This window comes from Mesorhizobium sp. M0239 (assembly GCF_040321815.1).
GTDB lineage: Bacteria > Pseudomonadota > Alphaproteobacteria > Rhizobiales > Rhizobiaceae > Mesorhizobium.
Genome location: NZ_JAMYSG010000002.1, coordinates 56,109 through 279,613, shown reverse-complemented (window position 1 = coordinate 279,613; position 223,505 = coordinate 56,109). Strand labels below are relative to the sequence as shown.

At 62.4% G+C, this 223,505-nt stretch carries 215 protein-coding genes, 5 tRNA genes and 1 pseudogene (1 of these 221 only partly in view); 96 read left to right on the top strand and 125 right to left on the bottom strand.

Translation table 11 applies throughout. The features are described 5' to 3' along the window. Positions 1-134: 134 nt before the first annotated feature. The 6 genes from NKI99_RS03010 to NKI99_RS02985 form a co-directional block, all read right to left on the bottom strand. Positions 135-503, bottom strand: a complete 369-nt coding sequence (locus NKI99_RS03010; protein ID WP_352439938.1) for a GFA family protein — start codon at positions 501-503, stop codon at positions 135-137. Between the two features lie 156 nt (positions 504-659). Beyond that, complete coding sequence (locus NKI99_RS03005) at positions 660-1,037, bottom strand: hypothetical protein (protein WP_128305863.1); 378 nt, start codon at positions 1,035-1,037, stop codon at positions 660-662. Positions 1,038-1,323: 286 nt separating this feature from the next. After that, positions 1,324-1,743 carry a GFA family protein gene (locus NKI99_RS03000; RefSeq protein ID WP_352609673.1) on the bottom strand — a complete coding sequence of 140 codons (420 nt, stop codon included), beginning with the start codon at positions 1,741-1,743 and terminating at the stop codon, positions 1,324-1,326. A 78-nt stretch (positions 1,744-1,821) separates the two neighbouring features. Continuing rightward, positions 1,822-2,953, bottom strand: a protein-coding gene (gene prfB, locus NKI99_RS02995; protein WP_352609670.1) for a peptide chain release factor 2 whose coding sequence is annotated in 2 segments (ribosomal slippage) — positions 1,822-2,886 and positions 2,888-2,953 — 1,131 coding nt in all. Because the reading frame shifts where the segments join, the coding sequence is not laid out codon by codon here. Positions 2,954-3,071: 118 nt separating this feature from the next. Continuing rightward, positions 3,072-5,528, bottom strand: a complete 2,457-nt coding sequence (locus NKI99_RS02990; protein WP_352609667.1) for a penicillin-binding protein 1A — start codon at positions 5,526-5,528, stop codon at positions 3,072-3,074. Between the two features lie 213 nt (positions 5,529-5,741). Next, a complete protein-coding gene (locus NKI99_RS02985; protein WP_352609664.1) occupies positions 5,742-7,004 on the bottom strand; it encodes an N-acetylmuramoyl-L-alanine amidase in 1,263 nt (420 codons plus the stop codon). Positions 7,005-7,657: 653 nt separating this feature from the next. Here NKI99_RS02985 and NKI99_RS02980 point away from each other — a divergent pair. Then, positions 7,658-10,597 carry a ribonuclease E/G gene (locus tag NKI99_RS02980; protein ID WP_352609661.1) on the top strand — a complete coding sequence of 980 codons (2,940 nt, stop codon included), beginning with the start codon at positions 7,658-7,660 and terminating at the stop codon, positions 10,595-10,597. Positions 10,598-10,766: 169 nt separating this feature from the next. Here the strand turns inward: NKI99_RS02980 and NKI99_RS02975 are convergent, their stop codons facing one another. Together NKI99_RS02975 and NKI99_RS02970 are read right to left on the bottom strand one after the other, a co-directional pair. After that, entirely contained in the window at positions 10,767-11,696 is a 930-nt protein-coding gene (locus tag NKI99_RS02975; RefSeq protein WP_352552307.1) for a glutaminase, read from the bottom strand. A gap of 4 nt (positions 11,697-11,700) precedes the next feature. Further along, positions 11,701-12,849 carry a pyridoxal phosphate-dependent aminotransferase gene (locus NKI99_RS02970; RefSeq protein WP_352552309.1) on the bottom strand — a complete coding sequence of 383 codons (1,149 nt, stop codon included), beginning with the start codon at positions 12,847-12,849 and terminating at the stop codon, positions 11,701-11,703. Positions 12,850-12,994: 145 nt separating this feature from the next. Here NKI99_RS02970 and NKI99_RS02965 point away from each other — a divergent pair, with 145 nt between their 5' ends. The 6 genes from NKI99_RS02965 to aat all read left to right on the top strand — a co-directional run bounded on the left by NKI99_RS02965 (position 12,995) and on the right by aat (position 18,306). Then, positions 12,995-14,389, top strand: coding sequence for a M48 family metalloprotease (locus tag NKI99_RS02965; RefSeq protein WP_352439931.1), 1,395 nt, complete (start codon positions 12,995-12,997; stop codon positions 14,387-14,389). Positions 14,390-14,450: 61 nt separating this feature from the next. Continuing rightward, a complete protein-coding gene (locus NKI99_RS02960; protein ID WP_128304043.1) occupies positions 14,451-15,254 on the top strand; it encodes a DsbA family protein in 804 nt (267 codons plus the stop codon). Between the two features lie 148 nt (positions 15,255-15,402). After that, positions 15,403-15,837, top strand: a complete 435-nt coding sequence (gene aroQ, locus NKI99_RS02955; protein WP_013531359.1) for a type II 3-dehydroquinate dehydratase — start codon at positions 15,403-15,405, stop codon at positions 15,835-15,837. Positions 15,838-15,863: 26 nt separating this feature from the next. Continuing rightward, positions 15,864-16,322 carry an acetyl-CoA carboxylase biotin carboxyl carrier protein gene (accB, locus tag NKI99_RS02950; RefSeq protein ID WP_023812132.1) on the top strand — a complete coding sequence of 153 codons (459 nt, stop codon included), beginning with the start codon at positions 15,864-15,866 and terminating at the stop codon, positions 16,320-16,322. 10 nt (positions 16,323-16,332) lie between these two features. Next, positions 16,333-17,676, top strand: coding sequence for an acetyl-CoA carboxylase biotin carboxylase subunit (gene accC, locus NKI99_RS02945; RefSeq protein WP_127291406.1), 1,344 nt, complete (start codon positions 16,333-16,335; stop codon positions 17,674-17,676). 12 nt (positions 17,677-17,688) lie between these two features. Then, complete coding sequence (aat, locus tag NKI99_RS02940; protein ID WP_352609660.1) at positions 17,689-18,306, top strand: leucyl/phenylalanyl-tRNA--protein transferase; 618 nt, start codon at positions 17,689-17,691, stop codon at positions 18,304-18,306. Between the two features lie 28 nt (positions 18,307-18,334). Here aat and NKI99_RS02935 read toward each other — a convergent pair whose 3' ends face one another. From NKI99_RS02935 to NKI99_RS02925, 3 genes are all read right to left on the bottom strand, one after another. Then, entirely contained in the window at positions 18,335-18,721 is a 387-nt protein-coding gene (locus NKI99_RS02935) for a hypothetical protein (RefSeq protein WP_127291408.1), read from the bottom strand. A gap of 75 nt (positions 18,722-18,796) precedes the next feature. After that, positions 18,797-19,387, bottom strand: a complete 591-nt coding sequence (locus NKI99_RS02930) for a DUF2155 domain-containing protein (protein WP_352609658.1) — start codon at positions 19,385-19,387, stop codon at positions 18,797-18,799. Between the two features lie 123 nt (positions 19,388-19,510). Beyond that, on the bottom strand, positions 19,511-19,909 hold the full coding sequence (locus tag NKI99_RS02925; protein ID WP_013531353.1) for an NADH:ubiquinone oxidoreductase subunit NDUFA12: 399 nt from the start codon (positions 19,907-19,909) through the stop codon (positions 19,511-19,513). A gap of 229 nt (positions 19,910-20,138) precedes the next feature. On the opposite strand from NKI99_RS02925, the gene panB reads away from it, so the two are divergent. Beyond that, complete coding sequence (panB, locus tag NKI99_RS02920) at positions 20,139-20,981, top strand: 3-methyl-2-oxobutanoate hydroxymethyltransferase (protein ID WP_352609656.1); 843 nt, start codon at positions 20,139-20,141, stop codon at positions 20,979-20,981. Beyond that, a complete protein-coding gene (panC, locus tag NKI99_RS02915; protein WP_352609654.1) occupies positions 20,978-21,829 on the top strand; it encodes a pantoate--beta-alanine ligase in 852 nt (283 codons plus the stop codon). The genes panB and panC overlap by 4 nt, the downstream gene beginning before the upstream one ends. Before the next feature lie 78 nt (positions 21,830-21,907). Here the strand turns inward: panC and NKI99_RS02910 are convergent, their stop codons facing one another. From NKI99_RS02910 to gatB, 3 genes are all read right to left on the bottom strand, one after another. Beyond that, positions 21,908-22,252: a VanZ family protein gene (locus NKI99_RS02910; protein WP_023812139.1), complete on the bottom strand. Its 345-nt coding sequence runs from the start codon at positions 22,250-22,252 to the stop codon at positions 21,908-21,910. 80 nt (positions 22,253-22,332) lie between these two features. Beyond that, positions 22,333-22,821: a GNAT family N-acetyltransferase gene (locus NKI99_RS02905; RefSeq protein ID WP_128304039.1), complete on the bottom strand. Its 489-nt coding sequence runs from the start codon at positions 22,819-22,821 to the stop codon at positions 22,333-22,335. A gap of 4 nt (positions 22,822-22,825) precedes the next feature. Then, a complete protein-coding gene (gene gatB / locus NKI99_RS02900; RefSeq protein WP_128304038.1) occupies positions 22,826-24,325 on the bottom strand; it encodes an Asp-tRNA(Asn)/Glu-tRNA(Gln) amidotransferase subunit GatB in 1,500 nt (499 codons plus the stop codon). Between the two features lie 280 nt (positions 24,326-24,605). On the opposite strand from gatB, the gene NKI99_RS02895 reads away from it, so the two are divergent. Next, positions 24,606-24,863: a YjhX family toxin gene (locus NKI99_RS02895; RefSeq protein ID WP_352609652.1), complete on the top strand. Its 258-nt coding sequence runs from the start codon at positions 24,606-24,608 to the stop codon at positions 24,861-24,863. Positions 24,864-24,911: 48 nt separating this feature from the next. Here NKI99_RS02895 and NKI99_RS02890 read toward each other — a convergent pair whose 3' ends face one another. Both NKI99_RS02890 and NKI99_RS02885 read right to left on the bottom strand, forming a co-directional pair. Further along, complete coding sequence (locus tag NKI99_RS02890; protein ID WP_023812142.1) at positions 24,912-25,343, bottom strand: CBS domain-containing protein; 432 nt, start codon at positions 25,341-25,343, stop codon at positions 24,912-24,914. 87 nt (positions 25,344-25,430) lie between these two features. Further along, on the bottom strand, positions 25,431-26,189 hold the full coding sequence (locus NKI99_RS02885) for a rhomboid family intramembrane serine protease (RefSeq protein ID WP_352609650.1): 759 nt from the start codon (positions 26,187-26,189) through the stop codon (positions 25,431-25,433). A gap of 229 nt (positions 26,190-26,418) precedes the next feature. Between NKI99_RS02885 and NKI99_RS02880 the strand changes: the two genes are divergently transcribed. The 7 genes from NKI99_RS02880 (at position 26,419) to NKI99_RS02850 (ending at position 34,218) form a co-directional block, all read left to right on the top strand. Next, complete coding sequence (locus tag NKI99_RS02880; RefSeq protein WP_352609647.1) at positions 26,419-27,459, top strand: substrate-binding domain-containing protein; 1,041 nt, start codon at positions 26,419-26,421, stop codon at positions 27,457-27,459. A 134-nt stretch (positions 27,460-27,593) separates the two neighbouring features. Continuing rightward, on the top strand, positions 27,594-28,850 hold the full coding sequence (locus NKI99_RS02875; protein WP_023812145.1) for an LVIVD repeat-containing protein: 1,257 nt from the start codon (positions 27,594-27,596) through the stop codon (positions 28,848-28,850). Between the two features lie 72 nt (positions 28,851-28,922). Next, on the top strand, positions 28,923-30,452 hold the full coding sequence (locus tag NKI99_RS02870; RefSeq protein WP_352609645.1) for a sugar ABC transporter ATP-binding protein: 1,530 nt from the start codon (positions 28,923-28,925) through the stop codon (positions 30,450-30,452). Next, on the top strand, positions 30,449-31,465 hold the full coding sequence (locus NKI99_RS02865) for an ABC transporter permease (protein ID WP_128304034.1): 1,017 nt from the start codon (positions 30,449-30,451) through the stop codon (positions 31,463-31,465). The genes NKI99_RS02870 and NKI99_RS02865 overlap by 4 nt, the downstream gene beginning before the upstream one ends. 446 nt (positions 31,466-31,911) lie before the next feature. After that, complete coding sequence (locus NKI99_RS02860; protein WP_023812148.1) at positions 31,912-32,544, top strand: PAS domain-containing protein; 633 nt, start codon at positions 31,912-31,914, stop codon at positions 32,542-32,544. A 176-nt stretch (positions 32,545-32,720) separates the two neighbouring features. Then, the gene (locus NKI99_RS02855) at positions 32,721-33,338 is read left to right on the top strand and encodes a PilZ domain-containing protein (RefSeq protein ID WP_023812149.1); all 618 of its coding nucleotides are present in this window, start codon (positions 32,721-32,723) and stop codon (positions 33,336-33,338) included. A 271-nt stretch (positions 33,339-33,609) separates the two neighbouring features. Continuing rightward, a complete protein-coding gene (locus tag NKI99_RS02850; RefSeq protein ID WP_352609642.1) occupies positions 33,610-34,218 on the top strand; it encodes a transglutaminase-like cysteine peptidase in 609 nt (202 codons plus the stop codon). 145 nt (positions 34,219-34,363) lie between these two features. On the opposite strand, the gene NKI99_RS02845 is transcribed toward NKI99_RS02850, so the two are convergent. Together NKI99_RS02845 and NKI99_RS02840 are read right to left on the bottom strand one after the other, a co-directional pair. Next, positions 34,364-34,891 carry a gamma carbonic anhydrase family protein gene (locus NKI99_RS02845; protein WP_352609640.1) on the bottom strand — a complete coding sequence of 176 codons (528 nt, stop codon included), beginning with the start codon at positions 34,889-34,891 and terminating at the stop codon, positions 34,364-34,366. Positions 34,892-34,910: 19 nt separating this feature from the next. Then, positions 34,911-35,252: a DUF6949 family protein gene (locus NKI99_RS02840; protein WP_352439925.1), complete on the bottom strand. Its 342-nt coding sequence runs from the start codon at positions 35,250-35,252 to the stop codon at positions 34,911-34,913. A 125-nt stretch (positions 35,253-35,377) separates the two neighbouring features. On the opposite strand from NKI99_RS02840, the gene NKI99_RS02835 reads away from it, so the two are divergent. Further along, a complete protein-coding gene (locus tag NKI99_RS02835; RefSeq protein WP_352439924.1) occupies positions 35,378-36,103 on the top strand; it encodes a hypothetical protein in 726 nt (241 codons plus the stop codon). Between the two features lie 62 nt (positions 36,104-36,165). On the opposite strand, the gene NKI99_RS02830 is transcribed toward NKI99_RS02835, so the two are convergent. Beyond that, entirely contained in the window at positions 36,166-36,369 is a 204-nt protein-coding gene (locus NKI99_RS02830; RefSeq protein ID WP_013531334.1) for a DUF3126 family protein, read from the bottom strand. A 150-nt stretch (positions 36,370-36,519) separates the two neighbouring features. After that, positions 36,520-37,368 carry a serine O-acetyltransferase gene (gene cysE, locus NKI99_RS02825; protein ID WP_352609639.1) on the bottom strand — a complete coding sequence of 283 codons (849 nt, stop codon included), beginning with the start codon at positions 37,366-37,368 and terminating at the stop codon, positions 36,520-36,522. A gap of 147 nt (positions 37,369-37,515) precedes the next feature. On the opposite strand from cysE, the gene NKI99_RS02820 reads away from it, so the two are divergent. Beyond that, entirely contained in the window at positions 37,516-38,118 is a 603-nt protein-coding gene (locus NKI99_RS02820; protein WP_352609637.1) for an HD domain-containing protein, read from the top strand. A 33-nt stretch (positions 38,119-38,151) separates the two neighbouring features. Here NKI99_RS02820 and NKI99_RS02815 read toward each other — a convergent pair whose 3' ends face one another. The 3 genes from NKI99_RS02815 to NKI99_RS02805 are packed head-to-tail and all read right to left on the bottom strand — an operon-like array spanning position 38,152 to position 40,100. Next, positions 38,152-38,919 carry an alpha/beta fold hydrolase gene (locus tag NKI99_RS02815; RefSeq protein ID WP_164780029.1) on the bottom strand — a complete coding sequence of 256 codons (768 nt, stop codon included), beginning with the start codon at positions 38,917-38,919 and terminating at the stop codon, positions 38,152-38,154. A 20-nt stretch (positions 38,920-38,939) separates the two neighbouring features. Next, complete coding sequence (locus NKI99_RS02810) at positions 38,940-39,500, bottom strand: DUF192 domain-containing protein (protein ID WP_352609635.1); 561 nt, start codon at positions 39,498-39,500, stop codon at positions 38,940-38,942. 24 nt (positions 39,501-39,524) lie between these two features. Further along, the gene (locus tag NKI99_RS02805; protein ID WP_352609724.1) at positions 39,525-40,100 is read right to left on the bottom strand and encodes a cold-shock protein; all 576 of its coding nucleotides are present in this window, start codon (positions 40,098-40,100) and stop codon (positions 39,525-39,527) included. 238 nt (positions 40,101-40,338) lie between these two features. Here NKI99_RS02805 and gloA point away from each other — a divergent pair, with 238 nt between their 5' ends. Further along, a complete protein-coding gene (gene gloA, locus NKI99_RS02800; protein WP_127332092.1) occupies positions 40,339-40,779 on the top strand; it encodes a lactoylglutathione lyase in 441 nt (146 codons plus the stop codon). A 147-nt stretch (positions 40,780-40,926) separates the two neighbouring features. After that, positions 40,927-41,220, top strand: a complete 294-nt coding sequence (locus NKI99_RS02795; protein ID WP_127415469.1) for a DUF2218 domain-containing protein — start codon at positions 40,927-40,929, stop codon at positions 41,218-41,220. An 8-nt stretch (positions 41,221-41,228) separates the two neighbouring features. Here NKI99_RS02795 and NKI99_RS02790 read toward each other — a convergent pair whose 3' ends face one another. After that, the gene (locus NKI99_RS02790) at positions 41,229-41,789 is read right to left on the bottom strand and encodes a DUF1697 domain-containing protein (protein WP_352609721.1); all 561 of its coding nucleotides are present in this window, start codon (positions 41,787-41,789) and stop codon (positions 41,229-41,231) included. A 14-nt stretch (positions 41,790-41,803) separates the two neighbouring features. After that, positions 41,804-43,060, bottom strand: a complete 1,257-nt coding sequence (ilvA, locus tag NKI99_RS02785; protein WP_352609634.1) for a threonine ammonia-lyase IlvA — start codon at positions 43,058-43,060, stop codon at positions 41,804-41,806. A 465-nt stretch (positions 43,061-43,525) separates the two neighbouring features. Between ilvA and NKI99_RS02780 the strand changes: the two genes are divergently transcribed. Both NKI99_RS02780 and NKI99_RS02775 read left to right on the top strand, forming a co-directional pair. Further along, a complete protein-coding gene (locus tag NKI99_RS02780) occupies positions 43,526-44,599 on the top strand; it encodes an alpha/beta hydrolase (protein WP_352609631.1) in 1,074 nt (357 codons plus the stop codon). Between the two features lie 143 nt (positions 44,600-44,742). Continuing rightward, positions 44,743-45,906: an alpha/beta hydrolase gene (locus tag NKI99_RS02775; protein ID WP_352609630.1), complete on the top strand. Its 1,164-nt coding sequence runs from the start codon at positions 44,743-44,745 to the stop codon at positions 45,904-45,906. 161 nt (positions 45,907-46,067) lie between these two features. On the opposite strand, the gene ade is transcribed toward NKI99_RS02775, so the two are convergent. Continuing rightward, positions 46,068-47,876: an adenine deaminase gene (gene ade, locus NKI99_RS02770; protein WP_352609629.1), complete on the bottom strand. Its 1,809-nt coding sequence runs from the start codon at positions 47,874-47,876 to the stop codon at positions 46,068-46,070. A 148-nt stretch (positions 47,877-48,024) separates the two neighbouring features. On the opposite strand from ade, the gene NKI99_RS02765 reads away from it, so the two are divergent. From NKI99_RS02765 to NKI99_RS02755, 3 genes are all read left to right on the top strand, one after another. Next, positions 48,025-48,876, top strand: a complete 852-nt coding sequence (locus NKI99_RS02765) for an alpha/beta fold hydrolase (RefSeq protein ID WP_352439914.1) — start codon at positions 48,025-48,027, stop codon at positions 48,874-48,876. 93 nt (positions 48,877-48,969) lie between these two features. Then, positions 48,970-49,635, top strand: coding sequence for an outer membrane protein (locus NKI99_RS02760; protein ID WP_352439913.1), 666 nt, complete (start codon positions 48,970-48,972; stop codon positions 49,633-49,635). Between the two features lie 281 nt (positions 49,636-49,916). Further along, positions 49,917-50,002 (top strand) — tRNA-Leu (locus tag NKI99_RS02755). A 240-nt stretch (positions 50,003-50,242) separates the two neighbouring features. Here the strand turns inward: NKI99_RS02755 and NKI99_RS02750 are convergent. The 3 genes from NKI99_RS02750 to NKI99_RS02740 are packed head-to-tail and all read right to left on the bottom strand — an operon-like array spanning position 50,243 to position 53,417. Further along, positions 50,243-51,691: an aromatic amino acid lyase gene (locus NKI99_RS02750; protein WP_352609628.1), complete on the bottom strand. Its 1,449-nt coding sequence runs from the start codon at positions 51,689-51,691 to the stop codon at positions 50,243-50,245. A 26-nt stretch (positions 51,692-51,717) separates the two neighbouring features. After that, positions 51,718-52,302, bottom strand: a complete 585-nt coding sequence (locus NKI99_RS02745; protein WP_352439912.1) for a GDYXXLXY domain-containing protein — start codon at positions 52,300-52,302, stop codon at positions 51,718-51,720. Beyond that, positions 52,299-53,417, bottom strand: a complete 1,119-nt coding sequence (locus NKI99_RS02740) for a DUF2157 domain-containing protein (RefSeq protein ID WP_352609627.1) — start codon at positions 53,415-53,417, stop codon at positions 52,299-52,301. Before NKI99_RS02740 ends, NKI99_RS02745 begins: the two co-directional genes overlap by 4 nt. Before the next feature lie 236 nt (positions 53,418-53,653). Here NKI99_RS02740 and NKI99_RS02735 point away from each other — a divergent pair, with 236 nt between their 5' ends. The 5 genes from NKI99_RS02735 to NKI99_RS02715 all read left to right on the top strand — a co-directional run bounded on the left by NKI99_RS02735 (position 53,654) and on the right by NKI99_RS02715 (position 56,638). Then, entirely contained in the window at positions 53,654-53,794 is a 141-nt protein-coding gene (locus NKI99_RS02735; protein WP_013531315.1) for a DUF1127 domain-containing protein, read from the top strand. Between the two features lie 49 nt (positions 53,795-53,843). Continuing rightward, entirely contained in the window at positions 53,844-53,984 is a 141-nt protein-coding gene (locus NKI99_RS02730) for a DUF1127 domain-containing protein (RefSeq protein ID WP_013531314.1), read from the top strand. A 555-nt stretch (positions 53,985-54,539) separates the two neighbouring features. After that, positions 54,540-55,958 carry a methylenetetrahydrofolate--tRNA-(uracil(54)-C(5))-methyltransferase (FADH(2)-oxidizing) TrmFO gene (gene trmFO, locus NKI99_RS02725; protein ID WP_352439910.1) on the top strand — a complete coding sequence of 473 codons (1,419 nt, stop codon included), beginning with the start codon at positions 54,540-54,542 and terminating at the stop codon, positions 55,956-55,958. A gap of 73 nt (positions 55,959-56,031) precedes the next feature. Beyond that, positions 56,032-56,322, top strand: coding sequence for a type II toxin-antitoxin system ParD family antitoxin (locus NKI99_RS02720; RefSeq protein WP_128304019.1), 291 nt, complete (start codon positions 56,032-56,034; stop codon positions 56,320-56,322). Continuing rightward, the gene (locus NKI99_RS02715; protein ID WP_352609718.1) at positions 56,306-56,638 is read left to right on the top strand and encodes a type II toxin-antitoxin system RelE/ParE family toxin; all 333 of its coding nucleotides are present in this window, start codon (positions 56,306-56,308) and stop codon (positions 56,636-56,638) included. The genes NKI99_RS02720 and NKI99_RS02715 overlap by 17 nt, the downstream gene beginning before the upstream one ends. An 8-nt stretch (positions 56,639-56,646) precedes the next feature. On the opposite strand, the gene NKI99_RS02710 is transcribed toward NKI99_RS02715, so the two are convergent. The 6 genes from NKI99_RS02710 to yajC form a co-directional block, all read right to left on the bottom strand. Continuing rightward, a complete protein-coding gene (locus tag NKI99_RS02710) occupies positions 56,647-57,597 on the bottom strand; it encodes a sterol desaturase family protein (protein WP_352439909.1) in 951 nt (316 codons plus the stop codon). Then, positions 57,597-57,971, bottom strand: coding sequence for a hypothetical protein (locus tag NKI99_RS02705; protein ID WP_348629836.1), 375 nt, complete (start codon positions 57,969-57,971; stop codon positions 57,597-57,599). The genes NKI99_RS02710 and NKI99_RS02705 overlap by 1 nt, the downstream gene beginning before the upstream one ends. Positions 57,972-58,107: 136 nt before the next feature. Further along, positions 58,108-58,950 carry a phytoene/squalene synthase family protein gene (locus tag NKI99_RS02700; RefSeq protein ID WP_352609626.1) on the bottom strand — a complete coding sequence of 281 codons (843 nt, stop codon included), beginning with the start codon at positions 58,948-58,950 and terminating at the stop codon, positions 58,108-58,110. 1 nt (position 58,951) lies between these two features. Further along, positions 58,952-59,344, bottom strand: coding sequence for an Mth938-like domain-containing protein (locus NKI99_RS02695; RefSeq protein ID WP_352609625.1), 393 nt, complete (start codon positions 59,342-59,344; stop codon positions 58,952-58,954). 28 nt (positions 59,345-59,372) lie between these two features. Next, on the bottom strand, positions 59,373-61,922 hold the full coding sequence (gene secDF, locus NKI99_RS02690; protein WP_352609624.1) for a protein translocase subunit SecDF: 2,550 nt from the start codon (positions 61,920-61,922) through the stop codon (positions 59,373-59,375). A 51-nt stretch (positions 61,923-61,973) separates the two neighbouring features. Continuing rightward, a complete protein-coding gene (yajC, locus tag NKI99_RS02685; RefSeq protein ID WP_023812178.1) occupies positions 61,974-62,312 on the bottom strand; it encodes a preprotein translocase subunit YajC in 339 nt (112 codons plus the stop codon). A 275-nt stretch (positions 62,313-62,587) separates the two neighbouring features. Here yajC and NKI99_RS02680 point away from each other — a divergent pair, with 275 nt between their 5' ends. Next, on the top strand, positions 62,588-63,463 hold the full coding sequence (locus NKI99_RS02680; RefSeq protein WP_352609623.1) for an ATP-binding protein: 876 nt from the start codon (positions 62,588-62,590) through the stop codon (positions 63,461-63,463). 39 nt (positions 63,464-63,502) lie between these two features. Here NKI99_RS02680 and NKI99_RS02675 read toward each other — a convergent pair whose 3' ends face one another. Then, entirely contained in the window at positions 63,503-64,321 is an 819-nt protein-coding gene (locus tag NKI99_RS02675; protein WP_352609620.1) for an AraC family transcriptional regulator, read from the bottom strand. Between the two features lie 111 nt (positions 64,322-64,432). On the opposite strand from NKI99_RS02675, the gene NKI99_RS02670 reads away from it, so the two are divergent. Next, positions 64,433-65,323 carry an NAD-dependent epimerase/dehydratase family protein gene (locus NKI99_RS02670; protein ID WP_023812181.1) on the top strand — a complete coding sequence of 297 codons (891 nt, stop codon included), beginning with the start codon at positions 64,433-64,435 and terminating at the stop codon, positions 65,321-65,323. 133 nt (positions 65,324-65,456) lie between these two features. Here NKI99_RS02670 and NKI99_RS02665 read toward each other — a convergent pair whose 3' ends face one another. The 13 genes from NKI99_RS02665 to NKI99_RS02605 form a co-directional block, all read right to left on the bottom strand. After that, positions 65,457-66,968, bottom strand: a complete 1,512-nt coding sequence (locus NKI99_RS02665; RefSeq protein WP_352609619.1) for a peptidoglycan DD-metalloendopeptidase family protein — start codon at positions 66,966-66,968, stop codon at positions 65,457-65,459. A gap of 203 nt (positions 66,969-67,171) precedes the next feature. Beyond that, positions 67,172-67,831 carry a protein-L-isoaspartate(D-aspartate) O-methyltransferase gene (locus tag NKI99_RS02660; RefSeq protein ID WP_023812183.1) on the bottom strand — a complete coding sequence of 220 codons (660 nt, stop codon included), beginning with the start codon at positions 67,829-67,831 and terminating at the stop codon, positions 67,172-67,174. Next, positions 67,828-68,586, bottom strand: coding sequence for a 5'/3'-nucleotidase SurE (gene surE, locus NKI99_RS02655; RefSeq protein WP_023812184.1), 759 nt, complete (start codon positions 68,584-68,586; stop codon positions 67,828-67,830). Before surE ends, NKI99_RS02660 begins: the two co-directional genes overlap by 4 nt. Further along, positions 68,586-69,890: a serine--tRNA ligase gene (serS, locus tag NKI99_RS02650; protein ID WP_352609618.1), complete on the bottom strand. Its 1,305-nt coding sequence runs from the start codon at positions 69,888-69,890 to the stop codon at positions 68,586-68,588. The genes surE and serS overlap by 1 nt, the downstream gene beginning before the upstream one ends. Before the next feature lie 196 nt (positions 69,891-70,086). Beyond that, on the bottom strand, positions 70,087-70,962 hold the full coding sequence (gene tatC / locus NKI99_RS02645) for a twin-arginine translocase subunit TatC (protein ID WP_023812186.1): 876 nt from the start codon (positions 70,960-70,962) through the stop codon (positions 70,087-70,089). Further along, complete coding sequence (tatB, locus tag NKI99_RS02640) at positions 70,959-71,741, bottom strand: Sec-independent protein translocase protein TatB (RefSeq protein ID WP_352609617.1); 783 nt, start codon at positions 71,739-71,741, stop codon at positions 70,959-70,961. Before tatB ends, tatC begins: the two co-directional genes overlap by 4 nt. 29 nt (positions 71,742-71,770) lie before the next feature. Beyond that, positions 71,771-71,992 carry a twin-arginine translocase TatA/TatE family subunit gene (locus NKI99_RS02635; protein ID WP_023812188.1) on the bottom strand — a complete coding sequence of 74 codons (222 nt, stop codon included), beginning with the start codon at positions 71,990-71,992 and terminating at the stop codon, positions 71,771-71,773. A gap of 169 nt (positions 71,993-72,161) precedes the next feature. Then, a complete protein-coding gene (scpB, locus tag NKI99_RS02630) occupies positions 72,162-72,929 on the bottom strand; it encodes an SMC-Scp complex subunit ScpB (protein ID WP_128304011.1) in 768 nt (255 codons plus the stop codon). Further along, positions 72,926-73,726 carry a segregation and condensation protein A gene (locus tag NKI99_RS02625; RefSeq protein ID WP_050596706.1) on the bottom strand — a complete coding sequence of 267 codons (801 nt, stop codon included), beginning with the start codon at positions 73,724-73,726 and terminating at the stop codon, positions 72,926-72,928. Before NKI99_RS02625 ends, scpB begins: the two co-directional genes overlap by 4 nt. A gap of 62 nt (positions 73,727-73,788) precedes the next feature. Continuing rightward, positions 73,789-74,808, bottom strand: a complete 1,020-nt coding sequence (gene nagZ, locus NKI99_RS02620; protein ID WP_128304010.1) for a beta-N-acetylhexosaminidase — start codon at positions 74,806-74,808, stop codon at positions 73,789-73,791. Positions 74,809-74,939: 131 nt separating this feature from the next. After that, entirely contained in the window at positions 74,940-78,296 is a 3,357-nt protein-coding gene (locus NKI99_RS02615; protein WP_352609615.1) for an SPOR domain-containing protein, read from the bottom strand. A gap of 103 nt (positions 78,297-78,399) precedes the next feature. Continuing rightward, a complete protein-coding gene (gene argS / locus NKI99_RS02610) occupies positions 78,400-80,157 on the bottom strand; it encodes an arginine--tRNA ligase (RefSeq protein WP_352609614.1) in 1,758 nt (585 codons plus the stop codon). 75 nt (positions 80,158-80,232) lie between these two features. Beyond that, entirely contained in the window at positions 80,233-81,447 is a 1,215-nt protein-coding gene (locus NKI99_RS02605; RefSeq protein WP_352609613.1) for a deoxyguanosinetriphosphate triphosphohydrolase, read from the bottom strand. A 90-nt stretch (positions 81,448-81,537) separates the two neighbouring features. On the opposite strand from NKI99_RS02605, the gene erpA reads away from it, so the two are divergent. The 4 genes from erpA to NKI99_RS02585 all read left to right on the top strand — a co-directional run bounded on the left by erpA (position 81,538) and on the right by NKI99_RS02585 (position 83,480). Beyond that, on the top strand, positions 81,538-81,885 hold the full coding sequence (erpA, locus tag NKI99_RS02600; RefSeq protein WP_013531288.1) for an iron-sulfur cluster insertion protein ErpA: 348 nt from the start codon (positions 81,538-81,540) through the stop codon (positions 81,883-81,885). Position 81,886: 1 nt separating this feature from the next. Then, a complete protein-coding gene (locus NKI99_RS02595) occupies positions 81,887-82,282 on the top strand; it encodes a VOC family protein (RefSeq protein ID WP_128304007.1) in 396 nt (131 codons plus the stop codon). Between the two features lie 17 nt (positions 82,283-82,299). Next, complete coding sequence (xth, locus tag NKI99_RS02590) at positions 82,300-83,094, top strand: exodeoxyribonuclease III (RefSeq protein WP_352609612.1); 795 nt, start codon at positions 82,300-82,302, stop codon at positions 83,092-83,094. A gap of 89 nt (positions 83,095-83,183) precedes the next feature. Beyond that, positions 83,184-83,480: a hypothetical protein gene (locus NKI99_RS02585; RefSeq protein ID WP_352609611.1), complete on the top strand. Its 297-nt coding sequence runs from the start codon at positions 83,184-83,186 to the stop codon at positions 83,478-83,480. Between the two features lie 49 nt (positions 83,481-83,529). Here NKI99_RS02585 and NKI99_RS02580 read toward each other — a convergent pair whose 3' ends face one another. From NKI99_RS02580 to NKI99_RS02545, 8 genes are all read right to left on the bottom strand, one after another. Continuing rightward, positions 83,530-84,390, bottom strand: a complete 861-nt coding sequence (locus NKI99_RS02580) for a tetratricopeptide repeat protein (RefSeq protein ID WP_031213511.1) — start codon at positions 84,388-84,390, stop codon at positions 83,530-83,532. Further along, positions 84,377-86,101: a dihydroxy-acid dehydratase gene (gene ilvD / locus NKI99_RS02575; protein WP_352609610.1), complete on the bottom strand. Its 1,725-nt coding sequence runs from the start codon at positions 86,099-86,101 to the stop codon at positions 84,377-84,379. Before ilvD ends, NKI99_RS02580 begins: the two co-directional genes overlap by 14 nt. Before the next feature lie 307 nt (positions 86,102-86,408). Beyond that, positions 86,409-87,629, bottom strand: coding sequence for an OmpP1/FadL family transporter (locus tag NKI99_RS02570; protein WP_128304005.1), 1,221 nt, complete (start codon positions 87,627-87,629; stop codon positions 86,409-86,411). Between the two features lie 357 nt (positions 87,630-87,986). After that, entirely contained in the window at positions 87,987-90,770 is a 2,784-nt protein-coding gene (locus tag NKI99_RS02565; RefSeq protein ID WP_128304004.1) for a valine--tRNA ligase, read from the bottom strand. Positions 90,771-90,990: 220 nt separating this feature from the next. After that, complete coding sequence (locus tag NKI99_RS02560; RefSeq protein WP_128304003.1) at positions 90,991-91,809, bottom strand: PopZ family protein; 819 nt, start codon at positions 91,807-91,809, stop codon at positions 90,991-90,993. A 214-nt stretch (positions 91,810-92,023) separates the two neighbouring features. Next, positions 92,024-93,415: a TolC family outer membrane protein gene (locus tag NKI99_RS02555; protein WP_023812204.1), complete on the bottom strand. Its 1,392-nt coding sequence runs from the start codon at positions 93,413-93,415 to the stop codon at positions 92,024-92,026. Positions 93,416-93,596: 181 nt separating this feature from the next. Then, on the bottom strand, positions 93,597-94,265 hold the full coding sequence (locus NKI99_RS02550) for a protein-L-isoaspartate O-methyltransferase family protein (RefSeq protein WP_023812205.1): 669 nt from the start codon (positions 94,263-94,265) through the stop codon (positions 93,597-93,599). A 90-nt stretch (positions 94,266-94,355) separates the two neighbouring features. Then, a tRNA-Cys gene (locus tag NKI99_RS02545) sits at positions 94,356-94,429 on the bottom strand. A gap of 220 nt (positions 94,430-94,649) precedes the next feature. Here NKI99_RS02545 and NKI99_RS02540 point away from each other — a divergent pair. After that, the gene (locus tag NKI99_RS02540) at positions 94,650-94,853 is read left to right on the top strand and encodes a hypothetical protein (protein WP_128304002.1); all 204 of its coding nucleotides are present in this window, start codon (positions 94,650-94,652) and stop codon (positions 94,851-94,853) included. Positions 94,854-94,877: 24 nt separating this feature from the next. Here NKI99_RS02540 and NKI99_RS02535 read toward each other — a convergent pair whose 3' ends face one another. Continuing rightward, a complete protein-coding gene (locus NKI99_RS02535) occupies positions 94,878-95,135 on the bottom strand; it encodes a hypothetical protein (protein ID WP_023812207.1) in 258 nt (85 codons plus the stop codon). 223 nt (positions 95,136-95,358) lie between these two features. Here NKI99_RS02535 and NKI99_RS02530 point away from each other — a divergent pair. After that, positions 95,359-95,433 (top strand) — tRNA-Asn (locus tag NKI99_RS02530). Between the two features lie 405 nt (positions 95,434-95,838). On the opposite strand, the gene NKI99_RS02525 is transcribed toward NKI99_RS02530, so the two are convergent. The 10 genes from NKI99_RS02525 to NKI99_RS02480 all read right to left on the bottom strand — a co-directional run bounded on the left by NKI99_RS02525 (position 95,839) and on the right by NKI99_RS02480 (position 107,199). Beyond that, on the bottom strand, positions 95,839-96,519 hold the full coding sequence (locus NKI99_RS02525) for a hypothetical protein (protein WP_352609609.1): 681 nt from the start codon (positions 96,517-96,519) through the stop codon (positions 95,839-95,841). Then, entirely contained in the window at positions 96,516-96,938 is a 423-nt protein-coding gene (locus NKI99_RS02520; protein ID WP_352609608.1) for a hypothetical protein, read from the bottom strand. Before NKI99_RS02520 ends, NKI99_RS02525 begins: the two co-directional genes overlap by 4 nt. A gap of 4 nt (positions 96,939-96,942) precedes the next feature. Further along, the gene (locus NKI99_RS02515) at positions 96,943-100,308 is read right to left on the bottom strand and encodes a phage tail protein (RefSeq protein WP_352609606.1); all 3,366 of its coding nucleotides are present in this window, start codon (positions 100,306-100,308) and stop codon (positions 96,943-96,945) included. Positions 100,309-100,460: 152 nt separating this feature from the next. Beyond that, positions 100,461-101,357 (bottom strand): hypothetical protein, encoded by an 897-nt coding sequence (locus NKI99_RS02510; RefSeq protein WP_352609605.1) that lies wholly within the window; start codon positions 101,355-101,357, stop codon positions 100,461-100,463. A gap of 18 nt (positions 101,358-101,375) precedes the next feature. Beyond that, positions 101,376-101,699: a phage head closure protein gene (locus tag NKI99_RS02505; RefSeq protein ID WP_352609604.1), complete on the bottom strand. Its 324-nt coding sequence runs from the start codon at positions 101,697-101,699 to the stop codon at positions 101,376-101,378. 5 nt (positions 101,700-101,704) lie between these two features. Beyond that, on the bottom strand, positions 101,705-102,298 hold the full coding sequence (locus tag NKI99_RS02500; protein WP_352609602.1) for a head-tail connector protein: 594 nt from the start codon (positions 102,296-102,298) through the stop codon (positions 101,705-101,707). Between the two features lie 64 nt (positions 102,299-102,362). Beyond that, positions 102,363-103,610 carry a phage major capsid protein gene (locus NKI99_RS02495; RefSeq protein ID WP_352609600.1) on the bottom strand — a complete coding sequence of 416 codons (1,248 nt, stop codon included), beginning with the start codon at positions 103,608-103,610 and terminating at the stop codon, positions 102,363-102,365. A gap of 16 nt (positions 103,611-103,626) precedes the next feature. After that, entirely contained in the window at positions 103,627-104,298 is a 672-nt protein-coding gene (locus NKI99_RS02490) for an HK97 family phage prohead protease (RefSeq protein WP_352609598.1), read from the bottom strand. After that, positions 104,288-105,541 carry a phage portal protein gene (locus tag NKI99_RS02485; RefSeq protein ID WP_352609597.1) on the bottom strand — a complete coding sequence of 418 codons (1,254 nt, stop codon included), beginning with the start codon at positions 105,539-105,541 and terminating at the stop codon, positions 104,288-104,290. The genes NKI99_RS02490 and NKI99_RS02485 overlap by 11 nt, the downstream gene beginning before the upstream one ends. Next, entirely contained in the window at positions 105,541-107,199 is a 1,659-nt protein-coding gene (locus NKI99_RS02480) for a terminase large subunit (protein ID WP_352609596.1), read from the bottom strand. Before NKI99_RS02480 ends, NKI99_RS02485 begins: the two co-directional genes overlap by 1 nt. 964 nt (positions 107,200-108,163) lie before the next feature. Between NKI99_RS02480 and NKI99_RS02475 the strand changes: the two genes are divergently transcribed. After that, positions 108,164-108,616 carry a hypothetical protein gene (locus NKI99_RS02475; RefSeq protein WP_352609595.1) on the top strand — a complete coding sequence of 151 codons (453 nt, stop codon included), beginning with the start codon at positions 108,164-108,166 and terminating at the stop codon, positions 108,614-108,616. Here the strand turns inward: NKI99_RS02475 and NKI99_RS02470 are convergent. The 6 genes from NKI99_RS02470 to NKI99_RS02445 form a co-directional block, all read right to left on the bottom strand. Then, on the bottom strand, positions 108,606-108,944 hold the full coding sequence (locus NKI99_RS02470) for an HNH endonuclease (protein WP_352609594.1): 339 nt from the start codon (positions 108,942-108,944) through the stop codon (positions 108,606-108,608). The two genes, NKI99_RS02475 and NKI99_RS02470, sit on opposite strands and share 11 nt — an antisense overlap. Positions 108,945-109,285: 341 nt before the next feature. Continuing rightward, positions 109,286-109,576, bottom strand: coding sequence for a DUF6074 family protein (locus NKI99_RS02465; RefSeq protein ID WP_352609592.1), 291 nt, complete (start codon positions 109,574-109,576; stop codon positions 109,286-109,288). Then, a complete protein-coding gene (locus NKI99_RS02460; RefSeq protein WP_352609591.1) occupies positions 109,573-110,172 on the bottom strand; it encodes a hypothetical protein in 600 nt (199 codons plus the stop codon). The genes NKI99_RS02465 and NKI99_RS02460 overlap by 4 nt, the downstream gene beginning before the upstream one ends. Next, entirely contained in the window at positions 110,169-110,468 is a 300-nt protein-coding gene (locus NKI99_RS02455) for a hypothetical protein (RefSeq protein ID WP_352609590.1), read from the bottom strand. Before NKI99_RS02455 ends, NKI99_RS02460 begins: the two co-directional genes overlap by 4 nt. Positions 110,469-110,673: 205 nt before the next feature. Further along, complete coding sequence (locus NKI99_RS02450; protein WP_352609589.1) at positions 110,674-110,880, bottom strand: helix-turn-helix transcriptional regulator; 207 nt, start codon at positions 110,878-110,880, stop codon at positions 110,674-110,676. Positions 110,881-111,156: 276 nt separating this feature from the next. Further along, positions 111,157-112,482, bottom strand: a complete 1,326-nt coding sequence (locus tag NKI99_RS02445) for a tyrosine-type recombinase/integrase (RefSeq protein ID WP_352609587.1) — start codon at positions 112,480-112,482, stop codon at positions 111,157-111,159. Positions 112,483-113,157: 675 nt separating this feature from the next. Between NKI99_RS02445 and NKI99_RS02440 the strand changes: the two genes are divergently transcribed. After that, complete coding sequence (locus NKI99_RS02440) at positions 113,158-113,406, top strand: hypothetical protein (protein WP_023812208.1); 249 nt, start codon at positions 113,158-113,160, stop codon at positions 113,404-113,406. Positions 113,407-113,787: 381 nt separating this feature from the next. On the opposite strand, the gene NKI99_RS02435 is transcribed toward NKI99_RS02440, so the two are convergent. The 4 genes from NKI99_RS02435 to NKI99_RS02420 form a co-directional block, all read right to left on the bottom strand. Further along, entirely contained in the window at positions 113,788-114,033 is a 246-nt protein-coding gene (locus NKI99_RS02435; RefSeq protein ID WP_352609585.1) for a hypothetical protein, read from the bottom strand. 212 nt (positions 114,034-114,245) lie between these two features. Beyond that, entirely contained in the window at positions 114,246-114,542 is a 297-nt protein-coding gene (locus NKI99_RS02430; protein WP_023812210.1) for a DUF982 domain-containing protein, read from the bottom strand. A gap of 44 nt (positions 114,543-114,586) precedes the next feature. Continuing rightward, on the bottom strand, positions 114,587-115,042 hold the full coding sequence (locus NKI99_RS02425) for a hypothetical protein (RefSeq protein WP_023812211.1): 456 nt from the start codon (positions 115,040-115,042) through the stop codon (positions 114,587-114,589). Between the two features lie 69 nt (positions 115,043-115,111). Beyond that, the gene (locus tag NKI99_RS02420) at positions 115,112-115,600 is read right to left on the bottom strand and encodes an Hsp20 family protein (protein WP_023812212.1); all 489 of its coding nucleotides are present in this window, start codon (positions 115,598-115,600) and stop codon (positions 115,112-115,114) included. Between the two features lie 284 nt (positions 115,601-115,884). Between NKI99_RS02420 and NKI99_RS02415 the strand changes: the two genes are divergently transcribed. The 3 genes from NKI99_RS02415 (at position 115,885) to NKI99_RS02405 (ending at position 117,667) form a co-directional block, all read left to right on the top strand. Then, positions 115,885-116,316: a cupin domain-containing protein gene (locus tag NKI99_RS02415; protein WP_023812214.1), complete on the top strand. Its 432-nt coding sequence runs from the start codon at positions 115,885-115,887 to the stop codon at positions 116,314-116,316. Between the two features lie 98 nt (positions 116,317-116,414). Beyond that, positions 116,415-117,173 (top strand): copper homeostasis protein CutC, encoded by a 759-nt coding sequence (locus tag NKI99_RS02410; RefSeq protein WP_023812215.1) that lies wholly within the window; start codon positions 116,415-116,417, stop codon positions 117,171-117,173. After that, the gene (locus NKI99_RS02405; protein ID WP_128304001.1) at positions 117,170-117,667 is read left to right on the top strand and encodes a GNAT family N-acetyltransferase; all 498 of its coding nucleotides are present in this window, start codon (positions 117,170-117,172) and stop codon (positions 117,665-117,667) included. The genes NKI99_RS02410 and NKI99_RS02405 overlap by 4 nt, the downstream gene beginning before the upstream one ends. Before the next feature lie 28 nt (positions 117,668-117,695). On the opposite strand, the gene NKI99_RS33825 is transcribed toward NKI99_RS02405, so the two are convergent. The 6 genes from NKI99_RS33825 to NKI99_RS02380 form a co-directional block, all read right to left on the bottom strand. Next, positions 117,696-117,812 (bottom strand): MFS transporter small subunit, encoded by a 117-nt coding sequence (locus NKI99_RS33825; protein ID WP_128304000.1) that lies wholly within the window; start codon positions 117,810-117,812, stop codon positions 117,696-117,698. Between the two features lie 109 nt (positions 117,813-117,921). Then, positions 117,922-119,301: an L-lactate MFS transporter gene (locus NKI99_RS02400; RefSeq protein WP_128303999.1), complete on the bottom strand. Its 1,380-nt coding sequence runs from the start codon at positions 119,299-119,301 to the stop codon at positions 117,922-117,924. Positions 119,302-119,548: 247 nt separating this feature from the next. Beyond that, complete coding sequence (locus NKI99_RS02395) at positions 119,549-120,571, bottom strand: acyltransferase family protein (protein ID WP_352609584.1); 1,023 nt, start codon at positions 120,569-120,571, stop codon at positions 119,549-119,551. Between the two features lie 268 nt (positions 120,572-120,839). Beyond that, complete coding sequence (locus NKI99_RS02390) at positions 120,840-121,637, bottom strand: FAD binding domain-containing protein (RefSeq protein WP_352609583.1); 798 nt, start codon at positions 121,635-121,637, stop codon at positions 120,840-120,842. An 85-nt stretch (positions 121,638-121,722) separates the two neighbouring features. Then, positions 121,723-124,071, bottom strand: coding sequence for a xanthine dehydrogenase family protein molybdopterin-binding subunit (locus tag NKI99_RS02385; protein ID WP_352609580.1), 2,349 nt, complete (start codon positions 124,069-124,071; stop codon positions 121,723-121,725). Positions 124,072-124,196: 125 nt separating this feature from the next. Next, positions 124,197-124,694: a (2Fe-2S)-binding protein gene (locus NKI99_RS02380; RefSeq protein WP_023812222.1), complete on the bottom strand. Its 498-nt coding sequence runs from the start codon at positions 124,692-124,694 to the stop codon at positions 124,197-124,199. A gap of 263 nt (positions 124,695-124,957) precedes the next feature. Here NKI99_RS02380 and NKI99_RS02375 point away from each other — a divergent pair, with 263 nt between their 5' ends. The 3 genes from NKI99_RS02375 (at position 124,958) to NKI99_RS02365 (ending at position 128,485) form a co-directional block, all read left to right on the top strand. Beyond that, positions 124,958-126,142: an FIST N-terminal domain-containing protein gene (locus NKI99_RS02375; protein ID WP_352609579.1), complete on the top strand. Its 1,185-nt coding sequence runs from the start codon at positions 124,958-124,960 to the stop codon at positions 126,140-126,142. A 14-nt stretch (positions 126,143-126,156) separates the two neighbouring features. Continuing rightward, on the top strand, positions 126,157-127,497 hold the full coding sequence (locus tag NKI99_RS02370; RefSeq protein WP_023812224.1) for a hybrid sensor histidine kinase/response regulator: 1,341 nt from the start codon (positions 126,157-126,159) through the stop codon (positions 127,495-127,497). Between the two features lie 433 nt (positions 127,498-127,930). After that, positions 127,931-128,485 carry a tetratricopeptide repeat protein gene (locus tag NKI99_RS02365; RefSeq protein WP_031213515.1) on the top strand — a complete coding sequence of 185 codons (555 nt, stop codon included), beginning with the start codon at positions 127,931-127,933 and terminating at the stop codon, positions 128,483-128,485. A 120-nt stretch (positions 128,486-128,605) separates the two neighbouring features. On the opposite strand, the gene NKI99_RS02360 is transcribed toward NKI99_RS02365, so the two are convergent. Further along, positions 128,606-129,289, bottom strand: coding sequence for a response regulator (locus NKI99_RS02360; RefSeq protein ID WP_023812226.1), 684 nt, complete (start codon positions 129,287-129,289; stop codon positions 128,606-128,608). 175 nt (positions 129,290-129,464) lie between these two features. On the opposite strand from NKI99_RS02360, the gene NKI99_RS02355 reads away from it, so the two are divergent. From NKI99_RS02355 to NKI99_RS02345, 3 genes are read left to right on the top strand one after another with little or no spacing between them, the layout of a single operon-like run. Next, complete coding sequence (locus tag NKI99_RS02355) at positions 129,465-130,160, top strand: fumarylacetoacetate hydrolase family protein (RefSeq protein ID WP_023812228.1); 696 nt, start codon at positions 129,465-129,467, stop codon at positions 130,158-130,160. Positions 130,161-130,164: 4 nt separating this feature from the next. Beyond that, positions 130,165-130,815, top strand: coding sequence for a maleylacetoacetate isomerase (maiA, locus tag NKI99_RS02350; RefSeq protein ID WP_023812229.1), 651 nt, complete (start codon positions 130,165-130,167; stop codon positions 130,813-130,815). Then, positions 130,805-131,278 (top strand): DUF4262 domain-containing protein, encoded by a 474-nt coding sequence (locus tag NKI99_RS02345; protein ID WP_023812230.1) that lies wholly within the window; start codon positions 130,805-130,807, stop codon positions 131,276-131,278. The genes maiA and NKI99_RS02345 overlap by 11 nt, the downstream gene beginning before the upstream one ends. A 2-nt stretch (positions 131,279-131,280) precedes the next feature. Here NKI99_RS02345 and NKI99_RS02340 read toward each other — a convergent pair whose 3' ends face one another. Further along, positions 131,281-132,522 (bottom strand): MFS transporter, encoded by a 1,242-nt coding sequence (locus tag NKI99_RS02340; protein WP_023812231.1) that lies wholly within the window; start codon positions 132,520-132,522, stop codon positions 131,281-131,283. Between the two features lie 99 nt (positions 132,523-132,621). Here NKI99_RS02340 and NKI99_RS02335 point away from each other — a divergent pair, with 99 nt between their 5' ends. Both NKI99_RS02335 and NKI99_RS02330 read left to right on the top strand, forming a co-directional pair. Beyond that, entirely contained in the window at positions 132,622-133,083 is a 462-nt protein-coding gene (locus tag NKI99_RS02335; RefSeq protein WP_023812232.1) for a winged helix-turn-helix transcriptional regulator, read from the top strand. A gap of 98 nt (positions 133,084-133,181) precedes the next feature. Continuing rightward, on the top strand, positions 133,182-134,222 hold the full coding sequence (locus NKI99_RS02330; RefSeq protein WP_023812233.1) for a zinc-dependent alcohol dehydrogenase family protein: 1,041 nt from the start codon (positions 133,182-133,184) through the stop codon (positions 134,220-134,222). Positions 134,223-134,240: 18 nt separating this feature from the next. On the opposite strand, the gene NKI99_RS02325 is transcribed toward NKI99_RS02330, so the two are convergent. Next, complete coding sequence (locus NKI99_RS02325; RefSeq protein WP_023812234.1) at positions 134,241-135,131, bottom strand: DMT family transporter; 891 nt, start codon at positions 135,129-135,131, stop codon at positions 134,241-134,243. 104 nt (positions 135,132-135,235) lie between these two features. Between NKI99_RS02325 and NKI99_RS02320 the strand changes: the two genes are divergently transcribed. After that, positions 135,236-136,639, top strand: coding sequence for an aminotransferase-like domain-containing protein (locus NKI99_RS02320; RefSeq protein WP_023812235.1), 1,404 nt, complete (start codon positions 135,236-135,238; stop codon positions 136,637-136,639). Between the two features lie 232 nt (positions 136,640-136,871). Further along, the gene (gene cml, locus NKI99_RS02315) at positions 136,872-138,068 is read left to right on the top strand and encodes a CmlA/FloR family chloramphenicol efflux MFS transporter (protein WP_023812236.1); all 1,197 of its coding nucleotides are present in this window, start codon (positions 136,872-136,874) and stop codon (positions 138,066-138,068) included. Positions 138,069-138,117: 49 nt separating this feature from the next. Here cml and NKI99_RS02310 read toward each other — a convergent pair whose 3' ends face one another. Beyond that, positions 138,118-139,011 (bottom strand): LysR family transcriptional regulator, encoded by an 894-nt coding sequence (locus NKI99_RS02310; protein ID WP_023812237.1) that lies wholly within the window; start codon positions 139,009-139,011, stop codon positions 138,118-138,120. Between the two features lie 127 nt (positions 139,012-139,138). Here NKI99_RS02310 and NKI99_RS02305 point away from each other — a divergent pair, with 127 nt between their 5' ends. Further along, the gene (locus NKI99_RS02305) at positions 139,139-140,611 is read left to right on the top strand and encodes an MFS transporter (RefSeq protein ID WP_023812238.1); all 1,473 of its coding nucleotides are present in this window, start codon (positions 139,139-139,141) and stop codon (positions 140,609-140,611) included. 25 nt (positions 140,612-140,636) lie between these two features. Here the strand turns inward: NKI99_RS02305 and NKI99_RS02300 are convergent, their stop codons facing one another. The 3 genes from NKI99_RS02300 to NKI99_RS02290 all read right to left on the bottom strand — a co-directional run bounded on the left by NKI99_RS02300 (position 140,637) and on the right by NKI99_RS02290 (position 143,161). After that, the gene (locus tag NKI99_RS02300; protein WP_023812239.1) at positions 140,637-141,134 is read right to left on the bottom strand and encodes a MaoC family dehydratase; all 498 of its coding nucleotides are present in this window, start codon (positions 141,132-141,134) and stop codon (positions 140,637-140,639) included. A gap of 192 nt (positions 141,135-141,326) precedes the next feature. Beyond that, positions 141,327-141,755, bottom strand: a complete 429-nt coding sequence (locus tag NKI99_RS02295; protein WP_128303992.1) for a phasin family protein — start codon at positions 141,753-141,755, stop codon at positions 141,327-141,329. A gap of 110 nt (positions 141,756-141,865) precedes the next feature. Next, a complete protein-coding gene (locus NKI99_RS02290; RefSeq protein ID WP_128303991.1) occupies positions 141,866-143,161 on the bottom strand; it encodes a DUF445 domain-containing protein in 1,296 nt (431 codons plus the stop codon). A gap of 276 nt (positions 143,162-143,437) precedes the next feature. Here NKI99_RS02290 and rirA point away from each other — a divergent pair, with 276 nt between their 5' ends. Further along, positions 143,438-143,899 (top strand): iron-responsive transcriptional regulator RirA, encoded by a 462-nt coding sequence (gene rirA / locus NKI99_RS02285; protein ID WP_023812242.1) that lies wholly within the window; start codon positions 143,438-143,440, stop codon positions 143,897-143,899. A 34-nt stretch (positions 143,900-143,933) separates the two neighbouring features. On the opposite strand, the gene NKI99_RS02280 is transcribed toward rirA, so the two are convergent. From NKI99_RS02280 to hemP, 5 genes are read right to left on the bottom strand one after another with little or no spacing between them, the layout of a single operon-like run. Continuing rightward, a complete protein-coding gene (locus NKI99_RS02280) occupies positions 143,934-144,722 on the bottom strand; it encodes a heme ABC transporter ATP-binding protein (protein WP_023812243.1) in 789 nt (262 codons plus the stop codon). A gap of 6 nt (positions 144,723-144,728) precedes the next feature. Then, entirely contained in the window at positions 144,729-145,826 is a 1,098-nt protein-coding gene (locus NKI99_RS02275) for a FecCD family ABC transporter permease (protein ID WP_128303990.1), read from the bottom strand. Positions 145,827-145,837: 11 nt separating this feature from the next. Continuing rightward, the gene (locus tag NKI99_RS02270) at positions 145,838-146,746 is read right to left on the bottom strand and encodes a heme/hemin ABC transporter substrate-binding protein (protein ID WP_023812245.1); all 909 of its coding nucleotides are present in this window, start codon (positions 146,744-146,746) and stop codon (positions 145,838-145,840) included. Between the two features lie 10 nt (positions 146,747-146,756). Next, positions 146,757-147,818: a hemin-degrading factor gene (locus NKI99_RS02265; RefSeq protein WP_023812246.1), complete on the bottom strand. Its 1,062-nt coding sequence runs from the start codon at positions 147,816-147,818 to the stop codon at positions 146,757-146,759. A gap of 23 nt (positions 147,819-147,841) precedes the next feature. Further along, positions 147,842-148,048, bottom strand: a complete 207-nt coding sequence (gene hemP / locus NKI99_RS02260) for a hemin uptake protein HemP (protein ID WP_023757683.1) — start codon at positions 148,046-148,048, stop codon at positions 147,842-147,844. 198 nt (positions 148,049-148,246) lie between these two features. On the opposite strand from hemP, the gene NKI99_RS02255 reads away from it, so the two are divergent. From NKI99_RS02255 to hmuQ, 4 genes are all read left to right on the top strand, one after another. Further along, entirely contained in the window at positions 148,247-150,457 is a 2,211-nt protein-coding gene (locus NKI99_RS02255) for a TonB-dependent hemoglobin/transferrin/lactoferrin family receptor (protein WP_352609578.1), read from the top strand. A gap of 5 nt (positions 150,458-150,462) precedes the next feature. After that, positions 150,463-150,906 carry a hypothetical protein gene (locus NKI99_RS02250; protein WP_352609715.1) on the top strand — a complete coding sequence of 148 codons (444 nt, stop codon included), beginning with the start codon at positions 150,463-150,465 and terminating at the stop codon, positions 150,904-150,906. Between the two features lie 91 nt (positions 150,907-150,997). Beyond that, complete coding sequence (locus tag NKI99_RS02245; RefSeq protein WP_348625595.1) at positions 150,998-152,011, top strand: TonB family protein; 1,014 nt, start codon at positions 150,998-151,000, stop codon at positions 152,009-152,011. Between the two features lie 60 nt (positions 152,012-152,071). Continuing rightward, a complete protein-coding gene (gene hmuQ / locus NKI99_RS02240) occupies positions 152,072-152,386 on the top strand; it encodes a heme-degrading protein HmuQ (protein ID WP_023812250.1) in 315 nt (104 codons plus the stop codon). A gap of 13 nt (positions 152,387-152,399) precedes the next feature. On the opposite strand, the gene putA is transcribed toward hmuQ, so the two are convergent. After that, complete coding sequence (gene putA / locus NKI99_RS02235; RefSeq protein ID WP_023812251.1) at positions 152,400-156,011, bottom strand: bifunctional proline dehydrogenase/L-glutamate gamma-semialdehyde dehydrogenase PutA; 3,612 nt, start codon at positions 156,009-156,011, stop codon at positions 152,400-152,402. A 162-nt stretch (positions 156,012-156,173) separates the two neighbouring features. Between putA and NKI99_RS02230 the strand changes: the two genes are divergently transcribed. Continuing rightward, positions 156,174-156,626, top strand: a complete 453-nt coding sequence (locus NKI99_RS02230) for an Lrp/AsnC family transcriptional regulator (protein ID WP_023812252.1) — start codon at positions 156,174-156,176, stop codon at positions 156,624-156,626. A gap of 94 nt (positions 156,627-156,720) precedes the next feature. Here the strand turns inward: NKI99_RS02230 and NKI99_RS02225 are convergent, their stop codons facing one another. Both NKI99_RS02225 and NKI99_RS02220 read right to left on the bottom strand, forming a co-directional pair. Further along, positions 156,721-157,920 (bottom strand): cytochrome-c peroxidase, encoded by a 1,200-nt coding sequence (locus NKI99_RS02225; protein ID WP_352609577.1) that lies wholly within the window; start codon positions 157,918-157,920, stop codon positions 156,721-156,723. Positions 157,921-157,927: 7 nt separating this feature from the next. Further along, positions 157,928-158,377: a FixH family protein gene (locus NKI99_RS02220; protein WP_023812254.1), complete on the bottom strand. Its 450-nt coding sequence runs from the start codon at positions 158,375-158,377 to the stop codon at positions 157,928-157,930. Between the two features lie 151 nt (positions 158,378-158,528). Between NKI99_RS02220 and NKI99_RS02215 the strand changes: the two genes are divergently transcribed. After that, entirely contained in the window at positions 158,529-159,449 is a 921-nt protein-coding gene (locus tag NKI99_RS02215; RefSeq protein WP_128304045.1) for a sugar kinase, read from the top strand. A gap of 50 nt (positions 159,450-159,499) precedes the next feature. On the opposite strand, the gene NKI99_RS02210 is transcribed toward NKI99_RS02215, so the two are convergent. The 3 genes from NKI99_RS02210 to NKI99_RS02200 form a co-directional block, all read right to left on the bottom strand. Then, complete coding sequence (locus NKI99_RS02210; protein ID WP_023812255.1) at positions 159,500-160,522, bottom strand: aldose epimerase family protein; 1,023 nt, start codon at positions 160,520-160,522, stop codon at positions 159,500-159,502. A 93-nt stretch (positions 160,523-160,615) separates the two neighbouring features. After that, complete coding sequence (locus NKI99_RS02205; RefSeq protein ID WP_127291661.1) at positions 160,616-162,073, bottom strand: NAD-dependent succinate-semialdehyde dehydrogenase; 1,458 nt, start codon at positions 162,071-162,073, stop codon at positions 160,616-160,618. Between the two features lie 213 nt (positions 162,074-162,286). Beyond that, positions 162,287-163,237, bottom strand: a complete 951-nt coding sequence (locus NKI99_RS02200) for an AEC family transporter (RefSeq protein ID WP_128303984.1) — start codon at positions 163,235-163,237, stop codon at positions 162,287-162,289. A 143-nt stretch (positions 163,238-163,380) separates the two neighbouring features. Between NKI99_RS02200 and NKI99_RS02195 the strand changes: the two genes are divergently transcribed. The 10 genes from NKI99_RS02195 to NKI99_RS02150 all read left to right on the top strand — a co-directional run bounded on the left by NKI99_RS02195 (position 163,381) and on the right by NKI99_RS02150 (position 174,068). Next, a complete protein-coding gene (locus NKI99_RS02195; RefSeq protein WP_352439883.1) occupies positions 163,381-166,401 on the top strand; it encodes a caspase family protein in 3,021 nt (1,006 codons plus the stop codon). 103 nt (positions 166,402-166,504) lie between these two features. Then, entirely contained in the window at positions 166,505-167,053 is a 549-nt protein-coding gene (locus NKI99_RS02190; protein WP_023812259.1) for a histidine phosphatase family protein, read from the top strand. 229 nt (positions 167,054-167,282) lie between these two features. Further along, positions 167,283-167,356: transfer RNA gene (locus NKI99_RS02185), tRNA-OTHER, on the top strand. A 2-nt stretch (positions 167,357-167,358) separates the two neighbouring features. Continuing rightward, positions 167,359-167,428: transfer RNA gene (locus tag NKI99_RS02180), tRNA-Asn, on the top strand. A 351-nt stretch (positions 167,429-167,779) separates the two neighbouring features. Beyond that, a complete protein-coding gene (locus tag NKI99_RS02175) occupies positions 167,780-168,922 on the top strand; it encodes a slipin family protein (RefSeq protein WP_023812260.1) in 1,143 nt (380 codons plus the stop codon). Positions 168,923-169,153: 231 nt separating this feature from the next. Then, complete coding sequence (locus NKI99_RS02170; RefSeq protein ID WP_010909964.1) at positions 169,154-169,435, top strand: acyl carrier protein; 282 nt, start codon at positions 169,154-169,156, stop codon at positions 169,433-169,435. 56 nt (positions 169,436-169,491) lie between these two features. Continuing rightward, a complete protein-coding gene (locus NKI99_RS02165) occupies positions 169,492-170,682 on the top strand; it encodes a beta-ketoacyl-ACP synthase (RefSeq protein ID WP_128303982.1) in 1,191 nt (396 codons plus the stop codon). 51 nt (positions 170,683-170,733) lie between these two features. Beyond that, entirely contained in the window at positions 170,734-172,005 is a 1,272-nt protein-coding gene (locus NKI99_RS02160) for a beta-ketoacyl-ACP synthase (protein ID WP_127291675.1), read from the top strand. 37 nt (positions 172,006-172,042) lie between these two features. Then, positions 172,043-173,071 (top strand): zinc-binding dehydrogenase, encoded by a 1,029-nt coding sequence (locus tag NKI99_RS02155; RefSeq protein WP_127291678.1) that lies wholly within the window; start codon positions 172,043-172,045, stop codon positions 173,069-173,071. 13 nt (positions 173,072-173,084) lie between these two features. After that, positions 173,085-174,068, top strand: coding sequence for a lipid A biosynthesis lauroyl acyltransferase (locus tag NKI99_RS02150; protein WP_164892933.1), 984 nt, complete (start codon positions 173,085-173,087; stop codon positions 174,066-174,068). 61 nt (positions 174,069-174,129) lie between these two features. Here the strand turns inward: NKI99_RS02150 and NKI99_RS02145 are convergent, their stop codons facing one another. Next, positions 174,130-174,558 carry a L,D-transpeptidase gene (locus NKI99_RS02145; protein WP_023812266.1) on the bottom strand — a complete coding sequence of 143 codons (429 nt, stop codon included), beginning with the start codon at positions 174,556-174,558 and terminating at the stop codon, positions 174,130-174,132. Positions 174,559-174,780: 222 nt separating this feature from the next. On the opposite strand from NKI99_RS02145, the gene NKI99_RS02140 reads away from it, so the two are divergent. The 5 genes from NKI99_RS02140 to NKI99_RS02120 all read left to right on the top strand — a co-directional run bounded on the left by NKI99_RS02140 (position 174,781) and on the right by NKI99_RS02120 (position 181,400). Continuing rightward, positions 174,781-176,061 (top strand): acetylornithine deacetylase/succinyl-diaminopimelate desuccinylase family protein, encoded by a 1,281-nt coding sequence (locus tag NKI99_RS02140; RefSeq protein ID WP_023812267.1) that lies wholly within the window; start codon positions 174,781-174,783, stop codon positions 176,059-176,061. A 162-nt stretch (positions 176,062-176,223) separates the two neighbouring features. After that, positions 176,224-177,702 (top strand): ABC transporter substrate-binding protein, encoded by a 1,479-nt coding sequence (locus NKI99_RS02135; protein ID WP_023812268.1) that lies wholly within the window; start codon positions 176,224-176,226, stop codon positions 177,700-177,702. Between the two features lie 265 nt (positions 177,703-177,967). Then, the gene (locus tag NKI99_RS02130) at positions 177,968-178,915 is read left to right on the top strand and encodes an ABC transporter permease (RefSeq protein ID WP_023812269.1); all 948 of its coding nucleotides are present in this window, start codon (positions 177,968-177,970) and stop codon (positions 178,913-178,915) included. After that, entirely contained in the window at positions 178,912-179,781 is an 870-nt protein-coding gene (locus tag NKI99_RS02125; protein ID WP_023812270.1) for an ABC transporter permease, read from the top strand. Before NKI99_RS02130 ends, NKI99_RS02125 begins: the two co-directional genes overlap by 4 nt. Further along, a complete protein-coding gene (locus NKI99_RS02120; protein WP_023812271.1) occupies positions 179,778-181,400 on the top strand; it encodes an ABC transporter ATP-binding protein in 1,623 nt (540 codons plus the stop codon). Before NKI99_RS02125 ends, NKI99_RS02120 begins: the two co-directional genes overlap by 4 nt. Positions 181,401-181,421: 21 nt before the next feature. Here the strand turns inward: NKI99_RS02120 and NKI99_RS02115 are convergent, their stop codons facing one another. Beyond that, a complete protein-coding gene (locus tag NKI99_RS02115; protein ID WP_352609576.1) occupies positions 181,422-181,853 on the bottom strand; it encodes a TerB family tellurite resistance protein in 432 nt (143 codons plus the stop codon). A gap of 148 nt (positions 181,854-182,001) precedes the next feature. Between NKI99_RS02115 and NKI99_RS02110 the strand changes: the two genes are divergently transcribed. The 4 genes from NKI99_RS02110 (at position 182,002) to NKI99_RS02095 (ending at position 184,434) form a co-directional block, all read left to right on the top strand. Beyond that, positions 182,002-182,787, top strand: a complete 786-nt coding sequence (locus tag NKI99_RS02110; protein ID WP_023812273.1) for a TSUP family transporter — start codon at positions 182,002-182,004, stop codon at positions 182,785-182,787. A 51-nt stretch (positions 182,788-182,838) separates the two neighbouring features. Further along, positions 182,839-183,009 (top strand): hypothetical protein, encoded by a 171-nt coding sequence (locus NKI99_RS02105; RefSeq protein ID WP_023812274.1) that lies wholly within the window; start codon positions 182,839-182,841, stop codon positions 183,007-183,009. Positions 183,010-183,111: 102 nt separating this feature from the next. Continuing rightward, complete coding sequence (locus NKI99_RS02100) at positions 183,112-183,942, top strand: helix-turn-helix transcriptional regulator (RefSeq protein ID WP_023812275.1); 831 nt, start codon at positions 183,112-183,114, stop codon at positions 183,940-183,942. Positions 183,943-184,014: 72 nt separating this feature from the next. Then, positions 184,015-184,434, top strand: coding sequence for a VOC family protein (locus NKI99_RS02095; RefSeq protein ID WP_023812276.1), 420 nt, complete (start codon positions 184,015-184,017; stop codon positions 184,432-184,434). 277 nt (positions 184,435-184,711) lie between these two features. Here the strand turns inward: NKI99_RS02095 and NKI99_RS02090 are convergent, their stop codons facing one another. Further along, positions 184,712-186,187 carry a cobyric acid synthase gene (locus NKI99_RS02090; RefSeq protein WP_023812277.1) on the bottom strand — a complete coding sequence of 492 codons (1,476 nt, stop codon included), beginning with the start codon at positions 186,185-186,187 and terminating at the stop codon, positions 184,712-184,714. Further along, complete coding sequence (locus NKI99_RS02085; RefSeq protein ID WP_352609573.1) at positions 186,187-186,801, bottom strand: dimethylsulfonioproprionate lyase family protein; 615 nt, start codon at positions 186,799-186,801, stop codon at positions 186,187-186,189. Before NKI99_RS02085 ends, NKI99_RS02090 begins: the two co-directional genes overlap by 1 nt. A gap of 149 nt (positions 186,802-186,950) precedes the next feature. On the opposite strand from NKI99_RS02085, the gene NKI99_RS02080 reads away from it, so the two are divergent. After that, positions 186,951-188,117, top strand: coding sequence for an isobutyryl-CoA dehydrogenase (locus NKI99_RS02080; RefSeq protein WP_352609572.1), 1,167 nt, complete (start codon positions 186,951-186,953; stop codon positions 188,115-188,117). A 24-nt stretch (positions 188,118-188,141) separates the two neighbouring features. Next, on the top strand, positions 188,142-189,026 hold the full coding sequence (gene mmsB, locus NKI99_RS02075) for a 3-hydroxyisobutyrate dehydrogenase (protein WP_352609570.1): 885 nt from the start codon (positions 188,142-188,144) through the stop codon (positions 189,024-189,026). Positions 189,027-189,356: 330 nt separating this feature from the next. Here mmsB and NKI99_RS02070 read toward each other — a convergent pair whose 3' ends face one another. The 7 genes from NKI99_RS02070 to NKI99_RS02040 all read right to left on the bottom strand — a co-directional run bounded on the left by NKI99_RS02070 (position 189,357) and on the right by NKI99_RS02040 (position 199,512). Further along, entirely contained in the window at positions 189,357-191,795 is a 2,439-nt protein-coding gene (locus NKI99_RS02070) for a GcvT family protein (protein ID WP_352609569.1), read from the bottom strand. Positions 191,796-191,989: 194 nt separating this feature from the next. After that, entirely contained in the window at positions 191,990-192,634 is a 645-nt protein-coding gene (locus NKI99_RS02065; protein ID WP_352609567.1) for a cytochrome c oxidase assembly factor Coa1 family protein, read from the bottom strand. Between the two features lie 81 nt (positions 192,635-192,715). After that, complete coding sequence (locus tag NKI99_RS02060) at positions 192,716-193,081, bottom strand: hypothetical protein (protein ID WP_023812284.1); 366 nt, start codon at positions 193,079-193,081, stop codon at positions 192,716-192,718. A gap of 143 nt (positions 193,082-193,224) precedes the next feature. Next, positions 193,225-194,604: an aspartate aminotransferase family protein gene (locus NKI99_RS02055; RefSeq protein ID WP_128303967.1), complete on the bottom strand. Its 1,380-nt coding sequence runs from the start codon at positions 194,602-194,604 to the stop codon at positions 193,225-193,227. A 256-nt stretch (positions 194,605-194,860) separates the two neighbouring features. Continuing rightward, positions 194,861-196,933 carry a prolyl oligopeptidase family serine peptidase gene (locus NKI99_RS02050; RefSeq protein ID WP_352609564.1) on the bottom strand — a complete coding sequence of 691 codons (2,073 nt, stop codon included), beginning with the start codon at positions 196,931-196,933 and terminating at the stop codon, positions 194,861-194,863. Between the two features lie 68 nt (positions 196,934-197,001). Continuing rightward, complete coding sequence (locus NKI99_RS02045) at positions 197,002-198,141, bottom strand: MFS transporter (RefSeq protein ID WP_502895797.1); 1,140 nt, start codon at positions 198,139-198,141, stop codon at positions 197,002-197,004. Positions 198,142-198,336: 195 nt separating this feature from the next. Continuing rightward, complete coding sequence (locus tag NKI99_RS02040) at positions 198,337-199,512, bottom strand: MFS transporter (RefSeq protein WP_352609560.1); 1,176 nt, start codon at positions 199,510-199,512, stop codon at positions 198,337-198,339. A gap of 252 nt (positions 199,513-199,764) precedes the next feature. Between NKI99_RS02040 and NKI99_RS02035 the strand changes: the two genes are divergently transcribed. From NKI99_RS02035 to NKI99_RS02025, 3 genes are all read left to right on the top strand, one after another. Further along, a complete protein-coding gene (locus tag NKI99_RS02035; RefSeq protein ID WP_352609557.1) occupies positions 199,765-201,342 on the top strand; it encodes a trimethylamine methyltransferase family protein in 1,578 nt (525 codons plus the stop codon). A 170-nt stretch (positions 201,343-201,512) separates the two neighbouring features. After that, positions 201,513-204,083 carry a GcvT family protein gene (locus NKI99_RS02030; protein WP_352609555.1) on the top strand — a complete coding sequence of 857 codons (2,571 nt, stop codon included), beginning with the start codon at positions 201,513-201,515 and terminating at the stop codon, positions 204,081-204,083. A gap of 9 nt (positions 204,084-204,092) precedes the next feature. Continuing rightward, positions 204,093-205,448, top strand: coding sequence for a M24 family metallopeptidase (locus NKI99_RS02025; RefSeq protein WP_352609553.1), 1,356 nt, complete (start codon positions 204,093-204,095; stop codon positions 205,446-205,448). Here the strand turns inward: NKI99_RS02025 and NKI99_RS02020 are convergent. Together NKI99_RS02020 and NKI99_RS02015 are read right to left on the bottom strand one after the other, a co-directional pair. Further along, positions 205,413-206,240 (bottom strand): phosphate/phosphite/phosphonate ABC transporter substrate-binding protein, encoded by an 828-nt coding sequence (locus tag NKI99_RS02020; protein WP_352609551.1) that lies wholly within the window; start codon positions 206,238-206,240, stop codon positions 205,413-205,415. The two genes, NKI99_RS02025 and NKI99_RS02020, sit on opposite strands and share 36 nt — an antisense overlap. 91 nt (positions 206,241-206,331) lie before the next feature. Then, positions 206,332-207,342 (bottom strand): fatty acid desaturase, encoded by a 1,011-nt coding sequence (locus NKI99_RS02015; protein WP_352609549.1) that lies wholly within the window; start codon positions 207,340-207,342, stop codon positions 206,332-206,334. Positions 207,343-207,572: 230 nt separating this feature from the next. Here NKI99_RS02015 and NKI99_RS02010 point away from each other — a divergent pair, with 230 nt between their 5' ends. Together NKI99_RS02010 and bmt are read left to right on the top strand one after the other, a co-directional pair. Beyond that, positions 207,573-208,430, top strand: coding sequence for a helix-turn-helix domain-containing protein (locus tag NKI99_RS02010; RefSeq protein ID WP_023812292.1), 858 nt, complete (start codon positions 207,573-207,575; stop codon positions 208,428-208,430). 133 nt (positions 208,431-208,563) lie between these two features. Further along, positions 208,564-209,586, top strand: coding sequence for a betaine--homocysteine S-methyltransferase (gene bmt, locus NKI99_RS02005; protein ID WP_023812293.1), 1,023 nt, complete (start codon positions 208,564-208,566; stop codon positions 209,584-209,586). 15 nt (positions 209,587-209,601) lie between these two features. On the opposite strand, the gene NKI99_RS02000 is transcribed toward bmt, so the two are convergent. The 3 genes from NKI99_RS02000 to NKI99_RS01990 all read right to left on the bottom strand — a co-directional run bounded on the left by NKI99_RS02000 (position 209,602) and on the right by NKI99_RS01990 (position 212,751). Then, positions 209,602-209,871 (bottom strand): hypothetical protein, encoded by a 270-nt coding sequence (locus NKI99_RS02000; RefSeq protein ID WP_023812294.1) that lies wholly within the window; start codon positions 209,869-209,871, stop codon positions 209,602-209,604. A 208-nt stretch (positions 209,872-210,079) separates the two neighbouring features. Beyond that, positions 210,080-212,188, bottom strand: a complete 2,109-nt coding sequence (locus NKI99_RS01995; protein ID WP_352609546.1) for a YfbK domain-containing protein — start codon at positions 212,186-212,188, stop codon at positions 210,080-210,082. A 2-nt stretch (positions 212,189-212,190) separates the two neighbouring features. Continuing rightward, positions 212,191-212,751: an RNA polymerase sigma factor gene (locus NKI99_RS01990; protein WP_352609544.1), complete on the bottom strand. Its 561-nt coding sequence runs from the start codon at positions 212,749-212,751 to the stop codon at positions 212,191-212,193. A 155-nt stretch (positions 212,752-212,906) separates the two neighbouring features. On the opposite strand from NKI99_RS01990, the gene NKI99_RS01985 reads away from it, so the two are divergent. The 6 genes and pseudogenes from NKI99_RS01985 to NKI99_RS01960 all read left to right on the top strand — a co-directional run bounded on the left by NKI99_RS01985 (position 212,907) and on the right by NKI99_RS01960 (position 215,247). Then, positions 212,907-213,230 (top strand): ArsR/SmtB family transcription factor, encoded by a 324-nt coding sequence (locus NKI99_RS01985; protein ID WP_127291759.1) that lies wholly within the window; start codon positions 212,907-212,909, stop codon positions 213,228-213,230. Further along, a complete protein-coding gene (locus NKI99_RS01980) occupies positions 213,227-213,652 on the top strand; it encodes an SRPBCC family protein (protein ID WP_352609542.1) in 426 nt (141 codons plus the stop codon). The genes NKI99_RS01985 and NKI99_RS01980 overlap by 4 nt, the downstream gene beginning before the upstream one ends. Before the next feature lie 53 nt (positions 213,653-213,705). Next, positions 213,706-213,927: a hypothetical protein gene (locus NKI99_RS01975; protein WP_352609540.1), complete on the top strand. Its 222-nt coding sequence runs from the start codon at positions 213,706-213,708 to the stop codon at positions 213,925-213,927. 12 nt (positions 213,928-213,939) lie between these two features. Continuing rightward, a pseudogene (locus NKI99_RS01970) lies at positions 213,940-214,382 on the top strand (DUF1801 domain-containing protein). Positions 214,383-214,411: 29 nt separating this feature from the next. Continuing rightward, on the top strand, positions 214,412-214,804 hold the full coding sequence (locus NKI99_RS01965) for a VOC family protein (protein WP_128303956.1): 393 nt from the start codon (positions 214,412-214,414) through the stop codon (positions 214,802-214,804). A gap of 41 nt (positions 214,805-214,845) precedes the next feature. Then, positions 214,846-215,247 (top strand): DUF1801 domain-containing protein, encoded by a 402-nt coding sequence (locus NKI99_RS01960; protein WP_128303955.1) that lies wholly within the window; start codon positions 214,846-214,848, stop codon positions 215,245-215,247. Positions 215,248-215,249: 2 nt separating this feature from the next. Here NKI99_RS01960 and NKI99_RS01955 read toward each other — a convergent pair whose 3' ends face one another. Both NKI99_RS01955 and NKI99_RS01950 read right to left on the bottom strand, forming a co-directional pair. Next, complete coding sequence (locus NKI99_RS01955; RefSeq protein ID WP_352609538.1) at positions 215,250-216,428, bottom strand: BaiN/RdsA family NAD(P)/FAD-dependent oxidoreductase; 1,179 nt, start codon at positions 216,426-216,428, stop codon at positions 215,250-215,252. Between the two features lie 82 nt (positions 216,429-216,510). Beyond that, positions 216,511-217,098 (bottom strand): TetR/AcrR family transcriptional regulator, encoded by a 588-nt coding sequence (locus NKI99_RS01950; protein ID WP_352609536.1) that lies wholly within the window; start codon positions 217,096-217,098, stop codon positions 216,511-216,513. Between the two features lie 139 nt (positions 217,099-217,237). On the opposite strand from NKI99_RS01950, the gene NKI99_RS01945 reads away from it, so the two are divergent. After that, positions 217,238-217,795 (top strand): DUF308 domain-containing protein, encoded by a 558-nt coding sequence (locus tag NKI99_RS01945; RefSeq protein ID WP_352609534.1) that lies wholly within the window; start codon positions 217,238-217,240, stop codon positions 217,793-217,795. A gap of 139 nt (positions 217,796-217,934) precedes the next feature. Here the strand turns inward: NKI99_RS01945 and NKI99_RS01940 are convergent, their stop codons facing one another. The 5 genes from NKI99_RS01940 to NKI99_RS01920 all read right to left on the bottom strand — a co-directional run bounded on the left by NKI99_RS01940 (position 217,935) and on the right by NKI99_RS01920 (position 223,206). Continuing rightward, complete coding sequence (locus NKI99_RS01940) at positions 217,935-218,672, bottom strand: dienelactone hydrolase family protein (protein ID WP_352609532.1); 738 nt, start codon at positions 218,670-218,672, stop codon at positions 217,935-217,937. A gap of 104 nt (positions 218,673-218,776) precedes the next feature. Further along, positions 218,777-220,072 (bottom strand): CynX/NimT family MFS transporter, encoded by a 1,296-nt coding sequence (locus NKI99_RS01935; RefSeq protein WP_352609530.1) that lies wholly within the window; start codon positions 220,070-220,072, stop codon positions 218,777-218,779. Then, a complete protein-coding gene (locus tag NKI99_RS01930) occupies positions 220,069-220,746 on the bottom strand; it encodes a FadR/GntR family transcriptional regulator (protein ID WP_352609528.1) in 678 nt (225 codons plus the stop codon). Before NKI99_RS01930 ends, NKI99_RS01935 begins: the two co-directional genes overlap by 4 nt. 100 nt (positions 220,747-220,846) lie before the next feature. After that, positions 220,847-221,542 (bottom strand): 4Fe-4S dicluster domain-containing protein, encoded by a 696-nt coding sequence (locus NKI99_RS01925; protein WP_128304377.1) that lies wholly within the window; start codon positions 221,540-221,542, stop codon positions 220,847-220,849. 89 nt (positions 221,543-221,631) lie between these two features. After that, positions 221,632-223,206, bottom strand: a complete 1,575-nt coding sequence (locus NKI99_RS01920) for a trimethylamine methyltransferase family protein (protein ID WP_023812310.1) — start codon at positions 223,204-223,206, stop codon at positions 221,632-221,634. Positions 223,207-223,482: 276 nt separating this feature from the next. Here NKI99_RS01920 and NKI99_RS01915 point away from each other — a divergent pair, with 276 nt between their 5' ends. Continuing rightward, positions 223,483-223,505: the beginning of a cobalamin B12-binding domain-containing protein gene (locus tag NKI99_RS01915; RefSeq protein ID WP_023812311.1), read on the top strand. The gene runs 676 nt beyond the window's last position; 23 of the gene's 699 nt are visible here — the first part of the coding sequence; the start codon lies at positions 223,483-223,485; the stop codon falls past the right edge of the window.

Here is a 223,505-nt window from a genome sequence, read left to right as displayed (position 1 = left end):
TCAGCCCTTCCCGCGACTTGTACCACGAATTGCGGCGAAAAGCGGAACGGCAAAAGCGCCGCTCACGGCTTTTCCCGAGGGACCAATACGCGGTTGTGGCACCGTATCGCCGTGCCGGAATGGTCTGGATCAGGCTACCAGAGGTTCTTGCCGTCTATGACAACAACTTCGACCTTGTCGAGATCGAAATCATCGAACAGCCGCGCGTTGACGCTGATCTTGGGATTGTCGAAATCCGGCTCGCCGGTCGACCAGTCCGGCGTTTCGGTAAAGGTGCCGCAGCCGCAGGTGGCGCAAAAACCGTGCTTTACGGTTTTCGATCCCCAGCGGTAGATAGAGACGTTCTCCATCGGGCTGGTGGGCTTGAATTGCGAAGGCACGTAGTAGGCCCAGAGCGAGCCGCGCTTCGAGCAGAAAGAACAGGTGCATTGCGTCACCGTCTGCGGTGCCTGCGAAACCTCGAATGTCGTCGCCTTGCAATGACAGCTTGCCTTGATGATCATCAACGAACTCCTCCCGTCGCCCGCCACCCTGTGCGGCAAAGGCAGCATAACGAGGTGCTCCTGACAACTGTCTGTCAGCAGGCACACCCGAACCGCGCAAACCCGGCCTGCGGCCCGGTCACACGCGACCGCGGACGTCCGACCGCCGTCCTGTCGTCAATAGGAGCGCGGCGGCACGAACAGGCAGATTGTCTTGCCGGCGTCGAGGCCCGCTTGGTGCGCGCACCAATGGAACTCGCCGTCCGGGCTGTCCTTGACACGCTTGTCGGTCATTGGAACGATCTCACCCGTTCCGGCGATGACATAGCCCTCGGGTTTCTCCAGCACTTCGCCTGTATGGGTCGTGCGACAATCATAGTTGGCGCAGCATGCGAACGGATAACTCCAGCCCTGTGGCTTTGCCGCCGTGGGCGTGGCGTCATGCGCGAAGGCAGGTGTCGTCAGCATTGCCATCGCGCCGATCGCGAACAGGGAAAACAAAAGTCGGCCAGCCGGTTGAACGGCATTGGCCGATCTGAGTGTGGCAGCAGACATGACGCGTTCCTTTCAAACGAGCTCAAGCGTTTCGCTTGCCCGTTCCCGGAACGTATCTTCCCAGTGGCCGGATCGTCGGGTCGCAGATATGCCGCGTCCGGCCATAAATGCTTTTTCTCTCCCAGCCATTGGATGCTGGGCTGATTCCTTGGTCGGCGCAAGACGATGCATTCCCGACATCGTTCTATGGACGTCAGGTATCCGCTACCGCCGACGAGATGAGGCCAAGGTCAATTCCCGGCAAACGGGCGTCGGATAAACGGAATAGGCCCGCTGTGGTTCCAGCCTACTGCTGGTCAGAGCCGGCAATCACGTGCTCTTGATACTGCGGCAGGTCATCGGTGATGGTGGACCAGCCCGCCTTCGAACCGACGAAGATGTGCGCGGTCGGGCGGATGGATGGGTCGTCGACGAGGGTTCCCATGGCGACATGGACATAGGCCCCGTCGCGCACGAGCGAATAAAGCAAGGAGCCGCACCGGCCACAATGCGCGTTATGGCCGCTTTCGTCGCCGAAGATCAGGAGCTTGTCCTCGCCTTCGGTGAGGACAAGCTTTTCACGCTCGATACCGGCGAAAGGCTTGAAGGCCGAACCGGTGGTGCGCCGGCAGTCCGAACAATGGCAATTCGCGGCATAGATGAATTCGTCAGTGACCTCGTAGTGAACCGCACCGCAGAAGCACTTTCCGGTGAGCTTGCTCGGCAACACACTCCTCCGTCGCTGTGGTGCGCAGGGGTATGTTCAGATAGAGGTCAGCTAAACTCACCTGAACATGGACATATCCTAATCCAGGTCTGCTACGGCTTCGCCCGCGCCGCCCTCGATGCGCTGCGACAACGAGGCTTCCATGAAATCGTCGAGGTCGCCATCGAGCACGCTCGACGGGCTGGTGCTCTCGACGCCGGTGCGGAGATCCTTCACCAACTGGTAGGGCTGCAGCACATAGGAGCGGATCTGGTGACCCCAGCCTATATCGCTTTTCGACGCTTCGGTGGCGTTTGCAACCGCCTCGCGCTTTTTCAGCTCTTCCTCGTAAAGGCGCGAGCGCAGCATCTCCCAGGCCTTGGCCTTGTTCTTGTGCTGCGAACGTTCAGCCTGGCATGCGACCGCGATGCCGGTGGCCAGATGCGTGATGCGCACCGCCGAATCGGTGGTGTTGACGTGCTGGCCGCCCGAGCCTGACGAGCGATAAGTGTCGATGCGGACATCGGATTCGGAGACGTCGATCTCGATCGTGTCGTCGATGACCGGATAGACCCAGACGCTGGCGAAGGACGTATGCCGGCGCGCATTGCTGTCATAGGGCGAGATACGCACCAGGCGATGAACGCCCGATTCCGTCTTCATCCAGCCATAGGCATTGTGGCCTTTGATCATCAACGTTGCGGACTTGATGCCGGCCTCTTCGCCGTCATGCATTTCCAGCACTTCGACCTTGAAGCGACGGCGCTCGGCCCAGCGCGTGTACATGCGCAGCAGCATCGAGGCCCAGTCCTGGCTTTCGGTACCGCCGGCGCCGGCATGGATTTCGAGATAGGTGTCGTTGGAGTCTGCTTCACCCGACAGCAGCGTCTCGACCTGGCGGGCCTTCGCTTCGCCCTGCATCGAGCGGATCGCGGCTTCCGCCTCTGCGATCACCCCCTCGTCGCGCTCTTCCTCACCGAGCTCGATCAGTCCGATATTGTCTTCCAGCGCCTGCGTCAGGCCTTTCACCGAGGCGATGTCCTCTTCAAGGCCCTGGCGCTCGCGCATCAGCTTCTGCGCTTCCAGCGGCTCGTTCCAGAGGCTGGCGTCCTCGGCGCGCACATTGAGGTATTCAAGCCGCTTTATGGCCTGATCCCAGTCAAAGATGCCTCCTCAGCAGGGTTATCGCCTGCCTGATCTCGTCGACAATATTCTGCGTTTCCGCGCGCATGGTTGGCTGTTCTGTCCTGTTTGCTGAAGTCGGTTGGCGCGATACATAGGCAGGCCGCCGCCGGCTGTAAAGCAAAATGGGCTGGCGCCAAGGCCAGCCCATCCGCTCCTGAAAATCATCAGTAGAGGCCGCCGCCGCCGGACTGGATGGCTTGATTGGCCTGCGGCGACAGCGCGCCACCGGTGGCATTGGAGCCGTCGGCGCCCATGCCGATCACCCAATAGCTGTCGGCGGGACCGGTGCCCGGCTTGAAGGCTTCGATGATGGTTCCGGGATCGCCCGATGCGGCACGCATGCCGGTCTTGCGGTTGATGGCAACCAGGTTCATGCCTTCGGGCACCTTGAAGTCGACATTGGGCGTGCCATCCAGCGCCACCCGCATGAAGTCCTTGAAGATTGGTGCTGCGAGACCACCGCCGGTGGCGCCATGGCCGAGGCCGCGCGGCGTGTCGTAGCCCATGTAGAGGCCGACGACGAGGTTGGGCGTGTAGCCGATGAACCAGGCGTCCTTTTCGTCGTTGGTCGTTCCGGTTTTGCCGGCGATGTGGCGGCCGAGTTCATTGATGGTGGCGCCGGTGCCGCGCTGCACGACGCCTTCCATCATCGAGGTGATCTGGTAGGCGGTCATCGGATCGAGCACCTGCTCGGAATTGTCGACCAGTTCCGGCTCCGGCTGGTTTTGCCATTCAGGCGCATTGCAGCCCTGGCAGCCACGTTCGTCCTGCTTGAACACCGTCTTGCCGTAGCGGTCCTGGATGCGGTCGATGAGCGATGGTTTGATCGATTTTCCGCCGTTGGCCATGATCGAATAGGCCGACACCATGCGCATCACGGTGGTTTCGCCGGACCCCAGCGCCATCGGCAGGTAGGGCGCCAGATGGTCGTAGACACCAAAGCGCTCGGCATATTCGACGACCAGCTTCATGCCCATGTCATTGGCAAGCCGCACCGTCATCAGGTTGCGCGACTTCTCGATGCCGGAGCGTAGGGTCGCCGGACCGGCGACGGTGCCGTCATAGTTCTTCGGCGTCCAGCTCGTGTTGCCGCTCTGGATCGTGATCGGCCCGTCCATGATCACCGAGGCCGGCGTATAGCCATTGTCGAGGGCGGCCGAATAGACGATCGGCTTGAACGAGGAGCCCGGCTGGCGCATGGCTTGCGTGGCGCGGTTGAATTCGGACTGCGCGTAGGAGAAGCCGCCGACCATGGCCAGCACGCGGCCGGTGTGCGGGTCCATGGCGATCAGGCCGCCTTCCACTTCGGGCACCTGGCGCAGGCTGTAGGCGCCATCGGCACCATCGTTTTTCTGCACGAAGATGACGTCGCCCGGCTTCAGCACCTCCGCCGGCGACTTGGCCTTGACGGTCTTGCCGGCAACCACATGGCGCATGGCAAAACCCATGTCCTCCTTGCTGATGGTGCCTTCGACGCGCTCCTTGACGATCTCGCCCGACGCCTGCCGTGCCGGCTGCAGGCCGATCGACAGCCCGGTCGCCGAACTGTCGAGCACGACGGCGAGCGACCATTCGGGGACATCCTCCAGCCCCTTGACGGCGCCAAGCGGCACGCCCCAGTCGCCCGACACGTCGATCGATGTCACCGGCCCGCGATAGCCGCGCAGCGTGTCGTATTTCATCAACCCGTTCTGCATCGATTTGCGGGCAATGAGCTGGATCTTCGGATCGAGCGTGGTGCGGACGGAGAGACCGCCTTCGTAAAGCGCGTTCTCGCCGTAGCGGGCGATGATCTGGCGGCGCACCTCTTCGGTGAAGTACTCGCCGGCGAACAGATAGGTGCCGCTGCGCCGCGGCGTCACGCCCAGCGGCTCGGCCTTGGCCTTGTTGCCCTCCTCACGCGTGACGTAGCCGTTCTCGACCATCTGGTCGATGACCCAGTTGCGGCGCTCGATCGCGCGATCGGCATGCTTGAAAGGGTGGTAGTTGTTCGGCCCCTTGGGCAGCGAGGCCAGGTAGGCGGCCTCGGCCACGGACAGTTCGTTGACCGACTTGTCGAAATAGGTCAGCGCCGCACCGGCGACGCCATAGGCGCCGAAGCCGAAGAAGATTTCGTTGAGGTAGAGCTCGAGGATGCGATCCTTGGGATAGGCCTGCTCGATGCGGAAGGCGAGGATCATCTCCTTGATCTTGCGCTCGTAGGTTTGGTCCGAGGACAACAGGAAGTTCTTCGCCACCTGCTGGGTGATCGTCGAGGCACCGACCTGACGCCGGCCCGAGCCGAAATTCTGCAGGTTGACGATGATGGCGCGGCCGAGGCCGGTCACATCGATGCCCGGGTGGTTGTAGAAATTCTTGTCTTCGGCCGACAGGAAGGCCGCCTTGACGCGGTCCGGTATGGCCTGGATCGGCAAATACAGGCGCCGTTCGCGCGCATATTCGGCCATCAGCGCGCCATCCGACGCATGGATGCGGGTGGTCACCGGCGGTTCGTATTTGGCCAGCACCTCGTAATCGGGCAGATCCTTCGACAAATGGCCGATATAGATGGCAACGCCCGCCGCGACCAGAAGGGCCAGCGTCGTGCCGATGCCGAAAAAATAGCCAATGAGACGAATCATACCCGCTCCAGTCCTTGGTTCGGGAATTTCCTAGACGAAGCCGCCTTTCGCGCAAGCTTTCGAGCCGGTCCCAATCCGTAATCGAAAACCCTTGTCGCCGCCATGTGGACAAAATACGGCAATGCCTGATTTCGCGGTCGCGAGCCGGAAATAAAAGCATTGGGTGTTGTCGTCGCGCAACGCCGCCTCTGGTTGCAGGCGCCGCCGGTCATGTCAACCTCCGGTTCCCGGTCCGGCCTTGGCCGACGCGAACAGCGCGACGGCGTTGGTTATGCTCTGGGCCGCCTTGCCGCGCCAGTCGGCGTTGAGCAACTGCGCCTCGTCCTTGGCGTTCGAGAGATAACCGAGTTCGACCAGCACTGACGGCACGTCGGGTGCCTTGAGCACCTTGAAGCCCGCCGAACGCTGGGGATTGTTGATCAGGCCGACGCTGGTCGACAACTGGCCGACCAGCGTGTGGGCGAAACTCATCGAGAAATTGTGCGTTTCGCGGCGGATCAGGTCGATCAGGATGTCGGTGACTTCCTTGTTGTCGTTCTTGATTTCCATGCCGGCGAACTGGTCGGAGAGGTTTTCTCGGTCGGCAAGCGCCTGCGCCTCGGGATCCGAAGCCTTGTCGGAGACGGTGTAGACGGTGGCGCCGCGAATGCCTTTGACGCTGATCGTGTCGGCATGGATCGAAATAAGCAGGTCGGCCTCATGCTGACGGGCAATGCGCACGCGATCGTCCAGACGCAGGAATTCGTCTGTGTCGCGCGTCATGAACACATCATAATTGCCGACGGCTGCGAGTTTGTCCCGCAGCTCCGTGGCGAAGGCCAGCGTGACATTCTTCTCGATGGTGCCGTTCAGGCCCTCGGCACCGCCGTCGATGCCACCATGGCCGGGATCGATGACGACGGTGAACCGATGGCCCGGATTGGAAACCGGCCCGGTGCCGACCCGCCCTCCCTTGTCGGTCGAAACGGTCGATCCGGTGGTCAGCGCCTGATTGGCCAGCGCCACATCGAACTCGCGCTCGGATGCCGCCGACATGTCGATGGCAATGCGGTAGCCGGGTCCGTCCTCGTTCTTGAGCAGGTCGAGCTTGTCGACCGCAAAGGGACCCTTGCCGGTGAGGACCAGCCGCGAAACGCCCTCGCCGAGCGCGCCCAGGCGCACGCTCTTGACCAGGCCCCGCGCCTTCAAATCCTTGGCATCAACGGCGAATCTCGTATTCGCGAGATCGATGACAAGACGGTTGGGGCCGCGCAGCAGGAACCATTTGATACCGGGTTCGCGATCGAAGTCCATGACGATGCGCATCTTGGTGGCATCGCCCGCCATCTTGTAACCTTTTGCCACGAGCGGAGCGTCGGCGGCATTGGCATTTGAGGACAGGGCAGATGAGACCGCCAGCAGCAGCAAGAGGGCGAAAGCGGCCAGGATCCGGCCGCCGACACGACATCCCTTGTCTGTGAAGTCCGCCAATCCCATCTCTCTTCCAGTCGCTCCCGGTTTGGCGCCCGGCGCCCGGTCATTTCGTCCATATGCCGGTTAGGCCGCGAACTCGATTAACGATTGGTATCCAGAGAAGGTTAACCAAGCCTTTTCATGCAAGGCCGCAAGCCTGGCTTACGCTACGGAACGGCTTTTTGCCGGCATCGGAAATCGGGGTTGCCTTCCATCCCGCCAAATCATAAAAGCGATGGTGGATCACTGCAATCCTGGAACCGCCCTCCTCCGCAGCTTCTTGCTACAGGGTCAGATGTAAAGGCGGCTCCTTTCGCTTCAGGCGAAAAGGGTTCAGGTGATCGCGACGAATTTCGCAGGCGTGCTCCCGTGGCGGGGGAATCGCCTGCGTGAGGAAAACGGCCGGGTTTGTTCCCGCGCCGGCTCTGTATGAGCAAACAAGCTGGTCCGGTTCATCCGGGCTTTGGTTCAAAAGGTTCTGTTGGTGACGATGGCTTCAAGCGCAATCATGGAAAGGTCCGCATCAAACCGCGCCATTATGGCTGCGGGCGGCACCGCCATGGCGCTCAAGCGGCGGCCGACGGACGTTCAAATATCCGGCACCCACATCCCAGGCACGCAGCAGCAGGCTTTGCCTCGCAAGCTGCGGCTGACGGCTGCCGGGGGGAAACGAAATAATGCCCAACAAAATGCTGATAGACGCCTCCCACCCGGAGGAAACACGCGTTGTCGTCATACGCGGTAACCGTATTGAAGAATTCGACTTTGAATCCCAGGACAAGAAGCAGCTCAAAGGAAACATCTACCTAGCCCGCGTAACGCGCGTAGAGCCCTCCCTTCAGGCAGCCTTTGTCGAATATGGCGGCAACCGTCACGGTTTTCTCGCCTTCAGTGAAATTCACCCCGACTACTACCAGATCCCGGTCGCCGATCGTCAGGCACTGCTGCGCGCGGAAGCGCAGGAGGCCGAGGACGAAGAGAACGAGGACGGCGACGGCGATGATCGCCAGAGCCGCGATCGCGGACGGCGCGGTCGCAGGCGCGGCGGCAAGCCCCGCGACCGGGGCGAGCACAAGCGCGATGCTGCCGATTCCGGCGAGGCAAGCGACGCTGCCGACGAGACAGAAGAAGGCGCCGACGCTGGTTTCGAGGAGATCTCGCACACGTCCGAGATCATCGAACATGCGGCCGATACGTCCGAACATGCCGAAGCGTCCGAACATGGCGCGGATTCCGCCGAGCAGGACGAAGGCGAAACCCGCGAAGGCGGCCCGACGTCGATCGCCGCCTCGGTCGAGGCCGATGTGATTTCCGAAGCCGTTCCGCAGGCCGAACAAGGCAGCGAAGCGACCTCCGGCGACAATGATCGCGGCATGCTGGAAGAAGTGCAGTCCTCGCATCCGGACGATCACGAGGTCGAATCGGTCGGCGCCGAGGACGCGCTGGAGGAAGTGCGCAACCGCCGCAAGCCGGTGCGCCGCCAGTACAAGATCCAGGAAGTGATCAAGCGCCGGCAGATCCTCTTGGTGCAGGTCGTCAAGGAAGAGCGCGGCAACAAGGGTGCGGCACTGACCACCTACCTGTCGCTTGCCGGCCGCTATTCGGTGCTGATGCCGAACACGGCGCGTGGCGGCGGCATTTCGCGCAAGATCACCAGCGCGGTCGACCGCAAGCGCCTGAAGGAGGTCGTTGCCGATCTCGAAGTGCCGCAGGGCATGGGCGTGATCCTGCGCACCGCCGGCGAGAGCCGCACCAAGGCCGAGATCAAGCGCGATTACGAATATCTGATGCGGCTTTGGGAAAATGTCCGCAATCTCACCTTGCAGTCCACGGCCCCTGCCCTGGTCTACGAGGAAGGCAGCCTGATCAAGCGCTCGGTGCGCGACCTCTACAACAAGGATATCGACGAGATTCTTGTCTCCGGCGAGGAAGGCTACCGCGAGGCCAAGGACTTCATGCGCATGCTGATGCCGAGCCACGCCAAGGTGGTTCAGCCGTTCCGCGACACGACGCCGATCTTTGTGCGCAACGGCATCGAGGCACAGCTAGACCGCATGCTGCAGCCGCAGGTGACGCTGAAGAGCGGCGGCTACATCATCATCAACCAGACCGAGGCGCTGGTTGCCATCGATGTCAATTCGGGCCGCTCCACCAAGGAGCACTCGATCGAGGACACCGCGCTCCACACCAATCTGGAAGCGGCCGAGGAAGTCGCGCGTCAACTCAGGCTGCGCGATCTCGCCGGCCTAATCGTCATCGACTTCATCGACATGGAGGAGAACCGCAACAACCGCTCCGTCGAGAAGCGGTTGAAGGATCACCTCAAGAACGATCGTGCGCGCATCCAGGTCGGCCGCATCTCGCATTTCGGCCTGATGGAGATGTCCCGCCAGCGCATCCGCGCCAGCGTGCTGGAATCGACCATGAAGCCTTGCCCGCATTGCGGCGGCACCGGCCATGTGCGCTCCGATTCGTCGGTCGCGCTGATGGTGGTGCGGGCGATCGAGGAATTCCTGCTCAAGGATTCGCGCAGCCACATCACGGTACGGACGCCGGCGGCGACCGCACTCTACGTGCTCAACCACAAGCGCGGCACGCTGGTCGAACTCGAAAGCCGCTTCGGGCTGACGATCACCGTCGAGGCCGACGATTCGGTCGGTTCGCAGCACTATGCGATCTTCCGCGGCGCGCTGGCTGAAAAGCCGGAAGGCTTTGTCGAGGCGCGCAGCTTCCCGGCCTATGTCGAGCCGGAAGAGCCCGAGGACGAGATTGTCGTCGCCGAGGAGGAGGATGACGAGGCGCCGGTCCAGGCCGAACAGCCACGCCAGCAGCCGCAGCAACAACCCCGACCTGCTGCCGCCGGTGGCGAGGAAGGCGAAGGCCGCGACCGCAAGCGCCGCAAGCGCCGGCGTCGGCGCGGCGGCAAGGATCGCGATCGCGAACATGGCGCCCCGGCGGACGGTGCTTCCGTCTCGGCTCCGGCCGGCGAGTTTTCGGACCCAGACTCGGCCGCCAGCGACGGCGACACGGAAACGGACGACAACGCCCCTGTTGGTGTTGCCGAAACGTCCGAGACAGTTGAGGCTTCGGACGAAGGCCAAGGCAAAAAGCGCCGGCGCGGCAAGCGCGGCGGCAAGCGCAACCGCCGCGAAGACGGTGAAGGCGAGGCCGAGGCAAGTGCTGGCGAAGCAGCCGACGCGTCCGAAGGCGAAGTCTCGGCAACCGAGGTGATCGCCAGCGAGCCGGTCGTTGCTGCACCAGCCGAAGAGCCGGTGGCGCTTGCTCCGGCCAATGACGACGCGCCGAGCACGGAGAAGCCGAAGAAGCCACGTCGTGCCGCCAAGCCGAAGAAGGCCGCGGCCGAAATCGTCGCCGAAGAGCCGGCTGCCGAGGCGGAAGCACCGGTCGAGACGCCGGCCACGGCGTCCGACGAAGCAGCGGCTGTGGAGAAGGCACCGAAGGCCCGCCCGTCGCGGCGCAAGCCGGCGGCGGTGAATGCGCCGGTCGAGCCCGTGGTGTCTTCGACCGTAGCGGAAGAACCCGCGGCCAAGGCTGAGGACAAGACCGAGGACAAGCCGAAACGCGGCGGATGGTGGCAGCGGAAGGGCTTTTTCTAAGCCTTTCAGCCACCTGAGCTAGTTCTCTGACAAAAATCCCGCGCCGTCTCGAAGACGGCGCGGGATTTTCTTATCTGGCGTTATGCCGGATCGCGAAAGGCTAAAACGCTTCTTTGATTCCAAGCATGTCGTTGTCCCAAAACCGCTGCGCACTTTTGGGCGACATGCATCACGGCGCGAAGATCGACCAGTTCATCATCCTGGCCAGCTTTTCCAGCGCGATCGACCCCAGCTTGGAATTGCCGTTGGCATTGAGGCCCGGCGACCAAACGGCAAGCGAGGCCACGCCCGGCACGATGCCCAATATGCCGCCGCCGACGCCGCTCTTGCCGGGAATGCCGACGCGGAAGGCGAAATCGCCGGAGCCGTCATAGTGACCGCAGGTCAGCATCATGGCGCCGATGCGGCGTGCCCGCTCGGCCGACACCACGGAATGCCCGGTCGCCGGGTTCTTGCCGCCATTGGCGAGGAAGCGGCCTGCGAGCGCCAGCTGCCGGCAGCTCATGGCAATGGCGCAGTGGTGGAAGTAGACGCCCAGCGCCAGCTCCGGGGCATGGTGGAGATTGCCGAAGGATTTCATGTAGTTGGCAAGCGCGAAATTGCGATAGCCGGTGGCCCGTTCGGACGCCGCGACCTCGCGGTCGATGATGATCGTTTCGTCGTCGGCGAGGAATTGGATGAAGCGCAGGATTTCGCCGATCGCCTCGCGCGGCTGGTGACCGGCAAGCAGGATATCGGAAATGACGATGGCGCCGGCATTGATGAACGGATTGCGCGGAATACCGTTCTCATGCTCGAGCTGCACGATCGAGTTGAACGGATTGCCTGACGGTTCACGTCCTACCCGCTGCCACAGCGCGTCGCCGACATTGCCGAGCGCCAGTGTCAGGGTGAACACTTTCGAGATGCTCTGGATGGAAAAGGCCTGGTCGGCATCGCCGGCCATCAGCACGCGGCCGTCGTTGGTGACCGCTGCGATGCCGAATTTCTTCGGATCGACCTTGCCCAGCTGCGGAATGTAGGAAGCGACGTCACCGCGATCGGTGCGATCGGCCATTTCGGCTGCGACTTCGGCCAATGCCTGTTCAAGTTCCGGCATGTTGCTACCTCAACCAGCGTTCCATGCGCGTTATTGCCTCGACCATGTCGTCGTGGCTGCCGGCGTAGGAGAAACGCATGGTCCGATGCCCAGCCTGAGTGTCGAAGTCGCGGCCGGGCGTTGCCGCCACATGCGCCTCGGCCAGCATCTTTCGCGCGAAGGCCATGCTGTCATCGGTATGCCTGGTGACATCACAGAAGGCATAAAAGGCGCCGTCCATGGGCGCCGCCAGCGGAAAGCCGAGTTCCGGCAGGCGTTTCATCAAGAGCTCGCGATTCCAGGCATAGCGACCCTTGACCGCTTCCAGTTCCTCGGTCGCCCTGAACGCCTCGATCGCGGCGATCTGCGACAGCTCCGGCGGCGAGATGTAGAGGCTCTGGGCGACGCGCTCGACGGGCCGCACCAGGTCTTGCGGCAGCACCATCCAGCCGATGCGCCAGCCGGTCATGCAGTAATATTTGGAGAAGGAGTTGATCACCGTCACATCGCCGCCATAGGCAAGCGCCGTGGTGTCGGGGGCGGCATAGGCCAGCCGGTGATAGATTTCGTCGGAGATGACGGCGATGCCGAGCTCTTGTGCCGTCCTCACCAGAACCGCCAGTTCATCGGCCGGTATGACCGCGCCGGTTGGATTGGCGGGGCTGGCGAAGAGAACGCCTTTCAGCGGCTTTTCACGATGCGCGGTCTCGAGATGGCCGGCATGCAGGTAGGCGGCGTCGCCGAGCTCGATCTCGACCACGTCGATGCCGAGTGCGGCCATGATGTTGCGATAGGCCGGGTAGCCGGGTGCCGCGATGGCGACGCGGTCACCCGGATCGAACATCGCCAGGAAGGCAAGGTTGAAGGCGGCCGACGATCCAGTGGTTACCGCGATCCGGCCGGGCTCGATATCAAGCCCGTAATGATCGGCGTAGTGTCCGGCGATCGCCTTGCGCAAGCCTGCCAGTCCCAGCGCGTCGGTGTAGCCGATGCGTCCATCCTGCAGCGCCTTGGCGGCTGCGGCGCGAACCAGAACCGGTGCGGGATCGGAGGGCTGGCCGACGGCCATCGAAACAACCGGCACGCCCTGGGACTTCAGCCGGTTTGCCTCTGCCAGAATGTCCATCGCATGGAAGGGCTCGACATTGCCACGACGTGAGAGCGAAACGACCATTTAACCAGTATTCCCGATGACTGACGGCGCCAGGCACTGGCGCATGTGCCGCACAAATGCCCGATTGATGTGAGGATCACAAGTTGAGGAAGTTTCCGGCGCCGACTTTTCATCTTTCGCCCGCTCGTCTACCAGTGGAGCCATCATGTTGAGCCGACCCAGATCGACGATTGCCCAGGCAGCGCGCGTCTTCGCGACGCTTTCGCTTGGCGTTGCCGTTGCAATGGCGAGCTCGGTCAGTGCCTTCGCCCAGAACGTGCCGGTGGTGCGCGACGCCGAGATAGAGGCGCTGGTGCGCGATTACGCGCGGCCGATCTTCAGGGCGGCCGGCTTGGCGAATGACGGCATCGACATCGTTCTGGTCAACGACCAGAGTTTCAACGCCTTCGTCACCGGGCGCCGGCTGTTCATCAACACCGGCGCGCTGATGACGGCTGAAACGCCCAACGAGATCATCGGCGTCATCGCGCACGAAGCCGGCCATATCGCCGGCGGCCACCAGCAGAAGCTGCGCGACCAGCTCGAACGAGCCAAGACGATGGCCGTCATCGCGACATTGCTTGGCGCCGGCGCCATTGTCGCCGGTGCCACAACCAGCAGCCGCGGTCTCGCCGGCGCTGGCATGGGCGTGGCCGCTGGCGGCGGCGAGATGGCACAGCGCAGCATCCTCGCCTATCAGCGCACCGAGGAGATGACGGCCGACCGCTCGGCGATCACCTATCTCAACGCCACCGGCCAGTCCGGCATGGGCATGCTGAAGACATTCCGCCGCTTCCAGACCGCACTTTCGCTTTCGGGCGCCCAGGTCGATCCGTATCGGATCAGCCATCCGATGCCGCAGGACCGCATCGCCAATCTCGAAGTGCTGGTGAAACAGGACCCCAATGTCGACAGGCCGGACCCGCCCGCGCTGCAGCAGCGCCATGACATGATGCGGGTGAAGATCGCCGTCTACATGGAAGGCCAGGCGGCCGCGTCGCGGCTGATGCGAAAGATGCAAGGAACCCTCGCCGCGCAGTACGGCGATGCCCAGTCGACCTACCTGTTCGGCAACATCGCCGCCGCTCTCGCCAAGACCAATGCACTGATCAAAGCGCAGCCGAAGAATGCCTACTTCCAGGAACTGCGCGGCGACATCCTGATGAAAGCAAACAAACCCAAGGAAGCTGCGGACGCTTACGCCAAGGCGGTCAGCCTCGATTCGGCTCGGTCCGGTCTGCTGCCGGTGTCCGTGGGTCAGGCGCTGATGGCCGTCGGCACGCCCGACTCCCTCAAAAAAGCCGTCGTGCAGATCAACAATGGCCTCGGTCGCGACAAGGAAAATTCAGCCGGATATCGCTATCTGGCACAGGCCTATGGCGAGTTGGGTGACATACCTGGCGCGGAACTTGCCACCGCCGAAAGCCATTTCTATTCCGGCAACTACAAGGATGCGAAGATTTTCGCCATGCGGGCGCAACAGCAGATGAAACGCGGCGAGCCGCGCTGGCTTCGCGCCCAGGATATCATAAACTACAGGCCGTCAACCAAGATCAAGTGAACCTTCCGGTCGCGCGCCACGACATAGCCAGACCGGAAAACAGGTAGAAGGAACAGGAACGATGAAAAAGGCACTGCTGCTGGGCACCACGGGGGTTGCGGTCGCCCTGGCCATGCTGGCTTTCGGATTCGTTGCCGGAAACCCGCAGATCGCCAAGGCCGGTACCGCGCAGCCGGTCGAGACGGCGGCGGCCGATACCAAGATCGACCGCACCGAGGTCGAAGGCATCATCCGCGACTATTTGTTGAAAAACCCGGAAGTCCTCCTGGAGGTCCAGGATGCGCTTGAGGCCAAGCAGAAGGAAGAGCAGCGCATCGCTCATCTCGGCGTGATCAAGGATGCCAAGGACCAGATCTTCAACTCCGCCTTCGACGGCGTCGTCGGCAATCCCAACGGCAAGGTCACCATCGTCGAGTTCTACGACTACAATTGCGGCTTCTGCAAACGCGCCATCGACGACATGCAGGCGCTGACCAAGACCGATCCGGACCTGCGTTTCGTGCTCAAGGAATTCCCCATCCTCGGACCGGATTCGCAGAAGGCGAGCGTGGTCTCGATGGCCTTCCACCTGATGCACCCGGAAAAGTACGGCGAGTTCCACAATGCGTTGCTCGGCGGCCAGGGGCGCGCCACCGAGGCGGCGGCCATGAAGGTCGCGCTATCGCTCGGTGCCGACGAAGCGGCGCTGCGCGAGAAGATGAAGGACCCGACAATCAACGAGGCCCTCGCCAAGACCTACGATCTTGCCAACAAGCTGGCGATCACCGGAACGCCGTCCTATGTCGTCGGCAACGAGGTGGTGTTCGGGGCGCTCGGGCAGGAAGTGCTGGCAGAAAAGATCGAGGCGGCGAAAGCCGCGCTCTGATCTTGCTCGCCAGCTATTTCTCACGGGCACATTTCCGCCTGTTGTGGACAGTGAAAGAACGCACTTGCGCTCTTTCCGCGGGCGGCTATGCCCATTATAGAGGGCCCAGCGCGCCGGCTTGATGACGGCGCCGGGAAAGGTCGGCTTTTTGAAAACGGTTTTCGTCCTGAACGGTCCCAATCTCAACGCGCTCGGCAAGCGCGAGCCGGGCATCTATGGCGGCAAGACGCTTGCAGCGATCGCCGACGACTGCAAGCAGGCAGGCACGGCGCTGGGGTTCGAGATCGATTTCCGCCAGTCGAACCATGAGGGCGACCTTGTCGACTGGATTCAGGAAGCCGGCGACAAGGCTGTCGGCATCGTCATCAATCCGGGCGCCTACAGCCACACCTCGATTGCCATCCACGACGCCATCCGCGCCGTCGCACCGTTGCCGGTGGCCGAAGTTCATCTTTCCAACATCCATGCGCGGGAACCATTCCGCCACGTCTCCATGGTCGCGCCGGTCGCCGTCGGCATGATCTGTGGCTTTGGGCCGCTCGGCTATACGCTGGCGCTACAGGCGCTGGCCGCACGCCTATGACCGGCCAACAAACAGAAGGCTCGAAAATGTCGATAAAGAAGACCGGTGTTGACCAGCAACTGATCCGCGATCTGGCGGGCATACTGAACGACACCAACCTCACCGAGATCGAGGTTGAACTGGGCGACCTGAAGGTGCGGGTCTCGCGGCAGGCGCCAGCTGTTCATGCAATCGCAGCGCCGCAGCAGGCCTATGCGCCGGCAGCAGCGCAAGCTGCCTCCGTAGCTCTGCCCGTTGTGGCAGATATTTCCAAGAACGCAGTCACCTCGCCGATGGTCGGCACAGCCTACCTGGCGCCGTCGCCGGACGCCAAGGCATTCATCGAAGTCGGCCAGAAGGTCAAGGAAGGCCAGACGCTGCTGATCATCGAAGCAATGAAGACGATGAACCAGATCCCCTCGCCACGCGCCGGCACGGTGACCGCGATCCTTTTCGAGGATTCGCAGCCGGTCGAATATGGCATGCCGCTCGTCGTGATCGAGTAGAGCGGGCCTGATGTTTCAGAAGATCCTCATCGCCAATCGCGGCGAAATCGCCCTCCGGGTGCTGCGCGCCTGCAAGGAACTCGGCATCCAGACGGTGGTGGTGCATTCGACCGCCGATGCCGACGCCATGCATGTGCGGCTCGCGGACGAGAGCGTCTGCATCGGTCCGCCGCCATCGCGCGACAGCTATCTCAACATCCATCAGATCGTTGCGGCCTGCGAAATCACCGGCGCCGACGCCGTGCATCCGGGCTACGGCTTCCTGTCGGAGAACGCCAAGTTCGCCGACATACTGGCCGCGCACAACATCACCTTCATCGGTCCGTCCGGCGACCATATCCGCATCATGGGCGACAAGATCGAGGCCAAGCGAACCGCCAAGCGCCTCGGCATTCCGGTTGTGCCCGGTTCGGACGGCGCCGTCACCGACCAGAAGGAAGCCAGGCGCATTGCCTCCGAAATCGGCTATCCCGTGATCATCAAGGCATCGGCCGGCGGTGGCGGTCGCGGCATGAAGGTCGCCCTCACCGAGGCTGACCTGGAGATCGCCCTGCAGACGGCGAGCACGGAAGCCGGTGCCGCCTTCGGCGACGATGCCGTTTATATCGAAAAATACCTGGAAAAGCCGCGCCATATCGAGGTGCAGGTGTTCGGTGACGGCTTTGGCCGCGGCGTGCATTTCGGCGAGCGCGACTGTTCCTTGCAGCGCCGCCACCAGAAGGTCTGGGAAGAGGCGCCCTCGCCCGCCCTCAATGCCGAAGAGCGCGCCCGCATCGGCGGCATCTGCGCCAAGGCCATCGCCGATCTCGGCTATTCCGGCGCCGGCACGATCGAGTTCCTCTACGAGAATGGCGAGTTCTACTTCATCGAGATGAACACGCGCCTGCAGGTCGAGCATCCGGTGACGGAAGCGATCACCGGCATCGATCTCGTGCATGAGCAGATCCGCGTCGCCTCGGGCGGCGGCCTCTCGGTGAAGCAGGAGGACATCAAGTTCAACGGCCACGCCATCGAATGCCGCATCAACGCCGAGGACCCGCGCACCTTCACCCCCTCGCCGGGCACGATCACCCATTTCCACACACCGGGCGGCTTGGGCATCCGTGTCGATTCCGGCGTCTATTCCGGCTACAAGATCCCGCCCTACTATGACAGCCTGATCGGCAAGCTGATCGTGCATGGGCGTAATCGTGTCGAGTGCATGATGCGCCTGCGCCGCGCCCTGGACGAGTTCGTCGTCGATGGCATCAAGACGACGTTGCCGCTGTTTCGCGATCTCGTCGGCAATGCCGACATCGCCAATGGCGATTATGACATCCACTGGCTGGAAAAATACCTGGCCAAGGAAGACTAGCGCGGAGACGCGATGACCCGCCCCTACGCGCCCGGCTATCGCATCCCCACCGACCTGTTGCTCAAGGCATACGCCTCGGGCGTCTTCCCGATGGCCGAAAGTGCCGGCGACCCGGAGGTGTTCTGGGTGCGGCCGGAGACGCGCGGCATCATTCCGCTCGATGGTTTTCACGCGCCGAAAAGCCTCAGGAAAACGATCAGGAAGAACCCCTTCGACATCCGTTTCGATTTCGATTTCGAAGCGACCATCGACGGCTGCGCCGAAAAGCGCGTGGAACGGCGCTCGACCTGGATCAATGCGCCGATCCGCGAAGCCTATGTCGAGTTGCATCGGAGAGGCCATTGTCATTCGGTCGAGGCGTGGCGCGAGGACCGGCTGGTCGGTGGCCTCTATGGCGTGTCGCTCGGCCGGGTGTTTTTTGGCGAGAGCATGTTCGCCAGGGAGACGGACGCTTCCAAGACCTGCCTTTTCTATCTCGTGGAGCGCTTGAAGGCACGCGGATTCGCGCTGCTCGATACGCAGTTCACCACCGAGCACCTCAAGCGTTTCGGCGCCGTCGACGTGCCGCGCGGCAAATATGAAAAGATGCTGGCCGACGCGCTGAAGGGCGAGGCCGTATTCTATCCCTGACGCCCAATTCTATCCCTGAAGATTGAGCCTACTTCCCAGTGGCGGCTTCCAATGGCGTCTGCGAATGGAACATCATCTTCCAGCCGTTGACGCGATGGACATAGCCGGTGCTGACCAGCGCGGCGTAAGGTTCGCCGTTCTCGCGTGTCGCATGTGCCTCGTAGGTCAGCATGATGATGTCGCTGCCCGGCTCGATAATACCCTTGAGGTCGATTTTCAGGTCGCGCCAACGGTTGGGCTTGGTTGCGGTCTTGGCGAGATCCGCATTGTCCATCGCCTGTGCCATCTGCGGAAACGCCACCAGGCATTCGGTGTCGGCATTGGCCGCATAGTAGGCCGCGTCGCCCGTCCAGAATCCCTTTTCGAGTTCCAGCAACTCTGCCTTGCCGGCCGTGATCCGCTTGCTGTCTGACATCGGAAGATCCTCCCTGCGCATAAATGCGCGCTCATCCGTGCCCCAACGTATGGTGGCCAGGACGGTTCCGGGGGATCAGTTGGTGTCGGTGGTATCGGGTTCCGAAGCGTCCGGCTCCGTCACGCCAGGCTCTGTCACGTCCGGAGCGGTCGCGGCTTTCGGTTTGGCCGCGGCGGGCTTGGGCGCCTCGGCTTTGGTCGAGTCTGCCTTGGCGCCATCGGGCGCCGGCACATCCGACTTCTGCTTGCAAGCCTTCAGCCAGACGTCATAGACGGCATGCTCGACGGCATTGAGGCCGGGGCTTTCGGCAAACATCCAGCCGGTGAAGATGCGGCGGATTTTGCGGTCCAGCGTGATCTCGTCGACCTCGACGAAAGAATCGGTCTTCGGCTCTTCGGTCTGCGGCCGTGAATAGCAGACGCGCGGCGTCACCTGCAAAGCACCGAACTGCACCGTCTCGTCGATATAGACATCGAAGGTGATGATGCGGCCGGTGATCTTGTCGATACCGGCAAACTCGGCAACGGCATTGGTAACCCGGTCCGCTCCCGCGGGCGGCGCCGGCGCGGGTGCCGCGGGCTCAGGCGAAGCGGCGAAGGCCACGGTGCTGACGGCAAGACCGGCGGCTAGCGCCAGACTGGCCGATATTGAGTAAGAAAAGCTCATGCAAAGATACCGGTGGTTCGCGCCCGGGTGATTCTGTCGATCGCCAAGGCTAGTCGCCGTTTTCTGATCAGCAAGCAGCTAAACACCAATTGTGGCGATAAAGGACCGGCTTGCACCCTGTCGCTACGACCCGGGTGTCCAGGCATCGTAGTCGCCGGTGACCTGCGGGCGATGCTGATTGGTCAGCACCGAGCCCTTCGGGCGATAGGCCGCCGGGCTGCCGGTCAGATTGGGCTGATGCGGCTTCTGCCAGTCGCGCGGCTTGTAGTCCTCGCTGGACGGCGCAACGTCGACGCGGTGGTGCATCCAGCCGTGCCAGCCGGGCGGTATCGCCGAAGCTTCCGAATAATTGCGGTAGATGACCCAGCGGCGCGTGCGGCCTTCCGAATCGATGCCGCCTTCGTAGTAGAAATTGCCGGTTTCGTCCTGGCCGACCTTCTTGCCGTACCGCCAGGTGTGCAGGCGGGTTCCTATCGTCTGGCTGTTCCACCAGGTGAAAAACTGCGTAAGGAAAGTCTTCATTTCAAAACCCTCGCGCCGGCAGCGCCCGTTTTCCTGCTTATGGCGTCAGGCCTTGCCGAAGGCAAGGCTTTTGCCACGGCGTGCGCGCAAATGGCTTGCCGGAAACCCGACACAAGCCTGTGATCCTGCCGGTCGCTGCATGCACGCTTGCCAAGCCTTTACGGTATTTCTAAAGCTCTGCGCGCCCATGCCTGCATCCAGCCCGGCTTGAAGCCAAAGGAGGTGACGATTGGCCACGGAATTGCCTACCACCGACATTCGCATCAGCGCCGAGGCGATTCGCCACCGCAAGGGCGGCACGCCGATCGTTTGCCTGACCGCCTATACCTATCCCATCGCCCGTCTGCTCGATCACCATGTTGACCTGCTTCTGGTCGGCGACAGTGTCGCCATGGTCCTGCATGGCCACAAGACGACGCTGGGCGCCTCGCTAGAGATGATGATTGCGCATGGGCAAGCGGTGATGCGCGGCTCGGCCAGGGCCTGCGTCGTCGTCGACCTGCCGGCCGGCAGCTATGAGGTCACGACGGCGCAAGCCGTGGCCTCGGCGCGGCGGGTCGTCGACGAAACCGGCTGCCAGGCGGTGAAGCTCGAAGGCGGCCTCGACATGACCAGCCAGATCGAGGCCATCGTCGCCGCCGGCATTCCGGTGATGGGACATATTGGCCTGCAGCCGCAATCGGTCGAGAAGGACGGCGGCTACAAGATCAAGGGCCGCACCGAGGAGGCTGTTGCGGCATTGCTTCGCGATGCGCTCGCCGTCGAGAATGCCGGCGCTTTCTCGGTGGTCATCGAAGGCACGGTCGAGAGGGTCGCCGCCGATATCAGCCGCCGCATCGCCATTCCAACCATCGGCATCGGTGCCAGCGGTGACTGCGACGGCCAGATCCTGGTCATCGACGACATGGTCGGGCTGACCGTCGGTCGCGTGCCGAAATTCGTCAAGGAATACGCGGACCTGCGCAGCGTGATCTCGCATGCAGCTGAAACCTATGCAGCCGAGGTGCGGGGCCGGACATTCCCCGGCCCCGGCCATGTCTTTTCGGCGACAAAGAACAGGGATGACGCATGAGCCAACCCGTCGTCGTCGACAGCGTGGCCGCACTTCGCGCGCAAATCCGGGACTGGCGGCGCGACGGCCTTCGTGTCGCCATGGTGCCGACCATGGGTGCACTGCATGACGGACACATCTCGCTGGTCAGGATCGCGCTCCAAAAAGCCGAGCGCTGCGTCGTGTCGATCTTCGTCAACCCGACGCAGTTCGCGCCGAGCGAAGACCTCGACAAGTACCCGCGCCAACTCAGCCGCGACCTCGACCGGCTGGGCGCGGCAAAGGCCGACCTTGCCTTCACACCGACGGTTGGCGAGATGTATCCTGCCGGCTTCGCCACGAAAATCTCGGTCGGCGGCCCCTCCGCCGGGCTTGAATCGGACTTTCGGCCGACTTTTTTCGACGGCGTCGCCACCGTGGTGGCAAAGCTCCTCCTGCAGGCAACGCCCGACTGTGCGGTCTTCGGCGAGAAGGACTACCAGCAGCTTTGCGTGGTGAGGCAGCTCTGCCGCGACCTCGACCTGCCTGTCGAGATCATCGGCGCACCGACGATCCGCGACGCGCATGGTCTCGCCATGTCGTCACGCAACGCCTATCTCGATGAGGCCGAACTGAAGATCGCCCGCCAGCTCAACGTGATATTGCGCAATACGGCTGCGGCCCTGGCGGCAGGCGCCGGCCAGAGCGACGCAACCGAAGAGGCCAGCCGCGCCCTCATCGCCGCCGGTTTCCGCGAGGTCGACTATGTCGAGGCACGCCAAAGCCTGACGCTTGCACCATGGCGTCGAAACCGCGAAGGGCGTCTTCTTGCGGCAGCATGGCTCGGCAAGACGAGGCTGATCGACAATGTGGAGGTTCCCGCTGCCTAGCGAGAAGGCTTCGGCCAGATAGACACGGACCGCGACCAAGGTCGATGGTCCCGCACTCCCGGCGGATTGCCGCCGCGCCTAGCTCTCGCTCTTTTGTCCGCCGGCCCTGACGATCAGGTGTCCCGCCACGATCCCAACCACCCCGGCAAGGGCTTTCACCAATGCATCGATGAGGCGTGCATGGCGACCGGGATCAATGAGCTGAAGCAGTTCCAGCATGCCGGCGGTCACAGCCACAAAGATCACGACCTGATACAGTCGGTTGGGAAAGCCGATCGCCAGGGCGAAGCCCAGCAGGACATAAGCCAAGGCACGCTCGACATTCGCTTCGGCGAGGTGCGGCCGCATCTGGATCGGCGACAAGGTCGCGAAAATGATGATGGCGAGCAGCGCCAGCGCTGTAATGCGGGACAGTTTGGTCATGCCCTTGCATATCCGTCGTGAGCCGGCACAGCAAACGCCGCGATGACGCATGGCTTGATCGCTCTATTCATCCCGGTGGTCTATCCCAGCGGTTTCTCGAAACTCAGCGTCGTCGGCCTTGAGGTATCACGGGACTCTTCCGCGGCACTGACAGGCAAGAACCCTTTCGACCGATAGAAGGCGATGGCACCGGCATTGGCTTCCTCGACCTCGACGCGCAGCGTTCGCGCTTCCGGGAAACTGGCTTCGACCTCGTCGAGCAGTGCTTGCCCGATCCCCCGCCGCTGACAGTCCGGATGGACGTAGAGCTGGTTCAACAGGATGATTTTCGCATCGGCGGTGGCGGCGGCGAAAGCCATGCCGCCGATCCGCTTGCCGTCATCGGCCACCAGGAATTCCGAGTTGGGCCGCGTCAGCCGCGAGCGGAGCGAAGCGATCGAGTGCCATTCGTCGGTGATCTCGGCGACTTTGGCAGCGCCATAAATGGCGTCATAGGTCGCATGCCACGTTTCCACCAGCAGCGTCCGCACAGCGGCAAGGTCGCGTTCACCTGCGGTGCGGACGAACACGGCGCTACTCGATGCCCAGCTTGGCCTTGACGAGGTCGTTGACGGCTTGCGGGTTGGCCTTGCCGCCGGTCGCCTTCATTACTTGGCCGACGAACCAGCCGGCCATGCTCGGCTTGGCGCGCGCCTGTTCGACCTTGTCAGGGTTGGCGGCGATAACGTCGTCGACGGCCTTCTCGATGGCGCCGGTGTCGGTGACCTGTTTCATGCCACGGCTCTCGACCAGTTGGCGCGGGTCGCCGCCCTCATTCCAGACGATCTCGAACAGGTCCTTGGCGATCTTGCCGGAGATGGTGCCATCCCTGATCAGATCGATGACCGCACCGAGCTGCTCGGGCGAAACCGGAGCGTTTTCAATGTCTTTTCCGGCCTTGTTCAATTGCCCGAGCAGATCGTTGATGACCCAATTGGCGGCAAGCTTGCCGTCGCGGCCGGCGGCCACCTTTTCGAAATAGTCGGCGATCGGCTTTTCCGAAACCAGGATCGAGGCGTCATAGACGGACAGGCCGAGCGACGCGATCAGCCGCGCCTTCTTGTCGTCCGGCAGTTCCGGCAATTCCTTGGCCAGCGCATCGACATAGGCCTGGTCGAATTCCAGCGGCAAAAGGTCGGGATCGGGGAAGTAGCGGTAATCATGCGCCTCTTCCTTGGAGCGCATCGAGCGCGTCTCGCCCTTGACGGCGTCGAACAGCCGCGTCTCCTGATCGATCTTGCCGCCATCCTCGAGAATGGCGATCTGCCTGCGCGCCTCGTAGTCGATGGCCTGGCCGATGAAGCGGATCGAGTTGACGTTCTTGATCTCGCAACGCGTGCCGAACTCGCCGCCCGGCTTGCGCACCGAAACGTTGACGTCGGCGCGCATCGAACCTTCGTCCATGTTGCCGTCGCAGGTGCCGAGATAGCGTACAATGGTGCGCAGCTTGGTGACATAAGCCTTGGCTTCGTCGGCCGAGCGCATGTCCGGCTTGGAGACGATCTCCATCAGCGCCACGCCGGAGCGGTTGAGATCGACATAGGACATGGTCGCATGCTGGTCGTGCATCGACTTGCCGGCATCCTGCTCCAGATGCAGCCGCTCGATGCCGACCTCGATGTCCTCGAATTCGCCCTGGCGGTCCGGGCCGACCGAAACGATGACCGTGCCCTCGCCGACGATCGGCTGCTTGAACTGCGAGATCTGGTAGCCCTGCGGCAGGTCGGGATAAAAGTAGTTCTTCCGATCGAAGACCGACTTGTGGTTGATCTGCGCCTTCAGCCCCAGGCCGGTACGGATCGCCTGCTTGACGCACTCCTCGTTGATGACCGGCAGCATGCCCGGCATCGCCGCATCGACCAGGCTGACATTGGCGTTAGGCGGCGCGCCGAACGCGGTCGATGCGCCGGAAAACAGCTTTGCTTCCGAAGTGACCTGCGCATGGACCTCGAGGCCGATGATGATCTCCCAGTCGCCGGTTGCGCCGGGGATCAGGCGTTTTGCGTCAGGAGTACGGGTGTCGATAAGGGACATGGCGGCCTGCGAACTGGAATGATGGGAAGCTGCATTAATGCACATTCTGATTTGCAACTTCGCTAGTGCAAACCGCCAAAAGAGACAAGCGCAAAGCCACGGACTGGCCTTTTCAGCCGCGTTCGCCTATAGGACGCTCATTCCAATGGAGAGTGGATGTCCACTTACGCTCAGTCCCGGTAAGGCCCTGACCTCCTGGCGAGGCAGGGCAGAAAACCGAAACCCCGTGCCGCGAAGCTTCGCGGCGGCGGCATTTTTTGTTTTCCCGGAAAACTCTCACATGGACATTTCGCGCATAGAACAGCGCATCCTGCACCTGCTCGCGCAGGGTGGACGCATTGAAATCGAAAAGAACGAGAAAAAGCGGATCGCCTCCGTCAAATGCCTGACCCGCGACGGCTGGCATTATCCGGGCGTCGATCTCGATATGTTTCGAAAACTGAAGCGTAAGAACGCGGTTTCTTCGTCGGGAGGCGGCCCTTACCGCATCACCCGGCGCGGGCTCGCGCTCGTCCGCTCCGAACTCGACAACAGGTAAACCACGGCTCCGCCGGTCGGTTCTCCGGCCGGCGGTTCGCCTCGCCGCTCAGGCGGTGGCGATATAGGCCCTGATCTCGTCGGCCTCGCGCTCGACATCCTCGATGCGGCGCTTGACCACATCGCCGATGGACACGATGCCATCGAGCATGCCGTCCTTCTCCACCGGCAGATGGCGGAAGCGGCCTCGGGTCATGATCTCCATCACCTCGTTGACGGTGTGATTCTCGTTGCAGATCTTCACCTTCGGCGTCATTGCCGAGCGCACGGCGATATCCAGCGCGGCTCCACCTTCGCGGGCGACAACCCGAACGATGTCGCGCTCTGACAGGATGCCGACGATCTTGCGATCGCCATTGGTGATGACCAGCGCACCGATCTTGTGCTCTGCCAGGATGCGGATGGCTTCGCTAAGCTTTTCGTTCGGCCCGAGCGTCAACACGTCATGGCCTTTTCTCTCGAGAATTGCCTTCACCGTCATGGCGTCCTCCTCTGCTTTGCCTGCCGGTTCCTGCCCTGACCGGCCTTCACGTAAGAGTGAACATCGTGCGCCGTGATCGGTTGCATTTCAAGTGCGGTGGTCGGTCGTCTCCCATTCAGGCGCCTGCCATCGCCTGTCGAACCAACGCAAGCCGAAGAAGCCCGCGAAAAAGCCGCCAATATGGGCCTCCCAGGCGATCTGACCATCTACCCCTGGGGCAAACCCGAGCAGGCCGGTGGCGAGATTGATGACCATCCACATGGCGAGGAAGATCACGACACCGCGCAAGCGCAATACGAATGCGATCGGCAGCACAGGGCCGGCGAAGGCGGCCTTGCCGGCCGAACGGTCGGTGCGGAAGCCGAAACGCGCCGCAGCCCCCATCATGCCTGATATCGCACCGGAAGCCCCGACCAGCGGCGCCTCACCATAAGGATGGATCGCCCAGAAAAGCGCGACCGAAGCCAACCCGGTTGCGGCAAAAAACAGCGCGAACCACAGCGTTCCCAGGCGGTTTGCCAATGGTGAACCAAACGCGGCGAGCCACACCATGTTGATGGCCAGATGCGCGAAACCGCCGTGCAGGAAAGCATAGGTGAACGGCCGCGAAAACAGGAACCAGTCGAAGCCGTATTGCCCGGTGTAGAGAACGGGGATGAAGGCCCCGTCATACAGCAATGTCATCTGCTGGGATTCGCTCAACACATATTGCTGCAACAGGTAGACGACGACGCAGATGCCGATCACCGCCAACACGACGGGTGGCAGGTTGAACACCGGCTCGCGCCGTCGTCGCTGCGCGTCGTCCATCTGTTCCGTGTCCGAAGGGTTTACCGGTTCGTTCATGCGCATCTGGTCCAGGAATTCCTGCGCGTCCTTTAGAGCAAGGATGTCCGGGTTGGAACAATTCTGTTTTCTCAACAGCGAACGCCCGGCACCGCATCGTCTTCATTTGCTACGAAACCGAAAGGAAGCGAAGTGGAAATGCTCCGGGATTTGAAAAACTCGCAATGAGCGTTCTCGGAAGCGATGGGCCTCCTCCCTAGAATGCGGCCAATTTCAAAGGGGTCTCCACATGATCAAGCATATTCTTTCGCTGGCGGCAGCCGCCGGCATAGCCGGTCTCGCCACCGCTGCTTCGGCGCAGGGCATATCCGGCGCGCCGGCACCCTTCGATAAGGGCGGCGTCAAGATCGCCGTCGTCAGCTTCCTCGGCTCCGGTGACTGGCTCCAGGCATTCGAGGCCGGCGTGAAGCGCCAGGCCGATGCGCTCGGCATCGAGGCCAACATCTCGCAGGCGCGCAACGACATCAACACCGAGCGGCAGTTGATCCAGCAGGCGATCAATCTCGGCGTGCAAGGCATCATCATCAACAACGGCCAGCCAGAAGCCATCAAGGACGTCGCACAGGCAGCGCTTAACGCCGGCATTCCAGTGGTGGCCTACGACACCAACCTCGACAACCCCAAGATCCCGCAGGTCGAGCAGTCCGATGCCGACATGGCGCGCCTCGTGCTCGACCAGGCGGTCAAGGACCAGGGCGAGAAATTCGACGGCGGCGTCCTCTATGTCGCCGGCTTCGCACCGCTCGACCGCCGTTATGCGGTGTGGAAGGATTTCGGCAAGAAGTACCCAGGCATCAAGGAAGTCGCCACCTGGGGCGTGGTCAACGACACCGTTGCCGCTTCGGTCGCCGACCAGACCAAGGCTGTGCTCACCGCCAACCCGACGCTTTCGGTCGTCTTCGCCCCATGGGACGAGTTCGCCCGTGGCGTGAAGCTCGCCATCGACGAGCTTGGCGTGGCAGACAAGGTGAAGATCTACGGTGTCGATATCTCGACCTCGGACATCCAGGCCATCCTCGAACCGAACAGCCCGTGGGTGGCGACGGCGGCAACCAACCCGGCCGTCGTCGGCGAGGCTTCGGTGCGCGCGCTGGCCCAGCTGATCGCCGGACAGAATCCCGGCCATTCGGTGCTGATCCAGCCGACGCTCGTCACCAGAAAGGACCTCGTCGACAACAACATCAAGACGATCGAGGACCTGCAGGCGAAATTCCCGGCCTTCAAGGACAGCGATGCCGCAAAGGCACCGTGGATCCCGGCGACGAATTGAGCTTCAGCGCCTTCACAAAATCAGCGATCCAAACAATCATCCCCCGGCCTGCTGGGGGATGATTGCGCCTGCCTCCGCCACACCACCCGCTGCGACAGGCAAAGTACGCCGGACCGACCTTTTGAAAGACAATTATGGTTTCTGTCCCCACCCCCGACTATTCCAGGAACATGCGCCTGATCGGTCATTCCGACCAAGGCGGGCGGCCGGACGGATTGCAGGTGATGGTGCATCGCGGCTTCGCCTATGTCGCGCATCCCTGGTCACAAGGCTTTTCCATCATCGATGTACGGGATCCCAAGAATCCGGGCGGGACGGTGTTCGTGCCCGCGCTGCCGAATACCTGGACCATCCATCTGCAGACGCATGAGGATCTGCTGTTGGTCGTCCATGCACGCGATCTGTTCGCCGACGCCGCTTTCGCGTTCGACGAGAAGGTCTACTACACCCAGTCGATCGGCGAGACGATCGGCACCGCGTCTGGTTCGGGCGCGGCGCGGACCTGGTCGGCCGGCATGGCCGTCTATGACATCTCGAAGCCGACGCAGCCTCGCCAGATCGGCTTCTTCCCGGTCGACGGCATCGGCATCCACCGCATCTGGTACGTCGGCGGGCGCTACGCCTACGTATCGGCGCTTCTCGACGGCTACAGCGACTACATCCTGCTGACGGTCGACCTTCAGGACCCGGCACGGCCAGTCGAGGCCGGTCGCTGGTGGATTCCAGGAATGCATCTTGCCGGCGGCGAGACACCCGGCTGGCCCGACGGCCGCCGCTATGCGTTGCATCATGCGGTCGTCGAGGGTGATACCGCCTATGCCTGCTGGCGCGACGGCGGGTTGACCGTCCTCGATGTCGCCGACCCTGCCCTGCCGAGGCTGATCAGCCACAGGAACTGGTCGCCGCCCTATGGTGGCGGCACCCATTCGGCGCTGCCGCTGCTCAAACGCGGCTTGCTCGTTGTCGCCGACGAGGCCGTGCTCGACCATGAGGAGGATGGGCGCAAGCTCACCTGGATCTTCGACATACGCGATCCGGCGAACCCGATTTCGATCTCGACCCTGCCGACCCCGGACGAGACCGATTACACCGCCAAGGGCGGACATTTCGGTCCGCACAATCTGCACGAGAACCGGCCGGGCAGCTTTGTGTCAGACACGCTGATCTTTGCAACCTACCAGAATGCCGGCGTGCGCGTTTTCGACATCTCCGATCCCTATCGCCCAAAGGAGACCGGGGCGCTGGTGCCGCCGGCTCCCAGCCGCATGGTCGACAAACGTCCGAATCGGCCGCAAGTGATCCAGTCGACCGACGTATTCGTCGACGCCAACGGCATCGTCTATTCGCCGGATTACAATGCCGGACTGGCGATCATGGAATATGGCGGCTGACAATTACGACCGTGCCCCGTTGGCTTGCTTGCCTTTCCCAGTTCCCGCTCAACCTGTAACCGGCTGAACCAATTGTCCCTCACCGCCGCCCCCATTGCCGTCGCTGTCGCCGGGATCGAAAAATCCTTTGGCCCGACGCGCGCGCTCGCTGGAGCCGATCTTACCGTGGCAGCCGGGGAGGTCGTGGCGCTGATGGGCGCCAATGGCGCCGGCAAATCGACTCTGGTGAAAATCCTTTCAGGCTCGCATGTACCCGACGCCGGAACGATCACCCTGGGCGGCAGGATCGTCGCCCTCGCCTCGCCCAGCGCCGCCAAGGCCGCCGGCATCGCGACCGTCCATCAGGCGACGGATCAGGCGGGGGCTGCCGGACTGACGGTCGCGGAGAATCTTCTGCTCGATGAACTTTGCCAGCCGGGCGAGCGCTTCTTCGTCTCGGCCCGGTCGATCCGCAGGCGTGCGCGCGCCATCGCGGCGCTGATCGATCTCGACCTGCCGCTCGACCGCGACTTCGTCGACCTGCGGCCGGCGGAGCGGCAATTGATCGCCATCGCCCGCGCCGTCGCGGCCAAGGCCTCCGTTCTAATCCTCGACGAGCCGACATCCAGCCTCTCGGCCACGGAAGCGGACCGGCTTTTCGCCATCATCCGGCGGCTGCGCGCGGGCGGCATGGCAATCCTCTACATCTCGCACAGGCTGGGCGACCTTGCCGCCATCGCCGACCGCGCCGTGGTCATGCGCGGCGGTCGCATCGTCGGCGCCTTTGCCAAACCGATCGATTTCCCGGCCGCCGTTGCGGCCATGATCGGGCGGACGCTGGAAGCCGCCACCCATGACGGCAAGATTTCGGCGGCCCCAATCATCGCCTCCATCAAGGGTGCGCAACTGATTCCCGGTGCGAGGCCTTTCGATCTCGATCTGCGCTCCGGCGAGGTCATCGCGCTGACCGGTACGCTTGGCTCGGGCAAGACCCGGCTGCTGCGCACACTTTTTGGTCTGGAAACGCTGGCGCAAGGCAGCTTCGTGCTCGATGGAAAACCGTGGCTTTCCAACGGGCCGGCGCGATCGATCGAAAACGGCGTCTTTATGGTCGCCGAGGACCGCTGGGCATCGTCGCTGCTACCGCCCGAGGTTCCCGGCGCCTCGATTGCCGGAACGATTGCCCTGCCACATCTGAGGCGCTGGTTTCCGGACGGCCTGCTGCGGGTCGCGCGCGAGCGCAAGGTTGCCGCCGAGGCGATCGCCCGGCTCGGCATCAAGGCGCGCGGCCCCGATGACAAGCTCGACGAGCTTTCCGGCGGCAACCAGCAGAAGGTCGTGCTCGCCCGCTGGCAGGCGGCACCTTGCCGGCTGCTGCTGCTCGACGAGCCCTTCCAGGGTGTCGACGTCGGGGCGCGTGCCGACCTGATCTCCGCAATCCGCAACAGCCAAAGCGGTTCCGCCACGCTGATCGCGACCAGCGACACCGAAGAGGCGCTGGAGGTTGCCGACCGCATCCTCGTCATGCGCGATCACTCCCTTCACGAGGCCGGTGACGGCCATGGCCCGCTGACCGACCAGATCGGCAAGGTCGAGAGCGAAAAGGCCGGAGAGCATCGATGACGAACCCGACGACGGTCCAGCAGGCCGCCCCGCGCACATCGCTTTTCCGCGAAACGCGCCGTTACGCGCTGTTCGTGCTGCTGGCACTGATGGTGATCGGCTTCTGGTACGCGCAGCCCGCCTTCATCCGCTCGGCCAACCTGTTCTCCATCCTGCAGGCGGTTTCGGTCGTGGCGATCCTCGGCGTCGGGGTCTCGATCACGATGTCGGCCGACGGCTTCGATCTCTCGGTGGGCAGCATCGCCGCCTCGTCGGTGATGGCGGCAAGCTATGCCATGGTCGTATGGCAGCTGGATGCGGCCCAGACCATGGGTCTGGTCTTGCTGATGGGCGCCTTCATAGGCCTCCTGAACGGACTGCTGATTGTCCGCATCGGCGTCCCCGATCTTCTCGCCACGCTGGCGACAATGTTCCTGCTCGCCGGCCTGCAGCTAATCCCGACCGGCGGCCGCTCCATCACCGCCGGCATGGTGCTGCCCGACGGCTCGTCCGTTCCCGGTGCTTACGATCCGGCTTTCCTGATCCTCGGCCGGTCACGGCTCTTCGACACCGTACCCCTGTCTGTCGTGGTCATGGCGGTGGTCGCCATCCTCGCCTGGTTCCTGATGGAGCGTACGCGCTGGGGACGCGTCTTCTATGCGATCGGCGGCAACGAAACGGCCGCGCATCTATCCGGCGCGCCGACCAAGGCATATCGACTCTGGGCCTATATCCTGTCCGGCACGCTTGCTTCGTTGGGAGGGCTGATCGTCGCTTCGCGTGTCGGCCGCGGCGACGTCTCGGCCGGCAACTCGCTCCTGCTCGATGCGGTGGCGGCCTCGCTGATCGGCTATGCCGTGCTCGACAAGCGTCGCCCGCATGTGATCGGCACGGTGGCCGGCGCAATTTTCGTCGGCGTCCTCCTGAACGGCCTCACCATGCTGAACGCGCCCTACTACACGCAGGACTTCGTCAAGGGTGTCGTGTTGGTTGGCGCTCTGGCGCTGACCTTCGGCCTTGGGAAGAAGCGATAGTTCACACCAGCCGACCACGGAACGCAGATTTTTCGTCGCATAGCGATCGGACGATGCCGCCTTAGCGACCGCCGGGATGGTTGCCAGCACTTGTCGGCAGGTAGAAATACACGCCCGCCGTTAACCCCGAATCGCCTGGCGCGAATCAAAAAAGAAGCCGTTCAAGGTTTCCCCTGAACGGCTGGTCGAGCCCCCTGCTCCCCTAAAACTCTGACTGAAGTGCTGCCGATCGTCGCGAAACGACCGCTTCTGGAGTGGTTTTTGTTTGCCACGGGGCTCGCTTCGACGCAACGTAAACCACTTGTTAACCTTAACGGCCCCGACCCGTGAACAAGTGTTAACGACGCTGGCACGCTTCCTGCTCCGCAACGCATGTAGGTCATCGGAGGGCGCCCTTCTGTTCACCGATGGGACATCAGACGACAGAATGCGCGGAGCAGCATAGCATGAACCAGAATGGATCGATCACGCTGTTCCAATATTGGAACCGTCTGCGTGACGGACGCCCTGCCCCGAAGCGTTCAGAGGTCGAGCCGGCCGACATCAAGTCGCTGCTGGCCGACACCTTTATCCTGGAGCGGGACACGCGCGGGCAAGCCGTATTCCGGCTCGCCGGCACCAGGCTTTGCGCCTGCTACGGCCGAGAACTCAAAGGGTTTTCCTTTCCGTCGCTGTGGCGTGAGAAGGATCAACGGCTCGTCTCGCGGCTGATCCACGGCGTCTTCGAGCAGAAGTCGGTCGTGCTCATCAGCTATGAGGGCTTCAGCCGCAACGGGCGCTCCAACAAGTTCGAACTGCTTGCCCTGCCGCTTGACGGCGGCGTCGAAAATCCACGCTGCCTGGGCGTCATCAGCGCCGTGGAGAAGCCCTTCTGGCTGGGTGCCGACCCGATCACCGACGCGTTGATCGATTCGATCCGCGTCATAGATCCGGAGAAGGAGCTCCTCAACAACCGCCCGGCGATCGATGTTCCCTCGCTCGTTCCCGATGAACTTGGAGCACCCGAGACGATCTCGGCGCTCGGCCGGGCGCGCCGCATCCGCCATCTCGTCGTCTTCGATGGCGGGCGCGAGGAATAGTCCGTTTGCGGCCTGATGCACGTCGCCCAAAACCGCGCCGCTGTTTTGGCACCACGGCCTGCAAAAAGGAAACCTTGGAGCGCCCGCTTTTTCCCTTTGTTAACCCGCTTTGTTGTACTTCTCTGATGAAGTTCCTCGCATCGGCGCGCGGGATGCCAAACGGGGTATAGGCAGTCATGAGGTCAGCGGCGGTCGACTATGCGCCGTCCCAAGCTGAAAGGCGTAACTTTCAGCGCGTCCGGGTCAAAATCTACGGACGCTTCATGCTGGAAGACCGCACCGAACACCCCTGCCAGGTCGTCGACATGTCACCGGGCAACGTCGCGTTTCGCACCGACCGCATCGGCATGCCCGGCGAAAAAATCATTGCCTACATCGATCATATCGGCCGCATCGAAGGTGTCGTCACGCGCACCTTGCAGGACGGTTTCGCGATGACCGTCATCGCGTCGGATCGCAAGAAGGACAAGCTGGCCGCGCAATTGACCTGGCTCGCCAACAAGCATGAACTCGACCTGCCGGAAGATCGCCGCCACGAGCGCGTCGCGCCGCGCAATCCGACCAGCGTGCTGCAGCTCACCGACGGCCGCCAGTACCAGTGCCGTATCATCGACCTTTCGCTCTCCGGCGCCGCGGTCGAGATCGACGTCAAACCGGCGATCGGCATCCAGGTCATGCTTGGCACCATGCGCGGGCAGGTCGTGCGTCATTTCGAGGACGGCGTCGCCATCGAATTCGCTGTGATCCAGCGCCCCGAAACGCTCGATTCCGAATTCAACACGCCACGCACCTGAGCAGGCCCGACAGCGACACTCCAGGAAACCGGCCCTTGTGGCCGGTTTTTTGTTTTCGACGCCATGACCGGCATGCTTAGCCCACTTTAGGCGGGGCTTGGGAGCCCTCCGCGCGCCGAGATTCGCGCCTCAAGATCCAAACGAATTAATACTCAAATGATTCAAATTTTATTTTTATTCTACTGGAGTTTTACTCAATATCTACTTCGCGCTTTTGCGTCAAATAAATCCACATGTGGCAATGTCTCCTTCGAACGGGGAGACTACAACAATGAAGAAAACGAGGGGCAAGCTGTTGCTGGTGGCAATGGCGATGCAGCTTTCCGCTTGGGGATCAGCATATGCCGCGGGACCGACCTATATGCACACCGGCGGACGCACCACCCAGCCTGTCGGTCATTATGAGTTCTGCCAGCGCAGTCCTGGCGAATGCAGCGAACGGACCCCGAAGGGTGCGCCGGTCGAACTGACCCGCAAACTGTGGGCGACGATCGTCAACATCAACAATTCGGTCAACACCCGCATCAAGCCGCGCACCGACATGGAAAACTACGGTGTCGAGGAATATTGGGCCTATCCGGCCAATGGCTATGGCGATTGCGAGGATTACGCGCTGGAAAAGCGCCGCGAGTTGATGGATGCGGGCGTGCCGGCCGGCAATTTGCTGATGACGGTGGCGCGCCAGCCGAATGGCGACGGCCACGCGGTGCTGACCGTGCGCACCAGCCTCGGAGAATTCATCCTCGACAATCTCGAGACCAAGGTCCTGTCCTGGACGGACACCGACTACACCTATCTCAAGCGCCAGTCGGACCAGAATTCCGGCGTTTGGGTGACGATCAATGACGGCCGCTCCGGCGCGGTCGCCAGCGTCCGCTAGAACAGAGCTCAAGCGCGCCGCGTGAATGCGAGGCGCTTCAGGAGAAACCCGGTCGAGTCCCCACCCTCCCCGTCCCCAACGACCGGGTGAAAGGAGCCGGCCCCGTCCCCGGGCCGGCTCCGCCATTTCTGGCGGAGGCTGCTCGTTAGACCTTCTTCAATCCCGCCTTGAAGCGCTTGCCGTTGGCGACATAGTGCGCCGCCGAGCCGCGCAACCTTGCCACGGCCGCGTCGTCCAGCACCCTGATCGCCTTGGCAGGCGAGCCGACGATCAGCGAATTGTCCGGGAATTCCTTGCCTTCTGTGACCAGCGCGCCGGCGCCGACCAGCGAATTCCTGCCGATTTTCGCGCCGTTCAGCACGATGGCGCCCATGCCGATCAGGCTGTTGTCGCCGATCGTGCAGCCATGCAGCAAGGCGCGGTGGCCGATCGTGCAGCCCTCCCCGATCGTCAGCGGGAAGCCGGGATCGGTGTGCATCACCGTATGTTCCTGCACATTGGTGTCGGCACCGATGACGATAGGCTCGTTGTCGCCGCGGATGACGGCGCCGAACCAGAAGCCGGCATTGCGCCCGACCCTGACGTCGCCGATCAGCGTCGCATCGGGCGCGATCCAGTTCGAGTCAGCATCGGTGAAGCTGGGCTCTGTTCCATCGATCGCATAAAGCGGCATTTCTGGTCTCCGAATCGTCTCAGCCTGGCAGCTCGAACCCTAGGAGACGGACCGTCCATGAGGCAATGGCAAGCACGACGACGCCCAGCGCCAAGGTCCACGCAATTGCCGTGCAGCCGCAGGACATCAGCGCCAACGTTGAAATGCGGCGTTGACGCCGAGCATCGATGGCATCGTTGACCAGCATGAAGGGTCCGGCACAGGCCGTGGCGAGCAGCGAGCGCAAGACATGTGACGGCGACACATAGGGTTCGGTGAAGGCGACCTTGCGGCCCGACGCCAGTTCCATAGCCGATCCGGCCAGCCCACAGGCCGTCAACCCGACGGCAAAAGCAAAGAGTGTGAGTTCCAGCGGTCCCATCTTAACTTTCCATTTACCATGAAATTGCACAGTCGTTCCATGCAGGCTGCAAGAGCCGTGCCGTGCGATGTGTGCCGCCCAGGGACACTGGAGGCGGACGGGCCGCCCGAGATCCGAGGACTGAGATGAAGCAGGCAGCGCTCGCCAACGAACTCACCGTGGTCGATTCCAGGCTGATGAAGCGGGTGCTCTACGGATTCGCGGCGCTGGCCCTGCTTTCGGCAGCGATCAGCCTTGCCGGCAAATGGTTTGGCCATTCGATCGCCATGGCCGGATACACCGACGACGCAACGGTGCACCAAGTGGTGATCGGCAACAATGTCATCACGGTCCCGGCCAACGCCATCCGTTTCGCCCAAGCCCGGCGCGACGGCATCGCCTCGCGGCTCGACCTCTATCTGCGCTATCCCCAGATGGACGGCTACAGCGAGCCGGCGCGCAACGATTTCAACCACACGGGCACAGTCAAGAGCGTCGTCTTTCTGTCCTTCGAACAGCAGATGATGTCGCGTGACATGAGTGGCCGCTTCACGCCGATCTACAGCGCGTTGATCACCCGACCCGGCATTGCCGGGCCTGGCGGCACGATGATTTATGGTTTCAACGAGAAATCAGGCTATCTGAACGAGGTGCTGGTTGTCGGCAATCGCCCCGGCAAGGAGCCGTTCGTGGCCCGTTGCCTGAGCGGGCCGAGTGCCGAGCAATCGCTGGCGCCTTGCGAGCGCGACATTCAGGTCGGCGACGAACTCAGCCTCACCTATCGCTTCCCAAGGGAGTTTTTGGGCGATTGGCAGGCGCTCGACGCGGCAATCGCCACTGAAGCCGGGCGCGTTCTGAAGGCGGGACGCTAAGAACGCTTCGAGGGAACCGGCTGGCCGGCCGCATGAGCCGACCGACCGCAAGATTTGCTGGCTCAGGCCAGATCGATGTCGAGAATTGCCATCGAAAAATTGTAATCGCCGTCGTCCTCGTCCTTGAAGACGATGCCGAGGAATTCGTCGCCGACATAGACCTCGGCCGAATCATCCTTGCGCGGCCGTGCCTTGACCTCAAGCTTGGGGTTTTGGAAGACGCGCTTGAAATAGGCGTCCAGCTTTCTGATTTCGTCCGGCTTCAACAGTCTTCTCCGATCATCGGGCTTGCTCGTTCAACGCGCTTCTGGCACGTCGACAATGGCGATGTAAAGGCAAGCGGCCTGATAAGGCGAGACAACCGCCCGCTCCTGCCCGCGGCCGGAATTCGACAGCAGACGGCGGCGCCGTGAAAATCAGATGTCGAAACTGACGACCTGATCCATCGTCTGCGACGGTAGAAGCTGGTCCATCTGGCGCGACGGCTGATCGCAGCCGGTCTCGCCGACGACGCGGGCCGGCACGCCGGCAACCGTCTTGTTGTGCGGCACCGGCGACAGCACCACCGAGCCGGCCGCGATCTTCGAGCAATGGCCGATTTCGATGTTACCGAGGATCTTGGCGCCGGCGCCGATCAGCACGCCATAGCGGATCTTGGGGTGGCGGTCGCCGCCGGCCTTGCCGGTGCCGCCCAGCGTCACGCCATGCAGGATCGACACGTCGTCCTCGATGACCGCGGTCTCGCCGACCACGAGGCCGGTGGCGTGGTCGATGAAGATGCCCTTGCCGATGCGGGCGGCCGGGTTGATGTCGGTCTGGAAGACCGAGGACGAGCGGCTCTGCAGGTAGAGCGCGAAATCCTTGCGCCCCTGGTTCCACAGCCAATGCGCCAGCCGATGGGTCTGGATGGCGTGGAAACCCTTGAAATAGAGCACAGGCATGATGAAGCGGTCGCAAGCCGGATCGCGATCGTGATAGGCCTGGATGTCGACACGCACCGTCGTCGGCCACTCCTTGTCGTCGGCCAGCATGGACTTGAAGGTCTGGCGGATGAGATCGGAGCCGATGTCCTGGTGCGCCAGCCGCTCGGCCAGCCGATGAATGACCGCCTCCTCCAGGCTGTCCTGGTTGAGGATGGTCGAATAAAGGAATGCAGCGAGCAGCGGATCGCGGTTGACAGCCTCCATGGCCTCGTCGCGGATCGAACGCCAGATCGGATCGACCGGCTTCAATGCGCTGTGTCGGGAAATGCTGATGCTGTTCATCGCCGTCTGGTCCTGCGTCCTGCCTGGCTTGCCTGTAGTGCTTGCCTGTTGCCTGGCCGCACATATAAGCCAGATCATAGCACGATTGAACTCAATTTTCCTTAGTGCTTTGTCAAATGGATTTGGTTCGCGGGAATTCAAGCAGCCATGGAAAACGAACCCTTGATCGACGACGCGCTGAAAAGCGAGCTTTCGGCTCTCTACCGGGCGCCAGGCCGCCACTATCACAACCTTTCCCATATCGAGGCAATGCTGGCGCTCGCTGGCGACTGTCGAGAATTGCTCGGCGACCCCGAGGCGATCGAAGCGGCGATCTGGTTCCACGATGCCATCTACGACAGCAAGGCCAAGGACAATGAGGCGCAAAGTGCGGCCCTTGCCGAGAAAGAGCTGGCGGGCCGCGCGGATCCTTCACGTCTCGACCGCATCTCGGCAATGATCGTCGCCACCGCCACGCACCAGGTGCCGCCGTTCGACGACGCGGCGGCCACACGGGACGCAAGTCTTTTTCTGGATATGGACCTGTCGATCCTGGGAGCCGCGCCGGACGGCTTCGACGCCTATGAGCGCGCCGTGCGGCGCGAGTATCACTGGGTGGAGGAGCCGATGTGGCGAGCCGGACGCAGTGCGGTGCTGAAGAATTTCCTCGCCCGCCCACACATTTTCCACACCGAGGAATTCCGGCAACGCTTTGAACGGCAGGCCCGGGAAAACATGGCGCGGTCGCTGGCGGCTCTCACCACAGGCTGAGGGCAGTCACGTCCCGCGTCCCTCGCCGTCCGCTCAGAGCGGATTCTCGGCATAGAACTCCAGCACGCGCTGCTTGAAGGTCTTGTCCCCGACGGCCAGCATATGATCCCGGCCCTCGATGTGAAAGGCGCTGGCGTTCGGCATCAACGCTGCAAGCTCGTCGGGCGAGCCGCCAATGTCGTCGGTGGTTCCGACGGCGACAAGCGTCGGCTGGGCGATGCGCGCGATATCCTGCTCGCTCAGCAATTCGCGCGATTTGGCGATGCAAGCGGCCAAGGCACGGCGATCGCTGCGGGTCTGGTCGGCGAAGGCGCGAAACGACCGGCCGCGCGGATGGGTAGTCGCGGCTGGATCTTCGGCAAGCAGGGCGGCGGCGATCGGATCCCAATCGCCGACACCGTCGACCATGCCGATGCCGAGACCGCCGAAGACCAGCGTCGCCACCTTGTCCGGATCGGACAGCGCCATGAACGCCGCGATGCGGGCGCCCATCGAATAACCCATGACATGGGCGCGCTCGATGCCGAGATGGCCGAGCAAGGCAGCGGCATCGGAAGCCATCTTGACCGGCGTGTAGTCGGCCTCCTCATAGCTCTTCGACGACGAGCCGTGGCCGCGATTGTCGAAGGCGATGGCGCGGTAACCGGCATCGTTCAGCGTCTTGAACCAGCCGGGCGATACCCAGTTGACATAATGGCTCGAGGCGAAGCCATGGATCATCAGCACCGGATCGCCCTCGCCCGATGCCGGCTGGCGGTCGAGGAAGGCAAGCTCGAAGCCGTCATGGGTGAAAGACTGCATCTGCGATCCCGCCTGTGTGCTCAACCGCCACCGCCATTTGGCGCATCGCCATTGTCGGCTGGTGGCATGCCGGGGCCGGATACCGTGCCCACGGCCGGATGGCGCAAAAGGTCGCCATACTCGATGCCGTTCCTGGCGGCAGTGCCGGCCTTGAGCTCGAGCACGAAGCGCACCGGTACGCCGGGCGAAATGACGGCGTCCGATTGCGGCTCGCCGTGCTTGACCGCCCGGATCTTGCCATCCTGGCCGACGAAAATCAGATCAAGCGACATTGGCGTGTTGTGCATCCAGAAGCCAACCTGCTGCTGAACCTCGAAGACGAACAGCATGCCGTGGTTGTCCGCCATGTCCTGGCGATACATCAAACCGGCTTCGCGCTCCGCGGCGGTGTCGGCGACTTCGATGGAAAAAGAGCGATCACCGCCTTTCGTCACCACGACCAATGGCGCCGGATCGGCCGGAAGGATCATCGCCCGGCTGTCCGCAGAGGTCGGCTTTTCGGAATAGAAGTAACCACCGGCGGCGGCGATGAAGGCAATCGCGCACATCGCGCCCGCGGTCAGCCAGTTCCTGTAAGCCATTCGAGATCCTCGGCCGGAAACGCCTTAATGCGAGACCGGCAAGGTCCCCATATCGGGGTGAATTTCGGCGGCCATAAGGCCTTTGTCGCCGCGCCCGAAACGAACCAGCACGACCTGCCCCGGCCGAAGCTCGGTGATACCGTAACGGCGCAAGGTCTCCATATGGACGAAGATGTCCTCGGTACCCTCGCCGCGGGTGAGAAAACCAAACCCTTTGGTGCGGTTGAACCATTTCACCAAGGCGCGTTCGAGACCGCTCTCCGGCGTCACCGCGACATGGGTGCGCTGCTCCTGCATCTCGGCCGGATGGACCGCGGTGGTGAGGTCCATGGAGAGCACCCGGAAGGCCTGCAATCCGCGGTCGCCATGTTTGACAAGGCAGACCACGCGCGCGCCCTCCAGGGCCGTCTGAAAGCCGTCCCTTCGAAGACATGTCACATGGAGGAGGATGTCGCCCGAAATGCCGTCATCCGGGAGGATGAAACCATAGCCCTTGGCCACATCGAACCACTTGATGGCGCCGGCAATTTCTCGCAGGTCGGCGGCGTCGCCGCCTTCGTCACGCTGCGGGGCGTCGCCAAGGGGTCCGTCCCGCCCCATGAAAGAGGCCTTTTCCCCCATAAGAATGCCCCCTCTTTTCAAGAACACCGCAACTGATTCTTGCCAACAGATTAACACTGCGGCTTCCGGTCTGTGCAAGACCTGCCGTGCCTTTTTTCACGGTTCATTTGGGCAATACCGGATTTGTTCTTTGCCGGCATTGCGCACCGCCGCACGATTGCCCTTTGACAGGGCCGACCCTATGTTGCGCCGCAACGCAATTTATCGAGGAAATCACATGCGCTATCTGCACACCATGATCCGCGTCACCGACGTCGATGCCTCGCTCGACTTCTACTGCAACAAGCTCGGCCTCAAGGAAGTGCGCCGCTACGAAAACGAGCAGGGCCGCTTCACGCTGATCTTCCTCGCAGCCTCGGAAGACGAGCAAAGCGGCATCGCCGACAAGGCACCGCTGGTCGAACTGACCTACAATTGGGATCCCGAAGACTACAAGGGCGGGCGCAATTTCGGCCACCTCGCCTATGAGGTCGACGATATCTACGCCACCTGCCAGCACCTGATGGACAATGGCGTCATCATCAACCGGCCGCCGCGCGACGGCAACATGGCCTTCGTCAAGTCGCCGGACGGCATCTCGATCGAGCTTCTGCAGAAAGGCCCGGCCAAGGCCAAGGCGGAGCCTTGGGCTTCGATGGCGAACACCGGAAGCTGGTAGCCGATCACGCTGTCTTGAGCGGACAATACCAGGCTGATGAGCCCGGTACCGTTTGGTTTTTCAGGGGCGGCGCCTATCTGTCCGGCTGAGGCGCCAGGCTTGGGCCGGTGCCCCGGCCACACAACAGGCGCTTGCCCAGGAGAATCCATGCCGACCAGCCATGCCGACGTCGCCACCGAACATGCCAGCCGCTACCTGCAGCAGCTGTGCAAGCACTGGGCGCATAAATTCCCGGTCGAGTTCGATCCCACCCACGGCACCATCGATCTCTCAATGGGCCGTACCGTCATGGATGCCGATGCGGCGACACTGCATATCACGGTGTCGACCGACGAAGCAGGATCGATCGAGCGCCTGGAAAGCGTTGTCGCCGATCACATCAAGCGCTTTGCTTTCCGCGAAGAGCTGACCTTCGACTGGAAACCCGCTCCGGCAGCTTAGGCGGCGACTTACTTCCCACCGGCCTGAGCAGCCATCTCCAGCAGCGCCTGCACCGAGCGCCAGTTGCGTGCGGTACCCGGCACTTTCAGCGTGCGCGGGATCAGCCCGGCAAACACCGATTTGCCCAGCCCGTCCGGTGCGTGCAAGTAGAGCACATCGCCCTTGATCTCGAAGCGTTCGGGGCCGGTGCACTTTTCGGTCAGCCGCGCCACCTCGTCCGCTGTCGGCTCGCGCTCCAGCACATAGGCGTGCAGCTTGGTATGGTCCCCGGCAACTTCCGGGTAAGGGTTTTCGTTCACCAGCCGCTCGAACCACGAGAGATCACGCACCATGATGCGCGAATAAAAACCCCATTTCTTCTCGAAGGCTGCTTCGATCTGTTTCGTCAACGTGACCGCTTCGCCCTCTTTCGCCCGGAACACGGCATTGCCGCTCTGCACATAGGTGGCGACATCGGAGAAGCCGAGCCCCTCGAAGAACGACCGCAGCTCCGCCATCTTGACGATGCGATTGCCGCCGACATTGATGCCGGAAAACAGCGCGACGAAGATTTTTCCCGGATCAATCATTTGATCCCGATCGCTCATATGATGAACCCGGCCAGTGTCTCGTTGTCGGTGATGTCCTGATACTGGACGCCCTCGGCCTCGAACTTCGCCTTGAGCAGATCGAAATTGCGGCGGTCCCTGGTTTCGATGCCGATCAGCACCGAACCGAAATTGCGCGCCGATTTCTTCAGATATTCGAAACGGGCGATGTCGTCGTCGGGCCCGAGCAGTTCGAGGAAGTCTCGCAGCGCGCCGGGCCGCTGCGGAAAGCGGATGATGAAGTATTTCTTCAGCCCCTCGAAGCGCAACGCCCGTTCCTTGACGTCCGGCAGCCGCTCGAAATCGAAATTGCCGCCCGAAACCACGGCGACGATGGTCTTGCCCCTGATCTCCTTCTTGGAGAAATCCTTGAGCCCATCGATCGCCAGCGCGCCGGCCGGCTCCAGCACGACGCCTTCGACGTTGAGCATTTCGATCATGGTGGCGCAGAGCCGGTTTTCCGGGATCAGCCGCACCGTGTCGGCCGGAAAATCCTTGAGATGACGCAACGGCTCGCGGCCGATCTCGGCCACCGCGGCGCCATCGACGAAATTGTCGACCTTGGCGAGCTTGAGCCGTTTCCCCGCCGCGAGGCTCTCGCGCAGGCTCGGCGCGCCGGCCGGTTCGCAGAAGACGAACCGTGCTTGCCTGCCCTGATCGGCGAAATAATGGGTAACGCCCGCGGCAAGTCCGCCACCGCCGACCGGCAGCATGACGATATCGGGCATGCGGGCGCCCGGCATCTGGTCTGCGATCTCGTAGGCGACGGTTGCCTGGCCCTCGATAATGTCCTTGTGATCGAAGGGTGGCACCATATGGGCGCCGGAACTGTCGGTGAATTCCAGGGCCGCGCGATAGCAGTCGTCGAAGAAATCGCCGACCAGTCTGATCTCGATGAAATCGCCGCCGAACAGCCTGGTCTTGTCGATCTTCTGCTGCGGCGTCGTCACCGGCATGAACACAACGCCTCGCCTGCCGAAATGGCGGCAGACGAAAGCAAAACCCTGCGCGTGGTTGCCGGCCGACGCGCAGACGAACAGTTCAGCCTCGTTGCCGGCCGCCAGTGTCTTGCGGAAGAAATTGAAGGCGCCGCGGATCTTGTAGGAGCGGACCGGCGACAGATCCTCGCGCTTCAACAGCACCCGCGCACCGGTCTTTTTCGACAGATAATCGTTTTCCTGCAGCGGCGTTTCAGGGAAGATCTGGCGGATCGCGGCGGCAGCGGCAGCAACACGGGAAGAGAAACTGTTCATCGGAAACCACCCTTGGGAAAGCCGCCTTGCGTTGCACGCTGTCCGCGGACCTCTATCATTGATCGGGTCGCGCACGTCGGTTGTTGAGCGCCCGGACAAGGTGCGGCGCGAGCCCGCGTATTGCATATCCGGCTACGCGGCGCCATCGTCCATCATGTGCGTCCTTCCGGGCGGAAATTTTGCGGAATACTTTCAGCTACTTGCGGGTGCATTCTAATGCCCCCTCGCACCGGGCGGCTTGAAATCGCTATCTCTGCGGGAATTGGAAGGCCGGCGGCGACGGCGCTTATTGCGCGGATCACGCAGGCGTTTTCCGCCATTTTGGCTTTCGCGCAACACTGCGATGCCCGCAGCGGGGCGCCGATCACATTTCGACTGGACATGACTTAGTTCTGCCGCACTCTGCCTGTCCGGGAGGTATCGTGAGGATAGACAGGCCTTTCGGCCGGAGTTGGAAATTCAGGCGTGCCTTTGAAGAAGATTTTTACCGTTGTCCTGGCCTTGTTCGTCTCCGGCTGCGCCGGCCAGCAAACACAGGAATTGCTGGGCAGCGCCATGGTGTCCGCGCCGGTGACGGAGATTGCCGGCAACCACTCGATCTTCATCGCCACGACGCGCAAGAAATCCGACGATCCCAACAAGGTTTTCGACGGCGAACGCTCGGCGACGCTGAACTATGCCCGCGTCAACGTCACCGTTCCGGGGCTTCACAAGACCGGCCAGATCGAGCGCCGCTCGCGCGGCAAGTCGGACGACCCGGCCAAATATTTCATGGCTTCCGAGGTCGTCGGCTACGACACGCAGCCGAAATTCTCCAGCGCGCTCAACGCCGACATCGCGGCGCGTGGCGGCCGCGTCATGGTCTTCGTGCATGGCTACAACACCGGCTTCGATGCCGCCGTCTATCGCCTGACCCAGATCGTCCATGATTCCGGCTATCCCGGCACGCCCGTGCTGTTTTCCTGGGCATCGGGCGCCAGGACCACCGACTACGTCTATGACAAGGAAAGCGCCAGCGCTGCCCGCGACCAGTTGGAGGTGACGCTCAGGATGCTGGAGCAGTCCGGCGCGCGGCGCATCGACATCGTCGCGCATTCGCTCGGAACCTGGGTCACCATGGAAACGCTGCGGCAGATGGCCATCACCGGCGACCGCGATCTCGGCGGCAAGCTCGGCGACGTGGTGCTGGCCTCGCCCGACATCGATGTCGACGTGTTCAAGAGCCAGATGCGGCGCTATGGCAAGCCCGACAAGCCGTTCATCCTGCTGTTGTCGGACGACGACCGCGCGCTGCGGCTCTCCGGCCTGATCGCCGGATCCCGGCCGCGCGTCGGCGACTACAAGGATGCCGCCGATCTCGCCTCCTATGGCGTGACGGTCGTCGACCTGTCCAAGGTCAAGGGATCGGACAGCTTCAACCATACGAAGTTCGCCGACAATCCGACGCTGGTGAAGATGATCGGCCAGCGGCTGCGCGAGGATGACGGCTTTGCCAGCGACCGTGACGTGACCGATCGTATCGGCCTGCTTGGACAATAGATGCGGTCCCGCGGTTTTCGCCGTGCCTGTTCACCACTGCGGATGTATCGATTCACTTTGAACTGGACCGCGCCGGTCTCCGGCCTTATCGGAATAGCCAGCGACGTCATGCGTTTGACGTCCCCCTTTGCGGGAGCCGGCGTATGACCATGCGTTCGAAGAGTTATCTCGTCGTTGCATTGACGCTCGCTGTCACCGGCTGCGCCGGCGGGAAAACGCACGACCTGCTCAACAGGACGACGGTCTCGGTGCCCGCTTCCGACATCGCGGCCACGCATGAAATCTTCGTCGCCACTACCCGCCAGAGGGCAACCAAGGATCCGCGACAGGTGTACGATGGCGATCGCTCGCTGACCACCAGCTTTGCCCGTGTCGACGTCACCGTCCCGAAAAACCATCAGGTCGGCGCCATCGAGCGGGCCAAGGGATCCGCGAACAGCAATCCGGCCAAGGATTTCACCGCCAAGGACGTCACCTTCTATGAAAGCGCGCCGCAATTCGCCAAGGCGGTCGGCGCCGACATTTCCATGCGCGGCGACCGTGCGCTGGTTTTCGTGCACGGCTTCAACAACGGTTTTGACGACGGCATCTACCGGCTGACGCAGATCGCCCACGACACGAAATATCCCGGCACGCCGGTGCTGTTCTCGTGGGCTTCGAGCGGCAAGACCACGGGTTACATATACGACAAAGAAAGCGCCAACGCAGCGCGCGACGACCTCGAGGCGACGCTCAGGATGCTGGCCAAGACCAAGGTCAAGAGCATCGACATCATCGCCCATTCGATGGGGACCTGGGTGACCATGGAGGCTCTGCGCCAGCTTGCCATCACCGGCGATCGAGATCTCGACGACAAACTCGGCTACGTCATCCTGGCCTCGCCCGACATCGATGTCGACGTGTTCAAGAAACAGATGATCCGTTACGGCAAACCCGACAAGCCATTCGCCATCCTGCTCTCGGCGGATGACCGGGCTCTCAAGCTGTCCTCCCTGATCTCAGGCGATAAGCCGCGCGTCGGCGATTACGGCGATGCGGCCGACCTCGCCAGCTATGGCGTGTCGGTGGTCGACCTTTCCCAGGCCAAGGGCGGTGACCGCCTCAACCACGCCAAATTCGCCGACAACCCGATGCTGGTGCAACTGCTCGGCGACCGGCTGCGGGCGCCTGCCGGTCTTGCCTCGGACGAGCCCGTCCCGACTCAGCTCAACAATCTCGGCCAGGGCCTCGGAAAGGCCGTCGGCTCGGTCGCCGAGATCGTCATCACCACGCCGTTCAAGGTGCTCACGATCGCCACCGGCGGGTGAGCCAGCGGGCGACATTGGCCCTAGGATTGTTGAGATTCGGGTCAGGCCGAGCCGAAAGTGGTGGTTTTCGAGAACCGGAGCGGAGCGTACTTAAGTACGTGAGCACCGGAAGCGCAGAAAATCGCTACTTGCAGGCCGGCATGGCCTGAATATCAACAATCCTAGACGAACAGATCGACCTTCTGGAATGTCGTCACGTCGATCAGGCCGACATCGGAAATCCTGAGTTCGGGAATGACGACCAGCGCCAGCAGCGAGTGCTGCATGTAGGCGTTGTTCAGCGAACAGCCCATCTTGCGCATCGCCTCGGTGAGCTTCTCCGCCTTGGCCGCGACGATCTCGGCCCGCTCGTCCGACATCAGGCCGGCGATCGGCATTTCGACCAGCGCCAATTCCTTGCCCTTGGAGAACAGCACGACGCCGCCGCCGACCTCGCCCAGGCGGTTTACCGCCAGCGCCATGTCCTGCTTGTTGGTGCCGACGCAGATGATGTGATGGGCGTCATGCGCGACGCTGGACGCCATGGCGCAGTCGCCCATATAGCCGAAGCCGGAAACGAAGGCGTTGGTGACGCCGCCCGTGCCCCGGTGGCGCTCGACCAGCGCGATCTGGCAGATGTCGTTGCGGCGGTCCATGGCGACCAGCCCGTCCTCGACCGCCAGATCGGCCTCCAGCGCGCGCGTCGGCGCCTGGTTCTCGATGACGCCGATGACGCGCACCCGCACCTCGTTGGCGCCTTTGGGAGCAACGATATCGAAGTCGCCGCCCTTCAGCTTCTTGCCAAGCTTGACGGTGTTCTTCGCCGTCTTCGGGTAATCATAGGCCGGAATATCGATTTCGAGCTTGCCGCCCTTGGCCAGCCTGACGCCGCGTGCATAGACCTCGTCGATGGTCATTGCGGCGAGATCCGAGACGATCAGCAGGTCGGCCAGCCGGCCCGGCGCGATCGAACCGATCTCGCGCTCCAGTCTGAAATGCTGGGCGGTGTTGAGCGTCGCCATCTGGATCGCCGTCACCGGCTTCAAGCCTTGGCTGATGGCGTGGCGCACCACGCGGTCCATATGGCCTTCCTGGACCAGCGTGCCGGAATGGCTGTCGTCGGTGCACAGGATGAAATTGCGCGGGTCGATGCCGCTCTCCGTCACCGCCTTGATCTGCGAGGCGACGTCGTACCAGGCCGAGCCCAGCCGCAGCATCGCCTTCATGCCTTGGCGCACCCGGGCAATGGCGTCCTCGGCGCGTGTGCCCTCATGGTCGTCCTCGGGGCCGCCGGCGACATAGCCATGGAACGGCAGGCCGAGATCGCGCGAGGCATAGTGGCCGCCGACCGTCTTGCCTGCATGAACCGTCGCCGCGATCTCGCCCGACATGACAGGATCATTGGCGGCGACACCGGGAAAATTCATCACTTCGCCCAGGCCGATAATGTTTTCCCAGGTCATCGCCTCCTCGACATCGGCGACCGTCAGCTCGGCGCCGGCATGTTCCAGCCCCGGCGCCGAAGGCACGCAGGACGGCATCTGCACATGCACGTTGATGGGCATGGCGACCGCTTCGTCATGCATCAGCCGCACGCCGGGCAGACCCAGAACATTGGCGATCTCGTGCGGGTCGATGAACATCGAGGTGGTGCCGTGCGGAATGACGGCACGGCAGAACTCGGTCACCGTCACCATGCCGCTTTCGACATGCATGTGCGCGTCGCAGAGACCGGGCACCAGATAGCGCCCGCCGGCGTCGACCACCGTGGTGCCCTGCCCGATGGCATGGCTGGCATTGGGCCCGCAATAAGCGAAGCGCCCGCCGGCAATGGCGATGTCGGTGCCGGCGATGATCTCGCCCGAATGGACGTTCACCCAGCGGCCGTTGCGCACGACCAGGTCAGCGGGCTTCCGCCCCATGGCGACATCGACCAGATGTGTCGCCATCTCGGTCCACGGTCTGGGTTTTGTGGGCGTTGCTTTCGTCATTGGCGATTCCTCGGTTACGGCCAGTCTCGCAAATGTCGGCGGGCGCCGCCAGAGCCGTCGGTCCGACACGCCGCGCAGGCCGGGCTTGTTGACTAATCCGGCTGGAAGGCGATGCTGACCGCGGACCGAACCATATGAGGGAAAAAACATGACCCGTTTTTGGAAAGTGTTCGCCATCGTCATCTTGTTCGCCGCCTCGAGCGCTTTTGCCGCCGCCGAGGAACGTTGGCAGACCTTGCCGGAGCCTGCGGCCATGCCCAAACCCGATCAGAGCGGATATGCGCCGGTGAACGGCATCCAGATGTACTACGCCGTTTTCGGCGCGGGCGACCCGGTGCTCCTCATTCACGGCGGCCTCGGCCACGCCGACATCTGGGCCAGCCAGGTGGCCACGCTTTCCAAGACGCACAAGGTGATCGTCGCCGACAGCCGTGGCCACGGCCGCTCCACCCGCACCGAGCAGCCCTATGGCTATGACTTGATGGCGTCGGACTATCTGGCGCTGCTCGATTACCTGAAGATCGACAAGATCGCGCTCGTCGGCTGGAGCGACGGCGGCATCATCGGTATCGACATCGCGCTGCATCATCCGGAGCGGCTGACAAGGCTGTTTGCGCAAGCCGCCAACGTAACCACCGACGGCGTCGATCCGGGCGTGATGACCAACAAGACCTTTGCCGCCTACATCGACCGCTCCGGCCGCGACTACAAGAAGATGTCGAAAACACCGGACCAGTATGACGCCTTCGTGGCGCAGATGAGCCATATGTGGGAGACCGAGCCGGCGTGGACCAAGGAGCAGCTCGCTGAGATAACCACGCCGACGGCGATCGTTGCCGGCGACCATGACGAAGCGATCAAGCGCGAACACACCGAATATATCGCCTCCGCCATCCCGGGCGCGAAGCTGATTATCCTGCCCAACGCCAGTCATTTCGCCATGCTGCAAGCGCCGGATGAATATAACCAGGCTGTGCTGGACTTCATCGACGACAAATAGAGGATTCTGTGCGGCGACAGGGGGATTGCGATTGCGGCGAATGCGGTTATCCTTCTGGCGAGGATCTTTCTGAATCGTCATTTGGGGAGTTCGATGCGTCGACTGATAGTCGCAAGTGCCGGTTTTCTCGCCGTTCTGGCCGTGCCGGCTTTTGCAGCCGACCCAACGGTCGACGTGCCTATGACCGCGCCCGGCTTCGACTGGACCGGCTACTACGCTGGTCTGCAGGCCGGCTATGGCTGGGGCCAATCCGATATATCGGTGACAGAAGGCGCGCCGTTTTCCATCGCGCCCGACATTGACGGCGGTTTTGTCGGCGGCCATGTCGCAGGCCTGTTGCAGTTCAACCAGGCGGTGCTCGGCGCCGAGGCGGACCTCAACTATTCCTCGGTCGGCGGCACGACGGTATCGGCGCTGGGAAGCACATTCGGCACCGACATCAAGTGGTTCGGGTCGGTCAACGCCAAGGCCGGCTACGCCATGGATCGCCTGCTGGTCTACGGCATTGGCGGCGTCGCCTTTGCCGGCATCGAAACATCGCAAGTCGCGGGTCCGGCGTTCGCCAGCACGCGCACGAATGTCGGCTGGACCGTGGGTGCCGGCGTCGACTACGCGTTGACCGACAAGTTCGTCGTCGGCGCACAGTATCGCTACTATGATTTCGGCTCCGAGCACTACGACGTGGCGGAACCCTTCAACGATCGCGATCAGAACGTGAAGCTCAACACGGTAGGCATCAATTTGAGCTACAAGTTCTGAGCAGGGCCACAATCGCGACGCTGCCGGACCAGGCAACCACTCAAAGGCTCTTTCATGGAAGGGTGGCCGACGCTCCCAGTGGGCGGGGGGAATGGGTTGGGCCTGAGAGGCGCCGGCCTTGGCAGATCAAATCCACCACACGCATCCTACCATTACCCGCCCCGCCGATAATTCCGTGATCGCGCCAGTATCATCAAGTCGCCCCGTCTGTTTGCACGTTCGTCGAACGCTCAACAACATGACTTGACGGCCTGTGTCAGGCGTCTGAAAAGGGCTGGCCTGCGGACGTGGCGGAATTGGTAGACGCAAGGGACTTAAAATCCCTCGATCTCTGATCGTACGGGTTCGATTCCCGTCGTCCGCACCAGCCTTCGCTCTTCGAGCTTCGAGTGGCGAGCCACCTGAAGCTCGTTAGTGCATGTCGCCCAAAGTGACCTCGGTTTTGGGAGAGCGACATGCACAAAGACAAAGACCTGAAGCGGGTCGCCTGAAGGCGCGACACCGCTTAGACAAAGGAGCGTCCTCCGAAGCCTTGGCCAAGGAGGACCGGTTCGAATTTCATCCGTTCAGGCGCACCAATTTCACCAGCCAGGGCTTGTTGGCATCTCTACGCCTCGAACACTTTCTGTGTGAACCATTCCGCCAGCCTGGCAAGCTCAGGCCCCAGCACACGATCGGCACCGACAGGCGGCACGATAGCTCTGATTTGATCGACGAAGGAGCGCAGTGCCGGCGGCGGCGTCCGTTCGGTGACGTGCAGCGCCTGCGAGGCGATCATCGCCAGCATCGCCATGGCGGCATCGACGCAGCGGCCGGCGGTCGCTTCCTTGGTCCATGCGAAGAATGCCGTCGTGGCGACGTCGTCCTGCCCCGCACCGGCCGATTCCGTGCCCGGAATGAAGGTACGTTGCGCCGCCAGCTTGGCCTGCTCGAGATAGCCGGTGATCGCCATCGGCACGTAGCCGACATTGCCGTGGCCATCGCTGTCGGCCGAGTGTCGTCCGGTCATCAGAAGATCGGGCAGCAGCAACACCTTGCCGTTGAGCAGCTTGGAGGCGTGGCGATCACAAAGCAGGCAGATGTCGGCCCATATCGCCGCCAGATCATCCAGCGCCGGCGTCGCCATGGCGTTGTGATAGCCGCCGGTCGAGATGCAGCGGCCGAGCGGATGTGCATCTTCGGGCGGGATATAGACCGGATTGTCCGATATAGAGGCCAGCGACACATTGGCTGCCCGCTCGGCCGACGACAGCGCACGATGCGCCTGGCCGAGGACGCGCGGCACGATGCGGTAGCTGACCGGCGCCTGATAATTGCGTCGCCCATCGCCGGCGCCAACCAGAAATTCCCGCAAACCCTGCAGGGCCGCGGCCTCATGCTCATCACCCCAGAGCGTATCGAGGGCGGCGTCATAGTGTTCGAGCGGGGCGCGAAACGCCTCGATCGACAGCGCGAACACTTTTTGCGCCATGCGGATCCGGCGGCGCGCCGCGAGCGCCGCGTCCGCTACGAGGGCTGCAGCGCAGGGCGAGCCGTTGATCAGCGAGCCGCGTTCCTTGACCTCGAGATCGAAGCGCGTCGAAAGCTCGGCAAACAGCGGATAGAGCGCCAGGATTTCGCCGGCGCCGCCCTGGCCCGAGGCCGGCACTGTTGGCATCGGCCCACCATTGAGCATTGCGGCCACGGCAAGCGCGATGCGTGGCGAGGTGGCGGCGTTGCCCTCGATGAAGTTCGTCAGGCGGGCAAGCACGATCGCCCTGACCACGCGATCCGGCAAGGGATCGCCGAACGAGGTGGCGGCGGCAAACGCCTTGATGCGCGCATGGCGATCCCGCTCGTCGAGTTCGAGCTTGCGGCTCGCCAGCTCTCCCATGGCGGTGGTGACGCCATAGATGACCGGTGGCGGATCGGATTCAATCAGCCTGAGAAACGAGGCGCGGCATTCGGCGATGCGCTGCAAGGCCTTCTCGTCGATGTCCACCGTGTCCTTCTTCCAGGCGACGCGGAAAACAGTGTCGAGGTTGATGTCCTCACGCGTCGACAGGCTAACTGGCATGTTTCACACCACTGCAAATAAGGGACTTAGTAGAGTGGTTCCTCGAACAGCGTCTTGTCGCCGTCCACCAGCGCCTTGATCTGCGCGGTGCCGTCGCCGGCGAGCGCAAGACGGATGCCGAATGGCCGCACCCGCATGTCGTTCTGGATCGCCATCCCCTCGCCTTCCGGCAGATAGAAGCGTTCGATGCCATAGTCCGGCGCGATGGTCATCCCTTCGCCGCGAAGATCCCAGCCCTCGGCGATGTGGCCTAAAATATCGGCCTCGTCCGCAGCGGCCGGCTTCGGCGCCTTGCCGAACCAGGCTGTCGTCGGCTGCCAATAGCCGTCGGAGCCCTTCTTCAGGCGCACGACAATCGAGGTGTCGTCGCTGGAAAACTTGTCGGGCGGAATGTTGGCGATCATTTTCACCGGTATGCGCGAAATATCGTAGCCCAGGATAATATAATCGCCGCGCAGGAGGTCGCGCGGATCGACAGGTTCGATCTTCAGCAAGACTTCCTTGCCGTTGCGCAGGATGGCCGCGCGACCGGCGATGATCCAGCTCAGGAAGCCGATTTGAACGAGCGCCAGCAGCAGTGCCGAGATGACAAGCCTTTTCCCGGTGATCATGCCGTGGCTCCTTTGGCATCTGGACCTTTCATACGCTTTTCCACGCGGATGATGACGATCGCAAGGATGCCGAGCAGCACTGCGGCGGCCAGGAAGAAGCCGGCTGTATCGAGCATCGATTGCAAGGTCACCACATAGATGATGGCGAGTTCGAAGGCGAAGCCAAGATAGGCAAACCAGCGCAGCCCACGGCTTTCCCGTCCTGCCAGCACGATTGCGGCGACAATGCCGGCAAGCGCGATCACCGAAGCGAGGGCAAAACCGCTGTTGTAGGTGCTCTCGTCGGCGAGTTCGAACTGGATCATTGCGAGGCCGGTGAGGAAGCCGAGCAGTGCGTGCAAGGGCAAGCGGCCGCCGAGCTGCACGACCCGGTCGACCGGATCCGGCGCGAAGACCGAGGCCGCGAACAGCAGCGCCGAGACGACGACCAGCGGGATAGCCACCTGCAGCGTGTCGTGGTTGGTGACGAGCAGCACAAGATAGAACAGAACCGACAGGATGATCAGGTGGCGCGCCGCCTGGCTGCGGGTCCAGAACGATACGGCAAACAGCACGATCGCCATGATCACGAAGGCATGCGGAAATTCGCTGCGGCTGTAGTAGTCGAAGCCTTTGAGGAACAGCCAGGCATCGGCGATGCCGACCGAAGCGACCGTCAGCGGATTCGAACGCAGCGCAACCGCCGCCAGCGCCGTGCCGGCGCCCCAGGTGACCAGAGCAGACGCCTCGTCGCCCGAGAGATGATACATCTGGCCGATCAGCGCGATCGAGCCGCCGAAAGCCGCGGCCGCCACGATCCACAGCGCTTCGCCGAGCGCCGGATGGTCGCGGGTCTTCAGCACCGCGCCGCCGACATAGCCGCCGAGGATGACGGCAAACAGTGCCGCCACGCGTGCCAGGCGCGGGATCGCGTCCCAGTTGGCGGCGACGAAAATCAGGATGGCGGCGCCGAACAGCAAGGCGGCCATCATTGCCAGGATAGAGCCGAAGCTAAGCGACTCGCGCGCGTTGGCCTCGACATTGCACGAAAGCGAATCGGCTGTGGCGGCGTCGATCAGCCCGGCCTGCAGCCAGCGCGCGATATCCGCCCTGACCCGCGACGAATAGCTCGCCATGCTGTGTCTCCCCCACGTTTGGTCTTTTTTCAGCCGATCCGGTCAAATCGTTGACGCGGCGGCATTTTCCGATTCGGGTTTCTTTGTGTCAGGTCCGTGAACGCCCGTTAATGCTGCATTGCACAATTTGCATTGCTGCCATGCAGCCATAGCGCTTTTAAATCGATATGGGTCCGCCTATTTATAGTTCGTACACAAACGGAATGATCCGCAAGAAAGACGAAACGAGAACTACCATGAACCTGATCCGCAACTACCGCAACTGGCGCCGCTACAGGGACACCGTGTCCGAGCTGAGCCGCCTAAGCAACCGTGAACTGACCGACCTCGGCATCAGCCGCAGCGACATTCCTTACGTCGCTCGCAAGGCGGTCTAATTCTTCGGACCGCGAATGGTCCGAACCAGTTTTGAAAAAGAGAACGACAATGAACCTGATCCGCAACTATCGTAACTGGCGCGTTTATCGCGAGACGGTTACCGAGCTGGGTCGCCTTTCCAACCGCCAGCTGCATGATCTCGGTATCGTCCGCGACGAAATCAAGATCATCGCCCGCCAGGCGATCTAGACAGAATTTCGGCAGGGTCGACCTCCTCCCCGACCTTGACGAATACGGTCACCCCTTACCTCCTCCCAAGGGTTGACCACAAAAACGGCGCCCGCCGCACCTCCTCCCGCGGCGGGCGCTGTTTCCCCGGGGCAAATCAAATTTGCCCAGAAGGGTTTCGCCCCTTTCAAAATTAGCGAAAGAGATTTCGTCAAAGCCGACCTCCTCCCCGGCAATGACGAATAGGTCCGACCTTCACCTCCTCCCGAAGGTTGGCCACCAAAACGGCGCCCGCCGCACCTCCTCCCGCGGCGGGCGCTGTTTCCCGGCCCCAGAAGGGTTTCGCCCCTTTCAAAATTAGCGAAAGAGTTTTCGTCAAAGCCGACCTCCTCCCCGGCGATGACGAATATGGTCGGCCTTCACCTCCTCCCGAGGGTCGACCCCAAAAACGACACCCGCCGGACCTCCTCCCCCGGCGGGTGTTGTTGTTTTCAGGGGCGCTCCGATCAGCAGCTGTTTGCTCCGCACCGCGCACGGCAATTGCAATCGCCGCACCAAGCGATTATTCCGGCGTTCATGAGCAAAAACCCAATCCACATCATCGGCGGCGGCCTCGCCGGTTCCGAAGCCGCATGGCAGGCAGCCGAGGCCGGCGTGCCCGTCATCCTGCATGAAATGCGGCCCGTTCGCGGCACCGATGCGCACAAGACCGACAGCCTGGCCGAGCTGGTCTGTTCGAACTCCTTCCGCTCCGACGACGCCGACAACAATGCCGTCGGCCTGTTGCATGCCGAAATGCGGCTGGCCGGCTCGCTGATCATGAGCGCCGGCGACGCCAACCAGGTGCCTGCTGGCGGCGCGCTCGCCGTCGACCGCGACGGATTTGCCGACGCGGTGACGAAAAGGCTTGAAGCGCACCCGCTGATATCAATCCAGCGCGAGGAAGTGCCGGGCCTGCCGCCGGCGGATTGGGACCAGGCGATCATCGCCACGGGTCCATTGACCGCGCCCTCACTTGCCCAGTCGATCGCGGAAGCGACCGGCGCCGATGCGCTAGCCTTCTTCGACGCCATCGCGCCGATCGTCCACTTCGACACGATCGACATGGACATTTGCTGGTTCCAGTCGCGCTACGACAAGGTCGGGCCCGGCGGCACCGGTAAGGACTACATCAACTGCCCGATGGACAAGGACCAGTACCTTGCCTTCGTTCAGGCGCTGGTCGACGGCCAGAAAACCGAATTCAAGCAATGGGAAGGCACGCCCTACTTCGACGGCTGCCTGCCGATTGAGATCATGGCCGAACGCGGCGTCGAGACGCTCCGTTACGGCCCGATGAAGCCGATGGGGCTGACCAATGCACACAATCCGACGGTGAAGGCCTATGCCGTCGTCCAGCTGCGGCAGGACAATGCGCTGGGCACGCTCTATAACATGGTCGGCTTCCAGACCAAGCTGAAGCACGCCGAGCAGGTGCGCGTGTTCCGCACCATACCGGGTCTCGAAAACGCCGATTTCGCCCGCCTCGGCGGCCTGCACCGCAACACCTACATCAACTCGCCGACCTTGCTCGACGCTTCGCTGCAGCTGAAGTCGCGCCCCGGCCTGCGTTTTGCCGGCCAGATCACCGGCTGCGAGGGCTATGTCGAGAGTGCCGCGATCGGCCTGCTCGCCGGCCGTTTCGCCGCCGCGGAAAGGCTCGGCCATGCGCCGTCGCTGCCGCCGCTGACTACGGCCTTCGGCGCGCTGCTCAACCACATCACAGGCGGCCACATCGTTTCGGATGACGAGCCGGGAAAGCGCTCTTTCCAGCCGATGAATGTCAATTTCGGCCTGTTCCCGCCTGTGGAAGCGCCGAAGACCGAGGGCAAGCGCATGCGCGGCAAGGACAAGACCGTCGCCAAGCGGCATGCCATCACATCGCGCGCACGCGCCGATTGCCGGCAATGGCTGGGATTGGCGGCGCAAACGGAAACGGCCGAAGCTGCAGAGTAGCCAGCTTCCTCCCTGATTGGACCATAGGCGTCAAGTAGGATACTATCTCACTTCTTGCCTAAGAGAGACAGCCATGGAATCCGCCGAGAAACTATCGGTCACCGTCACGCCCGCAATGGCGCGCATGATCCGCGAAAAGGTCGAAGATGGCTCCTTCGGATCGGCCAGCGAAGTCATCCGTGCAGCCCTTCGCGCCTTCCAGCGCGAAGAGGAAGAGCATGCCGAGCGCATGGCGTCGATCAGAGCCCGGGTGAAGGCGTCGATCGAGGATACAAGGCCGGGCCATTCGGGAGAAGAGGTTCGCACTCACCTCCGGGGACTCTTCGCCCAGTATTCGAGCCGTGCCGATGATTCGGCGGCTTGAGGTCGAGTATCGTGAAGATGCCAGAAATGATCTGGCCAACATTTTCAGACATATAGTCGAAGCCAATGGAAGTCCTGACGTCGCGCTGAAGTTCGTTCTGCGCATCGAAGACCGGTGCCAGAGCATCGGCAACGCGCCTCGCGGCGGTCGTTCCCGCGACGACATCCTGCCAAGATTGCGAACAGTTCCGTTCGAGCACTCTGCAGTCATCGCTTACATCATCGACGATAACTTCGTCCGCATCGTCAACATCTTCCATGGCGGTCGCGACTATGAAACGCTGATGCGCGAGGGCGGGTCGAGCGAACCATCCTGAGGCGATGGTTATTCGGCTGGCTCGACACCAGCCGCCGGCAACCCCGGCTTGCCCGCCTCATCAGGATTTCGCCTGACATAGGCAGCTTTCAATGTCTCGGAAGTTTCGCGCGAGCCGTCATGGCTCCAGCCCGGCGGCTTGATCAGATAGTTCAGGCGGTCGCTCAACGTCAGACCGGGCGCAAAGGCATCCCTGAACATGCCGATCCATTCATGGAACGCCACTTTCAGCGGATTGAAGGTGCCGACATTCCTGACGATGCCGTAGCGCGGCCGGTCTTCTTCCAGTTCTCCGACGAAGGTGCCGAACACGCGATCCCAGATGATCAGCGTGCCGGCATAGTTGGCGTCGAGGTAGCGCGGATTGGTGGCGTGATGGACGCGGTGGTGTGACGGCGTGTTGAAGACGAACTCGAACCAGCTCCACATCTTGCCGATCGTCTCGGTGTGGATCCAGAACTGCCAGACAAGGTTGAAGCCGAAGGTGAAGGCAATCACCGCCGGGTGGAAGCCGAGCAGCACCAGCGGCGCCTGCAAAATGAACATGAAGGTGAACAGACCGGTCCAGCTTTGCCTGAGCGCCGTCGACAGATTGTAGTGCTGGCTGGAATGGTGGTTTACGTGTTCGGCCCACACCCAGCGCACCCGGTGCGCGATGCGATGATAGACGTAGTAGCGCAGATCATCGAGCAGGAAGGCGGCCAGGAACACCCAGACCGACAGGCCGAGATTGAAGACGCGGAATTGCCACAGCCACAGCAGTGCCCAGTAGGACACGACGCCAAGCAGCAGCCCGGCAACGACATTGCCGGTGCCCATCATCAGGCTGGTCAAGGTGTCGCGCGTCTCGAACGAATCCCTGGCGCGGCCGGTGCGCACCAACCAAAGCTCGATCAGGATCGCGACCACGAAGAACGGGATGGCCAGTTGGGTGACTTGCGGGAAATTGTAGCTGTCCATCACGCGGCCTGCCCAGTGGAATTTGAACCTTGCGGCTCAAGCGCTTTCAGCACGCCCTGTGCATCCGTTGAGCTGGCAAAGCGGAAGCGGCCGCCCTTCCAGGTGAAATCGGCGAGCCGCAGCGAAACCGTGTTCGCATCTCCGGCGTTCAAAACCGCGACATTCTGAGGCGAGACGATGCGGGTCAAAAAGCGATCGCCGATGCTGTGAACGATGCCGATGCGCCCTCGCCCGATATCCAGAAACGCCGTCTTGGCATCCGCTGTCAGGCGGACCACCGTCGCGATCTCGTCGGGAAAATCCTCAGTGAATCGGCTCACTGCGCGATCGACACTGCTGAGCGTCGCCGTCTTGCTGCCGCCGGTGAAATGCACCGCCGCAACCGACAGCGCGATGCCGAAGGTAACGATCGCTACCAATATGGGTAAGCTCATTCATCTCCTCCGGGCCGGCCTGTTGTCTTCAGCAACAGTTTGGCGCGGGGACGTCTTAACATGATTGACGTTTACGTCAAAGCGCAGGCCAGCCCTTGCTCGCGCGACGCAGCAGCAGCCAATGCCGGCGCAAGGCCGACAGCCGCGCCACGCCTTCGAGCGGCGAACCATTCTCCATCTTGCCGAGATAGGCACGTGACAGGGCGAGCGGCAGGAATGCCGGACGCAGCGATACAGGCAGAGCCGGAGCGCCTCGCTCGAAGGCGGAAAGATGTTCCCGTGCCAGCGCCATCATCGCCGCCACCGCGCGTTTGGCGCCGGGTCCGCCATCACCGGCAACGAACTCCTGCGGCGAAGAGCCGGCCGCTGCAAGGATATCGGCCGGGACAAAACACTGTCCGCGCCGGCGATGCAGCGGCAACAGCAGCAGCAGGCCGGTCATCGCCTGCGCACAGCCTGCCCTGCCCGCCAGATCGGCAAAGCGCGGCGCCTCGACGGGATCGAGCACCATCGCCGCAAGCTGGATGAGTGCTGCGGCCGTCTCGCCGCAATAGCCTTCCAGATCGGTGCGCGACGGCATCGGGTCGTCGTAGAGGTCGAAGATGCGCGCATCGAGCATGTTCTCGAAGGCCGGCTCCGGGAGGCCGAACGTCGCTATCGTGGCGTTCAAGGCTTCGGCAGTGGGATGGCCGGCGCCGGCCTCGCCGCCGGCGGCAATGACATCGCGCCACCATTGCAGCCTCACCTCGCCCGGCAACGCTTCATGGATGCGATCGCGGATGCCTGCGATCTCGGCATTGAAGGCGTAGAGCGAAAACAGCGCGTCGCGCTTGTCGTCGGGCGCGTAGAGCGCGGTCAGATAGCGATCATGGTCGGCGACGCGCACCGCGTCCATGACGATTTTGGCATTCTGGGACATCTCAGTCGACAGCGATGAGCGCGGCGGCCACGGCGCGCTCTTCCGCCAGAAGGACATTGTAGGTCCGTACCGCGGCACCGGTCGACATCGGGTCGGACGCAATTCCGGCCGCCTTCAACGCGGCCCGCAGTGCGGCGGGCAATGGCCTGAGTTCCCTGCCCATGCCGACCAGCAGGATCTCGACCCTGTCGGCTTCTGCCAGCAGCTTGTCGAAATCCGCCACCGTCAGCGCCAGAGGATCCGCCGGCTCCCAGCCATGGATGCCGGATGGCAGGCAGAGCAGCGAGCCGCGATGCGACATGTCGGCAAAGCGGAACCCGCCATTGCCGTAGGCTTCGATCGGCGCGCGGCCCGGAAAATGCGCCTCGCGGATGACGATGCCTTTGCTGGTCATCGTTCTGTCATCCCTTCGGGGCGGCGCGTCAGGTCGCGACCGCCTTGCCGCCATTGACCGGCTTCTCCTCGTCGGCAGTTGCCTGCGGCCGCAACTTGAACAGGATCAGCAGCGGTGCGGCGATAAAGATCGAGGAATAGGTGCCGAAGACGACGCCGAACAGCATGGCCATGGTGAACGAGCGGATCACCTCGCCGCCGAACAGCACCAGCGCCAGCAGCGCCAGGATCGTCGTCACCGATGTCAGTGTCGTCCTCGACAGAGTCTCGTTGATGGCGTTGTTCAACAGTTGCGGCAGCGGCATCCGCTTGTATTTTCGCAGATCCTCGCGAACACGGTCATAGACCACGATCGTGTCATTCAGCGAATAGCCGATGATGGTCAGGATCGCCGCCAGTGACGACTGGTTGAACTCCAGCCCGGTGATGACGAAGAAGCCAAGTGTCATGACCACATCGTGCACCGTCGCCACGATGGCGCCGACCGCGAACTGCCATTCGAAGCGGAACCAGACATAGACCAGGATGCCGAGCAGCGCGATCAGCATGGCGATGGTGCCTTGCTTGGCGAGTTCTCCGGAGACTGTCGGTCCCACCACTTCCACGCGGCGGAAGTCATAATTGTCCTGCAGTTCGCCGCGCACCTTGTCGATGACGGTCTGCTCGGCATTCTCGCCGCCATCCTGCGAGCCGACGCGGATCAGCACGTCGTTCGGATCGCCGAACTGCTGCACCTGGACTTCGCCGATGTTGAGTTCGGTCAGCCGCGCGCGGATATCGGCGATGTCGGCGTTGCCGGTCTTGGCCTTCACCTCGATCAGCGAGCCGCCCTTGAAGTCGATGCCGTAATTGATGTCGACGGTCATGAACAGCACGACCGAGAGCACCGAAAGGATGCTCGACAGCGCGAAGGTCCAGCGGCGGATGCCCATGAAGGGGATCTTCGTGCCGGGCGGAATGAACGTCACCGGCGCCTTCGGCAACTCCTTCGGGCGGGCCCGGCGCAGCCAGATCGAGACCAGCAGACGGGTGAAGGTGAAGGCGGTGAAGACCGTGGTCAGGATGCCGATGGCGAAGGTGATGGCAAAGCCCTTCACCGGCCCGGTACCGAGATAGAACAGCACCACCGTTGCGATCAGCGAGGTGACGTTGGAATCGACGATGGTCGCCAGCGCCTTGGTGAAACCGGTATCGATCGCCTGGATCACCGAGCGGCCGTTTCGTCGCTCCTCGCGGATACGTTCGTAGATCAGCACGTTGGAATCGACCGCCATGCCGATGGTCAGCACGATGCCGGCGATACCAGGCAAGGTCAGCGTCGCGCCGAGCAGCGACAACAGTCCGACGATCATCGCCACGTGCACCGCCAGCGCGATGTTGGCGAGGAAGCCGAGGAAGCCGTAGGCCACGAACATGAAGGCAACGACGAGGATCGAGCCGATGATTCCGGCCACCTTGCCGGCATGGATCGAATCCTGGCCGAGACCCGGACCAACGGTACGCTCTTCGATCACCGTCAGCGTCGCGGGCAAGGCGCCGGCGCGCAGCAGCACGGCGAGGTCGTTGGCGCTCTGGGCGGTGAAATTGCCGGAAATCTGGCCGGTACCGCCAAGGATCGGCTCACGAATCTGCGGCGCCGAGATCACCTGATTGTCGAGGATGATGGCGAACAGCTTGCCGACATTCTGTGAGGTCGCCTGGCCGAAACGCGCGGCACCCTTCGAATCGAAGCGGAACGAAACCACCGGCTCGTTGTTCTGCGAATTGTATGTCGCCTGCGCATCGACGAGGTTTTCGCCCGAGACGATGACGCGATTTTCGATCAGATACGGAACCGGCGGATCGTCCTGCGAGTACAGCACCGACGAGCCGGCGGGCGGGCGGGCGTTCAGCGCGTCCTGCACCGGCATCGACTGGTCGACCATCTGGAAGGTCAGCTTGGCGGTCTGGCCGAGGATTTCCTTCAGCCTTTGCGGATCCTGAAGACCCGGCACCTGGACGAGGATACGGTCGTCGCCTTGCCGCTGCACGATAGGTTCGGTCGTGCCGAGTTCGTTGACGCGGCGCTCGACCACCTCGATCGACTGCGTCAGCGCCGTCGATGTGCGATATTTGATGCCGGCGTCGGTGACGTTGAACTTGAGCAGGCCGGGCTCGGAATCGTCCAGCGTCATTTCCTGGATGGAGCCGCCGGTGAACAGGCCGGCAGCGACCGGATCGGTCAGCGTCTTCAGTGCTGCCTTGGCGGCATCGAGTTGAGCGGGATCGGTGATGCGGACCTGCAAGGTCCGCCCCGTGCCGGCAAGGCCGGTATAGCCGATCTTGGCGTCGCGCAGCAGTGTGCGGATTTCGTCGCGCGTCGTCTCCAGCCGGTCCTTGATCAGATCGTTCTGATTCATCTCCAGCAGGATGTGCGAACCGCCCTGCAGATCGAGGCCGAGCGTCATCTGCCGCTTCGGCACCCAGTCGGGAAGCTTGGCCAAGGTGCTTGCGGGGATGAGATTGGGCGCGGCGAGGATCACTGTGATGGCCACGGCCACCCAGATCAGGATCATCTTGAAGCGCGAAAAATACAGCATATGGCGTCGTCCGTCAGAGCGTGTCCGCGGATCGCTCCGCCTAAAATTCGGTTATTTCTTGGCATTCTGGTTCGCCACCGGCTCGCCCTTGACGCGCACATCGGCGATCGTGGAACGCAGCGCCGTCACCTTCATGCCACCGCCGAGGTCGATCTCGAGCTCGTTGTCGTCGATCACCTTGGTCACCTTGCCGACGAAGCCGCCGCCGGTGACGACCGTGTCGCCGCGACGGACCGCGGCCAGCATCTCGCCGCGCTTCTTCAGCTGCGTGCGCTGCGGCCTGATGATCAGAAAATACATGATCACGAAAATCAGGACAAACGGCAAAATGCTGATGAACATGTCTGGAGAAGCGCCGACGCCTTGGGCGTATGCCGGTGTCACGAACATCGAGGTACTCCTGAATTTTGAAAACAGCCGCCAATCTGGCGGCCCCTTGAAATTTGGCCGGAATATAGTCGGTAAAGTTGTCAATGCAACTGCGCGGCCGCCCAAATCGGCTGCTTTTCCGGCCTGTTGAGCCGTGTTAGAGCAGGATCGCGAAAAGCGCGAGCCAGTTTTTGGAAAAGATCACGCTCGAACAAAAGGTTGCAGCCGGTTTTGTATCAGACGGAATCGGCCAGCTTCACGCCCCCACACGTCAAAACGCGAAACAAAAGACAGCCATGACCGACAGCAGCAGTGAAGCCCTGAACCAGAAACTCGACCGGCTGATCGAAGCGGTGAGCCGCCTCGCCCCGCCGCCGGTGCCCCAAACGGACCTCGGCGCGGCCGATTGCTTCGTCTGGCAGGCCGATCCGGGCTATCTGGAACCGGTGCGCAGGGTTAACCGCGTCGACATCGGCCTGATCCGTGGCGTCGACCGCGTCCGCGACATCCTTGTCGACAACACCGAACGCTTCGCTGGCGGCTATCCGGCCAACAACGTATTGTTGTGGGGCGCGCGCGGCATGGGCAAATCGTCGCTGGTCAAGGCCGTGCATGCCCAGATCAACGCCAGGACCAAGTCCGACCTGCCGTTGAAGCTGATCGAAATCCACCGCGAGGACATCGACACGCTGCCGAAGTTGATGGGATTGCTCAAGGCGGCGCCCTTCCGCTTCATCCTGTTTTGCGACGACCTCTCCTTCGACCATGACGACACCTCCTACAAATCGCTCAAGGCAGCGCTCGAAGGCGGCGTCGAGGGCCGCCCGGCCAATGTCATCTTCTACGCCACCTCGAACCGCCGGCATCTTTTGCCCCGCGACATGATCGACAACGAGCGCTCGACCGCCATCAACCCGTCCGAGGCGGTCGAGGAAAAAGTGTCGCTGTCCGACCGGTTCGGGCTGTGGCTCGGCTTCCACAAATGTTCGCAGGACGAGTATCTCGACATGATCGACGGCTATGTCAGGCACCATGGCCTTGTCGTGGATCCCGAGCAACTGCGCGCCGAAGCACTGGAATGGGCGACCACCCGCGGCAGCCGCTCAGGTCGCGTCGCCTGGCAGTTCACCCAGGACCTGGCTGGCCGGCTCGGCAAGCCACTGAGGGACTGATACGTTGGGTGGCGTCGCCAACGCCATCCAATGACAAGATCATTTGGGCTGCGACCGCCGCAAGTCACGCGGCGTTTGGCCGATCTCACGACGCATCCAATGCGCCAGGTGTGACTGGTGCGCAAAGCCCGTCAATTCCGCAACCTCGCTTGTGCTGAGATCCCCGCGCCGGAGCAGGACGCGTGCGCGTTCGACCCGGCGTCGCAACACGTACCGGTGCAGGGTGAAGCCTGTCGCCGCCTTGAACCAAGCCCGCAAGTGCGAGCTGCTCGCCCCGGCAAATCGGCTCAGTCGGAGGATCGAAAGGGGCTCGTGCAGGCCAGCCTCAATATGCTCCAACACACGCTTGAGCTGGGCATCTGACAACCGGTTTCTTCGGTCGACATCGAGATTGTCAAGACCGAGCAGCCTCACCGCAAGAGCTGCGCCAATGCTGTCGGCAAACAAAGGTCCACTCGGTGAGTTTGCGTTGACATCGCTCTCGAGTGCTCGGGCGAGATGTTGGATGCGCTGATCACGAAGCAGGTGACGTGTGTCGAGCGGCAATGCGCGCGCCTTGCCGCCAAGCTCAGCCGCCACCCTTTCCATCAGGGCTGGTTGTAACGCGATCTCGATCGTGTCGAACGGGGTTTCAGTCTCGAAACCGCCCTCTTGGCCAGCGGGCACCAGGTCAATATCGCCGGCGCGCCTCACGAAATATCGACCAACCTCATTGCAGTAGGAACGCGTCGCCGCGCTTGCATGCACCATGATGCGATGATGGGCCGCTTTGGAGAGACGATGGACGCCCGCTTCGATATGCCAGAAGGCCATTGTGACGTCGGGCGGAAATCGAGCCGGAACAGACTGCGAATGCATGCTTTCTCACTTCATGGCAAAACCTGTCCAAGAATTGGCAATTTCCGCGCGATTTTCAATGCCGGGGACATGTACCTACGCCTCTCCATAGAGTTTGGACGAGAGGTTGCCATGGGTTTTTATGTAGTTGTCGGAGCAGGCCCGGTCGGGCACGAGACCGCGCGCCTTCTGGGAGAAGAAGGACATGATGTCGTTCTCACGAGCCGGAGTGTCGGCTCAAACGGGTTGCGGAACGTCCGGGCGGTGCAGGCCGATGCCACCGATGGCGTTGAACTGGCGCGTATCTGCCGAAACGCCGACGCCGTTTTCATGTGTGCCATGGCCGCCTATCACCGGTGGCCGACCGACTTTTTCCCAATCATCGACGGCACCGTGCGGGCCGCGGAAGCGGTCGGCGCGAAGCTTGTGATACTCGGAAACCTCTATGGCTATGGCGAACATGCCGATAGTCCGCTTCACTCCGACCTGTCTCTGGATCCGACTTCGAAGAAAGGAACCGCCCGGACGATCATGTGGCAGCGCGCGGTCCGTGCGGACGTGCCGGCAGTCGAAGTGCGGTCCAGCGATTATCTTGGACATGGCGCGATCAGCTCTTTCTCACTGGTCGCGCTGCCCTCCATAATCGAGGGGAGGCCGACTGCTTTCATTGGAAACCTCGACGCGACTCATGCCTGGTCCTTCACGAAGGACGTGGCCAGGACACTGGTCGCCGCTTCCCGCTACACGGGCGAATGGGGACGAGCATTCCATGTTCCATCGCAACACGCCTCACCCCGGGAACTCATCCTAACGACGGCGGCAATGCTTCACCGTGAAATTCCAGAGACACGTTCCTATTCCATCCCCGAAATGGAGGCATCGGGCATGCATGAGCTCATCGAAATGAGCTACCTCTTCGACAATCCCTTGCTGGTCGATTCCTCCGACGCGGAGACGCTTCTCGGCATCAAGGCCAGCAGCCTTGGCGTCATGATCGCCGACACCCTGCGTGATCATCTTTGAAGCTTGAAGACTGGCGCGTCGCGTTGAAGCTGAAAAAGCCCGCTCCTTTCGGAACGGGCTGAGCCGGCGGGCCGGACTGGAGGTCAGACGGCCCGCAAAATTGCTTTTTTTCTTCTATTCGAGATAGCCTCGACTATTCGAGATAGCCGGACGGATCGACCGGGGCGGAGTTCTTGCGCACTTCGAAGTGCAGCTTCGGCGAGTCCGTCGTGCCGCTCATGCCCGACAGCGCGATTTCCTGGCCGCGCTTGACCTTCTGGCCGCGCTGGACCTCGATCGAGCTGGCGTGGCCGTAGACGGTGACCAGGCCATTCTCGTGGCGCACCAGCACCGTGTTACCGAATTCCTTGAGGCCGTCGCCGGCATAGATGACGACACCGTTTTCGGCTGCCTTGACCGGTGTGCCAGAGGGTACGGCGATGTCAACGCCGTCTTTGCCGGAGCCGAAACCGGAAATCACGCGGCCGCGCACCGGCCAGCGCATCTTGCCGATGCCGGTGGCGTCTGGCGCGACGGCGTCGTCGGCCTCGGCCTGCTGGATGACCTTCGAATCCTTCTTCGGCGGCGTGTAGGACGCCAGCGCTTCCGACGGCGTGGTCTTTGCCGCGGGCTGCGTCGTGGCCGTCGTCACCGGATCGACCTTGGCCGGCTTGGCGGCGGCGACGATCGCGGTTCCACCGGCAGGCACCTTCAGGGTCTGGCCGATCTTGAGCAAGCCATCCTGCATGCCGTTGGCCTGCTTGATGGCAACGACACCGACACCGGTCTTCCTGGCAATCGAGGAAAGCGTGTCGCCTGACTGAACCGTATAGGTGCCAGCTGCATTGGTCGCCTTGGCCGCAGCTACCTGCGGCTTGGGCTCCTTGGGCTGGCTCGCGGCGGCCGACGTGTCGACCGGAGCGGCGGACTTGCCCTCCCTAGGCTTCGGCTGCTGCGGCAGGACGGCCACCTTGTCGGGCGCGGTGGCCGGCAGGTTGTGCTTGGTGTCTTTCGCCGGCTTGGCATCCGCGAGCTTCGGCTCGCTCTTGCTCGAATAGGCGTAGGCCGGGATGACCAGCTTCTGGCCGGTCTTCAGCCCCTTGGTCGCGCTCAACCCGTTGACCTTCATGATCACGTCGGACGGCACCTTGTAGCGCTGCGCCAGGCCGCCGATCGTTTCGCCGTCCCTGACGACGATCTCGGTTGCATGCGGAGTGCCGGAAGCAGCCACGCGGGGTTCGTCAGGTTGCGAAACCTTGAAAGGCGACGCCACTGGGGCGACGGTGCCGGTCGTGGTCCTGTCGACATGCGGTGCCGGGGCCAATGCGGTGCGTACCGGCTTTGACACCGGCGCCACTTCGGAAGCCTGGGCAACCGGCGGCGGCAGCGGCCGCGTCGAGACCGGATCGAGGCTGGAGCGGCTGACCGACTGTGTATGGCTGCCATCGATCGGAGCGGCGGCGACATCGCCCGGATAGGGCTGCTGTACGGCATCCTGCTTGTTGATGATGGCGCGCTGATTGTTGGTCGAGGATGTAAAGACATCGTCGACGCCATTGAACCGCGAAACTTGGGAACTGCACCCCGCAGCGGCACCCGCGACCATCAGTATGGCGCAGCCTCGCGCCAGATTGCGACCGTTTGTCTTCAAAACACTGAGTTGCATCGCACTAACCCGCACATACCCGGTACAAACTAGGCATGATTAAAGCGCGTTAATGTTACTCGACGGTTAACCCCATGGAATCCGACGCAATTTTTCTTAAAATATTAGAGAGCGAGCCCAGGGGAGATTTTCAGGTCATGCCGGCCGGGGTCGAAGACGGCGCGCGCACCCGACGCGGCGCGGCCTGAACATCGACATACGCGCTAGATGACAGCGGCGACACCGCGCAGGATCGGCTGCAGGCGAACGAGGCCGATGTCTTCACGCTCGAAGCGGCTGCCGACCTTGGTCAGCTTGGCCAGCACCTGTTCGCCCTCTTCGGGGCCGATCGGAGCGATGACGATACCGCCGCTCGACAACTGGTCGAGCAGGAAGCGCGGCAGGCTGTCGAAGGCAGCCCAGGCGACGATACGGTCAAATGGCCCTTCATTCGGCAGCCCGCCGGAACCATCGGCGTGGCGCACGATCACATTGCCGATGCCGAGCGCCTCGAAGCGCTGCCGCGCCTGCTCGGCGAGCGTCTTGTAGCGATCGGTGGTGATGACCCGCGCCGCCAGCCGCGACATCACCGCCGAAGTGTAGCCCGAGCCGGTGCCGATCTCGAGCACGCGGTTGCCCTGCTCGATAGCGAGCGCCGCGATCACCGCCGCCTGCATGTCGGCACCTTCGATCGCCTCGCCGCATTCGATCGGCAGCATACGGTCCGACCAGGCGATCTGATGGAACTGGGCCGCCAGGAAGCCGCGCCGCGGCGTCGCCTCGAAGGCCGCGATCAGCGCCTTCGGCACAGTCCCCCGGCCGCGCAGGCGCAGCAGAAAGGCAGCAAAACCTTCGCGGTCATCGATCGGGAGGCCTTGGTTCATGCAAGCGCCTTGCTCAATTGGTCACGGATTTCATGCGCGGTCAGGTCGAGCTGCAGCGGCGTCACCGACACCAGCCTGTTGCGCAACGCGTAGAGATCGGTGCCTTGCTTGCCCTCGACCGGCTCGCCGCCGAAGCGCAGCCAGTAGTAAGGCAGGCCGCGCCCGTCGCGGCGCTCGTCGACCCACAGGGAGTGCACGAGCTTGCCTTGCGTGGTGACCACCGTGCCCGCGACCTCTTCGGGCGTGCAGTTGGGAAAATTGACGTTGAGCAGCACGCCGTCCGGCAACGGCGTCGCGACAAGTTTCTTCAGCAGCGCCGGCGCCAGCACTTCTGTCGTCTCGTAGGGCACGACGCGATCTTCGCCGACATAGCTGTAGCCCTGGCTGAGCGCGATCGAGCGGATGCCGAGCAGCGCACCCTCCATGGCGCCGGCGACGGTGCCGGAATAGGTGACATCGTCGGCGATGTTGGCGCCCGAATTGATGCCGGACAGGATCAGGTCGGGTGCGCCAGGCAGGATCTTCTTGACGCCCATGATGACGCAATCCGTCGGCGTGCCGCGCACGGCAAAATGCTTCTCGCCAATCTTGCGCAGCCGCAGCGGCTCCGAGATCGACAGCGAATGCGCATAGCCGGACTGGTCCTGCTCGGGCGCCACCACCCAGACATCGTCGGACAGCGTACGTGCGACGCGTTCGAGCGACGCCAGTCCCTCGGCATGAATGCCGTCGTCATTGGTCAGGAGAATGCGCATTATTTCGCTTCGATCTTTTCCAGACCGCCCATGTAAGGCCGCAGCACTTCAGGAATGGTTACGCTGCCATCTTCATTCTGGTAGTTTTCGATGACAGCGATGAGCGCGCGGCCAACGGCTGTGCCCGAGCCGTTGAGCGTGTGCACGAAGCGGTTGCCCTTGCCGTCCCTGTCCTTGTAGCGCGCGTCCATGCGGCGCGCCTGGAAATCGCCGCACACCGAGCAGGACGAGATCTCGCGATAGGCGTTCTGGCCGGGCAGCCAGACCTCGATGTCGTAGGTCTTACGCGCACCAAACCCCATGTCACCGGTGCACAGCGTCATGGTGCGGAACGGCAGGCCGAGCCGCTTCAGCACTTCCTCGGCGCATTGCGTCATCCGCTCGTGCTCGGCAAGCGACGATTCCTGATCGGTGATCGACACCAGCTCGACCTTGTAGAACTGATGCTGGCGCAGCATGCCGCGCGTGTCGCGCCCGGCCGAACCCGCTTCCGAACGGAAGCACGGCGTCAGCGCGGTGTAGCGCAGCGGCAGTTTTTCATGCGCGGTGATTTCTTCACGCACAAGGTTGGTGAGTGGGACCTCGGCGGTCGGGATCAGGCCAAGCCTGCCCTCCCCGTGCGGCGTGAAGAACAGATCTTCCTCGAACTTAGGCAATTGGTTGGTGCCGAACAGAACATCGTCCTTGACCATCAACGGCGGGATGACTTCTTCGTAGCCGTGTTCGGTCGTATGCAGGTCCAGCATGAACTGGCCGAGCGCACGTTCCATCCGGGCCAGTCCGCTTTTCAGCACCGTAAAGCGCGAGCCCGACAGCTTTGCCGCGCGCTCGAAATCCATCATGCCGAGCGCTTCGCCGATCTCAAAGTGCTCCTTCACCCAGTTCGGCCGCGTCGGCACCTTGCCGACGAGGTGCTTGACGACATTGTCGTGCTCGTCCTTGCCGACAGGCACGTCGTCGAACGGCACGTTGGGAAGCACTGCCAGCGCATCGGTCAGCGCCTTGTCGAGCTCGCGTTCGCGCGCCTCGCCGTTCTGGATGAAGACCTTGATCTCGCCGACTTCGGCTTTCAGCTTCTCGGCCAAGGCGGCATCGCCCGAACGCATGGCGTTGCCGATCTCCTTCGACGCGGCATTGCGGCGCTCCTGCTTGGTCTGCAGTTCGGTAACGTGCTCGCGCCGCGCCTCGTCCGAGGCGATCAGTCCGTCGACCATGGACTGCGCCTCACCGGCCGACCACGAGCGCTTCACCAGCGCCTCGACAAGGGCCTTCGGGTTGTCGCGAATCCATTTGATGTCAAGCATGGTTTGAACGCTCCTGGGTAGCATGTCGCCCAAAAGTGCACAGCGATTTTGGGACAACGACATGCTCAAAACAAACTGAAACGCATCGCTTTGAGCGCGATGCGTTTCAGCCAGAGGGCGTAAACCGCATCCGAGATCGATGCAAGATGGGCGGGGCGACGACTATGTTTTTCCGCCGCTGCAGCCACTCTGTTGCCTATGAGGAGGCAGGTGCCGGGGGCTCGTCCGGTGCTTTGTCCGCCACCTCGTCCGCCGCATCCTGCTTCTCGCGTGCCACGCGCTGCTTTTCCCGATCGCGCTCGATCAGCCGGGCAGCCCAGATGGAGACCTCGTAGAGAAGGATGGTCGGGATGGCCAGGCCGATCTGACTCATCGGATCGGGCGGCGTCAGTATCGCCGCGACGACGAAGGCAATGACGATCGCCCATTTGCGCTTCTCGGCCAGTCCCTTGGACGACAGCATGCCGACCCGTGTCATCAGGCTGGTCACCACCGGCAGCTGGAACACCAGGCCGAAGGAAAAGATCAGCGTCATGATCAGGCTGAGATATTCCGACACTTTCGGCAGCAGCGAAATCTGCACCTGATCGTCGGTGCCGGCCTGCTGCATGGCGAGGAAGAACCACATCACCATCGGCGTGAAGAAGAAATAGACCAGCGACGCACCCATCAGGAACAGGATCGGCGACGCGATCAGGAACGGCAGGAAGGCATTCCGCTCGTTCTTGTACAGGCCGGGCGCGATGAACTTGTAGATCTGCGTGGCAATCAGCGGAAAGGCGATCACCATGCCGCCGAACATGGCGAGCTTGACCTGAGTGAAGAAGAATTCCTGCGGCGCCGTGTAGATCAGCTCGACCTTGTGCGGATCGAGCCCTGCCCATTGCGTCGCCCATTTGAACGGCACGACCAGGAGGTTGAACAGTTTCTTGGCGAAGAAGAAACAGACCAGGAAGGCAACGAAGAAGCCGCCCAGCGACCAGATCAGCCGCCGGCGCAACTCGATCAGATGCTCCATCAGCGGCGCCGACGATTTCTCGATCTCGTCCTTTTCGGTGTCCGAAACGCTCACTTGGCGGCTCCAGCCGTCTTCTTGGCCACCGGCTTCTTCACCGCTGCAAGCTTCGGTTCGGCTTTCGCCCCCGTCTTGGTCGCTACAGTCTTGGCCGCGATAGCCTTGGCCGCAGCGGGCGTCTTGGCCCTGAGCGTTTCAGGCTGTGCCGTCGTCACGGCCTTCGCCGGCGTCTTGGACGCAGACGCTGCCTTCGCGGCAACCTTTGCACCATTTGCCGAAGCTTTTGCAGCCGGCGTCGCTTTTGCCGGTGCAGGCTTGGTTAGTTTCTTCGCCGCGGATGCCTTCGGCGCCACGACAGGTGCCGCCGGTACTGACGTCGTCACCACCGATTCGTCGGTCATCGCCGGGAAAATCGGCGCTGCTGGCGCTGCTTCCGGTCCGTTGACGCCAGGCATGGTCGTTGCACCGTTCTTCAACGGCTCGGCCGCCTGCGGGATCGAAGCGACAGAGCTTGCCGGATCGGCCGGCTTCGGCTTCATCGCCGCATCGACGCCGGAGCGAACATCGGCCGCGGCCTGTTCGAACGGATTGAGCTGCTTCCTGATCTCGGCCATCGGGCTGAGACCCCTGAGCTCGTCGACTGACTTCTTGACGTCGTCGAGCTCGGCTTCCTTCAGCGCCTCGTTGAACTGTTTCTGGAAATCGGACGCCATGGCGCGCAGCTTCGCCGTCGTGCGGCCGAAGGTGCGCAGCATATTGGGCAAATCCTTGGGTCCTACGACCACGATCATGACGATCGCGATGACCAGCATTTCGGTCCAGCCGACTTCAAACATGGCACTCTGTTCCGACTAGAACCTTTGGCTCAGCTCTTGCTGGCTTTTTCCTTCGCGGCCGCAACGGTCTCGTCGGCACGGTGTTCGACGGTGCGCTTGTCTTCGGCAACCTCGTCGTCGGCCATGCCCTTCTTGAAGCTCTTGATGCCCTTGGCCATATCGCCCATCAGCTCGGGAATCTTGCCGCGGCCAAACACCAAAAGCACGATCACCAGCACGATCAGCCAATGCCAAATCGAAAATGAACCCATAGCAAATCTCTCTCGAATGTTTTCCCTGGCGATGATCTATGCGTTTTCGCGTTGGGATTCAAACACAACTGCGACAGAGTTTATGAAAGGGTGACGGATGTCACGCATTTTCGACGGGAACGCCCGCTACGAATCCGCGCATCCTCATCAAGTTCGCCGCCAATGCCAGTCAATCTTCCGTGACGCGCGGCGTCAGCAGGCCGAGTTCCTCGAGATCGATATCGGTCAGCGCATCCTCGTCGTCGGTCAATGCGTCGGGATCGGCCGGCGGCTGCGGAATGGAGAAATTCGACGGCATGCGGCCCGAAAGCAGTCCGGCCCCCTTCAGTTCCTCCATGCCAGGAAGATCGCGAATCTCTTCCAGCGCGAAATGGTCGAGGAAGGTCTCCGTCGTGCCGTAGGTCACAGGGCGTCCGGGCGTCTTTCGCCGGCCGCGCATGCGCACCCATTCCGTTTCCAGCAGCGTGTCGAGCGTACCTTTTGAGGTCTCCACGCCCCTGATGTCCTCGATCTCGGCACGCGTCACCGGCTGGTGATAGGCAATGATCGCCAGCACTTCGAGAGCCGCGCGGGAGAGCTTCCTTTGCTGGACGGTATCGCGGCTCATCAGGAAAGCCAGGTCGCCGGCGGTGCGGAACGCCCAGGCGTCGCCCACACGCACCAGATTGACGCCGCGCCGCGCATAGATCTGCTGCAGCTCGGCCATGGCCAGGGCAATGTTGATGCCGTCAGGGAGGCGGGCCGCAAGCTGCTTTTCGCTGACGGGTTCAGCGCTGGCGAACACGATCGCCTCGGCCATGCGCACGGCCTCGGCCAGATGCAGCCGTTCGGCCGGGTTCTGTAGCTGCTGCTCGGCCGGATCCTGGGAAAGCAACTCCTCTTCGGGTTCATCGCCGACCTTGAACGGGACAACCGAAGCGTTGAAGCGTTCGCTCATGATGCCACCTCGACTGCCTTGATTGCCTGCGTGCGGCCGCGCAGGTAGATCGGCGCGAACGTCTGATCCTGCCGCACGTCCATCGTGCCGTCGCGCACCAGCTCCAGCGTGGCCGCAAACGAACTGGCGATCGCCGTGCGCCGCTCCTCGGGACTGGTCATGTATGCGATCAGAAAACTCTCCAGCGCCGTCCAGTCGCTTGCAGCCCCGACCAGGCGGGTCAGGATGTCGCGCGCGTCCTTGAGCGACCAGACACCGCGCCTGGCGATGGTCACATTGTTGATCGCCTGCTTCTGGCGCTGCTGGGCATAGGCGGTCAAGAGATCGTAGAGCGAGGCCGAATATGCGTTACGCTTTTCGACGATGACCATTTCCGGCATGCCGCGCGCAAACACGTCTCGGCCGAGCCGGTTGCGGTTGACCAGACGCGCCGAGGCGTCGCGCATGGCTTCCAGCCGCTTCAGGCGGAACTGCAGCACCGCCGCCAGTTCCTCGCCGCTTTCGCCCTCGTCGCCGGGCTGCTTGGGGATCAGGAGCTTGGACTTGAGGAAGGCCAGCCACGCCGCCATCACCAGATAGTCGGCGGCAAGCTCCAGCCTGAGCGCCCTCGCCGTCTCGACAAAGGTCAGATATTGCTCGACCAGCGCCAGGATCGAAATGCGAGCCAGATCGACCTTCTGGGTGCGGGCAAGATGCAGCAGAAGATCGAGCGGACCTTCGAAGCCGGCCACGTCGACGACCAGCGACGGGTCGCCGGTAACGCGTGAATCGTCATTCTCGGCCCACAGACGGTCCATCGGTGCGGCCTTCGCGGCCTTGCTTTCCAATGTTTCCGCCACTGCCTGTCGCTTTCCCTTTGCTATGCCACCGCATCGAAGTAGGTGGCGAATTCGGCACGTATTTCGGTTTCTTCAACCGTGTCACGGTTCTTTATATAGGTCAGCGCCCGCTTTGCGCGCTCCAGCGACGTGCCCTCAAGCCCCATGGTGCGCGATGCGATGCCGGCCATCTCCTCAAAAACGCCGTTGCAGTGAAGGACCAGATCGCAGCCCGCCGCAAGGATCGAGGCCGCCTTTGTCGGGAAATCCCCAGAAAGTGCCTTCATCGAGGTGTCGTCGCTCATCAGCAGTCCGTCGAAGCCGATTTCGCGCCGGATGATCTCGTCGATGACCTTGCCGGAGGTGGTCGCCGGATTGTTGGGGTCGATCGCGCTGTAGACGACATGGGCTGTCATCGCCATCGGCAGATGGCTAAGCTCCTTGAACGGGGCGAAATCATGCCGCTGCAGATCGCTGAGCGAGGCATTGACCACCGGCAGTTCGAAATGCGTGTCGGCAAAGGCACGTCCATGACCCGGAATATGCTTCATGACCGGCAGCACGCCGCCCGACATCAGCCCTTCCGCGGCTGCGCGGCCGAGCTCGATCACCGGTCGCGGATCCTTGCCATAGGCCCGCGCGCCGATGACATCGCTGGCGCCTTCGATCGGCACATCGAGCACCGGCAGGCAATCGGCTGTGATGCCGTAGCGCAGCAGGTCGAAGGCATGCAGCCGCGCCATCAGCCAGGCCGCTCGGGCGCCGGCATCATGATCGTCGCGCCACAGCGCGCCGAGCGCGCCGCCGGCGGGATAGTTCGGTGCCAGCGGCGGTCGCAAGCGCTGCACGCGGCCGCCTTCCTGATCGATGAACACCAGCGCGTCCGGACGCCCTAGGCAGTCCCGCATCTCGGCGACCAGATCGCGGATCTGTTCGGTCTCGCCAATGTTGCGCGCAAACAGGATGAAGGCCCACGGGCATTCATTGCGATAGAAATTGATTTCTTCGCGGGTAAGCGATTTCCCGGCACAGCCGAGGATCATGGATTTTGATTCGGTCATGTCGGCAGTTTAGGGCTTTGTGCGATCAAAGGGAATCGCCAGGGATTCATCCGGGACAATGCCGGATCTGCTTTCCCCATGAAAAAGCCGGCGCGGTGGACCGCGCCGGCTTTTGATGGTTGGCTCCGGCTTTAGCGCGAGACGAAGCAGTTGCCGCCGGCGGCCTTGTAACTGGTGCACAAACTGATCGCGTCATTGCGTGACTGGGCCGGAACGCGCACGCGGTAGAACGTGCCTTTGCCGGCGATCTCGGCCTTGACGATGTTGGCGGTACGCCCGGCAAGCACGCTGCCATAGCGGCGCTGCAGATCCTGATAGCTGGACTGGGCGCTTTCGACGGTCGGCTGCGAGGCGATCTGCATCGACCACGAGCCACCGCCGGCCGCGGTCGATGCCGGATCTATGGACGCAACCTGATCGGGCTTGACCTCGCCGACAACATCGACCGGCTGGTCGGACGGACGCTGCGGCGCGAGCGGAACCTTTGCCGGCGTGTTCGCCGATTGGGCCTCGGCTTTCGGCTTGGCGACCGGCTTGAGGGCCGGCTCGTCGTCCGCCTGGGCGGCGGCAGGCGCCACGGTGCCGGTCTGGTCCGCATCGGCTTGCGCCGCCGGGGCGACATGCTGCGGCGCCGGATCGACCGGCTCGGTAGCGGCCATTTGCGGAGCGGCGGGCGCTGCCGGATCTTCACGCGGCACCAGCGAACCGTCCGACTTGACCACCATGGTCCTCACCTTGCGCGGCGCAACGGCGACGACATCGGCATTGGTGCCCTTGTCGGCATCCTGCAGCACCTGCGCGATGCGATCCTCGGACTTGGGCGCCGGCGCAGTGCTATCGGCAGAAGCGTTGTCGGCCGAAGCGGCGCCGGACATCGGCGCGGCATTGCCGACATCGGTTCCAGCGGCGGCTGCATTCTGGTCCGGCGAAAGATCGATGGCGCGGGCCGGGTCCTTCGCCTGCACGTCAACCGGCTCTTCGACGTTGGTGACCAGCTTTTCCTGGACCGGCTCGGCTGGCTTTGCGCCCCTGACCGCGTCGTAGACCTTGTTGTCCTGGTTGGGCACCACGGCGCCGCCCGGATTCTCCGGCTTAACCTTGATCGGCGCGTTGTCGGCCTTGACGATGACAGGCGCTTCGCTGCCGCCCTTGCCGCCAAAGGACAGCGCAAAGGCACCGAGACCGCCCGCGACGGCGACCGCGCCGACAATCGCGGCGATGAACAGGCCGCGTCCGCGCGACGGCCTCGCGGCCTCACGCTCGCCGAGCCCCGGGACAGCCATAGCCTCGTCGAGTTCGGGATCGTAGTCGAGTTCATCGACGGTGAAATCATCGGCTTGGGAAACCGGCTGGCTCCCTGGCAGACTGTCAAGGTCGAAACCAGAGGCGTCGGCATAACCCGTGGGCGCCGCCGCGCGGGCGGACATGTCCATCGGCCGCGCGGCATAGGTCCGCGCTTCCGGCTCATAGCCCGGCTTGATCCCATCATAGCCCGGCTTGACCCCGTCATATGCCGGCTTGAGGCTGTCATAGCCCGGCTTGAAGCCCGCGGCATAGGAGTCATCATCGTAAGACGCGCCGGCCAAATTGCCTGTGGGAGCGGCAGCGACCTCCACCGCGTTCATCTCGGAGAGAAGGCTGGAGAACTCCGCATCGAGATCGTCGTAGCCAGGCGACGCTGGCTGGTCTTCCTCGAAGTGCAGTTCGGGAATATCGAGATCGTCCGCCAGCGCGACGACACGCTCGGGTACATCGACCGTTTCGACGTCGGGCATGTCTTCGTAATGCGCCGGCTGGCGCGATTGCGGCGCCGATACCGGGGCAGCGGGAGCCACGGCCTCGACCGGCTCGGACGAACGGTAGGATGTCATGGCGGCGACTGCCGGCCCGGCGGCCACGGATGCCACCGAAGCGGCCGGCTGAGCACCAAACGCAGGCTGAGCGCTGAATGACGGCTGCTGCGGAACCGGCGTCACGCGGCTCCACGAACGCGGCGGCTCTGCCGGTTGGGAACGCTCCGCAAGCCAATCGAGAGAATCCGCCGAATTGTCCCGGTCAGCGGCTTCGTCACGCGGATCAAGATCCTTGGGCAAAGCCGCGTCGAACGCATCATCGTCGAAATCGACATCGCCAACCGTGTTCCAGGTCGTATCCTGGAGTTCATCAAGCATAAGGTCGTCAATATCCGCATCGGCCGCTTGGGCCGTGCCAACATGCCGGTCCTGCTCAGGCGCGGGTTCGTCAAGATCCCAGTCGAGGTCGCCGACAAGGTCGGCCGGTTCCTCGGCGGGCTCGGCAACAGGCGGCAGGGCAGCGACAGCCGGCTGAGCCGTGACGGGCTCACTGGCCACCGGCACTGTGCGCGCCGTCATGGCACCCAGCAGCGCATTCAACTCGTCTTCCAGGCTCCGTTCGTCCGCGGTCGGGGCATGCACCGCGGCTGCGATGTAGGCTTCCGGCGCCGCCGGCTGGGCGGCAACGGCGGCAACCTCTGTGACCGGCTCTTCGACCGTTTCGGCAAACGCGTCGTCCAAATTCAGGTCAAAAGCATCGTCCGGCACGCTCTCAGGGCTGGGAAGCTCGCCCTTCGCGTCAGCGACATCGGCAAACGCATCATGCGTTGGCGGCTCGTCGAAGGCATTCGGCTCATCCGCGCGAACGTCGAAATCCATGTCGACATCAGCCATGGCGTCGTCGAAATGGCCGGCAAAGCTTTCATCGGAGATTGCATGGCCGTCACGCGCCGCCGCTTGCTCCGGCATGGGATACTCGACGGGCTCGGCGACCACGAATGACTGTTCGGCCGCCGAATGGTCGTCGAGCACCAGCTCGTCTTCAAGCGAGACTGCCACCGCATCGTCGAATTCGTCATCTGAGGCAACTGGCTCGACAGAAGCGTGCGTGTCGGCAACGGCGTATTGGGCCTCTTCGGCTTCCTCATCGATCCGGAGGTCCTGGTCGAGCGAAGTGGCAAGCTCGTCCGCCATCGACTGATCGTCCTCGAAGGGGGAGACGTCCTCAAGCGAACCGGCGACGGCATCGTCAAAATCAGACGCGAAAGCCGGCTCGACGGACGGCGCGGCTTCAGCTGCGACCGCATGGCTGGTGCCGGCGACGTGGCCGTCGATCTCAGCCATGTCCAGTTGGAAATCGTCGTCGAGCGACACCGAAAGCTCGTCGTCCATCGCGCTGGCGTCAGCCGCTTGGAATGCCGGCTCATGCTCGAAGGTCGGCTCATGAGCCCGGACAACCGGAGCGGCGTCGCTGTCGTCAGCGCCGAACTCGCCCATCATTTCTTTCTCGAGATCGATATCGAAATCGCCCTCTTCGAGCCCGCGATCGGCGGCTGGGGCCTGCGGCTGGGCGGGCGATTGCGGCCTGACCGGCTGGCGCGGGTCGAATCCCATGATCCTGGTCAGTTCCGCGAACGGATCATCGTCAGCGATGTCGTTGTTGTCGGCTACTCTCAGCTGGGTTCTGTCTGCCATTATTGTTCCCGAACTCGCACTCATTCGGACGCCATGGACGTCGCGTAGGGTTGGCCCTTACCAGCGCAATGTGGGCAAAAGGTGACAGGTTATTTAGTCAAACCTAACGCATTTCGGTGGGCGCGGCGGCCCCGATCAACGTCAGGCCGGACGTCAAAACGTCCGAAACAGCCTGCACCAGCCCTAGTCTGGCATGCGTCAATTGTCGGTCGTTAACCTTAACAAAACGTAAGTCCGGATTATCCGTGCCACGGTTCCAGTGTCCGTGGAAGCTGGAAGCCAGATCATAGAGGTAAAATGCCAGCCGATGCGGCTCGAGCGCAAGGGCGGCGGACTCGATCAGCCGCGGGTATTCGGCGAGCTTGCGGATCAGGCCGATCTCGCCCTCATCGGTCAGCAATGCCGCGGCCGACGCCAGGCTGTTGCGGTCGAAATTGGCTTCGCCCAGTTGCTCGCTCGCCTGCCGGAACACCGAATGACAGCGCGCCGAGGCGTACTGGACATAGAACACCGGATTGTCCTTGGACTGCTCGGTCACCTTGACGAAATCGAAATCCAGCGGCGCATCGTTCTTGCGGTAGAGCATCATGAAGCGGATCGCGTCGCGGCCGACCTCCTCCACCACTTCGCGCAGCGTCACGAAATCGCCCGACCGCTTCGACATGCGCACCGGTTCGCCCTCGCGAAACAGCTTGACCAGATTGCACAGCAGGACAGTGAGCTTCACCTCGTCGCCGGCAATCGCCCGCGCCAAGGCCTCCAGCCGCTTTACGTAGCCGCCATGGTCGGCGCCGAGCACATAGATCAGGTCGACGAAGCCGCGATCGACCTTGTCCTTGAGATAGGCGACGTCGGCGGCGAAATAGGTGAACGAGCCATCGGACTTGACCAGCGCCCGGTCCATGTCGTCGCCGACCGCGGTCGAGCGGAACAGCGTCTGCTCGCGATCCTCCCAATCGTCTGGCTTCTCGCCCTTGGGCGGCGGCAGCTTGCCCTTGTAGATATGGCCCTTCAGCGTCAGATCGTTGATCGCCGAGCGGATCTTTCTGGCATTGTCGGCATGCAGCGTGCGCTCGGAGAAGAACACGTCGTGATGCACGTTGAGCATCGCCAGGTCCTCGCGGATCATCGCCATCATCGCATCGATGGTGCGATCCTTGACGATGGCGAGCGCCTCGTCATCAGGCATCTGCAGAAGCGAGCGGCCGAATTCCGCGACCAGCGCCTGGCCGACGGGCACCAGGTAATCGCCGGGATAGAGACCGGCGGGTATTTCGCCGATATCGTCGCCCAGCGCTTCGCGGTAGCGCAGGAATGCGGAACGGCCGAGCACGTCGATCTGCGAGCCGGCATCGTTGATGACATATTCCTTGGTCACGTCGTAGCCGGCGAAGGCCATCAGATTGGCAAGCGCGTCGCCGACGACAGCACCCCGGCAATGGCCGACATGCATCGGCCCGGTCGGATTGGCCGAGACATATTCGACATTGGTCTTCCTGCCGCCGCCAACCGTCGAGCGGCCATAGTTGCGGCCCTCGCCGAGCAGTGCGGTCAGATGTGTCTGCCAGAAGCCGTCCTTGAGCCTGAGATTGACGAAACCGGGCCCTGCCACTTCCGTCGCCGCGACATCCTTGTCGTCACGCAGCGCCTGCGCCAGTCTTTCGGCCAGCGCGCGCGGGTTCTGGCCGGTCGGCTTGGCCAGCACCATCGCCGCATTGGTCGCCAGGTCGCCGTGGCTGGCGTCGCGCGGCGGCTCGACGGCAATGCGCGACAGGTCAGCCGAAACGCCGTCTTTGTCTTTCAGATCAAGCGCTTCGACGGCTTTTATGATTCGCGCGGTGAAATCGGCGAAGATGTTCATTTGTGTGACTCTGGGGTCTGGCTCTGGCGGCTTTGCAGCGAATCCGGCTCGTTGGCCGGCAAAATCGAGCCCGCCCTAGCCCAATTCAGGCGTATGGTCAAACAAACGCCGGTGTTCCTTGAGCGCGTAGGTGTCGGTCATACCCGCCAGGAAGTCGGCGACGCTGCGCGCCTTGATGCGGTCGTCGGCCCGATCCAGCCCCTCGCGCCAGCCATCCGGCATGGCGCGCGGATCGGCGAAATAGGCGTCGAACAGATTTTTGACGATCTGCTCGGCGTCCGCGCGCACCCGCATAACCTCCGCATGCCGGTAGAGGTGCTTGTACAGGAAGGCCTTCAGTTCTTTCTCCAAGGCAGCCATTTCGGCCGAGAAAACCACCATCGTCTCGCCAGCTGCCCTCACTGTATCGGCGCTCCGCGGCCTGATGCGATCGAGATTGGCGGTCGTCGACTTGATCACGTCCTCGACCATGGCGGTTATCTGCCGCCGCATCAGCTCGTGGCCGGTGCGCACATCATCGAGGGAGGGATAGCGTGAGCGAACGCCTTTCAGGATCGTTCCCGGCAGCGAAACCGTCTCCAGCATGTCCAGTGTCAGTAGCCCTGCCCTCAAACCGTCATCGATGTCATGCGTGTTGTAGGCTATATCGTCGGCGATCGCCGCGCATTGCGCCTCGATGCCGGCGAACCGGTCGAGTTCGAGATCGTGCAGTTCAGAGTAATCACGGATCGCCTGCGGCACCGGCCCTTTCAGACCCTTGCCGTTGGCGTCCGTCAGCGGCCCATTGTGCTTGACCAGGCCTTCCAGCGTTTCCCAGGTCAGGTTGAGCCCATCGAACTCGGCGTAGCGCGCCTCCAGCCTCGTCACGATGCGCAGCGATTGCGCGTTGTGGTCGAAGCCGCCCCAGGCGGCCATCTTCTCGTTCAGTGCGTCCTCGCCGGTGTGGCCGAAGGGCGTGTGGCCGAAATCATGCACCAGCGCCACCGCCTCAGCGAGATCCTCGTCGCCGCGCAGCGCCCGTGCCAAGGCGCGCGCGATCTGCGCCACTTCGATCGAATGGGTCAGCCGGGTGCGATAGTGGTCGCCTTCATGCGCGATGAAGACCTGCGTCTTGTGCTTCAGGCGCCGGAAGGCCGTCGAATGGATGATGCGGTCACGGTCACGCTGGAATGGCGTGCGGGTCGGGCTTTCCACCTCGTCGAACAGCCGTCCGCGCGACTTTGCCGGGTCGCAGGCATAGGCGGCGCGCGGCCGATAGCCGAATCCGATGTCGCCCAACTCATTGGTCATGGCTGATGCTGCCGCGTTTGACTTAGCCAGGTTGACTTGGCCCCTCGCGCTTCATACCTATCATGTGAAACCGAAAGCAAGGTGACGCCCATGGGCGCTGATGCCAAGACTGCCATGAAAGTCGATATGACCGAGGCCGCCGCCAAGCGGATCGCCAGGATTGTCTCGAACGAGGCCGGCAAGACGGCGCTGCGCGTGTCGGTCGAAGGCGGCGGCTGCTCGGGCTTCTCCTACAAGTTCGATCTGGTCGATACGCGCAATGACGACGACGTCGCCATCGAGAAGGACGGTGCCACCGTGCTGATCGACGATCTGTCGCTGGTCTATATGGGCGGCTCTGTGATCGATTTCGTCGACGATCTGATGGGCCAGTCGTTCCAGATCCGCAATCCGAACGCCGTCGCCTCCTGCGGCTGCGGCACGAGTTTCTCCATATAGAATGCCTGCTATCGGTGCGGTCCGTCAGATCGCGCTGTCGGCTGGCCGTGATCTCGACGCCACGCTGGCTTTCTGGCGCGACGTGCTCGGCATGGCGGTTCATGCGCGCTTCGACCCGCCGGGCATCGCCTTCATCATGGCCGGCGATATCAGGCTGCTGTTCACCGACGGCATACCGGCCGGAACCGTCTATCTCGACATATCGGGCCTCGATGACTTCCATGCCTCTGCGGTCGCGGCAGGCGTACCCTTCACCGCGCCGCCAACACTTGTCCATCGCGACACAGAGGGCCAGTTCGGTCCAGCGGGGGAAAGCGAATGGATGGCCTTCCTAAAGGACCCGGCTGGCAATACGATTGGCCTCGTCGAACGCCATCCGCCGCAAGAATCCAACTGAACAGCATCGAGACCGCCATGAAAATCGTCACCTGGAACATCAACGGTGTCCGCGCCCGCATTGGCAACCTCACCCATTGGCTGACCGAGAGCGCACCCGACATCGTCTGCCTGCAGGAGATCAAGTCGGTCGACGAGCAATTCCCGCGCGCCGAGATCGAGGCGCTTGGCTACAATGTCGAAACCCACGGCCAAAAGGGTTTCAACGGCGTCGCCCTGCTGTCGAAGCTGCGCTTCGACGAGGTGATCCGAGGCCTGCCCGGCGACGATGCCGATGAACAGGCGCGTTTCATCGAAGGGGTTTTCTCGACTGACGAGGGCGCGCTGCGCGTCGCCTCGCTCTATCTGCCGAACGGCAATCCGATCGATGACGAGAAGAAGTTTCCTTACAAGCTGTCCTGGATGGCGCGGCTGGAGCGCTGGGCCGAAGAACGGCTGAGACTGGAGGAGGCTCTGGTGCTCGCCGGCGACTACAACGTGATTCCCGAGCGGATCGACGCGCGGTTTCCGGAGAACTGGCTGGGCGACGCGCTGTTCCAGCCGCAGACGCGACAATCCTTCCGGCGGCTGCTCAACCTTGGTTTCACCGAGGCGGTGCGCGCGGTCACCGACGCACCCGACACCTACACATTCTGGGACTATCAAGCCGGCGCGTGGCAGAAGAACAACGGCATCCGCATCGACCACCTGCTCTTGTCGCCGGAAGCCGCCAACCGGTTTTCTTCCGCGTCGATCGAAAAGCACGTGCGCGCCTGGGAAAAACCGTCCGATCACGTGCCGGTGGCGATCGATCTCGCACTTCAGCCGGCCTGAGAGAACCCTCGCCGGGCACGTCTGCGCTGGACCTCATATCGCCACATTTCGCGCCGCTCATTGCGGGCCAGCATGGCGGCTGGGGTTCCATGAGCACACGATTTCATCTTTGTCCGATCGGCCTGGCATTTGCCATGGCCGCTCCCGGTGCGGCATTTGCCGACCAGGAATGCCTGGCCAATGGAAAATCCTACCAGCTTGGCCAGGTCGCCTGCCTGACGCTTGCCGACCGGAGCCATCTGGCTCGCTGCGACATGGTGCTCAACAACACATCGTGGACGAAGATCGGGGATAGCTGCCCGGAAAACACGCTGGCGCCACCCCATGTCACGCCGATCTCGACGCCGGCGCCCAGCATGGTGCCGACGGAGCCGATCGAGAACTGATCACGATCGAAAATCGAGTGCTGCTGGTGAAGCTGACGCGGCCGCGAGATTACTGATCCGCGTTGTTGCCCTTGGTGAGGATATCATCGGCCAGCGAGATGGCGGTGCGGCGGTCGGCCTCGCCGGCGGTGGCAAATGCCTCTTCCTGCATGCCGCGGATCCAGGGCTGGTCAGCCGGCGAAGCGCGTTCGAGCGCTGCCGTCATCATCGCCAGGCCACGAACGATCTTGCCGCTCTGGAACAACAAATGGCCCAGTGTCGCCTGTGCGCCGGCATGGCCTTTCTCGGCGGCGAGTTGGAACCAGCGCCCGGCCTGCTTGACGCTGGCCTTCACGCCGCCCTCGCCCTTCAGGAACATCTGCCCCATTTCGAACTGCGCGTTCGGATTGCGGTAGTTGGCGGCGGCGCGCATGTAATATTCCTGGGCCGCCACCTCGTTCTCGGCGACCGGGCTGCCGGGAATGCCCGTGCGCAAATAGTCGCCAAGCGCCACCAGCGCGTCGGAGACATAGCTTTCCTCAGGCGAGCCGGGCTCGACGTCCTGATCGACGATCTCGGAGAAGAACTTGAACGCCTCGTAGTCGTCACGCGCCACGCCGTCGCCCTCGGCATACATGCGGGCAAGCTTCCAGGTGGCGCCGATCTGGCCGTTTTCGGCGGCGTATTTGTAGGCCTCGGCAGCCTGTTCCTTGTGGCCGTTCTTGTAGGCGGAGAAGCCGAACTGGAAGACCGCCCATGGGCTGGATTGCGGCTTCACCCCGGTCTTGTCGTCGAACACCTTGTCGTCGAAGGCCATGGCCTGGCCCACGGCGCCAAAGGTCGCGCCAAAAGTGGCGATCACGACCAGTGCCGAAAAGACAGACGACCTCAACAACTCTGGTGTTGACTTCAACAACTCAGATGTCCGCATGACAGTGTGTTTCTTTCGCACCGCCCGGATGAGTCACCGCGCCATCGCGCGCCGGCCCTACCGTCTGTGCATATTTCCATATCGCGCCCGACTGATAATCGGTCGCGCGCGCCTTCCATGTCTTTGCCCTCGCCGCCAGTTCGCTATCGGACAACGCCACGTCGATCGTGCCGTTCACCGCGTCGATCGAGATCACGTCACCATCCCTGAGCAGTCCGATCGGGCCGCCTACGGCTGCTTCGGGGCCGACATGGCCGATGCAGAAACCGCGCGTCGCGCCCGAGAAGCGCCCGTCGGTGATCAGCGCCACCTTGCCGCCCATGCCCTGGCCGTAAAGTGCTGCCGTCGTCGACAGCATCTCGCGCATGCCGGGGCCGCCGCGCGGCCCCTCGTAGCGGATGACGAGAACTTCGCCTTCCCTGTAGTTGCGCTGCGTCACCGCCTCGAAACATTCCTCTTCCGAATCGAAGCAGCGTGCCGGGCCGGAGAACTTCAACTCCGCCATGCCCGCGACCTTCACGATCGCGCCTTCGGGGGCAAGGTTTCCCTTCAAGCCCACGACACCGCCGGTTTGGGTAATGGGTGTGTTGGCCGGGCGGACCACGTCCTGATGCTCATTCCAGACAACGTGCTGCATGTTTTCGGCCAAAGTGCGGCCAGTCACGGTCATGCAGTCGCCATGCAGATAGCCGTGGTCGAGCAGCGTCTTCATCAGCAGCGGAATGCCGCCGGCCTCGAACATGTCCTTGGCGACATATTTGCCGCCCGGCTTGAGGTCGGCGATGTAAGGCGTCTTCTCGAAGATCTTGGCCACGTCGAACAGGTCGAACTTGATGCCGGCCTCGTGGGCGATCGCCGGCAGATGCAGTGCCGCGTTGGTCGAACCGCCGGTGGCCGAGACCACGGTCGCCGCATTCTCCAGCGCCTTCAGCGTGACGATGTCGCGCGGCCGGATATTTCTGGCGATCAGCTCCATGATCTTTTCGCCGGAGGCGAAATTGAACCGGTCGCGCATTTCGTAAGGGGCAGGCGCGCCGCAGGAGTAGGGCAGCGCCAGGCCGATCGCCTCGGCGACGGTGGCCATGGTGTTGGCGGTGAACTGGGCGCCGCAGGAACCGGCCGAGGGACACGCGACCTGCTCGATCTCAAGCAGTTCGTCGTCGCTGATCGTGCCGACCGAGTGCTGGCCGACCGCCTCGAAAACATCCTGCACGGTGATCTGGCGGCCGCGATAGCTGCCGGGCAGGATCGAACCGCCATAGATGAAGATCGACGGCACGTTGAGCCGCACCATGGCCATCATCATGCCGGGCAGCGACTTGTCGCAGCCGGCCAGCCCGACCAGCGCGTCGTAGCAATGGCCGCGCATGGTGAGTTCGACCGAATCGGCGATGACCTCGCGCGACACCAGCGATGACTTCATGCCCTGGTGACCCATGGCGATGCCGTCGGTGACGGTGATGGTGCAGAATTCGCGCGGCGTGCCGCTGGCCGCAGCGACGCCCTTCTTGACCACCTGCGCCTGGCGCATCAGCGAGATGTTGCAGGGCGCCGCCTCGTTCCAGCAGGAGGCGACCCCGACCAGCGGCTGCGCAATCTCGGCCGCCGACAAACCCATCGCATAGAGATAGGAACGATGCGGCGCACGCGCCGGACCGACGGTCACATGGCGGCTGGGGAGCTTAGCCTTGGAGATGACTTTGGCGTCCATACTCTTCCTTGCCCCATCTTCCCTGCAAATGGGGCGGAGCGGCCTGCCCCCTCGCCGAGCCTTTTGGCGCGTGTCCCGAGACAAGATCGAGGTGCGCCGGGTTTATGGCGGGAAATGGGCAATTTCCTCAGCCCGGCTTCCAGCGCAGGGGTTGTTCAGAAAGTGTTGCCAAAACGTCACAATCGCACGGGGCGAAAGAGGTGCGGCTAATATGCAACGCAGCTTGGATACGGGGCGCACGGGCGATGCCGGCTCAAACGAAAAAGGCCGAGCAACGCCCGGCCTTTTGCTTAGAATTTTCAGTTGCTTAGAACTTGATCTTGATACCGCCGGAAATTGCCGTGACCAGATCGTTGCCGAAGTCATAGCTGTCATCGGTGCCCGCGATATAGCCGTTCTCGCCAGCCAACTCCCCTGAATGGCCGCTGGTCAGCACACCGACCGCACCTGCCAGACGAACCTCGATATTCGGCCTGGGCGTATAGGCAACGCCACCACCCAGCGTCCAGGTATCGGTCTGTGCACCATAGCCATGCGACGTGCCACGATCCCAGGAAAGCTGCCCAGCGGCACTCCACTGATCATTGAACTTGTGACCGATACCGCCCGTGACAGTCCAGCCATCACGATACATCAGGTCGAGTGAAGTTAGTTGGCCCAGACCATTCGTGACGCAGAATGAGGAGGGTGTACCCTGGGCACAGATCGGAACGCTTTGCAGGACGCTCCAATTGACCCACTTGATCGAACCGAAAGCGAGCCAGCCAGGTGCGATGCCCGACTGCAGTTTCAATTCGAGCGAATCCGGCATTGACTCCGTCGCACCATAAATCGGTACAGAGACGACGCCGCCGATGTTCAGAGTACCAGAGATATTGTCGAGCTTCACTTGCGAATTGTAGACAAGGCTGGCGCGCAGCGCGATATCTGGAATTTCATAAGCGACGCCCGCACGCCAGCCCCAGCCATCGGCCTCCAGATCGACACGACCGACCATCGTGCCGAAGCCAATATCTGTGTAGTTCTCCTTGAAGCCATAGATCTTCTGGTAGAAAACACCGCCTATGAACCGAAGCTGGCCTTTGCCGGCGTCCATCTTGTAGGAGCAGGTAGCCGCGTAGTTGTCGCTCTTGATGTCGGTTTCGATATTCGAAAACGCGCCGTTCCACGCATTTCCCGGCGCGGTATGTGCACCCCAGGGCTGCGAATAATCGACCATGCAATCCACGCCTTGCACGACCTGGACCTTGGCTCCAATGCGTGGAACCCAATAGCCCTCGGCTCCGTCGGCCGAGGTGCCCAAACCGAGATCGGCTCCGCCCGGGCCGCGCGCATTCTTGTACTTGCGGTCCGGCATCACATAGGTCGCTTCCGCTTCGGTCGCGAACGGAGCCGGATCAAACAACAGGTCGATATCGTAGCCAGCACGCTCCAGGCCGCCGGCATGTGCCGGGTTCATCGCCGTCCCGATCAAAGCCAGCGAAAAGCAGCCCGCCCCAAGCAGCGCTTTCAGTCGCAGAATAGTCATGAAATGTCCTCCCCGAATTCGAGTGCATCAAGCTAGAACCAATTCGGGTTAACGGTGCAACAACGAATTCAAGAGCGTACATGTACACATTCGCCAGGCGCATTTTCGAGGAAATGCAACCGGATGCGGCAAGGCCGAAAACGGTCCGTGATGGCGGATCTGCTTCCAAAAAACAGAGGAAACCCATCCAAAAAGGTTCGAAAACAGCGTTTTTTGCGGTCCGGGAGCCCCATTGTTACATTATGGCAACAATGGGGCTAAAACTTCCGTTTACGTCAAAATTAACGCAACGGCATGCTGATTTTCGAGGCGGAAAACCAGCAGTTTAGAGAGGGCTAAAGTCTCGCGAATCTATCCTTAGCCGGCGTCGCGAACCCTGGCCAACGCGACTGACAGCTTGCCCTGCGCATCGCGGTATTCGGCGAGCTTTTCACGCTCGGCATCGACGATCTCGGCCGGCGCGCTGGCGACGAACCTTTCGTTCGACAGTTTCTTGTGCAGGCGCGCGATCTCCTCGGTCACCTTGGCCAGTTCCTTCTGCAGCCGTGCCGCCTCGGCGGCGAGGTCGATCAGGCTGCCAAGCGGCAGGCAGACCGTCGCCTCATTGAGCACGATCTGCGCCGAGCCCTTGGGCGCGACATCGGCAAGCGAGATGTCGCCGACCCGCGCCAGCCGCTTGATCGCCGAATCCTCGCGAACGAGGCGCTCGCGTGTCACATTATTGGCGCCGACCACGACGAGCGGTGCAATGGCTGCCGGCGGCACGTTCATCTCCGAACGCACGGAGCGAATGCCGGAGACGAGTTCGACCAGCCAATTGATGTCCGCTGCGGCCTCGGCGTCTTCGAAATCCGGTGACGGCCAAGCCGCATGACACAGCAGCGAGAGGCGTTGCTTGCCTTCGCCAGCGGTCTGCGCCCACAGTTCTTCGGTCATGAACGGCATCATCGGGTGCAGCAGCTTATAGATCTCATCCAGCACGAAGGCGACGCAGGCGCGGCTTTCGGCCTTGGCCGCCTCGTCGGCGCCCATGAACACCGGCTTCAGCAATTCCAGATACCAGTCGCAGAACAGGTTCCAGACGAAGCGGTAGGCGGCACCCGCCGCCTCGTTGAAGCGGTATGAGGTGATGCCGTCCGTGATTTCGCGCGCCGCGCGCGTCAGTTCGGTCAGGATCCAGCGGTTGACCGCCAGCTTCGCGTCATTCAGCCAGAACTCGTCATTGCGCGCGACCTCGTTCATTTCGGCGAAGCGCGTGGCGTTCCACAGCTTGGTGCCGAAATTGCGATAGCCGGCGATGCGCGCCGGGTCGAGCTTCACGTCGCGGCCTTGCGCCGCCATCACCGTCAGGGTGAAGCGCAGCGCATCGGCCCCGTATTCGTCGATCAGGTCGAGGGGGTCGACGACGTTGCCTTTCGACTTCGACATCTTCTGCCCGTTCTTGTCGCGCACCAACGCGTGCATGTAGACGGTGTGGAACGGCTCCTCGTCCATGAAGTGCAGGCCCATCATCATCATACGGGCAACCCAGAAGAAGATGAGGTCGAAGCCGGTCACCAGCACGTCGGTCTGGTAGTAGGTCTTCAGCTCCGGCGTCTCATCAGGCCATCCCAATGTCGAGAACGGCCACAGCGCCGACGAAAACCAGGTGTCGAGTACATCCTCGTCGCGGGTCAGGATCTCGCCCGGCTGGAAATTCTCCAACTTGTCCTCGACCCAGCCCTTCCAGGGTCCTTCCAGAGCCAGGTAGTATTCGATCGCGGCGCCGAGCGCCTCTTCCTCGGTCTTCTCGACGAAGACGCGCCCATCCGGCCCGTACCATGCCGGGATCTGATGACCCCACCACAGTTGGCGTGAGATGCACCAGGGTTCGATATTTTCCATCCACTGGAAATAAGTCTTTTCCCAATTCCCGGGTATGATCTTGGTGCGCCCCTCGCGCACCGAAGCGATCGCTGGCTTGGCCAGTTCCGCCGCATTGGCATACCATTGCTCGGTCAGGAACGGCTCGATCGGCACGCCCCCGCGATCGCCATGCGGGACGGCGTGGCGATGCGGCTCGACCTTTTCGAGGAAGCCGCCCTCTTCCATCAGCTCGACGATCTTCTTGCGCGCGACGAAGCGGTCGAGGCCGTCGAGTTCGTCCCAGACAATTTGGCGCTCCGGCGTCACCTCGAGGCCGGCAAGGAAATCCTCATTATCCCTGAGACTTACCGCCGCCTCCGTGGTCAGGATGCTGATCGCCGGCAGCTTGTGGCGCTTGCCGACCTCGAAGTCATTGAAATCGTGCGCGGGCGTGATCTTGACCGCGCCCGAACCCTTTTCCGGATCGGAGTACTCGTCCGCCACCACAGGAATCCTGCGACCGACGATCGGCAGGACGATGTTCTTGCCGACCAGATGCCGGAAGCGCTCGTCGTCAGGGTGCACGGCGACGGCCGTATCGCCCAGCATCGTCTCCGGGCGCGTCGTCGCCACGGTGATGAAGGTTGTTGGGTTTTCCGGGTCGAAGACCTGGCCCTCTACGGGGTAGCGGAAGTGCCAGAGATTGCCGTTGACCTCCTGCTGCTCGACCTCGAGATCGGAGATCGCGGTGAGCAGCTTGGGATCCCAGTTCACAAGGCGCTTATCCTTGTAGATCAGCCCTTCCTTGTAGAGCGTGACGAACACTTCGAGCACGGCCTTGGACAGGCCTTCGTCCATGGTGAAGCGTTCGCGTGACCAATCGGCCGAGGCGCCGAGCCGCTTTAACTGGTTGAAGATCGCGCCGCCGGATTCGGCCTTCCACTCCCACACTTTCTCGATGAACTGCTCGCGGGTCAGGTCGCGGCGATGGATCTGCTTTTCCATCAGCTGCCGCTCGACCACCATCTGCGTGGCGATACCGGCATGGTCCATGCCCGGCTGCCACAGGACATTCTTGCCGCGCATGCGCTCGAAGCGCACCAGTATATCCTGCAGCGTGTTGTTGAGCGCGTGTCCCATATGCAGCGAGCCGGTGACGTTCGGCGGCGGGATGACGATGGTGAAGGCTTCCGCCCCCTCCTCGGCCCCGGCACCGGCGCGAAACGCGTCGGCCTCTTCCCAGACTTTGGCGATCTTCGGCTCGACGGTTTTGGCGTCGTAGGTCTTTTCAAGCATGGGAAAATGGTCCGCGCTGTCGGGAGTTTTGCTGGTCCGCTGTAAATCGGAAGGCTTTGACCAAGTCAACCGCAAGGGCTGTCTCGGACCCTCACAACCAGATAGGCGCGGCCTTGGTCATTTCAACGGAAAGCGATCCGTCGTCCTGCCAACAAGCTGACCTCACCAAAGGAAACGGCGCCACGAGGGCGCCGCTTCCTTTGGTGATCGGCATGGGGAACTACTGCGCCCCGCGCGCCACGCGCTCGATCTCCTCGCGCACCAGCCTTTCGACCAGTGTCGGCAGATTGTTGTCGAGCCAATCCTGCAGCATCGGCCGCAGCATCTCTTCGGCCATTTCGTCGAATGTCTTCTTGCTGCGGCTGGCAAACGCGTCGGAAAGCTCGCCAAAGGCAGCCGCGACCTGCCGGCCGGTGTGCTCGGAAACGATCGCCGGACGCGGCGCGTCGCTGGCCGCCACCGGTCGCACCACGCTTGCATCCGGACGAGACGGCTCGACGGCTGCTTTCGCGGTCGGTTCGTCACTTGGAGTCTCCACGGACGGCTGGGCAGCGGTCTTGGGGGCTTCGCTCCGGTCCGACACCGCCCTCGCCTGCTCACCGACCGCGGCGATCTCGCGACGCCAATCGGCGATGGAAGCGTCGGCGACAGGACGCGATCCCGGCGCTTCAACCGTGATTGGCTCGGCGGCGACGCGGGCGCTGACCTCGGCAAGTGTCATCGATGGCTTTGCCGGGCCGGGATCAGGGCGCACCGGCGTTTCCATGCGTGCGGCCACCGGCTCGGCCGCCGGCAACTGTGCCTGGACTTCCGCCAGCGTGACCGGCTTCCTGCCGTCGGGGGCGGCATGCAGGTCGGCACGGAATGCTTCCACGTCGGGGGCTGCATAGGCGCTCGACGCGCGCTCCAGATCCTGGCTCAACTCATCGGCGTCGCCCGGCTGCTTGCGGCCGCCGTCGCTGTCCTCGATGATCCGCCTGATGGAAGCCAGTATCTCTTCCATGGAAGGTTCGCGCTGTGCGCTGCTTGCCGTTGCCATCGTCACATCCGCCGCCCTTGTGACCCCTGTTGGGTTTTCCGATCCGGCAGAGCCGGATCGAATCATGGCGACAGCGTAACCGACGGATCGCCGCACGAGAATCCCCAATCTGGGGACTTGTGGGATTTCAACAGATTAGCGCGATCTGAACCCGAGAGCGCAGTACGAAAGATCCTGCTCAAACGAGGAGCACGGCCAGTCCTGGCCGAACGCTTCAGCGGCCGTCCGGCGTGCGCAGGCCGTACCACTTGTCCTTGACCGCGTTGTAATGCTCTTCAGGCTTGTATTTCGCTACCTGCAAGCCAAGGCGGTCGACGGACAGACGGCCGGTCGCCTGCAGGATGGCGTAGCTCGCCACCACCACATCATGTTCGTAACCGGCCTGGTTGATCTGGGCGGTGATGACCGTCGCCTGCGCGTTGAGGACGTCGAGCGTGGTGCGCTGGCCGACATTGCGCTCTTCGATGACACCGTTCAGTGCCAGCTTCGCGGCCTCGATCACCTGCCTGTTGGCCGTCAGCTGCTGCTGCGCGGCGGTGTACTCGGTCCAGGCGGCGGTGACGGCCTGGCGCACCTGGTCGCGGCTGACGTCGACCTGGATGCGGGCCTGGCTGAGCGATTCCTTGTCCTGGCGCACGATCGCCGAGGTGCGGCCACCCGAATAGATCGGGATGGTCAGCGTTGCCCCGACACTGGCCGAATTGGTCGTGCCATCCTGCGAACCGACGCCCGGCAAAGGCGAGGTATTGCGATAGGCGCTCGAAACGCCGGCGGAAGCCGACAGCTGCGGCAACAGCGCGCCTTCGGCCGACTTCACCGAAAACGCGGCCGCGTCGACCAGATGCTGCGTGGCAAGGATGGCCGGATGCTCGTTCGAGGCCACCCCGACGGCGGCGGCGAGGCTCGACGGCAACAGCTTTGCCACCGGCGAAGCGCCCTTGAGCTTGCCCGGCTCGTCGCCGACGATCTGGCGGTAGATCGCCGCACTTGCCAGCGCCTGCGCCCGGGCGGCACTCAGCGATGCCACGGCGGCGGCCCGCGAAGCATCGGCCTGGGCGACATCGGTGCGCGTGCCTTCGCCAACTTCGAAACGCGAACGCGCCGCGCGCGCCGTTTCGGTCAGGAACTGAAGGTTCTGCTCAGTCAGCACGGCGACCTGCCGGTCGCGAATCACGTTCATATAGGCTTGGGCCGCGCTGAACAGGATACCCTCTTCGGTGTTGCGCAGGCTTTCGACGGAAGCGCGGACCTGCGCTTCGGCGGCAGCGACATTGTTCCTGGTCTGAAAGCCATCGAACAGCATCTGGTTTATCTGGACGCCAAAATTTCCGGTGGTCAGCCTCACGCTTGAATTGGTGCCATTGAGATGGCTGCTCGAATAATCAATATCCGCCGAGCCGGTGACAATCGGGCGGTAGCCCGACTTGGCGATGGCGACACCCTCGTCGGTGACACGAACGCCGGCGCGGGATGCATTCAGCGAAGAATTGTACTGATAGGCCTTTGCAAGCGCGCCGGAGATGCTTTCGGCTGAAGCCGCCAGTGGGGACAGCATGGTCGCCGAAACGAGGACGGCGGTGAAAAGTGACTTGCGTAAAGACGGCACGGTTAAACCCTCATTCGTTTTCCATGGGAACCGCGCCGCGCCTGCTTCTCTCATAGATCAGCCGGCGCCGCGTGTTCGATGTTCCCTGCTGCTCACCCCAAAGTGCCCCCAGTCTGGGATCCGCAGCGATCGTTCAAATGCAAGCGACCATGACACAGCCTCTCCTGCAAGGCCAAATCATTCAGAATTCGAAAGCACGAATGCGTTCAAACCCCGGTAGTGGCTTAATTGCCGCATTAAATGCACGTCTTCCGGTTACAACCCCCCCGGCCTTGAAAAAGAGACGGGCCACGCCGGAATTGCCCTGCCCTTCGACGGCGACAAGGCGGCCGCCTTCGGCGAGTTGGTCCAGAAGCGCCACCGGCACTTCCGCGACGCTGCCACCGACGAAGATGACGTTATAAGGCGCCTTAGCGGCATGCCCCTGCGGCAACGCGCCCTGGACGACGGTCACATTGCCGCAGCCCAGCGACGAAAGCGTCGATCTGGCGGTTTCCGCCAGCGCCGAATCACTTTCGAGCGCCACCACGGACCTAGCCAGTCGCGACAGGATGGCTGAGGCGTAGCCGGTTCCGCAACCGACATCGAGCGCCGAATCGGTCGGGTTGATCTCCGCCAGCTGGATAAGCTTGGCCAACGGCGATGCTTCCATCAGGTAGCGCGCGCCGTCCGCGCCGGCGGCAATGCGGATGTCCTCGTCGATATAGGCCAGATCGCGCTGGGCGGCGCCGACAAACATCTCTCTTGGGACGACAAGCATTGCATCGAGCAGCGGCGCGCTGGTCACATCGGTGGTGCGGACCTGGCCGTCGACCATCTTGACGCGTAGTTCGGAGAAATCAGCGCTCATGTCCCAACCAATCCGCTTGCCGCGCCAGAACCGCGGTCCATTGTGTCAGGAACTTCAGGCCCCTGCGCTGCCGCGCGGGGGCCCGGGCATTGGAGGCCTCGCCCGGAATCGAACCGGGGTGCAAGGATTTGCAGTCCTCTGCGTAACCACTCCGCCACGAGGCCTCATTGCTCCCGGCGTTCCACCCGGTTCCAATAGGTTGCGGCGAAAATGACGTCAAGCGGCCACCGTGCATTCCGAACGGTTTCCTCGCGTCAGTCCGGACGGCACCCGGCAAATCGTCGGATCGGGCCTGACCGCTCCATTAGCGGACAATTAAGCATAGCCTGCCCGGAGAAGAAACTCATCGGCGGCCGTGCGTTGGACATGGCAGGAGGAAGAGCCATGCACCGGACAGTGGCAGCAAATACAAGTGCCTCGTCCGGCCTGTCCCTGCCACAATGCGGAGAGCCTCTGCATTACGCAATCGACCGTCTGTCCATCGAAGGTGCGGACAGCCTGTCGCCGCATGACAGGGCAAGGCTTGCCTCGGCCGCGGCGATTCTCAAGCAGATCCGTGAGGCGCTGGAAGAGCACGCCGCCCGCTGAACACCCGCCTTGCGCTATCGGCGGTCAATCGGGCCGGCGACGCCGTTCCCACCAGACGACAAAGCGACGCCGGTGACGGCGAACCATGGCGAATTCATAGGACAGCACCAGCAATCCGAGCGGAACCATCCAGAAGCCGAGGATCGGCAGGAAACCGAGGACGCCGCCAACGGTCAGCAGGATGCCGATCGTGATTCTGAGCCCGCGCGAGCGCGGCATTTTGAACTCGCGCCCGAAAACGGAGATTTTCCGCGCCGGCATCTGGTTGTCTTGTGCTGTCATCGTCTCGAAAGATTGACCCGTTTGATTGTTCGCAAGCATGCTTGAACCAAAGCAGCCGCCGCGCTTTCGGTTCCATATCCCCGCCAAGACGGCTAATATGAGGGCTTCCTTCGACGATTGCGAGAAACGCCTGCGCGAAAAAGCCTCGGAAAAATGTGAAAAGCTTCTTTGCAAAGCCGAAAAGGGCAGCTATAGGCTGCGCCACTCACATAAGAGCATCCGTTCCCCGGTAGCTCAGTGGTAGAGCAACCGGCTGTTAACCGGTTGGTCGCTGGTTCGAATCCGGCCCGGGGAGCCAAATCTTTTCAAGTACTTAGCTGAACGCAATTTCCTCCAGAAATCTCCCTTGGGTACGCCATGGGTACGGAAGAGCCCGCGCGTTCACTAGAATCTCCAGCGATTGCTCTTCTATCCCCTGCCCCGCATAGTGGCCTGCCGGACGAAGGGAGAGGCGAAAGTGCCACAACAGCGGGATATACCGATTCACAGTGACGGAGGGACACTGACTATTGTCGCTGCGACAGGCGGCGCTTTGACGATCGGTGTTGCCATCACACACTTCAGTAAAGATGGGTCTATCTCGCGGCAAAAGAGGTTTGGTTCTTTGCTGAGTACCGGCAGGCACAGGCCCATTTTCAAGACGAGCGAACAAAAGCAGCGCTTCGGGACGTGCTCGGGGATTCAGCCAAATAGTCGACCGTCTCTATGTCAGCGCCGGCAGATCGGTAGGCAGCTTTGCCGGATAGAGCGTGATCGACTGGACATAGACATCGTTCAGCGTGTTGCCGGTGCCGACACCATCATGACCGATCAGGACGGTATCGACGGCGAATGGTGTATAGGTCACCGTCTGTGTCACCGCCGCGCCACCGTCTTTCGACCAGGCATATTCATAGTCGCCTCCGCCGGCATCGCGGTTGAGCGTCATGGCTTCTTTGTGGAGCCCGGATCCGGTCACGCTGTCACCAAAGCCCAACTCGTTGTAATCCTCGATATAACCGCCCACGCTCGCGATGATCGCATTGTCAGCTACATCGTAATTCGCGCCATCCGCGATGAATGCCAGGAAGCCGCCCGGCGAGTTGTTGCAGTTGAGAGCAAACAGGATCGTGCAGCCGGCCGCGAGTCCTGCAGTCAGATCAGCCAGGAAATCGCCGGTTGCCTTTGGCGCATTGCCGTTGGACGGCGTGATCCGCATGCCAGAGCCGGAGATTGCCCCACTATTGAAGCCGCCACCGAGCAGGGCCGATATCGCCTGTGTTGAACCGCCGGCATAGTAGAAGCCGTTGACGAAATCGAGGAATGCCGTCGCGCCATCGGGCAGTTCCGGCGGTGACCCGCCGCCACCACTGGCTTGTGAAGCCATGATGCCGATCGGGATCATGCCAGTCTCCCCACTGCAATCCAGACGTCATCTGTCTCCTGTGTCAGTGACGCACCGGCGTATTGTCCGTCCAGAACGATCGAACTGGCGCCGTTGATCGTCGCGGCCCCGTCCGCAGTGATAGTGACCGTTCCGGCACCTTTCACGAAAACGTCGATCGCCGCCTCAACGTCAAAATCGACATCCGAGTTTTCAGGCAGTGTCACGGCAACGGGCGAGGCATTGTCGAAGGTGCAGAGCTTCCCTGCATCGGTCAGCACGAAGGTGTAGCTTGTGCCTACCTGGGCGTTCAGCGGCCGCTTGCCAAAGGCGCTGTAAAGCTCCGTCATCATGTCGTTGATTTTGTCGAATGCCGTTCGCAGTTCGTCGCCGGTTCCGTCGTTCCCGGTCGCACCAATGCCGATGGTCTGTTGTGCCATTTTCCTATTCCTGATCCGCTGTGAAGTAGGTGCTGTCAGCCCGGATGACGGTCGTATCTGCGGTAAGCGTATAGGTCAGAGCGATGCTCGCCTGTGCTCGATATCCTCGACCGACAACCGCGCTGACCATGTAGACCCGAAAAGCGATCGCCGCCGGGTAGGTGCCAAAGTCAGTGATGATGTCAGCATCGTCGTAGTGAACGGCGCCGGCCGAACTCTCGAGCGTCCGCACGACGGTAGACCCGTCCATAATGTCCCATTCGAACGCCAGTGCGGTTTCGCCGAAGTTTGCCGGATTCAATCCACTGGCGAGCCTTGAGCGGTAGTCACAGGACAGGTCGATGCCGTCCGGGCTACCAAGCGCCGCGTTGAGGTTGACTGGCGCGTATGGCGTCTCCGCCGCGCCCCGCAGGACGTGAGATCCGACAATTGCAGCGGCGGGACTCTGACCAAAACCAACGGCCTTATAGAATCTGGTCCCGTTGAGGCCGGCGGCCGGATGCAGAACCGGCTCTATCCAAGCCGCGCTGGCCATTACGAACAGGTCGCCGGCCTGGTGGAAGGGCGCGAAGACTTCTGTGCCGCGATAGCCCCTCACTGTGAAGCCAGAGAGCGTGTAGGTGCCGTCGCCGTTGTCGGTGACAGTCTTGTAGCCAACCCCCTCCCAGCGGCCCGCAAAGCCCACGAATGCGAGGTTCTTTCCAGCAAGGACTTCGTCTTCCGTCTTGTCGACCAATAGCGTTGCGTCACCGGAGATCTTTCGGAAGGTCACCGTTGAGTCATCGGTGGTAGCAAATGGATCGACTGGGTTGCCAAGAGCATCGATGCAAATACCGATGACGCCGCCGTGCGCCGCTTGATCGTATTCGACCGAGAGATCACCCGCGGTGGCACCGCTGTAGAGACTGCCGCCGCCCCAATTGGGTTGCCCCCTTGATGCAACCACGCCGTACTGGACAATCCAGGCGCCGCCGGCGTCGTCGGAATAGCGCAGTAGTGGAATGTCCAGATGGATGTACTGCGACTGCGGTGTGACCGTCGAAATGCCTGAGAAGCCGGCGTTGGTGACTGAGGCGACGTCTGCGGAGAGCGAGGTTTGAAAGTCTCTCGCCTCGAGGTCAACGACCAGGTTTTCCCTGATATTCACCTTGGTTAGTTCGACCGTGTAGGAGATGTCGCCGGATGCAACCGAAATGACATCGCCCGGAATCATCCTGGCAAATTCACCATATGCGGAGAACGCGTGCGTCCGGTCTTTGGCCTGAAGGTTCCAAAGGATCTCGTTGACGAGCCGTTCCCCATCCGCGTCCGACAAGGTGAGCGACGTCTGATATTGCGCCTCCCGGGTCGACCGCGTGACCTCGTAGAGGGCGCCGTATGTGTCGGCCGTGACCGTGCGGGATTGGTAGTTGTCGTCCCTTGAAATGTATTCCAGCGAGACCTTGGCGATCCGGGTAATGTCGCCTCGGTCATTGGAGCCGATCGATCCGCCTTTCTTGAACACCAGATCCGAATCATTGACCGTTACGTCTGCAGTGAACGAGCCGTCCGTCGGCGTCTTTCGGAAGAAGATTTTGCTTCCGATATCGGTCCATACGAAGCCGAGCGGATCCTGGTAGGAGCGCAGAATGGTTCGAATGTTCGTGCCGTCCTTGTCGATCACATCTCCCCAATCCGACAGATCTTCGAATCCGGAAAACTCGATCTGGTCGATTGTGTAAGGGCCAAGGCCGGTCAGAAGGTCGCTGATATGGCTTTCAAGAGTGATCTCTCCGGGTTGCGTGCCGGGCAAGGTGTATTTCGTCCAGACCGTATCGCCCGACGCCATGAAGTAGGACAGGCGGGCTTGATCGTAGAGACCCCATCTTGCTTCCTCGCCAGTTTGCGCATCGACATCGTCAAGCAGCGTCGCTGTTTTTGCATTGATGTCGATCGCCCACAATTCCTCTGATGATGACGTTCGGAACAGGGCAAACCCAGGCTTTGGAAAAGCTCTGTCGCAAGTCAGGTTGTCGACAAGCGGAAACAGGATTGATGAGACAGTGAAGGCATCAGCGATGGCGCCCGTGTCTGGCGTGACAAGCTGTACGTTGTGAGTTCCGGACGGAAACTCCTCAAGCACAAGCAGATACTCAGTCAGTGGATCGTAGTGGATGCCAGTAACGACGCCGACAGACGAATAAGCGGACGTCGTCGACCACGTCTCCCCATAGGTGACTTCGGTGCAAGTTGAGCTGCTATGCACGAAGAAGGACGCAGAGCCGGCCAAGTGTCGGCCGAGTGAGAAGTAGACCGACCCTAGTGCTACATCATTGCGCGTGACGTCGAATGAGCCGGATGCAATGTCGATCACCGCCATAAGGGTTCCGAGACCGCCGCTTCCATCGACATCGGCGCCAAGCAGCAACCAGTTTTCGTCAAACGGCTGGCTCATCATCCAGTAAATCGACTCGTCAGTCTCTTCGCGCCATTCGGCTACGATACGGCCCGTTGAAGCGTTGTAGACCCGCGACGGAGAAGTTGTTTCCGCCGGCACGGACAGGCGAATGACGACATGACCAGAACCGCGAAGGGCTATGATGAAAGCGGCGTTGTTGACATACGTTGACGAGTCCTCGAGCGGAACTCGGTAGAGTTCTGTTTCCGTGTCGACGTCCAAGACCGAAAGGTAACAGGTCGTCAGCGAGGGAATCTCGGCAGTCGTCAAAACCTGATAGATCAAGCCGTCAACCGGATCGTATGCGCTCCTTTGGGTGTTGTTCAGATTGACGGGCTCTTCGCCGGTCCAAGTGATCTCTTGCGTTCCGCCCGTGTCCGTCGCCGCGTTGGAAATTACGACATTGATCGTAGGCGCGGTCAGACTCGGAAAGTCCGGTAGGAAGAGCAGGACATCGCCCGTGTGCGCGCCAGCATTAGCTCCTACAATTGTCCTGACGAGCGGGTCGACCGTGGTCTGAAGCCCGTTATAGAAACGAAAAGCAATCTTCGGGATTGCGCCATTCTCTGCGTCAAACACGACCTCATCGTTTGCCTCGATTCGAATGATGTCGTAGCCGCGGCCGAAGTAGTCCCTGCAAAGTAGATAGCCGACATCGATTGTCGCGACTGAGGTTGGCTCCGGATAGGTAAGTTCAAATTCAGACCCTATGCGCTCCCCCCTATAAGTCGTGGTTACGACTTTCGTCTGACCATAAACAGGGATGCCCTCGACCCTTCCAGTTCCGATGACAGCTGCCTTCGGACGTCCAAGGGCACCAGGTGTGCCGACGCCGGTGCGCTTGGTTGAGACGTTGTCGACGCGGGGGGGCTCAGGCGGAAAATAATAGGTCCCAATATATTGCTTTGTACCAAGCCCGCCTCGATAGGCCATTACCCGAGCCCTCCATAAAGCTCGCCGGGCGTATAGTCATAGCCGGAGAAATTGTTCTTGCGGCCGAGCGGGCGCTGTTGAGGACTAGGCATCAGCCGGCCCCTTTTTTCAGAGAAAAGAAAAAGCCGCCGCCCGAAGGCTGCGGCTTGCGGTCATTTTGTCTTGCGATCGTGAGCCGATCGATTCCGGCATTCTGCGCAACAGTAGCGAGCCGCTGGACTCCCGGGCTGAAACATGTCGCCGCACTGATCGCACTTGCGGGGCGTAGCCTTCTGGCCCGCTGCCCTGCACTCGATCGAGCACCAATTCTGGGTATGCCTGTGCGGCTTGAACAAGCTCTGGCAATGGGCGCACGGACGCTCCGGCTTCGTGGTCCTGCCAGTCGATGCGCACACCGGCGAGCAATAGAGACCGGCTTTGCTGCGGCTCAGCGGCCGGAATGTCTTCGCGCACGTCGCGCACTCTTTTTGCTCGAGGATGTCACCGCGGGCATGTCGTGCGCACGATGACGAGCAGAAGCGGGAGTCCTCCACGGAAGGCCGAAACGACGTGCTGCAGAACTCACAGGTCCGCTTGCGGAGCTGTTGCTTTTTGGCGAGGTAGAATGCTCGCTTCGTGACTTCCTTGCCCTGGTAATCATCCGCCTGTTCACGCCGGACTTTGGTGGCCAGTCGGCAGAGTTCGCTGCACCATGAAACGCGCCGCATCTGGCGATCTGACGTGTCGAGCAACTGGCCACAGCCGAGACAATTCTCTCTATCGACGCCTTCGGGTTGGCCCTGCAGCCATGTCGGACGCCGGTGAGCTTTCAGGCATGTTTCGATGATCGAGACGGCTTCATCGTCAGCCCGTTGCCAAGAATAGCCATCAAGGCACAGTGCGGACCGAAGTCCCGCGCGGCAGGCACCCTCATACTCGAACGGGCTAAGCCGCCAGTCCGCCAACACATCCATCATCTGGTTGACGATGTGGCGTCGCTTGTCAGCCCCGAAGATCGGGTGCTTTGCAAGCTTCTTCGTCGCTCGAAAGCTGAGCGTTATGGCGAGCATGTCCTGCGCCATGTGTGTTTAAGACTGGGATTCCGCCGTGATCTCAGTTCCATCGCGGAAGCCGAGTTCGCGCAGTCCCTTGATGTCGTAAGTCACTCCCTCGCACTCGACGCGGTCCACTTCGGAGATGTCGGCGAGATAGCGGATGCGGAAGATCACCAGGCGCACGGCGTAGCGCTGGTGCAGATCAGGTGAAAACTGCTCGTTCTCTTTTTTGTGGATTTTCTCTGCCCAAACAGTGCGCCAGGTTTGCCACTCAAACACAGGCGAGTTCAGCAAATCAGTGCCGGTCTCAACGCGCCTAACGATGAGAAGGCGCCGGTTCATGGTGCCGATGCGCATGGGGCTCACCGATAGATGCGAAATGGCGCGATCAGATCGCATGCCATGAGCGGAATTTCGTGCGGCGTGGCGAATGCTATTGGCTGCCGTTGCTCGTAGAAGTGGGCAGCCATGACGCTGATCGCCTGCAGGATCGGCGGCGGAACGCCCTCTTCATCGTCGCCATAGCCGGCGCGAAAGCGAACCTGCACGGCGTCGGCAACATAGCGGGTATCCGGCCAGGTCTCGCCATAGACTGGGGCGATTTCAGGTCGCCAGGAACCGGCGCCAGAAACGCGATATGCCGACGGATCGAGCGCTTGCAGAACGCCGTCGCTATCAAGGTATTTGATGTGAATGACTTCCTGCAGTGGCGGAAGTGGGAGTTCGATGCATGTTGGAAAGCAATCGAGGTAGAGCGTCCACTCTTGCGTAAGCAGGCAGCGCCCAAGCCGTCCCTGGTTCCCGTCCAGGCGCGAGACTGCCGCGCGGATGCACGACAGAATGTACGCCTTGTCGGTCGGTAGGGAGCCGCCAAATTCGACGCGAAGGTGATCGCATACCTGCCGCAAAATCAGGTCGGCGAGCGATTCCGGCGGGGTTTCGAGCACAAGGTTCATGTCGACTCTCGCTAAGTGGAAAGGGCGGCTCTGAAGCCGCCCTTTAGGTCAATGGTGCGCCTTATTAGGCGTTGAGGGACGGAGACGCGCCCAAGTCGAAATAGCCGTGCACGAACGACTCCGGCCGGTTCACCGCCAGGGCGAGCCGCTCTTCGGCACGAATGGCGACGAGGTTCCGGACAAAGAAATCGTCGTGATCGGTGGAGACCTCCACCGCGGCGTCTTCCCTGTCGAACACCTGCGCGCCCATGGTGGCGCCGACCAGGAATTCACCGGAGGTGATGGCGGTCGTTTCGACAACGGCAAGACGCCACAGTTGCATGGTGCCGCCCGTCTGGACCTGGATCCAGATGTAGCGCTGATCGTCGTCTTTCGTCAGTTCGATCGCAGCCCAGTCGTTCGGGTTGAGCACAACGAAAGTCGGACGGTATTCCGCGTTTCGCACCTGAAGACTGGCGCGGCGGATCGTGTCAATCCGTGTGTCAGTCGCCCCGTTGCTGAGCGTCGACTGGCTGAAGTCCGTCGCCTGCGGAATGATGCCATGAAGATTCTGCCCCGTGCCGTCGCCGGCAAGCAGCTGGTTCTCCTCCACGTATTTCAGGCCGAAGGTCGCCCGGCCGTTGATGTAGGACATCAACATAGGGACGTCAGACAGAACCTGCTTTGAGGCTGCGAACCAATGCGCAATTGTTCTGACATTGGTCGTGACGAGCTCAAATTTCAGATCGGACTGAGGCTTGGTCGCCCCTTCCGCTACCGGCGCCGCATTGTTGGTGAAGCCGGTTTCCTGCATGAACTCGATAGCGTTCGAAGACGTGCGACCCGGCAGGAGAAGATCCCGGATCGTCAGTTCGCGCACGGCCGGCGTGATGATGCCTGGTGCACGCTCCGGCCTGATGAGATCGCCGGCGGAGCCAGCGGCATCGGTCGTCGCAGAGGTGATCGTGGCTGCCTTCAGATTCAGGCGCGCGGTGCCGCGTCCCTTGCTCTGCAGCGTCTTGAAGTCGTCCGTCTCGGTCAGTTGTTCGCCGATCGACTTTGCAGGAGTGTCGCCGAAGCTGCGACGAGACAGCTTTTGTTCGACCTGGAGAAGACGATCCTGAAGGCTGGCGCCGTCGGTCGAAAGCTTGGTGAGCGCTGACTTGGTTTCGTCCAGCACCTTACCGTGCGTCTTGATTTCCTCGCTCGCCTTGGTGGCAAAGGTCTGGATTTCAGTGTCGCGAGCCTTGAGCGCGTCCATCACGCTCTTGAACTCCGCCTGGTCGTCAAGGCGATCGCCGGCGGCCTTCCGCCTGAATTCGCGGGAATGCATTGTCATGTTGATATCCTCAAATTTTTGGAAGATTGAAGCCGGAAAGCGCCTGCAACAGGTCGCTGGCGGCCATTGAATTCACCGGGTCTCCGACATCCGTCAGGAGGTGTCTCAAACCGCGTGTGGTGATGACGGCGGCTTGCGAGCGCGAAAAGCCTGACTCTCTCAGGAACCGTTCGAACTCAGGAAGGGACGGAAGCCCGCCGTGCGCGAGCTTCATCTTGATGGCGTCAATTCGAGCATCGTCGAGCGCCGGCATCGTAACGATAGACACCTCCTCGAGGTCGACCCGGGTCAGCGTGCGAACGCCGGTCTTTTCGTCGTAGGAGGACTCCCGAAGCCAAAAGCCGATGGACAGTCCGGTGACGGCGCCCGCCTTCATAAGGGCATGGGCTTCCCTGGCTTTGACAACGTCGGCGGTCAGTAACCGACCCTCGACGTAAAGGCCTTTGTCGTCTTCCTCGACTTTGGAATACGTTCCGAGCGGGGAGTCTGATCGGTGCTGCCAAAGGATCGGGACTGGTCGGTTGCGCGCTTTGCGGTCCGTTAGCGTGGCGACGAACGCACCAGGCGCAACGACTTCATTGTAGGTGTCCACGACGCCGAACACGGAACCGTAGCCAGAAAAAAAACCGTCATCTTTGACGGCTTTAATGGACAGGTCGAAGTCGCGAATCTTAATCGACATTCTTGTTTTCCTCGATGCCAAGCCAGGACCGAAAAGCGGCCTTCGCCGCGGCGGTGTTGTCGCCTCCAAGCCTGTCCAGTGGCGCCAGATTGGTTTGCGCGGTCAGAGCATCGGCGGCCGTGCCGGCGTGAGGCAGATTGAGCTTCGCGCGTCCTTCGTTTCGGGTCATGAGGCCGTTCTGCGTCATGGTCGACAGGAACGACGCCTTGGCCACGCTATCGACCTGCAGCAACGCCTCGCGGTTGAACTCCGGGTAAATGCGGCGGCGCTCGCCAGGTCCGATCAGTTGTTTGGAGATGCGCTTTTCGATGCGCGTAAGGACGGGGTTAAGTCCGGTCGTCAGCCACTGCAAAAGCAGTTGCTCGATACCCGTCCCCCAAGCGGTCACGCCCTGCGCAGCATGGCCGATCACAACGGGCGGCACGCCGAACCATCTGCAGATCTCTTCGACGTTGAAGCGGCGGGTCTCTAACAGCTGCATGTCTTCAGGAGCCAAGGACAGTTGTTCGAATTTCAACCCTGCTTCCAGAATCATGAGTTTGCCGGCGTTGGTGGAGCCGGCGTACTTCGCCATGATCGATTCAAGCTGAGGACGTTGTTCGTCTGAGATTTCGGCTGCAGTAGTGAGGATGCCCGACGGCATTAAGCCGGATCCCAAGATTTTCCCGGCCGCTTCGTCGGCGGCGATCGCGCTCCCGAATGTCTGAACGCCGAACCTGATTGGTGAAAGGCCAAGATCACCGCCAAATCCAAAGCCTCTGACGTGCAAAATGGATTCAGCCGGAAGATCGACCGGCTTGCCGCGATCTGTAAATTTATATCGGAGCTCGCCCGCCTCTCGGGTCACATTCACCTGGTCGGCCGGCAGCAGATTCAGCGCCGTAACACGATCACCAAGTTTGACGATCTCGGCATAGCTATTACCCCTCACCAGCAGCCAAGCGACCATGGCGCCCCAAAACTCAAATGCGGTCTGATCGGCGTTCGGGCTCTCGCCTATGATCTCCGCCAACGGATGGTCGACAGGATTGCGGCCGCCGCGACCGTCCTTTTCGAAAACCTGCAGCGGCAGGCAGGAGGCGGCCTCAGAGTTGAGCCTGACGCAAGACCACACAGTTGCCAGTTGCATCGCTGTATTGTCGGTGACGGCCTTCCCGGCAGCGCTGGCGCCGCCGTAGAAGTACGACCACGGCGCCGTGTCGGTGAGGCCGAAAGTCCGGCCAATCCAAGATTTGAAATTCATTAGATCACCATGACGGGGTTTTTCAGGAAGCCCTTCAGCGAAGGCTTCACCGGTGGAGGTTCGAAGCGATTGGCGACCTGCAACGCCATGGCCAGCGCAACGGCGCCGTCCACGCGAACCGGGCCGCGGCCGTTCGATTTGTCCTTGTCGATTTTCAAGTTTCCGGCGGCGTCGCCGACTGTGATTGCGCCGGCTACAGCGGCGGTTAAGACGGGGTGCCCTCCGTGCCTCAGCTTCCCGGACAGTGCGAGTTCCGCGAAACGCTCTACACAGGGGCCAATCGTGACAAAGCCCTGACGGTACGGCTCCAGCGGTATTTCGCAGGCGATATCGTCAAGCTCGGTCTTCAGATCCTCGATTCGATAGGTATCGAAGGCGATCGACCTGATGTCGAATTCCCTCGACAGTTTCGCCATTTCCGCCGCAACGAAGTTGTAGCGGACTGTCGGGCCAGGCGTGGCAAGCATGTGGCCTTCGCCGATCCACCGCCGAAACCGCTCCTGTTCGGCGGGACGGCGGGCTTCAAGCTGGCCCTGCGGCGTCCAAAAAATGGGCAAGACGTCGAATGTCGGATCCGGATCGTCTGACGGGAAGACCAGCACCAAGGCGGTGAGGTCGTTCTTGCCGCTGAGGTCGAGCCCACCGAAACAGGGGCGGCCGTGCAATGCGGCACGATCGACCGGGCCGCCGTTCTGTTTCCAAACACCTATCGTTACGATCCGGCTTTCCGGATTGGCGTCGGCGCGCTGGTTAAGGCGTAGGCGCCGATATGAGCTTTCGAACGCCGGCATGCGTCGGGCGCGGTCGCGGGATTTCTGAAGCGCTTTGAGGTCGAGGAAATGGCCGTAAGCAGGATTGCAGGCCTTCAGTGTCTCATCGCTGAAGGGATCCGCGTCATCCGGCGCGGCGTGAAGCTGGAGATATGTGGAAGGGTCCGCACCTGTCAGCGCGTCATCGATCAGGCGGGAAAGCGCGTGGTCGTCGTCTGCGCTTTGGGTGCTCAAGACGAGACCAAGCGTCTCGTCGCGCTTGCCCTCCGATTCCATCAGAACGCTGAGCAGCGCGCCGTCCGGTGCCTCACCGAGCTCGTCATAAGCCCAGCACGTGGGGCTCAACCCCTGGCTGCGTCTCGCATCTGCACTGAGTGCCTCAAATACGGAATCGACGCCGTCACCCTCGAGCACGTGAATCTTTTTGTGAAAGTCGACAATGTTCGTCCTAGCCGCAAATTCCGGGACGCGAAGGATCGTCGCCTTCATTTCATCGAAAATCAGGCCCGCCTTGCCGCGGTCGATCGACGCCGAAAACACGGCGCCGCGCTCTTCCGACTCCGGACCAAGAAGCGCCGCCAGGCAGATCCCAGCAATCAAACCAGTTTTGCCGTTGCCTTTCGGCTGGCTGAGAATGGCAAGTGAGACCTTGCGTCTGCCGGCCTTGTCGGTCGCAAAAACGTTCTCAACGAATTCCCGTTGTGACGGCAGGAGCCTCATTTTCTTGCCGCGGCGGATGCCCTTCGTGACCGGGAGCCACTGAAGGAAAGCGATCATCCGCTTCGCGCGGGACAGGCCCTTCTTTTTCCAAGGCAGGCGCCGCTTGGTTTCTGCAGCCTGCTCTTTTGCAAGGCGCTGGCGAGCCGCGCCCGGTCCGCGGAGCCCCATGCCGAAACCTCATTGAAATAAGCGGCGGACGATCGCGCCGACCGTCCGCCTCGATCGTGTCGCCTTGACCCCTTTTCTCGCGAGCGAGTGAAGCGCCAGGGGAGGCGGACTTCCCGTTGTCGGCCTGATCTCAGAGGCCTCAAAGGAGACTGGCGCTCCAATGCGGAAAACAACGAAAATCGGAAACTAACTCTGCGTTGAAGAGGCACGCCGGTCTAAGCGGCAAAAAAGCTGGCGACTTTTTACCCGCCCCTGCCTCCAGATAGTCAGCAACGGCGCGATGAACGTGCGCGTTCCACTGGATAAGACTGATGTCTTAGCCATTGGTTGCTTGCCGATGTGTTGGAGTTATTTGTCGGAAGGACTTGCGATCAGCATTAGATTGATGCATGATCGCGCATCGATTGAGACGGGAATCCCAATCGATGCGCTTGACACCAGAGCTTGAAAGGAAGCTTCTAATGTCCGACTTGCCCATTACCACGAATTTGCACCGCCGTGCAGTGCTGACTGGCCTGGCGGCCTTGTCGACTGCAGCCGGCACCGTCACATTGGCTGGACCCACGAAAGACCCGCTTGAGTATCATCTAGCCGAGGCCGCCAAGCTACTACGCGAAAGGAATCCAGCCTTTCCGCAGTGGGACGTCGAACATTTCAAGGGCTCTCGAGGCCGTATGCAAGCCGTCACCCTGATGGCATGGCGTGCCTGATCTTTGCTGGAGTCAGCCGCAGCCAATTGTGGCGCGCGCGACTGACTGAAATAAACTAGGCTGCCAATTGTGGCGAGATGGCCAAGCCGTCCCCTTAAACCGGGGCGGCTTTTTCTTTGCCTTGATGTATGCTGGGTGCTTTCTGCAAGAATAAAATGCGAAATGCATTTCACATATTTAATATAGAGCGCAAATCTGCCATAGTCGGACTTCTCAGGGGAGAAAGTCCCATGCTCGAATATGGCCCGATGATCTTGCTCGCTCTGATCGCCATCGCTCTGGCTATCCACTTCATTCCCAGCGGCCCAGAGGAAGCGCTGCAAAAGTTCCGGGAACAGTGCCGCGCTGACGGTATGGACTTTGCCGAGACTGAGGCGGCGATAGCCATTCGCACGTCCTTTGTCCGCCTACGTCGGATCGCCTCCGACCAATGCGTTGCCCAAGGCGGCAAAATGGACCGCGACGAGATCAACCAGATCGCCAGCCAGATCGCCAGCGGCCTTACGGCCGCGCATGGTCGGGAAGCGGCCAAGAGCTTCATTGGCTGGATCGACGCTTCTCCCGATGAAGAGATTCTGTATGACGATGCGCGCGCGGCTCGCCATCGCAATACCGTTGAGGCGTTGCGCGCCAATGGCCTTTATCCGCCGAAGAACGTCCCGATGAGCGAAGACCTCAGAAATGCCTTCAGGATCGTCAAACGTTGAACGGGTGTCTGGCGTCCAGCGGAAGCCCGTCGGCGCCGACGTCGCTACTATAGCCGTTGCGCTCTTCTGATTGCTTAGTGCTGTCGTGGCAGGCCTTGCACAGGCTCTGAAACGGTCCCGCAAAGAACCGGAACCGGTTGCCTCTATGGCGTTCGACGTGGTCGCAGATGCTGGCCTTTGTCCGGACACCAGCCCGGACGCAGAACGCACAGAACGGCTCACGCCTCAACTGGCGAGCTCGGATGACAAACCATTCCCTGGTCAGATACCACTGCCGCCACGGCTGCGAAGCCCGGCGCTTGGCATCGTGATGCGCGCGGTCTTTCATTTGGCGCGCCAGCCTATTCCGGGCCAACAGAAAACCCGCCGCTGCAAGGTGGCAGGGACGGACTGATTCGGCCGATGATGTAAATTGAAGTTTCGGCGGTGAGTCTGACTCGCATTTGTCGCTTACACCACCCCTAGATGAATCTTTTCTGTTAAAACTATATTTAGTGGCTGCGGTAAGCCCCGTCGTTCCAAGGGGTATCGGCAGTTTCTTTCTAATCCTGAAAAAAGCGACGGCTGCGATGTGGCGCCAACGACGGCGACGGCTATTCCCGAAGGGAAAGCGGGGGTCCGGGGGCGATCATCGTCCCCGGTCTTTCTTTCTTGAAACCCACCAGGCTGTCACTGGCGGGATGACCAATGACCGGCGCGATAGTCCAATTCGACGTTGATGACACGAATGAACTCCGAAACCTGTCGGTCGATTTCAACCTTAGGGATCCCGTTGGCTTTCATGTCGCGGCGGATTGCTTTGACTTGCCGGTTCCAAAACTTTCTGCCTTCAGATTGATTGCGAGTAGCAAGGCCGCGAGCGGTCTCGGCAATCAGATCCCTGCGGCGGCATAGCGGGAATGCGATCAGCAAAGGCTTTTGGGCAAGCTTGTAATCGTTGAAAAGATTAAGCTGCGTCATGAGGGTTTACCTTCAGCGGTAGAGTCAAAGGTATTGGGACCACCCGTGTCCGTATGGTGTGGACCACCCGTGTCCATTTGGTCGTGCTCACCAAATGGACCACCCATGTCCATTTGGTCGACGTCTTCAGTCAGGATTATTCCGTCTGGCAATCGAACCGGATAGGTGAGCCTTATGACCCTACGCTTTCTCTTTTCCTTGGGGTCATAGACGCTTTTCACGTCGATAATACCGGCCGCTTTGTAGGCGCCCAGGTCGCGGGAAACGGTCTTGGGAGAGCAATTGCCGGCATGTTCGGCAAGGGTTTCGTCCATCGGCCATAGCGTGCCGGTAGACCAGTTCACAAACTTGAAGAACACCCCGAGAGTTCGAAAGCTGCAACCCGCTGCGTTGGCAATCTGCATTGCGACGGTGTGCCAAACCTCAAACTGCTTCATCGCTTCAATTCGATTGTTCGGCCATCGAACGGGACGCGATTCTACTCGCGCGTGGTCCTTACGTTTCCCGGCGCCCTCAAAATATACGGGGGTGTCACATTCTGGCCGGAAGAAGCTGGATGATTTTGCGTCGGATGCTTCGTTTGTGCGCTCGCTCATGCGGACCCATGCCCTGATCCGGCTAGCAAAACGTCGTACCGCTGCCGAAAACCTTCGAAGGCGTATGTTTCGGCAAGGTCGATAGCCTCTTGCTGCCAGCGTCCTCCCGCCTGGAGGCGTTCAATGAAGGATCTAATGAGTTCCTTGGCACCATCCTCGAACTGGCTGAGGAAAATTTGATGGGTTTCCGCGTCGACGTGATCGCGCGGATCCACCAGAAAGAAGTTCTCTGCGAGATATCTGCCGTGTTCACGCATGATCTTGCTAAGCTCGGCTTCGGTCTCGGGATCGATCACGCACGCACCGCCATGCGCATATGCGCCTCGAGAAGCCGTTGCGCCGCCTCCACACGGTCTCTGGCGCGGTCGATATCAGCCGGCGACGGTGACCAGCCGCACCCGTCTAGCGAGGCTTCGCGCCGCTCCACAAGCCCGTTCAAGCATGCTTGGGCGTCAGCGGCTTGTCTACGAAGGCGGCTGAGTTCGTCGTTGGCGCTGGTCATCAGGCGACGTCCCGCTCGGCAATGCGGTCAGTGAACCATTGTTCAATTTCCGCTTTGATCCAGCGGTTCATTTTCGGCCCGAACTTCACAGGCCGCGGAAAAGTCCTGGCCCCTACCCCGCGATAGATCGCGGATTCGGACAAGCCGACCAGCTTTTTGACATCGGAGATAGAAAGGAGGTCTGAGGCTTTTGGAAGTGTGATCAATAGTAGCTCCTATGTTTGGGGGGAGCCACCACACAGAATAGATACAGCGACTCCGGTCATTGAGAGATCGCCTGCAGGGTCGCAGTCTCGATCACTCTATGCGGTCGCCGTCCACTCTTCACGCGGCCGTCATTCGACGGGTGCGCTTATATCAGTGAGCCGGACCTAAGCCGGCGTTGGACTAAGTGCCGTGCACCCGCCATGAGGGTGCGTTACCTTCAAAAACCAGTCAAATACATTCAAGCACCCGGTATCTATTGTTTCACACCAGTCTTTTCAAGTGCGTTTTTTTGCATCAGATAACGAAATGACATCGGCGCCGCCCGCGACAATCCCGCTGAGCCGATCTGCCCATAACTCCAGCGCCTCCCGCTTCTCTCGCTCATAGTCGTAGCGAGCATAGACACGGCTCGTGATAGTGCTCTTGGTTGCGGACACGTGGTTCAGCACATGCCCGACGATGAAAGGGGATATGCCGATTTCTTCCATGCCGGTCGCGGCAGATCTGCGAAGGTCGTGGGGCGTAAAGGGCGCGATTCCCATGATAGTCGTGCTGCCCCGCTTTGTGACTTGCTCTCGCTTAACGGCCTTGGGTATCGACGCGCTGGTGACCGCCGATCGACTTCCGGGTCCGGGAAAGATGAACGAGGTGGCAGCCCGCCCTTTTCTCTCATCAAGAGCGGCGACGGCTTCAATCTGTTCGCGGATGATCTCGACGGCCATGTCGGACAGCGGCACGGCGTGCTCTCGCTTGTTCTTTGATCGCGCCGCCGGGATGATCCACTTGCGCTTCTCGAGGTCCAATTCTTTGCGCGCCATGCCCGCAATCTCTCCGACACGTTGCCCGGTGACAAGGCAAAGGCGAAGAACGCGTCGGGTCGATTCCCTCATGTCGGCACCCGGCAGAGCCGCCCACATGGTCTTGATCTCGTCGGCGGAGAGCACGCGGTCGCGCTCGATTGTCTCGGTAGGCTTGGCCATGCCCTCGACAAGATTGTTATCCAGGTCGCCACGACCACGCGCCCATCGCACCATAGCCCGGACGTCTTCAAAGACGCGGTTCGCCTCGGTGGCGGCGCCCCTATCCTTCACAGCATCGATGGCCTTGGTGATGTCGCGCCGATGCAAATCAGGCAGCCGCACGTTACCGATGCAGCCGGACGAAGCACCCTCGATCCTCTTTCCATTCGCGTCCTTGCCAGACACGTTCTTTCTGAGCCGCCTCGCGATCTCATCTGCCGACCGTTTCGTGGATGCCCGCCGCGTCAGGTAATTCTCTACCAGCTCGGCTACCGTCATGACGGATGCCGTTTCCCGTGTGCGAATCTCGTTGTCGACTATGCGAGGGTCTTTTCCTTGTTCCAGATAGCCGCGCATTTCGATCGCTTTCCCGCGGGCGTCTGCGAGGCTCAGGGCAGGATAGGAGCCAAGCAGCATGCGAGCCCGCTTGCTCTGAAGCGTGAAGCAGAAATTCCATGATTTGTGCTCTTCAGATACCCGCAAGCACAGGCCGGTTGCATGGCTGTCGAAGTAGTCTGTACGGCCCTCTGAACCGCTCTTAGCGGCCGCCACCCACCTGTCCGTCATGGTCATCTTCGGCATACCGGTTTCCCCACGGTTGGCCGCTGTGCCCGTACCCGAAAACGTACCCTGTGGGTACGGACGCAAGCCCTTAGGCGGAAGATATGACAGGTATCGAAAGAGGTGACAAGAAATTCCTCTTTATTTTCTGACTGATATGGGGCACCTGAAAACGAGTGAAAAACCTGACATGAATATATGAAACCCTCTGTTAACCGGTTGGTCGCTGGTTCGAATCCGGCCCGGGGAGCCAATCTTTTCAAAGCCTTGAGACGGTCAGGTCGCCCATAGGGGCTGATCTATGGCATGTCTGCAAAATCGCGGTCAGCAGGTTGATTCTCAACTTGACCTGGCCCCGCTGTCCAGCGCCGTCGATGACGCCGCGGCATCGGGACGGTTCGCGGGAGCAGGCATAAGGCCTTGCTTCGATCTCGGCGATCTCATCTCTTGTCGCCGTTCGGGTTGGGTGCCGGTGCCTCTCGCACATCTCGCGGTGGCGGGTCGACATGCTTAAGCTCTGGCGGGACTTCTTTGTCCCGGCGTTGCACAGGTATCTTCTCCGGTGCGGGCTTCGATGGTGGCTCTTTGATCTTGCTCGGCATAATCGAGTTAACCGCCCTGCCGGTCTCTTGTTCCGTAGCGAGCAGAAAACCTGAATGCGTGGGGAACCGGGAACATCGAAGAGCGTTTTCTCGCATGCTGAAGAAGATCGCCCTCGCCGCCGTGCTGGTCCAGGTTGCCGCGTTTTCGGCTCTCATCACCCAGACGGTCCTCTTCGCGTCCACGGCCACACAGGCCGCCGACGCGAAGCCCGGCGACGCAGTCGCCGTCACCATTGAGAACGAACGGGACAAGGCGGCGCAACCTATTGTTGCCGGCCAATGTCCAACGCGGCTTGTGGCGAGCAAGGTCTTCACGAGGAACGTAATTACGGCGCAACAATAGCTCGCCATCGATGCCGGCCATCCGTCGATCCCCCCAATTTAAGTCAGGGCAATGTGCTTGAAAGCACAATGATTCCTGTTACTTGCGACGTAGGGCGAGTGCGTTTGGGTTGGGCAAGAATTAGTATGATTTCATCGAATATGGAATGCCCGCGCTGTCATGGCAGCGGCAGGGTTTTCGACTGCTCCAAGTGGTATGCGTCAAACGGGCACTGCTGCCCGCAGGGAACCCATCGGGGTGGCTGCCCTGGAAAGACGGGCGCCTGCGCGGAATGCGACGGCCTGGGGACGATGGCGGAGCCTCCGCTGAGAGCCGTGGCGTAATCTGCGAGAGCCGCGCATGCCGCTGATGACGGCGCGGAGGCGCCCTAACGAGCATATTTTACTCTGTTGGTGTTTCTACGGGTGGTGCGGCCAGAACCGTGATGTCCATCCTGGCGATCTTGGATGCCGCGCGGCCTTGCGCGCCAGCATCCATATCGCCGCCTGCGGCAACCATGATTTTGGCCAGATGTCCCACGGCGTCCGCGCTGCGGCCCGGCGAAAATCCTTCCCAGGTTTGCGGCTTCCCCACTGCCGTTTGTTTTTCCGGGACATGCGGATGTTGACTTACGATAGCGGAAACCATTGAACCTCCTGTGGCGACGCTTCGAACATTATATTAGCGTTGACTGTTGCGAGGCTGACCTAGCCAGTCGCCAAAAACCGCACCAGGGAGTTCGAACAAAAGATCGAGCCGCCCCGCTACAAGGTGAACTGGTAGGGCAGCTCACCTTGCAGCGATGTGAAAACGACGATGCAGGCCCAGCCGTCCTGGTAGCGCCGCCCCTTTTATCAAGGCTAAGCGGTAATCCCACCGCGACCTGACCTTGTGTCCATCCAAGGGAACTGAGCAAGCGGGTCCTGCAGGATCTTGACGGATCTTGCGAAGCCGGCGACGGCATCGCGCGCCACCGTCAGCGGAACCTGGCCGTCGTAAGCACGCTGGCAGGCTCGAAAGGCCGTTTCGAAAATCGGACCCCGCCTTTCCCTTGGCCACTCGTCAAAGAAGTCAAAGGCGTCGTCGAGGCACCCTATTTCTTGAATGAACTCGCCATTCTTGACCAGGACCGGTTGGTCGAACGTCCTGTCACTCATGTAATCCTCCATTCGGCACGGTGGGTTGTTGCTGGTTCGGGTCATCATGCGATTGCATGCTCCGGCTCGGCCAACATGCCGCCACCTCCACGCCCAGGCGGTACCGTTGCAATGGCCGGGATTGGCGGCGGATCATCGTCGTCATCTCGCCAGGGGTGCCGCATCCAACCGAGGCGGCTCTTCCTGCGGCGCCGGTCGAAAGACGGGCTGACGGTGCCCGGCATCTTTGAAATACGCGGTTCCCGCCCGGATTCGTCCAGGAGGTGGAGGGCGCGAAGTATGTCGCTGACTTCCACGATGGCGCCGTTGTCCAATTGCCGCAACGCGGGATTGTCAGGAACCGCATGAACGTCGGAAGCCCAGAAAGCGAGCAAAGCCCGCTTTGCGCCGATTGTCATCGTCTCCTCGTTCAGGACGTCATCTGGCGTCCGCAACTCAGCGGATTCCGCGGCAAGATTTTTCGGTTCGGGTTGGTAAAAACTGTAAGCTTCGGTTCTCATCTCCATTCTCCGCGAGCTGTGCCTCCCGGCCGAACCGGGAGGCGGACCGTAGATCTAGGTTCCAGGGAATCAGGCGACCTCGCGCTGAGGCTCCGCATCGGAATCGATCAACTGCTTCTTGCCGGGTTGCTCGAGCGAAACCGCCTTGGCTTCGGACCCTATCTCAATGCGCCGAGGCTTGAGTTCCTTGGGCACTTCGCGGATCAGGTCCACCGACAGCAAGCCATTCTCGAGGTTGGCCGCCTTGACCTTTACGTGATCGGCAAGTTTGAACACCTGCTTGAAGTTGCTCGTCGCCAAGCCGCGATGAAGGACCTCCCGATTTTCCTGGTCGGGTTTCCTTTGGCCGATGACAGACAATTCGGGGCCGTTCTGTATGAGTTCGACTTCATCGAGAGCGAAGCCGGCGATAGCCATCGTAATGCGATAGTCGTTCTCGCCAATCTTCTCGATATTGTAGGGAGGCCAGTCGGAGCGCCCGCTTTTCTCGAGCATATCGAAGAGACGGTCGAAGCCGACCGTTGTGCGGTAAAGAGGGGTATAATCAAAGCTTCTCATAGCCATATCCTCCGTGAAGCAACATGGGTTACGAGGCTGTCGCAGCGCCGCTGCGACGCCAATATGTCGAGCCGAAGCCTCGACGGAAAACGATCTGGTAATCGTGTTTTTTTCCGTCAAGAGGGGCGTAAAAAATTTTCTGGCCGGCAGGCAGATCCAGCGAGCCATGCTCTTCGGCGGGGAATTCCGCCACACCGTACGAGGTCCGCTGAAGCGGGTGCCCAAGGCGCTGCCTTGCGTGCTGGCGGTCACTGCGCGATGTTGGCGGCGGGGTGGAGCGAATCATGCGAAAAATTTTGATGTCCGGACTGCTGCTCGCGGTGGCCTTTTCCGCGAACCCGGCCCACGCGCTGGACAGCAGCGGCACGCCTGTCGTCGTGACCCCTCTTGCGTCGCGCACGACGACCGCGTCCGGCCAGCCGATCACGCTGCCGCAGAAGAACGTGCAGGTGCTGGTCTCGAGCTACGACATCGCGTCGGGCGCGACCTTGCCGGTCCACAGGCACCCCTTTCCGCGCTACGCCTATGTCCAGGCCGGCACGCTGAAGGTCACCAATGTCGAGACCGGCATCAGCAACACCTACAAGGCTGGCGATTTCATCATCGAAATGATCGGCCAGTGGCATCAGGCCACCAATATCGGTGATGTCGAGGTGAAGCTTCTGGTGATCGATCAGGTCGAGCAAGGCGCCAAGAATACGGAATTGCGCCAATAACCGCGAAGTCTGTGCCCGAAGGCGGAAGGCTGTTCGCGCTTTCGCAGCAGCCGGCCCGGTGCTAGGGCTGGCCGGGAAATCATGGACTGGATCGCCCCTTGACCAAAGCTCTCCGCCTGCCGCTGATCGAAATCTGTGTCGAAGGCATTGACGGCCTGCTCGCGGCGCAAGCCGCTGGCGCCGACCGGGTCGAATTATGCGCCAGCCTCATCGAAGGCGGCATCACGCCGAGCCTCGGCACGGTCCGCGCCGCCATCGAGCAGGCAAGCGTGCCGTTTCACGTCATGGTGCGGCCGCGCGGCGGCGATTTTCTCTACAGTGAGACCGAATACGCCTCGATGCTGGCCGATGTCTCGGCACTGCGCGAACTCGGCGTGCCCGGCGTGGTGTTTGGCTGCCTGAACGCCGATGGCACCATGGATGAGGCGCGCATGAGCGAACTGACACAAGCCGCTGGCCCCTTGAACGTCACCTGCCATCGCGCCTTCGACATGACGCGCGATCCGGCCGAGGCGCTCGAATCGCTGATCCGCAGCAAGGTCGGCCGCGTGCTGACCAGCGGCCAGCGTGACACTGCCGTCGAAGGCTTGCCGCTGTTGGCGGATCTGGTGCGGCAGGCCGGTGACCGCATCGTCATTCTCGGCTGCGGCGGCCTGGATTTGCACAACATTGCCGAAGTGCGCAGCAAGACCGGCCTGTCCGAAATGCATTTTGCCGCCCTCAAGGATGTGCCGAGTGCCATGGACTACCGCAATCCCCATGTCGGCATGGGTGGCTCCGATCTCGATCGCGAGTATCGTAACACGCTCACCGACACACCACTGGTGGCGGCAACGATCGCGGCGGCGAAGGCATGACCTCGACCCCTGTCCCGATAGCCCGTGTAGCGGCCGCAGACGAAGCGGCGATCCTGGCGCTCAACAACGAGCATGCCGCCGAACTGTCGTGGCTGGAGGCTGAGCGGCTGTCCTTCCTGCTTGGCGAAGCATTCTATGCGCGCCGCATCGGCAATCTCGAAGCCTTCATCATGACCTTCGACCAGGACGCCCGCTACGACAGCCCGAATTTCCTGTGGTTCCGCGAGCGCTATGAGCGGTTCGTCTATGTCGACCGCGTCGTCGTGGCGGCGCATGCGCGCGGCCGCGGCCATGCCCGCCGCCTCTATCAGGATCTGTTCGGCCATGTTGAGCGCGCCGGCTACAATCTGGTCACCTGCGAAGTCAACACCGACCCGCCGAACCCCGCCTCGGATGCCTTTCACGCCGCCCTTGGCTTCACTGAGGCCGGCGACGCCGTCATCCATGGCGGCAAGAAAGCGGTCCGCTATTACATCAGACGAACCTCCGTCTGAGGCCAGGCGGATCGAACTGAAGACAGGGCTACTGGAACAAGGCTGTCGCACTCACCAGCGTCATCCAGAACCCCCAGACCAACGGGATGCCGACCAGCAGCCAGGCCAGCGTCAGTTTGATCGAATTGCCGTTGTCTTGCGCCATGGTCGGTCTCCTCAGAGCATGATCCCGAAATTGGGCTCCGGTTTCGGAAAAGATCATGCTCAAACAATACGATAGAGCCCATCCCGATTCTATCGGGATGGAACTGGCTCTAAGCCACCGCTGGTTCGGTCTTCATGTGGAAGCGCGCATTGATCGGCCGCATCATCAGGTTGAGCAGGAGGCCGATGACCAGCAGGCCGGCCATGATGTACATGGTGACCGTGTAGGCGTCGGCCTTCGCCACGCCGCTGTCGATCTGGTACTGCCTGATATAATTCACCAGCACCGGGCCAAGCACGCCCGCCACCGACCACGCGGTCAGCAATCGGCCGTGGATGGCGCCGACGTAACGCACGCCGAAGACGTCGCGCAGGTAGGCGGGAATGGTGGCGAAGCCGCCGCCATACATGCTGAGGATGATCCCGTAGAACAGCACGAACAGGAAGACGCTGCCGGTCTGGCCGGTCCAAGGCACCGCCGCATAGAGGACGACGCCCAGCGCGAAGAAGATGGCATAGGTTGTCTTGCGGCCGATATAATCGCTGGTCGAGGCCCAGAAGAAGCGGCCGAGCATGTTAAAGATCGACAACAGGCCGACGAAACCGGCGGCAGCGGCCGGCGAGATGCGTCCCGGGAACATCTCCTGGCTCATGGCCGAGGCTTGCCCGAGCACGCCGATGCCTGCCGTCACGTTGAGGCACAGCACACCCCATAGCAGCCAGAACTGCGGCGTCTTCAACGCATCGTCGAGATGGACATTGGACGTCGTCACCATCGCATTCTGTGCCGCTGGCGGCGCCCATCCGGCGGGCCGCCAGCCCTCCGGCGGCACCCTGACGATAACAGCCCCAATCAGCATGAAGACGAAATAGACGATGCCCAGCACGAGGAAGGTTTCAGCGACGCCGATATGCTCAGGCGTCGAAAACAGCTTCATCAGATAAACCGACAGCGGCGAGGCGATGAAGGCGCCGCCGCCGAAGCCCATGATCGCCATGCCGGTTGCCATGCCCGGCCGGTCCGGAAACCAGGTGATCAGCGTCTTGACCGGCGAGATGTAGCCGAGGCCGAGACCGATGCCGCCCAGCACGCCGTAGCCGAGATAGATGATCCACAACTGGTGCAGATAGACGCCGAGCGCCGAGACAATGAAGCCGCCACCGAAACAGCAGGCAGAAGCGACCATGGCTTTGCGCGGCCCGACACGATCCAGCCAGCCGCCGCCGAACGCCGCCGCAATGCCCAGGAACAGGATCGCGATCGAGAAAATCCAGCCAAGGCCGGTCAGCTTCCAGTCGTCGGGCGCCGAGTCGGTGATGCCGACCAACTTCGACATCGGCAGGTTGAAAACGCTGAACGCATAGGCCTGGCCGATGCAAAGGTGTATGCAGAGCGCCGCTGGCGGCACCATCCACCTGCTGAAGCCAGGTTCGGCGACGGTGCGTGAGCGGTCGAGCCAGCCGCCCGCCCTCTCCCCGGTCGTGTCCATTCCATCCTCCCAGATGCGTCTTCGAACCATCTTCTCAGATGTGTCCTGCGAACAAACTAGGAGGGTGAGCCGGTGAGGCAATAAGGAATGCCCGTCATAAGACCAATGTCTAATGAGACTGGCCTATATCGAAAGCAGGTCATTACTTTCCAAAAAATTATATTAGAGATAATTAATTGATTGTCTGCTTATGAAGCGCGATCCACTCCACCTGCACTCGCGATCATCTGGCCGGGCACGACGGCATTCACCAGTTGCGGTTGAGCCATTCGCGCGCCGGGCGCTCGATGAGGTAGTAGCTGCAGAGCGCGCAGGCAAAAACGCCGGCCAGCATCGGGATCGGCGCGCTGCCTTGTTCATAGACGAATTTGTAGAACGGCTGCTGCCACAGATAGAGCGAGTACGACCACAGGCCCAGCGTCGCCATCGGCCAGGAGGACAGCAATCCGGAAAAATACCGTGGGCTGAAATCGAGTGCGTTGACGGCCAGCGCCAGCAGCGGCACCGCGAAGAGATAGTGGATCGGCGTCGGCACCTGATTCAGGAACAGGACAACGGCGCAGATCGTCGCCACCAGGGCCACATGCTTGCCTCTCAAAAACGCCGGCAGCATGCCGTCGGCCTTCAACAGGCAGATCGAAGCCGACAGCAGGATCGACGCGATGTGCACGTCGGTGCGCCAATAAGTGGTTTCGTAGTCCATGCCGAAGACCCAGTACGAAACCGCGCCATTGGCCATGGCCAGCAAGGCCAGCGCCAGGAGCAGCACGACCACGCGAGAGCGACTTGAGACGATGACGCTGATCAGCGCCAGGATGATGTAGGCGTGCTCCTCGATGCAGAGCGACCAGATATGGTCGAGCGCCCCTGCCCGCGTCACGAGAATGCCGGCATAGTTGTAGGTGAATGTCAGCGCCGTCAGCGCCGCCTTCCATTTGAAGGCGATGAATGTGCCGGACAGCGCAATCATCGCGACGACTACGAAGACCAAAAGAGCCGGATAGATGCGGGAGAAGCGGCGTTTGAAGAATTTTTTCAGCGGGTAGCGTTCGATGAACAGGATCTCGCCCATCAGCCGGCCGCTGAGCACGAAGAAGAATTCGACGCCCAGCACACCCAGATTGATTCCCGGAACCGGAAAGAAATGGCCGATCAGCACCAGTGCGATCGAAAGCCCGCGCCAGCCGTCGAGATAGGCCAGTCTTGTTCTGGTTGATCTGTCGGCGGCGGATCGGGACGGAACGACATGCGTCGCGGAAATGTCGGTCATGCCGATCCTCTCGCAAATAGGCATGCGAAAGGGCACGACATTTCGAACCCGGCTCGCATTCCCGCCCAAATCCATATTGCAGTGCAATATGGATTTGTGCAAGTGCGAGATTGCCGCCGGTGCAGTTCCAGGTGAAGTGTCGGCGGAAGAAATTGCTCAGGCAAACGATTGATGCAGGGCGATTCCATCAAAAGTTTGGACAACTACAGGTCGCCACAAAAGGAAAAGGGGCCGCATGACCCCTTCTCCGTGTCCACAACGGATCGTGTCAGGCGTTGGCGGCAGCCACCGCGCGCTTGGCCATCACCGCGATCAGATTGGCGCGGTAGTCGGCCGAGGCATGGATGTCAGTCATCAAATTCTTCGCCGGCACTTTCACCCCTTCGAGTGCCGAGGCCGCGAAGTTCCCGGCTAATGCTGCCTCGATCTCCTTCGAGCGGAAGACGCCGTCATCGCCGGCACCGGTGACTGCGACGCTGACGCCATCCTTGCCCTTGGCCACGAACACGCCGACGATGGCGTAGCGCGATGCCGGATTGCGGAATTTTTCATAGGCCGCCTTGGCCGGCGCGGTGAAGGTGACGGCGGTGACGATCTCGCCATCCTTCAACGAGGTCTCGAACAGGCCCTTGAAGAACTTGTCGGCAGCGATCTCGCGCTTGTTGGTGACGATGGTCGCGCCCAGCGCCAGCAGCGCCGCCGGATAATCGGCCGCCGGATCGTTGTTGGCGATCGAGCCGCCGATCGTTCCCTTGTGGCGCACCGCCGGATCGCCGATCAGCGATGCCAGATGGGAAAGCGCCGGACAGACCTTCTTCAGCTTCTCGTCATTGGCAACAGCATTATGCGTGGTGGCGGCGCCGATGGCGACGGTCTTGCCCGACACCGTGACGCCCTGCAGCTCCGTGATCCGCGACAGGTCGACAAGGTCGGACGGCGCGGCAAGCCGCGTCTTCATCGCCGGGATCAGCGTCATACCGCCCGAAAGCAGCTTGGCGTCGCCGGTCTTGATCAGCTTGGCGGCATCGGCGACCGAGGCGGCGCGATGATAGTTGACTGCGTACATTTGTCTTTCTCCCCTGGGTGAAAGAGCGAGCAGGAAGTAGCGAACATTCTCTTCCCTATTCGCTACCCCTATTCGCCATTCGCGTTCAATGTTTCGTCGCGCGGATCGCAGCCCACACGGTGGACGGCGAAGCCGGCATGGCAAGATCGTTGCTGCCGATGGCGTCGGTGATAGCGTTGATCACCGCCGGCGGCGAGCCGATCGCGCCGGCCTCGCCGCAACCCTTGATCCCCAACGGATTGCCCGGGCAAGGCGTGTTCGAGGTCGAGACCTTGAACGACGGCAGATCGCCGGCGCGCGGCATGGTGTAGTCCATGTAGCTCGCGGTCAGCAATTGTCCGCTGTTGTCGTAATGGGCGCCTTCGAGCAGTGCCTGGCCAATGCCTTGCGCCAGCCCGCCATGCACCTGGCCCTCGACGATCATCGGATTGATGATGTTGCCGAAATCGTCGGCGGCGACGAACTGGACGATCTCGGTCACGCCGGTTTCCGGGTCGACCTCGACCTCGCAGATATAGCAGCCCGCCGGGAAGGTGAAATTCGACGGATCGTAGAACGCCGTCTCCTTGAGCCCGGGCTCCATGCCGCCCGGCAGGTTGTGGGCAGTGTAGGCGGCCAGCGCCATCTGGAACCACGGCACGTTCTTGTCGGTGCCGGCCACCTTCAGCGCGCCGTTCTCGATGATGATGTCGCCTTCGTCGGCCTCGAGCAGGTGCGCCGCGATCTTCTTGGCCTTGGCCTCTACCTTGTCGAGCGCCTTGACGATGGCTGACATCCCGACCGCACCCGAGCGCGAGCCATAGGTGCCCATGCCCATCTGCACCTTGTCGGTATCGCCATGCACTATCGAGACCGAATCGAGCGGCACGCCGAAGCGCTCATTGACCAGTTGCGCGAAGGTCGTCTCATGGCCCTGGCCGTGGCTGTGAGAGCCGGTCAGCACCTCGATCGTGCCGACCGCGTTGACGCGCACTTCCGCCGATTCCCAAAGGCCGACACCGGCACCGAGCGAGCCGACGGCCGCAGACGGCGCGATGCCGCAGGCCTCGATGTAGCAGCTCATGCCGATGCCGCGCAGCAACCCCGTGTTGGCGGCGGCGGCCTTGCGCTTGGCGAAGCCGGAATAGTCCGACGCCTGCATTGCCGCATCGAGCGAAGCGGCATAGTCGCCCGCGTCATAGCACATGATGACCGGCGTCTGATGCGGAAACGAGGTGACGAAGTTCTTGCGCCGCAGTTCGGCCGGCGAGACGCCGAACTGGCGGGCCGCGGTTTCCATCATGCGCTCCATGACGAAGGTCGCTTCCGGCCGCCCTGCCCCGCGATAGGCATCGACGGGCGCGGTGTTGGTGTAGATCGCCTTCACATTGGCGTGGATGGCCGGGATGTTGTACTGGCCCGACAGCAGAGTCGCATAGAGATAGGTCGGCGTCGCCGATGAAAACAGCGACATATAGGCGCCGAGATTGGCTTGGGTTTCCACCTTCAGGCCGAGGATCCTGTGGTCCTTGTCGAAGGCCATTTCAGCATGGGTGTGATGGTCGCGGCCATGCGCGTCGGTCAGAAAACTTTCGGTCCGGTCGGCCACCCATTTGACCGGCACGCCGGTCTTCTTTGACGCCCACAGGCAGACGATCTCTTCGGGATAGATGTAGATCTTCGAGCCGAAGCCGCCGCCGACATCGGGCGCGATCACGCGCAGCTTGTTTTCCGGCGCGACATTGTAGAAGGCGCTCATCACCAGCCGCGCCACATGCGGATTCTGCGAGGTCGTCCAGCAGGTATAGTGATCCTCGGCCTTGTCGTAATGGCCAAGTGCGGCGCGCGGCTCCATGGCGTTGGGCACCAGCCGGTTGTTGATGATGTCCATCTTGACGACATGGGCCGCCTTCCCGAAGGCCGCCGCGGTGTCGTCGGCATTGCCGATGTCCCAGTCGAAGATCAGATTGTTGTCGGCTTCGGGGTGGATCTGCGGCGCACCCTTGTCCATCGCCTTGGAGGCATCGACGACGGCCTTCAACTCCTTGTAGGTGATCTCGACCGCCTCGGCGGCATCACGCGCCTGCCCCTTGGTCTCGGCGACGACGATGACGACGGCGTCGCCGACATAACGGACCCGGTCGAACGCCAGTGGCGACCATGCCCCCATCTTCATCGGCGAGCCGTCCTTGGAGTGGATCATCCAGCCACAGATGAGATTGCCGATGCCGTCGGCCTTGAGTTCCTTGCCGGTCAGCACGCCGATGACCCCGGGCATGCCCTGGGCCTTCTTCACATCGATCTTCTTGATCTGCGCATGCGCGTGCGGACTGCGCACGAACGCGGCGTGCTTCATGCCGGGAACCACCATGTCGTCGACATAGCGGCCGGCGCCCGTGATGAACCGTTTGTCTTCCTTGCGCGCGACCCGAGCGCCAACACCTTCAATGCCCATCAGAAATTCCTCCGGAATTTATGGGAGTAGGGCAGTAGGGGAGTAAGGGAGTAGGGAAAAAGAGGCCTCGTTGCGTTGGCCTTTTTGCCCTACTCCCCTACTGCCCTACTCCCTTATTCCCTTGCCTAAGCAGCTTGTTTCGCCTTACCCTTCGACCCCTTCATCGTCGTCGATGCGGCGAGGATCGCCTTGACGATGTTGTGGTAGCCGGTACAGCGGCAGATGTTGCCGTCGAGCTCGGCGCGCACCGTCGCCTCGTCGAGCCCTTCGGGGTGGCGGCTGATCATGTCGGTCGCCGTCATGATCATGCCCGGCGTGCAGAAGCCGCACTGCAGCCCGTGATGTTCCTTGAAGGCGGCCTGCACCGGATGCAGGTCGGCGCCATTGGCCAGGCCCTCGATCGTCAACACGGTGGAGCCGGAGGCCTGCACCGCGAGCATCGTACAGGATTTGACCGCCTTGCCATCGACGTGGACGACGCAGGCACCGCATTGCGAGGTGTCGCAACCGACATGCGTGCCGGTAAGGCCGAGATTTTCCCGCAGGAAGTGAACCAGAAGTGTTCGGTCCTCGGCAGCACCGCTGACCCGCTTTCCGTTCACCATCAACGAAACGTCCGACATGGTCCCTCCCTGGGTATCAACCTTGGTATCCACGCTGCCGACGCGGTATTCGCGCTTCGGTGGTGCATTATTCGTACACCGCACATGGGACAAAAAACAGCACGTCGCAAACGCGGAACATTGTACTTTCGGTCATGGCCGCGCCCAAACATGCGGTGCCGGTGGCCCCATTGCCAAACCGCCGATTGAAGGCAACAATGTCGGTCGACGCCCGCGCGCCAGAAGCATTTAAAACAGCCGCGCACAAAAAAGCGTCGGAGGAAATGCGGAGAACATCGCTGGCCAATTCACAGACGCGCTATGCATGCGGCCTGTCGGCGCTCACCACGGACGAGCCCGACATGGAGGCGTTCGCCAAGGCGATCGCACTGGAAGCAGCCGCCATCGACGCAGGCTTTGCCCTGCTGTTCTTTTCCCAGAGCCTGGTCGAAGCCAGCGCCCTTTCCCAGGCGCTCATGACCCACGCACCGGCGCTCCACCACGCCGGCTGTTCGACTGCCGGCGAGATCACGCCGCAAGGTCTCGAGGATGGTCATGTGCTGGCCATGCTGCTTCCGTCCACCGCGTTCACCGCCGTCAGCGTGATGGTCGAAAATCTGTCCTCGTCGGGTATGGACAGGATCACCGGCGAGGTGGAGACCCTGCGGCGATCGCTGCGCGCGCGCCTCGGTTGCGATCGGACCAACGGCACTTTCGCGCTCTGCTTCATCGACGGGCTCTCTTATGCCGAAGAAGCGGTGAGTTCAGCCATCCACTGGGGCCTCGATGACATACCGCTGCTTGGCGGCTCCGCCGGCGACGATCTGAAATTCGAGACGACGCGCCTGATCTCGAACGGCAAGGTCACCTCCGACAGCGCCATCATCGTGCTGATATCGACCGAAATTCCCTTCCATGTCTTCAAGACCGACAATTTCGTTCCCACCGATGAAAAACTGGTGGTGACGGCTTCCGATCCCGATCACCGCATCGTGCGCGAATTCAACGCCACCAATGCAGCGCAGGAATATGCCGCGTCCGTCGGCATCGTCGCGCAGATGCTGACGCCACTGAGCTTCGCCTCGCATCCCGTGGTGGTGAAGGTGGGCGGCCAATATTATTGCCGGTCGATCCAGAAGATGCATGCCGACGGCTCGCTGTCGTTCTTCTGCGCCATAGACGATGGCGTCGTGCTGTCGATCGCTCAACCCAAGGACATGGTCGAATCGACGCGCGCCGCCCTGCGCGATGTCGAGGAGAGGCTTGGCGGCATCGACATGATCCTCGGCTTCGACTGCGTGCTGCGCCGGCTCGACGCGCGCAATCGGCAGGTGTTTCGCGAGATTTCGGAACTCTACCGGGTCAACAATGTCATCGGCTTCGGCACCTATGGCGAACAGTACCGGTCGATGCATCTGAATCAGACTTTTACCGGCATCGCCTTCGGCGAGCGCCAGGCGGCGGAATAGGACGGCGCAACAAGATGCCGCTGAGGGACATAAACGATCTTGAAAAGCTGAAGAAGATCAACGCGGCACTGGTCAGCCGCGTCGAGCGCTCTATGGACCAGCAAGGCAACGCCTTTTCGCTGTTCCAGACCGCGATTTCGCTGGAAAACCGGGTGCGCACCCGCACCGAGGAACTGCACTCGACCTTGCGCCGGCTGGAGCAGTCGAACATCGACCTCAGCGCCGCCAAGGAAAACGCCGAACTGGCGAACCTGTCGAAAACCCGTTTCCTCGCCGCTGCCAGCCACGACGTGCTGCAGCCGCTGAACGCGGCCCATCTCTCGGTTTCGGCGCTCGCCGAAGTTCAGACCAGTGACGAGGGCAAGAAACTGGTGCGGCAGGTCGAGCGCTCGCTGGAGACGATGGAGGATCTGCTTAGAACGCTGCTCGACATCTCAAAGCTCGATGCCGGCGTGGTGCAGCCCGACATAAGCGATGTCAGCCTGGAGGCGCTGTTCTCGTCGCTCCGCTCGGATTTCCTGCCGGTGGCGGAGATGAAAGGCCTGTCGCTGAAATTCCGGCCGGTCCATGCCGTCGTCCGCTCCGACCGCACGCTGCTGCGCCGCATCCTGCAGAACATTCTTTCCAACGCGCTGGGCTATACACGCTCGGGCGGCGTGCTTGTCGGCACCAGACATCGCGGCGACACCATCCGCATCGACGTCGCCGATACGGGCTGCGGCATTCCCGACGACCAGCGCGAGGCGGTATTCGAGGAGTTCCATCGCGGCACCTCGCCGGCCAATGCCGAACTGGACGGTGGCGGTCTCGGGCTCGGGCTTGCCATCGTGCGCCGCATGGCCAGCGCGCTCGGCCATCCCGTGACATTCTCGTCGAAGGTCGGACGCGGCACGATCTTCCACATCGATGTTCCCGTCGGCATCGGTGCGCCAGCCGATGCCATCGCTAGCGTTGCCGATATGGAACGGCCGCGCGGCTATGGCCTGTTCGGCACCAAGGTGCTGCTGGTCGAGAACGATATCGAAGTGCTGCAGGCCATGACCTTCCTGCTCGAACGCTGGCAATGCCTGGTGCGGGCCGCGACCTCGACCGACGATGCGCTCGACATGCTTGGCGACACCGACTGGGTGCCCGACATCGTCATTGCCGACCAGCATCTCGACGGCGGCGATCTCGGCACCACGACCATCGCCGAAGTCCGCGATTATCTCGGCCGCGCCGTGCCGGCGCTGATCGTCACCGCCGACAGTTCGGAAGCGGTCGCCAAAGCCGCCCGCTCCGGCGGCATCGAACTGATGCGCAAGCCGCTGAAGCCGGCACAGCTAAGGGCGCTGCTGGCACATTTGCTGGCTTAGACAATAACCAATTCGATGCTTAACTACTTGGAAAGACGGAGGCGTCACTTTTGAGATCGCCACCGTTTAAATATTGGAAATTCCGAAAAAAAGTTGACGATGATCTTCCGGAAGTCCGCATACATTACGTATCCGCACGCAGTAGTTTGACAATTTGGATCGAGACCTCTTGGACATTCCTTTTCATCCAGTCGCAAGGACGTGCTTGATAATTTTGGCGTCCCCATAAAAAGCGGCACGGCAGATGGGATAAGGAAGGTAACGCTCATGCGCGCTGACGCGGTGCCGTGATTATGAGGGGCATCGTCCAGGCGCGACTGTGAGATCCGGCAATTACGGTGACAGTGCACTCTTAATATGTCCTCCCGGCCCATAGTGCATACTGTCAACGCATTTGATAGCGCAAAGGTGATGATTGAAAGAGGAGCTACCTATGTCCGATGACGACACGCATTTAGTTCAAGCCAAGGAAGCCCTCCACAAGGGTGAAGTGGAGAAAGCAATATCAATTCTCTTAGACGCAATGAACTATGAGAGCAAGAAAGCGGCGGCGGCGTATTCTCTGGGGATAGTTTATGACAGTAATACCGATTGTCACGATGATGATCTGGCGGTAAGTTACTATTCGATTGCAGAAAGTGGCGGAATCGAAATGGCAACTTATAGAATTGCTGGGTTGAAACAAAGAATTGGCGACAATATTGAATCTTTAGAGCTGTTTAAAAAAATCTCCACCCGGAACCCGTCCGCCGCCTACTGGTGCTATCGCTTGATACAGAAAAATGAACCGACTGATCCGGATGCTGAAATATTTCTAAAAAGCGCTGCATCTCAAGGCCACATTCTTGCGAAGAGGGATATATTAATGGAGAAACTGAAAGGAAGGCGAGGCGCTGCTCAAATGGTTATCGGCGCGTTTGGTATGATAAGACTATTTAGAGAAACGATGGCTGCATATGCGGCGAGGGATGAGCTACTGTACCAATAGATGTAGAGGCCGAAATTGTTGCGATTTTCGAATTACGGTGACAGTGCACTTTTACCACGTTCGCCCAGCCAGTGTTGAGCGTGGTGGTGACAACCCTACTTGGATGAGGGACGGCGAGCCTCAAAACCCAGCCTGATCCCGAAACAGCTCCGCATTGTCCAGCTTCGAAACCTCGATCACCGCCTGCGTGCGGCTGTAGACATTGAGCTTGCGCAATATCTCCGAGACATGCGCTTTCACGGTGGTCTCTCCCACCTGCAGCTCGTAGGCGATCTGCTTGTTGAGCAGGCCCTGGCGCAGCATCTGCAGCACGCGCAGTTGCTGGGGCGTCAGCGTCGACAGGCGCTGCACCATGTCGGCGCGGTCGACGCTTTCAGCGTCGGGTGTGCGGCCTTCATAAGTTTCCGGCACATAGATCGCGCCTTCCATCACCGAGCGTATGGCGGCGGCGAGGTCGCTCTTGCGCGCCGATTTCGGGATAAAGCCGGCGACACCATAGGACAGCGCCTCGGAAATGATCTTCGGCTCCTCATAGCCCGAGACGATGACCACCGGCAGGCGCGGATAGCGGGTCCGGAGCTGCAGCAGGCCTTCAAAGCCATGCACGTCGGGCATGTTGAGGTCGAGCAGCGCGAGATCGAACGGCTTGGCGCCGGCCAGAAGGTCCAGCGCCTCGGTGATCGAGCGCGCCTCCACGGTGTCGACTTCCGGGTAGGCCATCTGCACGGCGCTGTGCAGCGCCTCGCGAAACAGCGGGTGATCGTCGATGATCAGGAACCGGGCGCGATCGTGGGTTGCGGTCATAGGGGTTCATTTCAGTTCGTGGGCGATTAGAATAGCCTCGTCAGCATGGCCAGATTATTGCCAAATAGTATATCGCCATCTCCGGCGGAAAGTGCCGCCGGCACTTTCTCGACCAAATCGCCTTGTCCAGGCCCCCAAATCGGTCGAATGTTCCGGCAACCAAGCAGAGACCCACATGACAGAATTCGTCCTTCCCTTGCCCGCAACCGCATCGGTGGCCATTGCGGGCTCGTCCGATCGTTTCGCGGTGCGCCGTATCTACTGCGTCGGCCGCAACTACGCGGCGCATGCCCGCGAATTCGGCAATGACGAGCGTGATCCGCCCTTCTTCTTTACCAAGCCGGCCGACGCGGTGGTCGATTCCGGCACCGCTATCCCCTACCCGCCGCTGACGGCCGATCTACACCACGAGATCGAATTGGTGGCTGCGATCGGCAAAGCCGGCTTCCGCATTGCCCGCGACAAGGCGCTGGACCACGTCTGGGGCTACGGCGTCGGCATCGACCTCACTCGCCGCGATCTGCAGGACGAGGCCAAGAAGGCCGCCCGTCCGTGGGACTGGTCGAAGGCCTTCGACCGCTCCGCGCCTTGCGGCCCGCTGATCCCCGCGGCGAAATCCGGCCACCCACAGAAGGGCCGCATCTGGCTCGCCGTCAACGGCAAGGTCAGGCAGGATGCCGACCTCGCTGAACTGATCTGGCCAATATCGGATATCGTGTCGATCTGCAGCGAGGCGATGGAGCTCGAGCCCGGCGACCTGATCTTCACCGGTACGCCGGCAGGCGTCGGCGCGGTTGGCCCCGGCGACACGATGACCGGCGGCGTCGACGGCATCGGCACCATCGAAGTGACCATCGGCCAGCCGAAGTGAGCGCATGAGCGGCCTCGTCCTGCATAATTACTACCGTTCCTCCACCTCCTACCGGGTGCGGATCGCGCTGGAGATGAAGGGGCTGAGCTACGACTATGTCCCGCATCATCTGCGCCATGGCGAACATCTGGAACCAGCCTATCTCGCGGTCAATCCGCAAGGCCTGGTGCCGGCGCTGGTGCTCGGCGACGGCACGCTGCTGACGCAATCGCTGGCGATCATCGAGTTCCTCGACGAGACCAAACCGGAACCACCGCTGCTGCCGAAGGACCCGGCCGGCCGGGCACGCGTGAGAATGCTGGCGCAGATGATCGCCTGCGACATCCACCCGGTGAACAATCTGCGCGTGCTGACCTCGCTGCGCACGCTGTTCGGCGCCGGCGACGAAGACATCGCCAACTGGTTCCGCCATTGGGTGAACGAGGGCTTTCAGCCGCTTGAAAAGATCATGGCGTCGGCGGCGGAGAGGGGTACATTCTGCCATGGCGACGCGCCGGGCCTGGCCGACATCTGCCTCGCCGCGCAGATTGCCAGCAACGCCCGCTTCGGCGTCGACTTGACCCCCTACCCGACGATCGCGCGCATCAATGCCGCCTGCATGGCGCTGCCGGCCTTCCAGAAAGCCGCGCCCCGGAACCAGATCGATGCCGAGTAGAAAAGCCACCGACCCAGGTGAAGCCAAGGCGCTGGCCGATATAGAGGCTTATGGCTGCCACATCTTGCATGTGCTGGAGGAAGGCGACGATCCGCCTTTCACCTATTCGGTTGGAATAGAGCACAACTTCAAGGCGCCGGAACTCATCGTCATCGGCCTGAAGCCGGAAATCTCCCAGTTCATCATCAACGAGTATTGCAGCCGCGTCCGCTCCGGCGAGGTTTTCCAACCAGGGCAGCGATCGTCCGGTTTTATCGAAGGTTTCGACTGTCAATTCGGCGCCGTTCATATCGAACACTATCGCGAGCATTTCGGCTGGGACCTCTGGTTCTACGACGGCCTGGATTTCGGTGTTCTCCAGCTGATCTATCCCACTGTGGACGGCATCTGGCCGTGGCAGGCCGAGGCGAGCGACTGGTTCCGAGCCTGGCAGCCGCTTCTCGACACCGCGCCGTGGCCATAGGCTTATCTGCCGACGCGCAGCGTCAACGCCCAGAACAGCAGCGCCAACAGGCCGATGCCGGCGCCAAGCACACAGACGCCATTCCAGCCCATTGCACCATAAGCCATGGTCGAGGCGATGGAGCCCAGGGCGCTGCCGACCGAGTAGAAGATCATGTAGCCGCCAACCAGTCGGCTGCGCGCATCCGGCCGCCGGGCGAAGATCAGGCTCTGGTTGGTGACGTGGACGGCCTGGATCGCCAGATCCAGCATGACTATGCCGGCGACGAGCAACCACAGAGACATGCCCATGAAGGCGATCGGCAGCCAAGCCGCCATCATCAGCAGCAGGCTGAGGCCGGTGACCAACTGGCCGCATCCACGATCGACGAGGCCGCCGGTCCAGCGCGCACCGAGCGCGCCGGCGACGCCCGCAAGGCCGAAAAGCCCGATCTCGGTATGCGAAAGTGAAAATGGCGCGACGCTGAACGGCAGTACCAGCGGCGCCCACAGCACGTTGAAGCTGGCGAAGATCAGCATGGCCAGCACCGCCCGCACGCGCAGCAGCGGCTCCTGCGCGAACAGCAGCAGCACCGAAGCGAGCAGGCGTGGATAGGATGTGCGTGGCCGCTCCGCCTCGTGGCGCGGCAGGATCAGGTAGAGAACCATCGCCATGACGAGCGTCAACATGGCCGAGACAAGATAAACCCAGCGCCAGCCGGCGAAATCGGCGACGACCCCCGAAGCGAAGCGGGCAAGCAGGATGCCCAGGATGACGCCGCTGGTGACGGTGCCGACCGCCCGCCCCCGCTCCGATGCTACAGCGAGGTCGGCAGCGAAGGCGACCAGCACCTGCACCACCACCGCCAGCAGCCCGACGACCGCGAGGCTCGCCAGCAGCATCGCCGCGTTGGGCGCGATCCCGACCGCCACCAGCGCCACGGCAGACAGAATCGCCTGCCCGGCAATCAGCTTGCGGCGATCGAACAGGTCGCCCAGCGGCACGATGAAGAACAGGCCGAGCCCATAGCCGATCTGCGTGACCGTCACCACGATGCCGACCGAGGCCGGCGCGATAGCAAAATCATGCGCTATGGCGTCGAGCAGCGGATGAGCGAAATAGATATTGGCGACGCTCAGGCCGCAGGCGATGGCGAAGATCAGCGCGGTCAATCGTGACAATCCCGTAGGCGGCGGCGCCACCCGATGCGGCCCATCGGATTGCTCGAGGCTTGTTGCACCGCTGTTCGCCACCTGCATGTTCATGTCTCTCTCCACAAAAGGTTTCAACTTGAAACCTCTTGCTGGATAGGCGGAACAGTTTTATGTTGCAACCGAAATTAGAGCATTGGACCGACGACTGCCATGGTGAAACGAACGAGCCACCACGAAGCGGATTGCTTCATAGCGCGACCACTGGACGCGATTGGCGACTGGTGGTCGCTGCTCATCGTGCGTGACGCCTTCGACGGCTTGCGGCGCTTCGGCGAATTCCAGAAGAGCCTCGGCGTCGCCAAGAACATCCTGTCGTCGCGGCTGCGCAATCTTGTCGCGCATGGCATCCTCGAAACGGTCCCGGCGCCCGACGGCAGCGCGCATCATGAATATGTGCTGACGCAAAAGGGACGCGGCCTGTTCTATGTCCTGGTTGCCCTGCGGCAATGGGGCGAAACCTACTTCGCCGGACCGGGCGAACCCTATACCTTCATGGTCGACAATCTCACCAGCCGGCCGATCAAGCGACTGGAAGTACATGCCGAGGACGGGCGGCAGCTTGCCCCCGGCGAAACCCGGCTTGCCGACTTTCGCAACCGCGGAACCGGTTAAGAGCTGCTGCCTGCCAACAGGCCTGGCGGAATCGATTTCTGCTCGACCAGACAGGGAATCGGCTATCGTTTCCTGCAGCACAGAGGGTGGAGTGACCGATGAAAGCCGTCGTCTTCGAGAAATTCGGCGAAGCGCCGAGGATCCAGACCGTTCCTGATCCGAAGCCGGCCGCTGATGGCGTCGTCATCAAGGTCGAGGCGACCGGTCTGTGCCGCAGCGACTGGCATGGCTGGATGGGTCATGACGACGGCATCACGCTGCCGCATGTGCCGGGCCACGAGCTGGCCGGCGTCGTTGTTGCCGCCGGCAAGCAGGTCACCCGCTGGAAAGCCGGCGAGCGCGTCACCGTGCCGTTCGCCGTCGGCTGCGGCCGCTGCTTCGAGTGCAATTCGGGCAATCACCAGGTCTGCGAACACCAGACACAGCCTGGCTTCACCGGCTGGGGCTCGTTCGCCGAATATGTCGCCATCGAACACGCCGATACCAATCTCGTGCGCTTGCCCGACGAGATGGAATTCGCCACCGCCGCCAGCCTCGGCTGCCGCTTCGTCACCTCGTTTCGAGCCATCGTCGACCAGGGCCGGGTGAAGCCGGGCGAATGGGTCGCGGTGCATGGCTGCGGCGGCGTCGGCCTGTCGGCGATCATGATCGCCAGTTCAATGGGCGCCAATGTCATCGCCATCGATCTCACCGACGAGAAACTGGATTTCGCCAAAAAGATCGGCGCCGTCGCCACCATCAATGCATCCACGACACCGAACGTGGTCAAGGCGGTCAAGCAGATCACCAATGGCGGCGCGCACATGTCGATGGACGCGCTCGGCCACCCCACCACCTCGTTCAATTCGATATCCAATCTGCGCCGGCGCGGCCGCCATGTGCAGGTCGGCCTGATGCTGGGCGAGCATGCCCGGCCGCAGGTGCCGATGGACAAGGTGATCGCCTTTGAACTCGAAATCCTCGGCAGCCACGGCATGCAGGCCTACCGCTACCAGGCGATGATGGACATGATCCGCAACGGCAAGCTGAAGCCCGAACTGCTGGTCGGCAAGAGGATCAGCCTCGACGAGGCGCCCGCGGCCCTGATGGCGATGGGCGGCTTCGAGGGCATTGGTATTGGGGTGGTCACGAAGTTTTAGGCGAGGACGGTACCGTCGTCAGGCGATCGCGCGTCGTGGCAATTCCTGCTTCGCGAATCGCTTGGCGCCGACGACGCAAAGCACGACGCCAAGCGTGACGACCACCATCAGCGGGCTGACCTGCTCGTGCAGCAGCGTCGCTGCCAGTGCCAGTCCGAAAAATGGCTGCAGCAGCTGCAACTGCCCGACCGCGGCGATGCCGCCTTGCGCCAGCCCGCGATACCAGAACACGAAGCCGATCAGCATGCTGAACAGCGAGACATAGGCAAGCCCTATCCACGCACTGACGCCGACGCCGTCGAACGACGGCGGCATGGTCATCAGCGTCAGCACCAGCATGATCGGCAGCGACAGCACCAGCGCCCAGCAGATCACTTGCCAGCCGCCAAGCTTGCGTGACAGCGCGGCACCCTCGGCATAGCCCAGACCGCAGGCGATGATGGCGGCCAGCATCAAACCATCACCCACCGGCGAGGCCGTCACGCCCTGCGTCAGGGCAAAACCCGCGACCAGCGCGCTGCCGATGCATGAAAACAGCCAGAACGCCGGGCGCGGCCGATCGCCGCCGCGCAGCACGCCGAAAATCGCAGTGGCCAGCGGCAGCAGGCCGACGAAGATGATGGAATGGGCCGTGGTGACGTGCTTGAGCGCCAGTGCGGTCAGCAAGGGAAAGCCGACCACCACGCCAAGCGCGACGATCACCAGCGACAGCAGGTCGCCGCGCTCCGGACGCTTTTGCCGAAACAGGAGCAGCAGTGCCAGGCCAAGCAGTCCGGCAATCGCCGCTCGGGCCGAAGTCAGGAATGTCGGATCGAAATCCCTGACCGCCACGCGCGTTGCCGGCAGCGAGCCGCTGAAGATCAACACGCCGATGAATCCATTCATCCAGCCGCTCGCGGTCTTGTCCATCGTATGCTCCGTTTGTCGGCTCCGTATCGCGCGGAGCCGGTAGTATCGCCAGAGACAATGCGGTACAATTACACACAACTGTCATGCTTAGAAGAGCAGTACGGATGGACAAACAGACAACAGGAAGCGAGAGCAGCGGAACGCTGGTCGAAGGCGTCATGGCGACGATCCGCCAGCGGATCGCGGCGCGCAGCCTGACGCCGGGAGCGCAATTGCCGTCGATCCGCACCTTTGCCAAATCCATGCGAGTGTCCAAATCCACCGTGGTCGAAGCCTATGAGCGGCTCGCCGCCGAAGGTGCGATCCGCTCGCGGCCGGGCTCCGGATTCTATGCCGCCGGATCGCTGGCGCCGCTGTCGCTGGCCGAGATTGGTCCTCGCCTCGACCGCGCGGTCGACCCCCTCTGGATCTCACGCCAGTCCCTGGAGGCCGGCGACGACATGCTGAAACCCGGCTGCGGCTGGCTGCCGGCCTCGTGGATGCCGCAGGCAGGTCTGCGCCGGGCACTGCGCACGGTAGCGCGTGCCGACGATATCGCACTGGTCGATTACGGCACGCCGCTCGGCCTGCCACCGCTGCGGCAATTGCTGGCGCGGCGTATGGCCGGGCACGGCATCGAGGCCTCTCCCGGGCAGATCATGCTGACGGAATCAGGCACGCAGGCCATCGACCTGTTGTGCCGGTTCCTGATCGAGCCGGGCGACACCGTGCTGGTCGACGACCCCTGCTACTTCAACTTCCACGCTCTGTTGCGCGCCCACCGGGCCAAGGTCGTCAGTGTCCCCTACACGCCGTCGGGGCCGGATATCGATCTATTCGCGCAAGCGTTGGCCGAGCACCGGCCGCGCCTCTACATCACCAATTCCGCCATCCACAACCCGACCGGCGCGGTGCTGTCGCCAGTCACCGCCCATCGGCTGCTCAAGCTCGCCGACCAATCGGATCTGACCATCGTCGAAGACGACATCTTCGCCGATTTCGAACATGCGCCCGCCCCGAGGCTGGCGGCGTTCGATGGTCTCAACCGCGTTGTCCACATCGGCAGCTTCTCCAAAACGCTTTCGGCGTCGGTTCGCTGCGGCTTCATCGCTGCACCGCGCGACTGGATCGAGCCCCTGACCGACCTCAAGATCGCCACTACCTTCGGCGGCGGCCGGCTCGCGGCCGAACTGGTGCTGACGCTGCTCAAGGACGGCAGCTACCGCAAGCATATGGATTTGCTGCGCGCGAAGCTTGCCCGCGCCATGGGCGAGACCAGCGTTCGTCTGAAGGCGATCGGTATCTCACCCTGGATCGACCAGCCGGCCGGCCTGTTCCTGTGGTGCAGCCTGCCGGATGGCGTCGATGCGGCTGAAGTGGCCCGCCGCGCTTTGGCCGACAACATCGTGCTGGCGCCCGGCAACGCGTTCAGCCTGTCTGGAACGGCCAGCCGCTTCCTGCGCTTCAACGTCGCCCAATGCACGGACGAGCGGATTTTCACGGTGATCGAAGCTGCGATGGCGCGTTGATGCCCATCAAGCTGATCCTGTTGCCTGGGCAACCTTCGGCTGCTAGGGAACCGCGAGCGCACTCGAGAGAATGTCCGCGCAATCATTCCGGGATAGTGGTTATGGGAACCAGCAAGTCAGCAGACAAGTAGGCCGCAACAGCAGTTCGTTGTTGCGGCGGCCCGTCATTTCCCATTTTCAGTGAGAACGGCAGATCGCCGCCAAATGTAGCCATTTGAGCGGATGTTCAATCATGCCTTGTCCAAAAAACCCGACATGGACCACTTCCCTGCCAGCAGCCATGGTGCTGATGGCGCCCTTCGACATCCTGGCCTCGCTGGCCATGGATATCTACCTCCCGATCGTCCCGGCGATGCCGGGAATCCTCAAGACATCGCCTGATGTCATCCAGCTGACGCTGAGCCTCTACATGATCTGTCTTGGGCTCGGCCAAATCGTCTTCGGCCCGATTTCCGACAGGATCGGCAGGCGTCCGGTGCTGATCGGCGGCGCGCTTTTATTTGCAGGCGCTTCCGGCCTGCTCGCCTGCACCTCGCTGGCCATGGTGTTCGTCGCCTTGCGGGTCGTGCAGGCCATCGGTGCATCCGCCATTCTCGTTGCGACCTTTGCAACGGTTCGCGACGTTTATGCGCAGAGGCCTGAAAGTGCCGTCATCTACGGCCTGTTCAGTTCGATGCTGGCCTTCGTGCCGGCGTTGGGGCCGGTTGCCGGTGCATTGATCGCCGACAATCTCGGCTGGCGCGCGATCTTCCTGACGCTCGGCGGTCTGGCGGTAGCCGCCACCCTCAACGCATGGCCGAGATGGCATGAAACACGGCCCACCAATGGCAACGACAGGCGAATGGCGTTTCGTCCCATTCTCTCCAGCTTAGCCTTCTGGACCTATACGCTCGGCTTCAGCGCCGCCATGGGCGCCTTCTTCGTGTTCTTTTCGACAGCGCCACGGGTGCTCATGGATCGCGCCGGCTTTTCACAACTCGGTTTCAGCCTTGCCTTTGCCACCGCGGCACTGGTCATGATCGTGACCACCCGCTTCGCCAAAAGGTTCATTGCACACTGGGACATCGCGGGCAGCGTCGCGCGCGGCATGGCGATGTTGCTGCTCGGCGCGGCACTGCTGGCATTCGGACAGGTATTCGCGGCACCGTCCTTCGTCACATTCGTCGGCCCGATGTGGGTCATCGCCGTGGGCATCGTCTTCACTGTTTCGGTCACCGCGAACGGCGCACTCGAGGCCTTCGGCGATGTCGCGGGAACCGCCGTCGCGCTCTACTTCTGCATCCAGAGCCTTGTCGTCGGCATCCTCGGCACGCTGTTCATCATCCTGCTTGATGGAGACACGGCGTGGCCGCTGGTGGGCTACTGTTCGGTCATGGCGACGCTCACACTAAGCGCGCTGAGATATTTGCGGAAACGCCAAACCGAATAAACGGGACAGATGAGAAGCCTGGGCGATTGGCGCAGGCTTCTCATCGTTGTCAGCGAGACGCCGCGCAGATCTCCCGCACGCAGTCGCGCAGCCAGCGTTGCGCCGGATCGGCATCCAGGCGCGGGTGCCACAGCATGGAGATGGTGACCCCAGCCGTGGCAACAGGCAGGGCAAAACTGTGCATGCCGACGCGTGCGCCCTCGGTGTGCCGCTCCGGAACGCTGGCGATCAGGTCTGATGTGCGGGCCATGGCAAGGGCTGCCGAGAACCCGGACACCATGCACACGATTGTCCGCTGCAGCCCGAGCCGGTTCAAAGCCTCGTCGATCGGCCCTTTCTCGCGGCCACGCCGTGAAACGCTGATGTGCCGGCCTGCGGCATAGCGCTCTGGCGTCACCGTGCCCTCGCTCAACGGATGGCCCATTCGCACGGCGCCGATGAAGCGGTCGCGAAGCAATGCCTGGATGCGCACCTCCGGTCCGGTCTCGCCAGCGACGCCTATGTCCAGGTCGATCGCCACATCGCGCAGCGACATGACGTCTCCATCGGACTTCGGTGCAAAGCGGAGCCGCACGCCGGGCGCATCGGCCTGGATACGGGCAACGAGACGAGGGGCGAACTCTTCGACGAAGCTCTCATTGGTGCGCAGCGTGAAGACCCTGTCCAGGCTCGGGAGATCGAGCAAGGTGGCAGGACGCAGCAGCGCCTCCGCATCCTGGACGACACGACCAGCCTGTTGTCGCAGTTCTTCCGCACGCGGCGTCGCCACCAAGCCGCGACCGGAGCGAACCAGCAGCGGATCGCCCGTCGCCTGGCGCAGCCGCGCCAGCGTCCGACTCATCGCCGAGGGGCTGAGGCGCAGGCGGTTGGCGGCGCGCGCCACGCTGCCTTCGGTCAGCAGGACGTCGAGAGCGAACAGCAGATTGAGATCGGGCGATGTCATCGGCGGATCATGGCATGATATGGCGCCAAACGCACGAGTAAGATGCAAACGCTGCGCCTTCCGCCACATCTGCCAAGGGACTAGATCTCCAGCAGTTCCGGTTATGGACTGATGGAAGGGGATCGCCGTGGCAATTGCCGAGCAAAATCTGGACGGGCGCGCATCGGCGCCGCCACGGATGCAATCCGCCCGCTGGGCGCTGGCAAGCCTGTCGCTCGCCACGCTGCTGTCGTCGTTGGGAACCAGCATTGCCAGCGTCGGGCTACCGTCGCTGATGCAGGATTTCGACGCGACGTTCCAGTCCGTGCAATGGGTGGTTCTGGCCTATCTGCTCGCCATCACCACACTGATCGTCAGCGCCGGACGGCTGGCCGACATGTTCGGGCGCAGGCCGTTGCTGCTTGGCGGCATCGCGCTGTTCACATCGGCATCGGTGCTCTGCGGCCTGGCGCCGACACTCTGGCTGCTGATTGCCGCACGCGCCGTGCAGGGACTTGGCGCGGCGCTGATGATGGCGCTGACGCTGGCCTTTGTCGCCGAAACCGTGACCAAAGACAGAATTGGCAGCGCCATGGGCCTGCTCGGCGCCATGTCCGCGATCGGCACGACACTTGGCCCTTCGCTCGGCGGCCTTTTGATCGCCGGCTTCGGCTGGCGAGCGATCTTCCTCGTCAATGTCCCGCTGGGTGTGCTCACCTTCGCTCTCGCCTGGCGTGCCCTGCCGGCACACAGCAAGACAGCGCAGCAGGTCGACCGAGGCACGTTCGATGTCGTGGGCACCGCCTTGCTGGCCTTGACGCTGGCCGCCTATGCACTGGCCATGACGTTTGGCCGAGGCAATTTCGGCGCACTCAACATCAGCCTGCTGATAGCTGCCGGCATCGGCGTGTTTCTCTTCGCCGCCGCGCAGGCGAGAGTGAAAAACCCCTTGATCCAGCTTGCCAGCTTCCGCGACCTCCAACTGAGCGCCAGTCTCGCCATGAGCCTCGTCGTCGCCACGGTGATGATGGCGACCCTGGTGGTGGCCCCGTTCTACCTGTCGCGAGGACTTGGGCTCGATGCCGCAATGGTCGGCCTCGCGCTGTCGACCGGGCCGCTCGTCTCGACCTTGTCGGCGCTGGTGGCCGGACGCCTGGCCGACCGCTTCGGCGCCCACAGGATGATGGTCGCAGGCCTGCTCAGCCTCGCGACAGGCACGTTCCTGCTGTCGCTCGCCGTGACCAGACTCGGCATTGCCGGCTATGTCGTTGCGATCACCGTCACCTGCATCGGCTATGCCCTGTTCCAGACATCCAACAATGCAGCCGTCATGACCGGTGTCGGCGCCGGCCAGCGCGGCGTCGTTTCCGGCCTGCTCAACCTTTCGCGCAATCTCGGGCTGATCACCGGCGCATCGGTGATGGGCGCCATATTCGCCGTCGCATCGGCCAAAGGGCAGGAAGGCATTGGACTTCTGAGTTCCGAGGCCGCAGCACGGGGAATGCAGGTCACATTTCAGACGGCCACGGTGCTGGCGCTGGCTGCACTGTTCCTCGCACTGCTCTCGGCCCGCGCCGAGTTCAAGCGGCAGAGGCTGGTGGAAGTATCACAAGACCTCTGATTTTGCGCTCCAGGTGAACAGCCTCTCACGCCCCTGCCCGCTTGCGGCGTTCATAAAGCATGACCAGCGTCTCGGCCATCAAAGCAGGCTTTTCCTCGCCTTCGATCTCGACCGTGTTGGCGGCCTTCATCAGATACTGGCCGGGGCCCCTGTCCTCCATGGACAGCAGCGTGATGCGCAGTCTGATGCGGGCACCGACCTTGACCGGTGCCAGGAAGCGTACCTTGTCGAAGCCATAATTGAAGGCGGCCTGCGTATTCTCGGGCACGATGCCCATGCCGAGCGCCAGTGCGCCGATGATCGACAGCGTCAGATAGCCATGCGCGATCGTCGTGCGGAACGGGCTTTGCCGCCGCGCCCTTTCAGGGTCGACATGAATCCATTGATGGTCGCCGGTGCATTCAGCGAACTGGTCGATGCGGTTCTGGTCGACCGTCGTCCACTCCGACACGCCGAGTTCCAGCCCGGCCATCGTCCTCAACTGCTCGTAGGTAGGCGGCGTTTTAGGCCGTATTTCGTTCATTCCTGGTTTCCCGATCGCTTCCAGAGCCTCCGGACCACGAACTGACGGCCTCTGTCAATTCGCTCTGCGCGAATCCGTTCCGTCGATTTCGGCCGCAATCGTGCCACGCCGCCGGCGCAGTCGCAGGTCAAATCGGGCTTTCCGGGCTTCAGGGCGCTGTCGGCAGCAATGAGCCGGCCCCGGCCACATCCGCTACTTCTTCTCGTAGCCGGCGCGGATTTCCTCCATCGCCTCCTTGATGCGGGTGCGCAGGATGTCGACCGATTCGGCACCGGATTTCTTGACCAGTTCAGCCACTTCGCCCGCATTCTTCAACGCGGCCTCGAAGGACTTCCTGGCAAACTCCCTCCGTTTGGCCATCAGTTCCTGCGGATTGCCCGGCGCCCTGTAGCTTTGCGCGATATCGGTGACCTCGCGCAGCGTATCCTGCAGCATCTCGCGCTGCCGGGACAACAGCGAGGTGGCGCCGGCGGCACCGGCTCGTGCCGATTTCTCCAGCGCTTCGATGTTCTTGCGATGATGGGCGAGGATCGCCTCGACATCGACATTGGGCACCTTCAGGTCGCGGCCGAACCTGCCGAACATGTCCATGAAAGAATCGGATTCCGGTTGTTTTGCCATGCTCGTTTGCTCCCCTTTGCCGCATGATGCGGGCACCCTCGGCGGGAGAATAGCACTCGCATGCCGCGAGTCCATGAACGCGGAGGAATGAGCGCCAATCGGGCCGCGCATCAATTCACGAGGAACAGCCGCTCGGCCACATAGAGCACGACACCGGCGAGGCCGCCGATGATCATGCCGTTGAAGCGGATGTATTGCAGGTCCTTGCCGATGTTCATCTCGATCAGCCGCGTCAGCTGGGCAAGGTCCCAGCGCTTGACCTGGTCGGCGATGAATGTCGACACGCCGGCCTTCTGGCTCTCCACGAACGACGCCAGCGCCACCACGAACCCCTGGTTCATGTCGGCCCGGATCTGCGCATCGCCGGCAAGATGGCGGCCGACCTCGACGAACATGTTGGCAAGATGCGCGCGGACAACCGAATTCGGCGCCTTGGCGTCCTGCTCGATGAACTGGCTGAGGCTTGCCCACATGTCGCCGGCCAATCCCCTGACTTCCGGCCGGGCCAGGAAATCGCGCTTCAGCTTCTCGGCACGTTTGGCGTATTGCTTCGATGTCCTCAGCTTTTCGATGAAGCCTTGAGCGAAATGGTCGAATTCGGCGCGCATCGGGTGATCGGGATCGGCCCTCACCTCGTCGAGCAGCGAACCGGCCGAGGCGACGATCTTCTTCAGGAGATAGGCGTCGGCGCGGAACAGGTTGAACAGCGACGGCAGTTCCTCGCGGATCTTCTCGCGCATCGTCGCCAGCGCCTGTTCGTCATTGAGGAACCTGCCGATCACCTTGGTGAACTCGTCGAACAGTTTCTGGTGGCGGCGGTCGTCGGTAAGCGCTGACAACAGCTCGGCGGCCAGCGGCGCCAGCGGCACCTTTTCAATCTGTTCGAGCATGCGGCTGGTGACGAAGCCGCGCAGGCCGGATTGCTCTATCGCCGCCAGCGTCTGCGGCACCAGCCGCACGACGAAGCGCGACAGGCCGGCGGCGCGCTCCGCATCGGCCAGCCAGTCGGCGACGAGTGCCGAGAAATCGACCTCGGCGAGCTTTTCACGCACCGGTTCAGGCGCCAGGAAGTTGACCTCGATGAAGCGGCCGAGATTGTCGGCGATGCGGTTCTGGTTCTCGGGTATGATGGCGGTGTGCGGGATCGGCAGCCCCAGAGGTCGCCTGAACAGCGCCACCACCGCGTACCAGTCGGCCAGCCCGCCGATGGTCGCCGCCTCGGCAAAGGCAGCGACGAAGCCGAGCCACGGGTGGATGTGCTCGAACGATTTGGCGAGCGCAAACACCGCCACGCAAAGCGCCAGCGCGGCGGCCGCGAGGAATTTCGTCCGCCGCAACGCGGAAAGCTTGGCATCCGCTTCGGCATCGAAACGGACCGGCGCCAGGGGCGAAGCCGATTGTGACATGGGTGAGCCGCTCCTCGTCGATCTCAGCCTATTTAGTGTTCCGAGCGCCGAAATACCCGCGACAGCGGGTTTCGTCCGGCATCTTCTCCGGCTGCGCACACAAAGTTGAGGAGAAAATTCATCTATCGCACGAAGCTAGTCTGGAATTATTCCAAGGTATAGGCCATATTCCGCCCGAGCCAATGTGGCGAATCCGGAAATTCGGGTCAAAGCCGCATCAGCAAGAATTTCCAGATCTGGCGTGGTTGCACCGCACCAGTGCCTTGTGAGGACAAAATGCGGCTTACGCGCCAGACCAATTATGCCATGCGCATCTTGATGTATTGCGCGGCCAATGATGACCGATTGAGCCGCATCCCGGAGATCGCGGCCGCGTATTCGGTGTCGGAGCTTTTCCTGTTCAAGATCCTGCAGCCCCTGGTCGAGCACGGCCTTGTCCAGACCGTGCGGGGCAGGAATGGCGGCGTCAAGCTTGGCCGTGCCGCCGAAGCCATCAGCCTGTTCGATGTCGTGCGCGTGACAGAAGAGAGCTTCGCCATGGCCGAATGCTTCGAGAACGATGCCGCCGAATGCCCGCTGGTCGACAGCTGCGCGCTGAACTCGGCGCTGCGCGAGGCGCTGAACGCGTTCTTCGCCGTGCTCGCCCGCTACACGATCGCCGATCTGGTAGCGGCGCGGCCGAATGTGCGCAACCTGCTCGGCATCGACATGTTGGAGCGCCGCGCCCCGGCTGCCTAGCCCAGCCAGGGGCGCGGGCTAGGTTTGCAATAAATTAAGCTGCTGACTGAGGCAGCACAAACGGCATATTGCCGGCCGGCAGCACGCCGACCCTGAGCCGGCAGTCGAACACTTTTTCGATCAGGTCATCGCTCAGCACATCCCGCGGCGACCCGGTGGCGGCGAGCCGGCCGCGATGCATGACGAAGATCCGGTCGGCATACATGGCCGTCAGATTGAGGTCGTGCAGGATGGCGACCACGCCGCCGCCCCTTCTGGCGAAGTCGCGGGCAATGTTCATGATGATCAGCTGGTGCTTGATGTCGAGACTGGAAACCGGCTCGTCGAGGAACAGAAAGCGCGGCTTGCCGTCGAGCACCGGCGCCCAGACCTGGCACAGCACGCGTGCGAGCTGAACGCGCTGTTGCTCGCCGCCCGAAAGCTCCTGGTAGAAACGGCCGGCAAAGCCGTCGAGATCGACACGCGCCAGCGCCCGTTCCGGCAGCCGCGCATCCTCGCCCGGCAGGACGCCTGAGCGGCCGCCGACAAGGCCAAGCTTGACCACTTCCCGCACGGTGAACGGGAACGACAGCGTCGTCGCCTGCGGCAGCACAGCGCGATGGACGGCCACCTCGACCGGCTTCATCGTCGAGAGATCTCGGCCGTTGAGGGCAACGCGCCCGGTATAGGCGAGTTCGCCGGAGAGTGCTTTGAGGAAGGTCGTCTTGCCCGAACCATTGGGGCCGACGATGGCGGCGATCTCGCCGGGCCGCGCGTGGAAATCGACACCACTGACGATAGGCTTGCCGGCGATATCAACCGAAACATCCTTGGCCTCGATCATCAAGCCTCACAAATCAACCACGCCGCGCTTGCGCAGCAGGATCCAAAGGAAAAACGGCGCGCCCGCTATCGCGGTGACGATGCCTATCGGCAGTTCGGCCGGCGCAACGATGGTGCGTGCGACCGCATCGGCCAGAAGCAGCAGCGAGGCGCCGAGCAGCGCCGACGCCGGCAGCAGATAGCGATTGTCCGGACCAATCAGCAGGCGCAGCAGATGCGGCACCACGATGCCGACGAAGCCGATGCCGCCGCTGACGGCGACGGATGCGCCGACCGCGGCAGAGACGCCGACGATAGCCGTGTATTTCAACCGCTGCACCGGAATGCCGAGATGACCGGCGGTCGCCTCGCCAAGCGCCAGCGCGTTGAGGCCGCGTGCCAGGAACGGCATCGCCGCCAGCGCCAGCACGATGATCGGCCCTACCGACGCGATCTTCGCCCAGGTCGCGCCACCGAGCGATCCGAGTTGCCAGAAGGTCAGGTCGCGCAACTGGCGATCGTCGGCCATGAAGATGAGGATGCCGGTCAGCGCCATGGCGAGCGCCGCCAGCGCGATGCCGGCAAGCAGCATTGTGGCAACCGAGGTTTGCCCCCGCCGCGTCGCGACCTGATAAAGCACCAGCGTGGTGGCGAGCCCGCCACAGAAGGCCGCCAGCGGCAATGCGAGCGTGCCGAGCAAGACGGTCACCGGAGCCAATATCGTGGCGCCGAGCACGATGACGGCAACCGCGCCGAGGCTGGAGCCGGCCGAGACGCCGATCAGGCCGGGGTCGGCCAGCGGATTGCGGAACAGTCCCTGCATGACCGCGCCGGAGACCGCGAGCGCCGCGCCGACCAGCATGCCGAGAATGATGCGCGGCAGGCGGATGTCGTAGACAATCAGGCTGTCGCGGGCGCTCACCGCGGCGTCATCAGGCACTGTGCCGAACAGCCAGTCGCCAATGACGTTGACGGCCGAAGCGTCCGAAGCCCCCGATGTCAGCGACAGAAAAATGGCAGCCGCGAGCCCCAGGCACAGCAGAAGGATGACGATGCGGGCGCGGCCCGACCGGTCGCCTTCGGATACGCTTGCCATCACCGGGCCGGCGATCGATTGATCGACCATGATCCGCCCGTTCAGTCCGTGACCTGCCCGCCATAAAGCGAGACAGCGAGGTCGTGGATGGCATCGGCCGTGCGTGGCCCGAAGCCGAGCAGATAGGCACCGTCGATGCGGATCAGCTTGCGCGCCGTTCCGGCCGGCGTCGAGGCGATCGACGGATTGCCGAACAGTTCGTCGTCCGACACCGGAGGCCCGGCATTGCTCATCATCAGGATCACGTCCGGTCTGGCGGTTATGATCGCCTCGTCGGACATTTGCTTGTAGCCGGAAAAGCCCTCGACCGCGTTGACGCCGCCAGCCAGCTTGACCATACCGTCGGCCGCGGTCTCGCTGCCGGCCGCCAGGATCTTGCCGCCCTGTATCGACAGCACGAACAGGATGCGCTTGCGCTCCTTGATCGACGCCGTCTGCTTCTCAGCTGCCGTGAGCTTGGCATCGAGCTCCCCGGCGAGCACCTCGGCCTTGGCATCGACGCCGAGCGCCTTGCCGACGATACGGACCTTTTCGAGGATGCCTTCGTGGCTATAGTGCTCGGGCACTTCGATGAACGGGACGCTCGTCTTCTTCAAGACATCGACGGCTTGCTTGGGACCGCTGCCATGCAGCGCCAGGATGCCGGTCGGGTTAACCGACAGCACCCCCTCCGGCGACAGCCCGCGCATGTAGCCGACATCGGGCAGCTCAAGCGCCGCCTTTGGGTACCGGCTGGTGGAATCGCGAGCCACCAGATGCTTTTCCTCGCCGAGCGCATAGACGATCTCGGTGATCGAGCCGCCAACGGCCACGATTTTCGAAGGATCGGCAAACACGGCCGTGCCTTCCATGGCGCTGGCGGATTGCAGTGCGATAACAGCCATGGAGAGACCGATCACCGGCCCGAAAATAGATCCGCGCACGGTCGACAATCTTGGGAAAAAACGCATCGCATTTTCCTCAGGCTGCGGTCGGGCTTGGGATGCGCGGCAGGTTTTCCGCCAGGAAGCGCCAGTCGTCCCGCTCGCTTTCGCCTTCATGACGCTTGCCGAAGAACTGGATGAACATCTTGCCGTCGGCGTCATAGACCTCAAGCGAGGTGACATGACCGTCCTTGGTCGGCTTGCGCACCGCCCAGACCTCCTGGATGTGGTCGGTCCGCAAATGCAGGTGGAAGGTTTCGTCCAGCACGTTGATCCATGGCCCCATCGGCTTGATCGACTTGATCGGACCGGAATGGATCTGGATGCATCCGCGGTTTCCCACAAAGCACATGATCGGCATCTCGCCCTCCGCGGCGTGATGGAACATGGCACGGACGCCATCATTGTCGAGTTGCCAGGCATAGTCTTGCCCGACCAGGCGGACCGCCTGCCGGCGGCTCAGCTTCAGCGTCTTCAGCATGCCGAAGAACTGGTGCACGTCGGTCAGCCGGCTCCAGCGGTCGCGCAGATCGTCGAGATTGGCGCTCGCTTCGTCGCCATGGATCTCGTCATCGGGGAGTGGTCCTGAAATGTCGACCGTCGGCTCCTGATTGGACGATTCGAGCGCGGCAACCAGTTTCTGATAGGCATAGAGGCTGGAGGCCGGACGCAAATGCACCTTGTGCACGGCCTCGCCCGCCGCATCGAAAAACTGCAGGCTGCGGCGGATTTCGTCGCCGTCTCGCTTCTCGACGGCAAAGCCGTGTGCCCAGACCTTCGGGAAGATGCGCAGGTCGATGTTTTCGCCAAGCACCATGGCATTGTGGTTGCCGGTGACGACTTTGTCATAGACGCCGATCTTCTCGTGCACCGCGCTTTCATTGCGGGTCAGCGCCATGACCTCGCCGACGGCTTCGAGACCGGTCAAAAGATCGTTGACGCGTGGCTCGACACGGACGACGCCGTCGCCGCAGTGGGCTGCGACCAGCTCGGCCTCCGAAATGCCGAGCTGGGCGGCGAGATCACGCTCGCGCGTCTTCGGATTGTCTGTCCGTGCCCGCCGGATTTCATGCGGGGCGGGTTTTACGCGCTGGTCCATGTCTTGGTCCCTGTGGCCTTGCCTTACTTGTTGAGAATGAGCTTGCCCTGGCGGGTGATCTTCAGCCGATAGAGCGCGCCATGATGCTCGATGCCGATCTCGTGCTCGCCCTGGAACAGGGTGTTGCTGGACAGGGTTCGCACCGCCAGCGGAACCCGGTCGAAACGGGCGGAGGCATCGTCGGAACGGCGGACGCGATAGCGAAAATCGTTGGGATTGTGGGTGTTCATCTGGATGGATCCCTTTCCTGTGCCGGGCGTCTGGCTAGGCGTTGCGTAATCCGATTCATTTCTTGACTTGAATAATCATGTTTACTAGACAGTGCAATACCGGATTAAATGAGTCAACATTTAAGACCCCGGACATGATCAAAAATGCCAGCCAGCCCCGGGCCAGCCAGCATGAAACCTGGACTTTGGAGTTGGGGCATGGGGTTTGTGACTTGGGAATGGCGCGGCCGGTCGGCGGCGAACGGCGCAGCGGCTTTGCTGGCAAGCGTGGCGGCGATCGCCTTGTCGGCGCAGCTGGCCAACGCTCAGCAGGCGGCGCAGCCGGCGGACCAGCAGACAGATCAAACGAAGAAGGCCGACGAAGAAAAGGCGGCACAAGCGGGCGCAACGCTGCTCGACAAGATCCTCGTCATCAGCCGCACCGGCGAAACGGCGATCGAATCGCTGGCATCGACCAGCCATGTCGGCCAGGAACAGCTCGACCGCCGCATGGCGACGACGCCGAACGAGATGCTGCTCGGCGTGCCCGGTGTCGCCGCGCAGGCCGACGCCAGGCGTGTCAGCACCAGCATCAACATCCGCGGCTTGCAGGATTTCGGCCGCGTCGCGGTCATTGTCGACGGCGCGCGCCAGAATTTCCAGCGCTCAGACCACGGCACGCAGTCGACCTTCTACATCGACCCCGAACTCGTCAAATCCGTCGACGTGATCCGCGGTCCTGTCGCCAACACCTACGGCTCGGGCGCCATCGGCGGCGTTGTCTTCTTCGATACCAAGGACGCCGGGGATTTCCTCAAGCCGGAAGAAACATGGGCCGGCTCCGTCACGGGACGCTATGAGAGCAACGGCAAGGGCTGGACAACAAGCGCATCCGGTGCCTACCGCCTCAACGAGAACTGGGATGTGCTCGGCAACATCGTCTACCGCAACTATGACGACTACAAGGATGGCGGTGGCGACACGGTCAAGGGCACCGGCTTCGATGTGCTGAGCGGTCTGCTCAAGACCACCATCCGCCCGACCGACAACAGCGAACTGAAGCTCGGTTGGGTCGGCTCGAGCGACGGCTGGAACGAGATCAGCGGCGGCGTGCCGGTCAATGACGTCGACCTGAAGTCGAACACCTTCACCGCCCGCTACAACATTACGGATGAGGACAAGAGCTGGCTCGATCTCCATATCAACACCTCCTACAACAAGACCAATCTCGATCTGACCAGCCTCGTGCCTCTCAACCGGTTTGATCCGAGCACCGGCCTTCCAGTTGTTTTGCCGGCTGGCTCGACATCGACATTCGACATCGGCACGACCAGCATCGACATTTGGAACACGTCCAGATTCGAGACCGCGGGAATCGCGCACGAACTGACCTATGGCGGCGACTGGGCCGGCGATAACGTCGAGACCGGCGGCACGGCCGGTGGCGACAGCTTCTATACGCCTTCCGGTAAGCGGAACGTCTCCGGCGCCTATGTCCAGGACAAGCTCACCTGGGAGTGGCTCGAAGTCATCGCCGGGCTGCGTTACGACAATTACAGCCTCAAGGATGACACACACGAAACGTCGGGGGACCGGTTGTCGCCGCGCATCACCGTCGGCGTCTCGCCTTTCGACAGCGCCAGCCTTGCCGGCCTGCAATTCTACGGCACCTATGCGGAAGGATACCGGTCACCCTCCCTGTCGGAAACACTGATCAGCGGTCGCCATCCGGCGGGTGTCACCTTCCCGTTCCTGCCCAATCCCAATCTGCGGCCGGAAACCGGAAAGACCGTCGAATTCGGCGTCAACTACAAGCAGAATGATATCCTCGAAGCCGACGATGCGCTGCGCATCAAGGCAGCCTATTTCAACAACGATGTCGAAGACTACATCGATGGCGTTACCCTGTCGCGGTTTGACCCGACAGCCGGCTGCCCGAGCGGACCCGGTATCCCGATATGCTTCCAGTACCAGAATTTTGCCAAGGCCAAGATCGACGGCTTCGAACTTGAGGGCGTCTATGATGCCGGATGGGGCTATGCCGGGCTTTCGGCCTCAATCACCAATGGTCATACCATTTCCTACAGGGACGTTCGGGCCGATCTGCTGACCATCCCCTCATCCCAGGTCACCGCGCAGCTCGGCTTGCGCTTCCTCGAGGACAAGCTAACCGTGGGCGGCGAAGTGCAATACAATGGCAAGCCCAAGGGCAACCCGATCGCCGAGGACTACACGCTGGTCAATGCTTTTGCCAGCTACCAGGCGACGGACAATTTGAAGATTGATTTCCGCGCCGACAATCTGTTCGATGTCAAATACGCCAACCCGCTCAACCTGACCACGGCCGGCCAGCCGCCGCAGCCGGTCTTCGCGGCCTACGAGCCCGGCGTCACCCTGAAGCTGGCGGCGACGATGCGATTTGGAGGCTGATGACCATGACGAGCTTGATGACATCCCTTCGTCTGCTGACCTCGATGCTGGCGATGTCGCTTGCGATGGGTCCGGCGTGGGCACAAGAGTCCGCGCCGGTCCCCGCACTCACCCTAGAACTCAATGGTGCGCAACCTTCCGACAAGGGTTGCCGCCTGACGTTCGTGGTCAACAACAATCTCGGCGCCGACCTGTCCAAGGCTGCGTTCGAGATCGCCTTGTTCAACGAGGCAGGCGTCGTCGACCGGCTGACCGTGCTCGATTTCAAGGAATTGCCGGCGGGCAAGACCAAGGTGACGCGTTTCGATCTGGCCGGCACCGAGTGCTCGAAAGTCAGCCGCGTGCTGATCAACAGCGCGACCGAATGCACCGGTACCGGCGTCGAACCGAACGCCTGCATGCGCAAGCTGAAGACGGACACCAAGACCGGGATCGCTTTCGGAGTCTAAGGTGGGACTGCATCCCGCATTCCTGCAAAACAATGCGGCGTGGCCAGTTGCCGGCCACTGCCGACTGCCGCTGCGAGCGAACGATCTTGATTTGACAATTCTGCTCTTGTCGCTGCAGGTCTCGCGGCGAGACATGCAGGATATCAGTCCCCTCCCCGAAGCCAGCGCCGAGCTGGCGATAGAGCCAACCGAGCCGCTCGCGCTACCGCGGCCATCGGCCTGGAACCGCAAGTGGACGGCGGCGATCGTCGTCTCCTGCCTGCTCCATGCCGCGGTGGCAGCGGCCTTTCTGATCTCCCCTACGGGGACTTCCAGTTTCCAAGATGCCGAGCAGCCGGAAGGCAGTGAACAGTCGGGCACCAACGTGGTCGGCAGCGCGCTGGACAAGGACCCGACGGCAATAAACGTTGCACTGGTGCCGAACCCGCAACCCGCCAAACCACAGCCGGCAACGCCGCCCAAGCCAACGCCGCCAACAGAGCCTTCGCAACCCGCGAAGGACGCAGCAAAGCCGCTCAAGCCTTTGCCGGAACCTGCCAAACAGCAGACGGTGACGCCCGACATATTGGTGGCCGGCGCCCCTCGCCCCGATGACCAGAGCGTGGCTCCCAAGGCCGAAACGCCGGCGCAGCCGATCGTGCAGGCCGAGAGCGCCGAAGTGCCTGTCGCCGTTCCAGAGCAGCCACCGATCCCCAGCGCCAGGCCAACGTCGGCAGCTGCCCCTTCAAAGACGGCGGATGAGAAGCGCGGCACGGCGAATGGCGAGGACCGGTCGGCGCAAGCAGCCAGCAAGGGCAAAAGGCAAAAAGAGGCAGGCACGGCCGCGGAAGACAATTACCGCGGCGATGTTTTTAGAAAACTCGGCAGCGTCAATCGCACCCTCCCGCCTTCCCTACAGCTGGCGGCACGCAACAATGCGGTTGTCACATTCGTCATAGGCAGGAAGGGCAACATAAACGAGTTGCGCATCCTGGAGACCTCAGGGTCGGCGGCTTTCGATCAGGCGGCGCTTGGCATTGTCCGCAAGGCAGCCCCCTTCCCTCCAATTCCACCACAGGCAGCAAGCGCAAATTTGGAGTTCGAGACCGAAATCGGCCCATTTTGAATGTGCGCAGAACAAACGCTGCAGCCGCCAATCATCAACATCCGCACGAAAGGAACCGCCATGTACATCGCCATGAACCGCTTCAAGGTGCAGACCGGCTCGGAGAACGATTTCGAAGCCGTGTGGAAGAACCGCGATTCCAGCCTCGCTGAGATGAAGGGTTTTCGGGAATTCCACCTGCTGCGTGGCCCGGTCAACGAGACCGAAGGCTACACGCTGTTTGCGTCGCACACGGTGTGGGCGAGCCACGAGGATTTCATCGCCTGGACCAAGTCGGAGAATTTCCGCGCCGCCCATCGAAATGTCGGCACGACGAAGGTCCACTATCTCGGTCACCCCCAGTTCGAAGGTTTTTCGGTCGTCGAAGGCGCTTAAATACTGGCCGGGCTCAAGCTCCGGCCAGCAGGCTCGCATTGCCGCCGGCGGCGGTGGTGTCGACGCAGACAGCCCGTTCATGTGCATAGGCCGCCGGGTTCAGTACCTCGCTGACCAGCGGCACGATCGGGCCGGAGCGGTCGGCGATGACCTTGCGCACGATGCGTGCAGCCTCCGGCGTGCCCGAAAAGGCGACGACATCGACGCGCAGTGAGCGTGCTTCGACCGGATCCGGCCGACCATCGATGGCGGCCAGCGGCAAGCCCTTGCCGGTCAATGGGGAAAGGGCAGCCGGTGCGCCGGGCGCCACGGCCAGCACCGCATTGCCGGCGGCGAGCGCCTGGATCGTCTGCGCCAGCAGCGTATCGCCATCGGGACCGAGGCACAGCACCCGTCCGCGTGGCGAGAGCGAGAGCGTGTTGGCCTCGCCGGTCGGCCCGGGCAGGTCGATCTGGCCGAAATCGATGCCGGCGGCCGCACCTATGGCCGCAGCACCCTTGCCGCGCAGATGCTTCCTCAGAATGGCGATCCGGTCCGGACGCGTCGACCAGCCGCCAAGTGTGGGATCAGGCAGATTGTCGGCAAGCTCGGTCGCCGTGACCTTATGGCCATCCTGCAAATGGGTGCCAGCCTCCGGCCCTTTGCGGAACCGGCGGAGGTAGTGCGGGCCGCCGGCCTTCGGCCCGGTGCCTGAAAGCCCCTCGCCACCAAACGGCTGCGAGCCGACCACGGCGCCGATCTGGTTGCGGTTGACGTAGATGTTGCCGGCATGGATGCCGTCGACGAAATGCTGCACGCGGCCCTCGATACGGGTGTGCAGGCCGAAGGTCAGGCCATAGCCCTTGCGGTTGATGGCGGCGATGACCGCGTCGATTTCGTCGGCGTCGAACGTAGCGACATGCAGCACCGGCCCGAACACCTCGCGCTCCATGTCCTCGATGCCCTTGACGCGGAAAACATGCGGCGCAACGAAGCGACCTTCCTTCGGCGCTTCGAGCTTGGCAATCAGCCGGCCCTGCAAGCCCATTTTCGTGCAGTACTCGCGGATAGAGCTTTGCGCCTCGTCGTCGATGACAGGGCCGACATCGGTCGAAATCCGCCAGGGATCGCCGATGCTGAGCGCCTCCATGGCGCCCTTCAGCATCTCCAGCATTTTCTTCTCCACGTCCTTCTGCACATAGAGCACGCGCAGTGCCGAGCAACGCTGGCCGGCACTCTGGAATGCCGAGGCGAGGATGTCGCGCACCGCCTGTTCGGGCAGCGCGGTGGAATCAACGATCATGGCGTTGAGGCCGCCCGTCTCGGCGATCAGCATGGCGTTGGGCGCGGCCGTCTTGGCCAGTTGCTTCTCGATCAGCTTGGCGACCTCGGTCGAGCCGGTAAAGCAGACGCCGGCGATGCGCGGATCTGATGTAAGCGGCCCGCCGACCGACGGGCCGTCGCCAGGGAGCAACTGGATGACGTCTTCCGGCACACCGGCCTCGCGCAGCAGCTCGACAGCCCGGAAGGCGATCAGCGGCGTCTGCTCGGCCGGCTTGGCGATGACCGAATTGCCGGTGACAAGTGCGGCCGCGATCTGGCCGGTGAAGATGGCGAGCGGGAAATTCCACGGCGAAATGCACACGATGGCGCCGCGCGCTTGCGTGCCCGCCTCCGCATTGGCCGCCTCGGTGGCGTAGTAGCGCAGGAAGTCGACCGCCTCGCGCACTTCGGCGACGCCGTCGGCCAGCGATTTGCCGGCCTCGCGGGTGGCGAGTGCAAAGAACTCGACGGCTTTGGATTCATAGAGAACGGCGGCACGGTTGAGGATGGCAGCGCGCTCGGCGACGGAACGTTTTGCCCATGCCGGCTGCGCTTCCACCGCAAAGCGCACGGCGGTCGCGACTTGCTTGGCGGCGGCTTCGCTGACCGTACCGACCACTTCGGAAGGCTTTGCTGGGTTGACTATGGGACGCTGCTTGCCGTAGCCGGCGGCACGGGTGATCGGCTTGGCATGCCAACGATCCGGCCCAGCGAAGGCCACCCTGGCCTTGTCGATCGCCGCCAGCGTCACCGTGTCGGTGATGTCGAATCCTTTCGAATTGCGACGCCCGGCCCCAAAAATCTCGGAAGGCCGGGCAATCGCCGGATTGGTGGCCGGACCCTGGCTCTCGACCGTTTCGAGCGGATCGCGCGCAATGTCCTCCGGCTCGACGTCCTCGTCGGTCAGTTGGTGCACGAAGGAGGAATTGGCGCCGTTCTCCAGCAACCGGCGGACCAGATAGGCCAGCAGATCGGAATGCGCACCGACCGGCGCGTAGATGCGGCAGCGTGTGCCTTCGGACCGTCGCACCGTCTCGTGCAGCGCCTCGCCCATGCCGTGCAGGCGCTGGAACTCGAAGGAATCGCGATTATCCGCCATCGCCAAGATGGCGGCGACGGTGTGGGCATTGTGGGTGGCGAATTGCGGATAGATGCGGTCGGTCATCGATAGCAGCTTTTTCGCGCAAGCCATGTAGGAAACGTCGGTGTTGGTCTTGCGGGTGAAGACGGGATAGCCTGACAGTCCGAGCGTCTGCGCCCGCTTGATCTCGGTGTCCCAATAGGCACCCTTGACCAGCCGCACCATGATGTTGCGGTCGTATTTCCTGGCCAGCGCATAGAGCCAATCGATGGCGAAGGCCGCGCGTGGCCCATACGCTTGCACCACCACGCCGAAGCCGTTCCAGCCGGCGAGCTCCGGCTCGGCCAGCACCCGCTCGATGACGTCGAGCGACAGATCGAGGCGATCGGCCTCCTCGGCATCGATGTTGAGGCCCATACGCGAATGGCGCGCGGCAAGCGCCAGCGACAAGAGCCGCTCGGCCATCACAGGCAGCATCTCTTCCTTCTGCGCCACCTCGTAGCGAGGATGCAGCGCCGAAAGCTTGACCGAAATGCCGTGGTTCTGCCTGATGTCAGGACCGTTGGAGCCGGAATCGAGCGACGAAATCGCGTCGGCATAGGCCTTGTGATAGCGCAAGGCGTCGGCCTCGGTGCGGGCCGCCTCGCCCAGCATGTCGAAGGAATAGAGGTAGCCCTTCTGCGTCATCGGCCGGCCGCGCTTGACGGCTTCCGTGATGGTGCGGCCGAGCACGAACTGCTCGCCCATCTCGCGCATGGCGGCGGCCACCGCCTTGCGGATGACCGGCTCGCCCAACCGCCGCACCATCGAGCGCAGCGTGCCTTCGATGCCGCCCTCGCCCTCATCGAGGACGCGGCCGGTCAGCATCAGCGCCCAAGTCGAGGCGTTGACGAAGATGGAGCTCGAACCGCCCGAATGCGCCGACCAGTCGTGCGGCGCGATCTTGTCGGCGATGAGGTCGTCCATCGTTTCGGTATCGGGCACGCGCAACAGTGCCTCGGCCAGGCACATCAGCGCGACGCCTTCCTTGGTGGAGAGACCATAGGCCGAGAGGAAGACTTCCATCAGCCGGGGATCGGACGAACCGCGCACCGCCCGCACCAGATCGGCGGCGCGGGCCGAGATCGCCTTGCGGTCTTTCCCGGAGAGCGCCGTCGCGTCGGCAAGCCGCTTCACGGCCTCGTCTTCATCGGGCAGGTAGTTGGCGCGGATCTGCTGGCGGATGGCATCGAGCGCTGGCATGGCGGTCCCATGGATCGAGCAAAGGGATCGGGCCGGCGGTCACCGGACCGAATGGTGGAAGCTAGCACAGATGCGAATTTTCAATCGGTCCGAAGAAATCGACATTGCAGGTCATTCGATCTATCGTAGCAGCTCAAAACCGACATATGGACTACATTTTCGATGACAGAAGACCAATTGGACCGCATCGACAGGAATATCCTGGCGGCGCTGGCAAGCGATGGCCGGCTTTCGATGTCAGAACTGGCGGCAAACGTCGGCCTGTCGAAAACGCCGGTGCAGGCGCGGGTGAAGCGGCTGGAGAAGGACGGCTACATCAGGGGCTACCAGGCGATCATCGACCGCGAGCGCATGGGCGAAGGCCATGTTGCATTCGTCCAGGTGAAATTGTCCGACACCAGGTCCGCCGCGCTCGATGCCTTCAACCGATCCGTGCAGGCCGTGCCGGAAATCGAGCAGTGCCACATGATGGCGTCGAGCTTCGACTATCTGCTGAAAGTCCGCACCAGGGACATCGCCGCCTACCGCCGCGTCCTCGGCGAACGCATCTCGGCCCTGCCCCACGTCGCCCAGACCTCGACCTTCGTGGCGATGGAGACAGTCAAGGATCGATGACCATGATCCCGAAAAGTGGAAGCCGGTTTTCGGACAAGATCATGGTCAAACGTAGAGCCCCATCCCGATACATCGGGATGGATCGGGCTCTAACTCACTCCGAAAGCGTCTTCAGGAAAGCCACCAGCGCCGCACGTTCACGATCCGACAGCCCCAGCGGATGAACTTCGGACGTACCCTCCACGCTGGGTGCAGCCTTGGCGTAGTGCGCCACGACCTCGTCGAGCGACGAAAACTGCCCGGCATGCATGTAGGGCGACCGCGTTGCCGCACCGCGCAGCGATGGCGTCTTGTAGGCGCGAACGAGTTCGGGCGCATCCTTGACCATGAAGCGCAACTCGCCGCAGGCGCTGGCGTCGCCATCGCGATAGGCGCCGAAGCAGTTGAACGGGTCCGCCTCGACTTGGCGCACGGCATCGATACGGCCGCGATCCGGCGGCAGGCCCGCAACGGATGGCACGCCGGTGTTGTGGAAGCTGTTGTCGGTGAAGCGCGGGCCGTTATGACAGGTCACGCAATTGGCCTTGCCGATGAACAGTTTAAGTCCAAGGATTTCTTGTTTGGAAAAGACAGCATCGCCCTTCGGCTCGGCACCGGTGGCGAGGTCCAGCGCAAAGCGGTCGAAACGCGTCGGCGCCGGCTCGATCGAGCGTTCGAAGGCGGCGATCGCCTTGCCGATATTGGCAAAGACGCCGTCGATTGCGCTGCGCTGCGCGCCGCTCATCGCATTCCAGGCCGCCTTCTCGGCATCGTTTCCAAGCGGGCTGGCATTCGACGGCATGCCCGAAAGATCGGGCAGCGGCCCGAAGATGCGCTCATAGCGCTCGCCGAAGCGCGCCTTGATGTGATGCGCGTAGGCGGTGCGGTTTCCCGCCTGCTCCAGCGGGTTTTCGAGCGGCGTCAGCGCTTGCGCCCACAGGCTGTCGCGGCGGCCGTCCCAGAAGAACCAGGGATCGCGCGCGACGCCGGCCAGCGGCATGGTCCGCCGGCTGGTACGGCCGACGCCGACGGCTTGCGGCAGGTCGTCCTGGAACTGGCGGTCGATCTTGTGGCATGTCGAACAGGATATCGACCCGTCACCGCTCATGCCCTGGTCGAAGAACAGCGTCGAGCCGAGTGCGGCAGCCGCCGGCACGTCGGCAAAACGATCGGTGGTGTCGGGCTTGAGCGCCGGCAGCGACGACAGCGCCAGCGAGGCGATGGTCGTCTTCTCGGCGTCGGAAAAATCCGGCTTCGTGCAGCCGGTAAGGACAACGGCCACCATTAGCGCCAGAAAACGCGAACGCCGCCTCATGTCCTGCTCACAGCACCACGTTGAAGAGCACCGTATCGGAGCCTGCGGTGGCCGAGATGGCGAAATGCAGCTGCCACCAGCCGCTCATGGTGAATTTCACCCCTTCGATCCGGTAACGCCCGTCGCCGAGATAGTCGGTCGCTTGCGGGCTGGTCGGCAGGCCGTGACTGTGCAGCGGCATGCCGCCGGAGATCGCGATCGCCGCCCCTTCCACCGGAGCTCCAGCCTTTGTCTTCAGCGTCAGCAGCCAGGATTGCAGTTGGCCTAGCCGCACAACGCCTCGCTCCGGCGCGAAGCTTGCCACGAACAGCCCGTTGGCGGTGTTCTTCGTCCGAGAGACATCCGGGCCGGCGGGCCGCGCCGACCGCGGCGCCGTCAGGTAAACGACCGCGAGAATGCCGACCAGCAAGGCAGCCAGACCAAGACCTGCCAGAAGATAACGCCATATCGATGCCAAACCGGTTCCTCTTCTGCAGACAACGCTCTGCCGAACGGATCGCATCCCGCCAGCCTGTGGGAAAACGCTGTGGCGGAAAAAACCCTGCTTGCCAAGCATGGCGCTGCCGGTGGCAAAAAGCTACAGCACCGAGATCACTGGAGGATTGCAGATGGCGGGAAACGGCGTCGCCTCGATCGGCGAATGCATGCTCGAACTGTCGGGCCAGACGGGACCGAACTGGCGCATAGGCTTTGCCGGCGACACGTTCAACACGCTGTGGGCGCTGCATGCACTGAGCGCTGAGCGGCCGGCAACCTATGTCTCGGCCTTCGGCGACGATCCATTCTCGCAAGGCCAGATCGATTTCTTCGCTGAAAACGGCATCGGCATCGGCTCCAGCCCGCTCATAGCGGGCGCGCGGCCCGGCCTCTATGCCATCACGCTGACGGGAGCCGAACGTTCCTTCACCTATTGGCGTGGCGACGCCGCCGCGCGGCAGCTTGTCTCGGACCCGGCCGCATTATCGAAAAACCTGGAAAATCAGGCACTTGTCTATTTTTCCGGAATCACTTTGGCAATTCTGGACGAAGCCGCGCGCGCTGAGTTGCTGGCCGCCGTCGCCAAGGCGCGTTCGGCTGGTTCACTTATCGCCTTCGACCCCAACTATCGGCCGCGGCTCTGGCGTGAGCGCGAGGATGCGCAGGCAGCGATCGTCGAAGCCCTTGCCGTCACCGACATCGCATTGCCGACCTTCCCCGACGAGCAGATGCTGTTCGGCGATCCAACACCGCAAGCCACAGCGAAGCGGCTCGGGCAACTCGTCGGCGAGGTCGTCGTCAAGAACGGCGAAGCACCGGCACTGATTGCCCAAGCAGGAACGCTGCGCGAAGTCCCGGCAATCCATGTCGCCGCTCCCGCCGATACGACGGGCGCCGGCGATTCCTTCAACGGCGGCTATCTTGCGGCTCGACTTGCCGGCCACGACCCGCTTGAAGCAGCACGCCGTGCGCATCGCGTCGCCGCCGCCGTGGTGCAGGTGCGCGGCGCGCTGGCGCCGTTCGAGACGCTGCGCGCGGCCTTCGCCGGCTAAAGTCTGTTGCGATTCAGGTCAGGCGGGCTTCACCTGAACATTGGCAGGCCTCAGGGCAGACGGAATCTGTATTCCGTCACGTGGTGGTAGATCGCGCCCGGCCACAGCGTCGCCTGCGGGAAATAAGGCCGGTTCGGCGCGTCCGGCCAAATCTGCGGCTCCAGGCAGAAGCCGCAAAAAGCCTTGTAGTCGCGGCCTTCCAACCCGGTGCGCGGCGTCACGTACTGGCCGGTATAGAGCTGGACGCCCGGCTCAGTGGTCCAGACCTCCATCTCGACACCGGAACTGGCGCCTTGCGCCCATGCCGCCTGCTTGAGCGGCCCGCGTGCCGAAGCGAGGCAGAAATTCTGGTCGTAGGGCAGCTGTTCGCCCTCGGTCTCCATGCGCAGCGGCCGCGCCTGGCGGAAATCGAACGGCGTACCGTCAACCGGCTTGACCACGCCGGTCGGGATCATGTCGCCATCGACCGGCAGGTAGGCGCCGGCATTCAGCATCATCCTGTGGTCGAGAATGTCGCCGGCGCCGCCATCATCCAGGTTGAAATAGGAATGCTGGGTCAGATTGCACAGCGTCGGCTCCTCGCAGGTGGCGGTCAGCTCGACGCTGAGCGTGCCGGGGATCTTCAACCGGTAGGTACAAGTGACATCGAGCGCGCCGGGAAAGCCCATCGCGCCGTCGGGATCGTGCAACGTCAGCGTGACGAAATCCCTGCCATGCAACGAAACCGTCCACGGCCTGTGGGAATAGCCTTGCGAGCCGCCATGCAGCGTATGCTTGTCGAGGAAGTTTTGCTCGGTCTGGTAGCGGCTGCCGGCGATGGTAAAGCGGCCGTCGCGGATGCGGTTGGCATAGCGGCCGACAACCGCTCCAAAGAAGCCCGTATCCGTCTCGTAGGCCGCCAGATTGTCGTAGCCAAGCACCAGCGGCGCATCGTGCCCGGTCAGGCGCAGATCCTGGATGATCGCGCCCAGACCGATGATGTTGGCGGTGATACCGCCGCCCCTGATCGTGAAGCGACGCACCGGCTCGCCTGCCTGCGTCGTGCCGAAAACCTCGCCGTCCTTCATCGCCATGCCCGTAAATGCCAGTTGATCCAGAAGACTTCGGCTGGTTTTCCCATGAGAGACAGGCAGGCCATCGGCCTCCCCATCTCAGGGAATATCCTATCAGAGGCCGAGGCCGCCGATGCAGACATATTTGGTGTCGAGATAATCCTCGATGCCCTGATGTCCGCCTTCTTTGCCGAGACCCGATTCCTTGACGCCGCCGAACGGCGCCTCCGGCGTGGTGATGAGGCCTTCATTGACGCCGACCATGCCGTATTTCAGCCCTTCCATGACGCGGAAGGCGCGGCCGAGATCGCCGGTGTAGAAATAGCAGGCGAGGCCGAATTCGGTGTCGTTGGCGAGTGCTATCGCCTCCTCTTCGGTCTCGAACTTGAACACCGGTGCGACCGGGCCAAAGATCTCTTCCTTCATGAAGCGCATCTTGGGCGTCGCATTGGCAATGACCGTCGGCTGGAAGAACGAACCGCCGAGCGCATGGCGCTTGCCGCCGGCAACGATCTTGCCGCCCTTGGATGTGGCGTCGGCGATCAGTTCTTCGACCTTCTCGACCGCCTTCTCGTCGATCAGCGGCCCCTGCTGCACGCCGTCCTCGAGGCCGGAGCCGACCTTCAGCCCGTTGCTGGCGGCAGCGAGCTTCTCGACGAACTTGTCATAGACACCAGCCTGGACAAGGAAGCGGTTGGTGCAGACGCAGGTCTGGCCGGAATTGCGATACTTGGCGGTGATCGCACCAGCGACCGCACGCTCGAGGTCGGCGTCATCGAAGACAATGAACGGCGCGTTGCCACCGAGCTCCATCGACACTTTCTTGACGGTGACCGACGACTTCTGGATGAGAAGCTTGCCGACTTCGGTCGATCCGGTGAAGGTGATCTTCGACACCAGCGGATTGGCGCAGATCTCGTCGCCGATCTCGCTTGCCGAACCGGTCAGGATGTTGACGACGCCCTTGGGGAAGCCGACCTCCTCTGCGAGCGCACCCCAGGCGAGGCCTGAATATGGTGTCTGCGAGGCCGGCTTGACCACTGCGGTGCAGCCGGCGGCGAGCGCCGGGCCGAGCTTGCGGGCCAGCATCGAGGACGGGAAATTCCACGGCGTGATGGCGGCGATGACCCCGACCGGTTCCTTGGTCACCAGGATGCGGCGGTCCGCCCATGGCGACGGCACGACGTCGCCATAGGTGCGGCGGCCTTCCTCGGCGAACCACAATATGTAGGCCGCGGCAGAGCCGATCTCGCCCTTCGATTCGAACAGCGACTTGCCCTGTTCGATGGTCAGCAGTTCGGCCAGCACGTCCTGATTGTCCATCATTGCGTCATGCAGCTTGCGCAGCAGCTTCGAGCGCTCGAGCGCGGTCGTCTTGCGCCAGGTCTTGAAAGCTTCCGCGGCGGCTTCGATGGCGCGGCGGGTTTCGGCTTTGCCCGACTTCGGCACGGTGCCGATCTTGAGGCCGGTGGCCGGGTTGTTGACGTCAACCGTCTGGCCGCTGTCGGCCTGCACCCATTCGCCATTGATGAGATTGGCCTGCCGCATGAAATGGCTGGTTTTCTGAAGCATGGTCTATCCTCCGTTCGGCGCGCTGACGGCCGGTCTGTGAAATCTTCGGTGAGCGTGCGCCATGGACTGAAGCCGGCACGCCGGAGCCACTGCTCTTTACCGAGGGCAAGGCCCGCAAGCAATCGCAAGATGGCATATAGGGGTTGGACCAGCCCGAGGCGAGAGCAGGCCGGACATATGCCGTGCCGATCGCTGGCCGCACCATCTGGCTATCTATCCGAAAACGTGGAGCACCACCGTCAGCCAGAAGGCGGTTGTAACAACCGCGCTCGCCGTGGCGATTGTCATCTGGTTCGACGCCAGCGCCTGGCCGGTGTTGAACTGCACGGCGATGAGATAGGAATTGATGCCGGATGGTAGCGCCGCCACCACCACCGCCACTTTGGCCGTCAATGGCGGCAGGCCAAGCAGCCAGACCAGACCGAGAACCAGAGCCGGCATCAGGAACAATTTCAGCACCGAAAGCGCCAGAGCCGGCCGGACATTGCCGGAGATACCGAAGCGGCGCAGGCTGAGGCCCATGGCGAACAGCGCCACTGGCCCGGCAGTGTCAGCCAGCGCATCGACCAGCCGTGTGGCAAGGTTCGGCAGCGGCGCGCCGGTTAGGCGCCATGCCAGCCCGGCCAGGATGCCGATGATCAGGGGATTGGTGAACAGTCTTCTCAGAAAGCTCTGGATGATGCGCAGCGGGTGTACGGGCTCGCTGCCACCGCGGCCAAATATCTCGAACATGATGATCGACGCCATCATCATGGTCGGCAGATGCACGGAAACGAGCAGCGACAGCACTTCGAATCCGCTGGACCCGAATACGCCGAGAACGAAGGGAATGCCCAGCAACACCACATTCGAGAAGGACGACGACACTCCACCGACGATACCTGTGCGTGCGTCCCGCCCGAAGATTCGCGTCGTCACCAGATGGCCGGCAGCCCATGTCATTGCAACCGCGGTGAAGTAAGCGCCCCACAGCGACCATGGCGCCACGCCATGGAAATCGGAATTCACCATCGTCCGAAACAGCAGCAGCGGCATCGCCACGTTGATGGCGAATTCGGAGATGCCGTCCCCGCTGGCCGGCTTTAGATAGCCGGTGAGCCCGGTGAGATAGCCGAGCGCGACGAGGCTGAAGACGAAAAGAACGGTTTCGGTGAGCGGCGACATTTTTCAGGGATAGGCGAGCCACGGCCGCGGCGCAATCGCGCCCGAATTTGATCATGCCCTAATTTGATCATGGCCAAATTTGATCATGGTCCATTGGCAGCGTTATAGAGGGCTTGGATCATCAGGGCGGATGCGAACGACAAATGACCTTTGTCGAAACCTCGAAGCTTAATCTTTTGCGGCGGGCATGGCTGACGGCTTTCATCGCCGCACTGCTTTGCCTTGCCGCGACCGCGCTTGCAGTTGCCGAGACAATAAGCCTTAAGGGCGTGGCGCTGATCATCGGCCAGTCGAATTACCTGCACATCGCCGCCCTGCCCAACCCCGCCAACGACGCCCGCGACATGGCCAAGATGCTGACCGACCTTGGCTTCGACGCCCGCAGCGTCACCGACCGCGACGCCACCAAGCTGAAGCGCGACCTGGAGCGGTTCACCGAAGATGCCGACGGCGCCGATGTCGCCTTCATCTACTACTCCGGTCATGGCATCGAGGCCGGCGGCGAAAACTATCTGGTTCCGGTCGATGCCGACGTCCCGTCGCTGAAGGATGCCGGCACCAGCCTTGTGCCGATATCGGCCGTCATGGAGGCATTGAAAAAGACAGTGCCGGTGACGATCATGCTGCTCGACGCCTGCCGCACCAATCCATTCCCCGCGGATGCCATGGTCCGGCGCTCACCGACCGCTTCCGCCTCGCCCATAGGCGCCGGCGGGTTGGAGCCGGTGCGCGGCGCGAAGGCGCTCGGCAATGCGCCGGCGGCCGACGCGAGCCTGGGTACGGTGGTCGGCTTTGCCGCAGAACCGGGTCGTCCAGCGCTCGATGGCGCCGCCGGCGAAAACAGCCCTTATGCGTCCGCTTTGCTGCGCCACCTCGCGGCGATGAAGGGTACCGAGTTCGGCTCGGTCATGCGCATGGTGACCGAGGAGGTCTATCTCGACACAAAGGCAAAGCAGCGCCCCTGGGTCAATGAAAGCTTGCGCCGGCTGCTCTATTTCGGCGTCGCGCCGGCGGAGCCGACCGGCGACGACGGGCTGATCACCGGCGAGCGGCGCCAGCTGCTGCTGACGATTTCCGACCTGCCCGACCCCAAACGGGCGCAGGTGGAACTGGCCTCGCTGCAGGAAGGCGTGCCGCTTGATGCGCTTTATGGCGTGCTGAAAGCGCTCGGCACGGAAAAGATCCCGGAAGATCCGACTGACCTGCAAAAGGTGCTCGACGCCCAGGCCGAGCGCCTGAAGAAGATGATGTCCGAGCGTGCAGCGCTTCGCACCGACGATCCGGAGATCAAACGGCTTGTCGCCTCCGCCGACAAGGCCATCAGCCAGGGCGCCATCGTGACGGCGCGTAAATTCCTCGACGATGCCGTCGGCCGGATCGAAGAGACCAACGACGCGGTCGATCAAGCCGAGGATCTCGTCAAGCAGAAGCGTCTTGCCGATGCCGCGATCTATGCCAGGCGCGCCGATGCCTCTGGCCTGGTCTTCGACTACAAATCCGCCGCAGGCGATTACGCCAAGGCCTTCTCGCTGGCCGAGAAATGGGACGACAAGCTGCGCTGGAACTACAAGAACCAGCAAGCCGAGGCGTTGAACGCCTACGGCTACGCCACCGGCGATCTCGATGCGCTGCAGCACTCCATCGAGGCCTATCGCACCATTCTGAACTTCATCCCCAATGACGAACAGAATCGCGACTGGGCGATCACCCGCAACAACATGGCGGTGGTGCTGCAGACCATCGGCGAGCGAGAGACGGAGACCGCGCGCCTTGAAGAGGCAGCGCGGATCTTTCGCGATTCCCTTGTCGTGTTCGAGCGCGAGAAGGACGATCTTAACTGGGCCGCCGCGCAGAACAATCTGGCCAACGTGCTGTTGAAGATCGGCGAACGTGAGAGCGACCCGAAACGCCTGAACGAGGCGGTGGTGGCGATGCGCGCCACACTCGAAAAACGCCCGCGCGACAAGGTCCCGCTCGACTGGGCCGCTTCGCAGAACAATCTCGGCCTGGCGCTCTATGCGCTTTCCGAGCGCGAGGCCGCCGGCGAACATCTGACGCAAGCCGAGGCGGCCTACCGGCTGGCACTTGAGGAATACACACGCGAAAAGGCGCCGGTTGAATGGGCGATGGTCGAGAACAATCTCGGCAACACGCTGGTGTCGCTCGGCATTCAGCTCAACGACAAGGCGAAGATAAACGAGGCGGCCAACGCGTTCCGTGCCGCGCTTGAAGTGCGAACCCGTGAAACCTTCCCCGTCTCATGGGCGACCAGCAGGCTCAACCTCGGCAACGCGCTGAGCGGTGTCGCCCGTTTCGATATGGGCACCGGCGCGCTCGAAGAGGCCGCGGCCGCCTATGACGATGCACTGACGGTCTTTACCCGGCAGCGTTTCCCGATGGACTGGGCGTCGGCGCAGAACAATCTCGGTTCGATCTACCAGACGCTTGGCCAGCGCACCCGCGACGCGGCCAAGCTGGAGCAGTCGGCCGCGGCCTTCCGGGCGGCCCGGCAGGTCTATGTCAGACGGAAATTCCCTCTCGACTGGGCAATGAGCCACTACAATCTCGGCAACACGCTGCAGCTCCTCGGCGGCGTCACCGACAAGCCGGAACATTATGGTGAAGCCATTGCCGCCTACCGCGATGCGTTGCGCGAGTACAAGCGCGAGACGAACCCCCGCCAATGGGCGCTGGCCCAGGCCGGCCTCGGCTCGACGCTGCACTGGCTGAGCATGAGCAATGCCGACTCCAGGACGCTGCTTGAGTCCATAGCGGCCCGCCGAGCAGCCCTCGAAGTACTCACCGTCGACGCGGCACCAGTCGACTGGGCCAACGCCCAGAACGGCATCGGCATGAGCCTGCTCAACCTCGGCAATCTCGAACGCACCGGCAAATACCTCGGTGATGCCGAGGCCGCCTTCGCGGCCACGCTGAAGGTATTCACCAGGGAAAGCCTGCCCATGCAATGGGCCTTCGCGCAGAACAATCTCGGTGACGTCAGCTGGAACCGAGCCAGCTATGGCGGGGGCAAGGCCGAATATCAAAAGGCGATCGAATTCTTCGAGAACGCCAAGCAGGGCTTTACCGAAGCCGGCTACACAATCCCCATCCCGCTCACCGACCAGAAGATCGATCTGGTGAAGAAGCAGATGGCGAAGAAGTAGGTCTACGCATCCCGCCGACCGCGCCTTGTCTTTCGGCTGGCTTTACCGTCCCTATATGTCCCGTCACCGGAACCCATTGCCGGGAACCGGAGAAGGATAGCGGATGATTCGATTTGCCTTGGCGTTGTTCCTGTTTCTTATTCCCGGCGTGGCCCACGCCACGGATGCAGGCTGGGCGCTGCTGCGCGATGGCGGACATGTCGTGCTGCTGCGCCATGCCATGGTCACCGGCACCACCGACCCGGCCAATTTCGACATCGACAGTTGCGCCACCCAGATGAACCTGTCGGCCCGTGGCAAGCAACAGGCGAGCAAGATCGGCGCTCTGTTTGCCGCCCGTGCGGCACCGATCGAGCGCGTGTTGTCCAGCCGCTATTGCCGCTGCCTCGATACTGCCCGCATCGCCTTCGAGGCCGAGCCGGAGCTGTTTGCTCCGCTCGATCTCCTGAAGGGCGACGAGGCGCAGAAAGCCGCGCAGATCGCGGCGATCCTGAAAGAAATCCGCGCCTATTCCGGCTCCGACAATCTGGTCATGGTCACCCATCTGGAAGACATCGTGGCGCTGACCGGCATCTCGCCGCGCGAAGGCGAGGCCGTGGTCGTGGAGCCGCAGGGCGATAGCCTGCGCGTGCTCGGCCGCGTCACCTTCTGAGCTCCCTGCGCGCGATCGCTGACGTCGAAAGCGGTGTTGCCGAAATGCCACCGCCGCAAGAAGCCGCAAATCCGCCACGACAATGCCGCTTGCGACAACCCGTCGCAGGGGCTATAGGCGCGCTCCCGGTCACGAGAACCGAAGCGAGCACAACGGTTGGAGCTTTCGCCTCCGCCCGTGCAGGCGGCTTTGCCGCCCTGTATACGGCGCCGCTTTGGGGACTGGGATCGCGGATGTAGCTCAGCGGGAGAGCGCCGGATTTGGGTCCGGAGGTCGGGGGTTCAATTCCCTTCATCTGCACCACGGATAGCTCAGTTTGGTTAGAGCATCAGATTGTTAATCTGACTGTCGAAGGTTCGATTCCTTCTCCATTGGCCTGAAAAGCCATCCGAAAACGGTCAGGGGACTGGAATGCGAAAGACTGAACGGATGGCCCAAGCCCTCGGGCGCGGATCATCCCAAGCGTCTTTCGCCATCGGCTCGCGGCCAGGCCCGCGGTGACGATCAAGGCGCAGTGTCGCCGGCAAAGGAAGCTCGGCCTCCGGCGCCCGCTTCGCTGCCCCGCGATCCGCTCCCGAAGGCCCGCCACGGATTGATGCCACCAGTCCCCGGATCATTCGTGCCCGGACGATGACGCAAGACGACGATGTGAAACGAGAAACGAAAGGAACGATCGACGCATGACTTGACGCCTCGCATGTGGCCATGCCCGACAGGAGTGAAACAATGACAATTCTCGACAAGGTTCTTGGACGCGAGCGCGTCCTCGTAAAGGAAAACGAACGTGCCCTCACCCTCCACAAGGGTGAGATCAAGACTGTCCTGCTGCCGGGCGAACATTGGCTCGCCAACCGGCGCGGCAGCCTTGAAGTGTCCCGGCACGATCTGAAGAACCCGGAATTCGTTTCGGCATACGAGAAGGCGTTGTTCGACAAGCTCCCGGATGTGGCCGCGCGTCATTTCACCGTCGTTCGCACCGGGCGCACGGATGTCGCCATCATCGAGCGTGACGGCAATCTGCACGCCGTTCTGGCGCCGGACCGCAAGCTCGTGCTGTGGACGGATGCCGGTCCGTGGAAGGTGACGCTGATCGACACATCGGTCGATCTCGCCATCGATGCGGCGGTCATGCGCCGGCTCGGCCAGGCCCGGAAGGCGGAATTGATGTCCGTCCACCCGGTCGTCGACGGTCAGGCCGGACTGCTGTTCATCGACGGTGTCCTGGTCAGGACGCTGACGGCGGGCGTGCATGGCTTCTGGAACGTCGGACGCATGGTGCAGATCAAGGTCGTCGACCTCAAGCGCCAGTCGCTCGACGTTGCTGGGCAGGAAGTGCTGACCAAGGATCGCGTGACGATCCGCGTCAACATCGCAGCCGAATACCGGGTCGTCGATCCTGTCAAGGCGGTGAGCATGGTGAAGGACTTCTCCGAAGCCCTTTACCGCGCCCTGCAGTACGCCTTCCGCAAGACCCTTGGCGCGCTGACACTCGATCAGATCCTTGAAAAGAAGGTGACGATCGACGAGGAGGCCGCCGGCAAGGTTCGCGCCGACATGGCCGAGATCGGGGTGGAGGTCAGTGATATCGCGCTCAAGGATGTCATCCTGCCGGGCGAGATGCGCGAGATCCTCAACCAGGTGGTGTCGGCCGAAAAGCAGGCCGAGGCCAACATCATCCGTCGCCGCGAGGAGACGAACGCGACGCGTTCCCTCCTCAACACGGCCAGGGTGATGGCGGAAAACCCGGTGATGCTGCGGTTGAAGGAGCTTGAGGCTCTGGAAACCATCGCCGGCAAGGTCGAGCGGCTGACCGTCCACAACGGAACGGGCGGGCTGCTGAACGACCTGGTCAAGCTCCGCGACAGCTAATGCATGTCGCCCAAAGTGGTTCCGGTTTTGGGGAACGACATGCATCGAGACAAAGGCTGACGTAACGTCAAAGGGAAGGGCCGCCGGTCAGCCGGCGTCCCTTCTTGCCTTTACAGAGCAGGCTTCCCATCTGCGCCCGGCGTATCAGGCCTTTTCCTGCCGGGAAAAACCGATTAGACAGCGCCCAAACAAGATGCGGACAGATTCCGCCCGCAACCGAAGGAAAAGCCCTTGTCCACCACGTTCGACAAAGTCGCCAAGATCATTGCCGACACCAGCGAGATCGATATCGACACCATTACGCCCGAGAGCCACACGATCGACGATCTCGGCATCGACAGCCTCGATTTCCTCGACATCGTCTTTGCCATCGACAAGGAATTCGGCATCAAGGTGCCGCTGGAAAAGTGGACCCAGGAGGTCAATGACGGCAAGGCTTCGACCGACGATTACTTCGTCATGAAGAACCTGTGCGCCAAGATCGACGCACTGGTTGCCGCCAAGACCGCCTGACTTCGGTTGAGCGCGTGATCTTGACGCGCCCTGCCGCCTGACCCACAAAGCCGCTCATGAGCAGCCCCCGCGACGTCGTCATCACTGGTATCGGCCTTGTCTCCTCGCTGGGGGAAGGTCCGGACGCCCATTGGCAGAAGCTCGCGCAGCCGGGCCTGGAACCGGTGCTCGAAGCGGCGCGCTTTGCACCCTATACCGTCCATCCATTGCCGGAGATCGACTGGAACCTGCAGATCGCCAAACGCGGCGATCAGCGCCAGATGGAAACCTGGCAGAGGCTCGGCACCTATGCCGCAGGCCTGGCGCTGGACGACGCCGGCATCAAGGGCAATGACGAACTCTGCACGACCATGGACATGGTTGTGGCCGCAGGCGGCGGCGAACGCGACGAGGCGGTCGATGCCGCCATTCTCGCCGCTTCGGAAAGCCGCAACGACCGCGATGTGCTGCTCAACGAGAAATTGACCACCGAATTGCGGCCGACACTGTTCCTGGCCCAGCTTTCCAATCTGCTCGCCGGCAACATCTCCATCGTCCACAAGGTGACGGGCTCATCCAGAACCTTCATGGGTGAGGAAGGTGCCGGTGTCGCCGCCGTCGAGACGGCAGCCGCGCGCATCCGCTCCGGCCAGTCGACGCACATCCTGGTCGGCGGTGCCTTCCAGACCGAACATTCCGACATGCTGCTCGGCTATGAACTCGCCGGCTATTTGCATCGCGGCCCGTGGAAGCCGGTCTGGCAAAGACAGGGGGCTGAGGGCGGCGGCGTCGTGACTGGATCCGGCGGTGCCTTCCTGGTGCTGGAGCAGCGCGAACACGCGACAAGCCGCGGACGAAAGATTTATGCCGAGCTTGGGCCGGTCGTCTCCGGCCGCGCCAGGCGCCCACGGGGAGAACTCGACACCGAGATCGCCGCACTGCTCAAGCAGGCTGCAATGCCGAACGGCAAATTACTGGCCCTGTCGGGCGCGTCAGGCGCCCATATGGCAACCATCGCCGAGAAAGCAGCGCTCGACGCCAATCCGGCGATTGCCGCGCGCGGCTTCTCGACGCTGACCGGGCACATGAAGGAAGCACAGTTTCCCTTCGCCGTGGCACTGGCGGCGCTGGCCGTCGATCGCAAGGCCGCCTACCCCGTTTTTGATGCCGCAGCCGAGAAGCCGTTCGAAGGGGTTCCCGCAACCGTCCTTGCAACGGCGATCGGCTATCACCAATTCGAGGGCATGGCGCTGATCAACGCCGCCTGAGGCGGTGTTCCACGATCCATGCTGCAACGATAAACGCTCGAGGGCTCCCGCATGGCCAATCTGAACGATCATATGGGCAGGCCGATCGTCGCCGTCACCGGCATCGGCGTGGTGACCTCGCTTGGCGTCGGCAAGGCCGACAATTGGGCGGCGCTGACCTCGGGCAAGTCGGGCATCCACCCGATCACCCGTTTTCCGGTCGATCATCTCAACACCCGCATCTCCGGCATGGTCGACTTCCTGCCATCGAGCTCGAAGGGCTCCAGCCACCTCACCTATGAACTGGCGGAAACCGCCGCGCGTGAGGCCGTGGCCGAATCCGGCCTCGATTCCGGTGATTTCGGTGGTCCTCTCTTCCTCGCTTCACCGCCGGTCGAACTCGACTGGCACGACCGCTTCGCGCTCTACAATTCCGACAAACTGGACTCCGGCGGCGAACGGCTGCTGCGGGTGGCGCGCGGATTGAAGGAACTAGACATTTTCGAGACCACGCAGTTCGGCTCGATCGCCGACCGGCTTGCCGACCGTTTCGGCACACGCGGGCTGCCGATCACGCTGTCGACCGCTTGCGCTTCCGGCGCCACCGCCATCCAGCTCGGTGTCGAGGCGATCCGCCGCGGCGAATGCGACCGGGCGCTGTCGATCGGCGCCGACGGTTCGGCAACCGCCGAGGCGCTGATCCGCTTCTCGCTGCTGTCGGCGCTGTCGACCCACAACGACATTCCCGAAAAGGCGTCAAAACCCTTCTCCAAGGAGCGCGACGGCTTTGTGCTGGCCGAGGGCTCCGGCGCTCTCGTGCTGGAATCGCTGGAAGCCGCGATGGCGCGCGGCGCCACGATTCTTGGCATCCTGCGCGGCTGCGGCGAAAAGGCGGACGATTTCCACCGCACCCGCTCGAAGCCGGACGCTTCGCCGGCGATCGCGGCGGTCCGTGCTGTGCTTGCCGATGCCGGCTTGAGCGAAGACGAGATCGACTACGTGAACGCTCACGGCACTTCGACGCCCGAAAACGACAAGATGGAGCATCTGTCGCTGTCGACGGTGTTCGGCGAGCGGATCGGCTCGATGCCGGTTTCGTCGAACAAGTCGATGATTGGCCACACGCTGTCGGCCGCCGGCGCGGTCGAGGCAGCTTTTTCGCTGATGACGATGCGCGAAAGCGTCATTCCGCCGACCATCAACTATGACAATCCCGACCCCGCGATCGTGCTGGACGTGGTGCCGAACAAGAAGCGCAATGCCGAGGTTCGCACCGTTCTGTCGAACTCCTTCGGCTTCGGCGGCCAGAACACTTGCCTTGTCATGGCGCGGGAACCGGTCTAAGCGACCTTTTTCAGCCAGACCGAAACCGACAGGCCCAATGCGCGCATTGCAACTTATCGAGGACCGCCGTCTTGAAACGGTGGACCTGCCGCCACCCTCACCGCCGGCACTTGGCGAAGTCACGCTGCGCATCAAGGCGGTGGCGCTGAACCATATCGACGTCTGGGGCTGGCGCGGCATGGCCTTCGCCAAGCGCAAGCTGCCGCTGGTCGTCGGCGCCGAAGCCTCCGGCGAGGTCGAGGCGGTGGGCCCCGGCGTTTCCAGCCTGCTGCCCGGACAATTGGTATCGATCTACGGCGCGCGCACCTGCGGCCTCTGCCGAGCCTGCCGCGAAGGCCGCGACAACCTCTGTGAACATGTTTCGGGTGTGCACGGTTTCCATCTCGACGGTTTCGCGCAAGAGAAGATCAACCTGCCGGCTCGCCTGCTGGTCCCTGCCCCGCCCGGCGTGACCGACATCGGCGCGGCGGTCGCGCCCGTCACCTTCGGCACGGTCGAGCACATGCTGTTCGACAACGCCAGGCTACAGCCCGGCGAGACGATCCTTATCCATGCCGGCGGATCCGGCATCGGCTCGGCGGCCATCCAGCTGGCCAAGCGGATGGGCTGCACCATCATCACCACGGTCGGCTCCAACGACAAGATCGACAAGGCCAAGGCGCTCGGCGCCGACCATGTCATCAACTACCGCGACGACCGTTTCGAGGGCGTCGTGCGCAAGCTGACCAAGAAGAAGGGCGTCGATGTCGTCTTCGAACATGTCGGCGCCGACACTTTTGCCGCCTCGATGTTGTGCCTGAAGCGTGGCGGCCGCCTGGTGACCTGCGGTTCGACTTCCGGCGTGTCGACGCAGATCAACCTCATGCAGCTGTTCCAGCAGCAATTGAAACTGCTTGGCTCCTTTGGCTGCCGCATGGAGAACATGGCAAACGCCATGCAGAAAATGGCGGCGGGACAGGTCGCACCTGTCATCGATACCGAAGTCGACTTCGACGGTATAGATGCCGCGCTGAAGCGCATGGAAGGCCGCGACGTGTTCGGCAAGATCATCCTGCGCGTCGGCTAGAGCCTTGACCTCTGTGTTCAAGAAGTTCCGCCGGGATCTAAAATTTCGTTACGGCAGGCAACTGCGCCAGCTCAATTACTGGCTGGTGGCGCGGGCGGCGATGATGATCATCTCGGTCCTGCGCCTGCTGCCGGCCGACAGTGCGCTGAATTTCGCCGACCGCGTCGCACGCATGGTCGGCCCCCGGGTGGGACGCCATCAGGTTGCCGTCGACAATCTGCGCAAGGCCTATCCGGAAAAGAGCGAAGCCGAGATCCAGGCGATCGCCTCCGACATGTGGGGCAACATGGCCCGTCTTGCCGCGGAATACATCTTTCTCGACGCCCTCTTCGACTATGACCCTACAGCCATCAAGCCCGGCCGCATCGAGGTCAAAGGAGCGGACCACTTCGTCGAAATCGCTGGCGAACAGAAGCCGCATATCGTCTTTACCGGTCATCTCGGCAATTTCGAATTGCTGCCGGTGGCGGCGGCGACCTTCGGCATGAACATCACGGCGCTGTTTCGGCCGCCCAACAATCCTTATCTTGCCGACTACATCCTCTCGACGCGCCGCTCGACCATGGGCTCGTTGCTGCCATCGATGGCCGGTGCTTCATTCGCCTTGGCCGGGGTCCTGGAGAACGGCGGCAACATCGGCATCCTTGTCGACCAGAAATTCTCCAATGGACTGGATACGACGTTCTTCGGCCGTCCGTGCCAGAGCAATCGGGTGCTGGCCACCCTTGCCCGTCACTATGACTGCGACGTCTATCCGGCGCGCTGCATCAGGCTGCCAGGCAACCGCTTCCGGCTCGAAATCGAGGACAAGCTGACATTGCCGCGCACCGCTGACGGCAGCGTCGATGTCCACGCCACCACCCAGCGTCTCAACGATGTCGTCGAACGCTGGGTGCGAGAAGATCCCGGCCAGTGGATGTGGTTCCACAAAAGGTGGGAGATCAGCGGCGGGCGTCGAAAGCGGCCCTCGCAGGCAAAAGCGGTCCCAAACGCTTAAACAGAACTGCTGGCGAGGGTGTTAGCCCTGCGCCAGCCGACAACAGCGAACCTGAATCTCTTCAGTTCGTCACGACAATCCGCGTATTGCCGAAGCCGGCTTGCCGAACCATCGCATAGAAGGCGGCGGCGTTGGTCGGGTGCAAGCGCACACAGCCATGCGATGCCGGGCGCCCGAGCTGCCTCACCGCGCCGGTGCCGTGAATGGCATAGCCGCCGCGGAAGAACACGGAATGAGGCATCGGCGACATGTCGTATTTGCGCGAATACCACATCCGCGCCGTCCGTTGCGGCCGATAGCTGCCGCGCGGGGTAATGTAGCCTTTGCGCGCGGTGGAGACGCTCCACCGGTAAACCGACGCACCATATCTGACGGTCATCGTCTGCGACGACACGTCAATATTTGCAACGAGGCTGGCTGCCCAGCCCTGCCCCGAAGCACCGAACAGCATCGCAACAAACACGGCTGCCATGAGAACTGTCTTTTTCATGCGATCAAACCCCTTTGATTGCCCCTAACCTGTCTGCCCTCAAATTGTCTTTCATCTTTTTAATGGCAGATGAACGGGCTAACACACACACCTTGACCAATTCGCCAATCCAAAGCAGCGAATTTGAACGATTTCCCGCAATAGTTGCCGCAACGACACGCCGCCCAGGCTCGATCACCAACGGGCTTGCAAAACCGCTGAGATCGCTGCTCAACTCTGGGTATGAACGAGCGACTCCTCCGGGCAATCGATGACAGGCGCGACGATGTCGTCGCGCTGACCACTGAGCTGATCCGTTTTCCGACCATCAATCCACCCGGCGAGGCCTATCGGCCATGCGCCGAATATCTCGGCGCGCGGCTGAAGAAGAGCGGTTTCGAGACCGAATTCATCCGCGCAGAAGGCACGCCCGGCGACACCGACCGCTACCCGCGCGTCAATGTCGTTGCCCGTTTCGACGGAAGATCGTCAGGCGCCTGCGTCCACTTCAACTCACACATCGACGTGGTCGAAGCTGGCGACGGCTGGACCGTCGATCCTTTTGCCGGCATCGTCAAAGACGGCAAGGTCTACGGCCGCGGCGCCTGCGACATGAAGGGCGGTCTTGCCGCCTCGATCGTCGCAGCCGAAGCCTTCCTGGAAGTCTTCCCCGATTTTCCCGGCGCCATCGAAATATCCGGCACGGTCGACGAGGAGTCCGGTGGTTTCGGCGGCGTCGCCCATTTGGCCAGGCTCGGCTATTTCTCGAAGCCCAGGGTCGACCATGTCATCATTCCCGAGCCGCTGAACAAGGACCGCATCTGTCTCGGTCATCGCGGTGTCTGGTGGGCGGAGATCGAGACCAAGGGCGAGATCGCGCACGGCTCGATGCCGTTTCTCGGCGACAATGCCGTACGTCACATGGGCGCCGTGCTGAGGGCTTTCGAGGACGAGCTGTTCCCCGCACTCGACCGCAAGATGACGCGCATGCCGGTCGTGCCCGAAGGGGCAAAACGCTCGACCATGAACATCAATTCGATCCATGGCGGCCAGACCGAGGACTTCCGGCCCGGCCTGCCGTCGCCCAACGTGCCCGACTCCTGCCGGCTGACCATCGACCGCCGTTTCCTGCTGGAGGAAGATCTCGACACCGTCAAAGGCGAAGTGACCGGTATTCTCGACCGGCTAAAGCGCGAGCGGACAAAATTCGACTACGAAATCCGCGACCTGATGGAAGTGCTGCCGCTGATGACCGAGCGCGACGCCCCGGTGGTCAAGGCGGTTGCGCAAGGCATAATGGCGATCTTCGACCGCGAACCCGACTACGTCATTTCGCCCGGCACCTACGACCAGAAGCACATAGCCCGCATCGGCCATATCTATGATTGCATTGCCTATGGGCCGGGCATTCTCGACCTCGCCCATCGGCCGGACGAATGGGTCGGCATATCGGACATGGTAGAATCGGCCAAGGTGATGGCAATAGGGCTCAACGTGCTGCTGCGCGGCACAGCCACGGAATAAGGTGCGCACCGCGACAAGCTTCGACCTGCCGATGCGGTCGCCAGGACAAAAAGATTCCCGGCCACGCCAATGGGCAGAACGAAACGCAATTTACTCCGTGGCGAAATCACGCTTCTATCGCCCGGGTTCGAGCACGTGTCTGAACGCATGGGGAGTTGCACGATGAAACTGTGGAAAACCATTCTGGCGGCCGCGGTGCTGTCGCTGGCCGCCGGCACCTCTGCGTTTGCCGCGCGAACCGACCTGGTCATCGGCATCGCGCTCGAACCCCCGCATCTCGATCCGACCGCCGGGGCGGCCGCGGCGATCGACGAGGTTCTCTACGCCAATGTGTTCGAAGGCCTGACGCGCATCGGGCCGAATGGCGAGGTGCTGCCGGATCTGGCCGAAAGCTGGACCATTTCCGATGATGGAAAGGTCTACACCTTCAAGCTGCACACCGGCGTGAAATTCCATGACGGCACCGACTTCGACGCCAGCGACGTGAAATTCTCGCTCGATCGAGCCCGCGCCGAAAATTCCGTCAACGCACAAAAGGGCCTGTTCGCCGCCATCGACAAAGTCGACGTGGTCGACCCGGCAACCGTCAAGGTCACGCTGAAAAACCCGCAGGGCTCGTTCCTCTACAATATGGGCTGGGGCGACGCGGTAATCGTGGCGCCGGAATCTGCCGATACCAACAAGGAGAAACCGATCGGCACCGGCCCGTTCAAGTTCCAGAGCTGGGCCAAGGGATCGTCGATCACCTTGGTCAAATCGGATAACTACTGGGGTACGCCGGCGTCCCTCGACAAGGCCGAGTTCCGCATCGTGCCGGATGCAGCCGCCTATGTGCCGGCGCTGCTCTCGGGCGACATCCAGGCTTTCCCGTTCTTCGATGCCGACAGCGTCGCCCAGGTCAAGGACGACCCGCGCTTCAAGGTTGTGATCGGCGCGACCGAGGGTGAGACCATCCTGTCGATCAACAACAAGAAGCCGCCTTTCGACAAGCTGCAGGTAAGACAGGCGATCTCCTACGCGCTCGACCGCAAGGCGATCATCGACGGCGCCTCGGCCGGCCTCGGGCAGCCGATCGGCTCGCATATGTCGCCGGCCAACAAGGACTATGTCGACCTCACCGGCCGCTACCCGCATGATGTCGCCAAGGCCAAGGAACTGCTGAAGGAGGCAGGCCTCGAGAACGGCTTCAAGGCGACGCTGAAACTGCCGCCGCCCGCCTATGCGCGGCTCGGCGGCGAGATCATCGCCTCACAACTTCGCGACGTCGGCATCGATCTGGAAATCATCCCGGTCGAATGGGCACAGTGGCTGGATCAGGTGTTCACCAAGAAGGATTACGACCTGACCATCGTCTCCCACACCGAGCCCAACGACATCGATATCTATTCGCGCAAGGACTATTATTTCAACTACGACAACCCGGCCTTCGACAAGGTGATTGCCGACCTCGGTGTCACCTCCGACGAAGCCAAGCGCAAGGAATTGCTGGGGCAAGCGCAGAAGATCCTGGCCGACGACGCCGTGGTCGGCTTCCTCTACGAATTGCCGAAGGTCGGAGTCTGGGACGCCAAGCTGCAAGGGCTGTGGGAAAACGCGCCGATCCAGGCCAATGATTTGACCAAGGTGAAGTGGTCGGATTGAAGACTCAGGCTGCCTGGCGGAACTTGCGCTCCGTCACACCCCCCTCTGCCCTGCCGGGCATCTCCCCCGCAAGGGGGGAGATCGGCAGTTTGGCCGATGGTGCACCCTTTGCAACCTTCTTGGTCTGCGCACCGTCAACGATTGGCGAAAGCCTCGATGAGAGCACAATCTCCCCCCTTGCGGGGGAGATGTCCGGCAGGACAGAGGGGGGTGTGCGGGAACGCAACCTTTGCCCGGTGGACAAAATAACAGTGCCTCCGCTTCCATGACCGCCTATCTCCTAAAACGCATCGCCGTCGCCATCGCCACGCTGCTGCTGGCTTCCATGGTGGTGTTCGCCGTGCTGGAGATCCTGCCCGGCGATCCGGCACGGCTGATGCTGGGCATGAACGCAAGCGCCGACCAGATCGAACTTCTCCGCAACCAGATGGGCCTCAACGCGCCACTGGCCTTGCGCTATCTGCACTGGGCCGGCGGCCTGCTCAGCCTCGATTTCGGCCGTTCCTACACCTATTCGGTGCCGGTCATCGACCTGGTGAGCGAGCGGCTTGCCGTCTCGCTGCCGCTGGCGCTGATTGCACTTGCGCTCTCCACCATCATCGCGATTCCCGTTGGCCTGTTTTCCGCCAGCCGGCGTGGACGCGCCGGTGATACGATTTCGATGGGTGCCGCACAGCTTGGCGTCGCCGTGCCCAATTTCTGGTTCGCGCTGATGCTGATCTATGTGTTCGCCGTCTGGCTGCGGCTGGTCCCGGCCGGTGGGTTTCCCGGCTGGAGTGCCGGCGTCTGGCCAGCCCTGAAATCGCTGCTGCTGCCGGCGGTCGCACTTGCCTTGCCGCAAGCCGCGATCCTGGCGCGCGTCACCCGCTCGGCGCTGATCGAGGTGCTGAGCGAAGACTACATCCGCACCGCCCGCGCCAAGGGCCTGCCCTATCGCGCAGTCTTGTGGCGGCATGCACTGCGCAACGCCATGATCCCGGTCCTGACCATTCTGGGCCTGCAATTCGCCTTCCTGCTTGCCGGCACCATCATCATCGAGAATGTTTTCTATCTGCCCGGCCTCGGCCGGCTGGTATTCCAGGCGATCACCCAGCGCGATCTGATCGTCGTCGAAAGCGTCGTCATGCTGCTGGTCGCCGCCGTCATCGCCGTCAACCTTCTCGTCGATCTTTCCTATGCGGTTGTCGATCCGCGCCTGAGAAGCCGGCAATGACACTGCACATCGACATCCCAGAGGAGACGTTCGGCAGCATCCTGGCCAAGGCATTCAGGAACACCGCCTTCGTGGCCGGTTTCGTCATCACCCTGCTGATCCTGGCAATGGCAATCGTCTCCTATGCGTGGACGCCCTACGACGTCACCAAACTGGTGATATCGGACAAGACGCAAGCCCCCTCTCTGACGCACTGGTTCGGCACCGATCATTTCGGCCGCGACATCCTGTCGATGGTCATGGTCGGCGCCCGCAATTCGATTGCCGTGGCGCTGGTCGCGGTTGGCATCGGCATGGGGGTCGGCGTGCCGCTCGGCGCCTTTGCCGCGGCACGCGGCGGCCTCGTCGACGAGGCACTGATGCGGCTGAACGATCTCGTCTTCGCCTTCCCGGCTTTGCTGTCGGCGATCATGATCACCGCCATCTTCGGGCCGGGCGCGATCAACGCCATCATCGCCATCGGCATCTTCAACATTCCGGTCTTTGCCCGTGTCGCCCGCGCCGGCGCGCTGGCGATCTGGCCGCGCGAGTTCATTCTGGCCGCGCGCGCCGCCGGCAAGAGCAGCACGCAGATCACAATCGAACATGTGCTGCCCAACATCGCCACGCTGCTCCTGGTGCAGGGCACCATCCAGTTCGCGCTGGGCATCCTGGCCGAGGCCGGGCTTTCCTATCTGGGCCTGGGTGCCCAGCCGCCGATGCCGAGCTGGGGCCGCATGCTGTTCGACGCGCAGACCCGCATGGTGGTGGCGCCATGGATGGCGATCTTTCCGGGCATGGCGATCGTCGTCGCCGTGCTGGGACTGAACCTGCTGGGCGACGGCATTGCCGACATCCTCGATCCGAAATCGCGGCGGCAGCGATGAGCCTGCTCGACATTGAGAACCTGTCGCTGACTATCGGCGACACGCAGATCCTCAGGGGTATGGAGCTTTCCGTCGCGCCCGGTGAGGTAATGGGGCTGGTCGGCGAATCCGGTTCGGGCAAATCGATGACCGCGCTGACGGTGATGCAGCTTCTGCCCCATGCCGCGCGCGCCACCGGACGCGTCACATTCGACGGTATCGACATCCTGGCAGCAACCGAGGACCAGATGTGTGCGCTGCGCGGCGACGACATCGGCATGGTGTTTCAGGAGCCGATGACCGCGCTTAACCCGGTCAAGACCATCGGCGAACAAGTCGCCGAAGGCATCCGCTGGCACACCAAGGCCAACCGCGCCGAAGCCGAAGACCGGGCGCGAAAGATGCTCGACCGCGTCGGCTTGCCCGAGGCGAAATTCCCGATGGCGCGCTTTCCGCACGAACTGTCCGGCGGCCAGCGCCAGCGCGTCGTCATCGCCATCGCCTGCGCGCTGAAGCCGAAGCTGCTGATCGCCGACGAACCGACGACGGCGCTCGACGTGGTGCTGCAGGCACAGATCCTCGACCTGTTGCGCGACCTCGTCGCCGAAAGCCGCATGGGCCTGCTCCTGATCTCGCATGACCTCGCCGTGGTGACCGAGATGGCCGACCGCATCACCATCCTGCGCCATGGCGAGGTGATGGAGGCCGGCGACACGGCGCGCACGCTGTCCGAACAGACCCACCCCTACACGCGCCAGCTGGCGCAGGCCTCGATGCATGTGCCGGCGCGCGCCAGGCCGCATGACATCGAGACGGGCCAACCTTTGCTTCAGGTCGAAAGCGTGACCCGCGACTATCCCGGCCGACGCACCTCATTGTTCAAACGCGCGCCTGGTATCCGAGCCGTCGACGATGTCTCCCTGTCGATGGCGCCGGGTCAGTCAGTGGCGCTGGTCGGCCGCTCCGGTTGCGGCAAGTCAACGCTCGCCCGCATGATCCTGGCGCTGGACCAGCCAAGCTCGGGCACGATCCGGTTCCGAGGCGAGACCGTCACCGGCAAGAGCGAAGCCGAGCTGAAGCCGGCGCGACGTAACATGCAGGTCGTCTTCCAGGATCCCTACGGTTCCTTCGACCCGCGCCAGAAAGTCGAAAAACTGATCGCCGAACCCCTGCATGTGCTGGAGAAAAAGCCGACGCGCGCCGAACGCCGCGAGATGGTGGCGCATGCGCTGCACGAAGTCGGTCTCGGCATCAGCGACATGGACAAATACCCGCACGAATTTTCCGGCGGCCAGCGCCAGCGCCTGTCGATCGCCCGCGCCATCATCACCCGCCCCAAGCTGGTCGTCGCCGACGAGCCGGTCTCGGCGCTCGATGTCTCGATCCGCGCCCAGATCCTCGATCTGTTCGCCGAACTCAACCAGAAGCTCGGCATCGCCTACCTCTTCATCACCCACGACCTGACCGTCGCGCGCGCCATCACGGACGAGGTGCTGGTCATGCATGACGGCAAGGTTGTCGAGCGCGGCAAGACGAGCGAGGTGCTCGACCACCCGCAATCCGAGGCTGCCAAGGCGCTTGTCACCGCCGCCCCTGACTTGCACCGGGCAATCGCGAAGCGGCTGCGAGAGCAAGGCTGATCAGGAGAGAAGGCGGCCCAATCACTCCTGCGGCTTCACCACATCGACCGGGCTGATATCGAGCAGGTCGAGCGTGCGGCGCAGCAGGCGTATCTCGCTCTCGGCCAGTTGCGAATCCGCCTTGGCAATCTCCGCCATATGTTTGGCCAATTGCCGGCGCCGCTCGACATCGAGGTCGCGGAACAGTGCGATCGCCTGCGAACCATTGGTCTCGTAGCCGAACTCGTTGAGATATTCGATGACGCTGTCGATACTGCTTTCCGCAATGCCGAAGGCGTCCTTGCAGATGCGCCGGAAGGCAACCATCTCGCTCTCGCTGACAGACCCGTCGGCCAGGATCATGCGAAACAACATCAGCAGTTCCGCCGACAGGACCGGATCGTCCGCCACCTTGCGCACACCCGGGTCGCCGTCGAATATTTGACGTATCTGGTCCAGCAATGCGAATGCCATCAGGAGCCTCTTTCCGGGTTAACCACACAAATACAAATCCAAGCGCGATGCGCTTGGATAGAGGTAGCGCGGAATCGACCTTGCGCAAACAGGGTGGCCGTGGTCGAACGCCCGATATTTCAGCCGGCCGGATACCCCCATACATCAGATGATCGACCTTAGCATCCAGACCGTCGCCATGCTCGCCTTCGCCGCCTTTGCCGCGGGTTTTGTCGATTCGATCGCCGGCGGTGGCGGGCTGATCACGGTGCCGGCGCTGCTGCTTGCCGGCTTCACACCGGTCCAGGCGCTCGCCACCAACAAACTGCAAGGCATGTTCGGCTCGGGCTCGGCGACCATCCACTACGCATCGAAGGGTCATGTCGATCTGCGCCGGCAATTGCCGTCGGCGCTTCTGGCCCTTGTCGGAAGCGCCATCGGCGCCTTGCTGGCAACGATCGTGCCGGGTGACATTCTGCGTGCTGCCCTGCCTATCGTGCTGATCGCCATCGCGCTCTACTTCGCGTTTAAGCCCAACATGAACGACATCGACCGCGCCGAGCGGCTGTCGCCCTTCCTGTTCGGACTGATCCTTGTGCCCGCCATCGGCTTCTACGATGGCCTGTTTGGACCGGGCGCAGGCTCCTTCTACATGCTGGCCTTCGTGGCGCTCGCCGGCTATGGCGTGCTCAAGGCGACGGCGCATACCAAGCTGCTCAACTTCGCCTCCAACATCGGCGGCTTCATCGTCTTCGCGGCCTTCGGCGTCGTCTACTGGAAGATCGGCCTGATGATGGGCGTTGCCCAGTTCCTCGGCGCCCGCGTCGGCGCCAGCCTGGCCATGCGCATCGGCGCGAAACTGATCAAGCCGCTGCTGGTAATCGTGTGCCTGGCGCTTGCTGTGAAGCTGCTGGCCGACCCGGCGAACCCACTGCGCGCCTTGATTGGTGTGTGATCACGCGCCCTGATAGAATGCCGCTGTTCGAATCATGTTGGAGAGGCAGACATGAATCTTAGCGCACCTACCCAGATCGTTTTTATCATCTCCGTTGTTATCGCCATCATCGGCGTCCTCGCCGCGCTTGGCGTTCTTGCATTCATTCCACTCGCATCGGTGTGGATCGTACTTATTGCTTTCATCGTGCTTGCCGGCGGCTGCTTGATGCGCGGCGCCTGACCATTTCCCTTGAAGTGGGGACGAGGAGCGCCCGGCCAAAAACCGGGCGCTTTTGATTCCGGCCTCGAGTCTGCTAGATTTGACTTGGCGCAAGGATGGCCAATGCCCGTCGATATGCAACCCCAGCAAGAGCAGGACCGATCCGTCGCCGGGCGGTTCGAGATGCGCCGGCGCCTGCCCGACCCTCGACTTGAGGGCATTGTGTCAGACATTTGCGGCTATCGCGAAATGGCGCCCGGCCATATGCGCAACGTCGAATACGCGTCGCTCACCGTACCGCTGGTCATCAGCTTCGCCGAACCCTTCGCCATCGGCCTCGGCAAGGCGCCCGGCGACAATGACCGCTTCGCCAGTTTCGCCGCCGGTCTCTATGCCGGACCGGTGGTGATCGAATCCTTCGGCGGCGCCTGCTGCGTCCAGGTCAACTTCACGCCGCTTGGCGCACGCCGTTTCTTCCGCCTGCCGATGAGCGAGCTGGCTGACAGCATGGTCGCCCTCGACGACGTGCTTGGCGCGCAAGGCATGGCGCTGCGTGAACGGCTTGGCAACGCGCCGGACTGGGCCACGCGTTTCGACGTGGCCGAAGCCTTCGTCACCGCCCGTCTCGAGAACGCCGCGGAAACGCCGCTCGAAATCGCCTGGGCCTATGACCGCATCATCACATCCGGCGGCCGGACCCGCATTGCATCGATCGCCGAAAGACTGGGCTGGAGCCGCAAACATCTCGCCGGCAGTTTTTCCAACGCCATCGGCATCGGCCCCAAGACGCTGTCGCGCATCGTCCGCTTCAACCGGGCGCTCGGCCTGTCGAGACAGCCGGCAGCCGACTGGGCGGATATCGCCGCCGATTGCGGCTATGCCGACCAGGCGCATCTGGTGCGCGAGTTTCGCGACCTCGCCGGCGAAACGCCGACCGCGCTCTCTGTCAGGTAACATTTCTTCAAGACGCCGGAACGGCCTTTGAGCAGGGTGGGTTGTCGACCAACCCAAATGAAGGAGGTTCCCATGCCAACCACCACTGAAACGCCCCGCCTCTATCCCGCTTTGCGCTACAAGAACGCGGCAAGAATGATCGACTGGCTGGGCGAAGCTTTCGGCTTCAGCGTCCGGGCCCGCTATGGCGAAGGCGATGTCGTGCACCATGCCGAACTGGTCTTCGGCTCCTCAATGATCATGCTGGGCACGGTGCGCGACGACGACTACGGCAAGATGGTCGGCGAGCCCGGCTCAGGCGGCGGCAAGTCGATCTACATTGCAGTCGATGATGCCGATGCCGCCTATGCCAAGGCCAAGAAGGCCGGCGCCACAATCATCCAGGAATTGACCAACCGCGACTATGGCAGCCGCGAGTTCATCTGCCGCGACCCGGAAGGCAATGTCTGGTCGTTTGGCACCTACTGGCCGAAGGCTGGCGAGAAGGCCTGAGTTATTGCGCTGCTGGCTGGGGATTGACCGAGGCGTCCTCAACTTCGTCATCCTAGGGCGAAGCAGGAGCGAAGCTCCGTCGCGGAGACTCTAGGATCCATGCCGCGACCTCAGTCGTAGAGTGCAGCGGTGCAGAATTCTGCACCGAAGCAACGCTTCGAAGTTGCGGCATGGATCCTCGGGTCTGCGCCGCGTCGCTACGCTCCTTGCTCCGCCCGTGGATGACGACGTGATCGGCGTTTATCGCTAATTGCCAAGGTGGTTCGCCAACGGGGATCTATCGAGCCAACCCAAAAATCGCGTCACAGTCGAGATTAGTCTCCAGCTCGGCCGCGATCTCGTCCAGCGCTTTCTCGACCTCGGCGCGATAATCGACGCCGCCGCCGCTGACGCCAAGGCTCGCAAGGTAGGCAGCGCGAAAGCCATCGGCGCCAAACAGGCCATGCATATAAGTACCCAACACCTTGCCGTCGGCCGACACCGCCCCATCCTCGATGCCATTGATGATTGCCGACGGCCGCAGCGTATCCGGTCCGGTGGTGCGGCCGAGATGGATTTCGTAGCCTTCGAGCGGCAGGTCGAATTGCACCGAACGGGCGCTGATATTGCGCACCGTCTTTTCCGGTTCCATCACCGTTTCGACGTCGAGCAGGCCTAGCCCTTCGGCTTCGGTGACGCTGCCCTCGACGCCGTCGGGATCGCGGACAGCACGGCCGAGCATCTGGAAACCACCGCAAATGCCGACGACATGGCCGCCGCGCTTGCGATGGGCCAGCAAGTCGCGATCCCAGCCGTTCTCGCGGAATTTCAGGAGATCGCCGATGGTCGACTTGGAGCCCGGAATGACCACCAGTCCGGCATCGGCCGGCAGCGGCCTTCCCGGCGGCACGAACACCACCTCGACCTGCGGTTCGGCCTTGAGCGGGTCGAGATCGTCGAAATTGGCGATGCGGCCAAGCATCGGCACCGCCACCTTCAGCGCGCGCGCTTCGCCGGATGCCAGCCGTTCCAGCACCACCGAATCTTCCGAAGGCAGGCGTGCCGCCGCCTTCAGCCACGGCACGACACCGAAACAGCGCCATCCCGTGAATGTCTCGATCGACTTCAGACCGTCGTCGAACAGCGAAACGTCGCCGCGAAACTTGTTGATGAGGTAGCCGACGATCATGCGCCGGTCCTCTTCCGGCAGGATCAGATGCGTGCCGACGACCGAAGCGATGACGCCGCCGCGATCGATGTCGCCGACCAGCACCACGGGCACGTCGGCGCGCGTGGCAAAGCCCATATTGGCGATGTCGCGGCTGCGCAGGTTGATCTCGGCCGGCGAACCGGCGCCCTCTACGATGACCAGATCGGCGCCCTCGCCGACCTTGCCCCAGGAGTCCAGCACGGCATCCATCAGCCGGCCCTTCATCGCCTGGTAGTCGCGCGCCCGCGCTTCGCCGAACATTTTGCCCTGCACGATGACCTGCGCGCCGACATCGGTCTGCGGCTTGAGCAGCACCGGGTTCATGTGAACCGATGGCGCAACACCGCAAGCGATCGCCTGCAGCCATTGCGCGCGGCCGATCTCGCCGCCGCCATGATTGTTGTCGCCCGGAATGTCGGCGACGGCGGCGTTGTTCGACATGTTCTGCGGCTTGAATGGCCGCACCTTCAGCCCACGCTTTTTTGCCGCCCGGCAGAGGCCGGCGACCAGCACCGTCTTGCCGACATCCGAACCCGTGCCTTGCAGCATGATCGCTTTGGCCATCAGCCCCTGCCCTGCGCCACGGTTCCGGTAATATCGGATTTCTGCGCCAGCGGCCCGCCGCGCCAGATGTAGAGCGCCAGCAATGGGTCCTTGCCGGTGCGCATGGCGTGATTGACGTTGGACGCGTGGTGGACGACCTCGCCGGCCGTGCGCATGCAAAAGCCGCTCTCGCCCATGCGCCATTCGGTACCGCCGGTCAGCGGAATGTAGATTTCCTCGGCAATGTGATGGTGGTCGGGATAGACGATATCAGGCCCAAGGATCAGCACGCCGGCGGCGACCGCGTCATTGGCGAAGTGGCCTCGGTTGCCGAACACTTCCAGCCAGCCGTAATTGTCGATGAACTCTTTTCCGAAATCCGCCTCGCTGTAGGTCTGCCCCCAGCGGAAATCATTCCGACGCTCGGCAAGCAGTTGCACCAGCGGCTTGGCATCCGACGGCGCCAGTTCGGCGGCGCGATCAAGATGGCGCTGGCAGGCAAGCGGATGTGGCTCCAGCGTGCGGGCCGGCATGCCCCAGCCAATGCGCGCCACGGCTTCGCGCACCAAGGCGTGATCCACGGACGCAAGGTATGCGTGGAACCGGCCCAGCAGTTCATCGAATTTTGTCGTCACATTGTGCTCCGGACATGCATTGATGCACAGCCGCTCCCCAAATGGCCGGTTGATAGGCTCGGGTTGCGCGGCGGCATCATTGGTCTAGATTGGTGCGCGCGCAAAGCCAAAAACGACAGGCCAACAGGTCGAAGATTAGGGAGCACGCCATGGACGCCGCGGTCGATGCGAGCACCAGCCAGTTCGAACTTAACGAGGAGCAGCGCGCCATCCAGGAGATGGCGCAGGCCTTCGCCGCAGACCGTGTCGCGCCGAATGCGTTAGACTGGGACCGCAACAAGCATTTCCCGGCCGACGTGATCCGCGAGACCGGGCCGCTCGGCCTTGGCGGCATCTATATCAGCGATGACGTCGGTGGTTCCGCGCTCGGCCGGCTCGATGCCGTACTGATCTTCGAGGCGCTTGCGCACGCCGATCCGGCCTTCTCGTCCTTCATCTCGATCCACAACATGGTGGCCTCGATGATCGACCGTTTCGGCAATGACGAGCAGCGCCAGCTCTTCCTGCCCAAGCTCACGTCGATGGAATGGCTGGCGAGCTACTGCCTGACCGAGCCCGGCTCCGGCTCCGATGCCGCGGCGCTCAAGACCCGTGCGGTCAGGAGCGGCGACGACTATGTCCTCAACGGCACCAAGCAGTTCATCTCCGGCGCTGGCGACAGCGATGTCTACGCCGTCATGGTGCGCACCGGTGCCGAGGGGCCGAAAGGCATTTCCACCATCATCGTGCCGAAAGACGCGCCAGGCCTCTCCTTCGGCGCCAACGAGCACAAGATGGGCTGGCACATGCAGTCGACCCGCCAGGTGATTTTCGAGGATTGCAAGGTGCCGGCGGAAAACCTTTTGTCCGGCGAAGGCGCGGGCTTCGGCATCGCCATGGCCGGGCTCGACGGCGGCCGGCTGAACATATCAGCCTGTTCGCTGGGCGGCGCGCAGTCGGCGCTCGACAAGGCGCTTTCCTACACCGCCGAGCGCAAGGCCTTCGGCTCGAAGATCAATCAGTTCCAGGCGCTGCAGTTCAGGCTGGCCGACATGGAGACCGAGCTGCAGGCGGCGCGTATTTTCCTTTATACCGCCGCCTCGAAGCTCGACAGCAAGGCGCCGGATGCCGGCAAATGGTCGGCGATGGCCAAGCGCTTCGTCACCGACACCGGCTTCAATGTCGCCAACGACGCACTGCAACTGCTCGGCGGCTACGGCTACCTGCACGACTACGGCATCGAGAAGCTGGTGCGGGACCTGCGGGTACACCAGATCCTCGAAGGCACGAACGAGATCATGCGCGTCATCATCGCGCGGGCGCTGATCGGTCGCTGACGTTACAAAATCGGGAGAGAGACAATGACGACGATCGCCTTCATCGGCCTCGGCAACATGGGCAATCCAATGGCCGCCAATCTGGTCAAGGCCGGGCACCAAGTGCATGGCTTCGACTTGATGCCCGAGAATTTGACCGTCGCGCGCGAGCATGGCGTCGTCATCATGGCCAACGGGCCGGCTGCGGTGAAGGATGCCGACGTGGTGATCACCATGCTGCCTGCCGGCAAGCATGTGCTGTCAGTCTATGAAGACATCGCGCCCAAGGCGAAAAAGGGGGCGCTGTTCATCGATTCCTCCACCATCGATGTGGAGTCGGCGCGCAAGGTGCACGCCATAGCCGCCAAACACGGCCTGCTATCCATCGATGCGCCCGTCTCAGGCGGCACCGGCGGTGCCGCAGCCGGCACGCTGACCTTCATGGCCGGAGGCTCCGATGACGCCTTTGCAACCGCGGAGCCGATCCTGAAGCCGATGGCCGGCCGCATCGTCCATTGCGGCGGCGACGGCGCCGGCCAGGCGGCAAAGATCTGCAACAACATGATCCTCGGCATTTCGATGATCGGTGTCGCCGAAGCCTTCGTGCTGGCGGAAAAGCTCGGCCTGTCACACCAGGCGCTGTTCGACGTCGCCTCAACCTCGTCGGGGCAATGCTGGTCCTTGACCACCTATTGCCCGGTGCCCGGCCCGGTGCCGACTTCGCCCGCAAACAGGGACTACAACCCAGGATTTGCAGCAGCACTGATGCTGAAAGACCTGAAATTGTCCCAGGAAGCCGCGCAAAGTGCGGGTGCTGTAACGCCGCTTGGTGCCGAAGCAGCCCAGCTCTATGCCTTGTTCAACGCCCAGGGACATGGCGGCGTCGATTTCTCCGGCATAATTAATTTTCTCAGGGGTAACCCAGCGTAACCCTTGGATTTGGCGGGTTTTTCCGGTTTCCTTCGGTGGAAAAAATGCAAATTTAGATTTGCTTAAGCTCTCGATAACTCCGCGGTAACGATGTCCCTATAAAACGGACTGCGAGGCGGACATATCTCATCCGCCCGGCGCTCCGGATCAGGTCTCGCGTACCGGAGCCCGTAAGTTTCGACAAGTGCCATAAGTTTCGCAAAGTGTTTGCGTAGCGAAGCGCCATGCGTATCTGGCAAAGCCGCGTTCCTGATGGAGCGCGGTTTTTGCGTTTTGCCCTGCAGCACGTTTTGAGACATCGATAACCCGGAAACTGTACTCCGGGATGCCTCACATGCGCCCGCGGGCGCCTTCCGGATCATAGGGCGAGTCCGCGATCACCTTGGCCGCGCGGCGCTCGCCGAGGATGGACACCTCGAGCTCGATACCGGGCGACACAAGTTCCAGGGGCAACAGCGCAAGTGCGATGTCGTGACCGAAAGTGTAGGAGTAGCCCGCAGAGGTGATGTGGCCAACGAGCTCGCCTTCGCGGTAGACGCCCTCGAAGGCGAACGCGCTCGCACCGTCCGTATCGATCGACAGCGTGGCGATCCGGCGTGCCGCCCCCTGCTTCTGTTTTGCGACCAGTGCCGCGCGGCCGATGAAGTCCCCTTTGTCGAGGCTCATGAATCGGTCGAGGCCGCTCTCCCAGGCCGACAGTTCGAGATTCATGTCGCGATACATGGCGCGGTAGGATTTATCGAGACGAAGCGATTCCAGCGCTTGAAGTCCGACCAGCCTCAGTCCGTGCGCCTCCCCCGAGGCCAGGAGCGCATCCAGCAAATGCCGCTGATAGCAGAGCGGATGATAGAGCTCCCATCCCAATTCGCCCGAATAGTTGACGCGCAGCAGTCGCACGTCGCTGGCCATGCCGACAGTGCCGGACTGCACGCTGAACCAGGGGAAGGCCTCGTTGGAGAGATCTATTTCCGTCAGCGGCTGCAATATGTCGCGCGCCTTCGGCCCAACCACCGTGAAGCTGCCGCGATCCTCCGTGACGTTGCGCAGATGCACGCTGCCGTCCTTCGGCAACAGCCGGCGGAGATCGTCAAGGTTACAGCGCTCTGCGCGCGGCGTCGATATGAGATAGAACAGGTCGCTCTGCAGCCGCGCCACCACATACTCGGCCCGCACGCCGCCGGCCGGCGTCAGGTGATGGGCAAGAGCGACGTGACCGGGACGCGGCAGTCTGTTGGCCAGGATTCCCTCGAGCCAGTCCCTTGCGCCCGGTCCGCTGACCTCGAACTTGGTCATTGGTGTCATCTCGACCAGGCCAGCGGTCTGGCGGACAGCCTGGACCTCCGCGGCGACGTGGTTCCCTTTGGGGGTCCAGCGCCAGCTGTAGACGTTGCGCGCTTCGACACCGGCAGGCGCAAACCAGCTCGGCATCTCCCAGCCGTTCAACACATCCCACACCGCGCCGAGCTGGCTTAGACGGTCATAGGAAGGGGCCGTTTTCTGCGGTCGTGCCGCCGGCATGTCCTGGCCTGGATAGTGCTGTGCGGCGTGGGTGCCCCAGGCTTCCCGGACCTTTGCCCGGGTCCAGTTCTTGTTGGCATATTGGCCGAACCGACGGGGATCCAGCTCCGCCGTGTCGATGCTGTTGCCACCCTCCACGATCCGTTCGGAGAGGTAGTAGCCAATCGCACCGCCCCAAAGGATGCCCCCCGGCACCCCTTCGGCGAGCCAGACATTCTCCAGGCCCCACGCCTGCCCCATCAGCGGCAGTTCATCGGCCGTCATCTGGAAAGGCCCTCGCACATTCCGCTTGATGCCGGCGCGGCCTAGTGCGGGGACCAGTTCGGTCGCGCGCTCCCAGTTCCAGGAAACGGCGTCGAAATCTTCATCGAGCAGATCGGCGCCGAACCATTCCGGGACGCCGTTTTCGGCGAACAGCTTGAGCTGCTCGGTACGCTCATAGGGGCCGAACATCAGCCCGTCCCCCTCTTCGCGCAGATAGCCCTCGTAACCCTCGTCCCTGAGGATCGGCATCTCCGGAAGACCAAGCCGTTTGCGTTCCACCACCTCGGGAACCGACTCGGTGATCCAGTACTGATGCAGGATCGGGATCGCGGGAATGTCCAGGCCCAGCATGGCGCCTGTCTGGCGTGCGTAATTGCCGGTCGCAAGGATGACATGTTCGCAAACGATGTCACCGCGCGAGGTCTTGACCCTCCACTCGCCGCTCGGCATCCGCTCGAAACCCACGACCTCGGTATCAAGATGGATCTTCGCGCCGAGGTCGCGTGCACCCTTGGCCATGGCCTGGGTGACATCGGCGGGTGCAATGTGGCCGTCATCGGGATGGTAGAGGGCGCCCAGCATGCTGTTGTTGTCGAGCAGCGGCCAGATCTCTCGCGCCTCCGCGGGCGATACGATCCGGGCCCGCACACCCTGGACCTCGGCAACGTCCATGTAGCTTCTGTACTCGTCCAGCCTGTCGCGCGTGTTGGCAATGCGCAGCTGGCCGCATTTGTGCCAGCCGACGTTCTGGCCCGTCTCCGCCTCCAGCCCCTCATAGATTTCGATCGACCTGGCGATCATGCGGCCGACATTGCGGCTGCGCGCGTAAGAGGGGATGAGCCCCGCGGCATGCCATGTCGACCCGGCCGTAAGCTGCGTTCGCTCCAACAATGCCACATCGGTCCAGCCGCGCTTTGCCAGGCCGTAGAGAATGCCGGCACCCACACAGCCGCCACCGACCACGACCGCACGAAAGGAACTCACCATATGCGCGTGCCCTTGTATGAAATTGCCACCGGCCCACATGAACGCATGCGCATACTGTCAGACAGCATCCGGCTTTTCAGCATATTTCCTTGTCTGGAACGCAGCAGTGGTGACCCGATTGTTGGGCCACAAAGCCGACCGAACTGTCAGCCTTCGCGCCCGTGTTTAGGCTGCTTTTTTTGCGTTTTGCCCAGCTATATTCCGATTGCAGCATTCGGGATCGGGACATGATCTTCGTTGATCAGCACGATCGGCGCATTGGTTCCCTCGACCCTGACGACCAGCAGGCGCAAGCTCCATGTGCCGGCTGTCCGGACAGCGGTCGAATAGGCCGTGCCCTTGCCCTTGGCGCCGTAGACCGGAATGCCGAACTGGGCGTCGCCGGCCCCATTTGCATTGACGTTGAGATGGCCGCCGACCCAGAAACTGTCGGTCAAATCATCACCCAACGCCGCCTTGACGCGGTCGTCGGCGCGAAGCCTGTCCATCGTCATGTGATAGGCATCGCTGCCTTTCAGGACGTAGGGAATGCTGCCCACCATCGTCGCGCAGCCGCCAATCCCGACAACCCAGACGGCAAGGCCGGCGATTGCCCAGTTGCGCTGCGTCTTGCGAAACTGTTCCGCGTCACGCCAGGCGCGGTTCTGCCAAGCCCAGCGGCTGCCGCGCGCGCCCAGGACGATGATCATGATGATGTTGACGACAGGGATCAGCGCCAGCAACGCGATGAAAGTGCTGTTGCCGATGCCCCAGATCCAGTTGAGGAAGAAGGCGCCCCAGTTCCAGCGGTCGAGTTCGGCTGGAATTTCAGCCGGCTGGTTGAGCGGTTGTCCGGCCATCGTGTCCCCCATCGGTGACGTACTGACTGATTCTAGCGCATGCGCCCGTCAATGCGCAAAATCAAAGTTCTGCAACTTCTGTCAGGTCTTGTTGGACAGCCGGCGAAAATTCGCTTTCACGGCACGGCTGGCCGGCTTCAGCGCGGCGCTGATCGAGCGCTCCGCCGCGACCCCGTTGAACAGCGACGGCGTGCGGCCGGAAAAGATTTCCGGCCAGAACCGCGATGCCGATTGCAGGAAGGACATTTGCGCCGCAAACACGCCTTCGGCCATAGCGGCGGTCTTCTCGTTTACCGCACGCGCGGTCTCCGTGCTCCATGGCTGGCTGCTCCCGCCATCCATGGTCATCAACGGCAGCCGCATCATCGCCACCAGCGGCGCCAGCATCAGGTCGCCGCCGATGCTGGCCGCTTCTTGCGTCCGTCGGCTCTTGCCGGTCTTTCTCATGGAAACAAAACCCCTTGTCGCGGCCGAATCAGCCGCAGCCCCACACACTACGCGCTTGTGGTGGAATTCGTTCGCTCCCCGCGTCAGCATGGCCTCAAGGCTGGGCGCTCCCGCCGAGGAGCGCCCAGCCGAGGGGTCGAGTTCTACCGCTTGCGCAGATCGGCTTGCGCCAGATCCAGCGCCTTCGAGATGCGATCGCAGGCCATATCGATCGTATCGCGGGTCCAGATCAGCGGCGGCGACAGGATCATCGTGTCGCCGGTAGCGCGCAGCATCATGCCGTGCGCGATGGCATGATCGCGCACGGTCACCGCCGCACTTCCAGCCGGCAGGAACCGCTCCTTGGTCGCCTTGTCCTTGACGATCTCGATCGCGCCCATCAGTCCGATCGAACGCACCTCGCCGACCAGATCATGTCCGGCAATGCGCTCCTGCAACGCCTTGGCGAAATAAGGACCGGTGTCGTTCCTGACGCGGTCGACCAGCCCTTCGCGCTCGATGATCTCGAGGTTCTTCAGCGCCACGGCGCAGGCCACCGGGTGGCCGGAATAGGTGTAGCCATGGTTGAACTCGCCGCCCTTCTCGACCAGCGTCGAGGCGATGCGGTCGCCAACCAGCAATGCCGACAGCGGTTGATAGCCCGAGGTCAGAGCCTTGGCGGTGGTGATCGTGTCGGGCTCGATGCCGAGCGTCTGGGCGGCGAACCATTCGCCGGTGCGGCCATAACCGGTGATGACTTCGTCCAGCATCAACAGGACATCGTATTTGCGGCAGATGCGCTGCACTTCCGGCCAGTAGCTTGCCGGCGGTATCTTCACGCCGCCCGCCCCCATGACCGGCTCGCCGATAAACGCGGCAACCTTGTCGGCGCCGGCTTCGAGGATCGCCTCCTCGACAGCCCCGGCCGCGCGCAGGCCGAAATCATGATCGCTCTCGCCAGGCAGCGCCAGTTCATAGGCGTAGGGCATCATCACATGGACGATGTTGGGCACCGCACCGTTGAGCTGCTTGTGCATACCATCCATGCCACCGAGCGAGGTGCCGGCAACGGTCGAGCCGTGATAGGCCATCTTGCGCGAGATGATGCGGTTCTTCTCCGGCTGGCCTTCCAGCACCCAATAGTGGCGCACGAGGCGCAGGGCCGTGTCGTTGGCCTCCGAGCCCGACGAGCCATAGAACACCTGGTTGACGTGCTTCGGCGCGATCTCCGCCAGCTTCTTGGACAGCAGCACTGGCGTCGGCGTCGAGCATTTGAAGAAGGAGTTGTAATAAGGCAGTTCCTTCATCTGGGCATAGGCGGCGTCGGCCAGTTCGTCACGGCCATAGCCGATGTTGACGCACCACAGCCCGGCCATGCCGTCGAGGATTTCAGCCCCTTCGGAATCGTAGATGAAAGGGCCGTTGGCATGGGTGATGATGCGCGACCCGGCCCCGCGCATTTCCTTGTGGTCGGTGAACGGATGCAGATGATGCGCGGCGTCGATCTGCTGAAGCTGCTTCAGCGAATAATTCTGATAGGTCATGTCTGATCTTTCCTCTGGATTCTATCCGGCAAGCCGGGGCGAATGCTTCAGAGGCAGAGAGGTGGCGAATAGCCGATGCGGGCGCACAGCCGCAAAAGCTCGGCGCGCAGCGTACGCGGTGACGGCGTCACCGCGACCCGCAATGCGCGAGCCTCAAATGCGTCAATCAACATCCTGACGAGAGCCATGGAAGCCATCTTAGAGCAAAGGCTGGTCGAGGAGAACCACCCTTTGCTTGGCCCATAACGGAATGAGTCTAGGCCTTGGCTGTCAGCGCCCTCTGCAGGAAGACATATTTCATCGCCGTCTGCGCCGCCTGCGGCCGGCGGTCGCCACGCCCGCCATGGCCGCCCTCGGTCTCCTCGAAGAACAGCGTCCTGGCATGGCCGGCTTCCTGCAGGCGGGCGGCCATCTTGCGCGCATGGCCGGGATGGACCCGATCGTCAGCGGTCGATGTGGTCAGCAGCACCGGCGGATAGGCGGCAGCGGCGTCGACATGCTGGTAGGGCGAGTAGGCTGAAAGCCACTTCGCGTCTTCGGGTTTCGACGGATCGCCGTATTCGGCCATCCACGAGGCGCCGGGCGGCAATTCGGCGTAACGCAGCATGTCGAGCAGCGGCACCTCGATAATGACGGCGCCGAAAAGCTCGGGATGCTGCGTCAAGGAAACGCCGGTCAGCAAGCCGCCATTCGAACCACCCTGGATGCCGAGTGAGCTTGCTGTCGCGATGCCGCGCTTGACGACGTCCTGCGCGACCGCTGCGAAATCATCGAATCCGTTTTGGCGATTGCCCTTGAGCGCCGCTTGATGCCAGGCCGGGCCGAACTCGCCGCCGCCACGGATGCAGGCCTGCACATAGGCATTGCCCTTTTCCAGCCATAGCCTGCCGCGCACGCCGGCATAGCCGGGCAGCAGCGGCACTTCGAAACCGCCATAGCCGTAAAGCAGCGTCGGCACCGGCCCCTTCTGATCGCGCCGCCTGACGACGAAATAAGGGATCATCGTGCCGTCCTTGGAGCGCGCCTCGAACTGTTCCGAGATCAGCGGCGAGGCATCGAAACGCGCCGGCTGCGACTTCACGGTTTCTAGCGTCTCGCCATTGTCGTCAGACCAGATGACCGAACTCGGCGTCAGGAAATCGGTGAAGGAGAAGGACACGCTCGAGCCGAACTGCTCGGCATGGCTGATGCCGACATTGCCATTTTCGGGCAGCGCCACCGGTTTCAGCGACCAGTTGCCATCCTTGCGCTCGCAGACGACGACCTTGCCGCGCACATTGTCCATCAGGCTGATGAACAGCCGGTCCCGCGTGCGGGCAACGCCGGCTATGGAAACGCGATATGCCGGCTCGAACAAGGTTTCGACAGGCCCGAGCGCGCCGATCTTGACCCAGTGCGCGAGATCCAGCGAATAGAGGCCGTCGGGCTTGCAAACCGTGCCGTCGGGCGCCGTCCATGGACTGCGCACGCCGAACACGAGCTGATCCCTGAATATTGCCGTATCGGTCATGTCGTCCGGCAGAGGCAGCTGTTTGTTTTCGCCGGAAGGCAGCCGCAGGAAGATGTGCGAAGCGAAGAAATTCAGCGTCCGGGCCAGGATCAGATAGCGTCTGTCGCCGTCGTACTCGACAGCGGCACCAACGGCGAGATCCTCTTTCTGCGCCTCGAAGATCGGCGTCGCGTCTTCCAGCTTGGTACCGCGCTTCCACAGCTTTATGACTCGCGGATAGCCGGACTCGGTCTTGTCGGCCTCGTCGAAAGCGGCCGAAACAATCACGGTGTCCTTGTCCAGCCAGCTGAAGCCCGACTTGGAAGCGGGTGCACGAAACCCACCCTCGACAAACGACTTGGTCGCGATGTCGAATTCGCGCATCTCGCTGGCGTCGCCGCCATCCGGCGACATACTCACCAGGCAACGGTTGAAGTCCGGATAGAGTCGGCTTGCGCCGCCAAAAACCCATTTTACCCCCTCCTTCGCCGCAAGCTGGTCGAAGTCGATGATCGTTTCCCAGTCGGGCTTCTCGGTCTTGTAGGAAGCGACGGTCGTGCGGCGCCAGAGGCCGAGCACATTGGTCTTGTCCTGCCAGAAATTGTAGACATGGCCGGCAATGGCGGCGCCGACCGCGATGTTGTCCTCGGCCGTCATCAGGTCGAGCGCGGTCTGGAACGACGCCTGATAGGACGGATCGCCCTGCAATTCGCCAACTGTGACCTCGTTCTGGCGATGTACCCAGTCCAATGACTGTTTGGCTGTCCTGTCCTCCAGCCAGAGGAAGGGATCGTCGGTCGAGGGGGTGGAATTCGGCGTCTGGGTGGCAGGCTTGGTCATGAGGTCTCCGATAAACGCGTTGCTTTGAAAAAGCCAACGCCGATAGGCCGTATCGATATTCACTATGTTCAGCGCACGATTGAGGCTTTCCGCCCACCAGCGAGGCTAGCAATAGCCAGCGCCAGGCACAGCAGCCCAAGCGTGATCGGCAGCCCGCCGGCACCCAGAATATCCATGGCGCCGCCCGCCAGCGGCGGCACGGCGATACCGCCGACGCCCCACATCAAGGAAAAGGCCGCATTACCGGCAACCAGTGCGGAGCCCGTGAAGCGTTCGCCGAGCTCGATGATCGACATCGTGTAGATGCCGTAGGAAACCGCACCCCAGATAAAGATCATCGGCCAGATCAGCGGCGACTCGATGAGAAGCGGGAGGAGGACGCAGCCGAGCACCGTGATCGCGACGCAGGCGAGCCGCACCAGGCGCGCGGAAAGCCTTTCCGCCAGCAGGCCTAGCGGCACCTGCATGGCGATATTGCCGGCAATCATCACCGACAGCAGCGCCGACATGCGGATCTCGGTAATGCCGTGATGGGTGCCATAGACAGGCAGCAACGCCAGCGCGCCCTGTTCGAAACCGGCGGCGACTATGACGGCAAACAAAAGCAGCCACGCCAGCGGCACGAAACCCAGGACGGAAACTTGATGCCCGGCCTCGTCGACCTTGGGCAAGCGCGGCAGCACCAAGCCCAGGCAGATGCCGCACAGCACGAAGGCGGAGATGCCGACGAGGAAGGGCGGCCAGCCCTCGGTGCCGACTGCAAGCAGGCATAGCGGCCCGGCCGCGAAACCGGCCGAGATGATCGTCGAATAGACACCCATGACGCGCCCTCGCCGCGCCGGCGGCGCCAGCGCGATGACCCAGATCTCGCTCAGCACATAGAGCGGGTTGGTCACCACGCCGATCAGGAAGCGTAGCGGAAACCACAAATAGACATTTTGCGTCCAGCCGATCAGCGCCAGCACGACAGCCGAAAGGGCCGCACAGGTAAGCGCCGTGCGCCCTGCCCCGAACCGCCGCGCCAGCGCCGGGATCAATGGCGACGACAGGATGAAACCAATCGGCGTCATGGCCGCCGACAAGCCGATCATCGCTGGCGAAACGCCCTGGCGCTGCAGGATGAAGCTCAACAGCGGGTAGGACAGCCCCTGCGCGATGGCGAACACCGAGACGGTCGCGATCACACCGGTGATCGCTGCCCATTGCATCGTCTCGTCCTTGTTCGATTCAACCAAATTCACGTGCGCACCGCTATCGAGGCTGCAGGATTAGCGATTGAGCAACGTGGTGGTAAGCCCCTGGCAGGCGAAAACGGCTTTCTCCGGACAATGCCTGTCAGGAGGTTGGGCCTGTCAGGAGGTTGGGCCTGTCAGGAGGTTGGGCCTGTCAGGAGGTTGGGCTCGTCAGGAAGCTCGGCGCACGGACGACCGATACAGCGCGAACATCACCAGCACCGCGTCGAGGCCGGCGATCACGACCGGCAGCCCGAGCGGGCCGATGCCTTGCATGAGCAGGCCGGCACCGGGTGGGCCGACGATGCCACCGACGCCCCACATCAGTGCAAAGGCAGCGTTGCCGGCGACCAGCACAGAGCCCTTGAACCGGCTGCCGAGTTCGACCAATGCCATGGTGTAGACGCCGTAACCGACCGCGCCCATCACCAGCAGCACGACCCAGATCAACGGCGTTGTGATCAGCAGAGGCAGCAAAAGCGCGCAAACGGTTGTTGCCAGCGCGCAGACGATGATCATGGCGCGTGCGCCAAAACGCTCCGCCAGAAGACCGAGTGGTATCTGCAGCAGGATGTTTCCGAGGGAAAGCGCCATCACCAGCGAGGCCAGAACGGCTTCGGCCAGGCCGTAGCTGGCGCCGAAGACCGGGACCAGCGCATAGGTGCTCTGCTGGACCGCCGCCGAGACAAGCACGGCAAGCAGCAGCGCCGGCGCCATCCTGGCAAAGCCGACGAGGCCGCTGGCAGGCTGGCCGTCATCCTCGAAACCGGTGAGCTTAGACGAGACCGCGTGCAGGATCACCGCGCAGAGCGCGAAACCGGCGACGCCGACCATGAAGGGCGCCCAGCCCGACGTACCGAGCAGGGTCAGCGCGAATGGTCCGGCGGCGTAACCGGCGCCCATCAGCGTGTTGAACACGCCCATCACCCTGCCGCGCCGCGATGGCGGCGCCAGCGACAGTGCCCACACCTCGCCGAGAATGTAGAGCGGGTTGATGACGACGCCGATGATAAAGCGGATGACGAACCAAGCCACCCAGTCCTGCAGATAGCCGATGCCCAGGAAGCAGAGCGCGCCGATCAGCGAGCAGCCGACCGCCAGGTTGCGCCCACCGACCAGCCGCACCGCGGCCGGCACGAAGGAAGCCGAAAGGATCAGCCCGAGCGGCATCATCGCCGCCGACAAGCCGATCAGCGCCGGCGACATGCCCTGTTTCTGCATCAGCAGCGTGAACAGCGGCGAGCTCAACCCCTGCGCAGCGCCGAACATGGCAAGTGCCGCGGTGACGCCGGCAAGCGCTGCCCATTGCGTTCCTGCTTCGCCTTCGCTCGAGCCGGTCGCGACCATGCTGCCATCCAAATGAACTGCTGGCCATCCGGCCGGCAAGCCGAGTAGCTATCGGTTCGATCCCGGGAAAGGAAGGGCCGGCCGCCGAAATCCGCTTAAGCCAACGAGGCGGCGGGATCAGGCCGATGTCGTGGCCGCGCAACTGCCGTTCCGGCATGTCGCTTCCCTCGCCCTAGTGGTCGCCGCCTCCGCAATGGCTGGGCAGCCGCCGGTCCATTATGCCGCCCGCTATCGCATCCTACGAGGACCATCATGACCGCCGCCCTACAACCCTTGGAACCGGCATTGGCCACTGACCGCGCCCGTCGCGGCGGCCGCGCCGGAAAGCGCGCCGGCGGCTCGGCCGCGTTCGAGCAGCCGGCTTTTCGCCAGCTGAAGAACCCGCTGGCGCCAACCAGGCTGGTCTCCGACGACGAGCTGGAATCGATCCACCTCGCTTCCCTGCGCGTGCTGCGGGAAATCGGCGTCGACGTGCTGCACGACGAGGCCCGCAGCATCATGAAGGCGCATGGCGCCGATGTGCGCGACGGCAGCGAACGGGTGCGCTTCGACAGCGACATGATCCTGGAACTGGTGTCGCACTGCCCGTCGGAGTTCACCATCCATGCCCGCAATCCCGCTCACAATGTGCGCTTTGGCGGCAACAATGTGATCATCTCGATGATGGCGTCGGCGCCCAATTGCTCCGACATCGATCGCGGCCGCCGGCCCGGCAACCAGCAGGACTACCGCAACTTCCTCAAGCTTGCGCAGATGCACAACATCCTGAACTGCACGGGCGGCTACCCGGTCGAGCCGACCGATATCCATCCGTCCGTCCGCCACCTCGAATGTATCCGCGATCTCAGCGTGCTGACCGACAAGGTGTTCCACATCTATTCGCTCGGCAAGGAGCGCAATGTCGACGGCATCGAGATCGCCAGGATCGCGCGCGGCATCAGCCACGAGCAGATGCTGGAAGAGCCGTCCGTCTTCACCATCATCAACACCAATTCGCCGCTCAAGCTCGATGTGCCGATGATGGAAGGCATCATCCAGATGTCGAGCAAGGGCCAGGTCGTCGTCGTCACGCCGTTCACCCTGTCGGGGGCCATGGCGCCTGTCACCATCGCCGGCGCACTGGTGCAGCAGAACGCCGAGGCGCTTGCCGGCATCGCCTTCGCCCAGATGGTGCGCAAGGGCGCGCCCGTCGGCTATGGCGGCTTCACCTCCAATGTCGACATGAAGTCCGGTTCGCCGGCGTTCGGCACGCCGGAATACATGAAGGCGCAGCTTGTCGGCGGCCAGCTTGCCCGCCGCTACAACATCCCCTACCGCACCTCCAACACTTGCGCCGCCAACACGGTCGACGCGCAGGCGGCTTATGAAAGCGTGTTCTCGCTGTGGGGCGCCATCCAGGGCGGCGGCAATCTGATGATGCATGCCGCCGGCTGGCTCGAGGGCGGCCTGCGCTGCTCCTACGAGAAGACCATTCTGGACATCGACCTGCTGCAGATGGTCGCCGAATTCCTGACCCCTCTCGATCTTTCCGAAGAGGCACTCGGCTTCGACGCCATCCAGTCGGTCGGTCCTGGCGGCCATTTCTTCGGCACCCAGCACACGCAGGACCGCTACAAGACCGCCTTCTACTCGCCGATCCTCTCCGACTGGCGCAATTACGAGACCTGGGCGGAAGCCGGCTCGCCGACGGCGCTCGAAAAGGCCAACAAGGTCTGGAAGGAGCGGCTGGCGTCCTATGAGGAGCCTTACATGTACCCGGCCATCCGCGAGGAACTCAACGCCTTCGTCGCCAAGCGGCGGTCCGAAGGCGGCGCGCCGACCGATTTTTGATCGGCCGTGTTGTTGATGAACAGTCGACCCCCACTCCGTCGAGCTGCGCTCGACACCTCTCCTCCAATCGACGGCGGAGAGGGAAGGCGCGAGCTTATGCCGGCTGGCGCCCTTCCTCTCCCCCCGGAGGGGTCATCCGATTCAATCTCTTCAAAAACGGACTTATCTAGATGAAATCTCACGTAAAAGCGGTTGTCATCGGCGGCGGCGTCGTCGGCTGCTCGGTTCTCTACCATCTGGCCAAGGCCGGCTGGACCGACATCATGCTGATCGAGCGCTCGGAGCTCACCTCCGGCTCGTCCTGGCATGCGGCGGGAGGCTTCCACACGCTGAACGGCGACCCCAACGTCGCCAAGCTGCAGGCCTATACGGTGCAGCTCTACAAGGAGATCGAGGAGATATCCGGCCAGTCCTGCTCGCTGCACCTGACCGGCGGCGTGATGATGGCTGATACGCCAGAGCGCATGGATTTCCTGCGGCTGGCCCACGCCAAGGGCCGCTATCTCGGCATGGACACAGAGCTGATCACCCCGTCCGAAGCCAAGGCGATGTTTCCGCTGATGGACGAGACCAATTTCGTCGGCGCCATGTGGGATCCGGTGGAAGGCCATCTCGATCCGTCGGGCACCACCATCGCCTACTCCAAGGCGGCAAAAAAACTCGGCGCCGAGATCGTGCTGCGCAACCGCGTTGTGGAACTGACACAGGAGGTCGACGGCACCTGGAACGTCGTCACCGAACAGGGCACGGTGAAGGCCGAGCATGTCGTCAACTGCGGCGGCCTGTGGGCGCGCGAGATCGGCCGCATGGTCGGCGTCGAGCTGCCGGTTCTGGCCATGGAGCACATGTATCTCTTGACCGAGCCGATGCCGGAGGTCGAGGAGTTCAACAAGTCGACCGGCCGCGAAATGATCGGCGTGCTCGACTTCAAGGGCGAGATCTACACCCGCCAGGAGCGCAACGGCATCCTGCTCGGCACCTATGAGAAGGCCTGCAAGCCGTGGTCGCCGGTCAACACGCCGTGGGATTTCGGCCATGAATTGCTGCCGCCCGACCTCGACCGCATCGCGCCGTCGCTGGAAATCGGCTTCAAGCATTTCCCCGGCATCGAGAAGGCCGGCATCAAGCAGATCATCAACGGCCCCTTCACCTTCGCGCTCGACGGCAACCCGCTGGTCGGCCCGGTGCAGGGCCTGACCAATTTCTGGTGCGCCTGCGCCGTGATGGCCGGCTTCAGCCAGGGCGGCGGCGTCGGCTTGGCGCTGTCGAACTGGATGGTCCATGGCGATCCCGGCTTCGACGTCTGGGGCATGGATGTCACCCGCTTCGGCGAATGGGCCGGCCTGCGCTACACCAACGCCAAGGTGCGCGAAAACTATTCGCGCCGCTTCTCCATCCGCTTCCCCAATGAGGAACTCCCGGCGGCACGCCCGGCGCAGACGACCCCGCTCTACGACACGATGCTGGCCAACAACGCCGTCATGGGCGACAGCTGGGGACTTGAGACACCGCTCTGGTTCGCACCTGAAGGCAAGGAACCCAGGGATATCGTCTCCTTCCACCGCTCCAACGATTTTGGGCCGATCGGCGAGGAAGTGCGCGCCACGCGTGAGCGTGTCGGTGTCACCGAGATCGCCAATTTTGCCAAATACGAAGTCTCGGGACCCGCGGCCGAGGATTTCCTCAACCGGCTGATGACCAACCGCATGCCGAAGACCCGCCGCATCGTGTTGACGCCGATGCTCAACGAATTCGGCAAGCTGATCGGCGACTTCACCATCGCCAAGGCGGCAGAAGACCGCTTCATGATCTGGGGCTCGTCGGCGGCGCAGAAATACCACATGCGCTGGTTCGAGAAGCACCTGCCGAAGGACGGAACGGTGCGCATCCACCGCTTCGACCAGACCCTGGTCGGCCTGTCGATCGCCGGGCCGAAATCACGGGACTTGCTGCAGAAACTGGTCGATGTCGACGTCTCGACAAAAGCCTTCCGCTTCATGGATTTCCGCGAGATGGCGGTCGGCGGGGCGCCCTGCATGGTCAACCGCATCACCTACACCGGCGACCTCGGCTATGAAATCTGGATGGCGCCGGCCTACGAGCGCCTGGTTTACAAAGCGATCAAGGACGCCGGCGAGGAATTCGGCCTTGTCGATTTCGGCATGCGCGCGCTGCTCTCCATGCGCCTCGAAAAGAATTTTCCGACCTGGTTCCGCGAGTTGCGGCCGATCTACGGCCCGTTCGAAGGGGCGATGGACCGCTTCATCAAACTGGAGAAGAACGACTTCATCGGCCGCGAGGCTGCCGCCAAGGAACAGGTCGAGGGTCCGAAGCTGCGCCGCGTCTCCTTCATCGTCGATGCCGCCGACGCCGACGTCATGGGCGACGAACCGATCTGGGCCAAGGTCAGCAAGGACTACGGCACGGTGGAAAAGCCGCATGGCTATGGCGCGCCACGCTTCGACAAGGGCGGCAAGGAAATACGCGGCTCCAAGGCTGCCGAAGGCGCGTCCGCCGTGCGCGGCATCGTCGACGGCGACTGGCGCGTGGTTGGCTGGGTCACGTCGGGCGGCTATGCGCATTATGTGCGGAAGTCGATGGCGCAAGGCTATGTGCCGGCGGCTCTTGCCGAGGACGAAAGCGCGGGCCTGTTCGAGATCGAGATCCTCGGACACCGCCGGCCGGCCCGCATCAACGTCGAAGCGCCTTTCGACCCGAGCGGCGAGAAGATGCGGACCTGAGGTTCGACCATGGACAGCGCGGGGCCGAAGGGCAGCTTTGGCCGCCATCGCAAGATCATGCCGTTCGAGCCAGGCTCGATCGAGGCCCTCCGCGACGCCTCCCGCCAGAAGGCGGCTTCGCTCAACCAGCATGTGCTGGGCTATGGCGCGCAGGCCGAAGCTGAATGGGCCGCGGCAGGCATTGCCGCGCCCGATCTGCCTGCCATGCGTCAATACCGGCTGGAGCGTATCCGCGCCGAGCTAAAGCGGCGCGGCTATGCCGGCGCCCTGCTCTACGACCCCGTCAACATCCGCTACGCCACCGACTCGACCAACATGCAGCTGTGGGTGGCGCACAATCCGACGCGGCATTGCTTTGTCGCCACCGAAGGGCCGGTGGTGCTGTTCGACTATTTCTCCTGCGAGCATTTGTCCGACCATTCCGGCGTCGTCGACGAAGTGCGGCCGGCGGTATCCTGGATGTATCTTTATGGCGGCGAACTGACCGAGCAAAAGGTCCGCCGCTGGGCCGCAGGAATAGCCGATCTGGTGAAAGAGCATGGCGGCGGCAACAGCCGCATCGCCGTAGACCATATCAATCCGGAAGGCGTCGAGGAGCTGGCTCGCCTCGGCATTTCCATCGGCAATGGCGAAGCGGTGATGGAGAACGCGCGGCTGATCAAATCGCCGGACGAAATCCTCGCCATGCGCCGCGCCATCGCCGCCTGCGAGGCGGCGATGGGCGAGATGGAACAGGCGCTGAAGCCGGGGATTTCCGAAAACGAATTGTGGGCGGAACTGCACCGCGGCAACATCGCGCGCGGCGGCGAATGGATCGAGACGCGGCTGCTGACGTCAGGCCCGCGCACCAATCCGTGGTTCCAGGAATGCTCGTCACGCAAGATTGTATCAGGCGACCTCGTCGCCTTCGACACCGACCTTATCGGCCCCTACGGCTTCTGCGCCGACCTGTCGCGGACATGGCTGTGCGGCGATGCGAAGCCGACCAGCGAACAGCGCGACCTGTTCCGCATCGCTGCCGATCAGATCGGGCACAACACCGAACTGATGCAGCCAGGCATCTCTTTCCGCGACCTTGTCGAACGCTCGGCTGTGCCGCCCGGCGACTGCTTCCCGACGCGATACGGCGTGCTCTATCATGGCGTCGGCCTGGCCGACGAGTATCCGACACTACCGCATGCCAGCGACTGGACATCGGACACGCCGGACGGCGTGCTGGAACCGGGCATGGTGCTGTGCGTGGAAAGCTATATCGGCCGGCTTGGCGGGCGCGAAGGCGTCAAGATCGAGGAACAGATCCTGATCACCGAGACCGGCAACGAACAGCTCTCAACCTACCCGTTGGATGCGAGGCTGCTCGGCTAGCCCGGCAAGGGCCTCGCGCAACGCCCCAACCGTCTTTTCCGGCGTCACCGCGGCGGTGATGTAAGGCAGGCCTTTGCGCCGTCCGGTCCAGCCGACGACCGCCACCTTTTTCGCCGCCGGCTCGAAACGCTGCGCCAGCGCCCAGCTCTCGCAGTCGATCGCAGCTATATCGGCCTTGCCCTCTGCAATTGCGACGATCGAGGAACGGTGCCCACCGCTTTCGCTGCGCGAGGCAAGGAGGTCAAGGCTCTCGCCCATCGCCTCCAGGTCGCGCGTGAAACCGAGGAACCCCGACATCGAATCGAGGCTGTTGAAGGTGAAGCGCTTGCCGCGGATGCGATCGAGTGGGATCAGCGGGCTGCCGTCATTGGGCGAGGCAACCGACGGCGCGCCATCCGCCAGCATGACGATGGCGCTGGAATAGAGCTCGCCCTGCCCGCCTTCGTAGGCGTCGTAGCTGGGCTGGGCGACCACCTGCACATGCCTGGACAGGCCGAGTTCCATCGGCCCCCAGCAGGTCTGCGCGAACAGCAGCGCCGGGTGCAGCCACAGTCTGTGAAAATCGAGTTCGTCCGGCGGCAATGTCGCTGGATCGGGTGCGATCAATGCACCGACAGCATCACGAATTCCGCCCGGCACCGGCGGCAGGTCACCATTGCGACGCGCGATGGTTTCCGGCGCGTCGATGCCCTTTTGCCGAAACGCATCGCGCAGCAGCGCCCATTGCGCGTTGACCTCGCCGCGCATTTCGGGCCAGTCATACATCGGCAACGCCGCAACCAATTCACTCATGCCGATATCAAATCATCATGTCTAGGAAAAGGATCGCAAAAACGCGGCGTCCAATCAGAATTGGCCGACACGGATTCCGGATAGACCGGAATCATTCCTTCGGCGGCTCAGCGGGAACCGGCGCACTGCCGAGCCCGCTGATGCTGCGCGCCCTGATGCGTGGCTTGAAGGCCCTGCCCGGCTCGGCTTGACGCCGCAGCACCGGGTGCACGATCGGTTCCTTCGCCTTGAAGGCATAGGCTTTGATCAGCGCGAAATAGTTCGGATAGGCATAGCCATTGTTCATCCGCAGCCATTCTTCACGGCGGTCGCGAAACAGCTTGGGCAGCTTGTACCAGGCCACGGTCGGGGTCTTGTGATGGACGAAGTGCAAATTGTTGTTGAGGAACAGGAACGACAGCGGCGAGCGCTCGACGATCACCGTGCGGCCTTCCGGATGTTCCGACCATTGATGCTCGGCAAACGTACGGATCGAGATCAGCGACTGGCCAAGCCAGACCGGCACGAGAATGTAAAGCCACAGTGGAATGCCGAAGCCGAACTGCACGATCGGCATCACGACGGCAAGGCCGATCGCGTGCAACAGCCACGCCTTGCGGATCGCCTTGTCGCCGGCGAACATCTGCTTGGCGTCGTCGATGAAGAAGCCGACGCAGGACAGCCACGGGCCGAGCACGAAGCGGCCGGCCATGGTGTTGTTGATCTTGAGCAGGAATTTCATCGTCGGCGGCAGCTCGTCATGCTGCCAGAGCGCCTGGTAATAACTCTCTGGATCGTCCAACGGGTCGGTCAGCCGCTCGTCGGCGTGGTGGCGCAGATGGATGGTCTTGAAGCGGCGGAATGGCCAGACCAGACCGATCGGCAGGAACACGAAGGCTTCGTTGACCCGTGCATTGCGTGTCGGATGCCCGTGCAGCACTTCGTGCATGATCGACGATTGCAGTGCGGCGGTCAAAGCCAGGATGGCGAGCGCCAGGACGGGGTAGGATGGCCAGAGCAGGAAACCGGTGGCGAGCCAAGTTGCGTAACAGAAAAAGGCGAGTACCACGGTCGGCCACTCGATGGCCGGTGCGCTGTGTCGCCTGATGCTCTTGCTCGTCATGCTATCGACCACTGTCCCTCAGTCGCCGGAAACCCTAATTGGCTCCTGACAGCATAGTGTCAGGAGAAATGATTCCACTCAACGAGACAAAGTGCACAAACTGTTGCGATTGCGCATTTTCGGCCGCACATGTTATACATTGTAAACAGACTTAGGGATTCATTTACGCCTGAGGCGCGCTCGGAAGCGATTCGGCGCAAATTTTTCCTCAATCGAGGTGGAGCCCGCACATGGACAAGCGCGACCTGTCGACGATCTTCCGCGAACGCCTGAAAATGCTCTTGACACGCTCCGACCTGAACCAGTCGGCCTTCGCGACCGCGGTCGGCATCGACCGCTCGGCGCTATCGCAGCTGCTGTCCGGCGCCTCGACCCGCCTGCCCCGCGCCGAAACGCTGCTCAACATCGCCGCCGAGTTCAAAGTGTCGCTGGACTGGCTACTCGGTCTCAGCCAGGACGAGGGCCTCACCGGCGAAATCCGCGAGAGCCTGGAGATCGAGGAGGCACCCGACGGCTTCGACCGCACCCTGCTGGCCAAATGGCATGCCGAGGCGGCCGGCACCAAGATCCGCTACGTGCCTGCCGGCATTCCCGATCTTCTGCGCACCGAAGCGCTGGTCGACTACGAAGCCGGCATCACCAACAAGAGCCGCCTGGCGCAGGCCGGAGAAACGCAATACCGCATCGACTACAACAGGCGCCCGGAAACCGACATGGAAGTCTGCATGCCGCGCCACACGCTGGAGATCTTCGCCCGCGGGCTGGGTGTCTGGGACCGTTTCCCCGAAGCCGACCGGCGCGCCCAGTTGCTGCACATGGCGACGCTGCTCGACGACCTCTACCCGACCTTCCGGCTGTTTCTCTATGATGGGCGGATGCGCTATTCGATCCCCTACACCATCTTCGGCCCCTATCGTGCCGCCATCTATGTCGGCGACATGTATCTGGTGCTCAACGCCACCCAGCCGATCCAGACGCTGATCCAGCATTTCGACAATCTGATCCGGGCTGCCGACATCAATGCGCACGAGGCGTCCGGCTTTGCGCACAGGCTGGCCGGCATGTCGTTCCCAACAGGCACTGTCTGATTTTCGGCAGCCAAGATCACCACCGCGCCATGGCTCAAGGCGCCGCATGGGCGAATCCGTCCTAGCTATTCATTGACTACACATAAAGACTTCTTTATATCCTTATCCGACTTCGAACATGAAAGCCAATCCGATGACGACCACCAACCCGATCGATGCGCTGCTGGCTGAAAAGGGCGTGCTGCTGGCCGATGGCGCCACCGGCACCAATCTATTCGCCATGGGTCTGGAGGCCGGCGAGGCGCCCGAACTGCTGAACGAGACGGCGCCCGACACCATCACCAGCCTGCACCAGAATTTCGTCGATGCCGGCGCAGACATCATCCTCACCAATTCGTTCGGCGGCACCCGTCACCGTTTGAAGCTTCACCATGCGCAGGACCGCGCGCATGCGCTGAACAAGCGCGCCGCCGAGCTTGCTCGTGCCGTCGCCGACAGAGCCGGCCGCAAGGTGATCGTCGCCGGTTCGGTCGGCCCGACCGGCGAATTGCTGGTGCCGCTGGGCGCCATGACCTATCACGAGGCGGTCGACGCCTTCGCCGAACAGATCGAGGGTCTCAAGGCCGGCGGCGCCGAAGTTGCCTGGATCGAGACGATGTCGGCTCCCGACGAGATCCGCGCCGCCGCCGAGGCGGCCATCCGCGTCGGCTTGCCCTACACCTACACCGGTTCCTTCGACACCGCCGGCCGCACCATGATGGGTCTGCTGCCGAAGGATATCCACGGCGTCACCGACGGGCTGTCGCAGGCGCCGCTCGGCGTTGGCGCCAATTGCGGCGTCGGCGCCTCCGACATCCTGGCCTCGCTGCTCGACATGACCGAGGCGAAGCCGGAAGCGACGGTGATCGTCAAGGGGAATTGCGGCATTCCCGAATTCCGCGGCACCGAGATCCATTATTCCGGCACACCCGAACTGATGGCCGACTATGTCAGGCTCGCCGTCGATGGCGGCGCCAAAATTATCGGCGGCTGCTGCGGCACCTCGTTCCAGCACCTCGCCGCCATGCGCAAGGCGCTCGACGCGCACACCAGGGCGGATCGTCCGACGGTTGCCGCGATCGTCGAACGCATCGGTCCGATGCGCAACAAGGTGGCGACGGAAAACACCGCCGAGACCAGCGAAGCCCGCCGCGAGCGCCGCCGCAGCCGGGCCTGACCCATCGGTTTTCGACTATTCGCTGTTGTCGGCGTAGCTCGACTGCGCCGACTTGAAGTCGACCACATTGTCGCCGCGCATCGTCATCAGCGCGCCTGAAGCGCTGGGGTCGGTGATCTGTTCCAGCATGATGCGGAACCGGTCGTTGGTCAGTGCCGACAGGGCGGTATGGCGCGCCTGCGCGACATCGTCACTGATACGCCTGGATTCCGATGATGGGGCCGATGAAACCGCCGAGGCGTCTGGCGCTGGGGGTATCGAGTTGGCGATAGTCCTGATCTGCAATTTCGGCTCCCTCAAGCCCAGTACACCTGTCCTGCGTAACAAGGAGAGGGTTGCCATCCAGTACCGGAAATGCCGCGCAATTTAACGACCCGGAAAATCCGCGAAAAAAGGCCGGCAAGATTTCCCTCGCCGGCCTGCCTCACCCGCCCGTAGGTCGGTTTCCCCTGTCAGAACGATCCCATCTGAAAGAAACCGGCCGTCATCACCACTACCGGTTACCGCCCAGCGCCGAGGCAAGGCGCACAAGTGAAAGGAACTCGGACCTGTACCCAAACGGGTCGGCCCCTCGAGCGGCAGTGGCGATCTCCATGATCTTGTCGTAGCCAAACTTCGCGGTCGCATCCTCGTCGCGCAGCTTCTGGCCGAAGGCGGCAACCGCGACGGAGAAGCGCTGATCGGCGCTGGCCTGGTCGAAGGACGAAATCTCGTTGGCCGAGGTCACCGGCGTGGTGATCAGCTTCGAGACGTCTTCATTCGGCAGCTTGTAGCGGATCTTGACGAAGGCATATTCGTCCGCGTTGGCGACGCCGCCATTGTCCACCGACGCCTGGCCGTAGCGCAGCGGATCGATCTGCTCGCCGCCGCTGCCCTTTGGCGTGATTTCATAGATCGCGGTAACGGAATGGCCCGAACCAATGTCGCCGGCATCGACGCGGTCATTGTTGAAATCCTCGCGGTTCAAGGCGCGGGTCTCGTAGCCGATCAGGCGATATTCCGAGACCTTGTTCGGGTTGAACTCGACCTGGATCTTCACGTCCTTTGCGATAGTGAACAACGTCGACGAAGCATCCTCGACCAGCACCTTTTCGGCCTCGGCCAGCGTATCGATATAGGCGGCGGTGCCGTTGCCGTTCTGCGCGATGGTCTGCATCATCTGGTCGTTCAGATTGCCGCGGCCGAAGCCGAACACCGACAGGAAGACACCGCTCTTGCGCTCGCTTTCGATCAGCCGCTTAAGGTCGTCGTCATCGGTCTGGCCGACATTGAAGTCGCCGTCGGTGGCGAGCATCACCCGGTTGACGCCGTCCTTGACGAAGGATTTTTGCGCCAGCCTGTAGGCTTCCTTGATGCCCGCCTCACCGGCCGTGCTGCCGCCGGGCGTCAGATTGTCGATGGCGCTGAGGATCTTGTCCTTTTCGGACGCCTTGGTCGGCTCCAGGACTGTGCCGGCGTCACCGGCATAGGTGACGATCGAAATGGTGTCGTCGGCCTTCAGCTTGCTGACCAGCAGCCGGAAGGCCGATTTGAGCAGCGGCAGCTTGTCCGGCTCGTCCATCGAGCCCGAGACATCGATCAGGAACACCAGATTGGCCTTCGGCTGCTCGGTCGGCTTGACGTCAAAACCCTTGATGGCGACATGCATCAGCCTGGTCTGCGTGTTCCACGGCGTCGGCATGACGCTGACGGTCGAGTTGAACGGCGTCGAGGCGGAGTCCGGCCCCTTCCAGTCATAGGGGAAGTAATTGATCATCTCCTCGACGCGAACAGTATCGGCTTGCGGCAGAGTGCCTTGCTTCAGCGAACTGCGCACGAAGGAATAGGAGGCCGTGTCGACGTCGATCGAGAAGGTCGAGACCGGGTCCTCGAGTGCCGCATGCACCGGATTGGTCTTGAAATCCTCGATACGGTCGCGATTTTCCTCCTGCGGCAGCATCTGGTCGGCCGGCGCCATGGCCGGCTGCTGCGGCGCCATCAGCTTCGACTCCGCCGCCATGCGGGCTCGCGAGGTACTGGGTACACTTGCAGCGCCATCCAGTGCGAATTCACCTGTCGGTGCCGGTGGCGCAGGCTCGGCCAGCACACCGCGCTCCAGCGCATTTTGTTGTGCAGCGCCCCCAGCAACGGTCGATTCGGATTTCTGCGGCGAGGCCGGCGCCACAAGCGCATCGGTGGCGTCGCGGCTTTCCACATCGGCGTCCGCCTTCTTGTCCTTCTCCAACTCGCCGCGCTTCGGCTCGGCGGTCGTCGGCTTCACCGTCGTCGGCTTGTCGGCCAGCGTCTCGGTGATCTTCTCGTCGCCGCCGAATTTGGGCGGCTGTTCCCTCAGCAGATGGAAGGTGGCGTATCCGGCGATCGGCAGGGCGACGAGCCCGGCAAGAGCCGGCGTGGCAATGAGTTTCTTTTGCATGATCTCGCTCCAGAGCTTTTGTGCTCGCTCTGTGAGACGAAGCCCGCCAACCGATCCTTGGGAGACAGCAGAAATATTTTCCTGATCATAGGCGCGCAGGGCGGCCTCGAAGGCACGTGCCTTGGCATCCTTGGCGGGCGCCAGTGCTGCGATATCGCGCAGTCTGTTGAGTTCATTGTCGTCGACCATGGTCACACTTCCCCGGCCGCGCGCATCAGCGTCTTCAGCCGTTTCTTCGCTTCATGGATGTGCCAGGAAACCGTCGTCTCCGAGATCGCCATCGCCTCGGCGGCGGCCGCGTGGCTCAATCCTTCGCCATAGACCAAAAGCACGGCGTCGCGCTGCTTGTCCGGCAATTGCCGCACCGCGGCCCATAGCGCTTCGGCGGGGTCTTCCGGTTCGATCGACGCCTCGCCCGAGATCAGTGCATGGACGCCATAGGCCTCTGTCTTGACTGTCTCGCGGGCGGATTTGCGCATCATGTCGCGCGCGGCGTTCAGGGTCACGGAATAGAGCCATGTGGTGAAGGCGCCGCCGCCGCGATAGTCGCGGATCGCCTTGCCCAGCCTGACGCAGACTTCCTGGGCTATGTCTTCGGCATCGGCCTTCCTGCCGCACCAGCGATAGGCAGCGCGATAGACGAAGTCATAGTGCCTTTCCAGCAATGTGCTGAAGGCCCCCCTGTCTCCGCCCTTCGCCCGCCCGATCAGTTCGGCGTCGGAGGCTTCGCTCTCATCCAGCATCATCGCCATCATTTGCCTGTTGGACGAAGGCTAATGGCTAATCCTTGGGGCAATGGAAAGATTTTTTTGGAAACCGCCGGATCGTGACCGCCGGCACCCCGCTTGACACATCCATATCTCGACGGTTATACGTCAATCAATAGCCGCCGGGTTATCGATCCAAAATGAACAACGCTCACGACGTCCTCTTCAGAACGCTCTCCGATCCGACGCGTCGTGCGATCTTCGAGCGCCTGTGCCGGCAAGGCGAGCAGACGGTCGGTGCCCTGACGGCTCAGTCGGGGGTCTCGCAGCCGGCGGTGTCGAAGCATCTCGGCGTGCTCAGGCAGGCCGGGCTCGTGCGTGACCGCCATCAAGGACGGCAGACCCATTATAGCGCCCAGCTCGCAGCACTTTCCCCGCTGACCGACTGGACGAACCAGATGAACACGTTCTGGCAGAGCCGGTTCGACGACCTCGAAAATTTGCTCAAAAGAATGGACCAATGACCAACATCGCGACCGAAACGCGCTCCGTCATCGTCGAACGTGAGATCCCCTATCCGCCGGAAAAAATCTGGCGCGCGCTGACCCAACCGCATCTGATCGAGGAATGGCTGATGAAGAACGACTTCAAGCCAGTCGTGGACCATCGTTTCAAGCTGCGAAAGGAACCGCAACCTGACGTGAGCATCGTTGTCGACTGTCAGGTAACAGCCGTCGAATTGAACAAGACACTGTCCTACACGTGGCAGGCCTATGGCCTCGAGAGTGTCGTCACCTGGACTCTCCTGCCGACCAGCACGGGCACCCGGTTGCGCATGGAACAATCCGGCTTCCGTCCGGATCAGGAGCAGGCGTATCGGGGCGCGACGAGCGGGTGGCGGCAGTACTTTACGAATCTGAGTCAAGTCCTGGCGCGGATAGATTGAACCCGCCGGTGCGGATCGGTGGTCCGCGTCGGCTGTTTTGACAGGAGGAACTATTGGATTGGAACATGTGGGTTCGGCAAATTCATCGCTGGCTGTCGATCATCTTTACGCTGACCGTCATCGCCAACTTCGCCACCATGGCATTCGGGCAGCCTCCCGCCTGGGTGGTCTACTCGCCGCTCCTGCCGCTCTTCCTGCTGCTGTTCAGCGGCCTGTACATGTTCGTGCTGCCCTATGTCGCCAAGGGCCGCGGCGCGCAGTGTGTCGGCGGATAGGAGTGGGGCAGAATGGCCAAGACGCAGCGGCAATCGACCAAGGCCAAGGCTGCGCCAGTGCTGCTCTCGGGCGGCAACCCGCAAATCGCCAAGGCCGACGGTGACGCCCCGGTGCAGGCTATATCGCTGCGATGCCGGGTTGGAAGCGCGGCCTGGGCGAACGCCTCGACGCGCTCATCGAGCGCAACGTGCCCGACGTGCGCAAGGCCGTGCGATGGAACTCGCCCTTCTACGGCATCGAAGGCCAGGGCTGGTTCGTGAGTTTCCATGTCTTCACCCACTATTTGAAGGTGACCTTCTTCAGTGGCATCTCATTGCAGCCGATCCCACCTGGCGGCACGGCCAAGAGCAAGGATGTGCGCTGGATCGACATCCGCGAAGACGATCAGTTCGATGAGGCGAGGATGGTGGAATGGATCAAGCAGGCCGCGGCCCTGCCCGGCTGGATGCCGTAATGACCGACTATGACAGAGGAAAATGAGCGATGAAGATCAAGCTGACCAGCGTGTATGTGGACAACCAGGAAAACGCACTGCGCTTCTACACCGACGTGCTGGGCTTCACCAAAAAGGCCGATTTCAGCAATGGGCCTTATCGCTGGCTGACCGTGGCCTCGGCCGAAGAGCCTGATGGGACCGAACTGCAGCTCGCGCTCAACGACAACCCGGCCGCCAAGGCCTATCAAGAAGCCATTTTCAAGCAGGGTCAGCCCGCGATCATGTTCTTCACCGACGACGTCAAGGGCGACTACGAGCGCATCAAGGCGAAGGGCGGCGCGTTCACCATGCCGCCGACCGAAGTGACCGGTTCGACCATCGTCCAGATGAACGACAGCTGCGGCAATCTCGTTCAGATCACCCAACTGACGCGCTGGTGACAGGCAGCGGTTGAACGTATCGAGGCACAGGAAGGCACCCAATGACCCCCTCGCAACAAATCGACCAATTGATCGCCGGCCTCTCGGACTGGCGCGGCGAGACGCTCGCCCGCATCCGCAAGACCATCCTTGCAGCCGACCCGGACATCGTAGAGGAGTGGAAGTGGATGGGCAGCCCGGTATGGTGTCTCGACGGCAACATCGTGGTCGGCAACGCCCACAAGGACAAGGTGAAGCTGACCTTTTCCCATGGCGCCAGCCTGCCGGACCCCGACAAGCTGTTCAACAACGGTTTCGGCGGCAAGGTGTGGCGGGCAATCGATATCCTTGAGGGCGATAGGCTCGATGAGCGTGCTTTGAAAGACCTCGTCCGCGCAGCGATCGATTACAACCAGGCCAAAAAGAAGAAGAAGGCGACTGCTGGGACGAAGCCACGGACGTAAGTCTAGGCCGCCTGCCCCGCCGCCCAGCCCGATGACCATGCCCACTGGAAATTATAGCCGCCCAGCCAACCCGTGACATCGACGACTTCGCCGATGAAAAACAGGCCCGGCACGGATTTCGCCTGCATCGTCTTCTGGTCCAGCCCGTTGGTGTCGACTCCGCCCAGCGTCACTTCGGCGGTGCGGTAGCCCTCCGAGCCGGCAGGCTTGATGCGCCAGTCATTGACTGCGGCAGTTATGGTTTTCATCTGGGCGTAGGAAAGATCGGCAAGGTTGCCGTCGATCCCGGTGCGCTCGGCGATCGACTGCGCAAGCCGCTTCGGCAGATGATTTGCCAGCACCGTCTGTACCGCTTGCCGCCCATTGCTTCGCTTGGCCACCCGAATGAGGTCCGCCACGTCAACTCCCGGCAGCATGGCGATGCGGATTTCATCGCCCTCGCGCCAATAGGAAGAGATCTGCAGGATGGACGGTCCGCTGACGCCGCGATGCGTAAACAGCATCGCTTCGGAAAACCGCGTCTTGCCGCAGGCGACTTCCGCGTCGACGGCGTTGCCGGCCAGCGGCGCCAGCCGTTCGAGCGTGTTTGCGTCGAAGGTCAGCGGAACCAGCGCCGGCCGCGTTTCGACAACAGCAAGGCCGAACCGCTCGGCAAGCTCATAGCCGAAGCCGGTCGCCCCCATCTTGGGGATCGACTTGCCGCCGCAGGCCACGACCAGCGACTGGCAAGTGACCAAGCCTGTGGAGAGGGTGAGCGCAAACCCCTCCACGGTTTTGCGGACATCCTCAACGCTGGCCGAGAGCGCCAGCTCCACGCCCCTGCCCTGCATTTCCGAGACCAGCATGTCGATGATCTGGCGTGCGGAGCCATCGCAGAACAGCTGCCCAAGTGTCTTCTCGTGATAGGCAATGCGGTGGCGTTCGACGAGGGCGATGAAATCGCGCTGCGTGTAGCGGCTGAGCGCCGAAATGCAGAAATGCGGATTGCCCGACAGAAAATTCTTCGGGCTGGCATGGATGTTGGTGAAATTGCACCGGCCGCCGCCGGAGATGCGGATCTTTTCGCCAGGCATTGCCGCATGATCGAGGATCAGCACCGAACGGCCGCGCTTGGCCGCCTCCACGGCGCACATCATTCCAGCGGCACCCGCGCCGATGATCACGACATCATAGGATTGCATCAGGCTATTCGTTCCCGCTCGACCCACTCACATGGGGCCGCGCCACTTGCGCTGCCTGGTACCACTTTGGCCCGATAGTTTTCTAGCAATTCCGTCCCAGCAGCCTGGTGATCTGGAGGGTGACGATTGTGGTGAACAGCCCGGGATCACTGAAAGCCCTCGCGGACAGCATTGCCCCATGAACCGATGCCATCAGCATCTGGGCCTCCTCCTCCGGCCGGTTGTTCAAGCGGAACAAGTCCTGCTCCATTCCAGCCCGCAGCACCGACGTAAGCCATCCCGCGAGATTTTGGAAATGGGCACGAACGCGTGATGCGACCTCTTCCGGCAGCATCTGCATCTCGCCGGCGAGCATCGCGCAGACGCAGAAGGACGGCGAGGCATCGCGAATGCATGTCCGCCAATAGTTCAGATAGGACTGAAGTTGTTCAGCAGGGCTTGAGAGTTCTCCTCGGAGAGATTCCAAGCCCGCTTCGGCCTGCCGCCTGTAACGATCCACCAGCACCGAAACCAGCTCGGCCTTCGTCGGAAAGTGATGGTGGATGCTCGCCTTCCGGATGCCGATGGCAGCCGAGATATCAGCATAGCTGAACCCGTTGTAGCCTCCCGCGACGATGAGGGATTGCGCGACATCGAGAATCTTTTCTGAGGTCGAAGCCATTGATTTCATATCGCTGCCTACCTTCTGGTAGGCGAACTGTCAAGGTTATGCATCGTTCCCGATTCTCACAGGGAGGTGTCCGGACATCGGGTTGACTTAGAGGTTTTGGCTACCTACTAATAGGTAGATAGCAATAAGGAATCTGCCGATGCAAAACCAATCTTTCATCCAGTCCGGATGGCTACGATCCTATTATTTCGCACGCGCCATATTTTCTATCGCCTGGGTTGCTGCCGCCATCCTATTCAACGGGCAACCCGGTCCCACCGCGCTTCTGCTCGTGATCTACCCCGCATGGGACGCGCTCGCCAATCTGGTTGACGCCAGGGTAAATGGCGGCCTGAAAGCCAACTCGTCCCAGGCATTGAATGTCGTGGTCAGCACGATAACGGCGCTCGCCGTCATCGTGGCGGTCAGCAACAGCATGTATGCCGTTCTGGCCGTGTTTGGGGTTTGGGCGATCCTGTCGGGTCTGCTGCAGCTCAACACGGGAGCAAGGCGTTGGCGCTACCAAGGCGCGCAGTGGCCGATGATCCTCAGTGGCGTGCAATCGGCCCTCGCCGGCGGCTTCATGATCAGCCGATCGCTCGGCACGGCTGCGCCGACGATTCTGGACATCGCCCCTTATGCCGGGTTCGGCGCGTTTTACTTTCTGCTTTCCGCAATTTGGCTTGTCGTCGCAGCCTATCGCAAGGCAAACGCCTAGGCGCAGCCCGATCCGGCGGCGGCAAGGTGAACGATCATCTGCCGCCGTCGAAAGGGCAAGCATCGCTCACTCTTTGCCGCATGGGCTGCCGTTCTGGTTCAAAGACGCGTAGCGTCCTGCTCAGGGTCGACCGCTGACCTTAGATCAGCGTCTCGGCGAACAACGTCGTCAGCCGCTTCCAGTGGCGTTCGGCGCCGGCGGCATTGAAAACGCTATGATCGGGTACGCACCAGCCATGCGCCATCCCGGCATAGTTCTCGATGACATGATCGACTTCAGCGACCCGCAGCGCTTCGGCCAGCCGCGCCGACTGTTCCGGCGGGAAACTCCTGTCGACGCCGGATGTGCCGACATAGACGCGCCCCCTGATGGAGGCTGCCTTGCGATGCGGGCTGTCGGCGGCGTCGCTGGCCAGATTGCCGCCATGGAAGCTTGCGGCCGCTTTTATCCGTTCGGGATAGGTTGCAGCCGCATTCAATGATCGACCGCCGCCCATGCAATAGCCGACGGTGCCGATCGGCCCGGTGATGCCCTCGGCAGCGAGTGCATCGAGGAATGCACCGCTGTCGCGGATGGTCATCTCCTGCGTCGTGCCGGTGACCAGCGCCATCAGCGGGATTTTGGTCTTTTCCTCGGCGAAGGCGGTCTTGGCGTCGAACGGCCCGTAGGGCGCATTGCGGTAGAACAGGTCGGGCACCAGCACCGCATAGCCTTCATTCGCCAGCCGCTCGGCCATACTGTCGAGTGCCGGCCGCGGACCGAAGGCGTCCTGATAGAGAATGACGCCGGCCTTGGCAGGAGATGCGTTTGCCGAGCGGAAAAGCCCGGCATTGGCAACACCATCCCTGGTCTTGATCTGAAGGTCGTGTTTCGTCATCGCCCGCTCCGTTCGACTGATGCGCGATACATAGCCGCGCAAGCCTATACGGCAAGGCGTTCCCTGAACCCAGCAGTCAACATTTCGTGCAGGATTGCGTGACGCTATTGCTCGCCTTCGCGCACGGTCCGGGCGCCGACATGCAGCGCCCGGCCGGCACCGAGCCCCATGATGGCTACGCCAAGCCCGAGCGCGACGAACAGGAACGCCGTCCCCGAAAAACTGCCGGTCCAATCGCGGATCAGGCCCACCAGCAGCGGGCCGAATGCCGCCAGTACATAGCCGACGCCTTGCGCCATGCCTGAAAGATGCGCGGCGACATGCGAATCCGGCGAACGCAGCACGATCAAGCTCATGGCAGCCGCGATAAGGCCCCCCTGCCCAATGCCTTGCAGGACCGCCCAGAACAGCACCGTCGAGGTCGGCGCAAAGAGAATGCCGAGCAGCGCGATCACCGCTATGGCAACGAGCGCCACATTGATGCCGCGCTGGTCCTTCAGCCGCATCGCAAAGGATGGCACGGCGAGGCACGTGATGACCTGCGCCATCACCGACACCGAAACCATCGCGCCGGCGGTGGCCGCGTCAAAGCCGCGCTCGCGCAGGATCGGCGCCAGCCAGCCGAAGATGCAATAGGCAAGTGCCGACTGCAGCCCCATGAACAGCGTCACCTGCCAAGCCAGGCGATCGCGCCAAAGCCCGACGACGTGAAAGCCGCGATGACTGACCTGCCGACGGCTGCCCAGCGCCTGCGGGATCCAGATCAGCAGCACGACCAGCGTCGGCACCGCCCAGGCAGCGAGCGCTCCCGACCATGAACCGGTGACAAAATGCTCGATCGGCAGCGTGAAGCCCGCGGCGGCGGCCGAACCGGCGCAGAGCGCCATGGTGTAGAGCCCGGTCATGACCGCGGCCCTGTCGGCGAAATCGCGCTTCACCAGGCCTGGCAGCAGCACATTGCCGATGGCAATCGCGCCGCCGGCCAGGAAGGTCGCGACAAACAGCAGGGGAATCGACCCGAACCAGCGCAGCCCTGTTCCCAGCACCAGCAGCGCGAGTGCACCCAGTAAAGTGCGTTCGGCCCCGTAGCGCTGGGCAAGTTTCGGCGCGAAGGGTGCAAACAGACCGAGGCACAGGACGGGCAGCGTCGTCAGCAGGCTGGCGCCCGTCGTCGAAAGACCGGTTGCCTGCATCACCTCGGGCAACAGCACCGACAGGCTCGAAAACAGCGGCCTCAGGTTGAAGGCGATCAGCACAAGGCTTACGCCAAGCACGATGCGCGCCGCACGGCTGCGCAGTTCAGGCGGCTGCGGCATGGGCAGGCTGTCGGCCTCGGCATCGACGAGTTCCAGACCCTCGACCTCGGCCTTCGGATCAGGCTGACGAAAACTCTGGTTCATTGCGAAAGCAGTCTTTCAAGTTGGGCAAGCACCGGCGCCATGAAGGCTCGGACGGCGGCAACGGCGCGCTCGGGATCGCTCGCGGCAATGGCGTCGACGATTGCCGCATGCGCCTGGTGGTCCGGTTCGGGCAGATCGCCGTCGATGGTGGCATGGATGGTCTCGGTGATGGCGGCGGTGAAGAAGTCATAGAGCTCCATCATCGCCCTGTTGCCGGACGCCGCGACGACGGATTTGTGGAAAGCAAGATCGCGCCGGATGAAGGCTTCGCTTCCGCCGTCGGCGACGGTGCCGCGTTCGGCAAGCAATTGCCGCATCCGCTCGAGGTCGGCTGGCGTGTGACGCAAGGCGGCGAGCCTCGCGGCCTCGAGGTCCAGCGCCGCCCGCGCCTCCCACTGATCGCGCAAGCCGCTGCGTTTGACCCGGTCAAGCGCGGCAGAAGTATCGACGGCGGAGCGCACATAGGTGCCCGAGCCCTGACGCGTATTCAGCAACCCCTGCGAGACCAGCACCCGCACCGCCTCGCGGACGGTGCCCCGACTGACCGACAGAAGGTCGGTCAGAGCTGCCTCGTTGGGGATACGCTCGCCGACACCCCAGCGGCCGCTGACGATTTCAGCCCGCAGGCTCTCGGTGGCGCTGTCGGTGAGATTGGTTCGGATAGCAGGTTGCATCGGCCTATTCATCAAGTCATCAGATGACTTGATGAATAGGCTTGGTTCTAACTGCCGTCAAGATGCTCGAAGCGAACGAGCACCACGCAATGGGAATGGATCAGTTGGTGGCGCGTGCGAAGCTCGCCATGTGGTAGGCCTGAACCTCCGGCGGATAGCGATACTCCGTGCCATAGGGGCACGCATTGCGATCAAGGCAGCCGCCGCTGCGGCAAGGCGAGCCGCCGGCTCCACGCACATGCGCCAGGCAGGATTGATAAGCAAATCCTTGCGCGGAATAGGCGTCGGCCGGACAAGATTTCAGGCAAGGTTTCTCGACGCAGCTATCGCAAAGGTGAGGCGCCGTTTCGCCGGCTTGAATCGGAAGCTCGTCCTCGAACAGCAGCGCACCACGATAGGCATGCCATAGCCCGTATTGCGGATGCATGAGGATGCCGAGCGGCGACGGCTTCAGTCCCTCCGCCCGCATCGCCCATTGCTGAAACGGCAGATAAGGTCTGTCGGAAGGGGAAACGGCTCGCGCCCCGAATGCCTCGGCCACGGCTCCGATCACTTCGCGCGACCACGTGTCGAGCGGATTGGCGATGGTCTGCGATTGCTTGTCGATCCAGCGCAGGAAATGCGGCCAAGGCGCTGCACCCGCCTGCCCGACCAGCAGGACGGATTTGACGGGAGCACCTGAGAGGTCGGCAAACGGGGTTTCGCTCGCTCCGCACTTGAAGCCGCCGCGCAGGATGAGGCCATGGGCCGAAAGCACGGTCGCGATGTCCTCAACCCGGCGCCCCGCGGCAATCATTCCTTCTTGACCGGATCGGAGAACGCGCTCCGCCAGACTTCCTTGTGGATGATGTTGGCGACTTTAGCCCCGCCTGACTCGGGCTCCTTTCAAGTGAAGGCGTCGGGCATCGACCCCTTCTTCTTGGCGATGAAGTCCTGCAACGCTTCGTCGATGCTCGGATCGAGATACGGCGCCTCGTAGCTTTCCAGCCAGCGGCGGGCAAGTTCGTTGGCACGCTGCGGCGCGGTCTTCTCGCCTTCGGCCAGCCACTGCTCGTAGGAATTGTTGTCGGCGATGTTGGAGCGGTAGAAGGCGGTCTGGAAATTGGCCTGGGTGTGGTCGCAGCCGAGATAGTGGCTGCCGGGGCCGACCTGGCGGATGGCGTCCATCGCCTGGCCGTTTTCCGACAGGTCGACGCCCTCTGAGAATTTCTGCGTCATGCCGAGCTGATCGATGTCCATCATGAATTTCTCGTAGCAGGACGCCAACCCGCCCTCGAGCCAGCCGGCCGAATGCAGCACGAAATTGGTGCCGGCCAGGATGGTCGAGTTCAGCGTGTTGGCGCTCTCATAGGCGGCCTGCGCATCCGGAACCTTGGACGCGCAGAGCGAGCCGCCGGTGCGGAACGGCAGGCCCAGCCGACGCGCCAGCTGTGCGGCGCCATAAGACACCAGCGACGGCTCCGGCGTGCCGAAGGTCGGCGCTCCCGACTGCATCGAAATCGACGAGGCGAAGGTGCCGAACAGCACCGGCGCGCCGGGACGGATCAGCTGCGTGAACGAGGCGCCGGCCAGCACTTCGGCCAGGACCTGCGTCAGCGTGCCGGCCACCGTCACCGGGCTCATCGCGCCGGCAAGGATGAACGGCGTGACGATGCAGGCCTGGTTGTGGCGCGCATAGACTTTCAGCGCGCCGAGCATGGTCTCGTCGAACACCATCGGCGAGTTGGCGTTGATCAGGCTGGTCAGCACCGTGTTGTTCTCGACGAAATCGTCGCCGAACACGATCTTGGCCATGGCGACGGTGTCTTCGGCGCGTTCCGGCGCGGTCACCGAGCCCATGAACGGCTTGTCGGAATATTTGATGTGGCTGTAGATCATGTCGAGGTGGCGCTTGTTGACCGGCACGTCGACTGGCTCGCACACCGTGCCGCCCGAATGGTGGATCGACGGCGCCATATAGGCGAGCTTCACGAAATTCTGGAAATCCTCGATCGTCGCATAACGCCTGACGCCATCGAGGTCACGCACGAAGGGCGGACCGTAGACCGGCGCAAAGACGGTGGCATTGCCGCCGATCTGCACCGAACGCTCGGAATTGCGCGCATGCTGGGTGTAGACGGACGGCGCGGTCTTGAGCAGCGAACGGCACAGCCCCTTCGGAAAGTGCACGCGCTCGCCCTTGACGTCGGCGCCGGCCTCTTTCCACAGTTGCAGCGCTTCCGCGTCATCACGGAAGATGATGCCGATCTCCTCGAGCACCGTGTCGGTGTTCTTCTCGATCAGCGCCAGGCCTTCCTCGTCCAGCACCTCGTAAACGTTGATCTTGCGCTTGATGTAGGTGAGCTGCGTACCCGGGCCACCGCCCGAACGTGCTGCCCGCCGGGCTGCAGCCCCGCCACTGGCGCCACGCCCACGTCGCGCGTTTGACGCTTCCTGATCGACTGCCGCGTGTTCGCTCATGGTGGTTCTTCCCTGAATCTGTTCTTGTCTGGAATCCATAGCGGCTGCATCTCGCCGCTTCTTGCCAGATCGTAGCCATGCACCCTATTCGAAACGGCCCGCCAGCGCCAACGCCTGTCGCAAAATCGACAAGAATTCCAAGAGAGTTACGGTCGCTTTCCTTTTGCGGGAAGTCGCAAATCAGCTATGGATACCTGCCCCCAGCGGGTTAGGTATGAACGCGAATATTTTGTGCCTTGCGACGCACGTCGCGATGCCGGCAGGAGCTCGATACAAATGGCCGACGACGAGATCATCCT

What these genes read in the sequence shown, in the direction of transcription:
- NKI99_RS03010 (WP_352439938.1), bottom strand. Translation starts at nt 503, where the DNA reads ATGATCATCAAGGCAAGCTGTCATTGCAAGGCGACGACATTCGAGGTT.
- NKI99_RS03005 (WP_128305863.1), bottom strand. Translation starts at nt 1,037, where the DNA reads ATGTCTGCTGCCACACTCAGATCGGCCAATGCCGTTCAACCGGCTGGC.
- NKI99_RS02990 (WP_352609667.1), bottom strand. Translation starts at nt 5,528, where the DNA reads ATGATTCGTCTCATTGGCTATTTTTTCGGCATCGGCACGACGCTGGCC.
- NKI99_RS02985 (WP_352609664.1), bottom strand. Translation starts at nt 7,004, where the DNA reads ATGGGATTGGCGGACTTCACAGACAAGGGATGTCGTGTCGGCGGCCGG.
- NKI99_RS02980 (WP_352609661.1), top strand. Translation starts at nt 7,658, where the DNA reads ATGCCCAACAAAATGCTGATAGACGCCTCCCACCCGGAGGAAACACGC.
- NKI99_RS02975 (WP_352552307.1), bottom strand. Translation starts at nt 11,696, where the DNA reads ATGCCGGAACTTGAACAGGCATTGGCCGAAGTCGCAGCCGAAATGGCC.
- NKI99_RS02970 (WP_352552309.1), bottom strand. Translation starts at nt 12,849, where the DNA reads ATGGTCGTTTCGCTCTCACGTCGTGGCAATGTCGAGCCCTTCCATGCG.
- NKI99_RS02965 (WP_352439931.1), top strand. Translation starts at nt 12,995, where the DNA reads ATGTTGAGCCGACCCAGATCGACGATTGCCCAGGCAGCGCGCGTCTTC.
- NKI99_RS02960 (WP_128304043.1), top strand. Translation starts at nt 14,451, where the DNA reads ATGAAAAAGGCACTGCTGCTGGGCACCACGGGGGTTGCGGTCGCCCTG.
- accB (WP_023812132.1), top strand. Translation starts at nt 15,864, where the DNA reads ATGTCGATAAAGAAGACCGGTGTTGACCAGCAACTGATCCGCGATCTG.
- accC (WP_127291406.1), top strand. Translation starts at nt 16,333, where the DNA reads ATGTTTCAGAAGATCCTCATCGCCAATCGCGGCGAAATCGCCCTCCGG.
- aat (WP_352609660.1), top strand. Translation starts at nt 17,689, where the DNA reads ATGACCCGCCCCTACGCGCCCGGCTATCGCATCCCCACCGACCTGTTG.
- NKI99_RS02935 (WP_127291408.1), bottom strand. Translation starts at nt 18,721, where the DNA reads ATGTCAGACAGCAAGCGGATCACGGCCGGCAAGGCAGAGTTGCTGGAA.
- NKI99_RS02930 (WP_352609658.1), bottom strand. Translation starts at nt 19,387, where the DNA reads ATGAGCTTTTCTTACTCAATATCGGCCAGTCTGGCGCTAGCCGCCGGT.
- NKI99_RS02925 (WP_013531353.1), bottom strand. Translation starts at nt 19,909, where the DNA reads ATGAAGACTTTCCTTACGCAGTTTTTCACCTGGTGGAACAGCCAGACG.
- panC (WP_352609654.1), top strand. Translation starts at nt 20,978, where the DNA reads ATGAGCCAACCCGTCGTCGTCGACAGCGTGGCCGCACTTCGCGCGCAA.
- NKI99_RS02910 (WP_023812139.1), bottom strand. Translation starts at nt 22,252, where the DNA reads ATGACCAAACTGTCCCGCATTACAGCGCTGGCGCTGCTCGCCATCATC.
- gatB (WP_128304038.1), bottom strand. Translation starts at nt 24,325, where the DNA reads ATGTCCCTTATCGACACCCGTACTCCTGACGCAAAACGCCTGATCCCC.
- NKI99_RS02895 (WP_352609652.1), top strand. Translation starts at nt 24,606, where the DNA reads ATGGACATTTCGCGCATAGAACAGCGCATCCTGCACCTGCTCGCGCAG.
- NKI99_RS02890 (WP_023812142.1), bottom strand. Translation starts at nt 25,343, where the DNA reads ATGACGGTGAAGGCAATTCTCGAGAGAAAAGGCCATGACGTGTTGACG.
- NKI99_RS02885 (WP_352609650.1), bottom strand. Translation starts at nt 26,189, where the DNA reads ATGAACGAACCGGTAAACCCTTCGGACACGGAACAGATGGACGACGCG.
- NKI99_RS02880 (WP_352609647.1), top strand. Translation starts at nt 26,419, where the DNA reads ATGATCAAGCATATTCTTTCGCTGGCGGCAGCCGCCGGCATAGCCGGT.
- NKI99_RS02875 (WP_023812145.1), top strand. Translation starts at nt 27,594, where the DNA reads ATGGTTTCTGTCCCCACCCCCGACTATTCCAGGAACATGCGCCTGATC.
- NKI99_RS02865 (WP_128304034.1), top strand. Translation starts at nt 30,449, where the DNA reads ATGACGAACCCGACGACGGTCCAGCAGGCCGCCCCGCGCACATCGCTT.
- NKI99_RS02860 (WP_023812148.1), top strand. Translation starts at nt 31,912, where the DNA reads ATGAACCAGAATGGATCGATCACGCTGTTCCAATATTGGAACCGTCTG.
- NKI99_RS02855 (WP_023812149.1), top strand. Translation starts at nt 32,721, where the DNA reads ATGAGGTCAGCGGCGGTCGACTATGCGCCGTCCCAAGCTGAAAGGCGT.
- NKI99_RS02850 (WP_352609642.1), top strand. Translation starts at nt 33,610, where the DNA reads ATGAAGAAAACGAGGGGCAAGCTGTTGCTGGTGGCAATGGCGATGCAG.
- NKI99_RS02845 (WP_352609640.1), bottom strand. Translation starts at nt 34,891, where the DNA reads ATGCCGCTTTATGCGATCGATGGAACAGAGCCCAGCTTCACCGATGCT.
- NKI99_RS02840 (WP_352439925.1), bottom strand. Translation starts at nt 35,252, where the DNA reads ATGGGACCGCTGGAACTCACACTCTTTGCTTTTGCCGTCGGGTTGACG.
- NKI99_RS02835 (WP_352439924.1), top strand. Translation starts at nt 35,378, where the DNA reads ATGAAGCAGGCAGCGCTCGCCAACGAACTCACCGTGGTCGATTCCAGG.
- cysE (WP_352609639.1), bottom strand. Translation starts at nt 37,368, where the DNA reads ATGAACAGCATCAGCATTTCCCGACACAGCGCATTGAAGCCGGTCGAT.
- NKI99_RS02820 (WP_352609637.1), top strand. Translation starts at nt 37,516, where the DNA reads ATGGAAAACGAACCCTTGATCGACGACGCGCTGAAAAGCGAGCTTTCG.
- NKI99_RS02815 (WP_164780029.1), bottom strand. Translation starts at nt 38,919, where the DNA reads ATGCAGTCTTTCACCCATGACGGCTTCGAGCTTGCCTTCCTCGACCGC.
- NKI99_RS02810 (WP_352609635.1), bottom strand. Translation starts at nt 39,500, where the DNA reads ATGGCTTACAGGAACTGGCTGACCGCGGGCGCGATGTGCGCGATTGCC.
- NKI99_RS02805 (WP_352609724.1), bottom strand. Translation starts at nt 40,100, where the DNA reads ATGGGGCGGGACGGACCCCTTGGCGACGCCCCGCAGCGTGACGAAGGC.
- gloA (WP_127332092.1), top strand. Translation starts at nt 40,339, where the DNA reads ATGCGCTATCTGCACACCATGATCCGCGTCACCGACGTCGATGCCTCG.
- NKI99_RS02795 (WP_127415469.1), top strand. Translation starts at nt 40,927, where the DNA reads ATGCCGACCAGCCATGCCGACGTCGCCACCGAACATGCCAGCCGCTAC.
- NKI99_RS02790 (WP_352609721.1), bottom strand. Translation starts at nt 41,789, where the DNA reads ATGATTGATCCGGGAAAAATCTTCGTCGCGCTGTTTTCCGGCATCAAT.
- ilvA (WP_352609634.1), bottom strand. Translation starts at nt 43,060, where the DNA reads ATGAACAGTTTCTCTTCCCGTGTTGCTGCCGCTGCCGCCGCGATCCGC.
- NKI99_RS02775 (WP_352609630.1), top strand. Translation starts at nt 44,743, where the DNA reads ATGACCATGCGTTCGAAGAGTTATCTCGTCGTTGCATTGACGCTCGCT.
- ade (WP_352609629.1), bottom strand. Translation starts at nt 47,876, where the DNA reads ATGACGAAAGCAACGCCCACAAAACCCAGACCGTGGACCGAGATGGCG.
- NKI99_RS02765 (WP_352439914.1), top strand. Translation starts at nt 48,025, where the DNA reads ATGACCCGTTTTTGGAAAGTGTTCGCCATCGTCATCTTGTTCGCCGCC.
- NKI99_RS02760 (WP_352439913.1), top strand. Translation starts at nt 48,970, where the DNA reads ATGCGTCGACTGATAGTCGCAAGTGCCGGTTTTCTCGCCGTTCTGGCC.
- NKI99_RS02750 (WP_352609628.1), bottom strand. Translation starts at nt 51,691, where the DNA reads ATGCCAGTTAGCCTGTCGACGCGTGAGGACATCAACCTCGACACTGTT.
- NKI99_RS02745 (WP_352439912.1), bottom strand. Translation starts at nt 52,302, where the DNA reads ATGATCACCGGGAAAAGGCTTGTCATCTCGGCACTGCTGCTGGCGCTC.
- NKI99_RS02740 (WP_352609627.1), bottom strand. Translation starts at nt 53,417, where the DNA reads ATGGCGAGCTATTCGTCGCGGGTCAGGGCGGATATCGCGCGCTGGCTG.
- NKI99_RS02735 (WP_013531315.1), top strand. Translation starts at nt 53,654, where the DNA reads ATGAACCTGATCCGCAACTACCGCAACTGGCGCCGCTACAGGGACACC.
- NKI99_RS02730 (WP_013531314.1), top strand. Translation starts at nt 53,844, where the DNA reads ATGAACCTGATCCGCAACTATCGTAACTGGCGCGTTTATCGCGAGACG.
- trmFO (WP_352439910.1), top strand. Translation starts at nt 54,540, where the DNA reads ATGAGCAAAAACCCAATCCACATCATCGGCGGCGGCCTCGCCGGTTCC.
- NKI99_RS02720 (WP_128304019.1), top strand. Translation starts at nt 56,032, where the DNA reads ATGGAATCCGCCGAGAAACTATCGGTCACCGTCACGCCCGCAATGGCG.
- NKI99_RS02715 (WP_352609718.1), top strand. Translation starts at nt 56,306, where the DNA reads ATGATTCGGCGGCTTGAGGTCGAGTATCGTGAAGATGCCAGAAATGAT.
- NKI99_RS02710 (WP_352439909.1), bottom strand. Translation starts at nt 57,597, where the DNA reads ATGGACAGCTACAATTTCCCGCAAGTCACCCAACTGGCCATCCCGTTC.
- NKI99_RS02700 (WP_352609626.1), bottom strand. Translation starts at nt 58,950, where the DNA reads ATGTCCCAGAATGCCAAAATCGTCATGGACGCGGTGCGCGTCGCCGAC.
- NKI99_RS02695 (WP_352609625.1), bottom strand. Translation starts at nt 59,344, where the DNA reads ATGACCAGCAAAGGCATCGTCATCCGCGAGGCGCATTTTCCGGGCCGC.
- secDF (WP_352609624.1), bottom strand. Translation starts at nt 61,922, where the DNA reads ATGCTGTATTTTTCGCGCTTCAAGATGATCCTGATCTGGGTGGCCGTG.
- yajC (WP_023812178.1), bottom strand. Translation starts at nt 62,312, where the DNA reads ATGTTCGTGACACCGGCATACGCCCAAGGCGTCGGCGCTTCTCCAGAC.
- NKI99_RS02680 (WP_352609623.1), top strand. Translation starts at nt 62,588, where the DNA reads ATGACCGACAGCAGCAGTGAAGCCCTGAACCAGAAACTCGACCGGCTG.
- NKI99_RS02675 (WP_352609620.1), bottom strand. Translation starts at nt 64,321, where the DNA reads ATGCATTCGCAGTCTGTTCCGGCTCGATTTCCGCCCGACGTCACAATG.
- NKI99_RS02670 (WP_023812181.1), top strand. Translation starts at nt 64,433, where the DNA reads ATGGGTTTTTATGTAGTTGTCGGAGCAGGCCCGGTCGGGCACGAGACC.
- NKI99_RS02665 (WP_352609619.1), bottom strand. Translation starts at nt 66,968, where the DNA reads ATGCAACTCAGTGTTTTGAAGACAAACGGTCGCAATCTGGCGCGAGGC.
- NKI99_RS02660 (WP_023812183.1), bottom strand. Translation starts at nt 67,831, where the DNA reads ATGAACCAAGGCCTCCCGATCGATGACCGCGAAGGTTTTGCTGCCTTT.
- surE (WP_023812184.1), bottom strand. Translation starts at nt 68,586, where the DNA reads ATGCGCATTCTCCTGACCAATGACGACGGCATTCATGCCGAGGGACTG.
- serS (WP_352609618.1), bottom strand. Translation starts at nt 69,890, where the DNA reads ATGCTTGACATCAAATGGATTCGCGACAACCCGAAGGCCCTTGTCGAG.
- tatB (WP_352609617.1), bottom strand. Translation starts at nt 71,741, where the DNA reads ATGTTTGAAGTCGGCTGGACCGAAATGCTGGTCATCGCGATCGTCATG.
- NKI99_RS02635 (WP_023812188.1), bottom strand. Translation starts at nt 71,992, where the DNA reads ATGGGTTCATTTTCGATTTGGCATTGGCTGATCGTGCTGGTGATCGTG.
- scpB (WP_128304011.1), bottom strand. Translation starts at nt 72,929, where the DNA reads ATGAGCGAACGCTTCAACGCTTCGGTTGTCCCGTTCAAGGTCGGCGAT.
- NKI99_RS02625 (WP_050596706.1), bottom strand. Translation starts at nt 73,726, where the DNA reads ATGGACCGTCTGTGGGCCGAGAATGACGATTCACGCGTTACCGGCGAC.
- nagZ (WP_128304010.1), bottom strand. Translation starts at nt 74,808, where the DNA reads ATGACCGAATCAAAATCCATGATCCTCGGCTGTGCCGGGAAATCGCTT.
- NKI99_RS02615 (WP_352609615.1), bottom strand. Translation starts at nt 78,296, where the DNA reads ATGGCAGACAGAACCCAGCTGAGAGTAGCCGACAACAACGACATCGCT.
- argS (WP_352609614.1), bottom strand. Translation starts at nt 80,157, where the DNA reads ATGAACATCTTCGCCGATTTCACCGCGCGAATCATAAAAGCCGTCGAA.
- NKI99_RS02605 (WP_352609613.1), bottom strand. Translation starts at nt 81,447, where the DNA reads ATGACCAATGAGTTGGGCGACATCGGATTCGGCTATCGGCCGCGCGCC.
- erpA (WP_013531288.1), top strand. Translation starts at nt 81,538, where the DNA reads ATGGGCGCTGATGCCAAGACTGCCATGAAAGTCGATATGACCGAGGCC.
- NKI99_RS02595 (WP_128304007.1), top strand. Translation starts at nt 81,887, where the DNA reads ATGCCTGCTATCGGTGCGGTCCGTCAGATCGCGCTGTCGGCTGGCCGT.
- xth (WP_352609612.1), top strand. Translation starts at nt 82,300, where the DNA reads ATGAAAATCGTCACCTGGAACATCAACGGTGTCCGCGCCCGCATTGGC.
- NKI99_RS02585 (WP_352609611.1), top strand. Translation starts at nt 83,184, where the DNA reads ATGAGCACACGATTTCATCTTTGTCCGATCGGCCTGGCATTTGCCATG.
- NKI99_RS02580 (WP_031213511.1), bottom strand. Translation starts at nt 84,390, where the DNA reads ATGCGGACATCTGAGTTGTTGAAGTCAACACCAGAGTTGTTGAGGTCG.
- ilvD (WP_352609610.1), bottom strand. Translation starts at nt 86,101, where the DNA reads ATGGACGCCAAAGTCATCTCCAAGGCTAAGCTCCCCAGCCGCCATGTG.
- NKI99_RS02570 (WP_128304005.1), bottom strand. Translation starts at nt 87,629, where the DNA reads ATGACTATTCTGCGACTGAAAGCGCTGCTTGGGGCGGGCTGCTTTTCG.
- NKI99_RS02565 (WP_128304004.1), bottom strand. Translation starts at nt 90,770, where the DNA reads ATGCTTGAAAAGACCTACGACGCCAAAACCGTCGAGCCGAAGATCGCC.
- NKI99_RS02560 (WP_128304003.1), bottom strand. Translation starts at nt 91,809, where the DNA reads ATGGCAACGGCAAGCAGCGCACAGCGCGAACCTTCCATGGAAGAGATA.
- NKI99_RS02550 (WP_023812205.1), bottom strand. Translation starts at nt 94,265, where the DNA reads ATGAGCGCTGATTTCTCCGAACTACGCGTCAAGATGGTCGACGGCCAG.
- NKI99_RS02540 (WP_128304002.1), top strand. Translation starts at nt 94,650, where the DNA reads ATGCACCGGACAGTGGCAGCAAATACAAGTGCCTCGTCCGGCCTGTCC.
- NKI99_RS02535 (WP_023812207.1), bottom strand. Translation starts at nt 95,135, where the DNA reads ATGACAGCACAAGACAACCAGATGCCGGCGCGGAAAATCTCCGTTTTC.
- NKI99_RS02525 (WP_352609609.1), bottom strand. Translation starts at nt 96,519, where the DNA reads ATGATCCCGATCGGCATCATGGCTTCACAAGCCAGTGGTGGCGGCGGG.
- NKI99_RS02520 (WP_352609608.1), bottom strand. Translation starts at nt 96,938, where the DNA reads ATGGCACAACAGACCATCGGCATTGGTGCGACCGGGAACGACGGAACC.
- NKI99_RS02515 (WP_352609606.1), bottom strand. Translation starts at nt 100,308, where the DNA reads ATGGCCTATCGAGGCGGGCTTGGTACAAAGCAATATATTGGGACCTAT.
- NKI99_RS02510 (WP_352609605.1), bottom strand. Translation starts at nt 101,357, where the DNA reads ATGCTCGCCATAACGCTCAGCTTTCGAGCGACGAAGAAGCTTGCAAAG.
- NKI99_RS02505 (WP_352609604.1), bottom strand. Translation starts at nt 101,699, where the DNA reads ATGCGCATCGGCACCATGAACCGGCGCCTTCTCATCGTTAGGCGCGTT.
- NKI99_RS02500 (WP_352609602.1), bottom strand. Translation starts at nt 102,298, where the DNA reads ATGAACCTTGTGCTCGAAACCCCGCCGGAATCGCTCGCCGACCTGATT.
- NKI99_RS02495 (WP_352609600.1), bottom strand. Translation starts at nt 103,610, where the DNA reads ATGCATTCCCGCGAATTCAGGCGGAAGGCCGCCGGCGATCGCCTTGAC.
- NKI99_RS02490 (WP_352609598.1), bottom strand. Translation starts at nt 104,298, where the DNA reads ATGTCGATTAAGATTCGCGACTTCGACCTGTCCATTAAAGCCGTCAAA.
- NKI99_RS02485 (WP_352609597.1), bottom strand. Translation starts at nt 105,541, where the DNA reads ATGAATTTCAAATCTTGGATTGGCCGGACTTTCGGCCTCACCGACACG.
- NKI99_RS02480 (WP_352609596.1), bottom strand. Translation starts at nt 107,199, where the DNA reads ATGGGGCTCCGCGGACCGGGCGCGGCTCGCCAGCGCCTTGCAAAAGAG.
- NKI99_RS02470 (WP_352609594.1), bottom strand. Translation starts at nt 108,944, where the DNA reads ATGAAAGACCGCGCGCATCACGATGCCAAGCGCCGGGCTTCGCAGCCG.
- NKI99_RS02465 (WP_352609592.1), bottom strand. Translation starts at nt 109,576, where the DNA reads ATGACGCAGCTTAATCTTTTCAACGATTACAAGCTTGCCCAAAAGCCT.
- NKI99_RS02460 (WP_352609591.1), bottom strand. Translation starts at nt 110,172, where the DNA reads ATGAGCGAGCGCACAAACGAAGCATCCGACGCAAAATCATCCAGCTTC.
- NKI99_RS02445 (WP_352609587.1), bottom strand. Translation starts at nt 112,482, where the DNA reads ATGCCGAAGATGACCATGACGGACAGGTGGGTGGCGGCCGCTAAGAGC.
- NKI99_RS02440 (WP_023812208.1), top strand. Translation starts at nt 113,158, where the DNA reads ATGCTGAAGAAGATCGCCCTCGCCGCCGTGCTGGTCCAGGTTGCCGCG.
- NKI99_RS02435 (WP_352609585.1), bottom strand. Translation starts at nt 114,033, where the DNA reads ATGGTTTCCGCTATCGTAAGTCAACATCCGCATGTCCCGGAAAAACAA.
- NKI99_RS02430 (WP_023812210.1), bottom strand. Translation starts at nt 114,542, where the DNA reads ATGAGTGACAGGACGTTCGACCAACCGGTCCTGGTCAAGAATGGCGAG.
- NKI99_RS02425 (WP_023812211.1), bottom strand. Translation starts at nt 115,042, where the DNA reads ATGAGAACCGAAGCTTACAGTTTTTACCAACCCGAACCGAAAAATCTT.
- NKI99_RS02420 (WP_023812212.1), bottom strand. Translation starts at nt 115,600, where the DNA reads ATGAGAAGCTTTGATTATACCCCTCTTTACCGCACAACGGTCGGCTTC.
- NKI99_RS02415 (WP_023812214.1), top strand. Translation starts at nt 115,885, where the DNA reads ATGCGAAAAATTTTGATGTCCGGACTGCTGCTCGCGGTGGCCTTTTCC.
- NKI99_RS02405 (WP_128304001.1), top strand. Translation starts at nt 117,170, where the DNA reads ATGACCTCGACCCCTGTCCCGATAGCCCGTGTAGCGGCCGCAGACGAA.
- NKI99_RS33825 (WP_128304000.1), bottom strand. Translation starts at nt 117,812, where the DNA reads ATGGCGCAAGACAACGGCAATTCGATCAAACTGACGCTGGCCTGGCTG.
- NKI99_RS02400 (WP_128303999.1), bottom strand. Translation starts at nt 119,301, where the DNA reads ATGGACACGACCGGGGAGAGGGCGGGCGGCTGGCTCGACCGCTCACGC.
- NKI99_RS02395 (WP_352609584.1), bottom strand. Translation starts at nt 120,571, where the DNA reads ATGACCGACATTTCCGCGACGCATGTCGTTCCGTCCCGATCCGCCGCC.
- NKI99_RS02390 (WP_352609583.1), bottom strand. Translation starts at nt 121,637, where the DNA reads ATGTACGCAGTCAACTATCATCGCGCCGCCTCGGTCGCCGATGCCGCC.
- NKI99_RS02385 (WP_352609580.1), bottom strand. Translation starts at nt 124,071, where the DNA reads ATGGGCATTGAAGGTGTTGGCGCTCGGGTCGCGCGCAAGGAAGACAAA.
- NKI99_RS02380 (WP_023812222.1), bottom strand. Translation starts at nt 124,694, where the DNA reads ATGTCGGACGTTTCGTTGATGGTGAACGGAAAGCGGGTCAGCGGTGCT.
- NKI99_RS02375 (WP_352609579.1), top strand. Translation starts at nt 124,958, where the DNA reads ATGCGGAGAACATCGCTGGCCAATTCACAGACGCGCTATGCATGCGGC.
- NKI99_RS02370 (WP_023812224.1), top strand. Translation starts at nt 126,157, where the DNA reads ATGCCGCTGAGGGACATAAACGATCTTGAAAAGCTGAAGAAGATCAAC.
- NKI99_RS02365 (WP_031213515.1), top strand. Translation starts at nt 127,931, where the DNA reads ATGTCCGATGACGACACGCATTTAGTTCAAGCCAAGGAAGCCCTCCAC.
- NKI99_RS02360 (WP_023812226.1), bottom strand. Translation starts at nt 129,289, where the DNA reads ATGACCGCAACCCACGATCGCGCCCGGTTCCTGATCATCGACGATCAC.
- NKI99_RS02355 (WP_023812228.1), top strand. Translation starts at nt 129,465, where the DNA reads ATGACAGAATTCGTCCTTCCCTTGCCCGCAACCGCATCGGTGGCCATT.
- maiA (WP_023812229.1), top strand. Translation starts at nt 130,165, where the DNA reads ATGAGCGGCCTCGTCCTGCATAATTACTACCGTTCCTCCACCTCCTAC.
- NKI99_RS02345 (WP_023812230.1), top strand. Translation starts at nt 130,805, where the DNA reads ATGCCGAGTAGAAAAGCCACCGACCCAGGTGAAGCCAAGGCGCTGGCC.
- NKI99_RS02340 (WP_023812231.1), bottom strand. Translation starts at nt 132,522, where the DNA reads ATGAACATGCAGGTGGCGAACAGCGGTGCAACAAGCCTCGAGCAATCC.
- NKI99_RS02335 (WP_023812232.1), top strand. Translation starts at nt 132,622, where the DNA reads ATGGTGAAACGAACGAGCCACCACGAAGCGGATTGCTTCATAGCGCGA.
- NKI99_RS02330 (WP_023812233.1), top strand. Translation starts at nt 133,182, where the DNA reads ATGAAAGCCGTCGTCTTCGAGAAATTCGGCGAAGCGCCGAGGATCCAG.
- NKI99_RS02325 (WP_023812234.1), bottom strand. Translation starts at nt 135,131, where the DNA reads ATGGACAAGACCGCGAGCGGCTGGATGAATGGATTCATCGGCGTGTTG.
- NKI99_RS02320 (WP_023812235.1), top strand. Translation starts at nt 135,236, where the DNA reads ATGGACAAACAGACAACAGGAAGCGAGAGCAGCGGAACGCTGGTCGAA.
- cml (WP_023812236.1), top strand. Translation starts at nt 136,872, where the DNA reads ATGCCTTGTCCAAAAAACCCGACATGGACCACTTCCCTGCCAGCAGCC.
- NKI99_RS02310 (WP_023812237.1), bottom strand. Translation starts at nt 139,011, where the DNA reads ATGACATCGCCCGATCTCAATCTGCTGTTCGCTCTCGACGTCCTGCTG.
- NKI99_RS02300 (WP_023812239.1), bottom strand. Translation starts at nt 141,134, where the DNA reads ATGAACGAAATACGGCCTAAAACGCCGCCTACCTACGAGCAGTTGAGG.
- NKI99_RS02295 (WP_128303992.1), bottom strand. Translation starts at nt 141,755, where the DNA reads ATGGCAAAACAACCGGAATCCGATTCTTTCATGGACATGTTCGGCAGG.
- NKI99_RS02290 (WP_128303991.1), bottom strand. Translation starts at nt 143,161, where the DNA reads ATGTCACAATCGGCTTCGCCCCTGGCGCCGGTCCGTTTCGATGCCGAA.
- rirA (WP_023812242.1), top strand. Translation starts at nt 143,438, where the DNA reads ATGCGGCTTACGCGCCAGACCAATTATGCCATGCGCATCTTGATGTAT.
- NKI99_RS02280 (WP_023812243.1), bottom strand. Translation starts at nt 144,722, where the DNA reads ATGATCGAGGCCAAGGATGTTTCGGTTGATATCGCCGGCAAGCCTATC.
- NKI99_RS02275 (WP_128303990.1), bottom strand. Translation starts at nt 145,826, where the DNA reads ATGGTCGATCAATCGATCGCCGGCCCGGTGATGGCAAGCGTATCCGAA.
- NKI99_RS02270 (WP_023812245.1), bottom strand. Translation starts at nt 146,746, where the DNA reads ATGCGTTTTTTCCCAAGATTGTCGACCGTGCGCGGATCTATTTTCGGG.
- NKI99_RS02265 (WP_023812246.1), bottom strand. Translation starts at nt 147,818, where the DNA reads ATGGACCAGCGCGTAAAACCCGCCCCGCATGAAATCCGGCGGGCACGG.
- hemP (WP_023757683.1), bottom strand. Translation starts at nt 148,048, where the DNA reads ATGAACACCCACAATCCCAACGATTTTCGCTATCGCGTCCGCCGTTCC.
- NKI99_RS02255 (WP_352609578.1), top strand. Translation starts at nt 148,247, where the DNA reads ATGGGGTTTGTGACTTGGGAATGGCGCGGCCGGTCGGCGGCGAACGGC.
- NKI99_RS02250 (WP_352609715.1), top strand. Translation starts at nt 150,463, where the DNA reads ATGACGAGCTTGATGACATCCCTTCGTCTGCTGACCTCGATGCTGGCG.
- hmuQ (WP_023812250.1), top strand. Translation starts at nt 152,072, where the DNA reads ATGTACATCGCCATGAACCGCTTCAAGGTGCAGACCGGCTCGGAGAAC.
- putA (WP_023812251.1), bottom strand. Translation starts at nt 156,011, where the DNA reads ATGCCAGCGCTCGATGCCATCCGCCAGCAGATCCGCGCCAACTACCTG.
- NKI99_RS02230 (WP_023812252.1), top strand. Translation starts at nt 156,174, where the DNA reads ATGACAGAAGACCAATTGGACCGCATCGACAGGAATATCCTGGCGGCG.
- NKI99_RS02225 (WP_352609577.1), bottom strand. Translation starts at nt 157,920, where the DNA reads ATGAGGCGGCGTTCGCGTTTTCTGGCGCTAATGGTGGCCGTTGTCCTT.
- NKI99_RS02215 (WP_128304045.1), top strand. Translation starts at nt 158,529, where the DNA reads ATGGCGGGAAACGGCGTCGCCTCGATCGGCGAATGCATGCTCGAACTG.
- NKI99_RS02210 (WP_023812255.1), bottom strand. Translation starts at nt 160,522, where the DNA reads ATGGCGATGAAGGACGGCGAGGTTTTCGGCACGACGCAGGCAGGCGAG.
- NKI99_RS02205 (WP_127291661.1), bottom strand. Translation starts at nt 162,073, where the DNA reads ATGCTTCAGAAAACCAGCCATTTCATGCGGCAGGCCAATCTCATCAAT.
- NKI99_RS02200 (WP_128303984.1), bottom strand. Translation starts at nt 163,237, where the DNA reads ATGTCGCCGCTCACCGAAACCGTTCTTTTCGTCTTCAGCCTCGTCGCG.
- NKI99_RS02195 (WP_352439883.1), top strand. Translation starts at nt 163,381, where the DNA reads ATGACCTTTGTCGAAACCTCGAAGCTTAATCTTTTGCGGCGGGCATGG.
- NKI99_RS02190 (WP_023812259.1), top strand. Translation starts at nt 166,505, where the DNA reads ATGATTCGATTTGCCTTGGCGTTGTTCCTGTTTCTTATTCCCGGCGTG.
- NKI99_RS02175 (WP_023812260.1), top strand. Translation starts at nt 167,780, where the DNA reads ATGACAATTCTCGACAAGGTTCTTGGACGCGAGCGCGTCCTCGTAAAG.
- NKI99_RS02165 (WP_128303982.1), top strand. Translation starts at nt 169,492, where the DNA reads ATGAGCAGCCCCCGCGACGTCGTCATCACTGGTATCGGCCTTGTCTCC.
- NKI99_RS02160 (WP_127291675.1), top strand. Translation starts at nt 170,734, where the DNA reads ATGGCCAATCTGAACGATCATATGGGCAGGCCGATCGTCGCCGTCACC.
- NKI99_RS02155 (WP_127291678.1), top strand. Translation starts at nt 172,043, where the DNA reads ATGCGCGCATTGCAACTTATCGAGGACCGCCGTCTTGAAACGGTGGAC.
- NKI99_RS02145 (WP_023812266.1), bottom strand. Translation starts at nt 174,558, where the DNA reads ATGAAAAAGACAGTTCTCATGGCAGCCGTGTTTGTTGCGATGCTGTTC.
- NKI99_RS02140 (WP_023812267.1), top strand. Translation starts at nt 174,781, where the DNA reads ATGAACGAGCGACTCCTCCGGGCAATCGATGACAGGCGCGACGATGTC.
- NKI99_RS02135 (WP_023812268.1), top strand. Translation starts at nt 176,224, where the DNA reads ATGAAACTGTGGAAAACCATTCTGGCGGCCGCGGTGCTGTCGCTGGCC.
- NKI99_RS02130 (WP_023812269.1), top strand. Translation starts at nt 177,968, where the DNA reads ATGACCGCCTATCTCCTAAAACGCATCGCCGTCGCCATCGCCACGCTG.
- NKI99_RS02125 (WP_023812270.1), top strand. Translation starts at nt 178,912, where the DNA reads ATGACACTGCACATCGACATCCCAGAGGAGACGTTCGGCAGCATCCTG.
- NKI99_RS02120 (WP_023812271.1), top strand. Translation starts at nt 179,778, where the DNA reads ATGAGCCTGCTCGACATTGAGAACCTGTCGCTGACTATCGGCGACACG.
- NKI99_RS02115 (WP_352609576.1), bottom strand. Translation starts at nt 181,853, where the DNA reads ATGGCATTCGCATTGCTGGACCAGATACGTCAAATATTCGACGGCGAC.
- NKI99_RS02110 (WP_023812273.1), top strand. Translation starts at nt 182,002, where the DNA reads ATGATCGACCTTAGCATCCAGACCGTCGCCATGCTCGCCTTCGCCGCC.
- NKI99_RS02105 (WP_023812274.1), top strand. Translation starts at nt 182,839, where the DNA reads ATGAATCTTAGCGCACCTACCCAGATCGTTTTTATCATCTCCGTTGTT.
- NKI99_RS02100 (WP_023812275.1), top strand. Translation starts at nt 183,112, where the DNA reads ATGCCCGTCGATATGCAACCCCAGCAAGAGCAGGACCGATCCGTCGCC.
- NKI99_RS02095 (WP_023812276.1), top strand. Translation starts at nt 184,015, where the DNA reads ATGCCAACCACCACTGAAACGCCCCGCCTCTATCCCGCTTTGCGCTAC.
- NKI99_RS02090 (WP_023812277.1), bottom strand. Translation starts at nt 186,187, where the DNA reads ATGGCCAAAGCGATCATGCTGCAAGGCACGGGTTCGGATGTCGGCAAG.
- NKI99_RS02080 (WP_352609572.1), top strand. Translation starts at nt 186,951, where the DNA reads ATGGACGCCGCGGTCGATGCGAGCACCAGCCAGTTCGAACTTAACGAG.
- mmsB (WP_352609570.1), top strand. Translation starts at nt 188,142, where the DNA reads ATGACGACGATCGCCTTCATCGGCCTCGGCAACATGGGCAATCCAATG.
- NKI99_RS02070 (WP_352609569.1), bottom strand. Translation starts at nt 191,795, where the DNA reads ATGGTGAGTTCCTTTCGTGCGGTCGTGGTCGGTGGCGGCTGTGTGGGT.
- NKI99_RS02065 (WP_352609567.1), bottom strand. Translation starts at nt 192,634, where the DNA reads ATGGCCGGACAACCGCTCAACCAGCCGGCTGAAATTCCAGCCGAACTC.
- NKI99_RS02060 (WP_023812284.1), bottom strand. Translation starts at nt 193,081, where the DNA reads ATGAGAAAGACCGGCAAGAGCCGACGGACGCAAGAAGCGGCCAGCATC.
- NKI99_RS02055 (WP_128303967.1), bottom strand. Translation starts at nt 194,604, where the DNA reads ATGACCTATCAGAATTATTCGCTGAAGCAGCTTCAGCAGATCGACGCC.
- NKI99_RS02050 (WP_352609564.1), bottom strand. Translation starts at nt 196,933, where the DNA reads ATGACCAAGCCTGCCACCCAGACGCCGAATTCCACCCCCTCGACCGAC.
- NKI99_RS02045 (WP_502895797.1), bottom strand. Translation starts at nt 198,141, where the DNA reads ATGCAATGGGCAGCGATCACCGGTGTGATCGCGACCGTCTCGGTGTTC.
- NKI99_RS02040 (WP_352609560.1), bottom strand. Translation starts at nt 199,512, where the DNA reads ATGGTCGCGACCGGCTCGAGCGAAGGCGAAGCAGGAACGCAATGGGCA.
- NKI99_RS02035 (WP_352609557.1), top strand. Translation starts at nt 199,765, where the DNA reads ATGACCGCCGCCCTACAACCCTTGGAACCGGCATTGGCCACTGACCGC.
- NKI99_RS02030 (WP_352609555.1), top strand. Translation starts at nt 201,513, where the DNA reads ATGAAATCTCACGTAAAAGCGGTTGTCATCGGCGGCGGCGTCGTCGGC.
- NKI99_RS02025 (WP_352609553.1), top strand. Translation starts at nt 204,093, where the DNA reads ATGGACAGCGCGGGGCCGAAGGGCAGCTTTGGCCGCCATCGCAAGATC.
- NKI99_RS02020 (WP_352609551.1), bottom strand. Translation starts at nt 206,240, where the DNA reads ATGAGTGAATTGGTTGCGGCGTTGCCGATGTATGACTGGCCCGAAATG.
- NKI99_RS02015 (WP_352609549.1), bottom strand. Translation starts at nt 207,342, where the DNA reads ATGACGAGCAAGAGCATCAGGCGACACAGCGCACCGGCCATCGAGTGG.
- NKI99_RS02010 (WP_023812292.1), top strand. Translation starts at nt 207,573, where the DNA reads ATGGACAAGCGCGACCTGTCGACGATCTTCCGCGAACGCCTGAAAATG.
- bmt (WP_023812293.1), top strand. Translation starts at nt 208,564, where the DNA reads ATGACGACCACCAACCCGATCGATGCGCTGCTGGCTGAAAAGGGCGTG.
- NKI99_RS01995 (WP_352609546.1), bottom strand. Translation starts at nt 212,188, where the DNA reads ATGGTCGACGACAATGAACTCAACAGACTGCGCGATATCGCAGCACTG.
- NKI99_RS01990 (WP_352609544.1), bottom strand. Translation starts at nt 212,751, where the DNA reads ATGGCGATGATGCTGGATGAGAGCGAAGCCTCCGACGCCGAACTGATC.
- NKI99_RS01985 (WP_127291759.1), top strand. Translation starts at nt 212,907, where the DNA reads ATGAACAACGCTCACGACGTCCTCTTCAGAACGCTCTCCGATCCGACG.
- NKI99_RS01980 (WP_352609542.1), top strand. Translation starts at nt 213,227, where the DNA reads ATGACCAACATCGCGACCGAAACGCGCTCCGTCATCGTCGAACGTGAG.
- NKI99_RS01965 (WP_128303956.1), top strand. Translation starts at nt 214,412, where the DNA reads ATGAAGATCAAGCTGACCAGCGTGTATGTGGACAACCAGGAAAACGCA.
- NKI99_RS01960 (WP_128303955.1), top strand. Translation starts at nt 214,846, where the DNA reads ATGACCCCCTCGCAACAAATCGACCAATTGATCGCCGGCCTCTCGGAC.
- NKI99_RS01955 (WP_352609538.1), bottom strand. Translation starts at nt 216,428, where the DNA reads ATGCAATCCTATGATGTCGTGATCATCGGCGCGGGTGCCGCTGGAATG.
- NKI99_RS01950 (WP_352609536.1), bottom strand. Translation starts at nt 217,098, where the DNA reads ATGAAATCAATGGCTTCGACCTCAGAAAAGATTCTCGATGTCGCGCAA.
- NKI99_RS01945 (WP_352609534.1), top strand. Translation starts at nt 217,238, where the DNA reads ATGCAAAACCAATCTTTCATCCAGTCCGGATGGCTACGATCCTATTAT.
- NKI99_RS01940 (WP_352609532.1), bottom strand. Translation starts at nt 218,672, where the DNA reads ATGACGAAACACGACCTTCAGATCAAGACCAGGGATGGTGTTGCCAAT.
- NKI99_RS01935 (WP_352609530.1), bottom strand. Translation starts at nt 220,072, where the DNA reads ATGAACCAGAGTTTTCGTCAGCCTGATCCGAAGGCCGAGGTCGAGGGT.
- NKI99_RS01930 (WP_352609528.1), bottom strand. Translation starts at nt 220,746, where the DNA reads ATGCAACCTGCTATCCGAACCAATCTCACCGACAGCGCCACCGAGAGC.
- NKI99_RS01925 (WP_128304377.1), bottom strand. Translation starts at nt 221,542, where the DNA reads ATGATTGCCGCGGGGCGCCGGGTTGAGGACATCGCGACCGTGCTTTCG.
- NKI99_RS01920 (WP_023812310.1), bottom strand. Translation starts at nt 223,206, where the DNA reads ATGAGCGAACACGCGGCAGTCGATCAGGAAGCGTCAAACGCGCGACGT.